Genomic DNA, 227,937 nt, shown 5'->3' on the forward strand with positions numbered 1-227,937 from the left:
GCGAGTCGGACAGACTGCGGGAGCCTGGAAAAAGCCCCGCGGGAGAGGCGATACAAAACATATCTCGTCATCACGCGGATAATCTTCTGGTCGAGGGGCAAGGAGTTCAGCGTGGTTTTTGGAAAGACCTCATAGTCGGACGGTTGCCCAAAGCCCAAAAACATCGAGATCTGGTCATTCAACCGGGTGATGAATTCGGTATTGACGATAATCGGCTCGGACCTTTGGATTTCGCTGTCTACCTGGAGGAAGACGCTTTTCCTGACGAAATTCTTGTTGTTGACGGGCCTCGCTCTGTGTATGCCGTATGTGTTGTAGATCAGCAAGGAGCCACTGGGCATCTTGAAGCTTCTGATCGCGGACTCGTAGTTCGCTTCGATAAACTCGTCGGTATAGTCGCTATATGCCTTTTCGCCCGACCAAAGGTGAGAGCCTTCGATATATTGAAACTCGCCATCCTCGACATCCGAGACATAAAAAATAAAAATGATTCCCGGAATATGAGCGAATGCTTTGTCAGTCTTGTTGTCGGTGTGCCACTGCATATGGTGTCCACCATATGTTTCATAATAACGCAGCGCTTTCAGCCGGAATTCGTTGCCCAGATATCGCTCGCAGATTTTGAGCACTAACGACGAGGTGGCAAAGTTGTAGAAGGTCTTCGAAACTGCGAGAAGATTGGTCAGGTAGTACTGTTTCTCGGAGTAGACGCCGCTGATGGAGTTTTCATTCAGCCCAATTCTCGTTTGTGTCGCGTCGCGCTCGATGGTTTTCAGCGTGTGTTGCGATATCGCCGAGGGGAAGGCGTAATATCCATTTACATTTAGATTGCTGACGATCTGATCGATGTCGACAGAGAGAAACTCACTGCAAAATAATGCTGCTTCATTTTGCTTGTCACCGGCCCGGACACGACGTGAGCTTGCCGGTGTCTCGTCGACGCTGATTTCAAGGCTGCAGCCCGAATCGTCAATATTGAGGGGCGCGCTTGCCATTGCTTTCTCCCATGGTTTTTTGGACCTCTCACTGCCCGTTTGTCGAATCGAAATGGATAAATGGATGCTAGTTGCAGGGACGTCGTCGAAATCGCGGAGTCGGAAGACGACAAGATTTTGGCCAGCCGAGACCCGAGGCTGCGCCAGTTAGCGAAAAGATCACGAGCCGTGATCTCTGATCGTCTCCCGATTGTGTGACGAGAACCGCGCCTGGCGCCGCGAAGCCGAAACCGGAGCTGCGGCAGCTGAAGAGGCACCGGCGCCTCTGTTTCATTTGCAACACTCCCGCCGCTCATGCGACGTTCATTGTGTTGCATCGACCGGTTGAATCCGCCCGGTCCCCGCTTCGCGAAAAAGCGCGACGTCTGCTTCCGGGCAAGCGGTTCCGAGCATGAAGTACGTCATATAGAGCATCCGCAGCAGACTCACCATCGTCTCTGCCGTCCCGTGCCCGGATCGAAAGACTGCCAGAGCAAGATGGCCTTCCAGAGAAAGATCGCTCAAGAAAGCCACACGCACCATAAAGCCCTCGATTGAAGAGATCCTGCATAGGGACCGGCAGCTTTTGCGTCAGGAATAAAAATGCGGTGCCGTCGACAACCCAGTACCGTACGAGCCATCTGCCGCCACAGCCGGTCCCTGCTGATCGAGGATTGTTCAATCAGTGCCGTATTGAGGTGACCGTGGCCCGTAAAGCAGCCCGTTCGGCGGCCCGGCATGCAGAAGCCGATAGCTCGTCACTCCGGCAATATCGTGCCCCCTGTCCGTCAGCGAATTCGCAACCTGCTTGATCGCTGCCATGACCAGCATGCCGATCAGGCTACCGCCAGCATTGTTGTTGCCCTCATTGCTGTTGGCGCTCGCACTACCCTGCCATAGCACGTCACCGGTCTTGAGATCGACCAGCCTGGCGGACGCCGTTACTACTGTTGCACTGTCGACGATGTGGTACACGGAGCCGTACTGTGTGATCTTCGAATACAGCGCGGCGTCAGCACCGAAGATCTCCCGAAGCTTCGCGGGGGAGGTTGCCTGAATATCGGCCGGGACGGTCAGGCCGTTCTGGCGGAATGTCTCATCCATCACCGCCACTGGCACCACGTAGTAACCCGATTCGGCGAGTGGCATCGTCATCTGCGAAAGCATGCTGTTCGTCGCCTGCACGTCGGTCGTGTCGTTTTCGGGCGGTAGAACGAGGATTGAGTGCGGCCGGCTGTTCCTGAAAGCGGTGTAATCGGCATGCTTGACGGGTTGCGCACACGCAGCTAACAACGCGAACGTCGAGAGGGCAAACCAAAGTCTGAAAGAAAGGAATCTGGACATGACGACTCGCTTAAGGCTGTTTCGTTTTATGTTTCATCAGGAAGTCCATGTAGGTCGAGGACTCCGGAAACAGTTGCTTCTCGGACTCGAACTCCTGCATGGCCTGGGTGTCGTTCCCGACACTCGCGTACAGCATGCCCAATTGTGCATGAAATCCCGGCGGCGGCATGTGCCCCTTGCCGCTGATGTCCTGGAGGGCCTTTTCCAGCGCATCGATCTGCTCCTGCGGAGCCTTTTCTCCCTTGAGATAGTCGTACACGGCGGGCTGGTAGCCGGTCCACTGGTAAAGCGGCTGGGGGCGGTTCGCCGCGCATCCCGTGAGGAGCATGGCTGTCGCCATTACTGGCAGACAGATTCCCCGCATCATGCGGCTATGTTTCATCGTGAATCGCGTCATTATGTTTATTGCAGCTACGGTTGAAAGTGGATGGCCGCAATGGCCCGGCGCACTTACTGTGCGGCCTTGAGCGTACCTGCATCGACCTGCTCGACCAGGTGATTGACGGCCTCCTGGATCGCCAGATCGAGCACCTTGCCGTTGAGCGTCGAGTCGTAGCCGGCGGTTCCGCCAAAGCCGATGACTTCACGGTTCGAAAGGCTGAATTCACCTGCCCCCTGGCTCGACGCCACGACTTCCGATGTCGTCGTGTCGACGACGTTCAGGCTGACCTTTGCGTAGGCCACCTGACTCTTGCCTCGGCCGAGGATGCCAAATAGCTGCCGGTCGCCAACCTCCTTGCGACCGAACTCCGTTACGTCCCCGGTGATGACGAAGCGTGCCCCCTTGATCGATTGTGCTTTTTTGAGGAAGCCTGCTTCCTGGCGGATTTCGTCGAGGTTGTCGCGATCGAGCACATTGAAGCGCCCAGTCTGCTGGAGCGCCGTCATCAGGATGGTTTTGGACTGACCACCGAGACGGTCAACGCCGTCCGAGAAGATGCCGCGCATATAGCTCGACCGGTTGTCGAACTTGCCGACTGAAATGCCGATGGGTTGGCCCACCGCTGGCTTCTGCGCACTGGCGACGGGGGGCACCGGCAGCGAGCGCGACGACTCGGTTGCACATCCGCCCAGCGCCACCACAACGGCAACAGCAACGGCTCCAAGCCCATTCGTTTTCGATAACTTCATTTTGTTTTCCTCTTTGTTGAAACGCCGAAAACCGGGATAGCGTCGGCGGGGTGAATATCAGAATTGAGCGGTCAACTGGAAACCGAGCGTCACGCGCGCAGTGGGAAAATCTGACGGCTTGTAGATCGGCGTCCCGGCGAACAGGTCATAGGCGAGCGCGCCAGTCTTTGCTGATGCACTACCGCGCACACCGATCACCGCACCTGCCAGCTGTGTACCGGCGAGATATGCGGCGTTCGGTCCGAATACGTGCCCGTAGTCGATGCCTGCGTAAAGTGACTGCCCCGTCGATCCAATCGGAACCTGCAACTCGTTGCGCCAGAAGAAGCCGCGTTCGGCCGCGAGCATCGTTTCGCCGTCGAAGCCGCGCACCGTGTAGCGGCTGCCGATGGTCAGGTCATCGATGTAGTTCAGCGTATTGTTCGTGAACTGGCCGTGCACGCTCGTCACGTAACGCAATGGCTGGCTTGCTATCCTGAACGGCATTGACAGGTTCGCGTCGAGCACCGCCATGCGGAAGCGGTAAGTCGGGCCATTCTCGTAGAAGTCTGGTGTCGCCCCGAGTCCGCCCACACCCTGACGGTACCCGAGGCTGCCGTCGAACTGCGAGCTGCCGAAGTAGTGGCGATCGGTAAGGCTGGCCTCGATGAACGTGTTGTTGCGCCGCTGCTGCGGGATGTCGGTGTCTTCAATGAAGCTTTCACCGAAGCGCTTCGTCAGGCGGAACTGCGCGCCAAGTACGTTGTTCTGGCTGCGCATGAGCACGCGCTGTAGCCTGAAGTCCACCGTCTGCGCATTGCCGCTCGAAACGAAAGTCGCGTTCGCGCCCGCGATCTGCTGGTAATACGTGTTCGTGTAGGCCGATAGCGTGCCGGTCCAGTAGCCCCACGGAACCGAATAGAAGCCGTTCCAGCCGTGCGAACCGAGACCTTTGTCACCGAATTCGAGGTCCTGACTCACACCGACGTTGAAAATGTCGTTCAGCCCGAGCGGATTGTCGATGCCAAGGCTCAGGTTGCCTTGCAGCTTGCCGGTGGCCCGCGTGCCTGAGTTGTCCACCGAGGCGACCACCGTCCAGGGCTTCGCGCGCTTTACCGTGACGACCACATCGCTTTCGCCCGGTACGTCAGTGGGTTCGACTTTCATGTCAACGTCCTGACTGCTGACGCGCTTCATCTGTTCGAGTCCCTGTTCGAGGTCACGCAGGTTCAGCATGTCACCCTCGCGGGCCGGGAAGGCGGTTTTCCATGTGCCGCGCGTGGCGGGATCGGCAAAGCGGATCGTGCGCACGACACCCGGCACCAGTGCGAACTTCAGCACGCCGCTTGACAGGTCCTGTTCGGGTAACAGTACGCGTGTGGTGATATAGCCGCGACCGAGAATAGCCTGCTGCAATCCCTTGGTGAGCGTGTCGAGTCCCGCCTTGCCGATGCATTGCCCCCGGTAATGGTCGAGCCATTCGCGTGCGAAGGCAAAGCGGTCGAGCGGTAACGCGGACGCACCCTGTTTGCGCACGGCATCAGGTAACGTGGCAGGTACGTCGAGCAAAAACCATTCGATGCGAAAGCATGGCGTTTCAGCAGGCAGTTCCGGCCAGATGCTGGCCTTCGGCGCGGTCGAGCGTACCGAAGGCGCGTTGACGGTCTTCTCACGCTGCTGCGCGTCGCGTTGCTGCTGGAGCTGCTGGTTCTGTTCGGCATTGGCGCGCGCCGCTGCGGCTGTATCTGCCGGAGTCGGCGCCTGCTGCGCTAGTGAAGTCGAAGTACCTAGCGCAAAGAGCGCTGCCGCCAACGGAAGGACAGACAGCGCCGCCCTGCTGACCTGTAGAGATTGTTGCTTTGTCATGCCGGCCTTGTAACTAACCACACACCACCAAGAATCACTACTGCGCCGACCAGCTGAGTCGGCTTTAACACCTGCTCATGCAGCGCCGTGAACGCCAGTACGACCAGGATCGAGACGGCGACCATCAACGGATAGGCGACGCCCAGACTGGCCTTGCGAAGCGCAACCGCATAGAGAACAAATCCGACTCCGTAAGAGCCTATTGCGGCCACGCGGAGCAGAAGCGGCACCCATTCACCTACTGACGGTGTCGCCGCCCGAAGTGCGGCGAGCCGCAGCAGAACACTTGCCAGTCCGCTCAACATACCGCTGGCAATCAACGCGATCAACGACATGACTAGCACGCCACGGTGGAACGCACGCGCGTCTCAACGTGCGCCCGATCGCTTTCTGCGTTCGAGAAGATCTGCCCGAAACGGCTCGCGCCATTCAATGCGACGAGCACGATCGCGGGGAAAGCAAGGGAAAGGTTGCGGATCTCGTCGGTATAGCCGAAGAGCACGAACAGAATGAGGAGCGGCAGGAACGCGGCAAGGAAGTATCGTCTGTGGCTCTCACTGGTCTCCTGCCACGCACGGCGAAAGAACACCATCGTGGGGACAAGGATCAGCGGATTCTGAAGGCTCGGCGTCAGGATGCCCTTGGCAACCAGGTTATAGAAACGAACGTATGAAGCCGGGTTAAGCCAGAACAGCAGGTTTTCCTTCGCGTGAAACTCGATGAAACCGCCGCTGTTCGCTTCGTAGCCGTTCATGATGAAATGCCGGCTGACGAAACAGCATACCAACTGGAGCGCCAGCCAGCCGAACCGGCTGCGCATCGGGACGTCCCGCTGGTGCAGGAAGAACAACGCAAGTGGCACGAGAAAGAACGTTTCCTTATTGATCGAGAAAAACGCAATCGCCAGCGTGCAGGGGATCATCCAGCGCTTTAGCATGAAATAACATGCGCTGAACGCGCCCAGTATTTCGATGAAGTCGTAGTAGTACGCGCCCGCCTGGAACGTAAGTGGGTAGATGAAGCTGAAGCCAGCCAGAAACCCGAGTGCCTGCCCGAACGACAGGCCACGCATCCGCGCCAGCTTGTAGATCAGTAATAGCGCAAGCGCCATCGACAGCACCACGAAGAAATAGACGATGTGGTACGTGATGGCGACCGTCGGCGTCCAGTACGTGTCCGGGACGCCGCTGAAGTAGCTATGGTGCAGCGAATCATAGCGACTGATGGACTTGAACAGTTTCTGCTGGAGCGCGGGGTTCAGTTGCCCGGCCATGTACTTCGCCGCTTTGGCAAACGTGGAGCGGTAGACGTACGGCCGCGGAGCCGTCCCCTCGATCATGCTGACCAGCGTGAGGCTTTGCGCATAGCCGTCCAGCTTGTGATCGTCGCGAAATCCGAACTTCAGCAACACGCTGTTCGTGATGTTTCCTGCGCACACGAGCAGCAGGACGAATACGATCGGGAACCGGCAGAACGCCAGCATCCTGTTTCTGTTTTTCAAATTCATTTTGCAGGGACCTGTCAAAGCTGCACAAAGTGGGCCGTCATCACGGTGGCGACCATGATCAGAATGGTAAGGAGGCTGCCGTGATCTTCGATCAGATGGGCTAACGGGTCGTCATCCATTACGCCCCGCACGGTCTTGATCCACAGGCGCGCGAACAGGGCGATCAGGCCGCCCTTGAGGTCGGTGTTACCCACGACACTGATGTTGAATCCGCCGTCACCGGCCGAGATTCCAGCCTGTTCATTGACACCCGCATAGCTGCCGCTCGCGCTCGCGTCGGTGTGACTGAAGCTCGCACTGCCGCCGCCCTGGCTGATGCTGAATCCGCCGCCCGTACTTTCCTGATAATCCATGAGATTGTTGTTGCGACGACTACTTAATCAATCCCGCCTTGCGGAGTTGTTTGGGTAGCAAGCAGATATGCACGATCAGAAACATCACAAACAATGGAATGCCGATCCAGAGCAACGTCAGATTCTCGTCTAGGTTGAACATGATTCGGCATAAGCCGGCCACTACAAACGCGTAAACTCCGCTAGAGCCCACTGCAATGCTGCCAACTATCGTGATAGTGCGCTCTGCAGCGAGAATCTTTTGCCAATTCAATTCTTGCCTCCTGCCTTGTACACATCGTTAATGACGTTCAATCCTTTAGTCCCAACTCCAAACAGCAGAATACCTTGCGTGGTTCCGTAAGGTGCTGCCTGGCCAGTGAATGGAATCAGCGTACTGTTGTTGATACGCGGCACTGTGACGTCAAACATTGAACCTGAACGATTCAGGCCGTCTGCCGTACCCATTTTCAACGGCACTTGGGTTCTTAGCGCGCCGATAGCGAAGGCAAGGTTTGCAGCATCATAGACCGTATCCCCCCACGTGGGAGAGAGCTGGTTAAAGCCCCATCGCAACGGATTCGTACCGGGGGAACTGATACCGTTGTAACGGTTGTAGAGACCATCCCCGCCCTCAGTCATGTCACTTACGCCGACGGCTATCATTCCGGCACCGCCCAGGGCACAGCCCGCGCCAGTGGTCGCACAAATCCCCACACCGGTCTTGACCGTCACCCCGCCAAGAACAACCTTGGCCGCATCCTTCGCCGTGCCCAACGGATCACTCTTCACCATATCTCCGATCTTCTGTGTCGGCGTATAGACAAACAATCCCGCCTCCTGCTGACGATTCACCCAATCAATCTCCGGCCCAAGCTGCGACGCCTCAAGCTGGCTCACGTAATTCGCGTTGTACTGGTCGCTTCCCTGGGGATACTCGGCCCAGCATTTCACTACGTAGCACGCCGCCTGCGTCAGCTTTTTCTCTTCCGCCGCGTCGCCGTTGGCCTTATCCGCAATCGCCTTCTTCTCATCCGGATGCAACTGCCTATTAAACCGGTCCACGTTGTACCCCGAGACTGCACCTGCGTTGCCGCCGACCGCCGCGCCTGCGCCGGTGGCAATCGCATTGGCCACGATGTTCCCGAGAGCTTCATTCATTGCCGCATTGCCAGTCGGATTCGAACCGGCAATTGCATCGCTCAGGTTGTTCAACTGTCCGGCCGCAATCGACGCAATCGACGCAATCGCAGCGCCGGCAGCGCCACCGATGGCATTGCCACCTGCCAGGCCGGTCACAAGGGCCGCGCCCGCAGCCTGCACCATGGCGCGATCTGTGCCGCCTTCCTTCCACGCGTTCATGCCTGCCTGATCGCCTGCAGCGGCTGCATCAACGATTCATTCGTCCTGTTTGTCGTCCTTCGTCTTGTAGCTATCGCGTGCTTTCTTGTAGCTGTTGTCAAAGGGCTTTAGACCTAACGCTTTCGCGCGTGAGGCGTATCCGCCTACCGCGGCAACTGGCAAGCCTAAGATCACCAATGCAAGGGCTATAACGCGTGGAAGAAAGTCAAGCGCAAGACCACAGGCAAACATTCCGATGCCCAAAACTATGAGGCTAATTCGTCCCCATTCCGCGATGTTTCCGTCGACGATCAATCTAATCTTGCTCACTGAAACTTCCCTTTTAGCTTAGACCACTGCGTATTCACCCAGTCCTGCGCGCTCTGTGCTTGTCCACTATTGCCGGTTATGTTGCCGAACTCGTTAATTACTGGCGCAGCTAACGGGTAACGTCCAGTCATTGCGCCGGTTACTTGGCCAATTGCCGTTGAAACCGCATAGTTCCCGAAGTTCGGGGAGGCCGCCTGCTGGATACCATTAAGCAACCATGAACCGACCGAGGCTCCGACTGCAATGCCTTCGGCCGGAATCGACAGGTAGGGAATCGGCGAGCCCGCAGCCGCCAAGGTAGTCGCAATTGCCGACGTGCGGTCAAGTTGAGTTGCACCGAAACCAGCCATGGCGCCGGTCGTATCCCGCATAAATTGCGCATCCGATTGGTCGAACTTTGTGAACGGTCCCGTTATATTGACAGAGCTGCTACCGCTCTGTTGATAGCTGAATTGACTCGGCACGCCACCCGGCGACGCAGAGTTGTAGTTCGCAAGAATGTACGACTGCAATTGCGAATCTGCTTGCACAGTCTTCTGCGCGAGAACCGTCTGTCCGTCACTCGTTGCGGGAGCCCCGATCCACTGAGCCCCCGAATCAGTGGGGACTTGTCCTATTAACGTGGTAGCTGTGCCCGTTTCGTAGGTACCATTTACCGTCACCCCCATGATACGCATCTGGTCTTCGATCTGCGCTTCGGTGTACTTGCCGCCGCTCTTGTCCGCAAGCTGTTTGGCGAGAGTCTTTTCTTCAGGGTGCAGTTGCCGGTTAAACCGGTCCACGTTGTACCCCGAGACTGCACCTGCGTTGCCGCCGATCGCCGCGCCTGCGCCCGTGGCAATCGCATTGGCCACGATGTTCCCGAGAGCTTCATTCATTGCCGCATTGCCAGTCGGATTCGAACCGGCAATTGCATCGCTCAGGTTGTTCAACTGTCCCGCCGCAATCGACGCAATCGCAGCGCCGGCAGCGCCACCGATGGCATTGCCACCTGCCAGGCCGGTCACAAGGGCCGCGCCCGCCGCCTGCATCATCGCGCGATCTGTGCCGCCTTCCTTCCACGCGTCCATGCCTGCCTGATCGCCTGCGGCGGCTGCCTCGTCATACTTCGTTTTCGCATAGTCGCCAATCCGCCGGGAAACGGCTTCGCCCGCTGCGCTCGCTGCCGCCATCATGTCGGACTGCCTGTCGAGAAGGTCGTTCACGTCCGGCAATTTCGCCACCGTGCCGTTCGTGTTCGACGTATCCCGGTTCAGGCTTGCAATGCCCTGGGTCTGCTTCGCCGCATCGGTCGTAATGATCGTTCCCGCGCTGATCGCGCTTTTCGTCGTCGCGCTGTCGCTTCCGCTGTCGTTCTGGCTTAGCATCGGCGCGATGCCGCCCCCGTTGATGCCTGACGTGCTGCCGTGCGTGCTGTAGTTCGCGCCACCATCGCCCGCCGTGATGCCCCCGCCGATTCCGCTGGAATGTGCGTCATAGCTGGATGAATTCTGAACGTCAGAGAACGTCAGCGTACCTGTCGAAAGCGTGTTTTTCGACGCATCGGCCTCGCTGGCGATCAGGCCGCCCTTGAGGTCGGTGTTACCCACGACACTGATGTTGAATCCGCCGTCACCGGCCGAGATTCCAGCCTGTTCATTGACACCCGCATAGCTGCCGCTCGCGTTCGCGTCGGTGTGACTGAAGCTCGCGCTCCCGCCGCCCTGGCTGATGCTGAATCCGCCGCCCGTACTTTCCTGATGCGCGGCGCTCGTCATCGTGTCCTGTACGCTTGCGATATTGAGGTTGCCGCCGACGCTGGCATTCACTTGCTGGCCGCTCACGTTGGACCCGATGATGTTCGTATCGCCGCCCGAAATGATTGTCGCCGTATTGGCCGCCGTCACATGCGTGTTGTTCTGCGTGGCCGCATCGGTATTGCCGTCGCCGTGCGCCTTCGACATGGCGGCATCGACGCCGAAACCGCTGCTGCCATAGGATATGCCGACGCTGCCGCTGCTCGACTGGTTCGTGCTGCGCGTCGAATCGGTGTCGGTCGTATTGACGAGATTCACCTGATTCTGCGCCGCGAGAATCACGTCGCTGGCATTCACGTTCGAACCGGCGATGGTCACGTTGCCGCTGCCGGCCGTGGCGTTACCCGTTGCGACAAACGCCGCTGTTCCGCCAGCCGTCACGTTCGACCCTACGTGCGTGGTGGAGTCCTCCGCGTACGTGCTTTTCGAGCTACTGGAGCCGAAACTGAGTTCGACCTTCATCTGAGGCGTGGCGCCCGTCGCAAGATCGTTGACCAGCCCGCCTGCGGCCATATTCGCGTCCCACGCCGCGCTCGCTGCCGCCATGCCGTGCAATGCCGCCGCCCGATCATCCTTGCTGTTGCTGGCGGCATGTGTCTGGTCAACCGCATTCGATATGGCATCGATGACCGGCGCTTTCACGGCAAGGGTGAACCCGCTCTGTTTGACCGCATGCGATTCGTCATATTGCGTGGTGTCGGTGGCGGCGTCGATGATGACGTTCGCGCCCGTACCGGTGACGTTCTTCGCAGCAATGAGATCACTGCCTGTCACATGCAGATCATTGCCCGCGACGATGCTCAGATTGCCCGCGAGCGAGCCAACGGTGCTGCCCGTGTTCGTCACCTGCGACGTATTGGTGGTATCGGTCTGCGTCTTGCTGCCGACCGAGATACCGACGCCGCCGCTCGTACCGAATCCCGACTCATGTTTCTGGTAGTACGTGGACGTAGTCTGCGTATCCTGCGAAGTCGTAATGTTGACGTTGCCAGCCGCCGCGAGATTCACGTCGTTCGTGCCTGCCACCGTCGAGCCTTTCACGGTCAGGTCCTTGCCCGCGCTGATGTTGACGGTATCGCCTGCCACTATACTTGCCACGCCGATATTTGCCTGCGTGCTCTGTGTCGTGTCCGTGGTCGAGCCGTGAAACGCGCTTCCGCGCTTCGATTCGGTCGCCACGTAGCTGTCGTGTTCCTCGCGGGCTTCGTTCAGCGTGACGTCGCCGCTTGCGGCAATCGTCGCTGCCCCCGTACCCGCCGCGAGTGTCGATCCGGTCAGCGTCACATTGCCCTTGCTGGTGTCCGTGCTGACCGCGCCAAGCGTTGCATTGCCGCCTGCGGTAAAGGTCGTGCCGACCGCCCGCTCGTCGTACGCATGGTCAACCTCCTTGCGGGAGGGGCCGTCGGTGGCAACGTTGTTGAAAGTGGCAGTGTCCGTCACCGTGGTAGCCGTCAGGTTGCCGCCCGCGACCACCGCCATGTCGCCGCCCGCCGCAACGGTTGCGCCCCTGAGCGTCGTGTCGTTGCCGCTCTGCATCGTAAGACTGCTGCCTGCCGTGATCGCACCCGTCTCATTGATCGTGCTGCTGGCATCCCAATGGTGCTGCGCGTTCTGCATCCCGGACTGCGACGTTGTGGACTGCACCGCATCAACCGTGATGTCATGTCCTGCCGTGATCTGCGCGTCACCGCCAGCGGTGATATTCGCGCCGTGCATGGTCAGGTCATTGCCCGCTGCAACCACGATGTCGCCGGTCGACGCAATCGTGCCCTGTGCGCCAAGCAGGGTGGTGTTCATCCTGCTGTCGCTCGCCGCGTTGCTGACGCCCACCGTGTCGACCAGCGTCGTATTGATGATGTTGTTGCCCGCCAGCACCGCAACGCGGTTGCCGCTGATCATCCCGGACGCATTGACCACATCGTTCGTCGCGGCCACGACCGTGGTGCCGTTCGTCCCACTGCTGCCGATGGTGCCGCCACGGTTCAGGATATCGGTGGCGCTCACGACCGTCTGCGTACCGCCTTTGATCACGCCGCTGTTCGTGGCGCTGCCGGTCGCATGAATCTCGACGTCATCGGCGGAAATCAGCGCGCCGGTCGGTTGCAGGTCGTTCGCATGGGTCTGCGCGAGATAGACAACGGGCGCGAGGACCTGCTGCGTGCTGCCATCGGGCAGTGTGACGGCCTGACTGACCAGCCAGACAATATCGCTCGTCAGCGCATCCATCTGCGCAGCCGTCAGCGCGATACCGGGCTCAAGCCCGAACTGTTGCGCAACGTTCACGCCGTTCGTCATCAGCGCCTGATAGTCGTCCAGGTTGTTCGTATAGCCTTGCAGATAGACGCGGCCTGTCAGTTGCGTGATCTGCTCGCGAATCAGCTGTTCCTCGTACATGCCGTCGCCCAGGCGCTTCTCGACAGTCTGCGGATTGAGCCCAAGCTGCTTCAGCATGTAGTCGCTGGAGATGAAACTCGTATAGCTGGTCAGGCGCGGATCGGTGACGACCAGGTACGATGCGCCGGGCGCAGTCTGATAGGTGTAAAGGCCGCTCGACGGCAGGGTGAGATTCAGCTTGCCGGTGCTGCTCGCGACCGTCTGCGGGGCGTCGACCTGCGGCCCCGTCAGGACCTGATTCGCGCCGAGCGTGCCACCGGTGGCCCCGGTCGCGGAGTTCGCCGCCGCCACGTTCGTGTTGTTGATGTCCGTGCCGCTGATCTGGACCGCGTTATTCGCGATGATCGTGCCGCCCATGCCACCGATCGCCACAGGCGTCAGGACGATTGACGGTTCCGTCACCGTCTGCCGGTCCTGGCTGGTGTCCACGTTCCACGCATAGGTGGAAACGATGTCCTGACGCTGGTACTGGTACAGCGTCTGTCCGGTATTGTTCACCAGCGTGCCGCCGTAATTGCCGCTGCCGTTGGCAATCTCGCCGTCCTGCTGGCTGGCGCCGATCTGGATCGAGCCGCCCGCTGCGATCGCACTATAGCTGTTGTTGAGCGTACCGACGTTCGCCAGCGTCAGGTTGCCGCCCGCTAACAGTTGCGCCTGCTGGGCCTGCGGACCGGTTACCTGGTCCTGCTGCGTGGTGGTCGTCGTGTCTCTCGCGACCTCGACGACCTGATAACCATTATGTCCACCGCTGAACGTCGGGTATTCGGTCGACGGCAGGTAGTTGATGTTCGGGTCGTAGTCGTCCCAGTAGTTGACGGTGACCGAACCGTCAGCGTTCTTCGTCAGTGTGTTGTACCAGATCGTCTGTTGCTGGCCGTTGACGTTGACGACCAGCACGTTGTCGGTCGCATTCGGCCCCGAGGTCTGCGACACGATCTGCGAGGCGCTGAACGTTGCGTCGAGCGGATTCTTGTAGCCATCGCTCCAGGTAGGATTGGAACAGGCCGGAATCGGACCACCGGTCGGACAGATGATGTACTTGCCGCGCTTGGTCTGGTGTTCAGTCTCAACATCGGTTGTCACTGTCTCAACCGTGGGCGCGGGCCGCGAGTTCGTCAGCGTCTGCGTCGCGACTTCGATATTGCCCTGCGCCTCGATGGTGGACTGGTCGTTGGTGAGCGAATTCGAGCGGTTCGCGAGCAGACTGTTACCGTCGCGCGTCGCGTCGGCGGCGATGTTGATATCGCCCAGGCTGAACAGGTTCGCGCCGCCCGTGTTCGAGATATCGCCGGGCGAGTACAGGTTCAGTTGCGAAGCGGCGGCCATGATGGCAGCGGGGCCGGTGTTCACAATGGACTGGCTGGCGTTCGCCGTGACGGTATTGCCGATGAGGGTGGCGGTGTTGGTCAGAGTGGCGCTATTCGTCGTAACGGTGTAGCCCTCGATGCGGCCTTCATTGGTGATCGCGTTCGCCGCGTTGACGGTGGTGCTGGCCGAATTGAGGTCCGCGCCCGCCCGGTTGTCCACGTTCGCCGCATTAACTGTCAGCGCGTTGACCGCGCCGAGGGTCCCCTGGTTCGTGAAGCTGCCTGCCGTCGTGAAGCTCAGATCGTGATTCGCCTGGATCAGGTTGGCGGTGTCGAGCGTGTAGTCGCCATTGATGGTTACTGCGCCGTCGCGGCCCGCCACGATGCGGCCGTCACCGGTCAGCTGATTCGTCGCGACGCTCAGGTCCTGGTCGCTGCCGATTGCGCCGCCCTGGTTGGCCAGCGTGCCAGCCGTGATGGCAACGCCGCCACCACTACCGTTGTCATTGCCGATCCGTCCCGACGTGTTGTCGAGCGTCGCCACGTTCAGACCGAGCGCACCGTTGGCGTGGATCGAACCATTCTGGTTCACGACCGTCGCGCCCGCCTGGTCGAGCGTGAGGTTATTCGCGCCGGAAAGCGTGCCGCCGCTGTTATCGACCGACTGCACGACATTCAGCGTCAGGTCCTGACCCGATACGACCTGTGCGCCCTGAGTGTTGGACAGCGTCTGTGCGGCCAGCGTCACGTCGCCGTTGCCGCCGATGGTGCCCGCGCCTGCAACGCCGCCCGCGTTCGAGTTCGTGATGGTTGCCGCGTTGACGGTCGTCGAGCCCGTGCCGATATTGGCAATCCGGCCATCCGTATTGTCGAGCGATGCGCCCGACACCTGCAATGTTGTATCCGCGCCGTCCGATTCGATCTGGCCACCGGTATTGACGAGCGCGCCCGATGCCGAGGCCGATACGCTGCCGTTGCCCTGGATCAGACCCGCTGAATTGTCGAGCGTGCTGCCGGACTGCACGGTTGTCGCCCCGGATGCGGTGACCGTACCGCCCGCATTGTTGACGCTGCCTCCCGTGACGGACACATCACCGTTGCCGCCGATCAGTCCGTTGCCGGTGTTCGTGAGTGCGCCGCTGGCGCTTACCGTCGTGGCTCCGGTGCCGCCGTTCGCAATAGTGCCGCCGTCGTTCGCGACGCTCTGCGCTGACACGTCGAGCACGCCGTTGGCCTGCACCGTGCCGCCCGCATTGTTCAGCGCGCCCGTGCCGGTTATCGATACGTCGCGTGCGCCGACATAGCCGCCTGCGCTGTTATCGAGCGAGGCCACCTGAAACGTCGCGGACGATTGCCCCGCCAGCGTCCCGCCCCGGTTCGATACCACGCCCCCATGGACATCCAGCGAGCCATTCGTGGCGATGGTGCCCGCGTTGTTCGACAGCGAACCGGTGGCAATGGACAGGGTGCCGGTCCCGGAATCCGTAATTCTGCCGCCGTCGTTGATGAGCGCAGCGGGCGCGAGCGTGAGGCTGGAACTGTTCGTTGCCAGCGATCCGTTCGTGTTGTCGAACGTACCGGACACATTGACGGTTGTCGGCCCGGTGCCGGTCTGCGTCAGCGTGCCGCCGTGGTTGGTGAGGTTCGCTGCCGCCAGCGATAGCTGCGTCGCGTTGAGCGTTGCGGCACTGGTGTCAAGCGTCTGCGCGGCGGAAACAGTGAGCGTGCCGTTAGCAGCGCTCTGGCTGCCCGTCAGCGTTACGTTGTTGCCCTGAAGCGTGGCATTGCCACCCGCGATGTTCTGGCCTGTGGCGGAAAGGGTATCTGCCGCGCTCAGGGTCAGGTCGCCGCTCTCAGCGACGCTGCCGTCCGCATTGATGCCTGCGCCGAGGGTGCCGGTTGACGTGACGTTCCCCGCACTGATGGTCAGGTTCTGCTGCGTGTAGGTCGAGCCGCTGTTGTCTACATCGCCCGCCGCTGACACCGCAAGATTGCCGCTCGCGGTTGTCTTGCCGGTGAGAACCAGCTTGCCCTGCGTCGTGAGCGTCAGGTCGCCCGCCTGGGCGGCGATCACGCCCGCATTGGACACCCCGACACCGTATTCATTGCTGACCAGAACGATACGATTGGCGTACATTCCGCCAAGCTGGCTCACGTCGATGGACACACCTGGCGCTGCGCCGCTGCCTGCGATGGGCGTCGCGGCCAGCGTGTCGTGATTGACCCGATTTGCGCCGGCGATAACATTCAGGCCGTTGGCACGGATGGCCGCGTTAGCCTCCACCGCGCGGGAGATCAGGTCCACCTGATCAATATTGGTCGCGTCCAGGCCCGCGCCCTGGACGGTAATCATGCCGCCAGTTACGTTGAAACCGCTCAGGTTGCCGCCCGCATCGAGCATCGGCGTGCCGGTGGTGAGAATGCCGCGCGTGGTATTGATGAAGCCGCCGCCATCGACCACGATCCCCGAACCGTTTGCCACGACGACTTCGGCCCTGTTGCCCGCCACTTCGAGATAGCCGCGCAACTGGCTGGGCGAATTGCTGTTGACCTGGTTGAGAATGATCCGCGCGGACTGGCCTGGCGAAAGATTCGGGTTACCACTCACCTGTCCTGCGAGTTGTGTGTTCGTGATAACGGGCGAGTTGTTCAGGATCGCGCCGTTTTTCTGCACATCGAACTGCGAATACGTATTGACCGAAACACCCGCATTCGACGCCTTGTTGATATCGACCTGCGGCAGGCCATTGCGCGTCTGGATGACATTCGGCGCGTGCGCGCCCGAGGGCACGATCTGCGCATCCGCGAGAACAGGTGCGAGTCCGCACAGCACCAGCGCGGCGAAAGCTGCGTGACGCATGGCGAACAGTGTGATCGGGCGCCGTGAGGCCGATGAATGGGTCTCGCCCTGACTTGCGTTGCCGTGGGCAATGGCGGTTTCCGCGACAGCGACGAGCATACTCCGGCACCGGCTGAAAACCAGCCTGAACATGTTCTTGTTCATTCTGCATAGCGTATTTTTTTAACCTGCCGAAAAATACCTCATACCACCGCTCGGGTAAGTTAAATATTGTCAATGCAGTGCGAAGCAACAACAGAAATCAAAAACAGGAATTGTCTGATCGACGCAAAGCGCCAATATTTGCAGAAGAGATATGCAAACGAATAAACGTCTGCTTCTCGCCATCTAATTGAAAAAGGCGCCATCAAGCCACTTTCATTGGAATGCCGACAGAACCGGTTAGTGTTTTGTCGTGGTAAAGCCAGGAGTCACAGGTCTGCCGTTTTTTTGACGTTTATTGTCAATGTTTGTCAAAACGGATCTATCCTAAATTAAAACTGTTGACTGCGATTCATTTAGATGGTTAATTCGTCGGGTGTTTTCTGGAAAATCAGAAGAGTTCAAATGGAACAACAGAAACAGGACGGCACTGGGGACGAGGAAGAATGCCTGCTTTGCCGTATCACCTATTCGATCTACTCAAACTTTCCGCCAATGCCATCCGCAATGGCGCTGAACACCGAAACCGGCGAATGGTTTCCGTTCGATAGGCTGAAGTCGTATTCAAACGGTTACGAGATGGCCGTAGCCCTGGGCACCGCATGGGCGTGCGATTGTCGCGGGCGCTCACGACAAGCGGACGACGCGAGCATGGCAAGCTCGCTCTATGGCAGCAGCCCGCGCGTGCCGGAGAATCTCGGCAATGCTCAGTCGTTCGTCTATCAGCCCGACATGCCGGACGGCGACGCTGTGCAGCTCGCCGGCGCCGATGGTCGGCCCGGTAACAATCAGGCGCAGAACAAGCAATTTAAGGCGGTGGTCAAAGCACTTGGACTAAGCAAGAATCAAGCACGCCGCCTTCACTACGATATTCAGATGGACGATCTTGAGTATCACGGCATGATGGAGCGCGCCCTGGACCTGTTTGGAGACAAATTGGAATGATCGATACGAAAGAGCAGGTAGGACTTCACCTTTCCGCCTTGATCGGGCTTAACGTTAGCGGAGTGGCGCACGCGGCCGACATGCTTACGTTACAGTTCGGTCCGCTTCGGGAGGTAAAGACCGGCAGAGGAACCATCAAGTATCTGGGCGATTGGGCGCTCCATATTCAGTGCGACTGGCGCATCGAGCAGGGACACGTGATCGTTGCGTCTTATTCGGACTTCGCAGCGTCTGAAGAGAGAACGAGAGTGACAACGGAACGAATCCGTGATCTCCTTGTGACACATGGCCCAACGGCTGTTTTGAATATCGAGGCGGGCGAGAACGGTGATGCCGTCATTTTGCTGGCGAGAGATATGCGACTAGTCATTCTTGCGGATGCGATACCTGATGATGAGGACTGGCGCCTATTCCCCTCGAATCCCGACGCGAAGCATTTCGTGATCGAGGGTGGCAAGGTCGATCCCTGGTCCTTGTCGTAAGGAGAGACTGGACATTGAGCGTCCCCTCATTACCGGTATTCCTGGTAATCGTCAGGTGATGCTCGACATGGCAGAGGTATCGACATTGAATAAATTTTTGAGGTGCTTCTTGCTAGTCATGGCGCTTTGCAGCTTTCGGCCGATATTTGCCGATGAGGTGTTCAACGATTCGAATTGCATGCAGTACCTGGGCGGTGGCGGATTTGGAGATTTTGATTGCTATGAGCATCATGCAAGATCCCTTGAAGTCGACAACAAGAAACTGGCGAATTCAATTAAATCCGCACGAGGCATCAAAGGCGCGAGCAAGGCTGAGCTCGATCGGTACATGCGCGCACAAGATGAATCGGCAAAGGCTTGCGATCTAGCCCCTAAACTAGCTTATGATTGGAATATTGAAGAACCGCCAAAAACACACGTGGATATGTACGATGTCACGGGAGCGCGTTGCCATTATTCAATTCGCAAGCAGCAAAACGAAATCCTGCGCGACCTCTATTCGATAAAAACGGGTTGAACGACCCGTTTCGGCGGGGCCATTTAAAGGCGGGTCACGCAGGCAAGCGGCACCACCACGACTGAGCATCGGCCACGTCGCTTATCAACTCGATCCCGCGAGCACGAAGTCGTTAGGCATCAGACGTCGGGCTTACGGGTGCCGCGACGAGGCGTACATATTCCTCAAAATCCGCGCCGCGTTCCCCGGCATTGCGCTCGTGACGAAGCCTCAGGCTGCGGAAGGAGCGAAGCCATGCGATCCGCCCCGCCAAGCACCACTACTTCCACGCATACCTCATCCCCACCCAGAACCCCCTCGGCGCACCCGGCCCGACGAACTGCTCGTTGACCGGCGCCGTGCCGTTGAACGTATTGCCCGGTCCGGTAAAGAAGTTCTCCCCGAGCGCGCCGAAGCTCGCATAGCGCTTGTCGAGCAGGTTCGACACCGACGCGAACACCTGCAACTGTTTCGTCACCTGGTAGCTGGTGTCCATATCGATCAACAGATAGCCGGAGATCTTGCCGTTCACGTCCTGGTTGTTCTCGTCGCCCTGCGCGTAGATGCTGCCGCGCCACGTCAGATTCGTGCCGATTCGCCATTTCGCGGTGGCCGCGTAATCGAGCCGCAGCTTGACGGTCGTCGCCGGAATGCTCGGGATGTGATCGCCGGGATGCACGGTGATGTTGCCGTTCGCGTCGGCGCTCGAGTTGCTGGGGCTGCTTTCGACCCATGTCGACTGGTAGGTCGCATTGACGTAGCTATAGCTGCCGGTCACCGTGAACGGACCGTACTTCGTCTGCCCAGCCAGTTCGACGCCTTGCCGGCGCGTGCGCCCGACATTCTGGAAAAACCCCTGCGAACTGCCCGCGCCGTTGCTGCTGATGAACTCGATGTCGTTGTCGAGCGTCGTGCTGTAGGCAGCCGCGCTCCATGTCGTGTTGCCGCCGATCCTGCCGCGCGCGCCGACTTCATAGGTCTTCGAAATGACCGGCTGCAACGACGGATCGGAGATGAAGTCGTTCGGCAGCGAACACGGCGCGTTCGGATCGGCGCAGGCCAGCTCGATCGCGGTCGGCGAGCGCATGCCCTCGTTGTAGGTCGCGTAGGCGGTGAGCGCCGGCGTCGGATTCCAGTTGATGCCGACCGCCGGATTGAAGCGCGAGAACGTATGGTGGCCGTCGAGCTGCGGCTGCGTGCCGGATTCGTCGCCGATCGTCGCATCGGCCCAGTTGTAGCGTCCCGACAGCGTCAGCGACCACTGCGGCGTCAGCGACAGCGTGTCGGTCAGGTAGATGCCGTAGTTCGTGTTGTGCGTGTTCGCGTTGGTCTGCTGTGCGAAATTCCCGATGCCGACCGTCGCGCGCGAATCGGTAAACGTCGCGTCCTGCGACGACTGCGTGAAGCGCGAGTCGGCGGCATCGACGGCCATGCCCGCGATGAACTGGTTCTGCATGCCGCCGAGCTTGCCGAGCAGCGTCAGTTGCAGGCTCGCGCCGTAGCTGTCGGTCGTCACGGTGGACTGTACGTTGGTCGCCTGCAACGTATCGACGCTGCCGTCGGGATTGATCGTGCCGTAGTCGTTGTTGACGTTGCTGCTGGTGTTGGCATTGCGAAAGTGCCGGTAGTACGCGTTGCCGCTCAGTTCGACGTTGTCGTTGAAGTAATGATCGCCCGACAGCGTCAGATAGCCGGCGCTGTTCTGATTCTGATCGGGATACGTGTACGGTTGCCTGGGGTTACCGAGGAACGAGCGCGGAATGGTTTGCGCGCCGTGCAGATCGTTGTCCGCGCCGCCGGCCGATAACGACAGCGTCGTGTCGGCGTCGGTATAGCGCAGCTTGCCGAACGCCTGGCGGATGCGGCTCTCGTTCTGCTCGGCCCAGCCGTTGTCGTTCGCGGCGTTGGCGGTGAAGTAGTAGTCGAGGTTCTGGCCGATCGTGCCGCCCTGTTCGATCTGCGCGGCCTTGCGTCCCCACGAGCCGCCCTGTATTTCGGCCTCGCCGACCGGGTTGTCCTTGCCGTTTTTCGTCGTGATCGACAGCGCGCCGCCGAGCGTATTGAAGCCGAAAGTCGGATTGGAGCCGGGGATCAGCTGCATCGTGTCGATCGCCTGTTGCGGCAGCAGGTCCCAGTTCACGACGTCGCCGAACGGTTCGTTCACGCGCACGCCGTCGACGAATACCGACAAACCTTGCGGCGTGCCCAGCAGCGGCGACGCGGTGAAGCCGCGATAGAACAGGTTCATCTGATACGGGTTGCCCTGCGCGTCGGAGATCGTGACGCTAGGCAGATTCGCCGCGAGGTAGTCGCTGAGTGTCTGGCGGCCCTGCCGTTGGATATCGGCCGCGTGGACCGTCTGCACGTTGGCCGGCACCAGCGTGAGCGGTGTGCCGATGCCGAGCAGCGGCGTGGTGCCTACGACGACGATCGGCGCGAGGGTCGTGGTGGGTGTCGTGTTGCTGTTGGCGTTGCCGTCGGCCGTGCCGGAAGAGGCAGCGGAAGAGGCAGCGGAAGACGCCGGGGACGGCGCCGACGCCGCGACTGGCGGCTCCGCCTGCGCCCATACGCTCGTGGACAGACCGGCGAGCGCGCCGCCGACGCAGAAGGCGATGCCGGCACGCCGCTGAAGCCGGCGTTTGCGGCGTGCTTGTGATCGCATGCTCATCGTTATTGTCTCCTGCCGGCTTGATTTGTACGCGTGTCGCGCGTTGTTTGACGTTGGTGTAAAGCTTCGCATACGCGTCTGTAAGACGCGCGGGAGCTTTTCCCGATCTGCCGGGGAAGCGTTCCCAAACTCGCGCAAAACCCGCTGCGCGTGCCGGCGCTGAGTAGAATGCAAGCGTCATGTCAAGCGAACCGATCCATTCCTCTTCCGCTGACCGAGCGCCGCCATCGTCGCCGATATGGCGCGACCTCGGCTGGGTCGTCGCCGTGACCGTGCTCGCGGCGGTGCTCGGCGCCGCCTTCGATGTCAGCGAGAAGGTCTACCGGTTCACGCGTGGCATGGAGCGCTTCCAGCTCGACGAGTTGCCGGGCGCGCTGTTCGTGCTGTCGATCGCGCTCGCGTGGTTCGCGTGGCGCCGCTATCGCGATGCGCGCCGCGAACTGCGCCATCGCCGCATGCTCGAGGAACAGGCCGAACGACTGCTCGCCGACAACCGGCGCCTTGCCAGTCAGGCGCTGCAGGCGCAGGAACTGGAGCGCCGCCATCTGGCGCGGGAGCTGCACGACGAGCTGGGTCAATACCTGAACGCGATCTCGCTCGACGCGGCGCGCATCCGCGATCTATCGGGCGAGCGCGAGCCGGAAATTCATCGCATCGCGCTTGGGCTGATGCAGAGCGCGACCCATGTGTACCGCGAGATCGGCGGCATGATCCGCCGCCTGCGGCCGATCGGTCTCGACGAATTCGGCTTGCCGACCGCGCTCGAACATTGCGTCGACGGCTGGCGCGAGCGCTTGCCCGAAGCGTCGTTCTCGATGACGATCGAAGGGGATTTCAGCGGCCTCAGCGATGCGTTGACGATCACGCTGTACCGGCTCGTGCAGGAAGGACTGACGAACGTGTCGAAGTTCGCGCGCCGCTCGCGCGTCGAACTGTTCATGGTGCGCGCGCCGCGCGAACACAACGGCGCGCAGATCGACGAGATCGTCGTCACGATGGCCGACGACGGCCCCGGCACCGATCTGACGAAGCCGCGCAGCGGGCTCGGGCTGATCGGCATGCGCGAACGCGTCGAGGCGCTCGGCGGCGAATTTCACATCGCGAGCGAGCCGCAGCGCGGGTTTCTGTTCTGCGCGCGCGTGCCCGCTCAGGCGGGGCTGGCCGAGCCCGTGAACTGAAGCCCGAGGCGGCTTGCCATCTGCGCGAGCTGTACGCCGTTGTCGGCGCCGAACTTCTGCCGGATCACCGATTGGTGGTTGGCCACCGTTTTCTGACTCAAGCCCAGCTTTTCGGCGATGCTCGGCAGCGTATAGCCCTGCACGAGCAGCCGCAGCACCTCGAACTCGCGCGCCGACAACTGACGCCCCGGCGGCCCTTCGTTGAACGCGGTGCGCAGCGCGAGCGCCTGCGAGATGTCCGGGCTCAGGTAGCGGGCACGCCGCGCGATCGAGCGCACCGCTTCGACCAGCACGTCGGGCGCGCTTGCCTTGGTCACGTAGCCGAGCGCGCCCGCGTCGAGCGCGCGCCGCACGAAGATCGATTCCTCGTGCACGCTGAAGATCAGCACGCGCGCGTCCGGTTCGCGCGCGAGCATGCGCCGCATCGCTTCGATGCCGCTTGCGCCCGGCAGCGCCACATCCATCACGACCACGTCGGGCCGCAGCGCGCAAAAACGCTGGTAGGCCTGCGCGGCGTCGCCCGCTTCGCCGCACACCTCGACGTCGGCATTCAGTTCGAGCAGACGCCGGTAGCCTTCGCGCACGACCGCATGGTCGTCGACGAGCAGAACGGAGATAGTGTCGGCACTCATGATTGGACTCCGGGTGACGCCCGGTTATCGCCGCCGGCGTCGGGCTCGCGGGCAGCGGCCGCGAACTTGCGTGAGTTGGCGTCGTTGCGGAACAGGATCGGCTGTTCGCGGGCCGCTGCTGTCGCCCCGGTTGCGGATGCAGATCCCGATGCTGCACGCCGCACGATCTTGACCACGGTGTCGTGAAACGGCGACTTGTCGCAGACCGGGTCGGCGTTGGCCGCGTCGCCGGTCAGCAGGAAGGCCTGGCAGCGGCAGCCGCCGAGGTCGAGGTCCTTTTCATCGCAGCTGCGGCACGGCTCCTTCATCCACCGCAAACCCCGAAAGCGGTTGAACGCGTCGCTGTCGTACCAGATCTCGCGCAACGGCATGTCCTTCACGTTCGGCAGCGTCAGGCCGGGCAGGCCGCGCGCCGCGTGACACGGCAGCGCGGCGCCGTCGGGCGCGACGCCGAGGAACACCGCGCCCCAGCCGTTCATGCAGCGCTTCGGGCGGCGCTCGAAGTAGTCGGGCACGACGAAGAAGATCTTGCAGCGCTCGCCATGCGTGCGGCGATAGCGCGCGACCACCGCTTCGGCTTCTTCGAGCTGCTGTTGCGTCGGCATCAGTTGCGCCTGGTTCTCGCGCGCCCAGCCGTAGAACTGCGTGTTCGCCAGCTCCAGATATTCGGCGCCGAGAGCCAATGCCATCTCGATGATCTTGTCGACATGCGGCAGGTTGTAGCGATGCAGCACGCAGTTCATCACCATCGGAAAGCCGTGCCGCTTGAGCGCGACGGCGACGCGCTGCTTCAGCTCGAAGGTGCGCGTGCTGCTCAGGAAGTCGTTCAACTGCTGCGTCGAATCCTGGAAGGACAGCTGGATGTGATCGAGCCCGGCGGCCTTCAGATCGCCGAGGCGCTGATCGGTGAGACCGACGCCCGACGTGATCAGGTTCGTGTAGAAGCCGAGCCTGTGCGCTTCTTCGACGAGTACTTCGACGTCGTCGCGCACCAGCGGCTCGCCGCCCGAAAAGCCGAGCTGCACCGCGCCGAGCGCGCGCGCCTCGCGCAGCACGTCGAGCCATTGCCCGGTGGTCAGTTCGCGGTTGTGATCGGTGTAGTCGAGCGGGTTGTAGCAGAACGCGCAATGCAGCGGACAGCGATAGGTCAGCTCCGCGAGCAGCCACAGCGGCGGCGGCACGACGGCGGCCGCGTCGCTTTGCACTTGCGCGCCGGGTTGAGAGCCAGCTTGAGAAAGATCGGTCATCGCGCTACTCCAGCCAGCCGCGCCCATGCGCGTCGGCGATGAAGGCCCGCACCTCGCTGCCGATGCCGGTCGTGTTGAACGCCTGTTCGAGGTCGGCGATCAGCGTATCGATGTCGCGTGTGCCGTCGCAGCGCTTGAGGATTTCTCCCGCGCTTTGATTGAGCTTCACCATGCCCTCGGGGTACAGCAGCACGTGCGCGTTCTGCGCGGGCTCCCATTGCAGGCGAAATGGCTTGGCGATCGCGAGCGGCGTGGCGGGGTCGGCGCGTGTCGAGTCGTTCATTGCGCAAACGCCTTCTCGATCGCGTCGAGCATGGTCCACAGAATGTCGAGCTTGAACTGCAGGATGTCGAGCGCCCGTTCCTGCTGATCGCGGCGCGTGAAATGGGCAAGCGTGACCTCGAGTCCGTGCTGGACATCGCGCTGCGCGAGCGAAATGCGTGAGCGGAAGTACGCGAGGCCCTCGGGTTCGATCCACGGATAGTGCTCGGGCCAGCTCGCGAGCCGGTCGCGATGCACCTGCGGCGCGAACATTTCGGTCAGCGACGAGCACACCGCTTCCTGCCACGGCGCGCGGCGCGCGAAATTCACATACGCGTCGACGGCGAAGCGCACGCCCGGCGTCACGTGTTCGAGCGACCACAGTTCGTCGCGTGTGAGGCCGACCGCATCCGCGAGACGCGCCCAGGTTTCGATGCCGCCTTCCGCGCCATCGTAGCCGTCGTGATCGAGAATGCGCAGCACCCAGCGGCGGCGCGTCTCGCGGTCCGGACAGTTCGACAGCACGGCCGCATCCTTCAGCGGAATGTTGATCTGGTAGTAGAAGCGGTTCGCGACCCAGCCGCGAATCTGCTCGCGCGAGCAGCCGCCGCTATTCATCTTCACGTTGAACGGATGGTGGATGTGATAGGCGGTGCCCTTCGCGCGCAACTGCGCCTCGAATTCTTCACGGCTCCAGGCGGGTCGGTCGATGCCTTGAGTTCCCGTGGTACTCACGTCGCGTGTTGGTGTTGTTGGTGTCGTGTCCTGAATGTCTTTCGCGTTCATGCCGTCTCCGTTTTATCGTCGTTCACAGCCGCGCCTCGTTACCGCATCGCTCCGTACTCTTCACTGCGCGCTTCAAAGCTCGAAGCTCATTGCGTCGTACGCGACCTCGATGCCATGCTCGCCCAGCATGCGCCGCTCGGGGCCGTCTTCGATCAGGATCGGATTCGTGTTGTTGATATGGATCAGCACTTTGCGTTTCGCGCCGAGCGAATCGAGCGTTTCGATCATGCCGCCCGCGCCGCTCTGCGGCAGATGGCCCATATCCGCCGAGGTCTTGTTCGACAGGCCGAGGCGGATCATTTCGTCGCCGGTCCACAGCGTGCCGTCGACGAGTAGCAGATCGGCCTCGCGCATCGCCGCCAGCACGTGCGGCTCGATCGCGCCGAGCCCCGGCGCGTAGAACACGCGCCGGCCCGATTGCAGGTTCGTCAGCACGAGTCCGATGTTGTCGCCGCGCTCCGGCGCATCGCGATGCGGCGAGTACGGCGGCGCCTTGCTCGACAGCGGCAGCGCGTCGATGCGGATGCCGGGCAGCGCGTCGACGGCGAGCGGCGCGCCGTCGAGCGCGATACGGCGGTGCTCGACTCCGCAGTAGTGCGACAGGATCGGCGCGACTGGAAAGCCGGAGCGGAGGTCTTGCCAGACCGCATCGGTCGCGTATAGCGGCAGCGGGGTGTCGCGTTCGCGCAGCATCAAGAGGCCGGTCACGTGGTCGATCTGCGCGTCGATCACGAGCACCGCGGCGATGCCGCTGTCGCGCGCGCGCCGCGCGGGTTGAAGTTCGGGATGCGCGGCGATCTGCGCGAGCAGATCGGGCGATGCGTTGACGAGCAGCCAGTCCTCGCCGTTCGCGCTGACCGCGATCGACGACTGCGTGCGGCGCGTCGCCTTCACCGTGCCGCGACGCACTCCGTCGCAATTGCGGCAATTGCAGTTCCACTGCGGAAAGCCGCCGCCCGCCGACGAGCCGAGTACCTTGATCTTCATGCCGCGCGACGCATGCTGCTGCGCCCCTCTTCGACGGTGGGAGTGAACATCGCGGTGAGCGCCTGCGCGACGCATGCATGCAGCGCGGGGTCGCTCGCCAGATGACCCGCCGCGCTCACAGACTCGACGCGCGCCGACGGAACCACGCGCGACAGACGTCGCAGATTGCCGCGCGGACACACCGGATCGCGCCCACCATGCACGGCCGCAATCGATACCCCGGCCGCCGCCGCGCGGCGCGCGAGCGACAGCAAACGCGTCTCGCCGAGCCAGCAGCGATGCGCGAGGTAGTGCGCCTGAATCCGGTATTTGCCGATCAGCTTGCGCGCTTGGCGTTGGGATTCGCGTGGGTTTCGCAGGTTCGCACCTCGTTGTGCGGCGCCTCGTGGCGATGCGCTCGCGAGCACCGCGTTTTCATAGCCGCGCCAGGCCAGCGCGAGCGCGCGTTGCCGCGCTTCATTCGCGCCGTATTGCAAGGTGTCACCGCAACGCGCGGCCAGTGTCGCGGGCTGCTCGCAGCGAGCAGCGGCACGCAGTCTCGACCACGCACGCGGCGCGCGCTTGCGTGACGCGATGAACAAACCGCGCACTTCGCGCGCGGAGGTCAGGAACAGGCCGCGCAGCACGACGCCCGTCACCGACCGCGGACACCGCCCCGCATACGCGAGCGCGAGGGCCGCGCCCCACGATCCGCCGAGTACGCCCCAGCGCGCGAAGCCGAGCCGCGCGCGAATCGCTTCGAGATCGGCGATCAGATAGTCGGTGCGGTTGTGGCGCACGCTGCCGTGCGGCGTCGAGGCACCGGTGCCGCGCTGGTCGATCAGCACGACGCGAAAGCGCTGCAGATCGAACAGCCGCAGCACGCCGGGCTGACTGCCGCTGCCCGGGCCGCCGTGCAGCACCGCGACCGGCACGCCGTCGCGCGCGCCGGCCAGCGCATACCAAACGCGATGACCATCGCGCGTGCGCAGCGTATGGACTTCGAGCAGGGCGGCCGCCTGCGTGTGGCCCGATAAGCCTCGCATCGTCATGGCAGCATCCTCGCGAGCAGGTTGTCGCGATCGATCCACTGATGCTTGAACGCGCCCGCCACGTGCAGCACGATCAGTGCGATCAGCGCGAAGCCGATGGCGTGGTGAAGGCCGAAGAACAGCGCGCGCAGATGCGCGTCGTCCCAGCCCCACTTCGGCAGCAGGATGCCCCAGAAGCGCGTGCCGTAGGTGTTGAACGACGAGCCGAGATACCCGGCAAGCGGCATCGCCACCATGCCGACATATAAAAGACCCTGCGTAGTGCGCGCGGCGGCGCGTTGCCACGGTGGCATCGGCGGCAGCGGAGGCCGGTGAAGGACCAGCCGCGCGACGATGCGCAAAAGCACCAGCAGGAAAACCGTCAGTCCGAGCGACTTGTGCAGATTGATCAGCGTCGCCTTGACGGGCAAGCCCTTCGGCAAGCCGACCATATAAAGCCCGAGTGCGAGCAGCCCGACGATGCCGAGCGCGATCAGCCAGTGCAGCGCGATCAGCAGCCCGGCATAGCGCGGGCCGCCGGCGCTGGCATTTGCGTTGACGTCGATATCAGGCTTCGCGTTTGCAGAATCCGCTGTCCTCATGCCCTGTCTCCATGCAACATCGTTGCGGGACGTTTCTTTTTTGCCGAACACCGTTTCAGTCGCGGCTGACATAGCTGGTTCAGCCGGCGATCAGTATTTCACCGCGGCCGTCGACCGCGAGGTCGCCCGTGAAACGGACCGGCAGACGGTCCGCGCGCCACTGCGAAAACGGCGCGATTTCGGCCGCGAGACTGCGTATGAGCAATGACCAGAATACGTCGAAACCGTGTCCGCCGCCGGTGAAAGTAGGGGGCGGCAGTGGCTCTGGCCGTTGCGCGAGCAGCAGCGTGCCACGCCTCATTGCATAGGCATAATGCGCGCCCAGTTGCCCCGCCACGCCGACGGTTCCCGCCACCAGCCGCGACGCCGCGAAGTCGCCCGCGTTGCCGCCGACCAGCACGAGGCCGCGGCGCATCCGGTCGGCGAGCCGCGCGCCGGCGTTGCCGTGGATCGTCAGCGTGCCGCCGCTCATGCCTTCCATATCGCCCGTCAGTGCGCCGGCGGCGAAGTCGCCGCTGTCGCCGCGCACCGTCACGCGTCCGCCGCGCATTTCGCAGCCGGTGAAGTGCCCCGCGTCGCCGTCGATTTCAAGCAAGCCGCCGCTCATTCTGAAGCCGCTGTAGTCGCCGACCGAGCCGCGCGCGACGAGCCGTCCGCCGTCCATCTGCGCGCCGAGCCGGTCCAGCCACCGCGCGGCGTCGTCGATCAGCAGCGTGGCCATGTCGTCGCCAGACGCAGGCGCGTCGTCGCGCGAAACCTCGAAGACGTCGCCGACCACGCAGCGCTCGTTGCCGGCCGGCAGCACGATGCGCTCGATCTCGGCCACGCTCATGCTGGCCAGCGCCGAGGGTGACAGCGCTGCGGCATCGACGCGAAAGCCGGGTGGTGTCTTCACGCGCAACGTGGTCGTGCTCATGCGTGACTCCCGTTGAGTCCCGCCGCCAGTTCGTGCAGATGAAAGTGGTACGGCCCGAGCTTGCCGCCGTAGTTGCCCGCGGAAATGCGCAGCACGCCGGCCGCGCGGCCGAGTCCGGCGGCCGCGCCGATCCCGGCCGTCATCGCCGCGCCGACGTCGGCGTCGGTCAGACCGTCGATGACGATTTCCAGCACGCAGCCAACGTCCGCGCTCAACTCGCTGCGCCGCGCGAGGCCGATCAGGCTCGGGCAGAACGCGTCGTTGGTCGACGCGGTCGCGCCCGCGTACTTCGAGCCGATCTTCGAGCCCGAGCGCACGATGCCGCCGGGAAACGGCATGATCACGTTCGGCAGCCGGCGCATCGCGGCGACCGCGGCTTCGGCCGCCGCGAGCGCGGCGCCGAGGTCGCGCGCGAGCAGCAGCAGGTTGCCGCCGCCGACGGCCTTGACCGTCGTCGCCATGTCTTCGCAGACGAACTCGCCGTCCATCACCGGCACGCGCCAGTAACGCGTGGGTCCGTTCCCCGCGTCGATCATCTTCGCGATCTGCCAGCCGTCGCCGAAAAAGCGCAGCCCGCTGCCGAGCGGCGCCGGGTCCGACAGCGGCGCGCGGCTCGTGGCCGGATCGATGCCGCCGTAGACGGCCGTGCTCGGACAGGTGAGCACGCACTGGCCGACGCGCCGCCCGATCTGCTTCGCGAGCTCCTTCGACGACACCGCGAACAACAGCACCGCGACGCCGGGCCGGCCGTCGGGCGTGGCAGCGGGCGCGAGCGCACGCTCGATGCCCGCCTCGCAGCCGCAACCGATCACCGAGGTCGCGAAGCCCGCCAGCGAGTTCGCCGCGTGCATCGCCCACGTCGGCGTGTGCGCGGTGATCACGAGCCGGGTCGCCTTCATCGGAAAGGCTTCGGCGAAGGTCGCGTCGATCGCGGTGCCGTTGATGTCGAGCGGGGCGGGAGCGTTCATCGTGGACGCGTCAGGTTAGACATTCGATGGGCAGTAGTCGTCCGCCGCGGCAGCAGCGGCAGGCTTCGTCGTCGCTGATCGCGGCGTGGGCGAAGTTGCTCGCGAGGTTCGCGTCGCTATACGCGCGCAGCGTTGTCTCGATGCCGCGATCGAATTGCGGCGCGACGAAATGGATACCGCCCGTCGGCGTCGCGACCAGCGTGCCGTCGCGCGCGACCAGTTCGCCGTCCTTGAACACATAGGCCGGCGACGTGAACATCCGCTCGCGGTCCGGCTCGTCGCGATAGACGGCGATGTCCGCCGCCGCGCCCGCGCCGAGATGGCCGCGATCGCGCAGACCGAGCAGCCGCGCGGGACCGGCGCGCGTGATGATCGCGATCTCGTACAGCGAGAATTCGCGCTTGAGCTCCGGCAGCGCGCTGGCGACCTGCGCCTCGGGATGCAGCTTCGCCAGTTGCTCATCGCGAAACGGCTTGTCCATCAGCAGGCGAATCAAATGCGGATAGCTCGTGAACGGTCCGCCGTTCGGATGATCGGTGGTCATCGCGACGCGCCACGGGTCGTCGACGAGCAGGAAGATTTCGAGGCCGATGATCCATTGCAGCGCGTTCACGTAGCTCTGTTCGCGATAACGGAACGGCAGCACGCCGCAACCCGCGTCGCACTCGATATCGCCCACCACCCACTTGTGCGGCCGCGCGAGCGGCGCGTTGCGGAACTGCATCATCGTGTCGCCGGAGGCCGTGACGGTCTGTCCGAAGATGATCTGGCCGACGTCGATCGACACGTTCGGCCGCGCGTTCACGGCCTCGGCAATCTGCCGCGCGCCCGACGAAAACTTGCGCGAACCCTCGGTGCCATAGCTGTGAAACTGGATATGCGTCAGATGGATCGGCAGACCGTCGGCGGCGTCCATCGTCGCGATGGTCGAGGCGAGGTTACCGGGCACGCCGAGGTTGCTCGTGTGCACGTGCAGCGGATGCGGCACGCGCAGCTCGGTCAGCGCGCGCGTCAGCGTGCGCAGCACGTCGCGCGGCGTGATGCCGTAGTGCGCGTGCGGCTCGTCGACGTTTAGCGAGCGCTGGTTGAACTTGAACGCCGAGATGCCGCCGGGGTTGACCACCTTGACGCCGAGCGCCTTGCTCGCGGCGATCGTCCAGCCGACGTAATCGCGCAGACGTTCGAAGTCGTCGCGCGCGGCGAGCATCCGCAGGAACAGCTCGTCGTTGCCGAGCATCACGTACGCGCCGTGATCGATGATCGGCGTATCGCCCATTTCGAGGTGCGTGTGGCGCGCGTTGGACGGCATCATCGCCGGCTCGAACGCGGCCGTGTAGCCCATTTCGGCGTAGCGGTAGCCGGTCGCGAGCGTGCCCGGCGTGCAGACGCCGCACGACGGCAGGCGCAGGTAGCGGCCGTTGTCGTCGCGCGCGGCTTCGTAGGCGGCCTCGCGCGGCGCATGGGCGCCCCGCGCATCGGCGCGATGATCCTCGGGCAGCAGCAGGCGCGACAGATTGGTCTTGCCGCCGCCGATATGCGAATGCAGGTCGATGCCGCCCGCCATCACGATCATGCCGGTCGCGTCGTATTCACGATCGACGGGCGTGGTGGCGGGCACGTCGACGATGCGGCCGTCGCGGAACGTCAGGTCGCGGCGCTCGCCGTTGACGTTGTGGATCGGGTCGAACACCGTGCCGCCCTTGAGCCGGACGAGAGTCATGGCTGATCCTCGCGCGTACTCGAGCGTTCGCTCAATTGCCTGCTCAATCGCCCGCTCAACTTCGCGGCAATCGACGCCACCGACTCCAGCGCGGCACCACGCGCGGCGGTGAGCGGCATCACGACCGTGCCGTCGACGCGAAACAGATGCCCGCCGCTATCGACGCCCGGTGTCGCGACCGGCACGAACACGGTGTTCGCGCCGCGCGCCCTGGCGGCATCGGCGAGCGCCGGATGACCGAGCACGATCAGGGCAAGCGCGGGATCGAGCGACGCCGGCCACGCGTGCGGCGCGAAGCCCGAGATCCACAGCAGCGCATCGACTTCGCGTTCGGCGAGCAGCCGAGCCGTCCGATAGCGGTACGGATCGTGATCGAGCGCCGCGGTGCCCGCGGCGTGCGCCGGCATCGACACGCGCGTGCGCAGCGGCAAGCCGGACAGCCACGTGACGGTCTGATTGACCGTCAACGCGCCGTCGTCGCCGCCGAGCGCGAGACATGCCGCGCGCGTCGTGCGATTCACGGCCTTCACGATCCGGTTCAGCGCTTCGATCAGCAGCGCCGCGTGCGGCGCGGGCAGTGCGGCCGGTTCGTAGACGACCACCGTATAGCGCGCGCCGGCGATGCGTGCGTGCAACGACGCGAGCGCGGTTGCCACGTTGGCTGCGCTGCCATCGCCGTGGCTCAGCGCGGCGGCGTCGCGTCCTTCCGCGAGCGCTGACCACAGCGCGAGCGTGTCGTACGGATCGGTGTCCGGCAGCAGCGTGTCGATGCGCGTTTGCGCGAAGCCGGCCGCGGCGGGGTCCGCTTCGCAGCCGACGAAGACCAGCTCGCGCGCGAGTTCGGTGCCCGCCAGCGCGCGCGTGAAAAAGCGCGGATAGCGCCGCGACGGCTGACAGCCGAAGAACACCAGCAGGTCGGCGCGCGCGCGCACTTCGGAGAGCGTCGTAAAGAACGAGCCACGGTCTTGCAAAGCGAGCGTCGCGGGCGTCAGCGCATCGCCGTGCAGATGATCGAGGATCGCGCCGCAGGCGGCGGCAAGCGGATACAGCGCGCGGGTGCCGGCGACGTCGGTGGCGAGGCCGCCGAATAATGGGCGGCGCGCGTTCGCGAGCAACTGCGCGGCGCTCGCCAGCGCGGCATCCTTGTCCACTTCGTTGCCATCGACGGTGCAAGCGCATTGCGCGTCCGTCGCGCCGTACTGCGCGAGCGCGTGAGCGAGCCGCGGACATTCGGTGTCCGGCACATCGAGCGTGCCGTCGTCGTGGGCAGCGGCGGCCAGGTCGTCGCACAGCAAAGGGCAGAACGGACAGATCCAGTCGCGTGTGAGCGCCGCGGCGCGCGTTGCGCTCGGGCTGGGGGTCGATGGATCGATGGAGGGGCTATGCATGGGGCAGGTTTAGCAAGCTCCATGCCGACCTTTCGACCCTGCGGTAAGGGTGCCTGATCCTGCGTCGGCGCGCGCGTCAAAGGCCCACCGCGCCATACAAAATGTGTGCCGTTCTGGAGCAGAGTGTCAAGCAGAGTGTCACACGCGAACAGTCCGGCTTGTGTTGCGTTTACCGACAGCGCTGTCAGGACGCGTGGCATGGAAATTGTATGGAAGGCCTACGCGGAATCGGAATTCGCGCAGTCGATCTGTCGATCGTGCAGCGCGGACGCCACCAGCCAGGCGCTTGCGCCGGTGCCGGCCGCGGCGGCCAGATCGTCGCGATTGCGGATGCCGCCCGCGCCGATCAGCGTGGTGTGCGCGGCGGCTTGCGCGCGCACGCGCTCGAACGTCGCGAGATCGGGGCCGGCGTAGCTGCCGACCTGGTCGAGCGTCATCGCGATCACGCGCGGCGGCCACCACGCCGACGAGCGGTCGAGCGCGGCCGCGGCGAGCAGTTCGCCCGCCCGCTGATCGAGCGACAGGATCGGCGCAAGGCCGGCGCGCTGAGCCGCGTGCAGTGCGTGGATATCGCGCAGCGTCTCCGAGCCGAACACAGGCACGAGAGTCGCGAGGTGGGAAGCGGCAGCAGGGCTGTCGTGTTGATCGATGGCGTCGTCGATGCGCTCGAATAGCGCGCGCATCGACGCGTAGTCCGCGAAACCCGCGTCGAGCCACAGTTCGATGCCGGGCAGCGCGGCCCGCAATGCGGCGAGCGTCGAAGCATGCGCGCCGCGCTGCAGGATGGCGCCGAGATCGGCGATATAGAGCGTGCGCGCGCCGCTGGCTTCGAGCAGCGCGCGGGCGGTGGCAAGTGGGTCGCTCGTCGCGACGAGGCGGGACTGGATCGGCCGATAGGCGCTCCGCTCGCCGCGCACCGCGCGTACGACCTGGCCGTCGAGCAGATCGAGAACAGGTATCACCTGCATAGGGGGCTTTCCTTTGACCAGAATCTTTGTCTACGAGTATCTCACCGGCGGCGGCATCGACCCCCAGCTCGCCGGCCCGGGCAGTCTCGCCGATTTGAGCGCGCTGATCGTCGAAGGACGCGTGATGCGCGACGCGCTGGTCGACGCTCTGCGTGAACTCGACGGCGTGCAGGTCACGTTCGCGACCTCGCGCTTCGAAACGCCAGGGGCGGGCGAGGCCCATTGTATGGCCGCACCCGGCGAATCGATGACGGCGTTCGTCGCGCGCGCGGCGCGTGAGCACGATTACGCGTGGGTCGTCGCGCCGGAATGCGACGGGCTGCTGCTGCGCTTTCACGATGCGGTCGGCACTGCGCGCTGGCTCGGCTGCGCGAAGGAAGCGATCCGCGTCGCGTCGAGCAAGAGCGCGACGGCGGCGTGTCTTGCCGCGCATGGCATTGCCACGACGCCGGCGCTAGAACCCGGCGACTCAGCCGCGCAGCACGACGGCCGGTGGGTGGTCAAACCGGACGACGGCGCGGGCGGCCTCGACACGATCGTGTACGAGCGCTTCGCCGATGCCTGCGCCGAGTACGAGGCGCGCGCGGCGGCGGCGCGCAATCCGGTGCTGCAGGCGTGGGTCGATGGCGAGCCGTTGAGCCTGTCGCTGATCTGCCGCGGCGACGCCACCAAGCTCCTCAGCATCAACCGTCAGCAGATCGGGCTGAGCGGCGGCGACGCGTCGGGTGATGTTGCGCGGATCGTCGAGTTCGACGGCGTGCTGGTCGATCAGATCGACCAGCACAGCGACATGGGCCGCGCGCTCGACACGCTCGCGCATCGCGTCGCGCGGGCCATCCCAGGTTTGCGCGGCTTCGTCGGCATCGATGTCGTGTGGCATCCGCAACTCGGGCCGGTCGTGATCGAAGTGAATCCGCGTTTGACGGTCGCTTATGCGGGGTTGTCGGCGGCGCGCGGCAGCGGCCTGACGCGCGCGCTGCTGGCCGCGCATGGCGTGCGCATCGAGCGCTGCGGCGCGGCGCGCGTCAATTCGCCGACGTACGAGGTGCGCCCTTGAGCCCCGCCCGTTCGAACCCGGCGGCGCGGTTCGGCTGGGACATCGGCGGCGCGCACGTGAAAGTGTCGCTCGTCGACGGCGGCGACGCCGTGCTGGACGTCGTGCAATGGCCGTGTCCGCTTTGGCAGGGGCTCGACCATCTGCACCGCACGATCGAGCTCGTCTTCGAGCGCTGGCCCCAGGCCCGCACGGACGCCGCGCAGCATGCGGTGACGATGACCGGCGAGATGGTCGACCTGTTCGCGGATCGCGCCGAAGGCGTGCGCGCGATCGTGGCCGCGCTCGCGCAGCGGCTCGGTCCATCACTGCGTTTCTACGCCGGCGACGCCGGCTGGCTCGCCGCCGCCGACTGCGCGGCCGGCTGGCGTCACGTCGCGTCGGCGAACTGGCTCGCGACCGCGAGCTGGGTCGCTACCTGCATGGCGAACGCGCTGCTGATCGACATCGGCAGCACCACCACCGACATCATTCCGATCGTCGACGGCCGCGTCGTCGCGCGTGCCGCGACCGATGCGGGCCGGCTCGCGACCGGCGAACTCGTGTATCACGGCGTCGTGCGCACGCCGTTGTGCGGCGTCGCGCAGCGGATCGAATTCGGCGGCGCCATGCTGAACGTGATGAACGAATGGTTTGCGACGAGCGCCGACGTCTACCGGCTGACCGGCGAACTGGACCCGCTGCACGACGTGCAGCCGAGCGCCGACCAGGGGCCGAAGACGCAGGCGGCGAGCCGCGCGCGGCTCGCGCGCATGATCGGGCACGACGCGCACGACGCGTCGGACGTCGAATGGCTGCACTTTGCGCGGCGCTGGCGCGCGCTGCAGGTGCGCGAAATCGGCGCGAACCTGATGCGGGTGGTCGCCGCGCAGCCGGCGCTCGCGGCCGCGCCGCTGGTGGGCGCCGGCTGCGGCCGCTTCCTCGTCGCCGCATTGGCGCGCGACGAGGCGCGCGGCTATATCGATTTCGGCGCGTTGGCGGGCGTGCCCGATGCTTGCGCGGCATGGGCGGCGACCTGCGCGCCGAGCGTGGCGGTCGCGCTGCTCGCGGCGCGCGAGCCGGGCGCCCAACGGCGCGGCGCGCGTGGTATCGCGGCGCGCGCGGCATGAGTTGAGAGGCGCGGCGCGCAATCCGGGGACGCGGCGCGCCGGCGCACGAGTAGCGCAAAGAGGGGCAGGGGACACGATATGGCGAGCGGGACAAGTTCGGTGATGAACGAGGTTGCGAAACGACGCGACCCGGCCGGGCACTCAACTGGACACGAGGGCAACAGTCATGTGGGTGGTCAAGATCGGAGGCAGCCTGAGTCACGACCCGGCACTGCGCCACTGGCTCAGTGAGCTATGCGAAGTCGGCGGCGGACGGGTCGTGATCGTGCCCGGCGGCGGCGATTTCGCGGACAAGGTCCGCCAGTACCAGGGCGAGTGGAACTTCGACGATCTGGCCGCGCACAACATGTGTCTGCTCGCGATGACGCAATATGCGCTGCTGATGCAGGGCGTTTCGCCCGAACTGGTGATCGCGTCGAGCGAGGCGAAGATTCGCCGCACCCTGCGTGACGGTCACGTCGCCGTGTGGGCGCCGACCGCGCTGATGCGCGACACGCCCGACGCGATGAGCAACTGGGACACGACCTCGGACAGCCTCGCCGCCTGGCTATCGACGATGCTCAACGCGGAGCGGCTGATCGTCGTCAAATCCTGTCCGATCGCCGCCGACGATCCGCTCGAAACGCTGGCCGCGTCGGGGGTGATCGACCGCAAGTTCGTCGACTACGTGAACGATGCGAACTATGTGGTCGAATTGCTCGACAAGAGCAACGTCGCGCTGATGCGCGACCGTTTGCTGAATATTCCGGTGATGTGAGCGGCTGCTACAACCGCGTCGCGTTGGTCGAGCCCGGCAACGGCGCCGCGCCATCGACGCGAATCTCTCCAACTGGCCGATGCAACGCGCTCGCCCATTGCGCGACGCGCTCGGGGTCGAGCCGCGAGCGGCGCCCGTCGGCGCACAGCGCGGTGCGAAAACCGGCCACGTCAGGCGCCAGCGCGCGGATCTGCGGCAGTTGCGCCCAGCCGAGCGCACCGGCGATGCCCGCCATCGCGCCGCACTGACGCGCGAGCCGCAACCAGCGCGCGAGCGAGTCGACATCGACGTGATCGAACAGCGTGCCGCCGTCCTTGCTCGCGGTATCGAACATCAGGCCGGCGAACCCGAGCGCCGCGGTGTGGCTGACCAGTTCGTCGTCCATGCCGCCGTCGCATAGCAGCACCGGCACGACGCTAGCCGGCAGATTCGCGAGCTGCTCGATGCAGCGGCGCGCGGCCGGTCCGCGCGCGACGCCGACCTTCACATAGTCGACGCCGGCATCGCTGACGTCGATCACGCGCGCGGCGATCTCGTCGAACGCGTCGGCCGGCACGTCGCCGATCGCTGCGCTGATCGGCTTGACCGGGTAGCGCGCGCGAAGTTGTTGCGCGATAGTCGTGATGGCGCCGATCGACAGGCCGCCGAGCGCGCCGTCGTCCGGCTCTTTCAGGTCGATCAGCTCGGCGCCGGCGCGGGCGGCGTCGAATGCTTCGTCAGCCGAGCGGACGCTCGCGAGCAATGCGGTCATCGGGGTTCTCCGCGGAAGGAAGGGTTTTCAGTGATGGGCCGAAGCGGCGGCCTGATGCGCCGCATCTTCGAGGCTCGCGCGATATCGCGCGATCGCGGCGACGAGCCAGCTCCATGCGGTGCGCTCGTTGTCGCCGGCGGTTTTGTCGATCGCGATCTGCAGATACGCCATTTCTCGATCGACCTTGTCGGCCGGCAGCATGAAGAGCCGGCTCACCAGAATCGCGCCTTCCACGACCGCCGACTGCGCGCGATTGAAGCCCGCGAACGGCGCGTGGTTTTCACGGTGCACGCATTTCATCACCAGCACCGGGCGCTCGGCGTCGTCACGCAGCTCGTCGAGTTCGAGCTCGGCGTGGGCCAGCGACTCGGCCAGACGTACGCTCGGCACGCGGCTCGCGGCCACGGTCGGCCAATCGGTTGCGCAGTGCGTGACGCAGCCCGCGAAGATCCGCACGTCGGTGGTGAAGTTCAGCACGGCCGCGCGCGTCGCGATCACGTTGTCGAGCGTGACCGACGGACGGAAAGGCGCAAGGATGATGCGCTCACCCTCGTGGCGCGCGCCCATTGGCGCGATATGAGGACGGCCATCGCACGCTGCCGTGGTGACGATCGTTTCGTGGATCATGGCTGGGAACGCGTGTCCCGACAGCGCCGGAAGGCCGGCCGTCAGCAGAGGTCAAACACAAACGGGAACCGCAAAGGGGCCGCGGCGTGCGGCCCGGTTGCGGGCTTAACGCGTAGCGACATACATCACGATTTCAAAACCGAGGCGTACGTCCGTGTAGCTCGGAGTCGTCCATTGCATACGTGCTTTCTCCTTCGGTTGAAACAGCGGGTGGAACAGCGTTGCGCCGCCGGCCCGGCGTGATGCCCGGTGTCGACGGCAGCCGGCATCATGCAAGCTCCGTGCCCATGCGCGTTCCGGCCGGCCAGGCGTGCGTGCATTCGACGGCCAATACAGCACCCGGCGAATTGCGCCACGCCGTGGCGCTCGCGCGGGTTGCCAGACGCAAAGAGCCGCGCGGTGTGGCGAAAACGAAGCAAAGTGTGCCATCGCGATTCGCTAATCCGATTGCGCTGTCACGCCGCGCCCGCCTCGCTCACCAACACATTCTGCTCCGATTCGCGTCGCACGGCTCGAAAAAGAACCTCACGATGTGATAGCGATAACCGATCCGTTAAGTCTGCCAAATAAAATCGTGAATTCACCTTGGGCGTGTCCGTGCCTACAGTGCAACTCAAGCGCTTCGTTCTTCCGGCAGTGCGCTTGCCACCTTCGAGGACACGTCATGAACGATTTCAGTCAACCGCCGATCCAGCCCGAACCTCAAGCGCGCGATCCGCACAATCCGCGCGAACGGTACGCGGCGGGCGTGATGAAATACCGCGAGATGGGGTACTGGCAACCGGACTACGAACCGAAAGACACCGACGTGATCGCGCTGTTTCGCATCACGCCGCAACCCGGTGTCGAACCCGAGGAAGCGGCGGCCGCGGTGGCCGGCGAATCGTCGACCGCGACGTGGACGGTGGTGTGGACCGACCGCCTGACCGCCTGCGACATGTATCGCGCGAAGGCGTATCGCGTCGAGCCGGTGCCGGTGTCTCGCGCCGACGAGCCGCAGTACTTCGCGTATATCGCTTATGAACTCGATCTGTTCGAAGAGGGCTCGGTCGCGAACCTGACCGCGTCGATCATCGGCAACGTGTTCGGCTTCAAGCCGCTGAAGGCATTGCGGCTCGAAGACATGCGCATTCCCGTCGCGTATCTGAAGACGTTTCAGGGGCCGCCGACCGGCATCGTCGTCGAGCGCGAACGGCTCGACAAGTATGGTCGGCCGCTGCTCGGCGCCACGGTCAAGCCGAAGCTCGGTCTGTCGGGCAAAAACTATGGACGGGTGGTCTACGAAGGCCTGCGCGGCGGCCTCGATTTTCTGAAGGACGACGAGAACATCAACTCGCAGGCGTTCATGCACTGGCGCGACCGCTTCCTGTTCGCGATGGAGGCGGTGAACCGCGCCCAGGCGGAGACTGGCGAGCTCAAAGGGCACTACTTGAACGTGACGGCCGGCACGATGGAGGACATGTACGAGCGCGCCGAATTCGCGAAGGAGCTCGGCTCGTGCATCGTGATGATCGACCTCGTGATCGGCTGGACCGCGATCCAGTCGATGTCGCGCTGGGCCCGCAGGCACGACATGATCCTGCATCTGCATCGCGCGGGGCATGGCACCTACACGCGGCAACGCAACCACGGCATCTCGTTTCGCGTGATCGCCAAATGGCTGCGCATGGCGGGCGTCGATCACGCGCATGCGGGCACCGCGGTCGGCAAGCTCGAAGGCGATCCGCTGTCGGTGCAGGGCTACTACAACGTGTGCCGCGACGCGCACAACGCGGTCGATCTGTCGCGCGGCATTTTCTTCGACCAGCCGTGGGCCGGCTTGCGCAAGGTGATGCCGGTCGCCTCGGGCGGGATTCACGCGGGGCAGATGCATCAGCTGCTCGATCTGTTCGGCGACGACGCGATCCTGCAGTTCGGCGGCGGCACGATCGGCCATCCGGCCGGCATCCAGGCCGGCGCGACCGCGAACCGCGTCGCACTCGAAGCGATGGTGAAGGCGCGCAACGAGGGCCGCGACATTCTGCGCGAAGGGCCCGACGTGCTCGAAGCCGCCGCGCGCCGGTGCACGCCGCTCAAGCAGGCGCTCGATACGTGGCGCGACGTGAGCTTCAACTACGCATCGACCGATACGCCCGATTTCGCCGCCACGCCGACGGCGGCCTAGCCACGCCGAGCTTTTCCCGCGAGCGCCTCACGAGCGCATCCGCAACGCGGTGCAACGGCACCGCGCCGGGGCACCGTTGACGCCGTTCCGAACGCGACATCCATCCACGAGGTTCGTCATGCGTATTACTCAAGGAACGTTTTCTTTTCTGCCCGAGCTGACCGACGAGGAAATCGGCCTGCAGATTGACTACGCGCTGCGCCAGGGCTGGGCCTGTTCGGTCGAATTCACCGACGACCCGCATCCGCGCAACACCTACTGGGAAATGTGGGGTCTGCCGATGTTCGACCTGCACGACGCGGCCGGCGTGTTGCAGGAGGTCAGGGCTTGCCGCGAGGCGCGGCCGCAGCACTACATCAAGGTCAACGCGTTCGACTCGGTGCGCACCTTCGAGACGATGCGCCTGTCGTTCATCGTCAACCGGCCGGACGTGGAGCCGGGCTTCCGGCTGTTGCGGCAGGACGCGCAGGGGCGCACGCAGCGCTACAGCATGACGGGCTACGCGGGCGATCGGCCAGCGGGCGAGCGTTACGGCGCGGCGGGCTGACGCCGCTGATCGCGCAACAACGCACACGACGACCCGCAGCGAGGAGGAACCATGACAGACGCCGCCAGCGTGGACGCACTGCCCGCGTCCACCGCGCACAGCGACGCCGCCGCGCCCCACATCGACCTCGCGGCGCTGTACCGCGACTCCGGGATCGGCGACGTGCTCGGCGAACTCGATCGCGATCTGGTCGGGCTCGCGCCCGTGAAGACGCGCATTCGCGAGGTCGCCGCGCATCTGCTGGTCGAGCGCGCGCGGGCTTCGCTGGGTCTCGCGGGCGGCGCGCCGACCTTGCATATGTGCTTCTCCGGCAACCCCGGCACCGGCAAGACGACGGTTGCGCTGCGCATGGCGGAAGTGTTGCACCGGCTCGGCTACATTCGCCGCAATCATCTGGTGTCGGTCACACGCGACGATCTGGTCGGCCAGTACATCGGCCATACCGCGCCGAAAACGCGCGACGTGCTCAAGCGCGCGATGGGCGGCGTGCTGTTCATCGACGAAGCGTATTACCTGTATCGCCCGGAGAACGAGCGCGACTACGGGCAGGAAGCGATCGAAATCCTGTTGCAGACGATGGAGAACCAGCGTAGCGACCTGGTCGTGATTCTGGCCGGCTACGCGTCGCGAATGGAAGTGTTCTTCGAGAGCAATCCGGGTTTCCGCTCGCGCATCGCGCATCACATTACGTTTCCCGATTACGAGGAAACGGAATTGCTCGAAATCGCCGAACGGATGCTCGGCACCATGCATTACCGCTTCGATGCCGCGTCGCGCCGCGCGTTCGCCGACTATCTGGCGCGCCGCATCCGCCAGCCGAATTTCGCCAACGCGCGCTCGGTGCGCAACGCGCTCGACCGCGCGCGGCTGCGCCAGGCGAACCGCCTGTTCGCGAGCGCCTTGCAAGGCGGCGAGCCGGTCGACGCCGCCACGCTGACGCTGATCGATGCGGCCGACGTGCGCGCGAGCCGCGTGTTCGACGCGCCGCCGCAGTCCTCGCATTCGCCTTCCACCGCGCGCGCCGTCACGGCGCCGCCGGGCTGAATCACGACACCATCGACGGAGAACGCCATGCAGGACGGACGCACGACACTTTCGAAGTTCCTGATCGACACGCTCGATCGCCCGCCGTGTACGGACGACACGCGCGACACTGCAGGACTCTCCGCGCTGCTCATCGACGTAGCGGCGGCCATCAAGTCGATCTCGGCGATGCTGACCAAGGGCGCGCTAGGCGGCAACTACGGTTCCGCGCAAACGCTCAACACGCACGGCGAGCAACAGAAGAAGCTCGACGTCTCGAGCAACGAGATCTTCGTGCAGCAATGCGAGTGGGACGGCTTGCTGGCCGCGATGGTGTCCGAGGAAATGGAGCACGTCTACGCGATTCCGCCGGACTATCCGCGCGGCGAGTATCTGCTCGCGTTCGATCCGCTCGACGGCTCGTCGAATATCGACATCAACGGCGTGGTCGGCTCGATCTTTTCGGTGCTGCGCACGCGCGACCCGGCAGAGAATGCAACCAGCGAAGCCGCGTTCCTGCGGCCGGGCTGCGAACAGGTCGCGGCCGGCTATGCCGTGTATGGACCGTCGACCATGCTGGTGCTGTCGGTCGGCAATGGCACGCATGGCTTCACACTGGAGCGCGACATCGGCAACTTCGTGCTCACGCATTCGAACATCCGGATTCCGGAGGAAACCGGCGAGTTCGCGATCAACGCATCGAACGAGCGCTTCTGGGAGCCGCCCGTGCGCCGCTACGTGCAGGAGTGCAAGGACGGCCGCAGCGGTTGCCGCGCGCGCGACTTCAACATGCGCTGGATCGCGTCGATGGTCGCGGAAGTGCATCGCATCCTGATGCGCGGCGGCGTGTTCATGTATCCGCGCGACTCGAAAACGCCGGCAATGGAAGGACGCCTGCGCCTGCTCTACGAAGCGAACCCGATGAGCTTCCTCGTCGAGCAGGCGGGCGGTCTCTCGATCACCGGCCGGGAACGCATTCTCGACGTCGCGCCGCGCGCGCTGCATGGCCGCGTGCCGGTGATTCTCGGCTCGAAGAACGAGGTCGAGCGCATTGCGCGCTATCACGGCGAATACGATCGCGGCGAGGACAAGCCGTTCACGTCGCCGCTGTTCGGCACGCGCTCGTTGTTCCTGCCGGATTTCACGGCGTGATCAGCGACTGACGGCGCGCTCAGCGCACAGAACACAGTCATCCGGAGACAAACGCATGTCAGTCAAACATCCGATCATCGCGGTGACCGGCTCGAGCGGCGCCGGCACCACCACCGTCATGAAGAGTTTCACGCATATCTTCAGACGCGAGCACATCAATGCGCAGATCGTCGAAGGCGACGCGTTCCATCGCTTCGACCGCAACGGCATGCGCGCGGCGATGCAGGAGCGCGAACGCGACGGTGTGCCGAACTTCAGCCACTTCGGGCCGGAAGCGAATCTGCTCGAAGAACTCGAAACGCTGTTCACGCGCTACGGCGAAAACGGCAGCGGGCAGTTTCGCCACTACGTGCACGACGCGGGCGAAGCGCAACTGTACAAGCAGGACGGCGGCACCTTCACGCTGTGGGAGGAGGTCGCGCCCAATACCGACCTGATGTTCTACGAAGGGCTGCATGGCGCGGCGGTGACCGAGAAGGTCGATATCGCGCGGCATGCGGATCTGCTGATCGGCGTCGTGCCGATCATCAACCTCGAATGGATCCAGAAGCTGCACCGCGATCAGACGATGCGCGGCTACACGCACGAAGCGGTGGTCGACACGATCCTGCGGCGCATGCCCGACTACGTGAACTACATCTGCCCGCAGTTCTCGCGCACGCATGTGAACTTCCAGCGCGTGCCGACCGTGGACACGTCGAATCCGTTTACCGCCCGCGAGATTCCGCAACCGGACGAGAGCTTCGTCGTGATCCGCTTCGCGCGGCCGAAGGGTATCGATTTCCAGTATCTGCTGACGATGCTGCACGACTCGTTCATGTCGCGCCCGAACGTGATCGTCGTGCCGGGCGGCAAGATGGGACTCGCGATGCAGCTGATCTTCACGCCGATGATCCTGCAACTGATCGACCGACGCTCGCGCGCCTGAGCGGTACCGGACGGATACCGAGGTTCATTTCGCAAGGAGAGATTCGATGAGTGCAGTCGCGCAACCGCTTGACGCACCCGCCACGCGCTCGATGGCCGACGCGCTGCGCATGCTCGCGGTCGATGCGGTGGTACGTGTTGCGCGATTCGAAGCGCGGCGCGTCGCCGACCGCGCGCGTTGAGCCCGCCGTTCGCCAAGATTTCATTTCATATCGAGGAGCACGCAATGGCCTTCATCACCCTGCGGCAACTGCTGGATCACGCGGCCGAACACGACTACGGCGTGCCCGCGTTCAACGTCAACAACATGGAGCAGATTCACGCGATCATGCGCGCGGCCGAGGCCACCGCTAGCCCGGTGATCCTGCAGGCGTCGGCCGGTGCGCGCAAGTACGCCGGCGAGCCGTATCTGCGCCATCTGGTGCTCGCCGCGCTCGAAGCGCACCCGGACCTTCCGCTCGTGCTGCATCAGGATCACGGCGCGAGCCCCGCGGTGTGTCAGCAGGCGATCCGCTCGGGCTTCACGTCGGTGATGATGGACGGCTCGCTGCTGCCCGATCAGAAAACCCCCGCCGCGTACGACTACAACGTCGAGGTGAGCCGGCGCGTGGTGGACGCCGCGCATGCGGTCGGCGTGTCGGTGGAAGGCGAACTCGGCTGTCTCGGTTCGCTCGAAACCGGCACGGCAGGCGAAGAAGACGGCGTCGGCGCACAAGGCAAGCTCACACGCGAGCACCTGCTGACCGATCCGGACGAAGCGCGGCGCTTTGTCGACGCGACCGGCGTCGATGCGCTCGCGATCGCGATCGGCACGTCGCACGGCGCGTACAAGTTCAGCCGCGAGCCGACCGGCGACATCCTCGCGATCGACCGGATCGCCGATATCCATGCGCGCATTCCGAACACGCATCTGGTGATGCACGGTTCGTCGTCGGTGCCGCAGGAATGGCTCGCGGTGATCCGCGAATATGGCGGCGAGATTCCGACTACCTACGGCGTGCCCGTCGACGAAATCCGCCGAGGTATCGCGAACGGCGTACGCAAGGTCAACATCGACACCGATATCCGTCTCGCGATGAGCGGCGCGATGCGCAAGTCGCTCGCCAATGCGCGCGCGGAGTTCGATCCGCGCGCGGCATTGAAGGCCGCCACCGCCGCGGCGAGCGCGATCTGCGTCGAGCGATTCGAGGCGTTCGGTTGCGCGGGTCAGGCGGCGCGCATCAAGCCGCTGCCGCTCGACACGATGGCGAGCCGCTACCACTAACGCCACTGCCACGGAGAATGCAATGCGCGAATTCCTGATTGCGCCGTCGCTGCTGTCGGCGGATTTCGCCCGGCTCGCCGACGAGATTCGCGACGTGACGGCGGCCGGCGCGGACTGGATTCATCTGGACGTGATGGACAACCACTACGTGCCGAACCTGACGGTCGGCCCACTCGTGTGCTCGGCGATCCGGCCGTACACGACGCTGCCGTTCGACGTGCATCTGATGACCACGCCCGTCGATCCGCTGGTGTCGGCGTTTGCCGAGGCCGGCGCGAACCTGATCAGTTTTCATCCGGAGGCGACGCTGCACGTGCGTCGGACCATCGAACTGATCCGCTCGCACGGTGCGCGCGCGGGGCTGGCGCTGAATCCGGCGACGCCGCTCGCGGCGCTCGATCACGTGCTGGAGATGCTCGACGTCGTGCTGGTGATGTCGGTGAATCCGGGCTTCGGCGGCCAAGCATTCATCGCCGAAACGCTCGACAAGCTGCGGCTGCTGCGCGAGCGCGTCGACACGACGATGCAGCGCACCGGGCGGCCCTTGCTGATCGAAGTGGACGGCGGCGTGAAGGCGTCGAACATCGCGCGTGTCGCCACGGCGGGCGCGGACGTGTTCGTTGCCGGGTCGGCCGTGTTCGGTGCGGGCGATCGCGCGCAGGCGATCCGCGGCATGCGCGGCGAACTGGCTACTGTCGACGAACCCGCGGGGGTGGCCGCCATGCAGTGATGGCGCTGCTGTTTCAGCGCTTTTTCAGCGTCTCGCCCGGCGCGCACCATGCGCTGAGATCTTCTTCAGGCCGGTCGACCGCGCAGCCCCAGTCGAGCGGCTGGTCCTGATCGAAGCGCTTGCCGAGCCGCCATGCAATCTCGGCGCGCGCAAGCTGCACGCCCATATAGAACGCGTGGCCGCCGTCTGTTTCGAGGTTCAACTGCGGGTACAGCGCGAACGGATCGTCGCCGCGACGATGGCCGTCGCGGTTGTACACGTGAATGCCATCGGCGCTGATCTGCACGCGGAAATTCGGGTCACGCACGCCGCGCGCGAATTCGTCGATTTCTTCGGCGCTGTACGGAAACGGCCGTTTCGCGTGGACCGTCGCGAGTTCGGTGCTGATGCCCTTCGGCAGCACCTGCGCATCGCGCGCGGCATGCATCACGCGGCGCGCGACATCGGCTTCGCGCAACGCGCGCCGCGCATGCTGGCTCACCGACGTCGCCAGCACCGCGCCAACGCGCAATTCAGCCGCCATGCCGAGCAGCACCGCGTTGATGCCGCTCGTGTCGGCCTCGGTCAGTTCGGTCACGTTGCCGATGCCCATCATGATCGCGATGTCGGGATAGCGCTCGCGCAAACGCACATAGCGCGCAATCGACGCGGCCAGCCCGAATGGAATCGGATCCAGAATCGGATCGGCAAGAAACGCGCGGCCGCGCGCGGACAGCGTGTCGATCGCGGCGTCGAGCGAAGCGGGGTCGGCCGGTTCGCGCGCGACGAGGATCGGCGTCGACGGCACTTCGTCGGCGATCCATAGCGTGTCGAGGTTCAGGCTCATCAGATAGTCGGCGCCCGCGCGCCCGCCGCGCAGCAGTTCGTCGTTGCGCATCGAATCGACGCTGACGCGATAGCCTTCGGCCTTCAGCCGCCGCACCGCGTCTTCGAGATGCGCAAACGGCGTGTCCGGCAGGCAGCCGATGTCGATCACGTCCGCGCCTTGGGCCGCATACTCGCGCGCCCTTGCCGCGATGCCGTCGAGGTCGAGGCGCGGCGCATCGACGATCTCCGCGAAAATCTCCGTGTCGTAGCGGCTCAGATCGAACGGCTTCGCCTTGCGGCCGAAAAATTGCGGCAAGTCCTTGACCTCCTCGGGACCGCGTTCGAACGGTACGCCGTAGTGCGCGCCCAGCGCGTCGAGATCGCCACGGCAGCGGCCCGGCACGATCACGCGCTGCGCGGCGAGCGGCGCGCTCACGCGGCGCTGGATCAGGTCGGCGGTCATCAACCCGGCCACTTGCAGGCCGATTTCGCGCACCTCCCAACTGAACGGCGTCGGCGCCATGCCGTCGAGCACGCGCCGCAGGCTCGGTTCGGCAAGCCGGCCGGTCAGGAAGAGGAGGTGGTCCATGCGAGGTCGAGGGTCGCGAGGCGTTGGGTGAGCGCCGCTTCGAGTTCGTCGAGCGAGCGCGCGAGCGTCGTGTATTCGAAGCGCGCCAGACGCTCGACGTTGTCGAGTTCGATCGCCCGTGGCCGCAGTTCGACCCATTCGTCCGGGCTATGCGTGATCACGCTCGGTTCGGTGTCGCACGCAAAGACGATGCCGGGGATGCATTGCTTGCCGGCCTGCGCATACATATTGGTCGGCAGCGTATCCGAGATGCCGTACGCACATTTGGCGACCGTGTTGCTGGTGGCGGGTGCGATCACGACCGTGTGATAGACGCCGTGATACAGCATGCCGACCGGCACGCCGCTCGCGCTGTTGTCGCGCAGTACGCGAAAGTGTTCGCGCAGCTTGTCGAGCGACCAGCCATAGAGCGGCAGCACTTCCTCGGCCGCCGCGGACAGAAACAGATCGACGCGCGGCAAGCGCCGCGCGAGCGCGATCGATTCTTCGAGCATATGACCGGAGCCGGTCACGCACCACGCGAAGTGCGCATCCGGCCTGAAGTCGGCGAGATCGCGGGCGCCCTTGCGAGCAGACTCGCTGGGGGACCTGAGGGACGACCCGGTCATGCGTCGAGATCGAACGGCATGCCGTCGGCCGGCGAGCCTTCATGCGACAGCCGGATGTGCAGCCGGCGCATCTTGCGATACAGCGTATTGCGGCTGATGCCGAGCGCCTTCGCGACGTTGCTGACGTTCCAGCGGTGCTCGTCGAGCAGCGACAGCACCGTTTCGCGCTCGTTCAGCTGGATCGCGTTCAGCGAAGAAATGTCCGCCTCGTCGGCGAGATGCCCGTCCATGTCCGCGTTCGCGAGGCGCAGCGCGATCGGCAGGTCGACCGCCGACGTGCGTTGCGTGACCTCGGGCGGCAGATGCTCGCAGCGGATCGGCTCGCCGTCGGACAGCGCGATGGCCATCTGCAACACGTGACGCAACTGACGGATGTTGCCGGGCCAAGCGTAGGTGAGCAGCGCGTGTTCGGCTTCCGGCGTCAGATCGGGCGGATCGTCGGTTTCGTTCGCGAGCAGATGATGGATCAGCGGCAGCTTGTCGACGCGCTCGCGCAGCGCCGGCAGATTCAGCTCGACGCCCTTGAGCCGGTAGTACAGATCCTCGCGGAATTGCCCGCTTTGCACGAGTTCGAGCAGATTGCGGTGGCTCGCGCTGATCAGCTGGAAATTGACCTTGACGGTGGTCTCGGCGCCGAGCGGCGTGACCTCGTGTTCCTCGATCACGCGCAGCAGGCGTGCCTGCAACACGAGCGGCATGTCGCCGATCTCGTCGAGAAACAGCGTGCCGCCGTTGGCCTGCACGATCTTGCCGCGCCGTCCTTCGCGCTGCGCGCCGGTAAACGCGCCCGCGCGATAGCCGAACAGCTCGCTCTCGATCAGGTTCTCCGGCAGCGACGCGCAGTTGACCGGCACGAACAGACCGGCGGCGTGCGGGCTGATGCTATGCAAGGCCTGCGCGAAGACTTCCTTGCCGGTGCCGGTCTGGCCGCGCAGCACGATCGGAATCTTGCGCTGGATCACACGCGCGGCCAACTGGATCTGCGAGGCCATGCGCGGGTCGCCGAATTCGAGGTGCGCGATCTCGTCGAGCTTCGGCACCGGCGGATGTTTGTCGTGTTTTTCGGCGGCGTTGGCGCGCATGGCGGAGTCGGGGACGAGCACGCGCGTCACGCGCCCCGTGGCGTTTTGCGGCGTCTGCGCGACGAGGAAAAAGCGGTTCGTCGCGTTTGCGCTGTAGACGGTGACCGGATGGAACGAGCCGCGAATGCTGCGCGCGATCATGTCTTCGAGCGACGCGTTGAATGCTTCCTCGATGCGCCGGCCGCGCAGCTCGCTCAGCGAACGGAAGCCCAGCTGGAACAGCGCGCTGCGATTCGCGGCGAGCACGGTGCTGTCGTCGCCGACCGCGAGCTTGCCGCCGTGCAGCGTGCCGACGAATTCCGGGCGGCTGTGGAAATGGATCATGTTGGCGTGCCGGTAGCGCGCATCGAGCAGACGGTTTTCGATCATCTGCCGCGACATACCGACCAGCACCAGCGAGTGCTGCTGCAGCAGCTTCGAGCGGCTCGTGACGTCGAGCACGCCGGCGATTTCGCCGCCGTCGTCGAAGATCGGCGCGGCCGAGCACGTCAGCGACGTATAGCGCGGATAGAAATGCTCGTGCTGACAGACGGCGATGCAGTCGCGCTCCGCGAGGCAGGTGCCCATGCCGTTGGTGCCGGCTTCGCGTTCGCTCCACAGCGCGCCGACGCGAAAGCCGTCGACGGCGACCGCCTCGGCGAACGGCACGGACGACACCTGATGCACGATCACGCCGCCAGAATCGACGAGCACGACCGCGAGCTCGGGATCGGCGAGTTGCTGATAGAGCGTCGTCATCTCGAGCTTCGAACACGCGATCAGATCGCCGAGCGCCTCACGGCGCGCGCTGAGTTCGTACTCGGTGAGCACCGGCGGCGGCACGAAACGCGCGGGGTCCAGCTGGAATTCGTTGATGCAGCGCGTCCACGACTGAGCTACGGGTTCGCTTGTCGGGCGCGTGGTCAACTGATGGTTGACCACGTTCAGAACTTCCCGGACGTGAGTACTGCTGTCAGCGAGCAACGACATGGGATTTGCCTCCGTTGCGTCATTTCGCAAGCGTGACTGCTTCGCACGCCGCGAATGCCGCTTTATCAAGCCTGCCTGCCCCTGGCGCGGCGCAATCTCGGTTCGCCTGCGCCCTCCCGACCGGCCCTACTACGAGGCGGGTGTTGAAAACTGTACGCCCGATGCAGGATTGGTTCAACAGAAAGTCACACTGGGTTTACCTCACTGTGCCCGGAATTTGCTTTTCTCGATGCGTGACGCGTTAAACGGGTTGCAGGTTGCATGCCTGTCGCGGCTTCGGCACAGAGTGTGCCGCGCGTCGTTCAGTTCTACTGTTCTACTGTTGCATCGTTTCGCTCGTCATCACTGGCTGTTCAATCCTGGGCCGCGCCGCGGCGGAGATCAAATCATGGATCGTTTCGATACTATTCGCCTTGCCGCATTTTCCAGCCTCGGCGCCAATCCCGGCCCGCAAGTCGGCGCGTTGCCCGAGCGCCTGGACATCGTATTCATCGAGAATTTCATCGGCCAGACGGTCATCGGTATCGATAGCAGTGAGTTGCATGTTGCGCAACCGGTGCGTGTGAACCTGGCTATCGGCGTGCCAGCGATCCGCGCCTGCGCGACGGACCGGATCGAAGATACGGTCAACTACGCGGCCGTGCGCGGGGCGTTGCTCGAGCTGTTCGCGTCGCATCGCGTGCGGCTGCTGGAGGCGCTTGCCGAGACGATCGCGCAACTGCTGATCGCCGACTTCGGCGCGCACTGGGTGCGCGTGTCGCTCGCGAAGCCGGCCAAGTTCGCCGACCTCGCGGCCGTCGGCGTGCAGATCGAGCGGCGTCGCGGCGATGGCTCGGCGGCGGCCGTGGGTCTCGCGCGGTACGCGTCGCTGGGCGAGGGGCTGGTGCCGAATTGAGGGGGGCGCCTAGCCGGGGGCGCCCAGCCGGGGGCGCCGAGCCGGGCGCGCCGAGCGGGGCGCGCAGAACGCCCGGCGCGTTTCAGGCCGTGGTCATTTCGCCACGGTCGACGTCTTCTGCGGACCGAGTCCGCACGCCTGATATGCGCTGGTTTGCAGCGCGCGGAAGCGCCTGGTTTGCGCCTTGGCGTGGTCGACGCGGAATTCCGCGCCGCCTTCGCCGCCTAGCGTCGCGTACTTCGAGAAGGTCGACTGGTCGACGAATTCGTCGTACGGCAACGACGCGGCCATCTTGTCGATCACGCACGAGCACTTGTAGACGTTCGCGAACTCGTGGCCGTTATCGTCCATGCAACTGAGCACGTATTCGACGCGACCCTCGGTCGGATAGTTGTAGCCGCCCGCCCACGCGAGCGGCGCGGCGAGCAGGAGCGAGGTAAAGGCGAGAAGCGCGCGACATCTGTTGGTCATTGAATGCCTCTGCGAAAGCATTGAGCCTGCTTCGCGAACCGCTGCGCGAGATGCGTGCCTTGCGGCCGCGAGGCGACGGGATGCGCGAGGAGGCGGGGCCGGCAACGGCGCCGCGTCTCCTGCGCTTGCATGCGCCGTCAGTTCGGCGCGAACGGATGCGCGACGCTGCCCTTCTTCGCCAGCACTTCAGCCGCGCTCGGGTCGCCGCTGACCGCGCGCTTGATGGCCTCGCGCGTCGCCTGATAGTTGAACTGCTGGATCTTCTTGTCGTCCTCGGCCTGCCAGTGAATGAACACGCCGACGCAGAGGAACAGATCGTCGGCTTCTTCCTGCGGGATCGTGCCGTCCTCGACACTGTCGGCCACCGCGAGCGCGACCGCGTGCTGCGCCGGGCCGAACATCTGCACGGCCTGCTTGGCGCCTTTGATCGTCACCTTGTTGAACAGGATCGTATTGGGCTTCGTGATGAGATTGGGCGCGACGACGGCGAGTAGCGACGTGAAGCCGTCCTTGTTGTTGGTGAGGGCGTTGCAGAACGCGGTTTCCGCAGCCGAACCTCGCGGTCCGATCAGCAAGTCGATGTGCGCGACCTCGTTGCCGTCGCCGACGAGCGACTCACCGATCATGACGCGGTTGATCTTGGCCATTCTGTTCCTCCAAAAGAGTAGGTATGGACCTGCTGACGAGGCGCCGCCCGCGATCGTCCGGATCAGCATCGCGAGAGCGGTGCGGGAATGCACGGCGGTACTAACTAACAGGTTCCGTGCCAGTTGTCGCTAAGGGCCTGCTGACGCGGCTGTTCGGGTCTTCTTCAGTCCAGACGATTCAGGGTTAACCGCGCCCTTCGACACAGCGCGCAAGAAACAGCGTGGCCACCGCGAGGTCCGCGCTGGTGCCGGGATTGATCGCGCCGGCCTTCAATTCGGCATCCCAGGCGTCGAGTTGCGGATCGCTTGCCGAGCGGCGCGCGGCGGATCGCGCCTGGCGCCAGCGCGCGCGCTGTTCGCGTGCCACGAGCGTGACACTCTGCGCCAGCGCGCGGCCGTGCTTGCGCACAATGTGAGAGTCGGGCCAGCCGCCGAGGAACGCGAGAAACACGTTGAGCATCGCGATTTCGCCTGGATCGGCGGGCGCGGGTTCGGGCGTTGGTCTCGAGGCTTCGAAGTAGGCGGCGAGGCCGGTGTCGAACAGGTCGGCGAAACCGTTCGCGTACTGCCGCGCGATGCTGTCGCGCTCGCTGGCAAGCCGCATCGCGTCGCGCAGGCCGATCGTCGGCGGTGCGTGGACCGATTGCTCGGGCGCGTCGCCGAGGCCGCCGGGATTGGCGAGCGCGATCGCGCGGTAAGCAAGCCGAGCGTCTTCGACGTCGAGCCGGCTCAGCACGTCGCCGACGGCCGCGCGCCACGCTTGCGCCGACACCGGCGGTTCGCCGGTTTCGTCGAGGGCCGCGGCGAGCGGCGCGACCAGCAGCACGATGCCGAGATTCGTATTGCAGCCGACGGCCGCGCGCGTGCGCGTGACCGCGTCGAGAATGCGCTGTCCGACGCGCTCGCCGCGCGCGAATAGCGCGTCGAGCGACGCGTCCGCGCTGGCGAGGAACTGGGCCGCGTGCATGCCGTGGCCGGGGCTTTGGGTGCTGACGTTGCCGGGTTTCGGCGTGGTGACGTCGAGCGCGCAGGCTTCGAGGAAGGCCGCGCGCGCGTGCTCGACGGGAATCGCATGAGTGTCGGGCATCGCGCTCAAGCCCGGCGCTGCGGAGGCTGCTCAGGCAACCCGGCGCTAGCGGCTTGCTCGGCCAGCCTGCGATCGAGCAGATCGTCGACGAGCGCCGCCGCGACATCGAGCGGCACGACCGACTGCAAACCGCGCCACGCGGCCACGCCGTTGACTTCGAGCACGAGGGGCAGCGCGGCGTCGTCGGCATTCGGGATCAGGTCCACGCCCGCGTAGTCGAGCCCGAGCGCGGCGGTTGCGCGCACTGCCGTCTGTGCGAGCGGGACCGTGAGCTCGGCGGGCTCGCAGCGCGCGCCTTGCGCGACGTTGTGAATCCAGCCCTTGCCGCCGCTGCGCCGCATTGCCGCGACCGCCTTGCCGCCGATCACGAGCACGCGCCAGTCGAAACCCGGCCGGTCGCTCGCGACGAAGCGCTGCAGATAAGCGACCTGCCGATAACGCGCGAGCGATGGCAATGGCGCGAGCAGCCCGCCGCGCGCGCCGAGCCGTTTGAGCCCGTGGCCTTGCGAGCCGAACAGCGGCTTGAGCACGACCTGACGGCCGGCGGCCGCTTCGCGCATCAGTACGCGTTGCGCGAACGCGGCGGATTCGCCGGCCCAGGTGGCCGGCGTCGGCACGCCCGCGCGATGCAGCAGGAAGCTCGTCATCGACTTGTCGACGCTGCGCTCGATCGCGCGCGCGTCGTTGTACACCGGCACGCCCGATTCACGCAGCGCGTGCAGGATGCCGAGCCGCAGCGTCACCTGCTCGAAGCTGCCGCCGGCGATGCCGCGTACGAACACCGCGTCCGGCAGCGTGCGGCCGAAGCCCGGAATCGCGAGGCCGTGCGGCAGCCACGTGGTGTCGATGCGGCAATCCGCGAGATCGACGCAACGCGCCTCGGCGCCGCGCGCGCGGAACGCCTTTTTCAGCCGGCCGGTGTGCCAGCCGGTTTCGTCGGTCATGATCGCGATGCGCACGCCTGATGTGATCATCATCGCGCGACGGACTCGCCGCCCCACTGTTTGCGCAGCAGGCCGCCGTCGAGCCGGCCGCCATGATAGGTCGCGCCGCTTTCGAGGCTGCTGACCCACACCTCGGCGGGCGCGAACAGCGCGGGATCGATCTGATAGAAGTCGAAGTTGACGGCCGTGAAGACGTCCGCGAACGGCCGGCCGTAGTCGCGCGAATTGGCGGAGGGGAGGGTGTCGGCGAGACGTTGCGCGATCTCGTCGTGCTGGACGGTCAGGTGCACGCGGCCGCCGTACAGGATCGCGTCGTTGGTGCGGCCCATCGCCTGAATGCCGTCGGGCGCGGGCGGCGGCAGCGGCGCCGAGCCCGTCCCCGCGACGATCTCATCGAGCGGTACGCCGAGCACATGCACCTTGTGCAGCGCAACTTCGACCACGCGGGCGACGACCTGTACTGTTCCCGCGACAGAGTGTGTCGGCGTGACGATCAGCGTCAGGTGTTCGGGCGCGAGGCCGCAATCGTGCAGCACCTTGTCGATCACGACCTGCGGCGGGAGGCGGTCCACTTCGAGCACCAGCGCGCCGCGCTCGTGGCGGTCGCGATAGCCGAGTTCGTCGAATAGCGGCTCCTTGACCGCGAGCGCGCGCGCGGGCCCCGAGCCGAGCGAAAAGAATTTCTTGCCGCCGGTCTGCTCCCTGGTCGCCGACAGGCTCCAGCCCGCGTACTGGCTGCCGAGACAGGCGAGCACCGGCGACGATGTGCTGACCTCGAGCATCGTCGGCCACAGCGGCGCGGCGTCGAAGTTCGCGCGTACCGCGACGCGGCCGAGACCGCCCATGCAGATGCGCGCGATCAGCACGCCGGCGTCGAGGCTGCCGCGCGCGTCGACGCCGGCGTCGGCGATCACGGTGCCATCGCGCGTGCGCGTCAGTGCGACGCCGAGCTGTGCCGCTTGATCGACGAGCCGTGCTACGAGGCGCTCTGAAAGCGCGTTCACGCTCGGCAACGCGGCGGGCGGGAAAGTCTCAGCTGTGGGCGTGGAGGCAGGCATGGTCGGGTTCATCGCAGGTTTCGATTCGTTGGACGACGCGTTCGTGCTGCGCGTCGAGCGCGGTGAACACCGCGTCCACCGATGCCGCTCGCACTTGCAGCGTGCAGACCGGCTGCCCTGCGTCGATGCGGGTGCCCGGCATCGGTACGTCGCGGCATTGCGGATCGCGCAGGCAGGCGTCCGAGAACGCGGCCGAGACGCTGAACGGCCGCTGCGCGAACAGCACGCGCTGACCGGCACGCCAGCGCGGCGCGCGGGCGAGCGCGAGGCTCGCGGCCGACGGCGCGCGGCCGTGGCGGCACGCGTCGAGGTGGCAGGCGAGCAGGCCGGCCGGCCATGCATCGGGCGACGCGGTTTCGTAGAGCGCCATCGTCGACGAAGGGCGCGGGTTGATTTCGAGCACGTCGAACGAGGTGCCGTCCGACAGGAAGTCGCAGCTGTTGATGCCGACGAGGCCGGTGTTTGCGCACAGCGCGTCGAGCGCTTGCTGCACGCGCGCGATGAACGCTGGCGGCAAGTCGATCGGCCCGATCGAGCCCGCATGCACGAAGCGCAGATCGCCGATCGCGCAGGTGAATTGCTCGGCGAAACCGATCAGATCCGCGCTGCCGTGCGCGCCGATGAAAAGCGCCGACAGCGAGCGGCCTTGGCCAATGCGCTGGAAGTAGCCGTGCGCGGAGTCGGTCGTTAAATGGAACGGGTCGGCCGCCTCGATGTGCGTACCGCCACAACCATCCGCCTGCTTGAACAGCCAGCCCTCGGCCGTCGCGGGCCGCTCGAACGACACAGCCGGATGCGCAATCCGCAACGCGTCGAGCAGCGCGAAAAAACGCCGCGGCTCGCGCACGGCCGCGATCGCCTCGGCAGCGTTGCCGAGAAAGCGCGGCAAGCCGGATTCGCGGCACAACTGAGGCATCAAAGGTTCGAGCCCGCTGCCGGCGATCCAGCCAAGCAAACCCGGCAAGCGCGCGACACGCGCAAGCGCATCGACGAGCCGCGCCCGGTCGATCCCGAGCGCGCCATCACCACGGCCGATGTCGAACCATAGCTCGGCGGCCTCGCGCGTGTCGCGGTCGCCGAAGATATCGAGCGCGGCGACATGCAGGCCGGCGCGCGCCGCGGACTGCGCGAGCAAGCGCGCGGACTGCCCGACGACCGCGACCAACGGCGCATGCATGAGCGGGCGGTGCGACTTCATGACGACCGCGCTCAGCCGAGACCGGCCGCGACCGCGCGGGCCTCGTCGTAGGCTTCCGGGAAGCCCAGGTAGACCGGCTTACCACCCGTGCGCATGCGCACGAAGAGGCGATGCTCGACCTGATATTTGACGTTGCCGATCGCCAGCGCGCCGATGCCGACCGCGCCCGCGTTCGGCACGCCGTCGATCGGCTTGCCGTCGTTCATCACGTTCACGCCGGCGATCCCTTCGGGCGGCACCGCGTTGACGTCGGCGGCGACGAGCAGGCGCTTCGCATGCACGAGGTCGTCCCTGCCGACCACCTGCGCCCCCGCGACGGCGGTGGCGAGCACGATTTCCGCGTCGGCGAGCGCGCCGCGCAGTTCGGCGGGCGTCGTGGCGCTGATGCCGTTCGTGAAGATGCCGAAGCGCTCGTTGACTTCGGCCGAGGCCCCGAGCGCGCGATTGCGGTCGTGGTGGCTCGCGATCGTCACGTCGGCGCCGCGCGACGCGGCGATCGCCGCCGCGATGCGCCCGACCGCGCCCGTTCCGCCGAGAATCAGCACGCGCTTGCCGCCCAGCTCCACGCCGTGCTGTTTGCCAAGATGCCGCTCGACCAGCGCGACGAGCGCGGCCGCGGTCGTGTACGAACCGCTCGGATCGGCGAACACCGAGACCTCGAACGGCGGGACCATCGCGCGGCGCGCGGTGTCGAGCATGTCGGCGGCCTGCATCACGTCCCGTCCGCCGATGAAGATGCCGGTGCGCGACACCCCTTTCGGGCCGCGCGAGAAGATCGCGTCCTGCGTCAGATTCGCGACCATGCCCGCTTCGACGTTGCAATACGGCACGATGACCTGATAGCCGGCGTCGGCGGCCATGTTGACGTCGAACGGACTCATCTGCGGCGTGGCCGTGAACATGTGCAGGATGTAGGGCCTTTCAAGGGTTTCTGACATGGCAGGGGCTCGTTTTAGTGGCAATCTCGGGGACGGGGCGCAAGGCAAGGCCGCGCCGCGCGTGGCAGCGCCTTATGTAAGCGGCGGCCTGAGCGGTGCAGCGCATCATGCGGCGTCGATGTGCGGCGCGCGCGCCTCGGCGCCGCTGATCGCCGCGCCGCTGTTGCGGCCCGCGACGACGCTGCATTCGATATGCGGCAGCGCGCTCGCGACGGCGCGCGCGGTCGCGAGCGCGCGGTCGGCCTCGCGCGCGCTCGCGAGCACCGCGAAGCCAGTCGGGCCCCACGAGGTCTGGCCGATGCCGGCGGTGCGTTCGGAGGCGACCGCGCGCAGTACGTGCTCGACGTCGGGACTCGCGAACACGCCGCCTTGCGCGCTCGCGAAATATTCGCCGATGGTCTGCTGCAGCTCGGTGAGACCGTGCGCGAACGGCGCGAAGTTATGTTCGGCGGCGCCGGGCAGAATCTGCATCAGCACCAGATGGCACAGATGCGCGGCGAGCCGCCGCGGAAACGGCGCGAGCGATGCGAGCGCGCTGCGTTCCTCGGTACCGTGCAAGCCCTCGCGGCTGTTGTCGCTGACGAGCAGCACGCGCCACGGCTGCGGAAACGGCTGGCGCGACAGCAGCGGCGGCATGCTCTGGCGCAGATCGCCGGGCGGGCCGCCATCGAGCAGCAGGCCGCCGCACTCGAAGCCGAGTATGCCGATGCCGGAGCGGGCGCCGCGCCCGAGCAGACTGGCGAGTTCGGCGCTCCTCGCCGGCTGGCCGACGAGGCGCGCGAACGCGGTGCCGACCGCCAGCGCCAGCTGCGTGCCGGAGCCGAGGCCGGTGTGCGCGCGCGGTGCCTCCAGCACGTCGATCGCGAGTGTCGCCGGTCCATAGGCAGCCTGCAGCCGCGCGAGACTCAGCGCGATGCGCTCGCGCTCGGCCTCGCTGACCACGCCGCCGATCTGCTCGCGTTCGGCGAGCCGCGCTTCGATCCGCGTGCCGTGCGTATCGATGACGAGCCCCAGGCTGCCGAACGCACGCCCGAGCGACGCGTTCGGATCGAGAAAGCCCAGATGCAGCCGCGCGGGCGCATCGATCGTGATGGGGGCGCGTGGCGGCAGGCGGCGGAGCTGAAGCGGCATCTCGAGTGTCCTCAGGTGTCCTTGCGGGTGCGCAAGACCGGGTTCGGCCGCGGGGCGTCCGCAACGCGTCGCGGGTTCCAGCGATAGTGCGCCCGGCGACGTCAAGCGAAAGCCGTACCAGGCACGCGCAACGGCCGCCGCCGCGGGTTCGGCCCACTGGAACCTCTCAACGGGCACGCCGCGCCCCACGCGGTTTTCGCCGCCGCATGGACGCTGTGTGACGCCGAAGGCGCACTGTGTCACGCGCTGTTTCATCCGGCGACAGGAGCGCGTGTCAACTGCCTTGCGCGGGTTTGGGCGCGTCGTACTTGATATAGCGGAAGCGCTGATCGTCGGCGGGCGTGCCTTCGAGCGGGCCGTCCTCGAGGCCGGGCTGCCAGTGGACCACCGATTCGATCTTCGTCGCGAGCGCGAAGTCCTTGTCGGTGATGCCCTTGGCGCTGTGCGTCTTCAGCTTCACGGTCACGAAGGCGTACGAGACCGTCAGATCGGGGTGGTGCCAGGCGGCTTCCGCGAGGTGGCCGACGGTGTTGACCACCATCAGCGTTCCCTTCCAGCCCTCGGTGCGGTATTTGCGCCGCAGCCAGCCATCTTCCAGATACCAGTGCTGCAGCGGACCGACGAGGCGCTGCTGGATCTCTTCGTCGGTATAGACGTGCTCGGTGTTTGCCATGGCTGTTGCTCCTCGAATGCGCGAATCGATCGCCGAACGAAGCATCGTTGCAAGTGACAGGCCCGTGCCGCGGCGTGTGATTCGCAAAGGACACGATTCGTATCACGCAAGTGACACAGTATGTGCCGCATCGCGTGATGCAGGCCCTTCAGCTTACCGCCATGCAAGCATCGGCGTGCAACGCCCGAGTGCCGCGACACCTCGCGCGTGCCGAGTCGCCGGGCCAGCGCAGCCAATGGCGGCAAACGTTGCCGCTATTCCGGCATGGAATATGCGTCGGCCGTTCATGCGTCGCGAAGCCCGACATCGAATCGGGATAGCGCGTTAATCGTTACCTGCACTCGAGAAGGCGCGCACGATGCGATGAGGTAGCGTGGGTCATTCGTGAGTTGAACAGCAGGACAATTCTGGAGGAGACATGAACTTACGCACTGTAGTTCTTGGGCTCGCGATCCTCGCATCCGCAGCCTTTGGCTCTCTGGCTGCGCAGGCCGATTCGCAGCTCGACGCGCTGATGAAAAATCCAGCCAACTGGGCGGCCCAGGCGGGCGATTATGCGAATCACCGCTACAGCCCGCTCAAGCAGATCAACGAGAACAACGTCGGCAAACTTCAGGTCGCATGGACCATGTCGACCGGCGTGCTACGTGGCCATGAAGGCGCGCCGCTCGTGATCGGCGACACGATGTATGTCCACTCCCCGTTTCCGAACAAGGTCATTGCGGTCAACCTGAAGGATCAGACGTTCCTCTGGCAGTATCAGCCGAAACAGGACGAGCAGGTCGTCTCCGTGATGTGCTGCGACACCGTCAATCGCGGTCTCGCGTACGGCGACGGCAAGATCTTCCTGCAGCAGGCCGACACCAAACTAGTCGCGCTGAACGCGAAGACGGGCGACGTGGTGTGGACCGCGCAGAACGGCAATCCGAAAGCCGGCGAAACCAACACCAACGCGCCGCACGTATTCGGCGACAAGGTGCTGACCGGGATCTCGGGCGGCGAGTTCGGCGTGCGCGGGCGTCTGATCGCGTACGACATCAAGACCGGCAAACCGGCCTGGACCGCGTACAGCACGGGCCCCGACAACGATATGCTGCTCGACCCGCAAAAGACGATGACGTACTCGAACGGCCAGATGGTGCCGGTGGGCGCGGATTCGTCGCTGAAGTCATGGAAGGGCGATCAGTGGAAGCTCGGCGGCGGCACCACGTGGGGCTGGTATGCGTGGGATCCGAAACTCAACCTTGTGTACTACGGTACCGGCAATCCGGGCACATGGAACCCGACGCAACGTCCGGGCGACAACAAATGGTCGATGTCGATCTTCGCGCGCGACCTGAATACCGGCATGGCCAAATGGGTCTACCAGATGACGCCGCACGACGAATGGGACTATGACGGCGTCAACGAAATGATCCTGTCCGATCTGACGATCAACGGCAAGCAGGTGCCCGCGATCGTGCACTTCGACCGGAACGGCTTCGGCTATACGCTCAATCGCGTAACCGGACAGCTGCTGGTCGCGCAGAAGTACGACCCGGCGGTGAACTGGGCCGACCGTGTCGACCTGCAAAGCGGCCTGCCGATTCGCAACGCGGCGTACTCGACGCAGGCGGCCGGCTCCGATCACAACGTGAAGGGCATCTGCCCGGCGGCACTCGGTTCGAAGGACCAGCAACCGGCGGCATACGATCCGAACTCGCACCTGTTCCTCGTGCCGACCAACCACGTCTGTATGGACTACGAGCCGTTCGATGTCGACTACGTGTCGGGACAGCCGTATGTCGGCGCCACGCTGTCGATGTATCCGGGCCCGAACGAGGGCAACGCGATGGGCAACTTCATCGCGTGGGATGCGAGCAAGGGCAAGATCGTCTACTCGAAGCCGGAGAGGTTCTCGGTGTGGTCGGGTGTGCTGGCGACCGCGGGCGGCATCGCGTTCTACGGCACGCTGGAAGGCTACCTGAAGGCGGTGCGCATCAAGGACGGCAAGGAACTGTGGCGCTTCAAGACGCCGTCGGGAATCATCGGCAACGTCTTCACGTATGAGTATCAGGGCAAGCAGTACGTCGGCGTGTATTCGGGCATCGGCGGCTGGGCCGGCATCGGCATGGCGGCAGGTCTGGAGAAGCCGACCGAAGGTCTGGGTGCGGTCGGCGGCTACAAAGATCTCGCGAAGTACACCGCGCTCGGCGGCACGCTGTTCGTGTTCGCGATTCCTGGCGAGAAGAGCTGAACGAACGGCTGAAATGAAAGGCTGAACCAGCGGGGCGGCTTGAACAGGCACGGCCGCCCCGTCAGCCTCGCGCAAGCATTGAATCACCCCCAGATCGCGCCCGTTGGTGGATGCGTCGATGAAACGCATCGGGGCGCGGCTTATTCCCAGATGGAGACATGTGCATGAAAGGCCGATCTATCCTGTTGCTCACGGTGTTGCCCGCAGCGCTCGTCGTGCTGCCCGTCGGATACGCGCAGAACAATCCTTCGATTGCGCAGGTCGCGTACAAGGTGGTCGACGGCACCAAGGTGGACAGTAATACGCTGCTTGGCTGGAAGACGTGGCGCGCGCTCGCTTGCGAACGCTGCCACGGCGCGCAGCAGCAGGGCATGGTCGGGCCGTCGCTGATCGACGCGTTCAAGACGCTGGACAAGACCGAGTTTCATCGCACGGTGTTCGGCGGCCGGGTGGACAAGGGCATGCCCGATTTCAGCACGAGCCAGATGATGCAGAAGAACTGGGAAAACCTCTACGCGTACCTGAAAGGGCGCTCCGATGGGCAGATCAAGCCGGGCGATCTGAAGGCCATCGACGCCAAATAACGCCGTGTCGTCATTCTTCCGGAGGCTCACGATGCGTGATAAGAGAAGCATGTCCGTGCATGTCAGCGTGATCGCGGCCGCGTTGTGTGGCGCGGCGCTCGCGAGCGCCGCGGTCCGGGCGGACGGCCCCGCGCTGCCGAACAACGACGGCGCGGACGGCGTGCTCAGGGTGTGCGCGGACCCGAACAACATGCCGTTGTCGAACGACAAGGGCGAGGGCTACGAGAACCGCATCGCGGCCCAGATGGCGAGCGACTTCGGCTACAAGCTCGAATACACGTACTTTCCGCAGCGCATGGGCTTCGTGCGCCACACGCTGCGCGAGAAGGAGGACGGCAGCGAGCGCTATCGGTGCGACCTGATCATCGGCGTGCCGAAGGGCTATGAAATGACGTCGACGACGCAGCCGTATCTGCGCTCGACCTACGCAATGGTGCTGCCGAACCGCCCCGAGTTCGCGAGCATCAAGACGCCCGACGACCTGCTGAAGCTGCCGCCCGATCAACTGCACAAGCTGCGCTTCGGCATCTTTTCGCAAACCCCCGCGGTGGACTGGCTGCTCGGCCACAACCTGATCGACCAGGCGGTGTCGTACCAGGTGCAAAGCGGCGATCCGGCCGTGTACCCGGGCCAGATGATCGAGCACGACCTGCGCGCGGGCAACGTCGACGTGGTGTTCCTATGGGGGCCGATTGCCGGCTACTTCGCGAAGCGCTCCGGTGATTCGGTCAGACTCGTGCCGTTCCCGCCGGGGCCGGGCATCCGCTTCGACTACACGATTTCGATGGGCGTGCGCTACGGCGAGAAGGACTGGAAGGACAAGGTGGATCAATGGATCGGCGCGAATCACGACAAGATCGACAGCATCCTCGCGACCTACCAGGTGCCGATGCTCAAACCGGTCGACGCGCCGGCGGGCAAGCCTGGCGACGCGTCGCAATGACGCGCGCGCGCGGCGCCTGGCTGCGCGCGGCACGCGCCGCGCTGATGGGGACGCTGTGTGTGCTGTGCCTCGCGCCAGCCGCCGCGCGTGCGGCGAGTCCGGCGTCGGCGCCGGGCGGCGACGAGATCACGCCGGCCGAGCGGCTGATTTTTCTGACCGATCATCTGCACGGCGTCGCCGCGCAGACCGAACTCGACTACGCGCTGATCGATTCCGGGCAACCGTCTCGCAGCGCCGATGTCGTCAAGGTGCTGGTGCTGAGCGAGAACAACGCGAAAGGCGACGCACAGGTGTCCGACCATAGCGGCAGCGTGAACCTGCCGATTGGCGGCCTGCAGTGCAATCCGGCAATCATTTATTTTCTCGAACACGACATCGCGGAGATGCAGGGTCTCACCGGCGGGCAGCGCCGCTATTTCCAGCAGCGTCTGCGTCTCGCGCTCGCCGCGGGGCCGCAGATCGAGAGCGTGCCGAGTGAGGTCGGCGGCAAGCCGGTCAGCGCGCGGCGCATCGTCGTGCAGCCTTATCTGAACGATCCGAACGCGGAGCGCTTCGCACAATACACGGGCAAGCGCTACACGTTCCTGCTCGCAGACGGCGTGCCGGGCCAGGTCGTGCAGATCCGCACCGACGTGCCGGGCCCCAACAACGACTTTGCGCATCCGGCGCATACGGAGTCGTTGAGCTTTCAATCCGCACTGAACAAGTTGCCCTCGGGCAAGGCGCCGGCGAAACCGTCATCGAATGCGCCGCGAGCGAGTCGCTGAATCAAATGCAGAACGCGAGTTTCGCGACGAACCGGGTCAAGCTGAATTTCGTTCGCACGCTGACCCTGCGGCAGTTGCAGATTTTCGTCGTCGCGAGCCGCTATACGAGTTTCGCGCGCGCGGCCGAGGAGCTGCATCTGACGCAGCCGGCGGTGTCGATGCAGATTCATCAGCTCGAAGAGGCGGTCGGCCTGCGGCTGTTCGAGCGCATCGCGCGCAAGCTCACGCTGACCGAAGCGGGCGAGGTGCTGACCCATCACGCGAGCCGCATTCTCGGCGAAATCAAGGACACCGAAGACGCGATGATGTCGCTGAAGCAGGCCGACAGCGGCTCGATCAACGTGGGCATCGTCAGTTCGGCGACCTACTTCGCGCCGAAACTGCTGGCGATGTACTCGCATCTATACCCGAAAGTCGACGTGCACTTCTCGGTCGGCAATCGCGACGCGTTGCTGCGTCTGTTGCAGGACAACGCGATCGATCTCGCGATCATGGGCCGCCCGCCGCCCGAACTCGATACGACGGCCGAGCCGCTCGCGAGTCATCCTCAGGTGGTGATCGCGCCGCTCGATCATCCGCTGTGCGGCGCGCGCCGCTTCGATCTGCAGGAGTTGCGCCGCGACACCTTCCTGCTGCGCGAGCCGGGCTCGGGTACGCGCATGGCCGCCGAGGCGATGTTCCGGCAGCATCTGTTCACACCCGCGAAAACCATCACGCTCGGCAGCAACGAAACGATCAAGCAGGCGGTGATGGCGGGCATGGGCGTGAGTCTGATCTCGCTGCATACGTTGCAGCTGGAGTTGCGCACCGGCGAGATCGCGCTGCTCGACGTGAACGGCACGCCGATCGAACGCGCGTGGCAGGTCGTGCATCTGCGCACGAAGCAGCTTTCGCCGACCAGCATGATGTTCCGGCAGTTTCTGCTCGAGCATGCGGCGGTGCATCTGGAGCAGGAATATGCGCAGTTTGCAGGGGTGTTTGCGAAACCGCCGGTCGGCGCGCAGCGGTAGCGTCATGCGTTCGTCCGCTTGCTGGTGAACGACGCGTCCCAGCCAGCGTCGATGGCACAGTCTGTACCCGACTGTCGTGACAGGCTGCCAACTTTTCGCATTCGATTTAACTCCTGGGTCCCGTGCGCACGATCGGCATAAACCATGCTTGAACGGAAGGCTGGCGAGCCTCGAAGCGCGTCGACGTTCGAGCGTCGTGCAAATAAACGCCAGCCACCACGGAAGGGGATCGCAGCGATGGTTTCTGGCGAGCAGCTTCAGGACTGGCGTTCTCACGCCCAGCGGATCGAAAACGAAGTCGCGAGAGTCGTCGTCGGTCAGCAGCAAACGCTGAGGCTCATCAACGTCGCGTTGTTCGCACGCGGCCACGTGCTGCTCGAAGGCGGCGTCGGGGTCGGCAAGACGACCGTGTTGCGGGCGTTCGCGCGCGTGGTCGGCGGCGACTTCGAGCGCGTCGAAGGGACGATCGATCTGATGCCGGGCGACCTCGTCTATCACACCTATGTCGATGCCGACGGCAAGCCGCGCATCGAACCGGGCCCGCTGCTGCGCCACGGCGAGCAGCTGACCACCTTCTTCTTCAACGAGATCAATCGCGCGCGTCCGCAGGTGCAATCGCTGCTGTTGCGCGCGATGGCCGAACGTTCCGTGTGGGCGTTCGACCGCGAGCACCGCTTTCCGCACATGACCGTATACGCCGACCGCAACAAGGTCGAGAAGGAAGAGACCTTCGAGCTCGCGTCGGCGGCGCGCGACCGCTTCCTGTTCGAGCTGAACATGCCGACGCCGACCGACGAGGACGCGCGGCGCAGCCTCGTCTTCGACACGAGGTTCCATGACGTCGACGGCCTGCTCGCGCAACTGACACCGTCGATCGTGCCGTGGGAGCAGTTGAACCGGATCGGCGCGGCGATCCAGCAGGGCGTGCAGGCGAGCGAGACGATCGAGCGCTACGTGCACGACATCTGGCAGGCGACGGAAACGCCGGCGCGCTTCGGCATCGCGCTCGACGGCGTCGACATGGAGCAGCTGATTCTCGCGGGCGCAAGTCCGCGCGGCATGAGCGCGCTGCTGCGGGCCGCGCGCGTGGTCGCGTGGCTCGCGGGACGCACGCATCTGCTTCCGGAGGACATTCACGAAGTGCTGCTGCCGGCGCTGGGGCATCGGGTGTTCTTCACACCGATCTACGAGCTGCGCCGCCAGGAGCTGGCCGAGGCGCTGATCGCGCGGATCGTCGCGAACGTCGCCGTGCCTCGCTGACCGGCGGCGCGCGCACCACGATGAACGACACCGCGGAATTCCACTACCGTCTGCCGATGCGCGCGGCCGGCGCGCGGCCCGGCTCGCATCCGGGCTCGAGCTTCGGCTCGGGTCAGCAGTTCGCGATGCACGGCCGGTTGTTCGACTACCCGGACCCGCGCCGGCTCGATCTGCGCGCGAGCTTGCGCGCGGCGCGCGACGAGTGGCTCGTGCGCGTGCATTTGCAGCGCGTCGCGGTGCCGGTGTTCGTGATCGTCGACGTATCGGCGTCGATGCGGTTCGGCAGCCGTAAAACGAAGCTGGAGGTCGCCGCCGATTTCGTCGAAGCGCTCGGCCATAGCGCGTTCCGGGTCGGCGACCGGCTCGGCATGCTGGCCTTCGATGGCGGCGAACGCGACGATCTGTTCATGCCGGCGCGCACGGGGCGGGGCACGGGCTCGCTGCTCGCGAGCATGCTGCGCGAACGCGCCGGTGAAACGGCTGATCGTCAGGCGAATGGTCAGGCAGAACGTCAGGCCGGAGGTCAGGCCGGACCCGCGGCCGTCGAAGGATTGCGGCGTTGCGCGATCCGTATCGCTGGACGCCAGGCGCTCGTGTTCGTCGTGTCCGATTTCCACTGGCCGCTCGCGCGACTGTCGTCGGTACTCGACATGCTGGTGCATGCGTGCGTGGTGCCGATGGTCGTGTGGGACGCGGCCGAGATCACGCCGCCGCAGCACGCCTCGCTGCTGGCCGTCAACGATGCGGAGTCCGGCGAGGAGCGTCGCGTGTGGCTTTCCCGCGATGTGCGCGAGCGCTGGCGCGAAGGCGTCGCGCGCCGTCGCGACGAACTCGCCGCGGGGTTCGGCGCGCGCGGCATCCGGCCGTTCTATGTCGAAGGCGCGTTCGATCCGGAAGCGATGTCGCGCTACTTTCTGGAGATGACGGTATGAGCGCGCGCGGTGTGCGCGGTGGCGTCGCTCGTCGGGCGGCGCTGCTTATGCTGATCGCGTCGCTCTGCGGCGCCGCGAGCGCGACGGCCAGCGCCGCTGTGGCGACCGCGCTCGTTCAGGAGCCGCGCGCGTTCGGCTATGTGCTCGGCGATGTGCTGACGCAGCGCGTGCTGCTGGAGGCCAACGATCGGGACATCGGCGCGGTCACGCCGCCTTCGGTCGGACGCACGGGCGTGTGGCTCGAACGCCGGCCCGTGACGCTCGAAACCGATGCCAACGGCCGCAAGTGGATGGTGATCGCGTATCAGGTCGTCAACGCGCCGCAGACGCTCACGCAGATCACGTTGCCCGCGTTGACGTTGACGTCGGCGGCGGGCATGCAATTGCAGGTCGCCGAATGGCCGGCGAGCATCGGACCGTTGACGCCGCAAACCGCGTTCGCCGCAGGGGATTTGCAGCCGCTGCGGCCCGATCGTCAGGCACCCATGCTGGGCACGGCCGGCTGGCGCCGGCAGATCGCGTGGGCGCTCGGCTTGCTGCTCGCGACCCTGCTCGCGTGGGCAAGCTGGTGGTGGGCGCGCAACCGACGCGAGGCGGCACGGCTGCCGTTCGCGCGTGCATGGCGGCAGATGCAGCGGCTGCCGGAGGCGCCCGCTGCTTCATCGAACGATGCGTGGGTCTGCCTGCATCGCGCACTGAACGAAACCGCCGGCCAGGTCGTGCATGCGGCTTCGCTATCCGCGTTGCTCGCGCGCGCGCCCTATCTGCAACCGCTGCGCGCGCAGCTCGAACGTTTTTATCTGGCGTCGTCCGAGCGCTTTTTCACACCGGCGCCGAAGGCCGTCGGCAATCCCGGCGAGCTGTCGTTGCACGCGCTGTGCCGTGCGTTGTATCGGGCGGAGAGGCGCCATCAGCGATGACCATGAGCCTCGATTTCGCCCTGCCGTGGATGCTGGCGCTGCTGCCGCTCGCCGCGCTGCCGCTGCTGCGGCGACGCAGCGACACGCTGGTGTTTTCGAGCGTCGCGTGGCTGCCCGCCGACGATCTCGGGCGCGCGGCCGGCTGGCTCGTACGCGGCGGCGCGGCACTGGCGATCGCCGCGATCGTCGTCGGGCTGGCGGGGCCGGGGCGCTCGCAGTTGCAGGTGCTGCGCACCGGCAGCGGCGCGCAGATCCTGATCCTGATGGACCGCAGCGCGAGCATGGACGAGCCGATGGGCAGCAAGGGCGTCGAGGCGCCGCGCGGCGACTCCAAGAACCACGTGGCGCGCGCCGCGTTGACGCGCTTCGTCGAGCAGCGGCCCAACGACCGGCTCGCGTTCATGATGTTCGGCACCAACCCCGTGCTGGCGATGCCGTTCACGTACAACCATCGCGTGATCGAGGCCGCTGTCGCGGCGACGGCGATTGGCCGTGGCATGCCGGACACCGAGCTCGATCGCGGCATGCTCGCGGCGATCGCGCAGTTCGACGGGCGCTTGTCGTCGGGCCGCCGCGCGATCGTGCTCGTCTCCGATGGCGGCGCGTTGCTCGACGAAACGATGCAACGGCGCATCGAGGCGGGACTGCGACGCAACCGGATCGCCCTCTACTTCATCTACTTGCGCAGCAGCGTCTTCAGTCCCGATCTGAACGCGACGCAGCCCGTCAGCGGAACCTCGGCCGAAGCGCAGCTGCATCGCTTCTTTCTGACGCTCAGGACACCGTATAGGCTGTTTCAGGCCGAAGACCCGAAGGCGATGATGGCGGCGATCGCGGAGATCAACCGGCAGCAGAACGCGACGACGACGTTCGTCGAGCATCTGCCTCGCCAGGACCTGAGTCTGTACTGTTTCGCGCTCGCGCTGTTCTGTTCGGCGCTGCTGGTGCTGCTGCACCAGTTGCAGGTCAGGAGCTGGGCATGAAGCGCACGCTGATCCACACGCTGTTCGGCACCGTGGCGATCTGTTGCGCCGCGTGGGCCGCGTCTGGCTTCGTCCGTCTGCAGCACGCGGAGCGCGTCGATCAGGCCATTCTCGCGACGAACGCCGCTGCGCGCGACCAGCCTGCCGGCGACGACGCGCGCGAGGTCCAACTGGCCCGCGCGATAGCGCTGTCGAAAGCGGGCGCGTATGACGCGGCGGCGCGGCTCTATAACGGTCTGATCCCCGAGGGCAGCCCGCCTGACGAAGTCGGCCGCGCGGCGCTGTTCGATCTCGGCAACCTGTACCTGCGCGAAGGCAGCGGCGACACGGCGCAGACGGTCAGGTCTCTCGCGATGATCGGTGAGGCCAAGGCGCGCTACCGGCTCGCGCTGCGCGCGGCGCCCGACGATTGGGACGCGCGCTACAACCTCGAGCGCGCGCTGTGGCTTGCGCCGGAAACGCCGTCCGCGCTCGCCGGGCCGGATGTGAAAGAGCAGCACAACGTCAAGCTGCGTGACCCGCAGAGCCAGGACTTGCCATGAGCGGCGTCTCGCGCGAGCGCGGCTTCGCCAGATGGCGTCACGCGTTGACGCCGCTCGCGCTCGTCGCATTGATCGCGGCGGTCGCGATGCCGGACGTCACTTTGCCGCGCAACACGTTTAACTACATCGTGACGTTCGATATCACGCAAAGCATGGACGTCGAGGACGTGGTGCTCGACGGCGCTCCGGTCAGCCGGCTCAAATTCGCGCAGGCCTCGATGCGCGACGCGCTCGGGCGCTTGCCGTGCGGCTCGAAGGTCGGCTGGAGCGTGTTCACGGGGCAGCGGGCGTTGCTGCTGATGGCGCCGGTCGAAGTCTGTGGCAACTACGACGCGCTGCTGGTGTCGCTCGAGGGCATCGACGGACGCATGCGCTGGACCGACTGGAGCCGCATTGCCGAGGGCGGTGTGTATTCGGCCGTGCGGGTCGCGCAGGAGGTCGGCGGCGGCGCGGCCATCGCGTTCGTCACCGATGGTCAGGAGGCGCCGCCGGTATCGGCGGCGCGCCCGCTGATGGAGGGCATCAATGCCGCGCGAATCAGGGGCTGGCTGATCGGCGTCGGCGGCGACCAGCCCGCGGCCATTCCGAAGACCGACGCCAACGGTAACCGGATCGGCTACTGGCAGGCCGACGACGTGATCCAGCTGCCGCCGACGCCAGGCTCCGGTGTCGAGGCGCAAACGCACGAGGAGTTGTCCGAATTGCACGGCGAGTACCTTGCGTCGGTGGCGGGGCAGACTGGCCTCGACTACCGGCGCCTGCTGAACGTGACGTCGTTCGGCGATGCGCTGCTCGATGCGCGCTTCGCTCGCCGCGAACCGGTGCCGACCGATCTGCGCTGGTGTCCAGCGCTGCTCGCGTTGCTGCTGCTCGTCGCGCGCTTCATGCCGGATGCCGTTCTCGCATGGCCGCGCGCCTGGCGAAAGCGCATTCGAACGATCGTTTTGCAGATCGCGCCGGCATTCAATGGCCGGCCGACACGAGTCGACTGACTCACGCGAGCGCGAACGTTGACGCTGCAACGGTTGAAGGTGCAGGTATCCAATCGAGCAGCGTAGTTGCTTGCGAAACCTCGCAAGAGTTGCCGGATTCGTTCGACTCGAGGCTTACGCCAGAAGCTCTTGCCGGTCTTCGAGGCCGGAGAGCGTTGCCAGGAATCATTCTCAATCGGTCCACTTCGACGTCGACTCCAGCGCTGAGTCGCGAAGGCGCATGCGCTCGCCACACACGCGAGATACCTAACACTTTGACCTACCAGTACGCCAATGACTGACTACAATGTCTGAGTGCAAGCGACGCTGCAAGGCGCTCGGTTCGACGGGAGCGCCGTGTCATGTGACATTTCAATTCCTTCACTGGAGGCATGCGATGACGTGCCAAAACGAGAGGATTGTCGGAGCGGTACTCGTCTTGATGAGCGGCTACGCGTTTGCGGGCGGCCCCTTCGGCGATGTGCCGCAAGCGATGATGGTCGCCAACATCGTCGCGTCGCCCGTCGAAGTCGTGCCGCCGATTCCCGAGCCTCGGCACTACTTCGAGCAGCAGCGCTATGCGATGGAGTATCACGGGGATCAGGGCAAGCCGTTCTTCGCGCAAATGGAGAATTACTATAGTGTGGACGTGACGCGCGATGTCCAGCTCGGCACTGCGAAGGCATTGGTGTCGTCCGGACCGGAGTTCGCGCCGGTGTCCGAACCGGGCGCAAAACCTGCCGCGCAAAATGCTTCGAATCCTTTGCATCTGGGTCCATCTACCGCGCCGCAATTGTCTATCGTTCAGATGAACAGTTCAGTGTTGTCGATAGGCGAGTCACCGCAGCGACGCTTGTCCTTGACGATCGACGACTGGGTGTTCTCCGGCACCGCGCGCGTCGCGGTTCTGCATTCTCACGATACGGGCGCGACGCTGATCGTCAAACGTCGCTACTGAGTGATGTCGGACGGCCGCGCATTTCACGTCGACGAGTCACGTCGACGAGTCACGTCGATGAAAAGCGCTCGCGATACACCTGCGGCGCCACGCGCAGCTGACGCACGAAGCTGCAGCGCATCGTTTCCTCGCTGCCGAATCCACACCGCGCCGCGATTCGTTTGATCGACCAGGATGTCTCGCTTAGCAAGCGCTGTGCCGCTTCGATGCGCAACTGCTCGACCGCGCGGGCCGGCGTGCGGCCCGTTTGCGCCTTGTAGTGGCGCATGAAGCTGCGCTCGCTCATATGAAGCCGTCGCGCGAGCGCGGGTACCGACAGGTCGGATGCGAGATGCGACGTCATCCATGTATGCAATTCGCCGAAACGGTCGTCGGCATGTTGCAGCGACAGCGTCGCGCTGAACTGCGACTGACCCCCCGGCCGCTTCAGAAACACGACGAGCTCGCGCGCGACATCGAGCGCCAACGCGCGCCCGTGATCCTCTTCGAGCATGGCCAGCGCGAGGTCGATGCCGGCGGTGACGCCCGCCGATGTCCAGATAGCCCCGTCGCGAATAAAGATTGGATCGGCTTCGACGCGCAGTTGCGGATACGCCTGCGCGAGTTCGTCGCAACGCCCCCAATGTGTGGCGACGCGGCGGCCGTCGAGCAGTCCCGCCTCGGCGAGCAGGAACGCGCCCGAGCAGACCGAGGCAACGCGTCTGCAATGCGGCGCATGGCGCTGGGTCCAGCGGATCAGACGCTGATCGGCCGATGCCTGACGAATCCCCCAGCCGCCCGGGACGATCAGCGTATCGACCGGCGCTTTCACCGAGCGTAGCGAACCGGCGAGTACCGCAAGTCCCGACGACGACGTGACGGGCCCGGCTTCGGCTGCCACGACGCGGGGCGAGTAGAGTTCGTCGAGCCCACGCTGCGCGACGAGCTCATTGGCGGACGCAAATACCTGCAGCGGACCGCTGACGTCGAGCAGTTGCATGTTGGGGAAGGCGAGCAGCACGATGGAGGGGGGAGCGCTGGACATATCGTGTGTAACAGGGGCTGTAAGAGAGAGCGCGCGTGGCAGAAAAACTGGGGTTAATGGCAGTCTTGCCAAAGACTACGCGCATAGAATCAATCCGTCCACCTGGAAGACGCGGCGGATCACGTGTTTCGATTTCTCCCTGAATAAGGTATCCCTATGAACCTGCAAATCGGTTTTCTGGTGTTTCCGAAAGTACAGCAACTCGATCTGACTGGCCCGCACGACGTCCTTGCATCGTTGCCGGGCGCCACGATGCATCTGATCTGGAAGACACGGGAGCCCGTGGTGTCGAGTAACGGGCTCGTGCTGACGCCGAGCACGACCTACGAAAACTGCCCGCCGCTCGACGTGATCTGTGTGCCAGGCGGAAGCGGCGTGACCGACCTGTTGCAAGACGAGCAAACGATCGACTTCGTTTGCCGACAGGCCGCCAGCGCGCGCTACGTGACGTCGGTCTGCACCGGCGCGTTGCTGCTTGGCGCGGCCGGCTTGCTGCGCGGGCGGCGCGCGACGACTCACTGGGCGTTTCACTCGCTGCTTGAACCGCTCGGCGCGATACCGACACATGCGCGTGTGGTCCGCGATGGAAATCTGATTACCGGCGGCGGCGTGACGGCGGGCATCGATTTCGGGTTGACCGTCGCGGCCGAACTGGCGGGCGCAGAAGAGGCGCAGGCGATCCAGCTCGAACTCGAATACGCGCCAGCCCCGCCGTTCGACGCGGGAGATCCGGCGTTGGCGCCGCAGGCGGTGGTGGAACTGGTCCGGCGACGGTCGGCGGAAGGCTTGGCCGCGCGGCGCCGGGTGGTGATGGAGATCGCGCAGAGAAGCTAAGTCTTGCATGCGGGTACGGGCATTCCATTAAACTGTGTGGCTCTACCCGTTTCCGCCAGTCGGATCGATGCGATGAAGTACGGCGAATTTTCCCCGGGGCACTCCCCATGCGCGTAGGCAAGCCCGTCAAGGCACTGCCGCAGCCGTCATGCGACTACTGCGGCAACCGTGCGTTGCTCGCGCGTTACGGCGACGAGTCCTACCCCTATCGCAGCGATCAAGGGCCGCTGTGGATCTGCACCGCATGTCAGGCGTGGATCGGCGTTTATTCGCGCAGCAAACACAACCTGCCGCTCGGCCGCCTCGCCGACGCGACGTTGCGCGAGTCGAAGAGCAAGCTGCACGATGCGCTCGAACCGCTCGTTGCCGGGAAGGTGCGTCGCGATGGTGTCAACGCGTTCGAAGCCCGCGCGAAAGCGATCCGGTGGGTCGCGACCGAGCTTGGCTTCGATCCGGTTCCGGCGAGCATTCACGCGTTCACGCCCGAGCAGTGCGAACAGGCGCTGCGTTATGTCGAGGCCTTTGTCGAGGCTCGGCGTGCGAGATAGCGTGATATCCCCAAGCGATTAGCATCCTTTCATTCCTCCAATACCACCCCGCCATACCGCCTTCCCCGCGCCGCTTCACCCCCACCAAATTGGCGGTTCTCGTGCGATGCGGCCCGGCAGTCGGATCGCACCTGCGTTCGGGTGCATATTTCCGGTTGCGTCCGTCGCTATCGTGAACTACAAATCTAAAGTTACGCGCTGGCTCGATTTTTGGCGGGCCGGGCTTCCGTTCAGAACCGTTCGAACGACAGGGAGAGTGCCGTCATGAGAATGCGCCCCGATCCTACCTTTCATGCATCGCCGAAGCTCGCGATGGATGCGCCGGCGGAAGAATACGCATACACGGTGCTGCTAAGTCCGGACTCCTCGCAGCCCGACGCGCTCGCCGTGATCGACGTGAAGCCCGGTTCGCCGACTTATAGCCAGGTGGTTCACACGGTGCCGGTGCCGAACAAGGGCGACGAATTCCATCACTTCGGCTGGAACGCGTGTTCGTCCGCGTTGTCGCCGTTGACGGGCCACGCGTTTCTGGAACGTCGCTATCTGATCATTCCGGGCATGCGCTCGTCGCGCATCTATATCGTCGATACGAAGCCGCATCCGACCCAGGCGAAGATTCACAAGATCATCGAGCCGGAGGAAATTTTCCGCAAGACCGGCTATTCGCGTCCGCACACCGTGCATTGCGGACCGGAGGGCATCTACGTGAGCACGCTCGGCGGTGGTGGCAAGGACGGCACCGACGGGCCGCCCGGAATCTTCATCATGGACTGCCAAACATTCGAGGTACTGGGCCGCTGGGAAATCGAGCGCGGCGCGCAGGAAAAGCATTACGACTTCTGGTGGAATCTGCCGCGCGACTACATGGTGTCGACCGAATGGGCGCTGCCGCCGCAATTCGAAAACGGCATCGTGCCCGAAGACCTGCTCGCGAACAAATACGGCCACCGCGTGCACTGCTGGGATCTGCGCGCGAGGCGCAACGTGCAGACGCTCGATCTCGGCGCGAATCATCAGATGGCGCTCGAAGTGCGGCCCGCGCACGACCCGAGCCGCGAGTACGGCTTTATCGGCGTCGTGGTCGATACGACGAATCTGGAAGGGTCGATCTGGACCTGGTGGCGCGAAGGCGGCCACTTCCACATCGAGAAGACCGCGACCATTCCACCGGAGCCCGCGCATGCCGATGAATTGCCGCCGCTGCTGCAAGGTTTCGGCGCGGTGCCGCCGCTCGTCACCGACATCGATCTTTCGATCGACGATAAATTCCTCTACGTCTCCTGCTGGGGCACCGGCGAGATGCGCCAGTACGACGTCAGCGAACCGCGCAAGCCGAAATTGACGGGCTCGGTGCGCATCGGTGGAATCGAACATTGCGCGCCGCATCTGAACGGCAAGGCTTTCGCCGGCGGTCCGCAGATGGTCGAGATCAGTCGCGACGGCAAGCGCATCTACTGGACCAACTCGCTCTATTCGACGTGGGACGACCAGTTCTACCCGGATGGTGTGCCCGGCGTGCAAGTCATGGCGCATGCCGACCCCAATGGCGGTCTCGAGCTCGCCGAAGATTACTTCGTCGAGTTTCCCGCCGGCTATCGCGCGCACCAGATTCGCCTCGAAGGCGGCGACTGCTCGACCGATTCGTTCTGCTATCCCTCGGTGGGCGTTTGAGCGGCGCGGTGTCGCCGCAAGCGGCACTGTGGCTGGCCGTCCTCGCGAGCGGTGTGTATCACGGACTCAATCCGGCGATGGGGTGGCCGCTCGCGGTGTCGAACGCGCTGATGCAGCGGCGCTCGCAAGCGCTGGTCGTAGCGCTTCTTTATCTCGCGGCGGGGCACGCGCTCGCCATATTGCTGATGATGCTGCCGTTCGCGATGCTGGCCAGCTTGCTCGCGTGGCAGCGTCAGATGCAGATCGGCGCGAGCGTGCTGGTGATCGGCTTCGGTCTGGTGTTGCTGATGCGCCGGCGCCATCCGCGCGTACTGGCGAGAATTCCGCCGTCGCGGCTCGCGCTCTGGTCGTTCGCGGTGGCGATCGCGCACGGCGCTGGCTTGATGCTGGTGCCGATCTACCTCGGTCTGTGCCGCGCAGAAGCAATCGACAGCGCGCACCAAGCCGCCCAAACGCTGATCGAAACGAGTCTGCGCATGGCGCTGTCGGTCTCCGCGGTGCATGCGGCCGCGATGACGATGGCCGGCGGCGTGCTCGCATGGCTCGTTTATCGCTACCTCGGGCTCAGGTTCGTGTCGCGCAGCTGGTTCAATCTCGATGCGGTGTGGGCGTCGAGTCTGATTCTGGTGGGGGGCGTGTCGCTGGCGTTGAACGCGGTGGCAGCGGGCGTTTCCGGTTGATTTCGACGCGGCCGATCCGGCCTATGAGGCTCCCGGGCACAGCATATGCTGCGTAGCTTCGGGCAGGGACGCCATTGCGTGCGGGTCCTGATTTTTCCTCTCGTCATCTACACCCGGAGAAGATCATGCCGCTGAAGAAAGGTACATCGAAAGAGACCGTGTCGCACAACATCAAGACCGAGTCGAAGCAGGGCAAGCCGCACAAGCAGGCTGTCGCGATCGCGTTGAATCAGGCGCGCAAGTCGGGCGCGAAGATTCCGAAGAAGAGTGAGAAATAAGCTCCTTCAGCACGCGCGGTCGTACCCATGACCGACAGGCCGCGGAAAAAGCGCGCGCATGGCGACCCGCAATCGGAGCCAGCGGATGTCGAACCCGATCAGCATCCGGCGAGGCTCGACGATTGCCGCCGTTGCGCGCTCTGGCGCAATGCGACTCAGGCCGTGCCCGGCGAAGGGCAGCGGCATGCGTCGATCGTGCTGGTCGGCGAGCAACCCGGCGACATGGAAGATCTGCAGGGCAAGCCCTTCGTCGGGCCGGCCGGCGCGTTGCTCGACAGCGCGCTCGAAGAAGCGGGCGTCAAGCGTAACGACGTCTACGTGACGAACGCCGTCAAGCATTTCAAGTGGATCGCGCGCGGCAAGCGTCGCTTGCACAAAACGCCCGCTCAGCGTGAAGTGGATGCTTGCGGCTACTGGCTCGAGCAGGAGCTCGACATGCCGCATGTGCGCGTGGTCGTGGCACTGGGCGCGACCGCGTTGAAAGCGGTTGTTCACGACTCGCACGCGCGCTTGCAAGACGCGTTCGACAAAACGCTCGAGCGCGGCGAGCAACGCGTGGTCGCGACGTACCATCCGTCGTTTGCGCTGCGCGCGCCGGACCCTGAAACGCGTCGCGAGGTGTACGAACGCATCGTCGCAGCGTTGCGCACCGCACAGAAGCTGGCCCACGGCGGCAAGCGCTCAGGATGACGCCGGCGCGTGCGTCGCTCGTAATCCGAGGCCTTTCATCAATCGTTGTGCGTCGAACGGCGCCCGAGCTTTTACATCGTTGTCGAAGTAGCAGTAGACGTCTCGCGCGGCTCGGCGAGGCGGCCTGAGTTGCGGCGCGATCAACCGCGCGTCGGCAGGCTGGGAGCCGCCGCGCCATGCATCGATTCGCTCGGCCCATCGTTGCAGAGCGTCGTCCCCATACGTACCCGAGTATTTGGCTTCGCTGCCGTGCAGGCGAATATAGACGAAGTCCGCCGTCAGATCTTCGGCGACGGGCCACGGTTCGGTGGAATCTGAAACGACGAGCGCGACCCCGTATTGCCGAAGCAAGGTCACGAACGCCGGATCGACAAAGCTCGGGTGGCGCACTTCGACCGCGTGACGCAACTTCCGCTTGCGATCGATGGCGACGTAAGGCGTCTTGACACGCGCATCATGTTGCTTCGCCAGCGCCGATGCGCTCGCGATGTCGGACGGCAACACGCTCAGAAAGCGCTCCATTGCCTCGGGCTCGAATCGGAACGACGGCGGAAATTGCCATAGGATCGGACCAAGCTTTTCGTTCAACGCGAGCAGCCCCTGCGCGAAGAAGTTCGCGATGCCGACACGTGCGCTCGCATCGCGAAACCGCAGCATATGAGTCAGATAGCGCGCGCCTTTGATGCCAAACACGAAGCCGTCAGGCGTTTGCGCGTACCAACGCTGCCAGCTATCGAGCGATTGAAGGCTGTAATGCGTGCCGTTGATTTCGATCGTGCCGAACAGCGCCGACGCGTACTGTAATTCCGCTGCATGTTTGAGATCCTCTGGGTAAAAGCTGCCGCGCCAACCTTGGTAGCGCCAGCCGGAAATGCCGATACGCACATCGCCGGTTTTCTTCATTCGCGCGTCGAGTCCGGCGGAATGGGGTTCGGAGTACGGCTCCGACTCGACGGATCGCAGCGTCATTGAATACGCGCGATTTGCTTCGCCACCGCGGCCGGGCTGTCGAAATTGTGATCGGGCAGACGGTCGACCAGATCGACGATGTCGGTATTCGCGTGATTTTTGCGCGCCTGCGCGGCCAGCTTTTCGCGTGTGGTCGGGTAATTCACGCCACTGAGTGCTTTTTCGACGTCAGCGGGATTCGGCTGACCGGGGTGGCGGTGATCCTGGGAATGGGCGGGGTGCTGTGACATGGTTCCTCCTTGAATGAGTACATCACGACTGCGCGCCTACCGGTACCTCTCGCATATCTCGTGCCTCGGCGCGCGGGCTCGTGTTGCGTTTTCCAGCGGCGCACGTCGTGCGAATGAAAAAGAACGCCGCGATGAGGAACGCGAATTGCGCGCAGCCGGCAAAGTAGCGCCGCTGACACAGGACCTTTCGAGGAGCAGGCCATCATGAGCACGATGCTCGCATATCGCATTCACCGCTTCGGCGGTCCCGAGGTGTTCAAGGCCGAGAAGATCGAGATCCCCGAGCCTGGCGCCGGCCAGGTGCTGGTGCGCGTGCGCGCGGCCAGCGCCAATCCGGTGGACCTGAAGACGCGCTCGGGCCAGTACCCGTTGATTCGTGAAGAGAAGCTGCCCTATACGCTGGGGCGCGATTTTTCCGGAGTGGTCGAACGGGTCGGCGAGGGCGTCGGGCAATGGCGCGCGGGCGAGCGGGTGTATGGCTTCGTTGGCCAGGGACAGGGTGCGTACGCGGAATTCGTCGTCGTGTCCGCGAGCGCGCTAGCGCATGCGCCGGAAAAACTGGATGTGGGGTCCGCGGGCGCCGTGCCGCTCGCCGCGTTGACCGCATGGCAGGGCCTGTTCGATCACGGCTGCCTCGAAGCCGGCGGCCGCGTGCTGATCCATGCGGGCGCGGGCGGCGTTGGACATTTCGCCGTGCAGTTCGCCAAGCAAAAGGGCGCGCAAGTGTACGCTACGGCGTCCGGCGACGGCATCGAGTTCGTGCGCTCGCTCGGTGCGGATCGCGTGATCGACTATCACGCGCAGCGCTTCGAAGACGTCGCGCGCGACATCGACCTCGTGTTCGATCTGATCGGCGGCGATACGCAGCGCCGCTCGTGGTCGGCCGTCGCGACCGGTGGCGCGCTGATCTCGACGCTCAACGAGCCGTCGCAGACCGAGGCGTCGAACCATGGCGCACGGGCCACGCGTTATACCGCGCGACCCGACGGCCGGCAATTGACGGAGATCGCGTCGTTGCTCGACAAGGGCAGCGTGCGTGTCGTGGTCGCCGAACGGTTTGCGTTCGAAGCGACGGCCAAGGCGCTGGAACGGCTCGCGAAAGGCCACGTGCGCGGCAAGATCGTGGTGGAGGTGGCGTCGTAGTACGGAGAGCGCGCTGTCTGCTAGTTCGGACTCGCGTCGCTCGCGCTGCGCAGCGGCGCGCGGCTCTGATCGTTATTCAGATGCACGAACTTTCTCAACAGTCTCAATAGCTCTCGCGCATCCTCGTCTCCCATCCCGTCGAGCAGGCCGTGATTGAGCGCGTTGACGCCGGGGATCAATTCATCGAGCAACTGCTCTCCAGCCGGCGTCAGCAATAGACGACGCTGGCGGCGCGGCAGAACTTCGCGCACGATCCAGCCTTTCGCTTCGAGCCGTACCGCGATATCGGCGGTGGTCGACGTGTCGAGGCCGACTCGCTGCGCGAGCGTGACCTGATCGAGTCCGGGCAATTCCTGCAGCATTCTGAGCACCGCATACTGAACGGGCGTCACCTCGCGTCCGATCAGATCATGAAACATGGACACCGAAATCTGATGCGCGCGTCGGATCAAATGGCCGGGCTGGTCGTACAGATCGATGCTGATCGCGGAAGTGCTGGTATCGGTTGAAGTGACCATATTAGTTCTGAAGACCTCGCGCCTTTTCGTTGCGAATGGAAATGGCGAACCGGCGTTCGTGTTACCTGATTGAAAGTTCGTCTAGGGGAAAACCTTCATTTAATCATTAAAGACGCATTGAGTACACTGAATCTCAATGAGTAGGCTGAATGCAATCCATGAATAATCCAGGGAGTGAGACTGACATGTTTCCCAAGAACGCGTGGTACGTCGCATGTATGCCCGATGAAGTCGCGGATAAGCCGCTCGGCCGGCAGATCTGCGGCGAGCCGATGGTTTTCTATCGCAACGCGGAAGGCGCCGTGGTGGCGCTCGAAGACTTCTGTCCGCATCGCGGCGCGCCGCTGTCGCTCGGTTTCGTGCGCGATGGCACGCTCGTGTGCGGCTATCACGGCCTCGAAATGGGCTGTCGGGGCAAGGCGACCGGCATGCCGGGGCAACGCGTCAACGGCTTTCCATCGATTCGCAGCTATCCAGTGATCGAGTGCTATGGCTTCGTCTGGGTGTGGCCCGGTGATGCGGCGCAGGCCGATGCCGCCAAGCTGCATCATCTGGAGTGGGCCGAGAGTGCCGAATGGGCGTACGGCGGCGGTCTTTATCACATCCGCTGCGATTACCGGCTGATGATCGACAACCTGATGGATCTGACGCACGAAACCTATGTGCACGCAAACAGCATCGGGCAAAAGGAAATCGACGAAGCCGCGCCGAAAACCGTGGCCGAAGGCGATACCGTGCGCACGAGCCGTTTCATGGAAAACGTCGCGGCGCCGCCGTTCTGGAAGATGGCGTTGCGCGGCAATGGTCTCGCCGACGACGTGCCCGTCGACCGTTGGCAGATCTGCCACTTCACGCCGCCGAGTCACGTGCTGATCGAGGTAGGCGTCGCGCATGCCGGGCATGGTGGCTATCACGCGCCGGCCGACCAGAAAGCGTCGTCGATCGTGGTGGATTTCATCACGCCGGAAACGGAAACGTCGATCTGGTATTTCTGGGGCATGGCGCGCAATTTCCGTCCCGACGATGCGGCGCTGACCGCGAGCATCCGCGAAGGGCAGGGCAAGATTTTCAGTGAAGATCTGGAGATGCTCGAACGTCAGCAGCAGAACCTGTTGCGCTGGCCCGAGCGCAATCTGCTGAAACTCAATATCGATGCGGGCGGCGTGATGTCGCGTCGCGTGATCGATCGGCTCGTCGCGCAGGAACGCGCGGAGACGGGCGCGCCGCAGGCTGAAGTGACTCGCGTCATTCCCGTGCGGACGGCGACATGAATCATCCCGTGCTGAATGTGGTGGTCGCGCGCCGGCGCGACGAAGCGCTCGGTATCGCGAGCTTCGAACTCGCGAGCGAAAACGCTCAGGCGTTGCCGGCCTTCGACGCCGGCTCGCACGTCGACGTGCATTTGCCAAACGGGCTCGTGCGTCAGTACTCGTTGTGCAACGATCCGCGCGAAACGCATCGCTATCTGATCGCGGTGCTGCGCGACGAAGGGGGACGCGGCGGATCGAAAGCGGTGCACGATCTGGTCCGCGAAGGCGATCGCCTGCAGATCAGCGCGCCGCGCAATCATTTCGCGCTCGCCGACGATGCTGCTCATCATCTGCTGCTCGCGGGCGGGATCGGCGTCACGCCGATTCTTTGCATGGCCGAGCGGCTTGCCGCCACGGGCGCTTCGTTCGACATGCACTACTGCACGCGCTCGAAGGAACGTACGGCGTTCGTCGAGCGTCTTGCACAAGCTGGCTTCGCGAAGTCGGTCCAGCTTCATCACGATGACCATCCGGGCGGCTCGACGTTCGATATCGAGCAGACGCTCAGCGATGCGCCGGCCGGCACCAACCTGTATGTCTGCGGTCCGCGCGGCTTCATGGACTTCGTGCTCGAGACCGCGCGTGCGAAGGGCTGGCCGGAAAACAGGCTGCACTACGAGTTCTTCGGCGCGGCCGCGAATCAGGCGGCGACGGGCGGCAGCTTCCAGGTGCGCATCGCGAGCAGCGGCGCGACGATCGACGTGCGGCCCGAATGCACGGTCGTGCAGGCGCTGGCCGCGCATGGCGTCGAAGTGATCACGTCGTGCGAGCAGGGCGTGTGCGGTACCTGTTTGACGCGGGTGCTGTCCGGCGAGCCGGATCATCTGGATTCGTATCTGACCGATGAGGAACGCGCGGCAAACGATCAGTTCCTGCCGTGCTGCTCGCGCGCGAAATCGCCGCTGCTGGTGCTCGATCTGTGAGTTTCTGCGGTACGACGGGGCCTGTTGCCCGTCGTACCGCTTATTTATTGCGCTTTTCCCTCGGAATCCGACGAACTTACCGTGCGCACACTCAACGCCGGATCGTGCGCAATCGCTTCTTCGGAGAACGGAATAAACGTCCAGCGTTGGGCCGCGTAATCGCGCGTCCCGTCGGCATAGTGCGGCGACGCCGGGTCATCCGATTCTGACGGTGCGAGCAGCGTGCGCGCGATCACCTGAGCGCCGGCGAACGACACTATCTGCAGATAGGTGTCGCCCATTGGCTTGACGTTCATCGAATAGCCGCTCGCATCGAAGGGATGCGCGGCACACGCCGAGGTGAAATAGCCGCCCGCGTCGCAACCCCCGAATAGCGCAATGCGCTCGTCGTTGCGTTGCACGTAGAGCGCCGCGCTGCGCGGTGCATCGATCGCGATGCCGGCGCGTTGCAGTGCCGCGAGCGCGTCATGCAGCGCGGCGGTGAGCTGCGCCGGATCGGCGGCGATGCCCGCGGGTGTGGTCAACGGCTTTGCGGGATCGAACGGTACCGCGTATAGCTGCGCGGGCGGTATCGTCAGCAGACGTCGCCACAGTTCGTCCCACAAGGTTGCCCCCACTGCGTCGGCCGCGGCCGTATCGTCCCATGCGGCGAGTACCTTGCACGCCGCGCGCTGCGGGTCGGCGTTCGGGTCGGCCGGCAGGGTCGCGAGCGTGTCGCTGCCGCACAGACGTTCGAGCACGGGTTGCTTGAACAGCAACGCCGACATCGAGCGGCTGTCGAGCGCAGCGTGACCGAGCGCATCGGCGGAAACGCCATGCGGATCGCTCTGCAATTGCGCCGCGATCGTATGGCCCAGTCGCGTGCGCAGCGTCTGCGGCGTCGCGGTCGCACCGATGATCTTCGCATAGCCGGTCATCGGTGCGGCCGGGTTGCTGAGCCAGTAACTGTCGTTGAAATTGCCGACATAGTCGCGCCGAAGCAGCGACGGCATCTGCGCCACCGGCAACGCATGATGCTGTACCGCGCCGGGCTCGTCGCGCCAGTCGCAGTCGCTGCGCGAACCGTCGAGGACCGGCACGCCGGGCATGATCCGCGCCAGTGCCCGGCCGACCGGCGGCGTGCAACGCTGCGCGAGTTCGTCGGGCACGCCCGGGGTCGCGCCGATATCCGCGTACCAGACGCGCGGATCGTCACGGCCGATCGCGAGGGTGTTGACCCACGGCATCGCCGCGTTCTTCTTCTGGATGGCGATGAAATCGTCGAGCGAGGCCGCCTGATTCCATGCGCGGAAGTTTTCGAACACGCGGAAGTTGTCGGTATTGATATCGCGCAGCGCGAACGCCTGCTGCGCATTCCACGCGAGCGCGGGCGACATCGTGCCGAGATTGACCAGCGCTCCGAAGCGCGAACGATACAGCGTGCGCGACACGGTATGCAGTGAACCGTCGGCGGCGCGTACCTCGATGTTCAGGCGCGTCGGCGTCATCGCTTCGCTGTTGCCGTCGACCTGATACCGGGTTGGCGCGCCAGGTTCGAGCGTCAGCTTGAAGAGGCCGAAGCGCTTCGCGGTGGAGACGGTATGGGTCCAGGCGACGTTGTCGTTGAAGCCGATCATGATCAGCGGTACGCCGAGAAACGACACGCCGCTGACGTTCAGCTTGCCAGGAATAGTGAGTTGAGCCTGGTAGAAGCGATCGGGGCCGGTCCAGAACCAGTGCGGATTGCCGAGCAGCAGCGCGCTGCCGGTGTGCGTCGCGTCCGCGCCGAACGCGAGAGCGTTGCTGCCGATGCCCGCATGGCCGCCGAATTCGGCGAGCGGTGGGTCGACGGGGGCGTCGTCGTGCAACGCGCTTTGCGGCGGCACCGGCATCGGCTGGGGCGGTTGCGCGGTCGCGATCGCGTTGATGAAGCGCGCCTCGCCACCGGCCAGATTCGCCGCGATCTGACGCCGGTACAAGTCCGCGTTGCTGATCTTGCCGAGCCACGGCGCGGCGCGGCAGGCCGCATGCGCGCCCGGGAAATCCCCGTGCGCGAGATCGGCGACGTAGCGGTTATAGCCGGCGACGAAGCCGTCGATCAACGCGCGCATGTCGTCGGTCTGGCTTTTGCGGTAACGCGCGACGGTCGCATCGTCGACGATGAAACGGAAGAAGAAATCCGAATTGAGATTGTCGGGCTGGCCGAACGTCGCGCCGAGCGTGGGCCGCGCGTCGGCGCCGAAGAAGCGCGAGCGTTCGCCGCGATAGGTGACGAAGCTTTCGGCCATCGTGCACAGATCGTCTTGCGCCTGTGCGTAGCCGTATCCGTAGCCGAGGCTGCCCCAGTTGTCGGCGTTGATGTGCGGAATGCCGAGCGCGGTGCGGCGGATGTCGGCGCGATACGGGCCGGTGTGCGCGACGTTGTCCGCATCGGGACTCGCGCAGCTTGGCAGAGCGGCGGCGACGGGCAGGGCGATCAGCAGGGCGGCGAGGCGGCGGAGCAGAGAGACGTTCGAACGCATGGCCTTTTGTGGTTGGGCGAACGTTGAGCGGTGACGGGCGTGTCGCTCGGCGTCAAGAAAGATTGTGAATGGACGCCCATTTTGGGCGTGCTCTGATTTCTTTCGAACTGTCAGTTAGCTATTAATGTCAGGTGGCTAGAAGGCAGTGGACTCGCATTCCGGTCATTAGTAGTTCACGAACGTTAAATCTAGAGCGAGAAGCTATAGCGTGCCTAACGAAATTTCTGTGTACAAGATCAACAAACTGTTGTGGCGCTGGACCAAGCAGGACGACGCGCGCGCCGTGCGCGGTGTCGGTATGTCGTTGGACAAGCCTCCGCCAGCGCAGCTAAATCCGCCGAAAGCACATGTAGAACAAGCCGAACCGAAGTCTAGGCCGCCGGCGCCTGCTCAGCGGGGAAATCTGCCGGATGACAACGGCAAAAACGCGCAGGCCTTGTCGCGTTCTAAGACCCAGTTGAGCAAGCCCGAAGTACCGCGGTCGCCTGAACCGCCTCGACTGACGAAGCGTGCAACGACCGTGCCTCCGTTTGACATCCAGGACATCCCGGCCGCGATGCGCAAAGAGATGATGCCGGTCGGTGCAAAACTGATGGACCGATGGTTCGCAGGAGAACTCAACTATTCGAGGTCTGAGGACGATCAGAAAAACGAGATCAACCAGGACGGCAAGCCGTATCCAGACAGCATGTATGACCACGGCATAATCAAAATGAAATGGGTCCTTGGATTCAGACGCGCCAGAGAGCAGTACGAAGATCTTGTCAACGAGAGGATTTACAGTTCAAAGGCGGCTAGCGCAGTTCGGCAAATAGTTGCGCGTTACACGGCATTCGGTCGTATGTATCTGAGCGCGTGGGGTATCTGTCGCCATGATATTCGGATACTGCACAAAGATTTCCAGTTTCAGTATGTGACCGTAGATGGCACTTTCGAGCAAAAAGCAAAAACGGCCTTGCGCCAATCGACTGCTCATGCGCCCGATGATCTGACTGCAGCGCTCGGTTCCTTCGTGATCAATGCAGCTATTTCGGAGATCGAATACGACTTTCAGAAAAGAATCGGCGTGATCGAGAAAATCGTCGTTTATGTGAAGGATAGCTACTCCTTTCAGGGCGAGTTGGACACCACGTCGCAATACCTGGGACATTGGAGCAGGCGAGGCGTGGCAATTTCGGCCGCCACCGAACTGGCGAACCTGGCGGGTTCACCCTGGATAGATTTTCCTGTCGTGATTGGCCCAACACAGGCGTTGTCGAATCCGGGTAAGGTCTATTATCCCATCAGAAACAGGGATTTCAGACAGTGGCAACGGAAGCACAATCGCGGAGGTGATTTCATCGTCTACTCTGATTTCAATACAATTCGTCTCCAGCGGCCGATCGTCGTGCATTTTTGATCAATGAATAGCTTCAGGAGCAAGGCGTTGCGATCGGTTCTCGCCAGGGTGTTCATCGTAACGATGAGTGTGATTATCGCGCTCGGGGCGGTCCAGTATCGTTCCGCTGTCACGCAAATGAAAGGAGCCAAATTTCACGATCAGAAATCAGATGACGGGAAATACATCGCGCGGTATGCATATCTGCCCCGAGACCGGATCGCCTTGAGGCTGTACCGCGCAACTGCGGCGGAATTGCTCGCCGAGCGAGTTTATCGATATCCGGAGCGAATCCGGCTGTTCTGGACAGAGGACTCTCTGATATACGACACATCGGCGGAAGGCGACGACGGAGAAATTGAGCTACCGCCGTCATGGTGGGACCGTGCTAAGGCAAAACTGCCTTGAAGAATGTTCTCAGTCTACGAGTGCAAGAAGCCTTGCCGAAGCGCGAGGCGTCGGCAATGGCAAGACACGGTTTTTAAGGCTGGGCGACCGGACGTGCAAGCGGAGCTAGCCGAGCGAAGCCCGCTGGGCGGCGGGCTTCGGGCGAATCTTTCGGTGCTGACGCAGCGACTATTTCCACCGGAGATGGCTAGTCGCCAACTTTTCGCTGACCGCGCTTCATGCTCCACCGGAAAACCAGCACGGCTGCGACGAACCCTAGCACGATAGCGGCCGATGACATGAAGAACGCCAAGTCGGATTCCTGATATGCCGTCGTGACCCCGTACATGCGACCCGCCCATTTCCATATTGGATTTGAAAAGTTCAACGGCGCTTCTGGATTCATCATCCACCACAGCGCATTGACTAAGATTGCGAACAGTAAGTTGAGGCCGACCGAGAGGCAGATTAGGAGTTTTTTCATCTCACAATCACCTCACCGTACGCTTTACTCACAGGTCAATAATATAGCGGACAGATTGATGCCTAAAAAATGAGCGAACAAGGCACGGATCGCGGCGAATTTGTGAAAGCTGCTCGTGAATTTTTGAGCCCAACTTTTCACCTTTTCGAAGTGGGCGCCGCGCGACGCCGGTGCGCTTGACGTGACTCCACACCAGTTCATCTGGATTCAGGTCCGGTGCGTAACCGGGCAGGAAATGCAAAGTCAACTTGCCCTGCGTACTGGCGACATAGTCCTTAACGATGGCTTTCTTATGTGCTGGCAATCCGTCAACGATCAGATGAACCGCTCTTTTCCGGTTGAACATCAACTTCCTGAGCAGTTCCACGAACAGCTCACCGCTAAGTGCCCCTTCATAGGTTGCAAACCAAAACGCACCCTTCGAATTAACAGCGGACGCGGCGCTCATGCTTTGCCGTTCGCCGGGCCGCTCGACCACCGGCGTCTCACCGCGCGGCGCCCACGTCCTGCCATGCACCGAGTCAGCACGGAAGCCCGATTCGTCCCAGAAGAAGATGTCTGCCTTCTGCTCACGAGCCTGCCTGGCAATGCTCGGATAGGTGTCTCGCTGCCAACGCTCGATAGCTTCCGGGTCACGCTGATAAGCACGCTGCAACGGCTTTTGCGGCGTCAGGTTCAGACGCGCGAGCATCGCGCCGATCGAAGCCAGACTGAGCGTGACGTCGAATCTCTGTCGTACCAGTTCACGAACCAGGTTGCGCGTCCACAGACCAAAATCAAACCCGTACTGCATTGGATTCTTGCCATTAACCCAGCGCATTACCCGTTGCTCCTGCGTCGCAGTGAGCGTACGTGGGCGACCCGTGCCTTTGGTCGATCGCAGCGCTCGCACACCATGACCACGCCCCCGCGCCTGCGCCCTGATCTTGTACGCCCACGAGCGATGCATCCCAAATGACGCAGCAACATCATTTGGATGCTCGCCTTCAGCCATACGCTGAACTGCAAGAATACGCATCTCTTCGAGCGTGTTGTGAGCCAGGATGCGGCCATCTCGTTTCATGGGCGAATGCTCTCATTAGCTATCGCTCAAGAATAGTCCATTTGTCCGCAAAATTCCTGACTTATGAGTAAATCCCGATCCAGGCACGGATATTTTCGGCGTGTTGGTAAATATTGAACGGATATGATGCCAGTCTGCGAGTTGATCGATGGTTATGCAGCCCTCGCTTTTCCCCAACCTTCCCTTAGGATGCAATCGGAATTGGCCACGAATGATGCCGTCGCATAAGAGTTTGTCGTCGTCAATATCGCTGTCGATAGCGTACAGCGCGAACCATTCGCTCTTGTTATTGCCATTCAGATTGAGCCGATCTTTCCATGGGCCGAGAGCGCCTCCGGACCTTCTATCAAAAATGTAATACCTGCCCACGGGAATAGCACCATACGTCGGCGTGCACATTCCAGCCGCTTTATTGATATAACTCCCCTGCCCAGAGTATGCGGGAAACGATAGAGCGCCAATCCGAAATTCGCTCATTGGCTTGCCATTCAATTCGAACGAGCATTGAAACATCAATCCTCCAGATCGACCGATAAGAGTGAATTAATAGATAATCAAGTTGTGGCGAGCGCGCATTTTAAAGGCGATTTATTTTGAGAAGGCCAATATCAAAATAAAATCTTGCGGCAACAATCCACGCCTATGCAACGACTCGTTTACGCATTCCCATAACCGAGCGAATGCACCCTTCTGTTGACATGCCGCAGTCAACGCGAACCTCCCCCGCACCCGCGCCATACGCGGCCTGATTTTTGCTGACCTGCTTGGGCGTCGCTTCGTTCGCAGGGGACGATGCGTGTTGAAAGCTCATCACTATCAGCGGGGTCCTCAGTGGCAGCAGCGGCAGCATCCAGAACGTCAGGCCGGCGCGTCACGCGCGGCAGCGTCACGTTGTTACCGGCGCTGACTATCGGTTTCGCCAACTCCGCACACGCGAACACGGTGGCGCCGCTGAACTACTTCCTGCATGCGGCTGGCCCGGCGGCTCGTCCGACGCTGTACCTCGGCTGGGTTTTCACCGCGATCGTGACGCTGGTCACGCTGATCGTCGCTGGCCTGTTGATCGGCGCGATGGTCCGCAAGCGTCCCGCGGCGCAACCGGATGCGCTGAGCGCCGAGCCCGGCGGCATCCGCTGGGTGTTCATCGGCACCGCGGTGTCGTCGGTCGTGCTGTTGGCGATGCTGGTCTATGCATTGATCACGCTCGAATCGGTGGCGTCGCCCGCGTCGGATCCGCAATTGACGATCACCGTGACCGCTTACGACTGGTGGTGGAAAGCCGATTACCGCGACGATCCGAACCCCGCCCGCAACTTCAGCACGGCGAACGAGATTCATATTCCGGTCGGTGAGCCGGTGAAGATCGAACTCAAAAGCGCGGACGTCGTGCACGCATTCTGGGTGCCGCAACTCGCAGGCAAGACGCAGACGATTCCAGGCCAAACCAACGAGCAGTGGCTGCAGGCGGACCGTCCCGGTATTTATCGTGGGCAGTGCTCGCAGTTCTGCGGCGCGCAGCACGCGCATATGGCGTTCGAAGTGATCGCGCAGGACGCCGCGGCGTTCAACGCGTGGCGCGACGCGCAGGGACGCGCGGCCACCGTGCCCACGGGCGACGCGGCCGTCGCGGCCGGCCAGCATCTGTTCGAGGAGCGCTGCGCGGGTTGCCACACGATTCGCGGCACCAAGGCGACTGGCGTGCAGGCGCCCGATCTGACCCATCTCGATTCGCGTCGCACGATCGCGGCAGGCGCGCTCAGCAACACGCCCGACCATCTGCTCGACTGGATCGAGCACGCCCAGCGGATCAAACCCGATGCATTGATGCCCAGTATCGCGCTGACCACCAGCGAGGCCGCCGCGTTGTCGGCGTATCTCGCGACGCTGCATTGAAGCGCATCGCACTCGAGGAGTCCGTTCAATGTCCGATCATCCCGCTTCCGCTTCGCTACCCGCGCTGACCCGCACGCCGCGGCGCGGCCGTGTCGAGCCCGGCAGCGAGCAGGAAAAGCGGCTGCGCGAAATCTGGGAGTCGCGGCCCGGCTGGCGCGGCTGGTTCTCGACGGTCGATCACAAGACCATCGGCTTGCGCTACCTGGTGAGCGCGTTCATCTTTCTGCTGATGGGCGGCGTCGAAGCGCTGATCATGCGCGTTCAACTGGCGCGCCCCAACGCAACGGTGCTGACGCCCGAACAGTACAACCAGCTGTTCACGATGCACGGACTGACGATGATCTTTCTGTACGCGCTGCCCGTTCTGTCCGGCTTTTCGAACTATCTATGGCCGCTCGTGCTCGGCGCGCGCGACATGGCCTTTCCGCGCCTGAACGCGCTGTCGTATTGGGTGTTCCTGTTCGCCGGCATCTTCCTGTATGCGAGTTTTCCGACGGGACAGGCCCCCGACGCCGGCTGGTTCAACTACGTGCCGCTGTCCGGCCTCGAGTACAGCAACGGCCCGAATATCGACGTGTACGCGCTGGGCATGGTGCTGCTCGGCATTTCGACGACGGTCGGCGCGATGAACTTCGTCGTCACGCTGCTGAGGATGCGCGCGCCGGGCATGTCGCTCGATCGCGTGCCGGTGCTCGTGTGGGGCACGCTGACCGCGTCGGCCGGCAATCTGTTGGCGGTGCCGTCGGTGAGCCTCGCGTTTCTGATGCTGTGGATGGACCGCCGCATCGGCACGCATTTCTTCGACGTGGTCAATAGCGGGCGGCCGCTGCTCTGGCAGCACCTGTTCTGGATTTTCGCGCACCCGTGGGTCTACGTGGTCGTGTTGCCGGCCATGGGCATCGTGTCGGATGCGTTGCCGGTCTTTTGCCGCCGGCCGCTGGTCGGTTATGGGCCGGTCGCGTTGGCGACGGTCGCGACGATGGTGGTCGGCTTTGCCGTGTGGATTCACCATATGTTCGCGACCGGTATCCCCGCGCTCGCGCTGTCGTTCTTCGGCTCGGCCAGCATGGTCATCGCGGTGCCGAGCGCGGTCGCGACGTTCGCCTGGGTCGCGACGATCTGGACCGGTCGCCCCGTGTATCGCGTGCCGTTCCTGTTTTTTGCGGGCTTCGTGCTGCTGTTCGTGATCGGCGGCGTCTCCGGCGTGATGACGGCCGCGGTGCCGTTCGACTGGCAACTCACCGACACGTACTTCGTCGTCGCGCATCTGCACTACGTGCTGCTTGGCATCAACGTATTTCCGGTGATCGGCGGCATCTACTTCTGGTTTCCAAAATTCACCGGCAGGATGACGAACGAGCGTCTCGGCAAGCTCGCGTTCTGGGTGCTCTTCATCGGCTTCAACGTCGCGTTCTTTCCGATGCATATCGCGGGACTGCTCGGCATGCCGCGCCGCATGTACACGTATCCCGCCGACATGGGCTGGAACACGGTGAACCTCGTCACGTCGCTCGGTTCGTTCCTGTTTGCGGCCGGCGTGCTGCTGTTTCTGATCGATATCGCGGTGAGCCTGAGGCGCGGAAAGGTCGCCGGCAACAATCCGTGGGACGCGCCGACGCTCGAATGGTCGATCAGCTCGCCGCCGCCGCCGTACAACTTCGCGGTGGTGCCGACGCTCGCGAGCCGGCATCCGTTGTGGGAAGGCCGGATCGAAGAGCCGGGCGACGCGGTTCAAACACGCTCGCAACTCGACGAAGGCTATCTGCTCGCGCAAGGTCGCGAAGCGTTGGGCACGACCGCGCTCGAGGCGAGTCCCGACGTGATCCTGAAGATGCCCGAAGATTCGTACGCGCCGTTCTGGCTCGCGGTCTTTGCCGCGCTATTGTTCGCGGGGCTCGCGTTGACCGCCTGGGTGTTCGTGGGGGCGATGCTGGCCGGCTGCGCGGTCTCGATCATCACGTGGCTGTGGCCCGAGCGCGCGCTGATCCAGCGCGAGCCGGTCGCGGTCGAGGATGCCGGAGGCTGACATGAGCGATGCACTGGATCTCAATCGCTCGTCGAGCGAACCGGACGAGACCGCGCGTGCGTTGCCGGTTGGCAGCGCGGGCGAGCGATCGAGCGGCTGGTGGGGCTGCTTCACGCTGATCACGACCGAAGGCGCGCTGTTCGGCTATCTGATCTTCTCGTATCTGTATCTGGCCTCGCAAAGCCAGCAGCATTGGCCGCCGGAAGGATTGCCGAAGCTCGGGCTCGGCAGCGCCAATACGGTCATTCTGCTATCGAGCAGCGTGTTCGTCTGGTTCTGCGAGCGCTGCGTGCGTCGGCGGCGATTGCGGCTCGGTGTCGCGTCGATGGCGGTGGGCATCGTGCTGGGCTGCATCTTCTTGGGCATTCAGTTGCGCGAATGGCACAACCACCCCTATGGGCTGACCTCGCATCTCTATGGTTCGCTGTACTTCACGATTACCGGCTTTCACATGGCGCACGTACTGGTCGGGATCGTCGTGCTGACGCTGCTGGCGATCTGGACCGCGCTCGGTTATTTCGACGACAAGCGCTGCGCGGCGCTGTCGGTCGGTGGGCTGTATTGGCACTTCGTCGATGTCGTCTGGCTGTTCATTTTCAGCACGCTGTATCTGACGCCGTATCTGTTCCGGGAGTGGTCATGACGACAGCGCCCAGAGACTCGCACATCTCGATGCCCTACGTGCTGATCGGTCTGCTCGCGGCGCCGTTCGCGTGGCTGTTGCAGATGATGCTCGCGGAAGCGCTCGCGGCGCAGGCCTGCTATCCGTACAACCATCCGCTCGGCGCGCCGCTCGTGTCGTGGATGCGTCCGGCGCTCGTCGCGCTCGGCACCGTGTGTCTGATCGCGGGCGCGTTCGGCACGTGGGTCGCGTGGCGCAATTTGCGCCGCGTCGCGCCACTGAAGTTCGGTGCGCTGAACGGCGAGCGCCGCACGCGTGCCGAACTCGACTGGTTTCTGACGCACGTCGCGGTGATGTGCAGCACGCTGTTTCTGTTCGCATTGATCGCAACGGATGCCGCGGTCGCGATCGTATCGCCGTGCAGGTGGTGGTGATGAAGCGCGACGTTCTCAACGCGCTCAGGTTCGCCATCGCGGCCGCATGCCCGCTGACGATAGCAGCGACCGCAAACGCCGCCAGCGCCTCCACCGACGCCGCGCAGGTCGCGCGCGGCGCATATCTCGCCAAAGCCGCCGATTGCGCCGGTTGCCACACCGCCGCGCCGCGCGTGCCGCATCCGGGCGCGGCGCCTGAGGCCACACCGCCGTTTGCCGGCGGCCTCGGCATGGGTTCGCCGTTCGGCACGATCTATACGTCGAACATCACGCCGGACCCGCAATACGGCATCGGCCGCTATAGCTATGACGACTTCGCACGCGCGTTGCGCGAGGGAATCGCGCCCGGGAACAAGCGGCTTTATCCGGCGATGCCGTACCCGTCGTTCGCGAAGATCACCGATGACGACATGCATGCTCTCTACGCATACTTCATGCACGGCGTGCAACCGGTCGCGGCGCCTGCCCCGCAAACGCGCTTGCCGTTTCCATTCAATCAGCGCTGGGTATTGATGTTCTGGGACTGGGCATTCGCGCCGAAAGGCCAGTTCAAAGCCGATGTGAAACGCGATGCGCAATGGAATCGCGGCGCGTATCTGGTGCAATCGCTCGGCCATTGCGGCGCCTGCCACACGCCGCGCGGACCGGCGTACGAAGAGCGCGGCTATGACGAGTCGGCATCGGCCTATCTGACGGGAGGCACCAACGATCACTGGTTCGCGCCGAACCTGAGCGCCGACCCGGGCTCGGGGCTCGGCCGCAGTTCCGCGACCGACATCGTCGAGTTCCTTCGAAACGGCCACGGCGGCGGACTCATGCCGTTCGGCAGCATGGTTCAGGTCGTCGAAGACAGCACGCAGTACCTGAACGACGACGATCTCGCGGCGATCGCCGCGTATTTGAAGAGCCTGCCGCCGCGCGCGCCAAGCGGCTATTTCAACGCCCGCTCCGCCGCCGCACAGCAAACCGTACGGGCGCTGAAAACCGGGGATGTGGAAAGACCCGGCGCGGGCATTTACGCATCGTATTGCGCGCGCTGTCATCAGATGGATGGGGCGGGGGTGCCGAACAAGTATCCGCGCCTCGCGGGCAACCCCGCGGTGTTGTCGGCGTCGAGCGCGTCATTGGTGCGCTTGCTGGTCGAAGGCGGGGGCAGTCCGCATACCGTGTCGGGACCGGAGCCGCGCAAGATGCCGTCTTTCGCCGGCAAGCTGACGGACACCGAAATGGCGCGCGTGCTCACGTTTGTTCGGACCACATGGGGAAATGCGGCCGGACCGGTCACGCGAAACGATGTGTCGAGCGTGCGCGGCGCATTGCGCAAGTAAATGCCAACGCGCCTCGTCATGCGGTGTTCTCGTTACCGTCGCAGTGGCCATTGGCGGCGCTGAACAGCGTCTTCAGCTTCGCATTGACCGCGATCAACTCCCGTACTGGCGCCGCCGCGAGTTGCTGATCGAAGAGCGTGAGAACCTGACCGAGTAGCGCGTAGGCGTCGTGATCGACCACGCAGAGGCCCGTTTCGAGTCCCGCCTGCCGGCAGCGCAGAATCGCGCCCTCCGCGTCGCGAAACAGCTCGGGTACGGCCGAACCATAGCCGCGCTGATTCAGCAGCATCGCCATGTAGATGGCCTGCGCCATGCTGCCGACGTGATATTGATTGGCGGCGCCGCTGCGTAATGCCTCGAGCGTCATGTGATAGTCGAGCGAAATTTCGCCTGCTTTGGCAGGTACGATCGGGCGCAGCATAGCCTTCGGGTGCGTGCGCGGCGACTTCGCGGGTGCAGCGCGAGTAGGGCTCGCTTTTCTGGTCATAAGCTCACTGAGGCGGCCGGCTCGCGCCGGCCGCTACACCATCACGGAACCTGACAACGTCCATAACGGAAAACGGCTGCGCCGCGCGCGACGCGGCGCCGTTCCCGTTAGCCCATATGCAGACCGCCGTTCAGCGAGAAATCCGCCCCGGTCGCAAAGCCCGCTTGATCCGACGCGATCCACGCGACGATCGACGCAATCTCTTCCGGCGTGCCGAGACGCCGTACCGGAATTGTCGCGACGATTTTTTCCAGTACTTCCGGACGGATGGCCTTGACCATGTCGGTGCCGATGTAGCCCGGCGACACGGTGTTGACCGTCACGCCCTTGGTCGCCACTTCCTGCGCGAGTGACATCGTAAAGCCATGAATGCCGGCCTTGGCCGTGGAGTAGTTGGTTTGCCCGAACTGGCCTTTCTGGCCGTTGACCGACGAGATGTTGATGATGCGCCCAAAGCCTCGGCCGACCATGCCCTCGATGACCTGTTTGGTCACGTTGAACAGGCTCGTGAGATTGGTGTCGATCACCGCTTCCCAGTCTTCGAACGTCATCTTGCGGAACATGCCGTCGCGCGTGATGCCGGCGTTGTTGACGAGCACGTCGACTTCACCAACTTCTTTCCTGACCTTCTCGAACGCTTTCGCGGTGGACTCCCAATCCGCCACGTTGCCTTCCGATGCGACGAAGTTATAGCCGAGCGCTCTCTGATCTTCCAGCCATCGGGCTTTGCGCGCCGAGTTCGGGCCGCAGCCCGCGATGACGGTGTAGTTCTCTTTGTGCAAGCGCTGGCAAATGGCGGTTCCGATACCGCCCATGCCGCCGGTTACGTATGCAACACGGTTTGCCATAAGTCCTCCTTCTTGTTTGGGGTGAATTGAGCAAGTTTCATTGGAGGATGGACCTATTATTGGCAGCGGCCAACGGCTGGGACGATGGGCATTTTCACCTACGGGTTAACTGCCAAATCAGCGGTGGAATCGTTGCTTGACGGGGCAATGAATTACGTCGATTGCGGGTGGCATGCTTTGCGGACTCCGGGGTCGCTCCGAGACTGCCGGCCGCCCTCCCGTCCTTGCCTGCGCGCCGTCTTCCTCTTACCCTTAGCGTTAGCCTTAAGTACCTGCCCCGGACACCGTGCGGCAGACTGCCTGCACGGTCGTCGATGCGCGGCGCGAAGCCGTCCCTCGCTCCCGTTCTATTCGTGTGATCATCAGAGGCACATCAGGATGGCTGATTATCTTGCTGACATCGATCCCGACAGGTTGAACTTCCTTGGGATCTTCGGGCTGTTGATTGGCGGCCTCGCGCTGTTTCTCCTCGGTCTGGAGTTCTTGACCGGCGGCCTGAAGGCGATCGCGGGATCGAAACTGCAGTCGCTGATCGGCGTGCTGACCGCAAGCCGGTTTCGCGGCGTGGTGGCGGGCGCCGTCGTGACCGCGCTGCTGAATTCGTCGACCATCACGACGGTGCTGCTGGTCGGTTTCGTGTCCGCCGGCCTGATGACGTTGACCCAGGCGGTGCCGATGATCATGGGCGCGAACATCGGCTCGACCGTCACCGCGCAGATCATCGCCTTCGACGTTTCGCGTCTGACGCCGTACATGCTCTCGATCGGCTTCGTGCTGCACGCGTTTGCCCCGCGCGAGCTGCTGCGGCAGCTCGGACGCGTCGTAATGGGGCTAGGACTGCTGTTCATGGGCATCCAGCTGATGGGCGAGTCCACGCATCCGCTGCGCACCTATCAGCCGTTCATCGACGCGATGCAGGACATGCGCAATCCGCTCGTCGGCGTCATCGTGGGGGCGGTCTTCACCGCGGTTGTGCAAAGCTCGGCGGCGACGCTCGCGGTCGTGATTGCGTTGAGCGGCCAGGGCTTGATGCCGCTCGAAGCCGCCATCACGCTGATTCTCGGCGCGAATGTCGGCACCTGCGGCACGGCACTGCTCGCCTCGATCGGCAAGCCACCGGAAGCGTTGCAGGTCGGCGTCGTGCATCTGATCTTCAATGTGCTCGGCGTCGTGATTGCGCTCTTCCTGATTCCGCAGATGGCGGAGGTCGTGCGCTGGATATCGCCGTCGCATCCGGAACTGCAAGGGCTTGCACGCCTCGCGGCCGAGGCGCCGCGCCAGGTAGCCAATGTGCATACGCTGTTCAGCGTGGCGAACACGCTGCTGCTGATCTGGTTTGCCGGTCCGATCGCGCGGCTCGCGCAACTGGTCGTGCCGAAGCGCGCGAAGGCCGCCAAACCCGCGGGTGATCCGCAGTATCTCGACGAGACGTCGCTGGCGGTGCCGGCGCTTGCACTGCAACGCGTGCGTATCGAGCTGACCCGGCTCGGCGCGCAGGTGCTCGACGTTGTGCAACGCGGCTCGCAGATGGTGTCGACCGGCACGATGGAAGAGATCAATCAGATGCTCGATCAGGACAAGGAAAGCGACCGGCTGGCCTTCGAGATTCTTCAATATATCGGCCGCCTGTCGCAGCGGCAGCACTCGGAGGAAGAAGGTCAGCAGGTGGTCGGCTATACGCAGGTCACGAGTCATCTGGAGAGCATCAGCGGCATTGTCGGCCTGACGCTGATGACGGTCGGACAACAACGAATGACGCAGCAGATCGATCTGCTGCGTCTGCGCGATGCGGCGACCACGCAGTTTTCCGAGGCGGTGATCCGCAATCTCGAGCAGTCGATCCGCACGATCGAGACGCGCGATCCGGAAGAGGTCGCGAAGGTCATCGACGCGAAGGCCGGCATCGACAAGCTCGCCGCGACCGCGCGTCAGGTCGTGCTCGCGAAGCTTCAGCTGGCGGACAAGGCGGACGTGGTCACGTTCCGGACCGCCATGGATCTGATCGAGCAGGGCCGGCAGATCGCGCAGTTCGCGCGGGCCATTGCGAAAAATGTGGCAGCGCTTCAAGAGCTGCAATAGCGCGCGACGCATGATTGGAGATCGATATATTCGCGCAAAGTGATCGCCAGCACACGGACGTTGGGGTTGCACGAGCTCTAAACTTGTGGCGTGTCATCCTCGTGACACGCTTTCAAAGAGAGTGGGATTGCCCGCCTTTGCTGTGCGGGTTTTTTTCGCCTCGCGCGTGTTGTGGTATCAGTAGTCAAGGCGCGGCGGTGAAGTCGATCGTGCGACGACCCACGGTAGCTCGCACAATAAGCAACGCCTGAAGCGATTTAACACACGCCGCATCCATAATTTGATAGCCTTTGTCGCAGCAGAGCATTGAACTCAAGGAGGGCTTCACCATGATAAGGTGGCTTGCTAACTGGGCTTCACAACATGCTCCTACTCCCGAGAAACAGGCCGAACGCGCGCTGAACAACTTGCGCATGGAACTGTTTCAGGCCGAACAGCTCGTGCTCGACGCACAGCTGCGTGCCGATTACTATCGGGCTCGCCTGACCTTCCTCGAAGAAGTCACGCGAAAGGGAATCGAACAGGTATCGGACGAACGCAAGGCTCCTCTGGAGTCTCCCCAGCCGTTGCGGCCGGGACTCAAGCTCACCGCGGCGCAATAGCCGCGTCTATTCCATCGCAATGTGTTCCGTCACCCGCGTTTGGATACGTGGGCTGATGGCAATCGTGCTGTCGCGGGCGTGTGCAATGCACGCTCTCGATAGTCGATTGTGTGAGCATTGATTGCCGAGCGGAGAAGTGTCCGGTTGCCCGGTTTCGTGCTTCGACCGGGCAACCTGGACTGAGTGTTTGATTTTTACTGCGTGATTTTTACTGCGCGACTTCCACTGCGCTTCGCTTACTGCGAAACGCCTGCTTCGTCCTGCTTAACTTGCCAGATCGGGCGGCAGCTTGCCGCCGTTTGCCGCGAGCGCCTGCATCACCTGCTTGTGCAGCCAGATGTTCATGCTCGCGGAGTCGTTCATGTCCCCGCTGTACTTCAATTCCTGGGCAAGTTGCTTGCGGTGTTCGAGACTGCTGTCGACGCCGAGTGCCTTCATCGTGTCGACAATCGACGTACGCCAGTTCAACGTCTGTCCGCTTTCGCTGACGAGTTGATCCATCACGGCGGCCACGTCGACGTCGGTCAGCGGCGCGGGCGCGGCGGGAGCGCTGGGCGTCGCGGCTTGCGCGGCGGCCGGGTCGGGGGTGGGTTCTGTCGCGGGGGGAGGTTGGTCCGGCTTCGCTTTGCCGAACAGCTTGTGCACGATGTCACCAAAAATACTCATTTCCGAAATCTCCGCGGTTGAATAACGAATGCGAGTGGGGGCGCTCGCAGGACATACCCCCACTATGCTACGCGATCTACCACGGTGAAAAACGTAATATTTTGTCAACCCATCGACTGCTCGTATTGGTCCGCGCGCAATGATCCTGACACGACTTGGCCCGCGTCACGTCAACATGACGCTGTGCGTGGCGCTATCCGAGGCCCAGGCCTGCCTTCACATCGGCGGCGCCACGCCGTCCTTTTCGACCACGACGCGTTGCGCAACGTAAGTCCCCTGCGACGCGGGCGTAGCGACAATGAACACCTTCTTGCCCGGCGTAAGGTCGCTGCGCTCCGCGGGCGTGAACGTGACGATGGGCACGTTGGGCGGCACCGTCACCACATTGCTGCCGCCCTTGTACGACAGCTTCAGATCTCGGCCGCCTGTGCTCTGCACGACGGTGTCGACGTTCGCGTTCGTCATCGAGCTTTTCGGGCCCAGGTCCCACGCGTAATGTCCTTCACCCGTGCCGCGCGCGGACTCGGGGAACACGACCACTTCCGTTGCTGTCAGCTTGCCGTCGGCGCCCGTGGTTGCAGCCGTGCCGATAAATGTACCCGGCTTGATATCCGATAGCTGCATCGTCTTGACAGCCGAAACGCTCGCTGCCGGCTTCACATCGATCGAAACAGTATCGCCGCTGCGTCGATGGACCTTGAGCGTGTCACCGTCGTGCGACACGATTTCGCCCCGGATGCGCGCGGGGTTCGTGGCCGGCGCCTGCGCGAAAGCAGCGCTCACGAGCGCTGCGGTCATCAAGGCTGCGCCCGATTTGATGAGGAAGGACATAGGAACTCCCAACTGGATGCTTGATGGAAGGAGAACAACATGATTGCGTCACGAGCCGCTGAACCAGTTGTAGCCCTGGTTCTCCCAATAGCCGCCCGGGTACTGGTTCGTGATTTCGATAGCGACGACATGCTTGGGATTCTTGAAGCCGAGCTTGGTCGGCACACGCAGCCTCATCGGGAAACCATACTTCGGCGGCAGCACGTCACCGTCGTAAGTCAGCGTGAGCAGCGTCTGCGGGTGGAGCGCCGTCGGCATGTCGATGCTCGTCCAGTAGTTGTAGTCCGCGCAATGAAGCGACACGTACTGTGCACTCGTGTCCGCGCCCGCGCGGCGCAGGAATTCGGAAAAGCGCACGCCGCCCCAGCGACCGATCGCGCTCCATCCTTCGACACAGATAAGACGCGTGATCTGGCTTTCCTGCGGCAGCGCGCGCAGTTCGTCGAGCGCCCACGTACGCTTGCCGTGCGCGAGGCCGCTGACCTGCAGACGGTAGGTCGCGGCATCGATCTCGGGCACCTCGTCGACGCCATAGAACGCATTGAACGGAAACGGCCGTGTGATCATCGATGCCGGATACGTGGGCGCCAGCTTGTTCGGATCGAACAGCAGTGCCTGCACGTCGTCGTTGAAGAACGAGATGCGGCGCAGCGCGGTGTTCACCGCCTTGTCGTCGGTCAGATCGCAACCGGACAGCAGCGCGATGCCGCCTAACGTCAGCAGCCGCCGGCCGAACAGCCGGCGCGCAGGCGATTTGAGTTCGCGCTGAGCATCGCGAATGATCGATTCGCCATGCGTCGCGAGGAAGGTGCCTTGTTGCGCGGTTCGTTTTCGGATCGTCATGATTTACCGTCCGCGTAGCATCAACAGCAGCGAGCGGGGCACGAGCGCAACCATCGCGACGTGAATGACGAAAAACGCCACCAGGACGCTCATACACATGAAGTGCACCACGCGCGCGTTGTCATATCCGCCCATCAGCGTGCGCAGCAGCGGGAACTGCACCGACTTCCAAATGGCGAGCCCGGACAACACGATCAGCAGGATGTCGGCGATCACGACGAGATAGGCGAGCTTTTGCACCGAGTTGTAGTGCGCGAGGTCGTCGTGTTTCAGGCGCCCGCTCAGCGCGGCGAGCAGATCGGCGACCAACTGTTTCGGCCGGACAGGCAGCAGCTTGCGTCGAAAGCGTCCGGTCGCCAGATTCAGCGCCAGATAGACGATGAAATTGGCGACCAGCAGCCACATCACTGCGAAATGCCATTGCAGCGCTCCGGCGAGCCAGCCGCCAAGCGTGATCGAAGGTGGAAACTCAATTGCGGGAAAGATCGGCGACGCGTCGTAGATCTGCCAGCCGCTCATTACCATCAGCACGACCGCGACAGCATTGATCCAGTGCGTAATTCGCACCCATCCGGGTTGAACCATGTTGTGCCTCAAGGCCACTCCATGCTCGTTGACAATCATTCCGGTGCCGCGGGAGCCGTCAACGGGATGCCGTCGGCGCCGGTATGGGGCCGCAGGCAGGATCGGGCGACGAGGTACGCCGCGAGCGTCAGACTGGCATTGCGCCCGAAGCGGTAACGCGATCGATCGACGGTTATTCCGTCGTGTCTGAAATCTTTTCGTTCTTGCTATCGACTTTCAATGACGATGCACATCGCGCAGGAAGGCCGTCCCGCCGCATGGGAAACGCAGCATACGACATTCCTGACTACGGACGGACGCTGGCTCGAAGGTTGCAGCGCGGAAGGGGTGTCGCAGCACCCTGAGCCGGGTAGCGCACAACGGTAATTCAGTACCAACCGGTCTCGCGAGGCCGGCTCAGCCCGAAGCGGAATGGCCATAGCACGGTCATGCCGCTTTTTTCTTTTTGTGCCCTTTTTGCGCGGGGCAAATCCACTACCGGCGCGGCGCATCCACGTGGATCGGAAAGCGGGGCGTCTCACTGCCGTTCTATGCGAGTTCATTCCCGCTTCATCTGTTCTGTTTATCAGGGTGTGCGCCAGCAGGCGTTCGAAAAGCCCGCTTCGAAGGGCCGTGACTCTGGTTTGAACGCTTGTCCAGCGGGGCTTTGCGCGAATCGGACGGGCTTCGCCGATGCTATGCGGAACGCTGAGAATGCGGATACTCGCATCGACCCTATGGTTAACCCGCGCTTTGGCTCGCGAAGGACGAAACGTACCTTCACGCCAATTATTTGAGTAAGCCGTGTAGGGGCCCATCGGCACGATGGAGACGGAGTCGGCGTACTTTGCGAAGCTACCCGCTTCGAGCGCGCGATGAGACCAATGAAGGAGACAGGAGAGTTTTGATGACCAGTACTACCAGCGGTAACAGGATTGATATCAAGAAGTTCATCGACGAACGGTCGATTTCGCCCTACCAGTGGCTATTGGTCGTGCTGTGTTTTCTGATCGTGACCGCCGACGGCATGGACGTCGCGATCATGGGTTTCGTCGCGCCTTCCATCATTCATGACTGGGCGATTTCGCGCCCCGAATTCGGACTCGTGATGAGCGCGGCGCCGATCGGTCTCGTGATTGGCGCATTGTTCGCGGGTCCGGCATCGGACCGCATCGGCCGCAAGTGGGTGCTGATTACGTCGGTGTTTCTGTTCGGCGTGTTCACGATCGCGACTGCGTTCGCGCAGTCGCCGTTTTCGATGGCAGCATTGCGTCTGCTCAGCGGTGTGGGTCTCGGCGCCGCGATGCCGAACTCGACGACGCTGCTGTCCGAGTACGCACCGCAACGCAAGCGCGCGCTGCTGATCACCGTAATGTTCACGGGCTTCAATCTCGGCTCGGCATTGATCGGCTTCGCGGCCGGCTGGCTGATTCCGGTTCACGGCTGGCGCGCGGTGCTGATTTTCGGCGGCGCACTGCCGCTCGTGCTGATCCCGTTCCAGATCTGGCTGCTGCCTGAGTCGGCCCGTCTGCTCGCGGTGCGCGGCGCGCCCGCGCAGCGTATCGGCAAGGTGCTTGGCCGTGTGTGCGGCGTGCACTTCGGGGGCAATGAAGTGTTCGTGTCGAACGAACCGCCGCTGCCCACGCGCAAGCCGATCGGCGTGCTGTTCTCGCAAGGCTATGGCTCGATGACGATCGCGCTGTGGGTCACGTATTTCATGGGCCTGCTCGTGATCTATCTGCTGACCGGCTGGCTGCCGTCGCTGATGAAGGATGCGGGTCTGTCGGTCACGACCGCGGCCAACGTCACGGCGATGTTCCAGATCGGCGGCACGATCGGCGCGATCCTCGTCGGCTGGCTCATGGACAAGGCGCGTCCGGCGCCGGTCATCAGCGCCGCGTATATCGGCGGCGCACTGTGCGTGCTCGGGCTCGGCTACATCGGCGCGCTGTCTTCGTCGCTTGCATTGCTGGTGTTTGCCGCGGGCTTTTGCATGAGCGGCGCGCAAACCGGTCTGAACGCATTTGCACCCGGCCGCTACCCGACCGTTGCGCGTGCGACTGGTGTGAGCTGGATGCTCGGCATGGGCCGCTTCGGCAGTATCTTCGGCTCGGCGATCGGCGGCGCGCTGCTCGGCTTCGGCTGGCAGTTCGGCGCGATCCTGGCGATGCTCGCGATCCCCGCCACACTCGCCGCTATCGCCATCCTGGTGAGCCAGCGTGTGGGCGGCGCCGAAACGGTGGCGCAGCCGAATATCGCGCATTGAGGCGTGAGGCAACGCGGCGCGCGTGCGTTTCGCGGGCGCCGCTGGATACATTCATCTACTGAGGAATCACGGTGATCATCGACATTCACGGACACTACACCACCGCGCCGAAAGCGTTGGAGACGTGGCGTAACCGCCAGATCGCAGGCATCAAGAGTCCTTCCGGGATGCCGCAGGGGTCGGAATTGCAGATCAGCGACGACGAGCTGCGCGAGTCGATCGAAAACAACCAGTTGAAACTGATGCGCGAGCGCGGCCTCGATCTGACGATCTTCAGTCCGCGCGCGAGCTTCATGGCGCACCACATCGGCGACTTCGAAATCTCGAGCACGTGGGCCGCGATCTGCAACGAACTGTGCTATCGCGTGAGCCGGCTGTTTCCCGAGAACTTCGTGCCGGCCGCGATGCTGCCGCAAAGTCCGGGTGTCGATCCGGCCACCTGTATTCCTGAACTCGTCAAATGCGTCGAGCAGTACGGCAATGTCGCGATCAACCTGAATCCCGATCCGTCGGGCGGCCACTGGACCAGCCCGCCGTTGTCGGACCGTTCCTGGTATCCGATCTACGAGAAGATGGTCGAGTACGACATTCCCGCGATGATTCACGTGAGCACGAGCTGCAACGCGTGCTTCCACACCACCGGGTCGCACTACCTGAATGCGGATACCACCGCGTTCATGCAATGCCTGACCTCGGACCTGTTTCGCGATTTCCCGACGCTGCGTTTCGTGATTCCGCACGGCGGCGGTGCGGTGCCGTATCACTGGGGTCGTTTCCGCGGCCTCGCGCAGGAACTGAAAAAGCCCTTGCTGAAAGACCATCTGCTGAACAACGTGTTCTTCGACACCTGTGTCTATCATCAGCCGGGTATCGACCTGCTCACGCGCGTGATTCCCGTGGACAACATCCTGTTCGCGAGCGAAATGATCGGCGCGGTGCGCGGCGTCGATCCGGAAACCGGTCACTATTTCGACGACACGAAGCGCTACGTCGAAGCCGCGGATATGAATCCGGAGCAGCGCTACAAGATCTACGAAGGTAACGCGCGGCGCGTCTATCCGCGTCTCGACGCGTTGCTGAAAACGAAGGGGCTGTGATCATGTATGAAATCGGAGTCGTCTATCGCAACATCCAGCGCGCGGATGCGGAGGTGGCAGCGAAACTCGGCGCGCTCGGTTCGGCCACCGTGCATGAAGCGATGGGCCGCACGGGCCTGCTCCAACCGTATATGCGCCCGATCTATACCGGCGCGCGCGCGAGCGGCACGGCCGTCACGGTGCTGCTGCAACCGGGCGATAACTGGATGCTGCACGTCGCGGCCGAACAGATCCGGGCGGGCGACGTCGTCGTCGCCGGCGTCACCGCACAGAGCACCGACGGTTACTTCGGCGATCTGCTGGCCACGAGCTTCAAGGCGCGCGGCGCGCATGCGTTGATCATCGACGCCGGCGTGCGCGACGTCAGCGTGCTGAGCGAAATGAACTTCCCGGTCTGGAGCAAGGCCATTTCCGCGAAAGGCACGGTCAAGGCGACGCTCGGCTCGGTGAACATTCCGGTCGTGTGCGCGGGTGCGTTGGTCACACCGGGCGACGTCGTCGTTGCCGATGAGGACGGCGTGGTCGTGGTGCCGGCGGCCGCCGCGCAAGCCGTGCTCGACAAGGCTGCGGCGCGCGAGGCCAATGAAGCCGGGAAGCGCGCGAAACTCGCCTCCGGGGTGCTCGGTCTCGACATGTACAACATGCGCGGGCCGCTCGAGCAGGCCGGACTGCGTTACAAGGACTGACAGGCGTGGTCGCAATGATCAACGATCAAGCCGCGCGCGCGCCGCTCACCGGCATTTCGTCGATGGCCACGCGCCAGGTGCTGGCCGAACTCGCCGCGTTCTACGAGCGGCGCGCGGGGCAGGGCGTCGCGATCGAATCGGTCGGCGGCGTCGATGCGGCGCGCCGGGTCGAGGATGGCGAAGTCTTCGACATCGTCGTGCTTGCCGCCGACGCGATCGAGCGGCTCGAGGTGACGGGTTGTGTCGAGGCGGCGAGCCGCGTCGGACTCGCGCGCTCGGGCATCGCGGTCGCGGTCGCGGCCGGAGAAACGCACCCGGACATCGCGTCCGAAGCAGCGCTGCGCGACGCGATTCTCGGTGCGCGCAGTATCGGTTACTCGACGGGGCCGAGCGGCACGCATCTACTGAAGCTGTTCGAACGCTGGGGCATTGCCGGGCAGATCGCTTCGCGTATCGTGAAGGCGCCGCCGGGTGTGCCGGTCGGCACGCTCGTCGCGCGCGGAGAAGTCGCGCTCGGCTTTCAGCAGATGAGCGAATTGATTCACGTGGCGGGCATCGACGTGCTCGGCGAGCTTCCGGCCGCCACCCAGTCCACCACGACTTTCACCGCCGCGATCTGCACGGTGGCGCGCCAGCGTGAAGCAGCCCAGGCGTTGCTTGCGTTTCTGGCCTCGCGCGAGGCCGACGGCGCAAAGCTGCAAAACGGCATGTCGCCGGCTTGATGGCGGGCGGCGCTCGCCGCCCAGGCTTGTGTCCTTGCCTTTTCCGCCTCCATCTCTTTGCGCGAGCGCACGCTCGGCTTCGAAACGCTGAAAGCGCTGACCGGCACGCCCGATCGGATGGCGGACGCAAAACGCTACGAATGAAAGCGGATTCAAGCCAGCAGCTTGCCCCACTCGTAATCGATACTGTCCGGTGTGAAGGGCAGCACGCCCGCGCCGGGCGTAAATGTAAGTTCGCCGAAATAAACGAGGTCGTCCGGCGCATACAGGTCGACGCGCACATAGTCGAAGTCTTCGCACAGACGGGCCGCGACATCGAGCACGGCCTGTAGATGCGGCGGGCGCGGAGCGGGCAACGCGCTGCGCTTGTAGTCGCCGATTGCGATATCGAGGTGATTCCAGTCAGCGTCGTACACGTCGCCGTGCGTCGCGTTGCCGAATCGATCCGAGATCACGAGGATATAGATGATCGGCCCGCCAGGACGGCCGCCAAAGCAGTGCATTTTGAAATCCGCCGGAATCTGGCCGCGCCGATCGAGCAGCAACTGCTCGAAGAAAACGCGCGGCTCGATCGTCCGATAGTGCCGCTCGCGCCCAACGTAATAGAATTCGGTGCGCAACCATTGGTCGGCGAGCTTCTTCAGCTTCTCGAACGGTGTCTCTGATTTGTTTCTCACCACTTCGACGTAGCTGCTGCCGTGATTGGCTTTCATTACGAAAGCATCCGGCAGTGCGTCGAACACTTCGGGCGTGAATGCATCGGGCACTGCGATCAGCGGTATCAAATGCTTGTCGCCGATTTTCCGGGCAATATATTCCCGCACCAGAAGCTTGTCGGTCAGGTCGATATAGCGCGGATCAGGATGAAGATTGCGCTGCAGGATCTTCTCATTGAACGTCACCGGACGAATCAGGTTCGGATAGCGGCCAATGCATTTGTGATGTAACAGGCTTAGGAAAAGGGCGTCCGGCAATAGCGTTTTCGCCGCTTCCTTGATTTTTCTCGCGGCAGATGGCGATTGCCCGTGCGCCGCATGCGCACCGGTGTGCAAGCCCGGCTGCCGGCAGGGCGCGGCCAGAGCACTGTCACCGGACTGTAGGGAGGCCATGTTTTTCGGCGCGACGGCCGCATCCTGCGCGGCCAGTTCGGCGGATTTGATGATCGTCATGTTCTAATCCCTTTGCGGTCGAGTCGACGAGTCGTCCTCGGAGTAACGGGAATTGAAATCAAAGCGTCAGCGGCGCTTGCCGCAACATCTCGGTCGCGGCACTCCAGCTTTCCTCCGGCGTCAGCCAGCGTTCGTCCGCATCCACATGCTGTTGCGCGCGGAATTGCGTCGGCGACATGCCATAGCGCTCCTTGAATAGCCGCCCAAGCCGATTACCGTCGCCCATTCCGCAGCGGCGCGCAATCTTGTCGACCGGCAGATCGGTGTTCTTCAGCATCGAGCGAACGATCTCGAAGCGTGTGCGCAGCAGATACTCCAGCGGCGTCATGCCGAACTCGCATTTGAAGCGGCGCTGGAAATTGCGCTTGCTCATCGCCACCGATTCGGCCGCCTGCGCAACCGAAATTGCCTTGCTGTAGTTTTCCTTGATCCAGCGCGCCGATTCGCGAATCTTCTCCGTCGTCGTCGTGATGTTGACGTCGTCGAACTCGGAGCGGCTTTTCTCGGCGTAGCCGGTTTGCAGGATGCGGCCGATCTTGCGGGCAGTGTCGGTATTGATGTCGCGTTCGATCTGCGCGAGCGCGAGATCGGTCGGCGTCACATTGCTTTGCGTGCGCGCGGCGTCACCGCTGTCGTCGAACAGAAAAATCGGCACGATCGATTGCAGCGGATCGTTGCAGACGACCGCGAGATTCGCACCCTGTTGCATGCCGAAAGATGCAATCGATCCTTGCAGCGAGATCCACGACAGAAAGCGGTCGTTGGATTCCGCGACTTCGGTGACGTCGCGGCAGGCCACGAAGAGCGCGTGGAAATCAGCGAGGCAGTAGCGTTCGAGGCCTTGCGTCCAGATCGATATGCCGGACGAACTGGTCACCAGACCGCCGCCGTCGGATACCACGGTAAACCGGTATGGCGCCTCTTCGCCAGCCGTTCTCTTGAACTCATTGGCAAGCCGGAACGCGTCGCCGATCGCGCCGGTACTTGCCATCGAACAATCCTGAAAGACGAATAGACCAATGTGCTTCATCACGCGAGCTTCTCCAGTCAGGAAAATCTACGCATTGAGATTAGCGCATCGATTTGGGCGAGACGAGCTTGGCCGGCATGCGTGGGTGTTTTGGCGTAATCGTCAGGATTCAAGAAATTCTTACCTCGCTATTCGCAGAAATGCGTGCTACTAATTAACGTTGCACGGAATTTTTTTCCAGATCAATTAGCGCGATTCTTGCAAGCGCAGTGCTGGGGCATCGGCGGAATGCGCCGAGTGGCTTGGATTCGGCGCGATTCGCGGGATAACAAGGGCATTCCTGGCACTTGAGCCGTGCAATTGGCGTTCTGTCGCGATGTACGATGCCTGTCGTATTACTCTGTTACAGCAATTGCAGATCGCAACAAGCCTTTCCGGCTTCTGTTTCATTTGTAAAAGGCTCCGCATTATCGGCCAATAGCACCCTACTTTGGGCCGCCGGCGAATGCCTCGATCCTTTGCGGACTATGCTTCAGCGCAACATCGAGAGAGAAATTGTCAATCGCGGATTACGTGAATGGCGGGCTTCGCATTTGCTGATTCGTGAGAAGAACAATCGGCAATACCGCGGTGGATAAGCAATAGCTGTGTAGCCTTCCGTGGTTCGAGAGGTCCCGAACACGGCTCCCCGACCTAACCCGACACAGCACGTCGCTTCGCCGTGCTGCCAGCCAATCGAGGGTCTATCCGGCCGGCGGCATAAATAGCGACGTGGCGACGCAAAGCGATCGCCGATCGTTTTGTTTCATCAACCTGCAAGGATCAGACCGGTGGATTACTATCCGCAAAACTCGCTCTATCCCGCTGTTGATACCGAGCGTAGACAACTCAGTGCCCGCGCGATGCTCACGCTAATGCGCGACCACATCTGGGAGATCGTGGTGACGACGGTCGTCGTCCTCACGTTCGCGGTCGCGTATCTTCTGATCGCCACGCCTATCTATTCCGCTGACGTAATCATTCGCGTGGACCCACCCGAGCCAAATGCCCTCGGACTCGCGTTGCAGAACCAGGAACTGTTGCCGCCACCGACGCCGTCGTCGGTAACCGAAATGGCGGTCATGGAAAGCCGTGCAGTTTTGCAGCCGGTGATGGACCAGTTCCGTTTCGACATTTCGGTGAAGCCGCACAAGCTTCCGGTTCTCGGCGACATCGCCGAAAAATTCGCTACACCGGGACAGCCCGCGGCGCCGTGGCTCGGGCTGAAATCGTTTGCATGGGGCGGCGAGCGTGTGCAAATCGCCGCGCTCGACGTGCCGCGCGAACTCGAGGAAGAGAAGCTGACCTTGACCGCGCTCGACAATGGCGCCTTCGAATTGCACGGCCCGTCCGGCGAGTTGCTGGCGAGTGGCACGGTCGGCATGCCGCTCAAGCAGAACGGCGTGTCGATGCTCGTGAAGGAACTCGCTGCGCGGCCGGGCACGAAGTTCGAGGTGATCCGCTGGAATGAGCTCGATGCCATCAAGCGCTTCACCAGTCTCGTCAAGATTGGCGACAAGGTGAAAGACTCTGGGCTGATGCAAATCCAGTACCGCGACAAGAGTCCGGACAAAGCCGCGGCCGTCGCCAATGCATTGGGAGAGCAATACCTCGCATCCGCGGTGGCGAGCCGGCAAGCGAACGACACGCAGACGCTCGCGTTTATTGACGGCGAACTCCCGCGTCTACTCGGCGAATTGCGAAAAGCCGAGGAAGCGCTGAAGAACTTCCGGTCGCGCTCGCAATCGATGCAGCCGACCAACGAGGCGCAAGCCTATTTGCAGGGCGGCCTCGATCTCGACAAGCAGATCGCGGCGCTGCAATTGCAGCGCACGCAAATGCTCGAGCGCTATACGGGACAGAGCCGCTGGGTGCAGAACGTCGACGAGCAACTGGCGCAATTAAAAGAAGCGAAAGCGAAATTCTCCGACCATTTCAACGGCATGCCCGCGTCGGAACGCGCGAGCGTCGATCTGATCCGCGCTCAGAAGGTCGCGGAAACGGTGTATCTCGGCATGGTGCAGAAGGCCGAGCAATTGCAGGTGCGCCGCGCCAGCACGACGGGCGGCGCGCATATTCTCGATCGCGCGATCAGACCGCATATGCCGGTCATGCCACAGCCGATTCTCGTGCTCGGCGGCGGATTGGTGCTCGGTATCGTGTCCGGCGTCGCGTTGGTCTTCATGCGCCGCCACGTGATGATCGGCGTGACCGACCCGCGCTATGTCGAGCGCCAGATGAGCGTGCCAGTGTTTGGCGAGATTCTGTTCAGCCATCAGCAACTGCTGCTCGACCGCGATGCGACCGCAGGGCGCAAATCGCTGCCGGCCGCAGCCGGGCGCGGCCATCCGCCGATGCAGAAGAGTCTGCACGAGATTCAGTTCGATTCCGGCGTCCAGAACAGGATTCTCGCCGCGCGCTTTCCGCACGACACGTCGGTCGAAGCGCTGCGCAGCGTACGGACCGCCGTCACGCGCGATCTCGCGCATGCACGCAACAACATCGTGATGATCATCGGGCCCACCCCATCGGCCGGCAAGAGCTTCGTCGCGGCGAATCTGGCGATCCTGCACGCTGAAATCGGCTCACGGGTGGTGCTGATCGATGCCGACATGCGACGCGGTCATCTCGCCTCGCTATTCAACGAGAGCAATCGTGGAGGCCTTTCCGAAGTACTGTCCGAACGCCTGCCGCTCCGCAATGCGCTGCGCTCGACCCGCATCGAAGGATTGACGTTCCTGTCATGCGGCGTGCGCCCGGAGAACCCCGCCGCGCTGCTGATGCGGCCGCACCTGAAGGATGTGCTCGAGCGGCTGTCGAGCCAGTTCGATCTGGTGATCATCGATACGCCGCCTTTCCTCGCGGTCACCGACGCCTCGATCGTCGCGAACGAGGCGGGCGCGTCTCTGCTCGTGCTGCGCTCGGGCATGCAAAGCGAGGAGGAGATCGCCGACACGCTCAGAAAGGTGGAACGCGCGGAAGGGCGCATCGCGGGCGCGGTGTTCAACGGCATTCCGCTGCGTCGAAGCACGAAGAACTATGGCTACGAAACGAACTATGCCAGCGATTTCGGCGAAAACGACGTTGGACAGCAAGCGCCGCGGGGCGCCTGAGCGTGTGGAGACCCCAACCGCGGTAAAGCGCGTTCGCGATGGCGTAAAACGGAGAACCAGATGGCCTTTGCAATCAACGGAAAGTTTACTTCTCAGTCCATCACGGGGGTTCAACGCGTTGCGTATGAGCTGACGCGGGCCATGCAGATGCGCGCCGCGCCCGGTGACGAACCGGAAGTGTTCGTGCCGCAAAACGCCGTCGAGCCGGGGGCGCTGCTCAAACCGCAACGGCGCTTTCCGTGGCTGCGCGGCACGCTGTGGGAGCAGATCACGCTGCCAGTCGCCGCACGCGGCATCACGCTGCTGAGTCTGTGCAATACGAACCCGCTGTTCAAGCACAGTCAGGTCGTGATGGTTCACGACATGGCCGTCCTTGACATGCCGCAAGGCTTTTCGAGGAAATTCCGGCTCTGGTATCGCATTTGTTTCGCGCTCTTGCCGCGCACGCATCCGATCGTTCTGACGGTCTCGACGTTTTCGAAAATGCGGATCTGCCATCACCTGAAAATCGACGAATCGCGTGTGAAAGTGGTGGCGCCCGGCGCGGATCATTTCGACCGGATCGTTGCCGACCCATCGGTGCTGCAACGGCTCGAATTGAACAAGGACGCCTATTGCGTGATCGTCGGCAGTCTCGATCCGCGCAAGAATCTGCGCGGCGTGCTCGATGCGATCGTGCGGCTCGGGCATCTGCGCGACGTCAAATTCGTCATCGTGGGAAAACAGTATCCGCGCATCTTCAGCGGTGCAGGCGTCGAGCATCCTGTGCATTCGCGGCAGGTCGTGTGGGCAGGTTTCGTCTCGGACGCGGAACTGAAGGCACTGTACGAGAGCGCTGGCTGCCTCGTGTTTCCGTCGTTATACGAAGGTTTCGGCCTGCCGCCTCTGGAAGCGATGTATTGCGGCTGTCCGGTGATCGCGTCGGCGCGCACGTCGATACCGGAAGCATGCGGCGATGCCGCCATGTACTGCGACGCGACCTCCGCGGACGACATCGCCGCAAAGATCGCGCAGATGATGAGCGACGCCGATCTTCGCCAACGTTATCGCAGCGCGGGGCTGCTGCATGCGCGCGAGTTTCGCTGGGAGCGCGCGGCGCAAACGGTGCTCGAAATCCTCGATGTCAAGACTGGCGAGCGGCTGCCCGAACTGACGCCGCGCGCGTCCGCGAGCTAGCGATGGGTGGGCACGAACATGGATCGCATGAAGACCCGTGCTGGCAGAAGACGTGCATTGCGCACACTCGCCGCGTTGGCGGCGGGTGCGGCCGCGCCGTTGTCGACTGTCAGGCCCGCTCTCGCATTGGTACCGGACCCAGCGCCCGCGAACGCGCGCGCCCGCATGATGACCGATCTGATCGGCACGAACGGCTGGGCCGGATCGGAAGCCGACATCGAGATGTGGCGAGCGATGGGCATTAGCTGGGGCCGTGACACGGTCGGCCCTGGTCAACCTGATCGGCCCGGTGAGGCGATGCGCATCGACAAAACGAGCTCGGCGTTCGATGTCGATCTGCCGTCGGCACTGTTGCGAAACGAACGCAATGGAATCGGTTCGCTGTTGGTGCTCGGCTATACGCCGAGATGGAATGCGACTGTGCCGGGCGACAGCAATTCGGCACCCGTCGACGTGGATGTGTGGAAGCAGTATGTCGACGCGGTGGTGCGAAAGTATTCGGCGCCGCCTTATAACCTGCGCTATTTCCAGATCTGGAACGAGGCGGCCGGCAAATTGTCCGGCGGCTTGCCTCAGTCCGTGTTCTGGCACGGCCCGGAGTTCAGCAAGGACGAAAAACGCTCGAAACCGTACGAACGCGCGATGCAGGATTACGTCGAGCGGATTCATATTCCGGCGGCCCGCATCATTCGCAGTTATCGCGCGTATGTGGTGTATGGCGGCTGGCCGGACCAGGGCGGCCTCGATAACTTCCACCGCTGGCTCGAATATCGCAGTCCGGTCTTGAAAGAGCGCATGCTCGATTGGGTCGACTACATCGACACGCACTACTTGCCGGTTGCCGATATGGAATCGCTGTACCAGCAATATGTGAAGAACGGTCCCGCGCGCGGCATCTGGCAAACGGAGATCGGCAACGAGTACATGAAAGACCCGCACTATTTGCCGCGTTATTTCTTCGACTTCGCGGTGTGGGCGCTCGGCAGGAATTGGGACGACCCGAACAAGTACCTGTCGATGATCTATCACTGGGACGGCTATGAACCTTTTCGTCTCACGCATCCCGGTCCGCCTGAACGAACCTACAACGTTTCCGGTCGAAGCTTGGTCGTGTTGCATCAAACAGCGGGCGGGCATCTGGCGAGTTTTTCGAAGCCGCTGCAATGCGGTCCGGGTGTTGCTGCAAAAGCCTTGCTTTCCGGCAACGACCTCGTGATGCAGGTGAGCAGCAGCGCGGGCTGGCAGAACATTTCCATCGGCGGGCTGCAGCCGCTGCGCTCGCACGCGGTGCAGGTCGATTTCATCGATGCGCTGAGCGGCGAGGAGAGCGCAGCGGACAAGGTTGCATCGAGTTGGGACAACGATTTGATGAACGTGCGATTCAAGGTACCCGACCGGGTGAACGGCGCTGGTAATAATCCGCCCAAACATCTGGCTTATCTCGTGGTGCGTCGTGTGACGCAGGCAGTGGCATAGCGATATTTCGCGAGCATGACGACCGCCGGGAGCCGGCGGATCGAACCTGACAAATAGCGTTGACACATCATGAAGCAGGTCACCATTGCGATTTGCAATTACAACTACGAGCACTATCTGGCCGCGGCGATCGACTCGGCGCTCGCGCAGGATTATCCGGCGACCACCGTCATGGTCGTCGACGATGGCTCGACCGACGGTTCGCGCGCGATCATCGAAAGCTATGGCGATCGCGTACTGACGTTGTGCAAGAAAAACGGCGGGCAAGTATCCGCCTACAACCATGCAATCGCGTCGCTCACCACCGAGTATGTGATCCTTCTCGATTCCGATGACGTGCTGTACCCATCCGCGGTTACCGAAGTCATGCGCTTTTTCGAGGGCGGCGAGTGGGCCAAGGTGCAATTCCGGCTCGACGTGATGGACAACGAAGGCGCATTGACGGGCGCCTATGTGCCGAATAGCGAGCCGCCACACGACTGCGGCAGGCTGCTGCGCGGCGGGTGGCTCTATCCGTCCCCGCCCGCGTCTGGCAATGCTTACCGGGTGAGCGCGCTCAAGCAGATCTTCCCGGTTCCCGAAGAGGGCGTGAATCGCTATGGCGCGGACTTTTATGCGATCTATGGCGTCGCGCTGGCTGGACCGATCGCTACCGTGTCGAAGTCGCTAGGCGGCTACCGGGTGCATAACGCGGGCAGTGAAACGGTGTCGTTCGCGAACTCGGAACAACTGACGAAAGCACCGCGCGCGTTCAACATGCGCTGGGCCATTCTGCGCAATATCGCCAAAGATCGGCTCGACATAGAACTACCGGCAACATTTCTCGACTTCTCACACGAGAAAGCGACATTCTGCTCTTCCGTTTATCGCGCGACCCTGTTCCGGCGTTGGCATTGGATGATCCTCCATTCGCGCAACTATCTGCACACGATCATTGCAAATCCGTTCTGGAGCCTGAAGAAGAAGCTCGGCACGCTCGTACTGTCGAGCCTGTGTCTCGTGCCTTATTCGCCGCTGTCGGATTTCGCGGTGCGTTATATCGCGAACCCGCTCGCGCGCCGTCGCGTCGCAGGACGCTGAGGCGAAGGAGGACGGCATGGATAGACGAACGAGCGCCAACCTGATCGTATTTGTTTACGCCGGTTATTTCATGAGGTACGTGTACCTCCTGATCGTCGTGCCGTTCTATGGCCGGGTGCTCGGCGTGGCCGAATACGGCCGGGTACTCGCGTCGATGTCGCTGATGAACGTGATATGGATGCTCGTCGGCTTCGGCTTTACCTTCGTCGGCATGCGCGAGGTGGCGAAAGCGCAGTCGACCCAGGAATGCAATGCGATCTATTCGCTGCATGTCAGCGCGCGGCTGACACTCGCCGTGATCGGCGCGGGCATCGGCATCATTGCGACGTTCTGTTCACCGTTACTGTCGGAGCGGCCGCTGATCGGCCTGCTCGCGACCTTGCTAGGTATCGTGTCGGCATGCAATCTCGGCTGGCTGTTTCAGGGGCGGCAACACATTCGAACGCCGATCATGATCGAAGTGTTCGGCTTCGCGCTGAGTCTCGTGCTGGTGCTGACTCTCGTCAAAGGACCGAACGATGCCGTATGGGTGTTGGCGAGTTTGCTGATTGCGGGTATCGCGTCCTTGATCATTGCCTACGGTTTGACGACGTGGCAACTCGGCTGGCCGCGTCTGGCGTTTGCCGGCGTCCTGCCGCTCGTGCGCAGGTCGACGATGCTGTTCTGCTATTCGTCCGGCTCCGTCGTGCTGACGGCATCGTCGACGTATTTGCTGAGCTTGTTCTCGACGCCCGCGGAGGTCGGCTATTTCGGCGCCGCCGAGCGTTTCGCGACGATCGGACTCAGCCTGATGGCTCCGGCGGCGCAAGTCTTTATTCCGACGATAACCCGGCAACTCGCGCAGGGCGACAAGGCGGGCGCGCATGTCACGACGCGGCGCGGCGCCATCTTGCTGCTCGGCTATGGCGTGCTCGTGCTGTGCGGCGCGTTGACGCTGTCGCCTTTCGTGTTGCCGCTGATTCTCGGCGCCGCGTTCGAGCCGAGCGTGCACGTGCTGCAGGTGTTTGCATGGATGTTCCCGTTCGCGGCTTTCAACGAGTTCGTCGCGCTCTATGTATTCGTGCCGCGCAGGAAAGACCGGGTGCTCGCGATGGCCGGCGTCGCCTCGGCGCTGGTCAATCTCGCAGCGGCGCTCGTTCTCGCGCCGCGTTTTGGCGCGATTGGCATGGCCTCTGCTCGGGTGATCGGCGAAGCGGCGCTGTCGGTGACGCTGCTCAGCGTGTTGATTCGCCTCGAACTGGTCGGGCTGTTGCCCGGCGCCGAGCGCGCGCTCGAGCGGGTGCGGGTGGTGTGCGGGCTTAGTACGCAGGCGGGCGGCGCAAAGGACGATTGAAGTGGCGCGTGGGTGTGTGGGAGTTTGGATGGATTGTCACAGGAGGTCGAAGTGAAAGTCGCTATTGTCCACGATTGGCTGGTAGTGTCCGGCGGCGCCGAGAAAGTATTGAAGAACATCATCGAGTGCTTCCCGGATGCGGATGTCTTTTCGATTGTCGATTTTCTCGAAGACCGCGATTGCGTGAAGGGGAAGTCCGTCAACACGTCATTCATCCAGAAGATGCCGTTTGCGCGAAGACGATACCGCGCCTATCTACCGTTGATGCCGATTGCGATCGAGCAGGTGGATCTGTCAGGCTACGATCTCGTCATTTCGAGCTCGCACGCGGTCGCGAAAGGCGTGTTGACCGGGCCGAACCAGATGCATATCAGCTACATTCATTCGCCGATCCGCTATGCGTGGGATCTGCAACATCAGTACCTGCGTGAATCCCATCTCGACACAGGGCTGCGCTCCGCGTTGGCGCGCGTGCTGCTTCATTACATTCGAGGCTGGGATTCGCGCTCCGCGAACGGCGTCGATCATCTCGTCGCGAATTCTCAGTTCATTGCGCGGCGTATCAGAAAGGCCTATCAGCGCGAATCGACCGTGATCTATCCGCCGGTCGACCTGGTGAACATGCCTATTGGTACAGAGAAAGAGGATTTCTACGTGACGGCGTCGCGGATGGTGCCTTATAAGCGTATCGATCTGATCGTTCAGGCCTTTTCGCAAACGCCTGAACGCAAGCTGGTCGTGATCGGCGACGGTCCCGAGATGAAGAAGATCAAAGCGGTGGCCGGCGACAACGTCCAGATTCTCGGGCATCAGCCGTCCGATGTGCTGGTCGATCATTTGCGGCGCGCGCGCGCGTTCGTGTTCGCGGCGGAAGAAGACTTCGGCATTTCGGTGGTCGAAGCGCAGGCATGCGGCACGCCGGTGATCGCCTTCGGCCGCGGTGGCGCGCTTGAATCGGTGGTGGGATTGCCGCTCGAGCGACCCACCGGGGTTTTCTTCGGTGAGCAAAGCACCGCGTCGTTGCTCGAAGCCGTTACCCGGTTCGAGAGCAACGCAGCCCTATTCGACGCACGCGTGTGCCGCAAGAATGCCGAGCGGTTCTCGTCGGAGAACTTCAAGAAGGCCCTGATGGGCTTCGTCGACGCGCGGCTCCCGTATGCGTGCGTCGAACAGTTTCTTCCCTATGCGCCGAGTCAGTCGCTACCGGCCGAAGAACGTCATCTTGCCGACGTTACGCCCTGAGTCGGGCGCTGGGGCACGGGCTGCGCAGCTCGCGTGCCCACGATGCCCGCCTTGCGCGCTCCGCGCGGGCCGGGTCTGAATGCGGTGGCCGCCAGCGGACGCGCGGCTAGCAGCAGCGAGATCACCAGAGAAAGAATCAATACATTCGACGGCGAAACGAGCCGATGCTCGGTTGCCGACATCACCAGCAGGCAAACCGACGAAATCTCCACGAAGCGGAACGCCGCGAACTGGCGGCCGCCCTCGACCAACGCGGCATACGCCGCCCCCTGCCTGCTCCACTCGATCAGTCTCCAGAAGAACGCGAGGATCAGCGTCAAGCCCACTACGCCGAGCTCGGCGAGGATATTCAGATACGAGTTGTGAGCGTGCGAGTCGCTGTGCTCGATCACTATGTCGGACGGCACCGCGAACAGATGGAAGTACGAGGTGAGGCTGCCGATGTGGTCGTCGAAGGAGCCGAAGCCGAGACCGACGAGCGGGCTTTGCACGAAATACGCGAGCGCTCGCGGCCACAACCACTCGTAGCGAATGTCGAGGTTGTTGACCTTGGCGTCATTGGCGTGAATCGCGAACGTATAGCCCATGTAGTCGACGTTCGGCTGGGTATGGTAGATCGCGACGGCGACCGAGGCTAGCAGCAGCACGGCTATCAGCGTGCCGAGCATCCAGCGCTTGCGGCCAAAGTACAGATAGGGCAGAACGGCCGCCGCGCCAAGCAGCGAGCCACGGCTGTAGGTCGAAAACAGCATCAGCACATTGCAGGCGAGCAGCGCGATCAGCAGCTTGCTGCGTTTTTGCAGGTAGCACGCTATGCCGAGACAGAACAGCATCGCCAGGAAGCCGCCGGCTGCGTTGCGCGCAATGAAGTAGCTGCCGAAACTGTCGGCCGGATTAACGAAGATGCTGAACAGCCCGTTCGTGGCGATGTAGTAGACGTACATCGGCAGATTGATGACGACCGCGAAAATGAACAGCGCACGCAGTACCTTGTGCAGATCCCAGCGGTGCGCATACACGAAACCGGCAAAAATGGGCGCATAGGAAATGAAAAAATTGCCGTCGCGCCGATAAAAGTCGAAGTCGAGGAACGACTGCGGATCATAGAGCAGCGTCGAGACGGTCGCGAGCACCGTGAAAGCGGTAAGCGGCGCGATGAACGCGGGATAACTGCGGCCGTAAAAGCGCCATGCCAGCAATAGCAACGGGACAAAGCCGATCGCACTGATGGGCACGAAATTCGTGACCGTCAGGAAAAGTGCGACTAGCGAAATATAGGCCATTGCAACTCCAGAAAAACGAATGGCGCGCCGGTTGGGGTTGTGCCCATGCGCTGGATGATGGCGAGATTGGAACAGCGGAAAACTCACAGTGTGGGCCGCGCGGGGATCACACCGCTGTTTATCTTTGACATGAATGCCACGGGACGTTCATTAAACGGTAGCACGTGTCGCTGCTGATTTCCAATCGTGCGCCCTGCAATAGAAGTGCAAGCTCGTTCGCAAGCTTGTTAAATCCAGTCCGCGAGCACCGCCAAAACTTCCGCGCTTCGCGCCAGATGGGCTGCGTCGCAATCTGGTCTAACTATGATGAATTCATCGGGGCACGATGTCGACTAGATCCGATGCAGGTCGTTTGCCGCATTCGATCTTTCGTTTCAATCGTTTTCCGGTCGTCGTTGTCGAGCAGACCATTGCGATTCGGCCAGTCGTTTCCGTACTTCCCGATCGAGCCGGATTCGCCGTAGGCGCATGCATCTTTCACTGCGAACCGAACTACTGGTCTGGTCCGTTTGACGCGCACGCCCTGTCATGAATCACATCAGACGGTATTTGCGTGGATCGCGGCACACCGCGTTATGCGGTGTCCTCGAGGGAAACGCGTTCCCGAGCCGGTTTCAATGCGAAGGAGTGAGCGATGGGCAAGGTTACCGCGGCAGCAGCCGCAGCGGATGTCGAAACGATACGACAGGATTCTGCCGAGGCGGAGTTGCCGACGCTCGTGCAGGTGATTCTCGCCGGTGGTTCCGGCACCCGGTTGTGGCCGGTGTCGCGCGAACAGTTTCCAAAACAACTGATCGACGTGATCGGCAATCAGACTTTGCTGCAAGCAACCATGGGGCGCATGGCGGGTTTTGATGGCGCATGGAACGTCGCGGCCGATCCCGTGATCGTCTGCGGAACCGAGCATTATTTCGCCACTTACGAGCAGGCGCGCGAGATCGGCGTGACCGCGCGGATCGTGGTCGAACCCGCGCGTCGCGATACGGCGCCGGCATTGACGCTTGCCGCGTTGACGGCATGCGCGGAAGACGAAGACGCCATTCTGGTCGCAATGCCCGCCGACCATGCGATCGCGAATCTTGAAGCGCTTCACCACGCGCTGGACATCGCCGCGAGGCATGCACGCGACGGCGCGATCGTCACGCTAGGCGTACCGCCCGAACGGCCCGACACGGGCTTCGGTTATATCCGGCTCGGCGACGCGTTGCCAGACGGCGCGCGCCGCATCGAGCGCTTCGTCGAGAAGCCCGCGACGGAACTCGCGGCCCAGTACGTCGCGTCGGGCAATTACTGGTGGAATAGCGGCATCTTCGTCGTGCGAGCGTCGGTTTGGCTCTCCATCATCGAGCAGTTTCAGCCGGACATGCACGCGGCCTGCGTTCAGGCATACCGCGACGCGAAGAAGACTGAAGAATGCATCATGCCGGACGCCGAGGGGTTCCTGGGTTCGCCGTCCGACTCGATCGACTATGCGGTGATGGAACAGCTTGGCAAACCGGAGTCGGCGTTTTCCGGCGTGGTGGTGCCGCTCGAAGCAGGCTGGTCCGATCTCGGCTCGTGGGATGCCGTATGGCAAGCGATGGAGAAGGACGACTGCGGTAACGCAGCCAGCGGCCGCGTGCTGTTCGAAGGGGCCACCGCGACCTACGCACGCTCGCAAGGAGGCAGGCTTCTCGCCTGCGTCGGCACCAACAACATGATCGTGATCGAGACCGACGACGCGGTGCTCGTCGCGGATCGCTCGCATGTGCAGGATATCAAGGGACTCGTGTCGCGGATCAGGGCCGAGAAGTCGCCGGAGGCCGATGCGCACAGAAAAGTGCGTCGCCCCTGGGGCTTTTACGACTCGATCGATCATGGCGAGCGCTTTCAGGTGAAGCGCATCGTCGTGATGCCCGGCGGCCGTCTGTCGTTGCAGATGCATCATCATCGCGCCGAGCATTGGGTCGTGGTGTGTGGAACCGCACACGTCACGCGCGGGCAAGAGCAGTTTCTTCTTGGCGAAAACGAATCGACCTATATCCCGTTGGGTGTTCGCCATCGGCTCGAAAATCCGGGCCGCGTGCCGCTGCAGATCATCGAGGTGCAGTCGGGTACTTATCTCGGCGAAGACGACATCGTTCGTTTCGACGACAAGTACGGGCGTTGTGGCTGATGCGACGGAGTCGACCTGCTACGTCCTATGAGGGGGCTGTGATGCGATTGCTGACTGGTCTACTGGCGAGAGCGTTCGACGTCGCGATGATCGTGGCTGGGGCATTTGCGGCCTCCCAGATCCGCTTCGACGGCGGCTCGCAACGGAGCTTTTATTTCGCCTTCGTCGCTTTTGCCGCGGCGTTCGCTCTCGCGGTCTTTCCGGCGCTCGGCGTCTACCAATCGTGGCGTGGCCGCTCGAAGAGAGTGCTGGCGAGCCAGGTGGCGCTCGGCTGGCTCGTCGTGCAGGCGTGCGCGATGGTGCTGATGTTCTCGCTGCACCGGATCGATTTCGTGTCGCGACTCTGGTTCGTGTACTGGACCGGCATTTCGGGCGCGGCAATGATGGCCGGCCGGCTGGTCACGCATGCGTTGCTTGGGCGCATGCGTCATGCGGGGATGAACTTGCAGCAGGTCGCGGTGGCGGCGTGCGGCGAACATTGCGACGAGATCATCCATAAGATCGAGACGTCGCCCGCGGCCGGCTTTCGCGCGAATGCGCTGTATAACCTGCACCCCGGCTGCTGCATTCCGCCGCGCTCGTCGGTGCAGGTCTTCGAAGAACAGGGTGCGTTCGCTCGCTACGTGCGCGAACAGCAGATCGGCGAAGTGTGGCTGGCGCTGCCGCTCACCGAGGAGCGCGCGATTCTCAAGCTGGTGGCGGAGTTTCGCAACGACCTGATCAATGTGCGCTTCATGCCCGACGTGCGCTCGCTTGCGCTGTTCGAAGGCAGCATGACCGAGTTGCTCGGCTTGCCGACGATCAATCTTGCCGCGTCGCCGCTGCCGCCGAAGGCGTTGGTGCAAAAAGACCTGTTCGATCGTCTGTTCGCGCTCGTCGCGTTGATCGCGATCTCGCCGATACTGCTGGGCTGCGCGATCGCCGTCAAACTGAGTTCGCGCGGGCCGGTGTTCTTCACGCAGTGTCGCAAAGGCGCCGACGGCCGCGTATTTACGATCTACAAGTTCCGCACGATGCGCCTGCACGAGCAGAAGCCGGGCATTCTCGAACAGGCCACGCGCGACGATCCACGCATCACGACCGTCGGCGCGTTCCTGCGCCGCACGAGTCTCGACGAACTACCGCAGTTCTTCAACGTGTTGCGCGGCGATATGTCGGTGGTGGGGCCGCGCCCGCATGCGCTCGAACACGACGATCTCTATCAGAACATCGTATCGGGCTATATCCACCGTTATCGGATCAAACCCGGCATTACCGGGTGGGCGCAGATCAACGGCTATCGCGGCGAAACCGATCGCCTGGAAAAGATGGAGGGCCGCGTCGCTCACGATCTGTACTACCTGCGCAACTGGTCGTTCTGGCTCGACATGAAGATCATTCTGGCCACGATTTTCAAGGGGCTTCATCATCCAAACGCGTACTGAGCATGATGCTATCCGGAGTTGAAAATATAGTAAGACGATCTGCGAAGCGGGTCTCGCTTTACCGCTTTCACCACGATCACGAATTGCAGGCGAGAAAAATATTGGAGCGACTCGAAAGCAGGTATGGCAAGACCGATCCGAACAAGCTGCGGCTCGCGGACGCCTATGCGCGAGACGTGTTCGGCGACCCGGTCTACGCACCCTGGCTGCGCGTTTATACCGCGTTTTGCGGCACCTTCAAGGAAGGCTGGATTCCGGACAACTACTACGGCATCGTCGTCGTGCCGCATATGCAAGGCTGGTACGGCGAGATTTCGAGCCTCAAGCCGATTTCACGGCTGATCTTCGACGGCGACGAATTGCCGGACGTCGCGTACTTTGCCAATGGGCTGTTCTTTACCGACAAAGGCGTCGTGGTGCCCGAGCGCGATCTGACAGACGTCGTGTTCGAGCATACCGAACGCGTCGTATTCAAGCTCGACGGTTCCGGACAGGGCAACGGTGTCTACTTCTTCGACCGTGCCAACTTCGACCCCGCGGTCATCAGGTCGCTCGGCAATGGCGTGATTCAGACGTTCATCAACCAGCACAGTCTGTTCGCTACGTTTGCTGCGAAGCCGGTGGCGACATTGCGCTTCACGACCGTGGTGGACGAGGCCGGTCGCATTTCCATTCGGGCCTGCTACTTGCGACTCGGCAGAGCGGACGATACGCATGTGCTGAGCGATCGCGAGATATGCGTGCCGGTCGAACTCGAAACGGGCGAACTGTGCGACGAGGGGTATATGAGCGACTGGGCCGCGGTGGACGCGCATCCAGACTCGGGCGCGCGCTTTGCGGGCCTGAAGATCCCATGTTTCGAGAAATGCGTGGCCACCGTGCTACGCCTGCACAGGAAGATTCCGTTTGCGCGCTGCATCGGCTGGGATCTCGCGGTCGACGCGAACGGCCAGGTCAAGGTGATGGAGTGGAACGGCAAGCACAACGACGTCAAATTCAGCGAGGCGACGCAAGGCCCGTGCTTCGCTGATCTGAACTGGGAACGGCTGAGGGCCGAACCTGAGTTTGCACGGCTGTCACTGGGCTGATCGGGCAGGCCAAAAAAACGTAGTAGGAGACGCGACGTGAGCGAACAGTTATGGTGCGTCCATATCGAAGGACTGAACGACTTCATTGCCGTGGATTCGGAGGAATCGGCGCGGTACGAGGCGTCGCAGATCAATGCGTATATCGATCGCGCCGACAGAAGCTCGCGCGCCGCCCGCTTGCGCGCGGTGGTGGTCGAATGGCCGTATGGCGCCGACGCTCACGCAAGAGCGCTCGATGACGACTGGCACGATCTGCAACGTATGCCACACAGACAGCAGGCCGTCGCGCGGTCCGGCGGCGCGTTGTCGAATCTCGCGCGACGCGTTAGAGAACTGCTGAGCGTCGCGCGCACGGGGAAGGACGATGCGTGAAGCGCGGCTATGGCAAACCGCGTTATGCGGGCAGTGGCACGTCCTCGATCAGATCAGCCGAGAGGCTTCCCAACCGACGACTGACACCGGCGGGCGCGGCAGCGGTTCTCGCTGGCACTGACCGGCGTCGATCACTGACGGAGAAGGCGGCTCAAGGCCGTCTTATCTTGTTGAACGGCGATACCGGAAAGATGGACCCGAAAATCAGATACCCGCAACGATTGTGAGTATCTGTAAAAACGGTTTTATCTCAGATTAAAGTCATTGACTGTGATTCGTTTTAGATGGTTAATTCGTCGGGTGTGTTCTGGAAAACCAGCAGAGGTCAAATGGAGCAACAGAAACAGGAAGACGCCGGGGGCAAGGAAGAATGCCAGCTTTGCCGCGTGACATATTCAATATATTCAAACTTCCCGCCAATGCCGTCCGCCATGGCTCTGAACGTCGAAACCGGCGAATGGTTTCGGCTGGATAGGCTTCGGTCGTATTCAAACGGTTACGATATGGCCGAAGCCCTCGGTTACGCATGGGCGTGCGATTGCCGCGGACGCAAGGCAGCGCCAGAGCCAGCGTCGAAGCGTTTCACTCACGACGAGCAATACGCGCTCAAAGATCGCGACGGCAAACCGCTCGCTAATGTGCGTTACCGGATCATTCTTGACGGTGAGCGGGTGAAAACGGGAACTACGAATGCGCAAGGGGCAAACCGAGCGTATCGCGACCATTTTTGAATCGAGCTTGAGGTTTTATATTGCGGAGGCAATCAGGGATGAATGATTTTGATGATCGGAATAAATACGGGTTCAAGACCGACGAAAATGAAGAATGGTTCGAGGTACACACTGGTGCTCTTCATGAACGAGTGCCTTTCGTGGGGAGGAACGAATCCCGAACAGGCAATCGATAACGCTGACAGCATCGCCGGATACGTTATCTACAATGCGTAAACTTTACGTCATCATTTCGGCTCTGATATCGGGACATGTTTTTGCATGTATGCCTGGCGAGAATTTCGATATCTACTTTCCACCAAATAGTGCCGTTATCTCCGTTGATGAGGTTTTAAGGCTTGCTAACTGGGTAGTCGATCAAAAGATTACATATGCGAATCACAAAACCAAGGAAACAACGCTAGTAAGTGGGCATGCTGAGGAACGCGAACAGAACGCAACCCAATTGGCCCAAGCTCGCCTGATAGCGGGTAAAGCGGTGCTGGATCAATTTGGCTTCTTGCGTGGAACGGTAAAGACCAGTTCGCGCGTCTATTCGAAGAACGATGTCGAAAACGGCCGGCGTGTTGAAATATCGTTTGAGCCCGATTGTCCTAACAAGTGTTGTACGGGTCAATAGCGCTTACATCCAATGTGCGTTAAGTTGTGATTGAGTCGATCCGCCGCGTGCGGTCGACGCCGCCGCGTGCCGAGCAGTTCGTCGAGCGAGCGGATCTGCTGGCTCAGCGCGGGATTCGCGGTATGCAGCCGCTTCGGGGCGCGGCTGAAGTTGAGTACCTCCGCGAGAATGACGAAGCACTGTAGAGCCCCGAGGTTCATGCTGGGCAAGAGCGAGCACAACCAGTGCGGGGTGCGAGGCAACAGAGGCGGAACCCGCCGTGGTGGTGGCGGGTCCGGCATCATTGTTTCGGCGGGAGCGGCGCGAAATGATCCCCGTCACGATGATTGGTGACGACGTAGCCATCTCGCTTGCGTATCTTCAGGAAGAACAGCACCGGCGCGGTAGCCGGATCGCCACCGCATTCGGGGGTGTGTTTCTCATGAACCCCGACGATGAAATAGCGCTTCTGATCGGATACGTGGAACATCAGGCATTGGGTGCGGTTGGAGGATAGATGGTGGCTCTGGGTAACTTTCGCTGCCCGGTCCGCTGCCTGATCCGCTGTGGCGGTCGTCTGCCCCGATGCCATTGCGTGCACGCTGGCGAGAAGCGGAGCGAAGGTCACCAATCGTGTCCTCAAGGTTTTGTCTGTTCTACCGGACGTCATATTGATCGAGATGGCGTGAGCGAATGATGCTGATCAGTTTTGCGCCGTACTGCGGGTCGGTCGCATGGAGCCCCAATCTATACCTGACAGTCAACGCTCGGCTATGGGCGAAGGATGAAAGCGATAACCCCCAGTGATCGCTGTATCCAAACAATTCATTGGTCAACTATCACCCGGCTTCTGATAATGTGCGCACAAAACAGGCCATAGCGGACGCCAACGTCGGAGCATCGGCGCGGGCTCACGCGACAATCCGGAGGAGACGATGCTGCGACCCAAGGTCAGCCGGGCGGTTCTCGCACTCATGTGCGCGATGTCGTTCATCTTGTATCTCGATCGCGTCAACCTGTCGGCGGCGGCCGGGCTGATCCGCGACGATCTGCATCTGAGCAATACCAACGTCGGCCTCGTGTTCGCCGCGTTCGCATACACGTACGCGCTGTGCCAGGTGATCGGCGGCTGGGTCAGCGACCGCTTCGGCGCGAAGCTCACGCTCGTGACCTGCGCAAGCATCTGGATCGTCGCGACGGTCGCGACCGGTCTCGCGGGCGGGCTCGCGTCGCTGTTCGGCGCGCGGCTGCTGCTCGGCATCGGCGAAGGCGCGGCGCTGCCCGCGCAGGCGCGGGCGCTGACCAACTGGTTCCCCTCGAACCGGCGCGGCTTCGTGCAAGGCCTCACGCATTCGTTCTCGCGGCTCGGCAATGCGATCACGCCGCCGCTGATCGCGCTGCTGGTCGCGTATTCGTCGTGGCGGGTGTCGTTTCTCGCGGTCGGCGCGCTGACGTTCGTGTGGGTCGTGGTCTACGCATGGTATTTCACCGACGACCCGCGCAAGCATCGCCATATGACCGCGGAGCAGGAAACGCAATTGCCGCCGGTCCGTCAATTCGCGGTCGAAGCGACTCGCGAGCCCACGCCGTGGCGGCGTCTGCTCAAACGCATCGCACCAACGATGCTCGTCTACTTCTGTTACGGCTGGACCGGCTGGCTGTTCTTCACCTGGCTGCCCACGTTCTTCATGCACGGTCGCGGCCTCGATCTGAAAAGCTCGGCGATGTTCTCCGCAGGCGTGTTTCTGTCCGGCGTGGTCGGCAATACCGCGGGCGGCGTGCTCAGCGACCGCGTGTTGAAGCGTACGCGCAACGTCGTCGCGGCGCGCCGCAACGTGATCATCTGCGCGTTTCTCGGCGCTTTGGTGTTCCTCGCGCCGGTGATGGTCGTGAAGTCGCTGCCGGTCATGGCAGCGTGCATGAGCCTGTCGTTCTTCTTCCTCGAAATGACGATCGGGCCGATCTGGGCCGTGCCGATGGACATCTGCCCGCGGCACGTCGGTGTCGCGAGCGGGCTCGTGAATGCGGGCTCGGCGGTTGCGGGGATTTTCACGCCGATCGTGTTCGGCCTGATCGTGGACCGCACGGGTAGCTGGACGCTGCCGTTCGCGGGCTCGCTCGGACTGCTCGCGCTCGGCATCGTCGCGACCTTCTTCATGCGGCCGGATATTCCGCTCGACGCGGCTCGCGCTCACCCGGATCTCGCGGACATCAATGCGGGCGTCGAATTGCGCTTCGCAGAAAACCTCACGCCGCGCGAATCGAATCGATGACCAGTTGCATCGCCGGCGTGATGCGCCGGTTTCTGCGCAGAATCAGCCCATACGGTGCGAGCCGGCCGCGTAGCGGCGTCGCGATCGCGGCGATCGCATCGAGCGCGACGTAGTACTGCGCGACCGAACTCGGCAGCACGGCGAGCATGTCCGAGTCGCGCAGCAACGACAGCGTGGTCAGAATCGACGACGTCTCGACCGTGCTCACCGGCGGCGCAACGCGCGACTCGCGAAACGTTTGATCGATGACCTGGCGCATCGGGCTCGGATGCGGCTGGATGATCCACGGATAGCGCGCGAGGTCCGTGAGCTTCGGCCGCGTGCCCGTTTGCTTGCCTGTTTTCACGGCCGGATGATCGGGCCGCACGACGATCGACAGCGCTTCTTCCGCCAACGTCTCGAAGCTCAGATCGAGCGCCGGAAAACCATCGGGAATCCGGCCAATCATGATATCGAGCTGATCCTGTTGCAGCGACTGCACGAGCACGTCGCTGGTGTCGATCGTGACCGCCATCTGCAGGCGCGGGTGCGCTTCCTTCAGCTTGACGATCGTGTGCGTCAGCAATTCGGGCGACGGCGCCATCACCGCGCCGATGCGCACCTTGCCGATGTCGCCGGCCTCGATGCCGGCCAACTCCTCGCGCAGTTCGTCGAGATCCTGGAACACGACGCGCGCATAGCGCATCACGGCCTCGCCGAAGATCGTCGGCTCCATGCCGCGCGCATGGCGCACGAACAGCGATACGCCGAGCGTGTCCTCCAGTTCCTGCAAGGCCTTGGTCGCGGCGGGCTGGGTCATCGCGAGATCGTCGGCGGCACGCCGCAGCGATTCCGTTTCCGACAGCGCGACCATCAGTTGCAGATGACGCAGGCGCAAGCGTTTGCGAATGGTGGAGGCGGGCGGGATCATGAGCGATAACTTTAGCGAATCGGCCGATTCGAATTATTCAGTGGTCAGTTATCGGATAGTTTCGCACACTAGCGGTTATCGCAGGACGGCCAATCGCAACGCCGTTCGCGTTGACAAGACAAAACCGGAGACGACGCATGACGATGACCGCGAGCCCCGCGCTCGACAGCGCGATTACCAAAGCGCGCACGAGGCTGCTGCCTTTTCTGATCCTGATGTACGTACTCGCGTTCATCGACCGCGCGAACGTCGGCTTCGCGAAGAACGTGCTGCAGGCCGACACGGGCTTGAGCGACGCGGCGTTCGCGTTCGGCGCCGGCATTTTCTTCGTCGGCTATGCGGTGTTCGAAGTACCGAGCAACCTGCTGATGTACCGCTTCGGCGCGCGCATCTGGATGAGCCGCATCATGGTCACGTGGGGCATCGTGTCCGCGTGCACCGCCTTCGTCGACAGCGCCACGAGCTTCTATGTGCTGCGCACGCTGCTCGGCATCGCCGAAGCCGGTTTCTTTCCCGGCATCATCCTGTTCCTGTCGAACTGGTTTCCCGCCAAAACGCGCTCGCAGACGATGGGCATGTTCTATTTCGGCTTCCCGCTCGCGCTCCTGCTCGGCAGCCCGATCTCGGGTCTGCTGCTCGATGCGGGCAATCCGTTCGGCATGCATGCGTGGCAATGGCTGTTCGTCGTCGAGGGGCTGGCGGCGTCGGTGGTGGGTGTCGTCGCTTACTTCTATCTGACCGACCGGCCCGTGCAGGCGCACTGGCTCGATGCCGAAGAGCGTGACGCGCTCGATCACGCGTTGCGCCAGGAAGACCGCCAGAAGCTCGCGCATGGTCCGGCTTCGGTGCTCGCGGCGCTGCGCGATTCGCGCGTACTGTTCTGCGGCCTGATCTACTTCGCGGTGCAGATGAGCGTGTACGGCGTCGTGTTCTATCTGCCAACCCGCATCGCCGGGCTCGCAAGCGGCGGCCATGTCGGCGTCGAGGTCGGAATGCTGACAGCGATTCCGTGGATCGCCGCGATCATCGGCACGTTCTGGGTGACGCGCTACGCCGACCGCCACGGTCATCACCGTGTCTGGGCCGCGGCGATGCTCGCGCTCGCGGCGTTCGGCATTGCCGCGTCGGCGATGACGTCGTCGGTCACGCTTGCGATTGCCGCCTTCTGTTTCGCCGCCATCGGTTTCGTCTGCGTGCAGCCATTGTTCTGGACGCTGCCCACCGGTTACCTGGGCGGCGCCGCGGCCGCGGGCGGCATCGCGTTGATCAATTCGATCGGCAATCTGGGCGGCTTCGTCGCGCCGAATCTGAAAGGGCTGGCCGAGCGCGCGACCGGCTCTTCGCAGGCGGGTATGTTCTCGCTCGCGGTGGTCGGACTGATCGGCGCATTGCTGCTGCTGACATTCCGCTTCGCCCCTGCCGCCTCCCATTCCGTCTCTCATCGCAGCGGCCCGCTCGGCGAACGCCCGGGCCACTGACTCTCTGATTCTCTGAAGGAAATCGTCGAACATGAAAATCAAGCATATCCGAACGCGTGTTTTCGAGTGGAAAGGCAAAGTCGTGCCGCCGCAAGCGCATTTCTGCACGAACGCGGTCGATATTCTGTACGAGCGTGGCGATGCGATGGGGTCGTTCCGCTTTCACGGCTGGCTCGTCGTCGAAGTCGAATGCGACGACGGCACCGTGGGCATCGGCAATTGCGCGCTCGCGCCGCGCATCGCGAAGCAGATCATCGACGAATACCTCGCGCCGATCGCGATCGGCGAAGACCCGTTCGACAACGAATACATCTGGCAGAAGATGTATCGCCGCACGCTCGCGTGGGGCCGCAAAGGCATCGGCATGGCGGCGATCTCCGCGATCGATATCGCGCTGTGGGACATCATGGGCAAGGCCGTGAAAAAGCCGGTGTTCAAGCTGCTCGGCGGGCGCACGAAAGAAAAGATCTGGTGCTATGCATCGAAGCTTTACAACAACGATGATCGCGACGCTTTCCTCGGCGAAGCGGAAAGCTATCTGGACAGCGGCTTCACCGCGATGAAGATGCGCTTCGGCTACGGTCCGAAAGACGGCCCGAAAGGCATGGCGAAGAACATCGAACAGGTGCGTCTGTTGCGTGAACTGGTCGGCGACGAAGTCGACATCATGCTCGAATGCTATATGGGCTGGACGCTCGAATACGCGCGCAGAATGCTGCCGCGCCTCGCCGAATTCAATCCACGCTGGATCGAGGAGCCGGTGATCGGCGACGACGTCGAAGGCTATCAGGAGTTGAAGAAGATGAACCTGATGCCGGTGTCGGGTGGCGAGCATGAGTTCACGAGCTATGGCTTCAAGGATCTGCTCGAACGCCGCGCGATCGACGTGATCCAGTACGACACGAATCGCGTGGGCGGGATCACGGCGGCGCGCAAGATCAACGCGATGGCCGAAGCGTGGTCGGTGCCGGTGATTCCGCATGCGGGACAGATGCACAACTATCATCTGACGATGTCGAGCACCGCGAGCCCGATGTCGGAGTTCTTCCCGGTGTTCGATGTCGAAGTTGGCAACGAATTGTTCTACTACATCTTCGAAGGCGAGCCGCAGCCGGAAAATGGCTATCTGCAACTGTCGGACGACGTGCCGGGTCTTGGCATCAAGTTGAGCGACAAGTATCTTGCCGACTTCAACATCGTCGAATGAGTGGACCGATCCGAGGAAAGCACATGAAGCCACGCATCGCAGTCCTTCTTGGCGACCCGGCCGGTATCGGTCCCGAGCTGATCGCGCGTCTGTTCGCGCAGCGGGCGAACCGGGCGCGCGCGGAGGTGCTGATCATCGGCGAGCGGCGCGAGCTCGAAACCGGCATGAAGATCGCGCAGCAGCGCTTCGATTACGACGTGGTCGAAGATGCGCATGCCGCGTTTCAACGCGACGGTGTGCCGTCGCTGATCGATTTCCGTCTGACCGGCGATCAAGCTTTCGAGCGTGCGGTGGCGACCGAACACGGCGGCCGCTATAGTCTCGCCGCGTTCAGGCACGCGCTCGCGCTGACGCGAAGCAACGTCACCCAAGGCATGCTGTTCGCGCCGGTCAACAAGACCTCGCTGCATCTGGCCGGCATGGAAACCGGCGACGAGATGGAGTGGTTCGCGAAGCAGCTCGGCTACACGGGCAGCTTCTGCGAGTTCAACGTGCTCGACGAGCTATGGACTTCGCGCGTGACCTCGCATATGGCGTTGAAGGACGTCAGCGCGAAGTTGTCGGAGGAGCGCATCGTCGGCGCGGTGCGGCTGATTCACGAAGGCCTGAAGCGAGCCGGCCATCCGCAGCCGCGTATCGCGGTATGTGGTTTCAATCCGCACAACGGCGACAACGGCGCGTTCGGCCGCGAGGAGATCGACGTGATCGCGCCGGCCGTCGAGGCCGCGCGCAAGCTCGGCTACGACGCGCAGGGACCGTTTCCCGCCGACACGATCTTCGTGCGCGCGCGCGACCAGAAGGCCTTCGACGGCGTCGTCACGATGTACCACGATCAAGGCCAGATCGCGATGAAGCTGATGGGTTTCTGGCGCGGCGTAACCGTGCACGGCGGCTTGCCAATTCCGATCGCGACGCCCGCGCACGGCACCGCGTTCGACATCCACGGCCAGGGCAAGGCCGACGTCGGCGCGACGCAGAAGGCGTTCGACATCGTCACGCGGATGGCGACCGAGCGCGTGAACAGGCCCTAACGCGTCAGCGTTTCCTGCGCGGCCCGGTCGAGGCGCGCACCACGAGCTCGGGCGGTGGCCCGAGCACCATCGACGGCTGCCGCTCCGGCGTCTGGATCAAACGGATCAGGCTCTTGATCGACAACTCCGCGACAGCCGCGGTTTGAATCGCGACCGTGGTCAGCGCCGGATGCACCTGATGCGCGAGCTGAATGTCGGTGATGCCGATCACCGACACGTCGTCGGGAACCGAGCGGCCGAGCGTGATCAACGCCTGGATCGCGCCGATCGCGAGCAGGTCGTTGGTCGCGAAGATCGCGCTCAGTTGCGGGCGGTTCGCCATCAGTTCCATGCAGGCGGCGAAGCCGGCGTCGATCGAGTCGCGAATCTGCAGCACGGCGGCCGCATCGGCTTCGATGCCGGCCATGCGCATCGCGGCGCGAAAGCCGTTCGAGCGCGCGTCCTGCAAACCGCCGCAGCCGTCGCCGATCAGCAAGCCGATCTCGCGATGGCCGAGTCCGAGCAGATGCCCCGCGGCCAGCTCGCCGGCACGCGCGAAGTCGACTGCGATGCACGGTAGCTCGGGCGGCGACTCGGGGTGCTCCCACATGGCGAGCAGAATCGGCGCGCTATGCGTCGCAGACGCGCACAGGTCGTTGATCGTGATGTCCGTGTTCATCACGAGCACGCCGTCGGCGAGCGTGCCGGCAATCTGGTTCAGATATGCGCGGCCGATTTCGGCATCGTCGTCGGTATTGCAGACCATCAGGAAGTGGCCGGTCTTGCGCGCCGCGCGCTCGGCGGCGAGCACGAACTCCGGGTAAAACGGGTTCGAGATGTTCGACAGCATGAGCGCGAGCGTCGACGAACGGCCTTCGGCGAGCGCGCGCGCATTCAGGTTCGGCCGGTAGCCGAGTTCGGCGATCGCCTGCAGCACGCGCTCAGCCGTTTCAGGGCGGACTTTCTCGCGATTGCGCAGCACGTTGGAGACCGTGGCGGCGGTAACCTGCGCGCGTTTCGCGACTTCGGACAACGTGACCATATCGAGTTATCCCATATTTAGGGAGGTCAATTCAAATGTTGCAAACGGCCTGCGACATTGCTAACTTTCTCAAAAACGTAACGGAGACACCCACCATGACTTTATCCGTCGAACTCGAATTTAAGCGATTAAATGCCGCCGGCACAAGGCCGGGGCGTTTTATTTCGGCCAAAATTTAAGCGGTTAAATCAAGGCGGAGACAGCATGGCGACGATTCGTTTGAGCGATGTGCAAAAGGCCTACGGCGACCATCCGCCGGTGATCCGGCGCGTGAATCTCGAGATCGCGCAGCATGAATTCTGCGTGTTTCTCGGCCCCTCGGGCTGCGGCAAGTCGACCTTATTACGGATGATCGCCGGTCTCGAAGACCTCAGCGAAGGCGAGCTGCATATCGGCGGCCGCCTCGTCAACGACGTGCCGGCCGCCGAGCGCGGCGTCGCGATGGTGTTCCAAAGCTACGCGCTATTTCCGCATATGACCGTGTTCGACAACATGGCGTTCGGATTGAAGCTCGCGAAGCAGCCGAAGGACGTGATCGAGCGCAAGGTGCGCGAAGCCGCGCGGATTCTGCAACTGGAAAGCTTGCTCGAACGACATCCGAAAGCGCTGTCGGGCGGCCAGCGGCAGCGCGTCGCGATCGGCCGCGCGATCGTGCGCGAGCCGGGCGTGTTTCTGTTCGACGAGCCGCTATCGAATCTCGATGCCGCGCTGCGCGGCCAGACGCGCGTCGAGATCGCGCGTCTGCATCAGCGCTTCGCGAATGCGAGCGTCGTGTACGTCACGCACGATCAGGTCGAAGCGATGACGCTTGCCGATCGCATCGTGCTGCTGCATGCGGGCGCGGATGCCGAGCGCTTCGGCAGCATCGCGCAGAGCGGTGCGCCACTCGAGCTGTATCACCACCCGAAGTCGCGCTTCGTCGCGGGCTTTATCGGCTCGCCGCGTATGAACTTCGTCGATGCGACCGTCGAGTCGATCGAACCGGGGCGTGTGACGGTGGCGCTCGTGGCCGGCGCGGAAAAGCTGCTCGCGCACGTCGACGGTAAACGGCTGCAACGCGGCCAGCGCGTCACGCTCGGCGTGCGCCCCGAGCATCTGCGGCTCGATGGCGACGAACAGTTCATTCAGTGCGCGACCGTGCTATCGGAACGGCTCGGCGAGCACAGCTATATCCACGCGGACCACGCGGGAGGCACGCTGATCGCGAAAGCGCCCGGCGATACGCCGCTCGGCGCGGGCGAGCGCATCCGCGTCCATGTTCCGCCCGCTGCCTGTCATCTGTTCGACGAACAGGGACTCGCGCTGCGGCGTAGCACGTTCGAGCCGGAACGCGCGGCCGCCTGAACGATCGTCGACGGCGGACCTGCTTGAACGGTTCGTCAGACTGAATTCCGCCATAGAGCGGGTTACATCGCCGGCCACGCTGCGTAGCCGGTCAACAAGGTAGACAAGGAGACATAGATGATTGCTCTTCGCCTTCGCCGTTTCGCACAGGTGTCGATCGCCGCCGCCGTGATGGCCGGCGCGCTCGGCAGCGCCGCGGTCGACGCGGCCACGCTGAACGTCAACGTATCGGCGCGCGGTAATCAGCGCTCGACCTGGCAGGATGCGTTCGACCAGTTCAAGAAAGCCAATCCCGACATCGACCTGAAAATCACCTACGTGACCGAGGAAGCCTACAAGGTGCAGATGGGCGGCTGGCTCGCCACCGATCCACCCGACGTCGTCTCGTGGCACGACGGCGAGCGGATGGCCTATTACGCGCAACGTGGTCTGCTCGAAGATCTGAGCTCGGACTGGGCGAAAAACGGCTGGTCGCAGCAGTATGCGTCGGTCAAGGACGCGTCGACGTACAAGGGCAAGCAGTATGCGGCACCGCTCGGCTATGACGCGTACGGCTTCTTCTATCGCAAGGATCTGTTCGAGAAGGCCGGCATCAGGAGCGAGCCGAAAACGTGGGACGAACTGCTCGACGCCAACAAGAAGCTGAAGGCGATCGGCGTCGCGCCGATCGCGGTGGCTGCACGCGACAGCTGGACGCTGGCCGCCTGGTTCGACTATCTCGATCTGCGCATCAATGGCAACGAGTTCCATCAGAAGCTGATGGCCGGCGAAATTCCGTACACCGATCCGCGCGTGAAGAAGGTCTACACGACGTGGAAGACACTGCTCGACAATCACGACTTTATCGACAATGCGCTGTCGTACGACGTCGATTCGATCGGCCCGATCCTCAACAACGGCAAAGCCGCGATGATGCTGATGGGCACGTTCTTCTCGGCGAGCTTCCCGCCGTCGATCAAGGACCAGATCGGCTTCTTCCGCTTCCCGGTGCTCGACGCGAACGTGCCGATGGCCGAGGACGGCCCCGTCAACGTGCTGCTGATTCCGGCGAAGGCCAAGAACAAGGCCGACGCGCGCAAGCTGCTCGCGTTCATGGAGACGCCGAAGATCAACGCCGAACTCGCGAAGGGCTGGGGACAGTTGCCGTCGAACAGCCAGGCGGCGCCGCCTGAGGATGCGATCTCGAAGGTCGGCTTCCAGACGCTCGCGAACACGAAGGGCGGCATCGCGCAGTTCTACGATCGCGATATGCAGAAGGAAATGGCCGACGAAGGCATGAAGGCCATGCAGCAGTTCTACAGCGATCCGTCGCAACTCGACAGCGTGCTCGCTCATCTCGAAGCGACGCGCAAGCGCATCTACCAGAAGTAAGTCCCGCCGCGCCGGCCGCTCGATCGCGGCCGGCTTCCGGGCCCCCATTCCGCCTTCGATTTCCGACGAGGCCGTTCCATGTCACATACCGCAGCGCGCCGCCTGCCCGCGGCGCGGCACCGTCGCGTCTCGACGACGCGCCGTCATCAGCATCGCGCCGCGTTTTTCTTTCTGCTGCCGGGCTGCGCATTGTTCGCGCTGTGCGTGATCTATCCGATCATCAGCAGCATTTCGCTGAGCTTCTACCACTGGGACGGCATGACGCCGAAGACCTTCGCCGGTCTCGCCAACTACGTCGAGCTGTTTCAGTCCGATACGTTCTATACGGCGCTGAAGAACAACCTGATCTGGCTCGCGCTGTTTCTGCTCGCGCCGCCTCTCGGTCTGCTGTTCGCGCTGTATCTGAACCAGCAGGTGCGCGGCATGCGCGTCGTGAAGTCGCTGTTTTTCGCGCCGTTCGTGCTGTCGGGCGTCGTGGTCGGCCTCGTATTCAGCTGGTTCTACGATCCGACGTTCGGGCTGCTGCGGCTGATCGTCGGCCGTGGCATTCCGGTGCTCGGCGATCCGCATACGGTCACGCTCGGCATCATCTTCGCCGCGCTGTGGCCGCAGGCGCCGTTCTGCATGATTCTGTATCTGACCGGGCTCACCGGTATCAATCCCGAAGTGGTCGAGGCCGCGCGCATGGAAGGCGCGCAGGGGCTGCGACTGCTGTGGCACGTGATCCTGCCGCAATTGCGGCCCGCCACCTTCATGGCGGTGGTGCTGACCGTGATCGGCGCATTGCGCAGCTTCGATCTGATCGCGGTGATGAGTGGCGGCGGTCCGTTCGACAGTTCCACCGTGCTCGCCTATTTCATGTACGACCAGGCGATCAAGTACTACCGCGAAGGCTATTCCGCCGCGATTGCGGTCGTGCTGTTCGCGATCATGCTCGTCTATATCGTGTTCCATCTGCGCCGCATGTTGCGCGAGGAACGCTGATTCTCTGAACCTCAGGAGTACCCGGTCATGTATCCGCTTCCCGTCGAACGCTGGAAACCGCTGAATCGCACGCTTTACAAGGCCTCGCTGCCGCTGGCGCTGTTTATCTGGCTGCTGCCGATGCTCGCCGTGCTGCTGACCTCGATCCGTTCGACGGATGAATTGTCGCAAGGCGACTACTGGACGTGGCCGAAACACTTCGCGTTGCTCGAGAACTACGGCACCGCGCTCACGCAAACGCCGATGCTGCATTACTTCGCCAATAGCGTGCTGATCACGGTGCCGTCGGTGATCGGCGCGATCGTGCTCGCGTCGATGGCGGGCTTCGCATTGGCGACGTATCGCTTTCCGGGCAACACGGCCGTGCTGTTCGCGTTCGTCGCCGGCAATTTCGTGCCGATCCAGATCCTGATGATTCCAGTGCGCGACATGGCGCTGAAGTTCGGCCTGTTCAACACCGTGTGGGCGCTGGTGATCTTTCATGTGTCGTTTCAGACCGGCTTCTGCACCTTGTTTCTGCGCAACTTCATCAAGCAACTGCCGTTTATTCGAGATGATCGAGGCCGCGCGCGTCGAAGGCGCGGGCGAGTGGACGATCTATCTGCGCATCGTGCTGCCGCTGATCCGCCCCGCGCTCGCCGCGCTCGCGATCCTCGTGTTCACGTTCGTGTGGAACGACTACTTCTGGGCGCTGTGCCTCACGCAAGGCGACGACGCCGCGCCGATCACGGTGGGCGTCGCCGCGCTGAAAGGGCAGTGGACGACCGCGTGGAACCTCGTCGCGGCGGGCTCGGTGCTGGCCGCGTTGCCTTCGGTGCTGATGTTCTTCGGCATGCAAAGGCACTTCGTCGCCGGACTGACCTTCGGGGCGAGCAAGGGATAAAGGGCGCTTGAAACACGATTGAAACGACGGCTCGACGTCAACTCACCACGAGACTTTCACATGCAACTTGGTGTCTGCTACTACCCGGAACAATGGCCGCGCGCGATGTGGGCCGACGACGCGCAACGTATGGTCGAACTCGGCATCACGCATGTGCGGATCGCTGAATTCGCGTGGAGCCGTATGGAGCCGCGCGCCGGCGAATTTGACTGGCAATGGCTCGACGAAGCCGTCGAAACGCTCGCGAAAGCGGGCTTGAAACTCGTGCTCGGCACGCCGAGCGCGTCGCCGCCGAAGTGGCTCGTCGACGCCCACCCGGACGTGTTGCCGGTGCGCGCGGACGGCGCGCTCTGGAATTTCGGCTCGCGGCGTCACTACGATATTTCGAGCGACACGTACCGGCGCGAATGCGTGCGCATCGTCACCGCGATGGCGATGCGCTATGGCCGGCATCCGTCGATCGTCGCATGGCAGACCGATAACGAACTCGGCTGCCACGACACGGTGCCGAGCTATTCGGCCGCGGCGTTGCAGCGCTTTCACGCGTGGCTGCAGCGGCGCTACGCAACGATCGGCGCGTTGAACGACGCGTGGGGCAATGTGTTCTGGAGCATGGAGTACCCGTCGTTCGACGCGATCGGGCTGCCGACGCTGACACCCACCGACGCTAATCCGATCCATCTGCTCGACTTCCGCCGCTTCATGTCCGACGAGGTGGCGAGCTTCCATCGCGAGCAGATCGAGGTGTTGCGCGAGCATGCGCCGAACGCGGATCTGCTGCACAACTTCATGGGCTTTTTCACGACCTTCGATCACTATCGCTTCGCCGCCGACAACGCGATCGACGTCGCCGCATGGGACAGCTATCCGATTGCGCGCACTGAGTCGATCGCGTTGCCGCAGGAGCAGAAGGCGCGCTTCGCGCGTACCGGACATCCCGACGTGTCCGCGTTCGATCACGACCGCTACCGGGGCATTGGCGGCGGGCGCTTCTGGGTGATGGAGCAGCAGGCCGGTCCGGTGAACTGGGCGTCGTGCAATCCGATTCCGGCGCCGGGCATGGTGCGGCTATGGGCGTACGAGGCGTTCGCGCATGGCGCGGAGCTGGTGTCGTATTTCCGTTGGCGTCAGTGCCCGTATGCGCAGGAGCAGATGCATTCCGGGCTCAATCTGCCGAACGACGAACTGTCGCCGGGCGGTCTCGAGGTGCAACGGGCCGCGCGTGAGATCGCGGGCAGTACGGCGCTGTCGACGCTCGCCGCGCCCGCGCGCGCGGCCACCGCGCTGGTATTCGACTACGAGACGCAGTGGATGTTCGAAATCCAGCGTCACGGCAAGGGCTTCGACTACCAGACGCTCGCGTTCGACTACTACGAGTCGCTGCGCGAACTCGGGCTCGATGTCGATATCGTGTCGAGCCGGGCAGATCTTTCGCGCTACCAGCTAGTCGTGTTGCCGAGTCTCGCGGTGATCGACGCCGCGCTCGTCGAGCAGATCGCGCGTTCGAACGCGCAATGGGTGTTCGGCCCGCGCAGCGGCTCGAAAACCGACGCGTTCGCGATTCCCGGCAATCTGCCGCCCGGCGCGTTGCAGCGCGCGCTGCCGATCCAGGTGCTCGAAGTCGAAACGCTGCGCTCGACGCTGGCGCCCGCGCTGTCGATCGACGGCACCGAGGGTTACGCGCTGCACTGGCGCGAGCATGTGCGCGCCAATGGCGAGACACGCATTGCCGCGCGCTTCGACGATGCCTGGCCCGCGCTGCTGACGCACGGCAACGTGCGCTATGTGGCCGGCTGGCTGTCGCATGAACTGCATCGCACGCTGTTGCGGCAGGCGGCGCGCGATGCGGGCCTCGATACGCAGATACTCGCCGATGGACTGAGGCTGCGCCGCCGCGGCGGCTTGACCTTCGCATTCAATTTCGGCGCGCAACCGGTGCAGGCGCCAGCACCGCGCAATGCGACGTTCGTGCTCGGCGAGCCGCGCCTGAATACCGGCGACGTCTGCGCGTGGAAAGACGCGTGACGTGGTGTGGTTGTCACGTCACGGCAGGAAGTCAACCGAGTGGATTCCGACGCCGAACGTCGGGTGGAAAGTCGGCGCCGGCGACCAGTGGGACAACAACACGCTGTTCGATTTCCACGGCAACGCACTGTCGTCGCTGGATGCGTTCCGGCGGCGCTAGCGCATCGCGGGTGACACGCCGGCATCACTGTGCCGGCGATGCCTGCCCCTTGTGCTGGTTCACGCACTCCGACGTGATCGCCATGCTCGCCTGATCGGGCGTCATGTGTGGCGCGTCGGGGCTGTAGATCTTTTCGATGATCGCGTCGACGGCCGCGCGGTCGGACGGGTCTTTGTAGTAGTGGGCGGCCTGCTCGAGCGCCTGAGCTTTGGTCTTTTTGTGTGCGCGCCACGACGCGACCTGGCCGGCGATATCGCCGAGCGCGAAACATTGATCGCTGACGGTCTGCGCGACGGCCTGAGCGGCCGGCTGCGCGATGCACAGCGCGACGAGCGCGGATACGACTACGCGTTTCATTACTGGAGTCCTGACATGAGACGGCGGCGGCGCGGCAGCGGCGGTGATCGCCGCGCCTGGCCGCGCGCGGAAAAATTGTTGCGTAGTGTATCGGGAAGTAGGCCGGGGCGCTTTTCGCCGCCGTGGATCGCAATGCCGCAGGCGAACGGGTGTGACGTCGATGCATCACAGCGGCAGCGGCCGATCCTTTAGCCAGGTTGGCGCGGCGATGGTTCTGATTGCCGTGCTGCTGTGTGTCGAGCAACTGCTCGCGTTCAGGTAAGCGAGAGATTCCAGCCGTTCAGCGAAACAAAAAGCCGCCCTGCGATTCGCAGGGCGGCTTCTGGGTCACCACTCGATCGAACCGTCACCGGTCCGCTGGCGCGCACATTTCATTGCAGGCTCAATGGCCGAACGACTCCGTCTTCGACGCACCCGCTTCCGCCGCATGCGGCCGTGCCGCCTGCTTGATCAGCAGCGCGACGCACGATAGCAGACCCGCCACCGCGATCGTCGCGAAGATGCCGCCGAACGAGAAGTGGCGGCGCGCCAGCTCGGCTACGAGGAACGAACCCGCAATGCCGCCGAAGCGGCCGACGCCAAGCATCCACGCGACGCCCGTGCCGCGGCCCACGGTCGGGTAGAACGCGGCGGCGAGCGCCGGCATCGACGATTGCGCGGTGTTCATCAGCACGCCGGCGATGAACACGATCAGCACGAGCGCGCCGACGTTGCCGGCCGCCTGACCGATGAAGTACACACTGACGGCGGTCAGTGCATAGCACACCGCAATGACGCGGTTCGCGTTGAAGCGGTCCATCAGCACGCCGGCCAGTACCGCGCCGACGCCGCCGAGCGGGAACAGCGCGGAGATCAGCGTCGCGCGTTGCGGCGTGAGGCCGGCGTCCTTCAGCAGGATCGGCATCCAGTTGATCGATGCGTAGAAGATCACGAGGCCCATGAAGTACGCGACCCACAGCATCACCGAACCGACGATGTACGAGCGCGACAGCACGACGCCGAGACCCTTGCCGCCGGTTTGCGGCGCGGTTTCGGTCATCGTGAAACCGGCGGCCTGCACCGCGTCGCCGGAAATGCGCGCGAGAGCGGCGCGAATCCGCTCGGCCGGCTTGTCATTCGCGACCATGTAGCGGACCGACTCCGGCATCTTCGCGAGCACCAGCAGCAACAGCAGCAGCGGCGTGACGCCGCCGAGGATCAGCACACTGCGCCAGCCCAGATGCGGAATCATCCACGCGGCGAGGAAACCGCCGAACGCGGCGCCGAGCGGGAAGCCGCAGAACATCAGGTTGATCATGGTGGCGCGGCGGTTGTCCGGGCAGTACTCGCCCATCATCGTGACCGCGTTTGGCATCGCGGCGCCGAGGCCGACGCCGGTGACGAAGCGCAGCACGGTCAGTTGGTCGATGCCGGTCGAAAACGCCGACGCGAGGCAGGCGACGCCGAACAGCAGCACCGAGCCGACCAGCATCGAGCGACGCCCGAGGCGGTCGGACAACGGACCCGAGCCGAGCGCGCCGCACGCGAGGCCGAACAGCGCGGCGCTCAGGACTGGCGCGAGCGCGGGCTTGTCGATACCCCATTCGGTGATCAGTGAAGGCGCGATGAAGCCGATCGCGGCAGTGTCAAAACCGTCCAGCAGGACGATGATGAAGCACATGAAAAAGATCAGCCACTGGAACGGCGAAAACGGATGCTCGTTGATGAAGGTTTGAACGTTCACAGCGGGGCTGCGGTTCATGATGGTCTCCTGGCAGCGAAAGGCCCGACACGACGAGCTATTCTTCTCTAAGACTGTACGCCGTCTGGCAACGGCGTACGATGCCTGCGGCGGGCCAACTGGCCGTTCATCGGCAATGAATCATCCCGGACGGATCGGTTTGACGGAATCGCGCCGGGCGAGGGAATTTGTTCGAATAAAGAACTGTGATTCTCTATGCGAACGCGCGCCACTGTAAGGAATGAATTCGATGCGGTCAACGGGGGAATACCCGAGCTTCGCGGTGGCGGACGTGCCCGCCGATGCGTGGCAGGCGGCGCGCTGCAATCGGGCCGCAGAAAGGACGAGGCGCGCCAAGCTCAACGCGCCAAAGCAACCGGCGAACGGCGTCGAGACATCTGCCCGTCAGGCCGTCACCCCGGGATTGGCCACCGTCCGCTCGATTCGCCCCAGCCGGACCACCGTCACACCGGGGCGTAACTGCCGCAGCGACGGCATCACGAGCATGCAGTTGTCGTAGGGGGTGCGCACCTCTTCGCCGTTCGACCAGCCGATCACGGCGCCCGCCTCGGCGAAAACTTCGAGGCCGGTGTACGCCGCGGCGAAGCTGAAGTCCATGCTGGTCGCGACGACCGGCTGTGTCACGCGCACGATGTTCTGCTCGGGCGGCAATGGCGCGAGCCATCCAGGCGGCAGATCCGCTTCGTCGATCACGCCGGCCAGCAGCAGGAAGCGCGCGGTCGTATCGCGCGCGGCCGCCACCGCACGGCGCTCCCAATGCTGGCCGCATTCGATCAGCAGCGCGTTCTTCGGGCTCGCGGCATCGCCGAACCCTTCGTAGTCGCGCATGCGGCGGCCTTCGGGATGCCCTTCGTCGCAGATCACCGCGGCGGGCGTACCGAGCCGCACCGCGAGGTCGATGCCTTTTTGCAGCGGTCCCGCGACGATCAGCGGCTTGCACCGCTCGTGCATCGAATGCAGGTCGAGCAGCACGTCGACCGTATCGATCACCGGGCGCATCGCACGCGCGCGCTGCAGTTCGCTCGACCTGCGCGACGTGTCGTCGAGCACCGCCGCCGTCCACACGCGGTTGAAGTCCTGATCGACGAAGCGCGCGGCGTCCGGATTCGCCGGATCGAAGCGCCGGTACGCGGCGACGTTCGCGAACGACAGCGTGAGCTGTCCGCGTCGCGGCCGCAACGCGCGACGCAGCAGTTCGTCGACGACGATCGCGCCGCACACTTCGTTGCCGTGCGTGAGCGCGTTGATCATCACGTGCGGGCCGGGCACGCCCGAATCGAACGTGTGGACGTATGCAATGCCCGACGACGATGGCTCGTGCGGCGCGATATCGGGGAATTCGACTTCGATCGGATAGGCTTCTCGGCTCATGGCGGCGTCCTCGGTGAATGGCATTGATAATCTTTTCGTAAGACGTTGTTATTCCTGGCGCCTTCCGCAAAAGATAGTAAATGTTCTTCAGACATGTGCTTACCGTATCCCGCCACGTCGACAAAATCGTGAACGGATATCAATGACGTGCGGATGCGAGGCGCATCTTCAGCGCGCGCGCCCGCGCATCGCCCAATACCGGTTGCCGAGAAAGCCCACGATCACGTAGACGGGAATGCCGCACAGTTGCGCGAGATAGGGCGCGTGCGTGAGATGCAACACCGAAACCATCGTCGCGAGATTGGCCAGGTACGAGATCAGCACGACGATCAGAAAGCGGATGGCGGTGTGCCGCGTGGCCTCCGTCCTGAACGTGAACCTGCTGTTGAGCGCGAAGCTCAGTCCCACACCCATCGCGTAGCCGACTATGTTCGCAACTACAGGAATGGCGCCCGCCGCCTGCACGATAAAGATGATGGCGGCCGAGATCACCGTATTGAGGCCGCCAACCAGAAGATACTTGATGAACTGGCGAAGAGGTTCGGTACGCGATGCTGTCGTGCGTAGACTGTTCATCGAATGGCCGCCTTCATGCGGCGCTCGCGTAGACGGCATATTGGGCGCCGAGCGGAACATGGGTCAGATATTTTTCGAGTGGACGCAGTTTGGCCAGCATGTGAGGAAAGAAAATCCGGAAGCGCACGACAACGTCGGAAAAGCCCGCATCGACGCACGCCCGCTTCATGTTGCGCGCGGTGATCAGTTTGGCGTTCACATCGAACTCGCAGGTGTTGACCGCCCTGACGGTCAGCGGGTTCAGCGGATTATGCTCGAAGATGACGACCGTGCCCCGCGGACCCACGACGCGTTTCAGTTCGCCCAACAAATGAACATGCTCGGCGTGATCGATATGATGGAACACGCACATCGCATAGGCGAGATTGAATTCGCCCTGCTCGAAAGGCAGCGTGTGACCGTCGAAGTGGACGAAGCGCGACGAATCGGGAAAGCGGCTGTGCGCGACTTCCAGTGAACGCTCCGATACATCCGCGCACGTGAGCTGTGCGTCCGGCAAATAGCGCTTCACCCATGGAATCGACGTGCCCACGCCCGATCCGAAATCGAGCATGCGCGCGGGCAGCGCATCGCGTCGCGTCATCTCCTCGGCGATGTCGCGGATCTTGTACTCGGCGAAAAACTCCGGACCTTCTCCCGATGCCGCGATGTTACGGGCGTGCAGCGAAAGATACTCGTCAGCAAAGCTGTCGAACTCGGCCTTGTCCATGCTATTCATCCTTTCCGTGAACATCCGTTCCAAAGGCAATTGGAAAGCGATCTGGCGTGACGGTTCATGCATTCTCCATTGTCTCCACGACCCAATCATACGGGACCACGCGAACAATCGCATGGCCTTGCGCGTATCGGCATGCTGATGCAGACCAGTGCCAGTAAAAAGTGGTTGTTCGTATTCCGATGTGGTAATTCCGTTGCGGCTCTAATTCGACGTTTTTTCCGATGCCTTAGTACATTTCGGACAAAGAGGTCCGTATGCTTGCCTGTGGTCGGCGATGCGTACTAATGTCCAACTAGGTTAAACGCCGGACTCTGTGCCTGACTCTGGGTCGAGCCAGCTTCAGAATGGGGAGTTGCCTATGACGACGATGAATCTCGTCGTACCGTGCTACAACGAAGAAGAGGTTATCACCGAGACAAGTAAGCGGCTGCTCGCACTTCTGGAGCGATTGATCGAGGCCGGCGAGGTGAGCAACGAAAGCCGCATCACTTTCATTGACGATGGTTCCCGCGACCGTACCTGGTCGATCATCGAAGTGCTGCACGCGCAGAATGCCCGCTGCGGCGGCATCAAACTCTCGCGCAATCGCGGTCATCAGAATGCGCTGCTCGCCGGTCTGATGACGGCTCAAGGCGATGTACTCGTGAGCCTCGACGCGGATCTTCAGGACGATATCGAAGCCATTCCACGCATGCTCGCGGAATATCAGTCGGGTGCGGAAATCGTCTTCGGCGTGCGTCACAAACGTACGACGGACACATTCTTCAAGCGCTTCACCGCTCGCAACTACTACAAGTTGCTCCGGACGTTCGGCGTCGATATCCTGCCGGGCCACGCGGATTTTCGCCTGATGAGCCGCAAGACAGTGGAAGCGTTGCGTCAGTTTCAGGAGGTCAATCTTTTCCTGCGCGGCATCATTCCGCTGCTCGGGTTCAAGACTGCGATCGTCGAATACGAGCGCGCCGCGCGCTTTGCGGGCGAGAGCAAATACCCGCTCAGCAAAATGATCGTCCTCGCGCTGGACGGCATCACGTCGTTCTCCGCCGTTCCCTTGCAATGGAGTACGCGCATCGGCGCATTGCTGGCGATCGGCTCGCTGTGCTTCGGCGCATGGGCCGCCTATGCGCGCATCTTCACCAACCTCACGGTGCCCGGCTGGGCTTCGACGGTAATCCCAATGTACTTTCTCGGCGGTATCCAGTTGCTCTTCCTCGGTGTGATCGGCGGCTACATCTCGAAGACGTACGCCGAAACCAAGCAGCGTCCTCGTTTCATCATTGAGCAAACGTTATGAATTTTCCCGTCGATCGTTCGGCGCCGGCGACCCCGGGCGCCGACGCGGTGTCCGCAGACGCGCTGTTTTCGCGCTCCGGCCGGCTCGCCACCATTCTTCCGCGCGTGCTTTTCATCGTCACCGTGCTGTATGGCGGAGCGTTGTTCTGGATCGCGCCGCGTCCGCCCTTGGTGGACTTGCCGCAACACGCGGGACAGGTGATGTTGCTGCGCGATCTGCTCGAGCATACGTCGCCGTGGCAAAACCTCGTGCAGCTCAATCTGCTGACGCCGTATCTCGTCGGCTACGGCCTCGCGCTGCCGCTCACGTATCTGATGCCGATCGGCGCCGCGCTCAATTGCGTGCTGATGCTCGCGTATTTCGCGTTCGTGGCGTCATGCGTGGGCTTTCGCAGGTATCTGGGCGGCGATCCACGGCTCGACTGGCTGTTCGTGCCGGGATTTTTCGGCTTCGCCTTCATGTGGGGCTTCTATACGTTTCTGGTCGCGACCCCGTTGGGCATTCTGTTCATGTGGCTCTCGCACGACTATGCGAAGGCGACTTCCGTCAGGAAGGGGGTATGGATGTTCGTTGCGGGCACGGCGCTGTTCTTCTGTCACGGGCTCGTGTTTCTGCTTGCGATGGCGGTAGGCGTCGGCTTCGTGCTGTTCAAACAGAAGACGTTCGTCCGCAAGATCCTCGCGCTCGCGCCGTTCGTGCCGCTCGGTGTGCTGTGCATCGCGTATATGGTGTGGAGCCGCGCGACCGATCCGCTGCTCGGGCAGACGGTGCCCGGCGTAGACGTATTCAAATGGGGCTTCGACTTGCAGCGGGTGCTCTCGCTGCCCGTCTACGTGTGGGGCATGAACAAAAGCGCGGCCGTGTATTTGCCGCTCGTCGCGCTGATGTTCGCCGCGCCGTGGCTATGGCGCAACAGGATCAATCCCGATCGCTCGGTCCTCGTGCCGATGCTCGCCGTGGCGTTCGTGTGGTTCGTCGTGCCGGGCACGGCGCTGAAGACTGCGTACCTGTATCACCGTTTCGCGCTGTTTCTGTTGCCCGCGTATGCGTTGATGTTCTGCGCGCCGCAAACGTCGGCGAACGGCGCTCGCCGTGCGTCGTCCGGTTCGAACCGGGGTGCGCTGCCCGGCGTCGCCGTACAAGCGTTGATCATCGCCGGATGCTGGATCTTCTTTGCGGACCAGACGGTTCGTCTGCATCGTTTCGCCGTCGAGAACGCGCCGCTGGACGCGCTGCTGTCGCGGACCGAACCGGATCAACGCGCGCTAAGTCTGATATTCGATCGCGCGAGTCCCGCGTACAGGAGCCCGGCCGCGTACGAGCACCAGTCGCTGTGGTATCAGGCGGAGAAACACGGTTTCGTCGATCCGAACTTCGCGACTTACGTGCCGCAGATCGCGCGCTTCAGGCCGGGCATGATGCCTATGGCCCCGCTGACGCTCGAACACGATCCGGCGGGTTTCGAATGGAATAAGGACAATGGCCGTCTGTACCGCTATTTCTTCGTTCGCAAGGAGGGGCCGTTGCCGAAAGATTTCTTCGCCAATAGCGAATGCGATGTCGCCCTGGTGACGCACGCGGGCGAATGGTCGCTCTACGAGCGGCGCAACTGTCGATAACGGCGCATCCGGCGTTGCGCCGTCATCCCTTCATGTGGAACGATCGGCGGCCAGGCATTCGCAGCGCGCTTTGATGGGCCTGGCGCGTCGTTCATATCAGGCGAGTTTTGCCGCGATCGCCTCGCCGACTTCGCTCGTGCTTGCTTTACCGCCGAGGTCGCCGGTGTGCGGACCCTCGATCAGCGTCGCCTCGATCGCCTTGAGGATCGCGTCGTGCGCTTCGCGCTCCTTGCCGCTCGAATGACCGAGGAAGTCGAGCATCATCGCGGCCGACCAGATCATCGCGATCGGATTCGCGATGTGCTTGCCGGCGATATCGGGTGCCGAGCCGTGCACCGGCTCGAACAGCGACGGAAACTTGCGGTCCGGATTCAGGTTGCCCGACGGCGCGAGGCCGATCGTGCCCGTGCACGCGGGGCCGAGATCGGACAGGATGTCGCCGAACAGATTGGTCGCCACGACGACGTCGAAACGGTCCGGGTTCAGCACGAAACGCGCGCACAGGATGTCGATGTGCTGCTTGTCCCACGTCACGTCCGGATACTGCGCGGCGATGCCGGCCGCGCATTTGTCCCACCACGGCATGCTGATCGCGATGCCGTTGCTCTTCGTTGCGACGGTGATTTTCTTGCGCGCGCGGCGCTGCGCGAGATCGAACGCGAACTTCAGCACGTGCTCGCTGCCATGCCGCGTAAACACCGACTCCTGCAGCACGAACTCGCGCTCGGTGCCTTCGAACATCACGCCGCCCACTGACGAATACTCGCCCTCGGTGTTCTCGCGCACGATCCAGAAGTCGATGTCGCCGGCCTTGCGTCCCGCGAGCGGCGAGGGAACGCCCGCAAAGAGCCGTGCGGGCCGCAGATGGTGGTGGTTATTTTATTCGTGGTGCATTCGTTCATGCCGTGCCAGGCGCGGCGTGCCCCTCCTGCAAGGCTTAACCAGGGGTTTTTTGGGATGGTACCTTGATGCACAATCGGGCCTCCTTTATTGACTGTGAGGCACGATGACTTCACTTTCCCTGGGTTCTTATCATGAGGTCCGTGAAAGGCGCCACGGACATCTGTTCTCGGTCAGCCTTTACAGATCGTTCAACCTTCACATCAGGTCTCGCTGGCTGTTTGACGTGGATCGGTGGTTCCATTTTGCATGGCCGGCGAGCGTGCCGCGCGAGTCACACGACGACATTGTGCAGGGCATGGAGGAAGCGCGCGCAGCGTGGCTGCGATATAGCCCATCCATGCTGCTGTCGCACCAGCCATACGAGTTACGCGATATGCTCGGCCGGAGTGACAACCGCTTTCATATGTACAGAATGAAAGACGAAGAGGTTGCCAAAGCCCTGTACAACGAAGTGAAGGACGGTAGCCTGATCTTCGTCCCTGAGCGGGACGAGATGCTCAAGTGCGTGCAGGCGATACGGGAGCAGCGGGAAAAGGCTTCCCGGACAGCGCCCGCACGCGCGCAACAACCGGCCGACGCGGACATGCTAAGTTCGCTCTATGGCAACAGCCCGCGCGCGCCGCAGAACCCCGGCAATGCTCAGGCGTTCAACTATCAGCCAGATGCCGTGAGTGACGATGTGCAGGACATTGCGGCGCGCGGAGTGAGCGATTTTCACGAGGCCGAATGCTTCGCGCAGTACGAACGGGACATAGACCTGTGCAACGCACTGGCTGGCCCAATGGGCGGTACACGCGGCATCGCGCTATGCAAAACGCAGGCATTCCAGAACTATCAACAGTGCAGAGGATATTGATGGCTACTCATCCGCCGTATTCCGTGGTTCTAACCTATACAGAGGACCGTCAACGGCTCACGGTGCAAACCGTTGACCCCACCAGGCTTGCTCCGTTGCTGGCCGGGAAAATCGAAATGCCGATCCTTCTCGATGAGTACGATTTCAAACTCGACGACGAATTTGCGCGGAGGCTCGGCGTCGCAATACTCAACGTGATTGCGCTCGGTCAGCCTGACATCAAGCAGTACATGTCGGTTACGCAAGAGCCGATCGACAAGCCTTCACAGACGTAGCTCGCCGCCCGCGCACTTATGCGCTGTGCGTGCAACGGGCATTCGGGAATTATCAAACCTACTGTTGCGCGTCCGGCCCGCGCAGGGCCGCGAGCGCTTCAGGAAGTCGCGCGAGCGCGTCCGCTAGCGAACGTGCGCCGCCGAGTGGGAGAATGCCGGCAAAGCTGTCGTCGTCGTCCACCAGCAGCCCGTCGAACTGCCCAGTGCTGTCGCGATAGACGATCACGTCTGCCCGCTGCCAGCCCGTCCTTGCGAGTACCGCCGCCACGTCTGCTCCGGCTGCATTGGTCTCGCTGTGGCAACCGGGCGTGTCCAGGTCGTGAATGACCGGCACGCCCGAGACGAAGCCGACCAGCGCGGAGCGGGCGCAACAACCGGCCGACGTGGACATGCTAAGGTCGCTCTATGACAACAGCCTGCGCGCGCCGGGAAACCGTAACCCTCTCTACCGCCCCGCATTCAGCTTGCGCCACAGCGTCGTCTTGCTGATGCCCAACGCGGCGCAAGCCGCATCGCGATCACCGTCGTGAACCGCGAGCACCGCGCGGATTTCATCGGCCTCGACATGACGGCTGCGCTCGCGCAGCGTCAGCGCCGCCGGCTTCGCGCGCGCGATGGGCTCGACGACTTCCGGCGCGATCGCGCGCAGCATGTCGCGCGTGACGAGCGCCGCACTCGCATCCGTGTCCGCATCGCCATCGGCGAGTTCGACCGCGATCCGCTCGATCACGTTCTGCAACTCGCGCACATTGCCCGGCCACGCATAGCGCCGCAACGCCGCGCCCAAACCCTCCAGCATGCGAGCGGCGGTCGGCGCGTCGGGCACGCGCGCCGCCAGTCTCGGCTCGCGCGCGGCCGCCTGGCGCAACAGTTCGGCGGCGAGCGGCAGCAGGTCGTTCGGCCGCTCGCGCAGCGGCGGTAGCGCGATGCTGAGGATGTTGAGCCGGTAGTACAGATCGGCACGGAAACTGCCCTCTGTGACGGCGTCGGTCAGCGCGCGATGCGTCGCCGCGACGATGCGGATATCGACGCGCATCGGCTCCGTCGATCCGAGCCGCACCACCTCGCGCTCCTGCAACACGCGCAACAGGCGGCTCTGCAACGGCAACGGCATCTCGCCGATCTCGTCGAGAAACAGCGTGCCGCGATGCGCGACCTCGATCAGCCCCGCCTTGCCGCCCTTGCGCGCGCCGGTGAACGCGCCTTCCTCGTAGCCGAACAGTTCGCTTTCGAGCAGCGCCTCCGGAAACGCGCCGCAATTGATCGCGACGAAAGCGAAGTCGCGTCGCGCGCTCAGTTGATGCATGCTCTGCGCGACCATTTCCTTGCCGGTGCCGCTTTCGCCGAGAATCAGCACGGTCGCGTCCGACCTCGCATAACGCACGACGAGCGCGCGCACCCGTTCGATCGATTCCGACGCGCCGACGATATCGTCGAGCCGATAGCGCGCGGTGAACTGCTGCACGCGTTGACGCGCGCGCAGCGTCCGATCGAGCCGTTCGACCGCGCGCGATTCCTGAAACGTCAGCACGGTGCCCGGCGCCGCGCCGCTGCTTGCGAGCGGCCCGCGATGCACGACATAGCTGGCGCCGCGCACCGTGCAGAAGCTGTCGCCCTCCGCGTCCGGCAGACTGCCCGCGAGGTCGGGCGCGAGTTCGAGCAGCGCGCGGCCGACGGCCTTTGCCGCATCGATACCGAGCACACTCGCGAGCCGCTGGTTCATCAGTTCGACGCGGCCTTGCGCATCGAGCGCGACCACGCCGTCGCGCAGGTGCTGCAGCAGCGTGTCGAGCCGCTGACGTCGCACGGTTTCGCGGCGCGTCGCCTGCGCGACTTCGAGCGCGGTGTCGAAGCCGGCCCGCACCGACGCGCGCGAGTACAGAAACACCGCGCCCATGCCGGCGTTCGCAGCGAGATCGGTGACCATGCCTGGGCCGACCACGACGTCGATGCCACGATCGCTGAGATCGAGCACGACGCACTCCGCGTCCTGCGCCGACTGATACGACGCGAACGTGACATCGAGCGCGTACGCGGCGGCGAACCGCCGCACTTCGTCGGGCGTGTCGCCGTGCGTGACGAGCGCGACGCGCGCGCCTTCCCGACGCGCGCGGGCGAGCGCATGCATGACGTCGTAGCCGGTCGGACTGATCCGCACGACCGGCACCGACACGCGCGTCTTCAGATACGCGCCGTTCGAGCCGCCCGCGAGCACGACGTCGGGCCGCGCGGCGCCCGCGGCCTCGATTTCGCGCACCGCGTCTTCGAAGGCGTGCGACACGATGCGAACATCCGCGCGTTCCACGTATTCGCCGGCGATGTCGAAGAACAGATCGCGCAGGCGGCTAATGCTGAGCGCCCAGACGCGCGGACGCTGCGGCGGTTCATAAAGAGGCGTGCTCAAGGCGGACGGCTCGCAACGGGACGGTTCGGGACCTCCATTATGCGAGCATTCATTGCCGATTTGAAATCCGGAGTTTCATTAATGAAATCGAGCGTCGGACGGGGTCGCGTCATCGCTTCGCCGGACTGCCGCCAAATCAGGTACTTAGCTGGCGGTGAGGGGGCTGGCCCGTTCCTTGCGTACAAGGCAGCCCAGTCGAAGCAATGGCCAAATTCCAACCCTTTCTGGAGACAATCGATGAGCGAAGCAGACAACAGTACGCCGAACGCAGGCGCTTTCAAACCGAAAAAATCCGTCGCGCTGTCGGGCGTCACCGCGGGTAATACCGCGCTGTGCACGGTCGGCAAGACCGGCAACGATTTGCACTATCGCGGCTATGACATTCTCGACATCGCCGAGGCGTGCGAATTCGAGGAGATCGCTTATCTGCTGGTCCACGGCAAGCTACCGACCCAGGCCGAACTGACCGCGTACAAGACGAAGCTGAAGTCGATGCGCGGCCTGCCGGCCAACGTAAAAGCCGCGCTCGAATGGATTCCGGCCGCCGCGCATCCGATGGACGTGATGCGCACCGGCGTGTCGGTGCTCGGCACCGTGCTGCCCGAGAAAGACGATCACAACCTGCCCGGCGCGCGCGATATCGCCGACAAACTGATGGCCTCGCTCGGCTCGATGCTGCTGTACTGGTATCACTACTCGCACAACGGCAAGCGCATCGAGGTCGAAACCGACGACGATTCGATCGGCGGCCATTTCCTGCATCTGCTGCATGGCGTCGAGCCGTCGAAGGCGTGGGTCGATGCGATGCACGTCTCGCTGAACCTGTACGCGGAGCACGAGTTCAACGCGTCGACGTTCACCGGCCGCGTGATCGCGGGCACGGGCTCGGACATGTACTCGGCGGTCACCGGCGCGATCGGCGCGCTGCGCGGCCCGAAACACGGCGGCGCCAATGAAGCCGCGTTCGAAATCCAGTCGCGCTACCAGACGCCTGACGAAGCCGAAGCCGACATCCGCCGCCGCGTCGAGAACAAGGAAGTCGTGATCGGCTTTGGCCATCCGGTCTACACGATCTCGGACCCGCGCAACAAGATCATCAAGGAAGTCGCGAAGAAGCTGTCGAAGGAAGCGGGCAACACGAAGCTGTTCTCGATCGCCGAACGGCTCGAATCGGTGATGTGGGACGCGAAGAAGATGTTCCCGAACCTCGACTGGTTCAGCGCGGTGTCGTATCACATGATGGGCGTGCCGACCGCGATGTTCACGCCGCTGTTCGTGATCTCGCGTACGGCAGGATGGAGCGCGCACATCATCGAGCAGCGCGTCGACAACAAGATCATCCGTCCGAGCGCGAATTACACCGGTCCGGACGATCTGCCGTTCGTGCCGCTGGCGAAGCGCGTTTGACGCGCGCAGCGAGCTAAACTGCCTGCACTGTCCAACCGGCCGCGCGCGAGAAGCGCCGCCGGACGCCGCCGGCATCCTGTCCGGCGGCCGATAACCGTCCTGTCCCTACGCCATGAATACTGCCAACCGCAAACGCCTTCCGGGCACCAAGCTCGACTTCTTCGATACGCGTGCCGCGGTCGACGCAATCAAATCCGGCGCCTACGACAAGCTGCCGTACACGTCGCGCGTGCTCGCCGAAAACCTGGTGCGCCGCTGCGATCCGGTGACGCTGACCGCTTCGCTGAAACAGATCATCGAACGCAAGCGCGAGCTCGATTTTCCGTGGTTCCCGGCGCGCGTCGTGTGCCACGACATTCTCGGCCAGACCGCGCTCGTCGATCTGGCGGGTCTGCGCGATGCGATCGCCGCGCAAGGCGGCGATCCGGCGCTCGTGAATCCGGTGGTGCCGACGCAACTGGTCGTCGATCACTCGCTGGCCGTTGAGTGCGGCGGTTCCGATCCGGATGCGTTCGCGAAGAATCGCGCGATCGAAGATCGCCGCAACGAAGACCGCTTCGATTTCATCAACTGGACCAAGCGCGCGTTCCGCAACGTCGACGTGATTCCGCCGGGCAACGGCATCCTGCATCAGATCAACCTCGAACGCATGAGCCCGGTCGTGCAGGTGAAGGACGGTGTCGCGTTTCCCGACACGCTGGTCGGCACCGACTCGCATACGCCGATGGTCGATGCGCTCGGCGTGATCGCGATCGGCGTCGGCGGCCTCGAAGCGGAGAGCGTGATGCTCGGCCGCGCGTCGTACATGCGGCTGCCCGATATCGTCGGCGTGGAGCTGAGCGGCAAGCCGGGCGAGGGCATTACCGCGACCGACGTGGTTCTGTCGTTGACCGAGTTCTTGCGCAAAGAGAAGGTGGTCGGCGCGTACCTCGAGTTTTACGGCGAGGGCGCGGCGAATTTGACCTTGGGCGATCGCGCGACGATCGCGAACATGGCGCCCGAGTTCGGCGCGACCGCCGCGATGTTCTACATCGACGAGCAGACGATCCGCTATCTGAAGCTGACCGGCCGCGACGACGAACTCGTCAAACTCGTGGAAACGTATGCGGAGCAAACCGGCTTGTGGGCCGATACGCTGAAGCACGCCGAATACGAGCGCGTGCTCGAGTTCGATCTGTCGAGCGTGGTGCGCACGCTCGCGGGGCCGTCGAATCCGCATCGCCGCTTGCCGGTGTCGGAGCTGGCCGCGCGCGGCGTCAGCGGCAAGGTCGAGAACGAGCCCGGTCTGATGCCGGACGGCGCGGTGATCATCGCCGCGATCACGAGCTGCACCAACACGAACAATCCGCGCAACATGATCGCGGCGGGCCTGGTCGCACGCAACGCGAACCGGCGTGGACTCGTGCGCAAGCCGTGGGTCAAGAGCTCGCTCGCGCCGGGCTCGAAGGCGGTCACGCTGTATCTGGAAGAGGCAGGGCTCTTGCCTGAACTCGAACAGCTCGGCTTCGGCGTGGTCGCGTATGCGTGCACGTCGTGCAACGGCATGTCCGGCGCGTTGGACCCGGTGATCCAGAAGGAAGTGATCGAGCGCGATCTGTATGCGACCGCCGTGCTGTCGGGCAACCGCAACTTCGACGGCCGGATCCACCCCTACGCGAAGCAAGCTTTTCTCGCGTCGCCGCCGCTGGTCGTCGCCTATGCGATCGCGGGCACGATCCGCTTCGACATCGAGAAGGACGTGCTCGGCGTCGATGCGGACGGTCGTGCGGTCACGCTGAAAGATCTGTGGCCGTCGGATGCGGAGATCGATGCGATCGTCGCCGCGAGCGTGAAGCCCGAGCAATTCCGCAAAGTGTATGAACCGATGTTCGCGGTCTCCCCCGACACCGGCGCGAAGGCCGACCCGCTGTACGACTGGCGCGAAGAAAGCACCTATATTCGCCGTCCGCCGTACTGGGAAGGCGCGCTCGCCGGCGAGCGCACGCTGAAGGGCATGCGAGCGTTGGCCGTGCTCGGCGACAACATCACGACGGACCACCTGTCGCCGTCGAACGCGATTCTGCCCGACAGCGCGGCCGGCGAATACCTGACGAAAATGGGCCTGCCCGAAGAGGACTTCAATTCGTACGCGACGCACCGCGGCGATCACTTGACCGCGCAGCGCGCGACCTTCGCGAACCCGACGCTGAAGAACGAGATGGTGCTGGAGAATGGCCAGGTGAAGGCCGGTTCGCTCGCGCGTATCGAGCCCGAAGGCAAGGTCACGCGCATGTGGGAAGCGATCGAAACGTATATGGAGCGCAAGCAGCCGCTGATCGTGATCGCGGGCGCCGACTATGGCCAGGGGTCGTCGCGCGACTGGGCCGCGAAGGGCGTGCGGCTGGCCGGCACCGAAGCGATCGTCGCGGAAGGCTTCGAGCGGATTCACCGCACGAACCTCGTCGGCATGGGCGTGTTGCCGCTCGAATTCAAGCCCGGCGTCAATCGCCTGACGCTCGGCATCGACGGCACCGAGACGTTCGATGTGATCGGCGAGCGCAAGCCGCGCGCCGATCTGACGCTGGTGATTCATCGCCGCAACGGCGAGCGCGTCGAAGTGCCGGTGACGTGCCGGCTCGATACGGCCGAAGAGGGGTCGATCTACGAAGCCGGTGGCGTGCTGCAGCGTTTCGCGCAGGACTTTCTCGAGTCGACCAGAGCGGCGGCTTGACGGGTAGACGCGCGTTTTGCAGTGAACGTCGCAACAGACCAGGGCGATGCGGCTTGACGAGCCGCATCGCCCTTCATCAAAGAACATGTCACCTCAGGACACCTTCATGGCCCACCTTCCCCAGATCAAGATTCCGGCCACCTATATGCGCGGCGGCACCAGCAAGGGCGTGTTTTTCCGTCTGCAGGATCTGCCCGAGGCCGCGCAGCGACCGGGCGCCGCGCGCGACGCGCTGCTGATGCGCGTGATCGGCAGTCCCGATCCGTACAGCAAGCAGATCGACGGCATGGGCGGCGCGACGTCGAGCACCAGCAAGACCGTGATCATTTCGCGCAGCAGCCGGCCCGGTCACGACGTCGACTATCTGTTCGGGCAGGTGTCGATCGACAAGGCGTTCGTCGACTGGAGCGGCAATTGCGGCAACCTGTCGGCCGCGGTGGGACCGTTCGCGATCAGCGCGGGCCTCGTCGAAGCGAGCCGCGTGCCGCGTGACGGCGTCGCGATCGTGCGCATCTGGCAGGCCAATATCGGCAAGACGATCATCGCGCACGTGCCGATGAGCGATGGCGCGGTGCAGGAAACCGGCGACTTCGAGCTCGACGGCGTGACCTTTCCGGCCGCCGAGGTGCCGCTCGAATTCATGGACCCCGCCGCCGACGAAGAAGGCGCGGGCGGCGCGATGTTCCCGACCGGCAACCTCGTCGACGACCTGGAAGTGCCGGGCGTCGGCACCTTGAAGGCGACGATGATCAACGCGGGCATCCCGACGATCTTCGTCGACGCCGAGACAATCGGCTACAAGGGCACCGAGTTGCAGGACGCGATCAACAGCGACGCGAAGGCGCTCGCGATGTTCGAAACGATTCGCGCCCACGGTGCGCTGCGCATGGGGCTCATCAAGCATCTCGACGAGATCGCAACGCGGCAGCACACGCCGAAGGTCGCATTCGTCGCGAAGCCGGTCGATTACGTGGCGTCGAGCGGCAAGCCGGTGCGCGCGGGCGACGTCGACCTGTTGGTGCGCGCGATGTCGATGGGCAAGCTGCATCACGCGATGATGGGCACGGCGGCGGTCGCGATCGGCACCGCGGCGGCGATCGCGGGCACGCTCGTCAATCAGGCGGCGGGCGGCGGCGAGCGTGAGTCGGTGCGCTTCGGGCATCCGTCGGGCACGTTGCGCGTCGGCGCGCAGGCGAGTCTGCAGGACGGCGAGTGGGTCGTCACGAAGGCGATCATGAGCCGCAGCGCGCGCGCGTGTTGATGGAGGGGTGGGTCAGGGTGCCGCAGCAGGGCTGAGACGGCGCCGATGTCGGCCAACGTCAGCGGCACGGAAGGCTACGTAGAGCAGGCCGCCGCGCTCGCGGCGATGGGGGCATACGGTGCTCGCGGTCGAACCGGACGCATTGCGCAACGCGGCCGATGCAAACCTTCGCGTCGTCTACAATGGCCGCTCCGGCCGCGCTCCCATAACCACTCCCCAGCGGCCGACTCAGTCCCGACGCAGAGGAGCCACGATGCAGAAAAGGCTGGACGCCGACGCAACGAATTCCGGCGACGCGGCGCACGACATCGCGCGCGCGAGACGCGCGGTGCTCGTGATCGCGATTGCGCAATTGCTCGGTACATCGTTGTGGTTCAGCGCGAACGGCGCGATGCGCGATCTGCAGATCGCCTGGCATCTGAGCGCGTCCGGTATCGGCTGGCTGACGAATGCGGTGCAGGCTGGCTTTATCGTCGGGACCTTGCTGTCGGCGACCACCGGACTCGCGGATCGCGTGTCGGCGAGCAAGGTGTTCGCCGTCTGCGGCGTGCTCGGCGCGACCTTGAATGCGCTGTTCGCGCTGTGCAGCAGCGGGCTCGCGTCGGCGCTCGTGTTTCGCTTCGGCGTGGGCGTCGCGCTTGCCGGCATCTATCCGCTCGGCATGAAGCTGCTCGTTACGTGGGACCCGCGCCGCGCCGCGCAGACGCTCGCGTTGCTCGTTGCGATGCTGACGCTCGGCACGGCGTCGGTGCATGCGATTCGTGCGTTGCTGTCGAGCGTGCCGTGGCAAACCGTGGTGCTCACTTCGTCGGGACTCGCGGTGATCGGCGCGCTGCTGGTGTTCGTGCTCGGCGAAGGGCCGCACGCGCGGCGCTCGGGCAGCCGACGCTTCGGTTTGTCGGCGGGCGTCGGGCAGGTCGTGCGCATCAGCGAGTTTCGCTCGGCCGCGCTCGGCTATTTCGGTCACATGTGGGAGTTGTACGCGTTCTGGACGCTGACGCCGCTGCTCGTGCAGCGTGCGTTCGCGAGCGGGGCGCCGGCGAAGCCGGGCACCGTCGCGTTGTGGTCGTTCCTGATCATCGCGATCGGTGCGCTCGGCTGCCTGTTCGGCGGCAGGCTCAGCCAGGTGGTCGGCAGCGCGCGTACCGCCGCTCTCGCGCTGACGATATCGGGCACGCTGTGCGCGATTTATCCGCTGACCACGGGGCTCGGCACCGCCGCGCAGCTCGGGTTACTACTCGTGTGGGGCATCAGCGTGATCGCCGATTCGCCGCAGTTTTCGGCGCTGTCCGTGAAGGCCTGTCCCGCCGACAAGATCGGCGGCGCGCTGACGCTGCAGAACAGCTTCGGCTTTTTCCTGTCCGCCTGTTCGATCCTGTGGTCGACCAGCGTATTTCACGCGCTCGACGTGCGCGTCGCATGGCTGCTGCTGCCTGGGCCGATCATCGGTCTGATCGCGATGACGCCGCTGTTGCGCAAGCAGCCACGCTGGTGATGTTCGCGCTGCGTTACTTGCCGCCGCGCTTTTCCTGCCAGCGCCGCATGAACGCGATCTCGTCATGCTGCGCCTTGATGATGTTGCGCGCGAGCCGCTTGATCTCCGGGTCCTTGCCGTATTTCAACTCCGCCTGCGCCATCTCGATCGCGCCCTGGTGATGCGGGATCATGTGCGCGACGAAATCCCGGTCGGCGTCGCCGGTGTACTCGGGGGCGCTCATCTCATGCATCATGCGCTCGTCGGCGGCCTTGAAGGCTTGCGTCGATGCGCCCGCGTCGGTATGCGCCGAATCCGGCATGTCCATGCCGGGCATGCCCTGATGTTGCGCGTGAGCGGGCAGAGCCGCCGCCGCGAATGCCAAACCGCCGAACACACAGAGAGCGCGCAACGCGCGAAGGTTTTTCATATTGGTTTTCCGTTGTTGAAGAGTGTGGCGACGTGATCCGCGCGATTCTAACGGTCACGTCGGACATCGTGGATCTTCCTACCGTGGTAAGGTCAAGCGGAGGCAAAGCAACGCACGCCTATAATGAAACGCGACTGGATGACCAAGCCAGCATCATTGGCAGCATCACTCACTCAACGAGGCTGACAGCATGTACATCGCGATGAACCGCTTCAAGGTGGCGCCCGGCTCCGAGGACGCCTTCGAACATCTGTGGACCACGCGCGACACCCATCTGAAAGAGGTGCCGGGCTTCGTCGAATTTCATTTGCTGAAGGGACCGCGCAAGGACGATCACGTCCTCTATTCGAGCCATACGATCTGGCGCGACTATGGATCGTTCGAGACATGGACGAAGTCCGACGCGTTTCGTGCCGCGCATCGCAGTGCCGGTAACGAAAGCCGCGTGCTGTATCTCGGCCACCCGGAATTCGAAGGCTTCGAAGTCATCCAGACCGTCAAATAACGCGGTCTCGCGCGGCGCCTGCATGCCGGTTCGCATTCGCGTGGGCATGGCGCATGCACATCCGACGCGCATCGCGCGTGGACATCGAACTGCTCACGGCAGCGCACCACTCACCAAGGATCGAAAACATGAAAGCCGTCAGAATCGGTTCTCCCGCCACAGTCGATAGCCTGCAAGTCGTCGATCTCGCCGATCCCGGTCAGCCCGAGGCCGGGCAGATTCGCGTGCGCATTCGCGCTAGTTCGTTGAACTACCACGACTACGGCGTCGTCAGCGGCAATCTGCCGGCCGAAGCGGGCCGCATCCCGATGGCCGATGGCGCGGGCGTCGTCGAAGCGGTCGGCGCAGGCGTGCGCGAATTCAAGGCCGGCGATCACGTCGTGTCCTGCTTCTTCCCACACTGGGAAAACGGTTCGCCCGCGATCGGCGATTTTGCGACCACCCCCGGCGACGGCGTCGACGGCTACGCGCGCGAAGTCGTCGTGCTGCCGAGCCACTACTTCACGCACGCGCCGGCCGGCTACAGCCACGCCGAAGCGGCGACGCTGACCACGGCGGGGCTGACCGCGTGGCGCGCGCTGGTCGTCGATGGTCAGTTGAAGGCAGGCAGCAGCGTGCTCGTGCTCGGCACCGGCGGCGTGTCGATCTTCGGCTTGCAGATGGCGAGGGCGATGGGGGCGTCGGTGATCGCGACGTCGTCGTCGAATGCGAAGCTCGCGAAGCTGCGCGAACTGGGTGCCGACCATACGATCAACTATCGCGACAATCCCGAATGGGGCAAAGAAGTGCGTCACATCACCAACGGGCGCGGCGTCGATCACGTGATCGAGGTGGGTGGTCCCGGCACGCTGCCGCAGTCGATCACCGCATGCCGCATCGGCGGGCACATCGCGCTGATCGGCGTGCTGACCGGCCGCGCGGGTCCGGTGCCGACCGCGCATCTGATGGCGCGGCAACAGCGTCTGCAAGGGCTGATCGTCGGCAGCCGGCAGGATCAGATCGACATGGTGCGCGCGCTCGAGACCACGGGCATCAAGCCGGTGATCGACAGCACGTTCGCGCTGGACAAGCTCGCCGACGCGTTCCGGCACGAGGCATCGGGTGCACACTTCGGCAAGATTTGTGTGGCGATCTGAGATTCAACGCTCGCGCCCGGCCCTAGCTCAAATGCCCCTCGCGAGGTCCGCGAAACAGACACCCGTCGCCTCGCAGGCCTGCGTGAACCCTTCGTCGTAACTCGTGAAAAACAGCGTGCGCGTCGTGCCGAGCGTTCTGAACAGCTCGGCGAGCACCGCGCGCGCTGACGCGTCGAGTCCGCCGGCCGGTTCGTCGGCGATCAGCACGCGGGTTTCGCCGAGCGCGGCCGCCGTCAGAAACACCTTTTTGCGGCTGCCATACGACATCTGCTCGAAACGTTTGTCCAGATGCGGCGCGAGGCCGAAGCGTTCGGCGAGCGCGAGCACGTCGTCGGTCAGAGCGGTGTGCCGCGCCGCCGCAACCTGCCGCAGATAATCGCGGCCGGTCTGATCGGGCCAGCTCATGCTGTCTTCCGGCACATACGTGAGCAGCGCTTGCGCGGCATGCGGCGCGGCGCGCAGCGAATGACCGCCGAGCCATACGTCGCCGGTGTCGGGTTCGAGCGCGCCGGCGAGGATGGCGAGCAACGTCGATTTGCCGCTGCCGGATTCATCGTTCAACGCGACGCAGCCGGACGTCGCGTCGAAGTGCAGTCCTTCGAACAGGACGCGGTCGCTATAGCGCTTGCTGAGGTTGTCGAATCGAAGCATGGGTTGGCGCGCAGAGGGCGATGTGAACGCGGCGCAGGATTGCGCCACGCCTCGTGCATGCCGTGCGGGACCTGCGCCACGGCAATTTCGCGCCAGTGTAGCAGCGCGCGCCTGGTTCCTTCGCGCCGTTACGTAGACGTCGGCGTGTCCAGAAAGAACTCCACCATCCGATCACACACGCGTTCGAACATCTGCGTGCCCGTCACGGTCGGGCAACCGCGCGCGCGTGCCGCTTCGATCAGCGGCGTAAGTGGCGGTTTCGTCACGACATCGCCGACAAAAGTCGTGGCCGGCAAGCGCGCGACGTCGATCGGCAACGAATCGCCCGCGCGCATGCCGAGCGGCGACGCGTTGACGACCACGTCATACGGACTCGGGTCGAGGTCGGCCGCCGCACCGCGCGCCGTGCCTCGGCCGAGCGCATTGAGCCGTGCGGTCAGCGAGCCGGTGCGTTCGACGTCGTTGTCGCGCACGTCGAGCGAGCCGACGCCGCGCTGAATCAGCGCATGGCCGATCGCCGAGCCCGCGCCGCCCGCGCCGACCAGCAGCGCGCGCTTGCCCTGTAGTTCGCAGCCCGCCGCGACGAGCGCCGCAACGAAGCCGGTGCCGTCGAACATACCGCCATGCCAGCCGCCATCGGCGTTGCGGCGCAGCGTGTTGACCGCGCCAAGGAACGCGGCTTCTTCGGCGAGCGTCGCGCAATAGCTCGCCGCGGTGAATTTGTGCGGCACCGTGATGATCACGCCGTCGACGTTGCGCATCGGCGCGATGCCCGCGAAAAAAGCCGGCAGATCGGCTGGCGCGACGTGCGCGGGCACCACCAGCGCATCGCGGCCGGCCGAACGCAACGCGGCGGTCACGCCGGACGGCGAGCGCACCTGCGCAATCGGATCGCCGACGATGAAATACACGCGCGTCGCGCCGCTCAGACCCGCGTCGAGCGACGCCGCGAAGGAAGGGGTTTCAGCCCGCTGCATGGTCGCATCTCCTGAGTGCAGCATAGGAAAGAACCGTCGATGCCGCTCGGCGCCGGCGCCCAAAAAGCAGAACCTGAGAGAAAGTGTCGATGACGCGAACGGGTCCGTAGAGAGCCGTCGCTCATCCTGCCAGCTGATTCCAAAATCCTGACTTAATCGTGGCCTATTTTCATTTAGGTCCGTTAATTACGCTTTGTCAGTAATTGTGACTGATTTTAATTGGGGTGCGGTTAGATATAGACATTAAAAACACGCGCTGCTTTTTACGCTGATAAACTGTGCGCGGAGCCAAGGCGGCGACGCCCTACGCACGCTTGCCGCGTCCCCTTCCGGCGTGTCGATGGCCGGATAGATGGTACAAATAGGCCCTTTCCGCGGCTTTGACAGACGCGTACCGCCGGCATACTACCTTCGGCTAACGCGGCTCACCGGGACGCACAGATCGTCGTCCTTCTGAATTGTCCTTTGAGCCTCGCCGTGTGGCGCTTCGCCCCCAGCCGATTTTCCGCAGACTCCGCCTTCCGATTTTGACAGGTAAGTTTGACAGAAAGCTTGATTAAGTAAGGGCTTGTTCAAGTCCGCATTTTGGAAATGACTCATGAAGCCGGGAAATAATTCGCTTGGGAAAAAGCGCGCACGCAAAATTGCGGTGGCGGCTGTGGCGGTGCTGATCGCGGTGTTGGTCGGTTGGGGCGTCTGGTATATCCAGCATCGCGCCGAGCCGCAGGCGCCGGCGCTGAGCGGCATTGCGAGCCAGATGCGTCACGATGCATCCGCGTGGACGCATGCGGAGAAGGATGCGTCGACGATGCTGCGCGACATTCACGACACCAACGTCGCGGCGATCGGCGTGAGTCCCAACGCGATTCTGGTGTCGCTGCGTGACGGCTCGAAGTACTTCGTCACCGATCACAACGCAACCTTCTCGCACGCGCTGCTGCTGGGCGAGCGCTCCGACGCCGCCGCGTATCAGCTCGTGTGGCTGCCCGACGTCGACATCCACAGCGACGGCGCACGCTGGACCCAGCTGTTCGACCAGTTCCGCGACGCGCTGAGCGTGCTGCTGCCGCTCGTGCTGATCGGCGGCATGGCGTGGTTCATGCGACGCGAGATGAAGGGCGGCGCGAAGCTGCTCAGCGAAACGCCGACGCTGCGTTTCGACGACGTGATCGGCGCGAACGAAGCGAAGGCCGCGCTCGCCGACATTCGCGGTTACCTGTCCGATCCGAAGCAGTTCTCGTCGCTGGGCGTGCGCGCGCCGTGCGGCATCCTGATGGTCGGCGCGCCCGGCGTCGGCAAGACGCGGCTCGCTCAGGCGCTGGCCGGCGAATGCGGTGCGAACTTCATTTCGATCACGGGCAGCTATTTCAGCGCGAAGTACTACGGTGTCGGTATCCAGAAGGTGCGGCACCTGTTCGAACTCGCGCGCAAGAACGCGCCGACGGTCATCTTCATCGACGAAGCGGACGGTCTCGCGAAACGAACCGACACCGGCGGTGGTCCGGTCGAGGCCGAAAGCAACCGGATCATCAACCAGCTGCTCGCGGAGATGGACGGCTTCGAGTCGAACGAGGGCGTGATCGTCGTGGCCGCGACCAACCATCCCGACAATCTGGACGAAGCATTGCGCCGTCCCGGCCGTTTCGATCGCACGGTGCAGGTGCGTCTGCCGGATCGCGAAGACCGCGCCAAGATTTTCCGTTTCTACGCGCAGCGGCTGAAATCGAAGGCGGCGGATATCGACTACGACCAGCTCGCGCGTTTGACGACTGGACTGTCGCCGGCCACCGTCGCGATGGTCGTGAATCAGGCGGGGCTGATCGCGCGCAAGGCGGGCGATAACGAAATCGCCGCGAAGCACTTCATGGAAGCGATCAAGATCGCGCGCATCGGCGACGTGAGCGGCGCCGAGCGCGCACTCACCGAGGACGAGCGCAGGCGCATCGCGGTGCATGAGGCGGGTCATGGTCTGGTCGCGGCGCTGCTTGGCACCGGCGTGCTCGAGGAAGTGACGATTCTGCCGCGTGGCGGCGCGCTTGGCGTCGCGCTGATCACGAAGGCGCAGGACAAGCACCTGTACCGCGAAACGGAAATCCGCAACGAGATCCAGGTGCTGCTCGGCGGACGCAACGCGGAGATTCTGATGTTTTCCGAAGCATCGAGCGGCGCCGCGTCGGACTTGCAGGAGGCCTCGCGTATCAGCCTCGACATGGTGTCGAAGTTCGGCTTCAACAGCGACGGCGATCTGTTCAGTCTCGCGGCGCTGCCGTCGCAGTATGCGGGCCTGCAAATGAAGAGCGCAATCGAGCATGCGAACGTGCTGCTCAAGGAGCTCAACGAACTTTGCTACGGGCTACTGCACGCGTACGAGCCGGTACTGCGCGACATTTCGGACCAGTTGCTCGAGCACGAGACCGTACCCGGGGACACCGTTTATCGGTTCATCGCCGAGCACAAGAGCACGCTGAAGATCGTGCACGAGCCTGCGGCGGCTTGACGGGCCTGATGATGCGCTACGCGAAGTCCGACGATCCCGGGGCGGCCGGGTGGTGAGGCCGAATGATAGCGTGAGGCGCGTAGCCGGATAGATCGGCGACCTGGTTCGATCTGTCAGGCTACGTCGGAAGCGACGTTCTCCGCCGCTTTCAATACCGATTCGCCGCGCGTCTTCACTCGCAAAATCGGCGCCTCGATCAACCGCCACGACAGCACCGCAATGCCAAGCGAAATCGCAAACGACGCGACGATGCCAAGCATGTGTGCCCACATCGGCACGCTGCCGCCAAACAACGCCTCGGCGTGACGGTTACGCGTCAGATCGGGGATCAGGTTGTGATACAGATAGAAGCCGTAACTGATACGCCCAAGACCGGCGAGCCAACGCGTCTGTAGCAGACCCATCACGGCAGCATTGCGGCAACACGCGATCGAAGCCACCAGCGCCGCGATACCGATCCCGTACGTTGCGCTGATCGCGGTAAACAGCAAGGGATCGTCGAGCATGTTCCACCTCGGCTCGGCCGCGCACAAACCGATCACGACCAGACTCAGCGCGAACAGCGTCAGGCCATGACCGAGCCAGGCACGCACGCGGCCGCGATCGTCCTCGATCACCAGACCACCGATGCCGCCCAACGCGAGCAACCAGACATTGCTCAACGGGTGCGTATAGATCGTGATCTCATCCCAATGCGCGGCGCGCATCGCGAACAGCGCGGCAAGGCCGAGCGCCACGATCGCCCAACATGCCACTCGATGTCGCCGCGTCGCGAGCAGCAGCAAAAACGGCGCAACGACGAGATAGAACTGCTCCTCGATCGCGAGGCTCCACAAGTGCGAATAGCGGCCCGGCCAGTAACGCAGCACCGAGCCGATCCAGAAGTTGGACAGATACGCGAAGTGAAACGGCATGCCGCTCGCCAGTTCCGGATTCGCGAGGCCGAATGCCATCAGCACGCACATCACGACGAGCATCAGGTAATAGATCGGAAAGATGCGCACCGTGCGACGAAACAGAAAGCGCCCGAGCTCGGTGCGGAAACAGCTGTCGCCCTCTTCGATGCGCGCGCGCCGCGACGACAGGATGCCGATGATCAGAAAGCCGCTCAGTGCAAAGAAGATCCACACGCCGAGATGCCCGATTTCGCCGATGTCGCCGAAGAGTCGATGCTGCAGAAACACCATCAGCACAGCGATCGCGCGCAATCCATCGAATCCGGCAATTCTGTTTTTCATAAACCTCTATTCGCAAAGCGGCGGAAAAGCACGAAAACATCGTACGGGGAAAAAATGCGAAAAAAATCGCAGCGCGCGTTCGACGATTTATTTTCGAGGCTCGCGTCCATCCATGAAGACGGGTGTCCCTGTTTCGTGCATGAAAAGCCGCAAAACTTTCCGCGTGTTCGCTAAAGACGCGCCGAGTATTACCAGTCGCCAACGACTCCATTTCAGAAAGCCGTTGTGAAAGCGAACATTAGAGGCGGATCGTCAGCGCCTTCGCCTGCGTCATAGGTGATGCATTGAACGATCGAGTCTTTTGTCGTTCGCCCAGGTTGGCACGCTGATGGGCACTGTCACGTTGCTGAGATGTTCGAGTAAGATCGCGTGATGAAGAATGAAAAATCGCTTTACCACGGTCATCGCTTTCCAGCGGCGGTCATCAGTTCCGCGGTCCGCTGGTATTTCAAGTTTCAGCTCAGCCTGCGTGATATCGAAGAGCTGCTATTCGAGCGGGGGTTATCGTCAGCTACGAAACAGTCCGACGCTGGTGCGATAAATTCGGTGCCCGTTTCGCCCACCGTGTCAAAGCGGCGCGTCGCAAGCCCGGCACGACATGGCACCTTGACGAAGTATTTGTGACGTTGCGCGGCGAGCCTTACCTGCTGTGGCGCGCTGTTGATCAATCGTGAAAAAGCGGGAGAGGGCACACGCACCCTTTCCCGCCGACCGCTTACCACTGATACGAGGCACCAATCCCGGCAGTCGTGCCACCCGCCGACATCCCAACACCCGCTTTCACCTTGATGTTGTCCTTGATACGAGCCGTACCGCCCAGTGCGATCGCCTGATAACCGTTGTAAGTCGCTGCCGCGATACCGAACGACAGTTTCTTGCCTTGATCGACTTCTGGAATCATCGTCAGCGCGGTGGCGGCGGCGATTCCCGAGTAGGCGTTCCTGGCGAGATTGTTGACCGCCTGGTTGGTCGCGTTGATACGCTGATCGGTGTAGTTGTTGGCCTGCTGAACGCCTTGTGCGACCGAGCTGTTCATCTGACCGACATTGACTGCATCCGTGTCCGCCGTACCCGCTGCGACGTTGGTGATCTGGCGTTCGTGACCCGCTGAACCCACCGATACCGAGTTATCGCGATCCGTCACCGAGCCCTGACCCAACGCCACTGAGTTCGCATTGCCAGCCTGCGAGCCCGTGCCGATCGCCGTCGAGTTGACGCCGGTCGCCGCCGCATTGGCGCCCACTGCCACCGCGTTCTCCGCTGCGGCGCTGGCGTTTGCCCCAACCACCGTGCTGCCCGCACCGGTACCCGGCATCGCCGCGTTAGCCACTGCTTCACTGTTGCGGTCCGACGACGAAACATCCGGAGTGACCGGCTGGATGTTCGACACCTGGGAACCGAGATCCTTCACCTGGCCATTGAGATCCGTCACCTGGTCCTGCAACGCCGACAGCTGGCCGTAGTTCACCGCGTCATACTGGCTCGTGCCGTTCCCCACATTGGTCAGGGTCACCGGACCTGCGCTCTGGCCTCCACCCAGCGTCACGGAACCGAAGTTCACCGAACCGTCAACGTTACGGTCGTACTGCACCGCGCCCGACAGTTGTGTTCCGACGTCGCCCACCTGGGTCTGCAGCTTCGTGATGTCCGTGGTGTTCTGCGTGACCCGGTCATCCAGGTTGGTGACGGCATCGCCTACGCTATGCACGGTCGTACCACCCACGCTGTAGCTCGGCGCGCTGACCGTACCGTCCGGGTTCACAGTCGAACCGCCACCCAGTGCCTGGGCCATGCTCGACGCCGTGCCATACAGCTGGCTGCCGTTCACCGCATCCACGCTCGACGCGTTCACCGCGCCTGCGGCCACGCCTGTCACTGTGCGGTCGCCCGCCGTGCCCGCCATGTTCACCACCGTACCGTCGGTGTCCTTGGCAACCGTAATGTCACGGGTGGTCGCGTCCTGCTGGACCAGACCCACCGAGCCATCAGCCAGTTGGTTCTGCACGTTCGTGATATTCGCGGTGTTCTGCGCGATGTCACTCGCGTTCTGCGTCGTACGGCCGTCGATGTTGGTAACAGCATCGCTGATGCTATGCACCGTCGTGCCGCCCACGGCGTAGCTCGGTGCGCTGATCGTGCCGTCCGCGTTCACGGTCGAACCGCCACCCAGTGCCTGGGCCACGCTCGATGCCGTGCCGTACAGCTGGCTGCCGTTCACCGCGTCCGTGCTGCTAGCCGACAGCGTACCGGCCGCCACATTCGTGATCTGGCGTTTGAGCGTCGCGTTGCCAACCGACACCGCATCGTCGCGGTCTGCGATCGAATCTGCACCCAGCGCCACCGAATTCGCCGCCTGTGCATTCGCCTTCGCGCCAAGGGCCGCGGATTTGTCGCCCGAGGCAGTCGAAAAGTTACCCATTGCCGCTGCACTTCCTCCGGTGGCAAGGGCGTTGTACCCCAGCGCAGAACTATCCGTACCCTGGGCCATCGCGCCTGCGCCGACCGCGGTTCCATGCGAGCCAGCTACGGTGTATGCGCCCAGCGCTACACCAGAATAACTATCGCTTACGGCCGTGTCGCCAAGTGCAATACCGCCCAGCGAAGCACGAGCGTTAGCTCCGATAGCAACACCATTGATATCCGTGTTGGAGCCGTTGCCCGAGACAAGAGGATTATTCCAGCTAGCGGTTGCTGCGCTGCCCACATTGGCGGATGCGCCCGCACCAACCGCAACCGACTTGGCTGCCGCGATCGCATCGTCCGTGCCATCCTCCAGGCCGCCCGCCTTGAAGTAGCGACTCGCGTTCGCGATTGCCTGGTTGGTCGCGTAGAGCTGCGAACCGTTCACCGCTTCGGTGCTGGTGTCGCTCAGCGCGCCGGCCTTCACGCCGCTCAGCGAGCGCACGCCATCGGTGCCACTGAAGTCCACCGTCGTGCCGTCCAGGTCCCTGGCCACCGTGATGGCCTTGCTGGTCGCGTCCTGCTGCACCAGGCCGACGCTGCCGCCGTCCAGCTGCTGCGTCAGGTTCGTGACCGAGCCTTCCACGTTGGTCACGCGGCCGTCGATGCTGGTGATTGCCGTCGTGTTGGCCGCAATGCTGGCCGTGTTGGTCGTCACGTTCTGGTTGGTCGCGTGCAGCTGCGAACCGTTCACGGCTTCGGTGCTGGTGTCGCTCAGCGCACCGGCCTTCACGCCGCTCAGCGTGCGCGCGCCATCGGTGCCACTGAAGTCCGCCGTCGTGCCGTCCAGGTCCCTGGCCACCGTGATGGTCTTGCTGGTCGCGTCCTGCTGCACCAGGCCGACGCTGCCGCCGTCCAGCTGCTGCGTCAGGTTCGTGACCGAGCCTTCCACGTTGGTCACGCGGCCGTCGATGCTGGTGATCGCCGTCGTGTTGGCCGCAACGTTCGTCGCGTTGTCGGCGATGTTCGTCGTGTTGGCCGTCACGTTCTGGTTGGTCGCGTACAGCTGCGAACCGTTCACCGCTTCGGTGCTGGTGTCGCTCAGCGCACCGGCCTTCACGCCGCTCAGCGTGCGCACGCCATCGGTGCCACCGAAGTCCACCGTCGTGCCGTCCAGGTCCCTGGCCACCGTGATGGTCTTGCTGGTCGCGTCCTGCTTCACCAGGCCGACGCTGCCGCCGTCCAGCTGCTGCGTCAGGTTCGTGACCGAGCCTTCCACGTTGGTCACGCGGCCGTCGATGCCGGTGATCGCCGTCGTGTTGGCCGCAATGCTGGCCGTGTTGGTCGTCACGTTCTGGTTGGTCGCGTGCAGCTGCGAACCGTTCACGGCTTCGGTGCTGGTGTCGCTCAGCGCACCGGCCTTCACGCCGCTCAGCGTGCGCGCGCCATCGGTGCCACTGAAGTCCGCCGTCGTGCCGTCCAGGTCCCTGGCCACCGTGATGGTCTTGCTGGTCGCGTCCTGCTGCACCAGGCCGACGCTGCCGCCGTCCAGCTGCTGCGTCAGGTTCGTGACCGAGCCTTCCACGTTGGTCACGCGGCCGTCGATGCTGGTGATCGCCGTCGTGTTGGCCGCAACGTTCGTCGCGTTGTCGGCGATGTTCGTCGTGTTGGCCGTCACGTTCTGGTTGGTCGCGTGCAGCTGCGAACCGTTCACCGCTTCGGTGCTGGTGTCGCTCAGCGCACCGGCCTTCACGCCGCTCAGCGTGCGCACGCCATCGGTGCCACCGAAGTCCACCGTCGTGCCGTCCAGATCCCTGGCCACCGTGATGTTCCGGGTCGCTGCGTCGTGCTGCACCAGACCGATCGTGCCGTCGTTCAGGTTGTTGGTGACGTTCGTGATGTCGCCACTCATCTTCGTGATGTCGGCTTTGTTGATCGCGATGTCCTTGCTGTTGTCGAGCGCGATGTTGTGGATCATCGCTAGGCCATCGTTGAGGTTATCGATGAACTCGGCGTTGTGGCGCACGTTTTCGTCGATGTTGGCAAACGCGTCACCCACGTTGTTGACCGTCGTACCGCCCACGCTGTAGCTCGGCGCGCTGATCGTGCCATCCGACTTGATCGCCGCCCCACCGCCTAGCGCATTCACCACTCCTCCGAGCTGGCTCAGATTGACGGCATCCGTACTTTGGGTACCTGCAGCCAGGTTCACGATCTGGCGTTGGCCGGTGGACGTGCCTACCGACACCGTATTCGCCCGGTCGGCCACCGAATTCACGCCCAAAGCTACGCTATTGGTGGCGGTGACCGTGCTCCCGAAACCGAGCGCCACAGAATCTGAGGCACTCACGGTTGAAGCTGGGCCGAAAGCTGCCGAGCGATCACCGTTGACAACGGCCATTTCGCCGAGTGCAATCGCGCCACCCCCGTTCGCCTTCGCCGAATCGCCGATGGCAATGGCCGAGCTACCGTCATAATTGACGTCGCCTCTAGCGTTTGCACCAGCACCAATCGCTATCGATCCAGCAGTGCTGGCAGAAGCAGCGGTGGTGGTGATGGTCGAATTGTTAATGGCAATGTTGCCGTAGGTGCCAATAGGGTTCGTAACACTAGCAGCAGCGTTCCCACTGTAGCTCGCAATTACACCCAAGGCTACGCCGATGCTACCCATCACGCAGCGTGACTTGCTGCGCTTGCCGCGACGTGCAGTGTGCTCGGATGCAGCCACCCACGACCCAAGGGCTTCACTCCAGATGCTGACATAGGACTTGTTCATGACATGATTCCTTTTAAATTTTGAAAAAGAATTGAGTTATGCGAACTAATGCCAAATCGCCGTTGCCATTTCTTGCTGTTCGATATCAGCTGCAAAAACGGGGGCGATGACGATCCAGAAAGCTCATGGCCGCAGTAAGAATCGGCCAGATTTCTGCCGAGTCAATCTAGGGCAGGCCTTTGCTAAATCTCTGTAACTGGGTTCAGTCTATATTTTTGAGATTGGATAAAAATAGGACCGGTCCGAATCGGCGCGGGCCGGTATTTGAGCGCTGCAGCGCTTGAGATGGCGGCACTGCCTGCTAACGCGGAGAGCGTGGCAAGGTCAGAAATCTTGACGGGACGGCAGATAGTGGATTTTTGGGATTGGATAAAAATAGGACAGGTCCGAATCGGCGCGGGCCGGTATTTGAGCGCTGCAGCGCTTGAGATGGCGGCACTGCCTGCTAACGCGGAGAGCGTGGCAAGGTCAGAAATCTTGACGGGACGGCAGATAGTGGAAAGGGTGCCCTATGTGTTTCATCAACTATCAACAGTTCAGCGATGCCCGTCGCCAATGCTTGCGCTGACGAGTGCAACCGCGCGCCGAACGGGTTTCAGTCGAGCTTCACGTAACAGGCGACGACCAGAAGTGAAGGCGGGGACAGGCGCAAACCGCAACGCCGCCCGCCACAGGCGGCTCAATCGACATCAAACACGCAACGAGTCGGAATCGCCGTATGATGCGGAAATCATTCCTTGCGTCCCTGATTCAGGTCCGCCATGCCATCACAGAGCACAGATTCCAGCAGGCATGGACGCGTGGTTCACACGCTCAACGGCGACTCACGCGTTGATGAGCCGAGCAGGCTGAACCGCTATCAGCGGACGCTCGTCATGGGCGCGGGCGTCGCGGTCTCGTTTGTCCTGGTGCTGTTGACCGGCGTTGTGCTGAAATCGACCGTCACGGACTACGTCGAGGATCGCTATACCGATTTCGCTCTCCGGCAGACTCGCCTGCAGCTGGAGTTTCTCGAGCGGGAAAGAACGCTGAGAGCCGCCATCCTCCATGAAGATATCGAGTTCAGTCCCGTGTTGATCAACAGCGCGCCACAGCAGGTACGGCTCGCCGCGCAACGTCACAAATACTTCTGCCGTGCACGCCGCAGAGACCCAACTGTGGTCAAGCGGTTAGTTGAGGACAGGAGTGCGACATGGTTTCCGCCAGCCACCGATCCCTTTAGCAAACAGCCCGCCATCCGGCGGTCATGCCGGCCTTCGCTTGAGCGCGAAGTGCTGACGGATCGGACCGATGCTCGATAAGAAAGCCTGCGTGCGTTCAGGATCGCACCCGCTGATGCGTGGCCATTCACGTTCTTGCGTGCCGCCAGCGCGCATTCTTCGAGAAGACGAATGGAAACCCCAGGCCGTGGCCGTGGACGATCGGTCGAAGTCGATTTTTTTCGCGGTATCGTGCTGATCGTCATCGTGCTCGATCACATTCCCGGCAGCACGCTATCGCATCTGATGCTGCACGCGTACGCGTTGTGCGATTCGGCCGAGGTGTTCGTGTTTCTCGGCGGCTATGCATCGGCGGCGGCGTATACGGCGGTGCTTGCGCATCGCGGCGAACACGCGGCGCAGCTGCGCTTCCTCAAACGCTGCGGGGAGATCTATCGCGCGTATCTGTTGACGGCGGTGCTGACGCTCGTGTCCGGAGCGATTCTCGCGCTGCTCGATCTGAATCGGCCGATGGTAGAAATGACCGGCTGGCCGCCGTTCGCGTTGCAGCCATGGCGTCAAGCATTCGATATCGCGCTGTTGCGCCGGCAACCGTATCTGTCCAGCGTGCTGCCGATGTACGTGCTGTTCGCGCTATGCGTGCCCGTGATGGTGCCGCTCGCGCGCCGCTCTGCATCGCTCGCGCTCGCGGTGAGCGTCGCGGTGTGGGCCGTCGCGCGGCCGCTCGCCGCGTTATTCAGCATTGACGCTATCGCCGACTGGGCTTTTAATCCGTTTGCGTGGCAACTGATGTTCGTGCTCGGTATGCTGTGCCGCGTCCAGCCCATCAGCGAACGTTTTCATGCGAGCTATGCCGCGCAGTGGCTCACGCGCGTCGCGGTGGTCGGGGTGCTTGGCTTCGCGATGGTCAAACTTTTCGTGCTGACGCAGCCTTTGTCCGGCACGCACAAGCAGAATCTTTCAGTGGAACGTGTGATCAATTTCATCGTCATCGCGTGGCTCGCCGCCCAGTTCGTGCGGATGGGCAGTATCGCGTGGCTAGCGAGGCGGCTGCCCGCCGTCGTGACGGTGGGGCGCACCGGACTCGTGTGCTTCGTGACCGGCACGCTGGTGTCGTTGATCATCGACACGGCGACACCGCACACGTTTCACGGCTTTCGCGCGGTGCTGGTCGGGCTCGGCGGCGACCTCGCGGCGATCGGCGCGCTGCTGATGATCGCCCGCGGCTGGAGCGGCTGGAAAGGGCAGCAGTCGGGCGCACAGGCGAATGGCGCGGGTTGCGGATGACACGACGCGAGCGCCGCGGGCGCATCACGACCACGATGCGCACGACGCGCAAGCTCGTTGGACTCGCGACCGTGACGAGCGTCGTCGTGCTCGCGTGGCTCGCGATGCATCGCACGGCCGCGCAGGCCAAAGAGACACCGTTCGCGATGCACTGCGCGGAGTTCGCGGGCGCGGTGCTGTCGCCCGAATTGATCGAGATGCCGACGGCCGGCGCGCTGATCGAAAGCGCGGCGATGATCGGCGCGACCGCGCCGGGCAATCAGCAAGGCGGCGAGTATTGCCGCATCACGGGGCGCATCAAGGCGCTGAATCGGACAACGCCCGACATCCGCTTCGATCTGAATCTGCCGAGTCGCTGGAATGGCCGTGCGTTGCAGATCGGCGGCGGCGGGTACAACGGCGTGGTTGTCAGCGGCACCGGCGTGATGCCGTTCTCGCCGGATCGCGCGCCGCTCGCGCAAGGCTACGCGACGTTCGGTGACGACTCGGGGCATGTCGGCGATTCGTCGCTCGCGGCGTTTGGTCTCGTCGATGAAGCGGTGACGAACTTCGGCTACGCGCATCTGAAGAAAACCCATGACGTCGCGCTCGCGTTGATCGCGCACGCGTACGGCAGGCCGCCGCAGCGCATGTATTTTGCCGGCGGCTCGACGGGGGGCCGCGAAGGCTACACGGTGATGCAGCGCTTCCCCGACGACTACGACGGCGTGATCGCCAATGCGCCCGCGCTGAATTTTTCCGGCGTGCGGCTGATCGGCGTGAAGCTCGGCCAGGCCGAGTACGGTACGCCGGGCGGCTTCGTGCCGCCGACGCTGCTCGAACGCGTCTATCAACGCACGCTCGAGGTATGCGACCGGCTCGACGGCATGGCCGACGGCATCGTCAGCGACGTCGAAGCATGTCGCGCGCACGAAGCGCAAATTGTCGATTCGCTGCGTTGCGCGCCGCGCCTTTCATCTGACGATGCGTGTCTGACCGATGCGCAACTGGCCACCTTGCTGGCGATGCGCGACGGGCTGTCGCTGCCGTATCGGCTCGCGTGGGAGGTGAGCGGCTATCGCGGCTACAACGTGTTCCAGGGCACGCAACTGACCGGCTCGCTCGGGCTCGCGCATCAGCCGCGGCGTCAACCGGTGCCGACGTTCTATCCGAACGGCTATCTGTTCGCGCAAGGCGACGGCTATCTGCGCTACTTCGTCGCGCGCGACGCGGACTTCGATTCGTTGACGTTCGATCCGCAACGCCCCGGCAAATATCGCGCGCAACTGATCGCGCTGTCGGGCACGATCGGCGCGATGAACCCCGACCTGTCGCGTTACATCGCGCACGGCGGCAAGCTGATCACGCTGCAGGGTCTCGCCGACGAAGTGATCAGCCCGAACCAGACGATCGCATATCACGACGCGCTAGTCGCGCGTTTCGGCAAGGACGAGGTGGATCGCTTCATGCGGCTGTACATGGTGCCGGGGTTTCAGCATGGCAACGGCGTGTTCATTCCATCGGTCGATCTGCTCGGCGCGCTCGACGCGTGGGTCACGCGCGGCGTCGCGCCCGAAACGCTGATGGCCACAGATCTCGCCGCGGCGACGAATGGACGCTCGCGGCCGCTGTGCCGCTATCCCGAGTTTCCGCGCTATCTCGGCCGGGGCAATGTAAATCTGGCGAGTAGTTTTGTCTGTGCGCAGCCTTGAGGTCTGAGTCGTCGCAGCGCCTGTTTGGCCGGCGAGCCGCGCAACAAAGCGTGCGGATCGAGCCGGGGCCCACGCCCGACGAGCCGACACCCCGAGCGCCAGCGCCTTTTCGCGCACGTAGCGCCGCAACCGCACGATCTGTTCGTCCGCTCGCGTGCGCTGCACGCTTTCGCACTTTCCATTACATTGCGGATGCGGCGCGTTCCTTCGCGCCGTTTCCTGTCATTCAACAGCGGTGTCGGCCATCATCGAGTCCATGCAGCCAATCGTTTCGGTCACGAATCTGTCGAAAACCTATGCCAGCGGTTTTCAGGCACTGAAGAACATCAATCTGGCGATCCACCGTGGAGAAATCTTCGCGCTGCTCGGGCCGAACGGCGCGGGCAAGACCACGCTGATCAGCATCGTCTGCGGCATCGTCAACGCGAGCGAAGGCGGCGTGACGGTGGACGGCCATGACATCGGCTCCAACTATCGCGCGGCCCGCTCGCTGATCGGCCTCGTGCCGCAGGAGTTGACCACGGACGCGTTCGAAACCGTCTGGGCCACCGTGTCGTTCAGCCGCGGCCTGTTCGGCAAGCCGAAGAACCCCGCTTACATCGAGAAAGTGCTGCGCGACCTGTCGCTCTGGGAGAAGCGCGACAACAAGATCATCACGCTGTCGGGCGGCATGAAGCGGCGCGTGTTGATCGCGAAGGCGCTGTCGCACGAGCCGCGCGTGCTGTTTCTCGACGAGCCGACCGCCGGCGTCGACGTCGAGCTGCGGCGCGACATGTGGAAGCTCGTGCGCTCGCTCGCGGCGAGCGGCGTGACGATCATCCTGACCACGCATTACATCGACGAAGCCGAGGAGATGGCCGACCGCATCGGCGTGATCAACGCGGGCGAAATCATGCTGGTCGAAGAGAAGACCGAGCTGATGCGCAAGCTCGGCACGAAGCAGTTGACGCTGCAACTGGAGAGCCCCCTCGACACGGTGCCGGCTTCGCTCGCCGGCTACGGGCTCGCGGTCGCGAACGGCGGCAACGAACTGACCTACACCTATGAAGGCGAGGGCGGGCGCACCGACATCATCGCGCTGCTGAAATCGCTCGACGACGCCGGTATCCGCTTCAAGGACCTGCACACCACGCAGAGTTCGCTCGAAGACATTTTCGTCAGCCTGCTGCGGGGGAACCCATGAACATCTACGCAATGCGCGCGATCTACAAGTTCGAAATGGCGCGCACGTGGCGCACGCTGATGCAAAGCATCATCGCGCCGGTGATTTCCACGTCGCTGTACTTCGTCGTGTTCGGCTCGGCGATCGGCTCGCGTATCAAGGAAGTGGAGGGCATCAGCTACGGCGCGTTCATCGTGCCGGGTCTGATCATGTTGTCGCTGCTGTCGCAAAGCATCGCGAACGCGTCGTTCGGGATTTACTTCCCGCGTTTCACGGGCACGATCTACGAGCTGCTGTCGGCGCCCGTATCGTATCTGGAGATCGTCGTCAGCTATGTGGGCGCGGCGGCCACCAAGTCGATCCTGCTCGGGCTCATCATTCTCGCGACCGCCGCGCTGTTCGTGCCGTTGCAGATCATGCATCCATTATGGATGGTGCTGTTTCTCGTGCTGACGGCCGTCACGTTCAGTCTGCTCGGCTTCATCATCGGCATCTGGGCGGACAGCTTCGAGAAGCTGCAACTGGTGCCGCTCCTGATCGTCACGCCGCTCACGTTTCTCGGCGGCGCCTTCTATTCGGTGGACATGCTGCCGCCGTTCTGGCACGCCGTCACGCTGTTCAATCCGATCGTTTATCTGGTCAGCGGATTTCGCTGGAGCTTCTACGAGTTGGGCGACGTCGGCGTCGGCCTGAGTCTCGGCATGACACTGCTGTTCCTCGCGGTGTTCCTCGTGATCGTCGGCTGGATCTTCAGGACCGGCTATCGCTTGAAAAGCTGATAAGACCGCGCGATTAGCAGAGGGCGCGACAGCGAAAAGCCGTCGCGCCCTCTTCATCGATACGCGCAGACGCCGACTACAACAGATACGCCTGCGCGACATTGATCAACTGCACGCGGTTGCGCACGTTGAACAGCTGCCGCAAGCGCCGCAGATGATAGTCGACGTTATGCGGCGAGAGCCCGAGGAAATACGCGATTTCCTTGTCGCGCTGCCCCTGCACGACCGCCTTCAGCACCGCGTGCTGCAGCGTGCTCAGCGCGACGCGCTGCTGCTGCGCGGGCGCGATGCCGATCACGCTTTTCGCGTGCATCCAGATGAACTCATGAATCGAGTGCGCGAACATCAGCGTTTCCGCGACGATCGATTCGGTCATCCAGCGCGGGTTGCCGATCTCCGAATTGAAGCACAGGCTCGCGCTCAGCTCCGGCTCCGGCAGCGGCATCTGCGTGAGAATGCCGCTCTTGCGGCCGGTCGCCTCCAGCATGTCGATCAGCGCGCCGAGCCGCTCGCTGCGCAGCTGCGCGCGCGGCAGGTCGGCGCGCAGGTCGGCGGTATTCCACAGAAACGGCATGCCGGTCGGCGACGCGAGCGCGACGCGCGGATCGAGCTCGAAATAGCGCTCGCGGAAATAGCGCGTGAGCCATGCCTGCGACTCGTAGCTCGTCAACACGAACATCGTCTTGTGATGCGAAGACGTGCGTGTCGCGGTATAGCTGAACGAGTCGAAGCCCAATTGCCTGATGCGCTGTCGCACGAACTCCATGCGGTCCTGCGCGCTGCCGAACCGTCCGAGCGGACCGATCAGCGGCGCGGCCCGCCGCGCTGCGGGCGACGGCGTGCCGATTTCTTCCTCGGTGAACAGAGTCAGAAAGCCACTGCGACCCGCACCATTCGCGGCGCGGGGAGACATCTTCACTGCTTCAGCCGCGTGGGCTGATTGCGCGGCGTGCCGCGCGCCGGCCGGGTAAGCCGGTTGGGCGGATGCCGCTCTCGGGTGTGCTGCCGACGCGTGCCCGGCTTCGCCTTGCGGCGAGCCGGTCAGCCATTGCGGCAGCGTATCGCATTCATGTTCCATGAAACGGTAGCTCCGGCGTTCTAAACGCGTGAAAGACGACAACCTCAATGATTAGCGATTTCGTGAAATGTCGGTAGCCGGTTCCTTGCTATCATTTTTGTGATCTTGCGCTGACAGTGGACCGGCAATACGGGTACGGCGGCGTTTCTCCTTCCATACGGCACCTCCTTCGAGGGGATCTGATGGCACGAATTCCCAAGCTCACGACGACGCTCGCCTACGACCGCTACATGGCCGGCCAGCGACTCGTGTCGAGCGTGGATCGCGAGTGGCGGCATCTGGTGCTGCGCTCGTATCTCGAGCCGGTGCGGCAAGACCTGCTCGAAGCGCCCGGTTTGCGCGACTTCACGCTGATGACGCTCGCGAGCGGCGCCGAGCATCTCGAACGCAACCTCGGCGGAGCTTGGGAAAGCGCCGATATGCGCGTGAACGACCTGTGGTTCGTGCCGCCCACGCCGATCTCGTGGCGCTGGCATTCGATCAGCGACGAGCCGTTGTCTACGTTGCACGTGCACATCGAGCGCGATTTGATCGACAGCGTCGCGCAACAGATGGGGCTCGACGCGTCGCGTGAACTGTCGCTCGGCGACGCGATGCGCTTCAACGATCCGCTGATCGCCGCGATGCTTGCCGCGCTGCATCGCGCCGCCCGCGATCCGGCCGATTCGCGTCTGTATGTCGATACGCTGGCTCACGCGCTCGCCGCGCACCTGTTGCAGCACTATTCCAGCGGCAACGACGCGCGGCGCGGCGGCGCGACGCGGCCCGAACGGCTGGTGCCGCGCCGGATTCGCCGAGTGACCGAGTACATCCGCACCAATCTCGCCGAAGATCTGGCGATCGCCGAACTGGCCGAGCAGGCCGGCCTAAGCAGTTTTCATTTTGCTCGGGTGTTTCGCCGCGAGACCGGGGAGACGCCGCATCAGTTCGTGACGCGCTTGCGGCTCGAGGAAGCGGCGAGGCTGCTGCGCGCCACGGATCGAACCGTGCTGCAAATCGCGCTCGAAGTTGGCTTCGAGAATGCCAGTCATTTCTCCGTGCAGTTCAAGCGTGGCTATGGTGCGACGCCGCTCGCCTACCGGCTGCGCGCTTGAGATGCACGCCGGCTGATGCTTGCCTGCGCACGCCGTAACGGCTCGCCTTTCTACAGTCGGAATCACGCACTTGCGCAGTGTGCTTTGCATTGCGCGGCTTGCAAACTACGAACTTTCGTGGCGGCGCGCGGTGCAAAACTGGCATGGCACGTGGAGCAAGGCTTCGCGGTTCGGCCGGCCGCCCGCGATCGGACGTGGTCTAACTGGACTGACCGCAGCGCCGACAACTGTATCTGTCGAAACCTTGCATCGGACGACAGAATCGAACCGCTTTTGAACCCCACATACCGGATAACGCGCCATGACCCGACTCAAGATGACCGCCTGCGGCCACGCCTTCATCGCCGAAACCCATCCCGATGCGCCGCAGACCGTGGCCGCCTTCCTGAAGCTGCTGCCGTACCGGCAGAAGCTGATCCATGTGCGCTGGAGCGGTGAGGGCTGCTGGGTGCCGCTCGGCGAATTCAAGCTCGAGAACGACGGCGTCGCGGTCGGCTTCGAGAATCACACGAGCCATCCATCGGTCGGCGACATCCTGTTCTATCCGGGCGGCTATAGCGAGACCGAGATCATCCTCGCATATGGCTCATGCTGCTTCGCGAGCAAGATGGGGCAACTCGCGGGCAATCATTTTCTGACGATCGTCGAAGGCAAGGAAAAACTGCGCGAGCTCGGCACGAAGGTGCTGTGGGAAGGCGCGCAGGAGGTGGTGTTCGAGAGGCTTTGAGCGAGCCGCATTTCCTTGCTGGGCATACGCGATGCTTGTTTGAAGAGCCGCGTGCGGTCAGGTATCGATCCGGCACCGACCACGCACGTGAGGCACTCGACACCGCTGGCCCGCCCGGCGAGGAGGAGCAAATGCGAGGCATAAATGACAAGGTCCGCGCTGTAGTTTTTGCCATGTCGATCGTGGTGCTTTCGGCTTGCGGCGGGGGCGGTGACGGCAGCGGCGGGTCGAGTAGCGGCGGCAGCACGGCGGCCGAGCCGGCTGGCGGCGTCAAGCTGCAGGTCGTGTCGTTCGGCGACAGCCTCTCGGACGTCGGGACTTATGCGCCGCTGGCGAGCGCGGTGGGAGGCGGGCGTTTCACGACCAACCCCGGCGAGGTGTGGTCCCAGCAGGTCGCGCAATACTACGGCGATACGCTCAGCGCCGCGTTCACGATCGATTTCACGCATAAGCTGAGTGCGCAGAGCGGCCTCGGTTACGCGGAAGGGGGCTCGACGGTGGCGACGCCGGCGAACCAGTACGACTATCTGAGCGACGTCATCGGCAACGTCGAAATGCCTGTCAATCAGCAACTGTCGAGCTATCTGAGCGCTCACGGCAGCTTCAACGCCAATCAGCTCGTGCTCGTGTGGGTGGGCGCGAACGATGTGCTCCGCGCCGGCAACCTGCCCGCCGCGGCGCCGATCGTGCAGGCGGCGGCCACGACACTCGCCCAGCTCGTCGGGCAGATCGTGCAGAACGGCGGCGCGCATGTGGTGGTGATCAATCTGCCGAATATCGGGCTGTCGCCGAAGGGGCTCGCTTCGGCCGATGGTGGCGCGAACCTCACGCAGTTGTCGCAGCTTTTCAACGCTACGTTGAACACCGCGTTGCAAACCGATGGGCTGCAGTCGAAGGTGATCGAGGTCGATTCGTACACGTGGACGAATCAGGTCATCGGAAGCTTTCAGGCGAACGGTTTTACCGTGTCGAATACGGGGCAGGCCTGCGATCCGAAGAAAACGCCCGATGACACCGCGCTGCTATGTTCGCCGGCGACCTATGTGAGCGCCAATGCGGATCAGACTTACATGTTCGCGGATGATTTGCATCCGACGACGCATATGCATGCGTTGTTTGCGCAGTTCGTCGAGCAGCAGATCGCGCATAGTGGGTTGGGGCGGTGAGGGGAGACTACGGCGGGGCGCGCTATCGGCACCCCGCCCCTGAACCAGGCCGGGGTGCGCACCCCATCAGGTCATCACTTGAACAACTTCATCGCCTGCGTCAGCGTATTGATCACCCCCCAGGCAAGCGGAATCATCACATACACCCAGAACACCGCGAGCATCACCTTGTTGGTCGGATGTACGGTTTGAACGGTCGACATACGGATCTCCTCACGCGCCCTTGGCGACTTGTGCATCGGTCATGTGGTGCTTCTCATCCACACGCTTGACCAGCAGGTTGCAGATAAAGCCGATTACGAGCAGCACGGCCATGATGTGCACGGTCATCGTGTACGCGTCCGCTTTGGCGACACCGTTCGCGACTTCATATGCGCGGATGTAATTGACGAGCACCGGACCCGCTACGCCCGCCGCCGCCCACGCGGTCAGGAGCCGTCCATGAATGCCGCCGACGAACGCCGTACCGAACATGTCGGCGAGATAGGCCGGCACCGTCGCGAAGCCGCCGCCGTACATGGACAGGATGATGCAGTACGTCAGCACGAACAGCGCGATCTGTCCGTTCGCGGCAAAGCTGGGCACGAAGTAGTAGAGCACCGCGCCGAGCACGAAGAAGATGGCGTAGGTGTTCTTGCGACCGATCCAGTCCGATGCCGACGACCACACGAAACGTCCACCCATGTTGAACAGCGACAGCAATCCGACGAAGCCGGCCGCAGCCGACGCCGTCACGGTGTTCTTGAAGCTCTCCTGGATCATCACCGAGGCCTGGCCGAGAACGCCGATCCCGGCCGTCACGTTCAGGAACAGCACGAACCAGATCAGATAGAACTGCGGTGTTTTCAACGCCTGATCGATATGCACGTGGTTGCGCGAGATCAGCCGGTGCTGCGTGACTTCGGGCGGCGTCCAGCCGGCCGGCTTCCAGTCGGCGGGCGGCACGCGGATCGCGAGCGCGCCGACCGTCATCGAGATGAAGTAGACGATGCCGAGCACGACGAAGGTCTCAGCGACGCCCACGCTCGTTGCGCTATGAAAGTGGTTCATCAGCGCGACCGACAACGGCGCCGCGATCATCGCGCCGCCACCGAAGCCCATGATCGCCATGCCGGTCGCCATGCCGCGGCGGTCCGGGAACCAGCGGATCAGCGTCGACACCGGCGACACATAACCGAGCCCCAGCCCGATCCCGCCGATCACGCCGTAGCCGAGATATAGCAGCACGATCTGATGCAGATAGACGCCGAGCGCGGACACCAGGAACCCGCCGCCGAAACAGCATGCTGCCGTGAACATGGTGCGGCGCGGACCGACGTGTTCGAGCCATTTGCCCGCGAATGCCGCCGACAAACCGAGGAACACGATCGCGAGCGAAAAGATCCAGCCGAGCGCGGTCAGCGACCAGTCATCTGGCGCGGACTGGGTGATGCCGATCACTTTGGTCAGCGGTCCGTTGAATACCGAGAACGCATAGGCCTGACCGATGCACAGATGCACGGCGAGCGCCGCGGGGGGCACCATCCAGCGCGAAAAGCCGGGCTGTGCGACGGTGGCCTGTTTGGAAAAAAATGGGGCTGAGCCTCGTTGGCCGCCCGGCTCGCTGATGCTACTCATAAGTGGGTCTCCTTACAGTTGTTCTGTTTATCGGCGCTTCGTGCATATACCTTGAGGCGGCGCAGTGTAACTTGCGCACGCCGTCGCGTCATCGCTATATGTACTTTCATTTCATATGACCTGGATCCACGTACCCAAAATCGCGCCTGGCTCGACAATAGGACCTGGACGATGGCTTCGCAATATGAAGCACGCGGACATAAGGTGTGAACCTGGTGAAACGCGGGTATTCTTCACGCGATCGTGCAAATCGTGGGACGCTCCGAGCGGGTTGCGTCGTACTTCTGACTAGAGCCACTATGCAAAGTCAGCAATAAACGAGACGCGCACGACGCGCGGCACAAAACGAAACGGGCCGGCGCGGCTTCTTCGCCGCGCCGGCCCGTCGTGTATCGACGGCGAGTTCCGCCGGTGTCAATCGATCTTGCGCCCGGTCTTCATGCGTGCTGCAACGAGTACCGAGACCAGACAGCCGATCGCCAGATACGCGGCCACCGGATGCCACGAGCCGCCCGCGAAGCTGACCAGCGCGACCGCGATGAACGGCGTGAATCCGCCGCCGACCACGCTCGCCACCTGATAGCCGACACCCGCGCCGCTATAGCGGTACTCGGTGCCGAACAGCTCGGTGAACATCGGCTGCTGGACGCTGACGACCATGTCGTGCGCGATGTTGGCAAGCATCACCGCGAACACGACGATCCATACTGTCGAACGCGCTTCGAGCGCGAGGAAGAACGGCACCGCGCTGAACACGCCGACCAGCGCGCCGATCATATAGATGCGACGGCGGCCGAAGCGATCCGCGAGCCAGGCGAAGCACGGAATCGTCACGCAGCTGAGCGCGCCGACGACGAAGCCGATCGTCAGGAAAAACTCGCGCGGCATGTGCAGGTTCGTGGTCGAGTAGCTCAGTGCGAACGCGGTCACGATGTACATCGTGAACAGCTCGGCGAGCCGCAGCGCGATGATCAGCAGGAAGGCTTTCGGATGGCGCAGCAGCGCTTCGACGATCGGCAGGCGCACACGGCGCTCGCCATGCTGGCCGACTTTCTCGACGAACTCCTGAGATTCCTCCATGCTCGAGCGGATCCAGAGCGCGATCAGCACCAGTACGACGCTGAACAGAAACGGCAGACGCCAGCCCCAGCTGAGGAACGCGGCGTTGTCCATCGAGCGGCTGATCAGCGCGACGAGTCCCGTCGACAGCACGAGCCCGACGCCGTAGCCGACCTGCACGCCGCTGCTGTAGAAGGCCTTCTTTTTCTCGGGCGCGCTTTCGACGGCCATCAACGCCGCGCCGCCCCATTCGCCGCCGACCGCAAAGCCCTGGATTGCGCGCAGCGTGACGAGCAGCACCGGCGCCAACCAGCCGATCGTCGAGAACGCCGGCAGCAGACCGATCGCGGCCGTCGACAGACCCATCATCATCACGGTGAGCACGAGCATGCGCTTGCGTCCGAGCCGGTCGCCGTAATGGCCGAACACGAAGCCGCCGAGCGGCCGGAACAGAAAGCCGACGCCGAAGGTCGCGAACGCGGCAAGCGTGCCCATCGCCGGGCCGACGTTCGGGAAGAACTCGGCGTTGAACACGAGCGCGGCGACGATGCCGTACAACAGGAAGTCGTACCAGTCGACCACGGCGCCGATAAAGCTGCCGAGCGCGGCCTTGCGAGCCCGACTGCGCGCGTTGCGGTGAGTGGCCACTGTGGCCTGCGGGTGGGTGGTGCTCATCGAGTCTCCTTCAATGTGATATGTGCTTTAATCGATCGCGCCGCCCGGGCAAGGCTTTCGACGCGATCGATCCGCGCAGGGAATGTCCGGAAGGTTAATGACGCGACCCGGAATTCACAATCCGCGTGATGGAGAAAATGCGCGATCATCGCTCGCGGCTGCGCGAATAGCGCGCGTTTTGCGTGTTTACACCGAGCGCCGCGGAGAACCGTCGCGGGGAACGATGTGGGCGAACCCACGCAGCGCGCGGCGTGCTAACGTGAAAGTAATCTTAAAAACGACAGTGGTTGATATACTACATACCGAATATTGAAAAATGCGGCGTTGCAGCATATGATTGAGGGATCAATCTTCTCAATCATCCGGAGTTACACGTGGAATTCGTGCCTCTTGCGCTGTTCGCCATGGCCGTCGTTGGATTGGGCTGTGCCGCCACCGTTCTGCTGACCGACTGGATTCCCGAATCGGTCGCTGCACCTGCATCGCAACATGGCCGCTTCGTGGGTCTGGGCGAGCAGCGCGGCAAAACGGCGGCGCCGAATCGCGCGCGTGTTCAAGCAGAGGCGATGAATGTCGTCAGAACTTCCAACTGAAACAGTGGCCACCCCGTTGACCCTGTCGTTGCAGCCAATCGGCGCGAGTGCGAGCTTGCGCGATCAGGCCTATGCGATGCTGCGTCAGGCAATCGCCGACGCGGATATCTACCAGAATCGCGAAGAAATCCGTCTCGACGAGCGCGTGCTCAGCGAATCGCTCGGCGTGAGCCGCACGCCGGTGCGCGAAGCGATGACGCTGCTCGAGCAGGAAGGCTTCCTGCGCATGGTGCCGCGGCGTGGCATCTACATCGTGCGCAAGAGCAAACGCGAAATCGTCGAGATGATCCAGATGTGGGCCGCGCTCGAAAGCATGGCCGCGCGGCTCGCCACGCTGCATGCGACCGACGAGGAAATCGGCCGCTTGCGCCATATGTTCGACAATTTCCGCGACACGACGCCGGCCGAGCATATCGCCGAGTATTCGGACGCGAACATCGCGTTTCATCAGGCGATCGTCGAGTTGTCGAAGTCGCAGATCATTCTCGACACGATCAAGAACATCTTCATCCACGTGCGCGCGATCCGGCGCATGACCATCTCGCAGAGCGACCGGGCCGCGCGCTCTATCGTCGATCATCTGCGCATCATCGAGGCGCTCGAAAAGCGCGATACCGAACTCGCCGAGCGGCTCACGCGCCAGCATTCGCTCGATCTCGCGGCGTTCGTCGAAGCCAATTGCGATTTCCTCGATTAATGGCGGCGTAGACGCTGCCTGGCTGCTGATTGCGAAAAGCCCGCGTGTGCAAACACCGCGGGCTTTTTTGCGTGCGCGCACTTCGAGCGATCCGCAGGTCGCGCGGCGGCAAACAAAACGAGGTCGCCGCCGCGCTGCGGGATAAACCTTGCTTGACGGTCTTGAAAATATGGTATGTGATATATCAACAATGACCGGTTAACGCACGACCTGGTGTTTTCCCTTGAAATGACTGCCGCAGAGCCCTGTAGATTCGGCGCAAAGCTGCGGCAGACAAGCTCGAGCAGCACAAACTTCGCGCCGTCTATGTCTCGAAATTGGCCTTGAAGGAATGTGATATATCACATACGGTATCTTCGAAGCCGTGAGACGTCGGTGCAACCGGACGTATATCGAAGCGGACGCGTCCGTCGATAACCGTTGCACATCCGATTGATGAGGAGATGACCATGTCTGCAGTTGTTTCATCCCTGAGTCCGGCCACGGCCACCACGACCGCCGACGACACGCTCAAGCAGAAGACCCGCGACGCGGGCGTCGTGTCGGGCGGCCATCTGGTCGCAAAGGCGCTGAAAAACGAGGGGGTCGACACGATCTTCACGCTGTGCGGCGGCCACATCATCGATATCTACGACGGCTGCGTCGACGAAGGCATCCGCATCATCGACGTGCGCCACGAGCAGGTCGCCGCACACGCGGCCGACGGCTACGCGCGCCAGACCGGCAAGCTCGGCTGCGTGGTGACGACCGCCGGCCCCGGCTGCACGAACGCCGTAACCGGCATCGCGACCGCGTTCCGCTCGGAAAGCCCGATCCTGCACATCGGCGGGCAGGGCGCGCTGACGCAGCACAAGATGGGCTCGCTGCAGGACCTGCCGCACGTCGACATCATGGCGCCGATCACGAAGTTCGCCGCGAGCGTGTCGAGCACCGAGCGCGTCGCGGACATGATCTCGATGGCCGCGCGCGAATGCTTCAACGGCGCGCCCGGTCCCGCCTACCTGGAAATTCCACGCGACGTGCTCGACCGCGAAGTCGACGTGTCGCGCGCGATCGTGCCGCGGCCGGGCCGCTATCGCGCGTCGACGAAATCGATCGGTGACCCGCGCGACATCGAGAAACTGGCGGACATTCTCGTCGATGCGGAACGCCCCGCGATCCTGTACGGCCAGCAGGTGTGGACCGCGCGCGGTCACGAGGAAGCGATCGCGCTGCTGCGCGGCATCGAGATTCCCGGCTATTTCAATGGCGCGAGCCGCGGGCTGCTGCCGCCGGGCGATCCGCATCATTTCGATCGCACGCGTTCGCAGGCGTTTGCGAATGCCGACGTGCTGATCGTGGTCGGCACGCCGTTCGATTTCCGCATGGGTTACGGCCGACGCATCAGCAAGGAATTGACGCTGGTGCAGATCGATATGGACTATCGAACCGTCGGCAAGAATCGCGATATCGATCTGGGTCTGGTCGGCGATCCGGGCGCGATTCTCGCCGCGGTGCTGCAGGCCGCGAGCGGTCGTATCAAGGACGACAAGCGTCAGGCGCGCCGCAAATGGATGGCGCAGTTGCGCGACGCCGAAGCGAGCGCAACCGAAAAACTGATGCCGCTGTTCCGCTCGAACAGCACGCCGATTCATCCGTATCGCGTCGCGTACGAACTCAACGAGTTCCTGTCCGACGACACCGTCTATATCGGCGACGGCGGCGACGTCGTGACGATCTCCGCGCAAGCGGTGCGCCCGCGCCGCCCCGGTCAGTGGATGGACCCCGGCGCGCTCGGCTCGCTCGGCGTCGGCACCGGCTTCGCGCTGGCGGCGAAGCTCGCGCATCCGCACAAGGAAGTGCTCTGCTATTACGGCGACGGCTCGTTCGGCATGACCGCGTTCGACATGGAAACCGCGAACCGCTTCGGCGCACCGTATCTCGCGGTGATCGGCAACAACTCGGCGATGAACCAGATCCGCTACGGCCAGCTTGCCAAATACGGCGAAGAACGCGGCAACGTCGGCAATCTGCTCGGCGACGTGCCGTTCAGCAAATTCGCCGAAATGCTCGGCGGCTATGGCGAGGAAGTGCGCGATCCCGCGCAGATCGCGAGCGCGCTACAGCGTGCGCGCGAAGCGATTCATCGCACCGGCCGCTCGGCGGTGGTCAACATCTGGGTCGACCCGCGCGAGTACGCACCGGGCACGAAGAACCAGACCATGTACAAATAACCCTCATCGTTCAGGAGATACGACATGGCCAAGGCACTCGACGGTGTGCGCATCCTCGATTTCACGCATGTGCAATCGGGGCCGACCTGCACGCAATTGCTCGCATGGTTCGGCGCGGACGTGATCAAGGTGGAACGGGCAGGCGCGGGCGACATCACGCGCGAGCAGCTGCGCGATATTCCCGACGTGGATAGCCTGTACTTCACGATGCTCAATCACAACAAGCGCTCGGTCACGATTGACACCAAGCATCCGGAAGGCAAGCAGGTGCTCGAAGCGCTGATCCAGAAATGCGACGTACTGGTCGAAAACTTCGCACCGGGCGCGCTCGACCGGATGGGCTTTACGTGGGAGCGGATTCAGGAATTGAATCCGCGCATGATCGTCGCCTCGGTGAAGGGCTTCGGTCCCGGTCCTTACGAGGACTGCAAAGTCTATGAAAACGTCGCGCAATGCGCGGGCGGCGCTGCGTCGACCACCGGCTTCGACGACGGCCCGCCGGTCGTGACCGGCGCGCAGATCGGCGACAGCGGCACGGGGCTGCATCTCGCGCTCGGCATTGTCACTGCGCTCTATCAACGCACGCATACCGGACGCGGCCAGCGCGTGCTCGCGGCCATGCAGGACGGCGTGCTCAATCTGTGCCGCGTCAAACTGCGAGACCAGCAGCGGCTCGACCGTACCGGCGTGATGAAGGAGTATCCGCAATATCCGAACGGCACGTTCGGCGAAGCGGTGCCGCGCGCGGGCAATGCGTCGGGCGGCGGCCAGCCGGGTTGGATTCTGAAATGCAAAGGGTGGGAGACCGACCCCAACGCCTATATCTACTTCATCACGCAGGCGCCCGTGTGGGCGAAGATCTGCAACGTGATCGGCAAGGAGGAGTGGGCCACGGACCCCGACTACGCGACGGCGCCCGCGCGCCTGCCGAGATTGAAGGAGATCTTCGCCGAAATCGAACGCTGGACGATGACGAAGTCCAAGTTCGAGGCGATGCAGATCCTGAACGAATACGACATTCCGTGCGGCCCGATCCTGTCGATGAAGGAAATTGCCGCGGAGCCGTCGCTGCGCAAAACCGGCACGATCGTCGAAGTCGATCATCCGAAGCGCGGCAAGTATCTGACAGTGGGCAATCCCATCAAGCTGTCCGACAGCCCGACCGACGTCAAACGCTCGCCGCTGCTTGGCGAACATACCGATGAAGTGATGGCCGAGCTCGGTTATTCGGCCGAGCAGATCACGGCGCTGCGCACGGCGGGCGCAATCTAGGAGCGAGGCATGCAGACGTGGATGCGGTTCATGTCGGGCGACGGCGGCATCGTGTTCGGCCGTGTCGAAGGCGCCTATCTGCACGAGTACGAAAGTCTCGCGCAGCCGGTGCCGACCGGCGCGGTACTGTCGCTGCGCGCATTGACGCCGTTGGCGCCGTGCTCGCCCGGCAAGATCGTCGCGCTGTGGAATAACTATCACGCGCTCGCGGCGAAGCTCGACAAACCCGTGCCCACGCATCCGCTGTTTCTGCTGAAGCCGGCGGCGTCGGTGATCGGCGCGGGCGAGCCGATCCGCCGGCCGCGTCACTACGCGGGCAAGATCGTCTACGAAGGCGAACTCGGCATCGTGATCGGCCAGCGTTGCCGCGACGTGGATGCGCAACAGGCGGAGGCGGCGATCTTCGGCTACACGCTCGTCAACGACGTCACCGCCGCCGATCTGCTTAACGAGAATCCGCATTTTCCGCAGTGGTGTCGCGCGAAGAGCTTCGATACCTTCTGTTGCCTGGGGCCGGCCATCGTCTCCGGTTTCGACTGGCGGGCGGCGCGCCTCCTGACCACGCTCGACGGCGCCGAGCGTCAGAACTATCCGCTCGCCGATATGGTCTTTTCGCCGGCCGAGCAGGTGAGTCTGATATCGCAGGATCTGACGCTCGAACCCGGCGACGTGATTGCGTGCGGCACCTCGGCGGGCGTGGGGTCGATCAAGGACGGTGCAACGGTCTCGATCACGATCGATGGGATAGGCACGCTGACCAATACCTTGAGCGCGGCGCAGCGCGACGAGCCACCGCGATCGGGCGATACCGCGAACGTCGGTTGACGAGGGCCGGACCTCGCGGCTCTTGCCTTTTCATCGCATCACGGAGGATCACGCATGCCGCAAGCCTGTGGGAGTGCCGTGTGGATGGACCTGTTGTTGCTGCTCGCCGTGACTGTCGCCGCGGCGTTGATTGCGGTGCTGATGGTGGCGTTGGCCGCGCTCTCGCGACGACAGTTCGGCCGACGTTCGGCGCAGCGGCATTCATGCGTGCGCGAACGCGATCTGACACGCAGGCCCCGGATGCTTGCATTGCTTGGCAGCGGGATCGGTTTGGCGGTCGCGTCGACAGGCTTTACGCGCTACCTGTTGGCAGCGGCGCGCGAGAACAGCGAACGCATCGAACTGTTTGCAGCCGTGTTGATCGGCGCGCTGCTCTTTGCGATCTCGGCGATTGCGTTCTGCAAGCTGCGCGGCGCATTGCAACTCGAGGCCGTCGCGCGGCCGGGACATCACGTCGTCAATCTGTTTGCGCTATTTTTGTGCGGATGGCTCGGTTACGGCTTCGTCACTGAACAGGCACAGCCATTCGGACTCGCGGCATTGCTCGCGACGGGGGGGCTGGCGTTGGCAATGGGCGTGCATCTGATGCTGAGCCGCGAGTACTCGGCCGATCCCGCTCACGCGGCGAATCGCGTCAGTTGCGCAGCGCGCATGTATGCCTTCGCCGCGCGTAGCGATGGCCTGGCGATCGGCAAGCCGGGCCTGCTCGCGAACATCGAGTGGCATGGCGGGGAAGAGCAGACGTGGGCGCTTCGCGATGTCACGCCGGCGATGATGCGCGTGAGCGCCTCTGCAGATAGTCGGGATGGGCGTGATGGTAGACGCGGCAACGGCCGCCAGCGCGACTGTGCACGCCAATGCGCGCACGAGCGGCCGGTTCATTTCACTACACGTCGCTGATCAATGATGCATGCGCCGCCAGGAGAGCTGATTGCCAATAGCGAAGACGGCGGGACGATGATCCCGCCGCCCGAGTCTTTTTCAATGCTTCTAGTCGCCCACGGTCGCGGCGAATTCGCTGTAGTACTGCGTCTTCCTATGCAGAATCAGTTGCGCGAGAAAGTCGGCATCGTACGCCCGATGCAGGTGGCTGTGATAGCGCTCGATATAAGCGGTGATTCGCGCCAACTCGCCATTGAACTCTTTCAGCATGTCGAGCGTCGCACGGTCCCAGCGAAACCGCAGCCCAAGCTCGCTGAACGCGGCATTGTAGGCGCTCAGATGCGCATCGTCGGGTTGGTCTTCGTGATCCGCCGCCGCTGTGCGAGCGTTGCGTGTACTGATACGGGATTCAACCGGAGCGTGGTTCATGATCGGCCTCCTCGGCTCGCAAGTGAAAGAACTCGCTTGCAGCATAGAAGTCGCGATCGATTTGCAATAGTTAAAGTTTTATTGGCTTTCCATAGCCTACGGCTTATGCACGCTCAGTTCCTTCACGCGGGTGATCTTTTCGATCAGATTGGCGCCTTCCTCCATCAGGAAGCGTTTGAAGGCGACGGCAACCGGTGGCAGACGCTTGTTCTTCCGATGCACGACATACCAATTGAGCATGACCGGAAAGGTTTCGACGTCGAGCACGACCAGATGACCCAGTTGCAATTCGAGGCTGATCGTATGGGCGGACAGAAACGCGATGCCCATGCCGGCGATGACCGCCTGCTTGATCGTCTCGGTGCTCTTGATCTCCATCGCAATCTTCAGATTGGACAGCCGGCCGGCAAAACCTTCTTCCATCGAATTCCACGTGTCCGAGCCGCGTTCGCGCACGATGAACGCTTCGTTCGCGAGTTGACTGAAGCGGATATTGCGCTTGTGCGCAAGCGGATGAGTGGGCGCCGCGACGATCACGTACGGGTGCGGCGCGAACGGTTCATTGGTCGCGTCGGTTTCGTGCGGCGGACGCACCATGACCGCGAGGTCGGTCTGATTGGTCGCCAGTTGATGAAGCAGTTCTTCGCGGTTGTGTACCGCGAGATTGAGATCCACACCCGAATAGCGACGCGTGAATTCGGCGAGAAGGCGCGGAAAGAAATAGTCGCCCGCGCTAATCACCGCAACATTCAGTTTGCCGCCGGAGACGCCCTTCAACTGGCTCATCGCTTCGTCGACTTCATGGAACTGCTGCATGATCGCGCGGCTGTAGTGGAGCATTTCCGTGCCGGCCGGCGTCAGATAGATCTTTTTGCCGAGTTGCTCGAACAGAGGCAGCCCCGCATGTTCCTCGAGTTGCCGGACCTGGGTGGAAACGGCCTGGCTGAGTCAGATGCAATTCCTCCGCGGCGCGCGAAAAACTCAGGTGGCGCGCTACCGTTTCAAAGACCTTCAGTTGCCGCAGAGTTGCATTGCGCATCGTCATGGTCGATGTATAAGGAAACGTGAATCAACATAATAACAAACTTTAATTATGAGTAATTCAGCAATGACCCTAGCATGAAACTTATAACAAGCGGAATAGCTGCTGTAATACGCGGGTTAACGCATAGATATGTGGTGTGGCGGACTCAATAGCGGGGAATAACCTGTAATGCTTACCGGCTGAAGCGTGGTTCTGGTCGGAATAAAGCAAGAATTTTATAGAAGACGAGTTCGGGGATCTGCGGAAACAAAAAAGCGTCAATTGAGATTTCTCCCGAATAGCGAAGTTCTCGGGCCATAACGATAAGGCGGGACACATCCAGCGCGGCGCGTAAGCCGGCTGCACTAAATAAATAGTGGAGACAAGGCTCATGAACGATATCACCCAGCAATCGACGACCCGTATGTCCTGGCGTAACCGATGGTGGCAACTCGTCATCGGCATGGTATGCATGGCGCTGGTGGCGAATCTGCAATATGCGTGGACGTTATTCGTGGCCCCTATGCATGCGCGGCATCACTGGAGCGAGGCGTCGATCCAGCTCGCGTTCTCGATCTTCATTCTGACCGAGACGTGGCTCGTGCCGTTCGAGGGCTGGCTCGTCGATCGATTCGGGCCGCGCCCGGTGGTGGCAGCCGGCGCGGTATGCGCGGGTTTGTCGTGGATTCTCAATTCGCATGCGACTACGCTCGGCATGTTGTATTTCGCGGCGGTGATTGGCGGGATAGGCGCGGGCGGTGTGTATGGAACATGCGTCGGCAACGCGCTCAAATGGTTTCCCGACCGGCGCGGTCTCGCCGCGGGTTTGACGGCTGCGGGCTTTGGCGCAGGCGCGGCGCTGACGGTGATTCCGATTGCGAACATGATTACGCGCCGCGGCTATGAAGAGACGTTCCTGTTCTTCGGCATCGTGCAAGGCGTCAGCATTCTGCTGCTCGCGATGCTCCTGACGCGGCCGATCTTGCGTCAGCCAGGGGTACGCAAGAGCCGCTTCGCAGTGTCGAAGGTCGATTTCACCTCGCGCCAGATGATCAGAACGCCAGTGTTCTGGGTGATCTACGCGTCGTTCGTCGCGGTCGCGGCGGGCGGCTTGATGGCGACCGCGCAGATCGGCCCGATCGCGAAAGACTGGGGCATCGCGCGCATTCCGATGACGGTCTTCGGCGCGACGTTGCCGCTGCTGACCCTCACGCTGTCGATCGACAATATCTTCAACGGGTTGACGCGTCCGCTGTGCGGCTTCATCTCCGACAAGATCGGCCGTGAAAACACGATGTTCGTGATCTTCATCGGCGAGGGGCTCGCGTTGCTCGGCATGATGCAGTTCGGCAGCAATCCGTATGCGTTCATGGTCTTTGCCGCGCTGATCTTCCTGTTCTGGGGCGAGATCTTCTCGATCTTCCCGGCGACTTGCGCCGATACGTTCGGCAGCAAGTACGCGGCCGCCAATGCCGGCACGTTGTACACCGCGAAGGGCACGGCCTCGTTGCTGGTTCCGATCGCGTCCATACTCGCGGCCACGGGCGGCTGGAGCCTTGTCTTCGTCTTTGCCGCCGTCATCACGATCGCAGCCGGCATTTCCGCGAAGTTCATCCTCAAGCCGATGCGCGCGCGTTGGATCGAATCGCACAACGAACCTCAGGGCGCGCTGGCCGTCGCGGGGCATGGCAATGGCAATGCGTCGCGAATGAGTCACTGGCCCGAACAGTCCGGCGAATAACGTGAGCGTCGCGCGCCCGGAACCGATGCCATGAATGTTTCGCTGCAGCAACTCAAGGTATTCGTCGCGGTCGCGCGCGAGCGCAGTTTCACGCGCGCGGCGCGCGAGTTCGATCTGACGCAGTCGGCCGTGAGCCGTTGCGTGCGTGAACTGGAAGACGCGGTCGAATTGAAGCTGTTCGATCGCACGACACGCCAGGTCGAACTGACGAATGCGGGTGCGAGTCTCGAGAGAAGAATTGGCCGGCTGCTCGACGAAATCGAGTTGACGCTGCTCGAAGAGCGCGCTGCTTATGACGGACACACCGGCGTCGTCTTATTCGCGAGTAATCCGGTGTTGTCATCGGGCTGGGTGCCGCAGGCTTTGGCGCAGTGCGCGTCGGTTTTTCCCGAACTGGTCGTATCGGTCAAGGATCAGCCTCAAAGCAGCGTACTGGCCAGTATCGAGCAGGGCGAGGTGGATTTCGGCGCGGTCTGTGTGACTGTACCTGTCGATAGTCCTCTACTGCACGCGCAGGTACTTTTCACTACGCCACTGCATGCGGTGCTTCCATCCGCGCATCCGCTAGCGCGGCAAGACAGCATCGGATGGCACGCGTTGCGCGAATGTCCGCTGATAACTCTGAATGCCGATACTGGCGTGCGCGCCGCGCTCGCACCGGTACTCGCCACGAACGGATCGAAGCGCCGGCCGTTGCAGGAACTCGGACACGTCGCGGCCGTAGCGCGCATGGTCGAATTGGGACTGGGTGTCGGCGTATTGCCTGTCGATGCGCATTGGCCTTCGCCGGGCGCTTCGTTGGTGAGTCGTCCGCTGGTCCCCGAAACGGCATTGACGACGGTACTCGTGCACCGCAGAAATCGCTCGCTTCGTCCCAATGCGGCTGCTGCGTGGGCGCAGTTCATTGCGTCGACGACTGATCATTCGCCGATCGCGAACGAAGCACCTGCCGCAGCCGCGACGCCAAGCTTCAACTGGCGGTCCGTGCGGCAAAGCCTGTTGCCGGAACCTTAGACAGGGGCCGACCAAAAAGCTTGCGCGACGCGCGGCATTCGATCGATGCGCCGTCAGTCAACCACATAACGTCCTACTCAAGGAGCTTCATGATGGAAATCCAGACCGATCTCAGGCACCATGATCTGCTGATCGACGGCAAGCGCATGCCGCCAGGCAGCGGGGAATATTCCGTCGACATCAACCCCGCGACCGAAGAGCCGATCGCACGGGTGGCGCAAGGCAGCGCCGCCGACGTCGATGCCGCGGTGCGCGCCGCGCGCGGCGCATTGAAAGTATGGAATTCGATTCGGGCCGCCGAACGCGGGCGCATCCTGCAACGTCTCGCGGGCCTGATGCGCGAGAACATGGAAGAACTCGCCGCGCTCGAAAGTCTCGACGGCGGCAAGCCGATTGCCGCGGTGATGCGTCAGGACGTGCCCGCCGCGATCGATACCGTCGAATACTACGCAGGCTGGTGCGACAAGATCAACGGCCAGGTGGTGCCGACGCGTCCCGATGCATTGACCTATACGTTGCGCGAACCTGTCGGCGTGGTCGCCGCAATCGTGCCGTGGAATTTTCCGCTGATGATCGGCATGTGGAAGATCGCGCCCGCGCTCGCATGCGGTTGCACGCTGATCGTCAAGCCCGCCGAGATCACGCCGCTCACCGCGTTGCGCATCGGCGAGTTGGCGCTCGAAGCGGGCGTGCCGCCGGGCGTGCTCAACATCGTCACCGGCAAAGGCAGCGTGGTGGGCGACGCGATGGTCTCGCATCCCGGTATCGACAAGGTCACGTTCACCGGTTCGCCTTCGGTCGGACGAGGCATCCTGCAGGGCGCGGCGGGCAACTTCAAACGCGTGACGCTGGAACTCGGCGGCAAGTCGGCCAACGTGATTTTTGCCGACGCGAATCTCGACAATGCGGTGCGAGCCGCGGCGTCGGGCGTGTTCTTCAATACGGGGCAAGTGTGCTCCGCCGGGTCGCGGATACTCGCGCATCGCGACGTGTATGACGAAGTGGTCGAGCGTCTGGCCACGCGCGCGAAGTCGATCAAGGTCGGCGACCCGTCGCTGCGCGAAACGTCGATGGGACCGCTGATTTCGGCCGCGCAGATGAAGACCGTATTGAGCTATGTCGACACGGGACGCTCGGAAGGCGCATCGCTCGTGACGGGTGGCGCGCGCGTCGGCGATCGCGGCTTTTTCGTCGAGCCAACCGTGTTCGCGAATGTCGAGCACGAAATGCGTATTTCGCAGGAAGAAATCTTCGGGCCGGTGGCGAGCGTGATCCGTTTCAACGACGAAGCGGACGCGATCCGAATCGCCAATGGCACGTCGTACAGTCTCGCGGCAGGCGTGTGGAGCGCTGACTTGAGCCGCGTGCATCGCGTGGCGCGCGACCTGAAGGCGGGCACGGTGTGGATCAACACCTACGGCTATACGGACGTGCGTTTGCCGTGGGGCGGTGCTGGCGATTCGGGCTTCGGTCGCGAGCATGGCGATGTCGCGATCGAGAACTTCACGGAACCGAAGGCGGTGTGGGTGGCGATCGATCAATAACGTCCAATGCGAAAAAAGGATCGGATGCATGGCATCCGATCCTTCAGGTCGTGTTGCAAGACGAAAAGGAATTGACGAGTACTCGGTCAATTGCCCTGTAAAGCCATCTTCTCGCGCAATTTGATCAGTGCGAGCACGACGTCGATAGTGGGTGTCGGTTCGGCAACGAGTCGCCCCATTTCCTGCACGACGGTCAATAAAGGATCGATTTCCATCGGCCTGCGGTGCTCGAGATCGACGAGCGTTGATGTCTTGTGCGCACCGACCGCACCCGCGCCATCAATACGCCTTTCCACATCGACGCGAAAGTGCACACCGAACTGATCCGCGATTCGCTTCGCTTCGAGCATCATCGTGCGTGAGACCGCGCGCGTGCCTGGGTCACTCGTGAGCACATCGAGCGTTGCATGCGTCAATGCGCTAATCGGGTTGAAGCACAGATTACCCCATAGCTTGAGCCAGATTTCGTCGCGAATGTTGTCGCGAATCGGCGCTTCGAAGCCGGCCGCCTGCATGATCTCGTGCAATTGCTCAATGCGCGGGGTGCGCTCGCCACTGGGTTCGCCGATGGGAAACTTCTTGCCGTACACGTGTTTGATCACCCCCGGTTCGACGATCTCCGCCGCCGGATAGAGTACGCAGCCAATCGCGCGCTCGGGTCCGAGCTTGGTCCATTGCGAACCGTCGGGGTCGACGCTCGTCAGCCGAGTGCCGGCAAAGCGCCCGCCGTGCTGATAGAAGTACCAATATGGAATGCCGTTGACGCCGGTAACGATCGCCGTGTGCTTGCCCAGTAGCGGTTGCATGGAATCGACCACGCCAGGCAGCGAATGCGCCTTCAGCGTCACGATGACGAAGTCCTGAACGCCGAGTTCGCGTGGATCGGACGTGCAGCGCACCGGCGCGCTGAACGTTTCGCCATCCATGATGAGGCGCGCGCCGTGTTCACGCATCGCGGCCAGATGAGGGCCGCGCGCAATGAAGCTGACGTCCGCGCCGGCGCGTGCCAATTGCACGCCCATTAAACCGCCAATCGCTCCCGCTCCGAAGATGCAGATCTTCATGATGTCGCTCCGTGACGATGAAAAAGCCGTTCGCCCAATGCCGCATTGCAGTCATTCGCGGCCGGTCACGGTTCGAGCATAAGGTGGCGCGACGAATGCTGATAGTTAAAGTTTCTCCGTCGATGTATTAGTTATTCGTTATGACAAGACCGCGACGTGAATGCTGCTTCGACTGTCGGCCTCGATACCTCAGCCGCGCCGAACCAGCAGAAAACTCACGCCGATTGCCGCGAGAAATCCGCCGCAGCAGCGATTGAACCAGCGGCGGATCTGCGCGCGCATCAGCCATTTGCCGAGATACATGCCGGCCCACGAATACAATGCAATCGCCACCCATTCGAGTACCAGAAAGCTCGCGCCGAGCGCGGCGAATTGCGGGAGTATCGGCTGCGCAACGTCGACGAATTGCGGCAGGAACGCGGTAAAAACCAGAATCGCCTTCGGATTGCCCGCCGCCACGAAAAACTCGTGCCGTGCGATGCGCGTGAGCGCGGCCTCCTGGGGTTGCGACGTATCGATGGCGGGTGCGTCGCTGCGCCACAACTGGATCGCGAGCCAGATCAGATAAGCGGCGCCCGCGAGTTTGATCGCCAGAAAGATCCACTCGGACGCATGCAGCACGACCGCGAGACCGGTCGCGGCGAGTGCGAGCATCATCGCGAAGGCGAGCAGCCGGCCGCTGCCGCCAACGAACGCTTTCATGAAGCCATGACGCGCGGCCACGTTGATCGAAAGCAGGTTATTGGGCCCGGGTGCGAGGTTGATGGCGAAGCAGGCGGGTAAAAAGAATAGCCAGGCGGTAAGGGACATGACGGCTTGCATTCCGAACGGGAGATCACGATGCATCGCGCGCGATGCGTTACCGGGATTGTAGCGAAACCGCGCCGCGCCTCGGCTGGCCGCGTGCTCAGTTCACCGCCTCGATAAAGCCTGGATCGCCAATCAATGTATCGACGCTGAGCTTGACCGTGTCTTCGATCGCGATCGTGTTGCTGGTGAATTTCGGCGACTTCTGCTTCACGGTGCGCGTGGTCGTGTACATGACTTTTTGGGTCGCCGCATCGATGACCACGTAGTGCATCTTCAGCGTCCACAGCGCCGGCGAGCGCCTATCGTCCACCGTGAAGGTTTCGATGCTGCCGCTGAGCACGCGTTTGTTGTCGTCGATACGAAAACCGGCCACTCGCAGACTATTCGCGACGCCATTGCGCACCACGAGGCTGACGTCGTCCTTCAGCACGAGCCCGGTCATCCCGGTATTTTCGATGCGGTTCGGCGAGATATGACCGTCGCGCGCGGACAGATACGCGAAGTCGCGTGCAGGGGCGACGCTGAGCGAGCCGGTGCCGTGGGTTTTCGTGTGCGTTGCGCTGGCGCTGCTGTTCAGGCCGAACCATGACCACGAGCACGCGGACAGCAGCGTGGGCAGCAGTATGGCGCCGCAGCCCTTGAGCACGACGGATCTCAACGGCGAACGCGCAGCAGCCATGCGGGAGAAAGCGGCGGTCGAAGTCAGAGGAGTTGCCCTTTTCAGTGGAGTCATCCCGGTGAAGAACAGCATGGTATCAGCGAACCGGACCGTCGAACTTTCAAACGGATGTTTTCGGAATTGCCCGCGTCAGGCCCGGACCTGAGCCGTTCAAAAAAAGCCAGCCTTTCCTTGCGTGATATCGATCAGCGTTGCCTTGGCGTCATCGAGTGCGCTGGCGGGCACGCGCATCGTCATCTTCACCAGCATGCCGTAGGCGCTGTCCACGAGCGCATAGCCTTCGGCGTCCATCCATCGACGGACTTTGGCTTCGTCGGCATAACTCACTTCGACGCCCAGCAACACCTGGGCAATCCTCTCGACGCGCGGCGCGTCGAGCAGCGCGGACGCGATCGCATCGGTGTACGCGCGCACCAGACCGCCCGTGCCGAGCTTCACACCGCCGTAATAGCGCACGACCGCCGCAAGCACGCCATCCAGATCGTGATGCCGCAGCACTTCGAGAATCGGCCGACCGGCGGTGCCGGACGGTTCGCCGTCGTCGGACATGCCGGACTGGCCGCCCGCCAGCAGCGCCCAGCACACATGTGTCGCGGCAGGATGTTCGTCGCGCAGACGCTGCAATTCGGCCATCGCGGCATCGCGATCGGCGACCGGGATCGCATGCGCGATGAAGCGGCTCTTGCGAATCTCGAGTTCCGCGCTCAGTGGCGCGGGCAGGGTATAGGTGGGCAAGGCGGAAACGTCGGTGGATGAAAAGAAGCACGCGGTAGGCGGCGCGATGTCCGTCATGGTAACGGATCGTCGGTGCCAGCGAGGCGCAAGGGCCGCTTCGCGGGTTCGTCTACAATGGTCCGCTGAACGCGCGCCCATCATTTCGACCCCGCGCGTCGCAAGGAGACGACATGCCTGACCTATCCACGTTGGGGACGTTCGTTGCCGTCGTGCTCGGGCTCTTTCTGACTCCAGGCCCGGCCGTGCTGCTAGTTTTGACGCGCACCATGCACGGCGGACGTAAAGCCGGCATTCTGACCGGTCTCGGTATCGCAGCTGGCGATTTCGTGCATACGCTGGGCGCCGCGGTTGGCCTCTCCGCGCTGCTGATGACGTCCGCGCTGGCCTTCAATGCGGTGAAATTCGTCGGTGCCGCGTATCTCGGCTATCTGGGCATTCGCGCGTTGCGCGAAAGGCAGGCGAGTGCGCACCTGCCGGTCGTCGCGCCGGTGTCGGGTTCGAAGGCGTTCTTGCAGGCGATTCCCGCCGAAGTGCTGAACCCGAAGACCGCGCTGTTTTTCCTTGCGTTTCTGCCGCAATTCGTGCGCCCCGAACATGGCTCGACGTTTCTGCAGTTCGCGACACTCGGGCTGATTTTCGTTGCCATGAGCGCGCTTTATACGACGCTGATCGTCCTGACGATGCGGCCGCTGGGCAAACTCGTGAAGCGTTTGACGTGGTTGACGCGCTGGCAGAACAAGCTCATCGGTGTGCTGTTCATTTCGCTCGGCCTGCGCGTGGCAGTGCAAACACGCTGAGTCCGGAAGCGCGAGTTCAGGACGACGCCAGCAGGATCAGCGACCCAACGACGCGACTGTTAAGCATTGCAAGGCCGCGATGCCATGGCACGCGCGATTCAGGAGACAGCGATGAATGAAGACGCAACTTCGACGGCGCGCCCAATCGAGTTCTGGTTCGACTTCGGCAGCAACTACAGCTATCTGAGCATGATGCGGATCGAAGCGTTGGCGGCCGCGCGCAACGTGACGATCGTCTGGCGGCCGTTTCTGCTCGGTCCGGTATTTCGCCAGCTCGGTTTCGACAACTCGCCCTTCGTACTGCAGAAAGAAAAAGGCGCGTACGTGTGGAAAGACATGGAGCGTCAATGCCGCAAATACGGCATTGCGCTCACGCGCCCCAGCACGTTTCCGCGCGCGGCGCTTCTCGCGATGCGTGTCGCGCTGCTGGGTGCGAACGAGCCGTGGATCGGTGCCTGGTGCCGCAAGATCATGCAGTTGAATTTCGTCGACGACCGCGACATCGGTTCAATCGATGTCGTCAGTCACGCGCTCGACTCGCTTGGCTTACCGGCGCAGAGCGTGATCGACGCCGCGCAAAGCGACGCGAACAAGCTCCGCTTGCGCGAGCAGACCGAACGGGCCATCAACAAGGGGATTTTCGGTGCGCCGACGTTTTTTGTCGGCGGGGAGATGTTCTGGGGCAATGACAGGCTGGAGGACGCGTTGGACCATTGCGACGCGATCGCGGCGCGTCATTGAACGTCAGCGGGAGCGCTTAATCAGCCTGCTGGCAGAAGCGCCGACCCGGCACGTGAGAGACCACGGCCTGGGCGATTTCGAGCGGAGTACTTTCGGCGGGAACGACGCGACGGCTCGGTTCGGGCGCGTGCTTCATCGTCCATTCGACGAGCCGGTATGAACGGCCCCAGGGCGGCTGCAGCGGATCGGAGACCTTGCAGGAGTGAATCTGGCGAGTCCATTCATGGCCGGGCATCGCACGCAGGTGTTCGACTACCATCTCTTCAACCATGATTTACCTCCTTCTTGTGCGCGTAACCGTTTTCGGTCGCGCTTCTGGCACCCCTCAAGAAAAAGCGCCGCCGATGTTCTGGCGGCTCAACAGGGGATGTGCCACATACTTGCAGGGAACAATTAAGCGAAACTTAAGAACCGCAATCATTACGCAAACGGATCTCATTGCGTGTAAGCGAGTGCAAGTGAATGCAAGCGAGAGCTGACAACAGTGGGCATGAACGCTGGCAGGCCGGCCGACACGTCGCGAGCCTGCCCTCAAGACCCCGGCGGATCGGCCGTTATCAGTAGAGTTGGGGCGTCGACCCCGCTTCGCCTTCAGGGCCGCCTTACTGATACCGTGACGAATCTCGCCCAAACCCCGCTTTCCGAGCGCCTTCGCTCGCTCGTCGACACCGTGCAGCACAACGAGCGCACGTTGCGCCGCTTCCAGAACGTCGAGTTGCGGTTGATCGGCGCGCAGGATTTCGCATCGTTTCTCGATACGTTGTTCAGCCATCTGCCGCGGGAGTTCTCGCTCGCGAACGTGGTGCTGTGGCTCGATGAGCGCGCGCCAATGCTGCTCGAACTGCTCGAGCCGGGCAATCTGCGCGCGCTCGATCATGCGCAGCTGAAGACGTCGCGCGAGGGCGGTCTCGTCGCGCAATCCTTGTGCGAAGACGATCGGCCGTGGCTCGGCCGCCCTGGCGAACTCGACGACGACACGCGCCGCGCGTTCTTCGGTGCCGCGCCAGCTCACGTGCCGGCCAGCGCGATCCTGCTGCCGCTCGCCGCGGGCACGAGCGTCAGCGGCTATCTATGCCTCGGCAGCGACGACCCCGCGCGCTTCGGCGCGGGCATGGCCACCGACATTCTCGAGCGCTTCGCGAGCATCGTCACCGCGAGTCTCGACAACGTCGCGCATCGCGAGCGGCTCAGGCAGCTCGGCATGACCGATTCGCTGACCGGCCTCGCGAATCGCCGCTATTTCGACGAACGGCTGCGCGAGGAGTTGATGCGCGCGGCCCGTTATCGCGTGCGCGGTCGCGTGTCTTTTCATCGATATCGACGGTTTCAAGCGCATCAACGATAGCCACGGCCATCAGAGCGGCGACCGCGCGCTCGCGGCGGTGGCCGCCTGCGTGCGACAGCAGGTGCGGCTTGGCGACACCGTCGCGCGCTATGGCGGCGAGGAGTTCGCCGCGCTGCTGCAAGGCGATCGCAGCGACGCGTTGACCGTCGCGGAACGCGTGCGGCGTGCGGTCGAGAATCTCGACGTGCGCGACGAGCACGGCGAGCTCATTGCATTGACCGTGTCGATCGGCGTGGCCGGGCGCGTGGTCGCCGGCAGCCCGGCCGAGGCGATGTCGCTCGGTCAGGCGATGATGGACGAGGCCGATCGCGCGATGTATCAGGCCAAGCGCAACGGCCGCAATCGTATCGAGGCGCAGGTCGATGCGGTCGATGAGCAGGGCTGATCGACCGCAACTAACACTAACTACGCGTCACACTCCTGCCGCATCCGGCGGCACCCCGAGCAGCTGCAACGCGCCGCCCATCACGCCGCTGAACACCGGTCCAGCGACCGTGCCGCCATAGAACGCCTTGCCAGCCGGATCGTCGATCATCACGGCGACGATCAGGCGCGGATCGCTCATCGGCGCCATGCCGACGAACAGCGCGCGGTAGCGGTTCTTCGCGTAGCCCGCGCCGATCTGCTTGCGCGCGGTGCCGGTCTTGCCGCCGATGCGATAACCCGCCACGGTCGCGGCGCGTCCGGTGCCGCCGGCGCCCGTGGCCATTTCGAGCATGTTGCGGATCGCGCGCGCGGTGCCGGGCGTCGTGACCGATTCGCCGCGGTCGGCGAACGACGCGGGGCCGTCCGCGTCGAGCGGCTCGCGCAGCAGGCTCACGCGCCTCAGCGCGCCGTCGCCGGCATAGGCGGTGTAGACCTGCGCGATTTGCAGCAGCGATACCGACAGCCCGTAGCCATACGCCATCGTGGCCTGTTCGATCGGGCGCCAGCGCTTATATGGTCGCAGCTTGCCGGCGGCCACGCCAGGGAAGGGCAGCTCGGGCTTCAGACCGAGCCCGTATTGCCGATACTTGGTCCAGATCGTCTCGGCCGGCAGATTCAGCGCGAGCTTTGCCAGCGCGATATTGCTCGACTTCTGCACCGCCTCGGCGACCGTCATCGCGCCATGATTCGACGTGTCGTGAATCACGGCCGGGCCGATCCGATACCAGCCGGGCGCGGTATCGATGATGCTCTGCGGCCGCACCTTGCCTTCGTCGATCGACAGTGCGACGACCAGCGGCTTGATCGTCGAACCCGGTTCGAACGTGTCGATCACCGCGCGGTTGCGCAGCTGCCGGCCGGACAGGTGCGTGCGGTCGTTCGGATCGAAGCTCGGGTAGTTGGCGAGCGCGAGGATCTCGCCGTTGCGCGCATCGAGCACGACCACGCTGCCCGCTTCGGCGCGGTGCTGCGCGATCGCCGCTTTGAGTTGTGTGTATGCGAGTTGCTGGATGCGCCGGTCGATCGTCAGCTGGATCGTGGCGCCGTTGCGCGCGGGCACGAGCGGCCGCGTCTCCGAGATCACGCGACCGAGCCGGTCGCGGATCACCTCGCGGTGGCCGGGCACGCCTTGCAACTGCGCATTGGCGGCGAGTTCGACGCCTTCCTGGCCGTTGTCCTCGATGTCGGTGAAGCCGACCACGTGCGCGGCCGACTCGCCCTCGGGATAAAAGCGTTTGGTGTCTGCGATCTGCGTGATCCCGGCGAGCCCGAGGCGCGACAGATGCCCGGCCGTGTCGGCATCGACCTGGCGCTTGAGCAGCACGAAGCTGCGCTCGCCGTTCAGACGCCGACGCAGTTCCGCGAGCGGCAGATCGAGCAGCTTTGCCAGCGGCGCGAACGCGCTTTCGTCGACGAGCTTCGGCGTGGCCCAGATTTCGTAGGTCGCGAGACTGACCGCGAGCATCGAACCATTGCGATCGACGATCCGGCCGCGCGTCGCGTCGAGTTCGAGCAGGCGCTGATAGCGCTTCTGCCCTTGGTCGACGTAGAAGTCCTGATTCACGACCTGCACCCAGAACGCGCGGAGCGCGAGCGTCGCGAACGCGCCGAACACGAGCAGCACGACGAACTTCGAGCGCCACGCGGGTAGTCGCGCATCGAGCAGCGGGTTCTTCGCGGCTAAGGCATAGGGATCGGACGACGGCGGTTTTTTCTGGCGGATCATGGCGGCGGGCAGCGGACCTCACGTACTTTCGATTGAACGAGGCCGCCAAAGCCACGAGGCCTGGCGGCAAGGACTGTCGCCGGGCCGATTGTAAATAAAACGTAATTTAAATGCGAGGAATGTGAAAGGAGGTGCGTTCGAGCTGGAGCAAAGGCGAGCCGAGCCGAAGCTTGATCACGAAAAGCCGCGCGGACTTGCAAAATCCGCGCGGCTGATTCGTTCGATTGATGCGTCGACTCCGACGCGGCGTGTTGAATAGGCGCTCCCTGCCTGTGGGGCGCCTTCTTTTTTCGCGCCCGTTGCGGGCGCGGCGGGGCAAGCTCAAGCCGGCAACGCGAAACTCGCAATCGCGTCGCGCAACACGGCGACCTGGTCCTTCAGCGAATGCGCGGCGGCCGCGGCCTGTTCGACCAGTGCCGCATTCTGCTGCGTGACCTGATCCATCTCGCCGACCGCGCGATTGACCTGTTCGATGCCCGCGCTCTGCTCGCGCGACGCGTGGCTGATTTCTTCGAGGATCTCGTTGACCCGCCGCACCGACTGCACGATCTCGCCCATCGTCGCGCCCGCGTTGGCGACCAGTGACGAGCCGGTCTCGACGGTATCGGTCGAGGTTTCGATCAGCGCCTTGATTTCCTTGGCGGCCGTCGCCGAGCGTTGCGCGAGGCTGCGCACTTCGGCCGCGACCACCGCGAAGCCACGGCCCTGTTCGCCGGCGCGAGCCGCCTCGACGGCGGCATTCAGCGCGAGGATATTGGTTTGGAACGCGATGCCGTCGATCACGCCGATGATGTCGCCGATCTGCCGCGAGCTCGCGGTGATCTCGCCCATCGTGCGCACCACGTCGTCGACCACGCGGCTGCCGCGCGTCGCGACGTTCGCTGCGTCGCTCGCGAGTTGCGCGGCCTGGGTCGCGCTGTCCGCGTTCTGCTTCACGTTCACCGTCATCTGATCCATGCTCGACGCGGTTTGCACGAGCGCCGCCGCCTGCTCCTCGGTGCGCTGCGACAGGTCAGTGTTGCCCGCTGCGATTTCGGTCGCGCCGACGTTGATGTTCTCGGTGCCCTGGCGCACTCGCGAGACCGTGTCGACGAGTCCCGCCTGCATCGTGCGCAGCGCATGCAGTAGGCTGCTGTTGTCGTGCGGCTCGATCGGCACCGGCGTCGCGAGGTTGCCTTGCGCCATCAACCGGGCGTGCTCGACGGCCACTTCGAGTTCGCCGCCGAGCGAGCGGCGGATGCTGCGCAGCACGACCAGCATCACGGCCGTAGAGAGCGCACCGAGCGTGACGGTGATCGCGAGCCAGCGCAGCAGGTTGCGGTAGAACGCGCTTTGCACGTCGTCCATGTACATGCCGGTCACGAGGTACCAGTCCCACGGCGCGAAGTGCATCGAGTAGCTGGTCTTCGCGACGGGCTGCTCGCTGCCGGGCTTGGCCCACAAATAATCGACGAAGCCGCCGCCGTCGTGATTGCCCGAGTTGACGATATCGACGAACAGATGATTGCCGGCCGGATCGGTGAACTGCGCGAGGTTCTTGCCGATCAGTTCGGGCTTGATCGGATGCATCAGCATGACCGGCTGCGAGTCGTTGATCGATAAATAGCCGTCCTTGCCGTAGCGCATCGCGCCGAGCGTCGCGAGCGCCTGCTTTTTCGCGTCGTCCTCGGACAGCGCATGCTGCTGGGAGAGCGAGTAGTAGTGGCCGACGACGTGGTTTGCCTCTTCGATCAACGAGCGCAATTGCTCGCGTCGGTCCGAGATCATCGATGCGCGGTTCTGCCACGCGCCGAACGCGCCGATCAGGATCAGGCCGACCCACAGAACGGCGATCATGGACGCCAGTTTTCGGTTCAGAGTCATAGCGATGGGAATAGGCGTTTTGGCCAGTAAGGTCCATTGAATTGCGGTCGGATGCCGCTCGCTGTGTTTACGGCGCGAAATGGCATTGATCGAGACAGGGAAAACCCGCTGTTCGACATCGCTATTCGTCCGATTAATGGGTGGATTTATTGATCGTTTTAAGCGGCGTTCATACGCGCAATTCGAAAAAGACTTTTGTGCATCATTCGCGAATCTGAATTAACCGACGATTATCGTAAATCGCAGCGATTGAAAAATGCGCGAGAAAATCGACATGAAAAATGCCGGCGCTGGTCTGCGTAAAACCTGCTGAGCCCAATCCAGGAAGGCTCACACCAACCTCCCACAAAACGCCAATCAAATCCAAAAAATCCCGTTAAATGGTCACGAATGCAAAAAACAACACATTTTTCCACTTAAGCGCAACCACGAAAGACCGCTGAGACCTTCAAAGACTCGTCATAAAAAATTCCGCTATAGTCGCCCTTTTCCGATTGCCAGCCTGGCATCGAAGAACGCCAATAAGCCCGCCACCAGGAGTCCCGAAGAATGAATGCACGCGATCCCGCTTTCGTTTCCCAGTCCCGCAGCGCGCGCCTGCGCCAGATGCTCGTCAGCAGCGAACTCGAATTCATGATGGAGGCGCATAACGGCCTGTCCGCGCGCATCGTTCGCGAAGCTGGGTTCAAGGCGATCTGGGGCTCGGGCCTCGCGATCTCCGCGCAGTTCGGCGTGCGCGACAACAACGAGGCGAGCTGGACGCAGGTGGTCGATACGCTCGAATTCATGGCCGACGCGAGCGATCTGCCGATCCTGCTCGACGGCGACACCGGCTACGGCAACTTCAACAACGTGCGCCGCCTCGTGCGCAAGCTCGAACAGCGCGGCATCGCCGGTGTGTGCATCGAGGACAAGCAGTTTCCGAAGACCAACAGCTTCATCAACGGCGAGGCGCAGCCGCTTGCCGATATCGACGAATTCTGCGGCAAGATCAAGGCGGGCAAGGACTCGCAGAACGACGAGCATTTCTCGATCGTCGCGCGCGTCGAGGCGCTGATCGCGGGCTGGGGCATGGACGAAGCGCTGCGCCGCGCGCAAGCGTACGCCCAGGCTGGTGCCGATGCGATCCTGATTCACAGCAAGCTGTCGCGCCCCGACGAGATTCTCGAATTCGCGCGCGAATGGGCCGGGCGCGCGCCGCTCGTGATCGTGCCGACCAAGTACTACAGCACGCCGACCGAGGTGTTCCGCGAAGCGGGCATCAGCACCGTGATCTGGGCGAACCATCTGATCCGCGCGTCGACCTCGGCGATGCAAGCCGTCGCGAAGGAAATCCATTCGAGCGAGACGCTCGTCAACGTCGAGGACAGCATCGCGGCCGTCAACGAAATCTTCCGTTTGCAGGACGCCGACGAATATTCGGAAGCCGAAGACCGCTATCTGTCGAGCGGCCGCGCGGCCGGCTCGGCCGTCGTGCTCGCCGCGAGCCGCGGCAAAGGCCTTGAAGCGGTGACCGGGGACCGTCCGAAGGTGATGCTGCCGATCGCCGGCAAACCGCTGCTGCGCTGGCTCGTCGACGCGTTCAAGAAGCAGGGCGTCAACGACATCACCGTGGTCGGCGGCTATCGCGCCGACGCGATCGATACCGCGGGCATCCGCCTCGTGGTCAACGAGCAGCACGCGCAGACCGGCGAGCTTGCCTCGCTCGCATGCGCACTCGACCACCTGACCGGCGACACGGTCATTTCGTACGGCGACCTGCTGTTTCGCAGCTACATCCTGCGCGATCTGGTGGAAAGCGAGGCCGCGTTCAGCGTGGTCGTCGATTCGTCGCTGACCGATGCGGAGAACGCGAGCGTGCGCGATTTCGCGTGGTGTTCGGCCGCCGACGACCGCGGTCTGTTCGGCAACAAGATCGTGCTGCGGCACGTCGCGAGCGGGCGGGAGCAGTCGTCGGCGGCGGGCGTCGCCCCAGTGCCGCATGGCCGCTGGGTGGGTCTGCTGAACGTGCGCGGCGCGGGTCGCGAGCGCCTGCGGGCGGTCATGCGCGAGTTGCGGACGCGCGACGATTTCGCGTCGCTCGACATGCCCGCGCTGCTGAACGCGTTGATCGAAGCGGGCGAGTCGATCGAGGTGCAATACGTGCACGGCCACTGGCGCGGCGTCAACGATCTCGACGATTTCCGCCGCGCGGGCGACTTCGCACGCGCGCAGGCGCCGTTCGCAACCGCCGTCGGCGGCGGGGCGACGACGAACGATGCACACGGAGGCGCGCAATGATCGAAGCAGCACAGTTCGTCGAGGCGGCGCGCGAGCGCGGTTTCGACTGGTACGCGGGCGTGCCGTGCTCGTATCTGACGCCGTTCATCAACTACGTGCTGCAGGACGAATCGCTGCACTACGTGTCGGCGGCCAACGAGGGCGACGCGGTCGCGCTGATCGCCGGCGTTACGCTCGGCGCGAAAAACGGCCGGCGCGGCATCACGATGATGCAGAACTCCGGGCTCGGCAACGCGGTCAGCCCGCTGACGTCGCTGACGTGGACCTTCCGCCTGCCGCAACTGCTGATCGTCACGTGGCGCGGCCAGCCCGGCGTTGCCGACGAGCCGCAGCACGCGCTGATGGGCCCGATCACGCCGGCGATGCTCGACACGATGGAAATTCCGTGGGAGACGTTCCCGACCGAGGCCGACGCGATCGGTCCGGCGCTCGATCGCGCGATCGCGCACATGGACGCAACCGGCCGTCCGTACGCGCTCGTGATGCAGAAGGGCAGCGTTGCGTCGTATGAACTGAGGGACGGCGGCGCGCCCAGGCGGCGCACGCCGGTCGAGCCTCGCGCGCGGTTTCGCGACAGCGCCGCGAACGAACTCGCGACGCGCCACGACGCGCTGCAAAAGGTGATCGCGCATACGCCGCTCGACTCCACGGTGGTGCTCGCGTCGACCGGCTTTTGCGGCCGCGAACTCTATGCGATCGACGATCGCGCGAACCAGCTATACATGGTCGGCTCGATGGGCTGCGTGACGCCGTTCGCGCTCGGCCTCGCGCTCGCGCGCCCCGATCTGCGCGTGGTCGCGCTCGACGGCGACGGCGCCGCGCTGATGCGCATGGGCGTGTTCGCGACGCTCGGCGCGTACGGCCCGTCGAATCTCACGCACGTGCTGCTCGATAACGGCGCGCACGACTCGACCGGCGGCCAGGCGACGGTATCGTCGCAGGTGTCGTTCGCGGGCGTGGCGGCCGCGTGCGGTTACGCGTCGGCGGTGGAGAGCGACGATCGTGCGATCATCGACGAGCTGTTCGCGGCGCCGCCGCTCGACGGGCCGCGCTTCGCGCGCCTGACGATCCGCCGCGGCACGCCCGACAGCCTGCCGCGCCCGACCATTACGCCGCCCGATGTGAAGACGCGCCTGATGCGCCACATCGGCGCGATCTGAACCCAACGCCAACAGGAGCGCCCATGCTGCTGCTCAACCCCGGCCCGGTGACGCTCACCGAACGTGTCCGCAACAGCCTGTTGCAGACGGATCTGTGCCATCGCGAGAGCGAGTTTTTCGATCTCCAGGAAGAGGCGCGCACGCGTCTCGTCGACGTGTACGGGCTCGACCCGAACGAATGGCAGGCAGTACTGATGACCGGCTCCGGCACGGCCGCCGTCGAAAGCATGACGGCCGCGCTGGTGCCGCACAACGGCAAACTGCTGGTCGTCGAAAACGGTGTGTACGGCGAGCGTATCGCGCAGATCGCCGCGCAATACGGCATCGCGCACGAAGCGCTGAAGCACGACTGGATGGACGCGCCCGATCTGGCGAAGATCGCCGAACGGCTCGACGCCGACAAGTCGTTCACGCACGTCGCGGTGATTCATCATGAAACGACCACGGGCCGTCTGAACGACATCGCGGCGCTCGGCGCCTTGTGTCGCGAGCGCGGCCTGCGTCTGCTGGTGGACGGTGTCAGCAGCTTCGGCGCCGAAACGATCGATTTCGCGGACGCGAGCCTCGACGCGCTCGCGGCGACCGCCAACAAGTGCCTGCATGGCGTGCCGGGCGCGTCGTTCGTGCTGGTGCGGCGCGCGGCGCTCGCGCGCGCGGCGAGTCGCACTTACTACCTCGATCTCGCGCGGCTCGCGCGTTTGCAGGATCAGCGCAACACGCCGTTTACACCGTCGGTGCACGCGTATTACGCGCTGGTCGAGGCGCTGCGTGAGCTCGCCGACGAAGGCGGCTGGCGCGCGCGTCACGCGCGCTATGCGGCGCTTGCCGAGCAGGTGCGCGCGGGGCTGGCGGCGCGCGGCATCGACAGTGTGTTGCCGGCCGGGCAGTCGTCGATGGTGTTGCGCGCGTACCGCTTGCCCAACGGTATCGCGTATCCGCAACTGCACGACGCGCTGAAGGCGCGCGGCTTCGTGATCTATGCGGGGCAGGGCGGGCTGTCGGCGGAGCTGTTCCGCATCTCGACGATGGGCAACATTCACGCGGCCGATATCGACCGCCTGCTGCAGGGCTTCAGCGACTTGATGCGCTGACGCTGCGCCGAGCGGCGCGCCGCGACCGCGCCGCTCGCGGCTCCCTTACACCGGATCCTTGTCCGGCGGCCCGTCAGGCCGCTGCGGCTCCTCGGCATGATGCCCCGGCGACGGCGGCACGAGCGGGTCGGCTTCCGGGTCGCGGTTCGGATCGGCGTTCGGGTCGGGAATCGGGCTGGTGTGCATGTCGTAGCTCATTGCGTCACCCTTGCGGTTGAAATGCGCGGGTCCGGCCGAAGCGGCTTGATACCGCCGATGTGTGCCGCCGCGTCGGCTATCTGTCTTCAAGCGTAGGCGCTCGCCGCGCTTCCTGCTCGCTCCTTTTTGCTATTTCTTCGCGCGTTTGCGGCCGGCGCTGAGCTGCCAGTAGCGCTCGGTCGCGAACACGTCGTCGTAGTTGCCGGCGCCGAACGCCCGCAACTGGCTCGCGTACGCGTTGACCGCTTCGCGTTTCAGATGCGCGCGGCGCTGCACGTCGATCGTGTGGCCCGCGCTCGGCGTTGCCGGCGTCGCGACGATGCCGCGCTGCGCGAGATCGGCGAGCCGCGCCTGCACCGCGCCCGGCGTGAGCCGGTGAATCGCTTCCTCGTAACCGAACCAGTCCAGATGCGTGAGCCGCGGCAGGATCTCGCAGCACGCTTCGAATACCCGGGCGTGATCGTCGTGATGCAGGCCAAGCGGCATCAGCAGCGTGTTCGCGGTCGTGCGGTAAATCGTTTCCTCCAGCGCCGCGGCCATCTGGCTGATCGACGGCGAGTCAGCGTACTGGCTGTCGCGAAACGGCATGCGCAGCGGGATCGCGTCGAGCACTTCGAGCGCGCGGTTGTCTTCGATCGTGCGTTCGCGGACCGCTTCATGGGCGTTCGCGAAGCCCGCTTTTTCGTCCCACTCCGTGTGCATGTCGTGTTCGGGCGGCGCGGCGAACACGGTGCAGACAGCGGCGTCGGGATGGGCGGCGAGCAAGGCGCCGCAACTGAAGACGGCGTCGTCGAAATGGGGCGAGACGATGAAAAGGCGTGGAGTGGTTTCGCTCATGGGCTTGCGTGTGGCGATTCGAGGCGGGACGGATGAGGCATCGAGGCTGCCGGTCGTCAAGGCGCCGCGTGCGAAAAAAATGGCGTCACCTCAGCTTAGGCGCAATTGGCGCGGCTTGCGCGCGAAACTTGCGGGCAAGATTCTCGATTTCGACCGGCTGCGGTCAGCCAGTCTGGGCGAGGCTGATGTTGGCGGCTAGAGCGTGCGCAAATCGTCCGGCGTGTCCACGTCGCGCAGAATGCCGGGATCGTCGACGTCGATGCGCGTCAGCGCGTGTGACCTGAGCAGCGCTTTCGCGCCAGTGTCGCCATCCAGCGCGAGTAGCGCGTCGCGATGCTCGCTGCCGAAGCCGACCGGATGGCCGCGCTGGCCGTCGTAGAACGGCGCGACGAGCGGCGCGCCGTTGTCGAGCGCGCGGGCTACCGCTTCGATCGTCGGAACCGCAATGCGCGGCATATCGGCAAGCGCGACGATCCAGCCCTCGGCGTCGTCGCTCGCTTCGATACCGGCGGCGAGGCTCGCGCCCATGCCGCGCTCGGCGCTCGCCGCAAACACGACATCACAGCCGGCATCGTTCAGCGCGCGGGCGAGCGCGTCGGAGCCCGGCCGCACGACAGCGAGCACCCGCGTCACGACCCGCAGCAGCCGATGCGCGGCTTCATGCGCAACCGGCTTGCCGTCGGGCATACGTGCGAGCAGTTTGTTGTGCAGCCCGTGCGGATCGAAGCGCGAGCCGAGACCGGCGGCGAGCAACACACCAGTGGCGAGCGAAGCGTAGGCCATCGGCGGATACCGGTAGACAGGAATGTCCCCGATTGTGCGATGCAACGGTGCGCGAAGCAAGCGGCAAGGCACGCCCGATGCAAGCCGCCCGCCGCTTTCGCTTTCACTCCAATTCCGACACTGCCGCCGGTTCAGGTCCGCACCGCCTTGTCCAGCGTGATCGGCAGATCGCGCACCCGCACGCCGGTCGCGTTGTACACCGCGTTCGCGATCGCGGCCACCACGGCCGTGATGCCGATCTCGCCGATACCGCGCACCCCGAGCGAGTTGATATAAGGATCGGGCCGGTCGATGAAGGTGATGTCGAGCGTGCCGATATCGGCATTCACCGGCACGTGATACTCGGCGAGGTTCGCGTTCGTGAAGCGTCCGAAGCGCGCATCGAGCGTGCTTTCCTCCTGCAGCGTCGCGCCGATGCCCCATACGATGCCGCCCATCATCTGGCTGCGCGCGGTCTTCTGGTTCAGCACGCGGCCGACGTCGTACACCGCGACCACGCGCGGCACGCGGATCGTGCCGAGCTCGGCATCGACGTGGACCTCGACGAACACCGCGCCGAACGAGTGAAACGAGTACTTCTGCTTCTCGTCGCCGGGCTTCACGGTCGCGCTCGCCTCGATCGGCTTGCCGCCCGCGCGCGCGATGATCGCCGCGGCCGGATCGCGCCTGCCCGGTTGCGAGCGGCTCACGACCCAGCCGCTCGCGACGGTGACGTCATCGAGCGGCAGGCCATGCACGGGCGACGCCGCATCGGCAAGCGCCAGCGCGATCAACTGGCTGCGCGCCTGGCTCGCCGCGTCGCGCACCGCGGGCGACACGCTGGCCGCCGACTGCGAGCCGCCCGAGACCGGCGCGCGCGGCAGCGACGAATCGCCGAGCGCGAAGTGGATCTGCTCGGGCGTGAAGCCGAGCGCATCGGCGGCGACCTGGGTCATCACCGTGTAGGTGCCGGTGCCGATGTCCTGCGTGCCCGATGCGACCACCGCGGTGCCGTCCGGCAGAATCTGCGCAAGCGCCGACGCCTCGCTGCGGTTGGCCGGATAGGTCGCGGTCGCCATGCCCATGCCGATCAGCGTGTTGCCGTCGCGCCTCGAACGTGGCGCGTGCGGGCGGCGCGACCAGCCGAACTTCTCGGCGCCGATCTGATAGCACTCGCGCAGCGACTTGCCCGACCACGGCTTGTGCTCCTGCGGATCGCTGTCTGCGTAGTTCTTCAGGCGCAGCGCGAGCGGGTCCATCTTCAGCGCGACGGCGAGTTCATCCATCGCCGATTCGAGCGCGAACGAGCCGGTGGTTTCTCCGGGTGCGCGCATGAAGGTCGGCGTGCCGACATTGAGTTGCACGAGCCGGTGCGTCGTTATCTGGTTGGGCACCGCGTACAGCATGCGCGTGACCATGCAGCAGGTCTCGGTCCAGTCTTCGATCATCGACGTGTTCGAAATGCTGTCGTGACGCATCGCGCTCAGCGTGCCGTCATGCCGCGCGGCGATCACGAAGTGCTGCTCGGTGCGCGGCCGCGCGCCGACCGGGCCGAACATCTGCGGGCGTTCGAGCGCGAGCCGCACGGGCCGCCCGGTTTGCCGCGCGGCCATCGCGCACAGCGACACGTGCGACCACGACGAGCCCTTGCAGCCGAAGCCGCCGCCGATCAGCGGCGAGATCACGCGCACGTCGGACACAGGGATCGCGAACGTCTTCGCGAGCACCTGCGCGGCGCCGCTCACGCCCTGCGTCGAGTCGTAGACCGTCAACTGCGGGCCGTCCCATTGCGCCATCGTTGCGTGGGGCTCCATCGGGTTGTGGTGCTCGATCGGCGTCGTATAGGTCGCTTCGATATGCACGTCGCCGCTTTGCATGCCGTCTTCGAAGCTGCCGCGCTGCGTGTCGGTCTGGCGGCCCTGCGGCTTGTCCGGCGCATGCGCGTGCGCCTTCGCCTGCTCGAAGTCGAGCGCCGCGGCGCTCGGCTGATAGGCGATGCGCAGCTGGCGAGCGGCATCGGCCGCATGTTCGAGCGTATCGGCGACGACCACCGCGACCGGCTCGTTGCTGTAGTGCACTTCGTTATCCTGCAGAAGCGACAGATGTCGGCCGGCCGGCGGCGCGAGCGCGGGCCGGCCGCCATTCGGCAGGCGCGGCGCGTTCTGGTAGGTCATCACGAGCAGCACGCCGGGCACGGCCTCGGCGCGGCTCGCATCGATCGACGCGATCGTGCCGGCCGCGATCGTGCTCGTCACGAGCACCGCATGCGCGAGGCGCGCCCCGGGGAATTCGGCTGCATAACGCGCGTCGCCGGTCACCTTCAGCAGTCCGTCGACGCGATCGAGGGGTTGTCCGATCAGATTCATGCGATACCTCCCGCGTTGCCCGCTGCCTGATTGACCGCACGCACGATCGCGCGCTGCGCGAGCTGCACCTTGAAGGCGTTGTCGTGGCGCGGCTGCGCGCCGCTCAATGCGGCCGCGGCGGCGTTCTTCAGCGTGGCCTGGCTGAGCGGCTGGCCGCTCAGCATCTGCTCGGCCACGTTCGCGCGCCATGGTTTGTGCGCGACGCCGCCGAGCGCGATGCGCGCGCTCTGAACACGCTCGCCATCCATCTGCAACGCCGCCGCGACCGATACGAGCGCGAACGCGTAGCTGGCGCGGTCACGCACCTTCAGATAGTGCGAATGCGCGCTGAACAGCGGCGGCGGCAGATCGACCGCGGTGATCAGCTCGCCGGGCTGCAAGGTGGTATCGACATCGGGCCGGTCGCCCGGCAGCCGATGGAAATCGGCGAACGCGATCGTGCGCTCGCCGCTGGGGCCGCTCACGCGCACCAGCGCATCGAGCGCGGCCAGCGCGACGCTCATATCCGACGGGTTGACCGCAATGCATTGCGGGCTCGCGCCGAGGATCGCATGCGCACGGTTATGGCCGTCGAGCGCCGCGCAGCCGCTGCCGGGCAGGCGCTTGTTGCACTGCGTGAACGCGGTGTCGTAGAAGTAGCCGCAGCGGGTGCGTTGCAGCAGATTGCCGCCGACCGTCGCCATGTTGCGCAACTGCGCCGACGCGCCCGCGAGCAGCGCTTGCGACAGGAGCGGGTACTGCTCGCGCACCAGCGCGTGATTGGCCGCGTCGCTGTTGCGCACCAGCGCGCCGATGCGGATGCCGCCGCCGGGCAGCGTCGTCACCGAGTCGAGGCCGCCGATGTGCGTGATATCGATGAGCCGCACCGGCCGCGCGACGCCGCCCTTCATCAGATCGAGCAGATTCGTGCCGCCGCCGATGAATACCGCGCCCGGCTGTTGCGCGGCGCGCACCGCGCTGGCGACGTCGCCGGCGCGTTCGTAGGAGATCGCATCCATGTCGGTCTCCGTCAGGCGTTGTCGTGCGCGGCGCGGACCGCGGCGACGATGTTCACGTACGCCCCGCAGCGGCAGAGGTTGCCGCTCATGCGTTCGCGGATTTCGTCGTCGGTGAGCGCGGCGGGACGCGCGCGCACGTCGGCGGTCACGGTGCTCGCCGTGCCGTTGCGGAATTCGCTGAGCAGGGCGGTCGCCGAGCACAACTGCCCGGGCGTACAGTAGCCGCACTGGAACGCATCGTGTTCGATGAACGCGGCCTGCACCGGACTCAACGCGCCGTTGCTCGCGAGTCCTTCGACGGTCGTGATGTTCTCGCCTTCGTGCATGACCGCGAGCGTCAGGCACGAGGTGATGCGGCGGCCGTCGACGAGCACCGTGCAGGCGCCGCATTGACCGCGGTCGCAGCCTTTCTTCGTGCCCATCAGTCCCGCGTATTCGCGCAACGCGTCGAGCAGCGTCACGCGCGGTTCGAGTTGCAGCGTGTACGCGCGGCCGTTGACGGTCAACGTGACGGGGCGCGGCGGCACCACGGGGATGCCTGGCGGCGCGGGTGAGGCGGGCGTCGGCGCTTGCGTTTGCGCGCGCAGATGCGGCGCCGCACCGATCGTCGCGGCGGCCGCCGCAGATTGCAGGAAGCGGCGTCGTGACGGTTGGGAAGGCGTGGTGGTGGGCTCGGCGGTGGACTCTGATGCGGGGGCGTCCCCGCAATGCTGACATTCTGTAGGCGTAGTCATGACGATCTGTTGACTCCACTGAAAGGTCAATGCAGGCTGACGACGCGTCGATGTCCAACGCATCGCGTTGAAACAAAACTATTGCGCAGCAATTTGAATGCCGTTGCAGCTAACACGGTATTAAAAACTCGCTGCAAGCGCAAAGCCGATCTGCGCAATAAAGGCAGGCCAATATGCGCAATGACCGCGATGGAGCTCCGGCTGGAGCCGCGCAAACACGGGCAAAAGTTGCACGTTGCAACGGGGAAAATGCGAAATCGACCTCCGGGCTCAACGCGCCCGGCAGGCTGCGAGGATGCCTCGCAGCAAATCGATCGGCGGCGGACATCCGGGGATCGTCAAACTCACGGGTAGCTTCGCCGCGGATGTCGACAGGTTTGAACTGGATGGAAAATGTCCGCTTTGCGGGTGATAAATTTGGAACGGGCCAACCGGGCGCGGAGCAATAGGCGAGGGAGGGATGATCATGGCGAAGCTGCGCATTGCGACGTTCAACATCAACGGTATCCGCTCGCGGCAGGCGGCGCTATTGCAATGGCTCGAGCGCGAGGCGCCTGACGTCGTGTGCCTGCAGGAACTGAAGGCAGTGGATAGCGCATTTCCAGTCGACGCATTGCGCGACGCCGGTTATGGCGCCGTGTGGCAAGGCCAGAGCGCATGGAACGGTGTGGCGATTCTGGCCAAAGGCGATGCACCGCTCGAACGTCGGCGCGGTCTGCCCGGTTTCGAAGACGACACGCATAGCCGTTACATCGAGGCCGCGGTCGGCGGCGTGCTGATCGTGTGTCTGTACCTGCCGAACGGCAATCCGCAGCCCGGCCCCAAGTTCGACTACAAGCTCGCGTGGTTCGATCATCTGATCGCGCATGCGGCGCAGCTCTACCAGAGCGGCCACCCGGTCGTGATCGCTGGGGACTTCAACGTCGTGCCGACCGACGAAGACATTTACAACCCGCGCTCGTGGCTAAAGGACGCGCTGCTGCAGCCGGAGAGCCGCGAGCGTTATCGCAGGCTGCTCGCGCAAGGCTGGACCGATGCGCTGCGCACGCATTTCGGCGACGAACGCGTGTACACGTTCTGGGATTATTTCCGCCGTCATTGGGATACGAATTCGGGGCTGCGCATCGATCATCTGCTGCTGAGCGCCGACCTCGCGCCGCGCCTGCGCGATGCGGGCGTCGACCGTTGGGTGCGCGGCGAACCGCATGCCAGCGACCACGCGCCGACGTGGATCGAACTGGAAATGGGCGCCGGCCGCAAGAAGAAGAGCGGCTAGTGAAGCGGCGGGCGATCCGCTTGCGGCGGATCGCCCGCTTTGGCGCGACTGCTGCGCCCTGTTGATCGGCGCCTATGATCCGGCGCCGTGCCTGCTTCAGTCGTAGTCGCGACCGCCGCGCGACCACAGCGCGCCCATCACGAACCCGGCGAGAGCAACCACGGCCAACGTCGTGAACGGGTTTTCGGCCGTCGTATCGCGCACGAGGCTCGTCGTATTCGCGCATAACTGCTGCGCCTTGCCGCTCAATTCGCGCGCCTTGCCCGCCACCTGCGCGCTGGTGTCGCCGACGGCATCGCCGACCGCGCTTTGCACCTTGCCCGCGACTTCCTTTACCGCGCCTGCCGCTGAATTCGTATCCATATGCATCGCTCCTGTTGTCATATTTACGTGCGGGCCCGCTGCAATTGCAACGCGCTCGCACAAGGGCGCCGCGCAAGCCGTGCCAGTGCGGCGTGAGCCTGCGTCAGTGACGAAAGGGGTGCAAGAAGTGCGCCCGGCGACGGGACGCCATGCATCCGGCCAAACGGGACGTGCTGGAACATCATCGTCGGCGCCCGAAATTGATGCCGACGAACACGGCCAGCAGCATCAGAAAACCGCCGAACAGCAGCGCGGCATTGACGAGCACCTGGCGCAGCCCGAGCGTTTCGACGTCGATGAACGGATACGGATAAAAATCCGACAGGCTGCCGCGCCAGAACGTGATGCCGAGATAGGCGAGCGGATAGACGAGCCACAGCGGAGCGTGGCGCAACCGCAGATGAAAACGCGGCACGAACAGCACCCAGTAGAGCGCGGCGAGCATCGGCAGCACGCTGTGCAGCGACTCGTTGAGCAGGCGCCGGTAGGGCGACAGCGGCCACAGTCCGCGCAACAGCAGATTGTACGCGAGGCCGACGAACACGATGTACGCGACCACCGCGGTCACGACCGTGGGCTGCCGGAAAAAGCGCACGAGCGGCGAGCGGTGCTTCCACAGCACGATGCAGGTGAAGCAGAGCGCACTGGCGAGCACCGTCAGATTGGTCAGGTAGCTGCTCATGCGCGCGAGCGCGTCGAACACGGTGAGCCCGCGCGCGAGCGATCGATCGATCGTGAGGTCGGCTTGCGCGAGGATCGCCATCCACGCGATCAGCGCAATGACCGCCGCCAACGTCAGCGACGACACACTGGGCGTATGCAGCGGCAGCTCGGGCTCGCGCTGCGGAGCGAGGGTAGGGCGCATGCGCTCGATTCTACGCGCGGTGCGCGCGCGGCTGCATGGGCTTTCGCGCCCACGCGCGCCGGCGTTGGCAAAATACTACGGCGTACTACGCGAGCTACTGGCTGGCTGTAAAGCGGGTTGCAACGCGGGTTGCAAGCTCGCCGCCACGGCTGCAAGCGCCGCGCTCACAGGCGGCGATTCATTGTGTGTTTCGACCCGTTATGATCGCGGCTGCAGCCCTCGATGTTAACGACGCCGCGCGCGGCAAGCAGTCTCTGTCAGCGCCGGTTCAAGACTCGCAAAACGGAGAGAAAGCATGAAAGCCAGCACCATTGCCGAACGGGAAGCGCGCGGCCGCGCCGCGCGCGAGCATTCGAAACGCTCGAGTCACCGGGCGGTCGGCGAGTTGCACCGCGATTCGATCGAGTTGCTGAAACAGAGCAGCGCGGAGCGCGTCGAGAATCTGGTGCCGCTGCGCTATGGGCGCATGGCTGCCTCGCCGTTCTCGTTCTTTCGAGGCAGCGCGATTCTGCAGGCGCACGATCTGAGCAAGGTGCACGACACCGGCCTCACCATGCCGATCTGCGGCGACGGCCATCTGATGAATTTCGGCGGCTTCGCCACGCCCGAGCGGCAACTGGTCTTCGACCTGAGCGACTTCGATGAAGTCTCGATCGGCCCGTTCGAATGGGACCTGAAACGCCTGTGCGCGAGCCTCGTCATGGCCGCGCGCCAGATGCGCCTAAGCCGCGGCACCGCCGAGAGTCTGGTGATGAGCGCGGTCGGCTCGTATCGCGATCGCGTCGCGCAATACGCGCAGTTCGGTGCGCTCGAGCTGTGGTACGACCGCATCACGTTCGACCGCATGGCCGAGATCGCACTGACGCCCGAGCGCCGGCGCGCGGTGCGGCGCGGCATGGAGAAGGCCGCGAGCCGCACGCATGAAAGCCTGCTCGAAAAAATGGCCTCGTTCGACGGCAATCGGTGGACCATCCACGATGCGCCGCCCGCGCTGTTTCACGTGCACGGTGCGAACACGTTGTTGACGGCCGAGGAAACCGAAACCTACCGGACCGGCAACGTCGACAAGATGGTCGAGCAAGTGTGGGACGAGTACCGCAAGACGATGTCGCACGATCGGCGCGAACTGCTGGATCAGTTCACGAGGCACGACGTCGTGTTCAAGGCGGTCGGCGTCGGCAGCGTCGGCACGCGTTGTCTGGTCGTGCTGCTCGTCGATCACATGGGCAAGCCGTTGTTCCTGCAATTGAAGGAGGCGCGGCCGTCGGTCATCGCGCAGTTCTACAAGTCGCCGGCGGTCACGCATCAGGGCGAGCGCGTCGTGCAAGGACAGCGGCTGCTGCAGGCCGCGAGCGACGTCTTCCTCGGCTGGGGGACCGGGCCGCTCGGGCGGCATTTCTATTTCCGCCAGCTGCGCGACATGAAGCTGTCCGCGAATATCGAGCTGTTCGACAGCGATCTGCTCGACGGCTATGCGCGGCTATGTGGCTGGATCATGGCGCGCGCGCATGCGAAGGCGAGCGGCCAGGCGATCGAGATCAGCGCGTACATCGGCCGCGGCGATCAGTTCGGCGAAGCGCTGAGCGGCTACGCGAGCGCCTACGCGGATCAGGTCGAGCGCGACTACGACGTGTTCATCAAAGCGTGCCGCGACGGCAAGCTCGAAGCGCGCACCGACGAGGACATGGCGGCGGATTTCCGTGTGTAGCGCTGCGTGCGCGTGGTGTCACTTCACGCGCACCGTCACGCATCGGCGCGCGCTTCGTGCAGCGTGACGAAACGCAGATGGCGCTCGCGTGCCGCTTCGATCACGCTCGGCAGCACCGCGAGAATCAGCGGCTGGCCTTCGATCGTCAGCGCGGCGTTGCCATCGTGCAGCAACAGGATGTCGCGCGCGGCGAGACCATCGAGCAGCCGCCGCGCAACCACGTGAGGGTCACGCTCGCGCGTATCGTAGCCGCGCCGTGTCCAGGCCGCGAGACGCAGATCGAGCTTGCGCAGCACCGGCTCCAGGAAGAGGTTGCGCAGGCCGGCGGGCGCGCGGAAAAACATCGGCCGCGCGCCGCTGACGGTTTCGAGCGTGCGTTGCGCGGCGGCGATCTCGCGCGTCAACGCGCGCGGAAACGTGACCGAAAACGTATGCACGTGCACCTGCGAGTGATTTTCGAGCCCATGCCCACGCGCGACGATCTCGCGCGCGAGTTGCGGATAACGCTCCACCTTCGCGCCGATGCAGAAGAACGTCGCGCGCACGTCGAACGCGTCGAGCAGATCGAGCACTTGCGGCGTGACGACGGGATCGGGACCGTCGTCGATGGTCAGCGCGATTGCATCCGCGTTGCGCGGGTTCGCGGGCAGGCGGGTCCAGTTGGGCCCGAGCAGGGTGGTGCGCGGCAATAGTCCGGCGATCGTGAACAGCGCGTGGTTCGCGACGATCGCGGCGAGCCACCATGGCCATGCGGCCGGTGCGACAGCCACGCCGATCAGCACGATCACGTGCCAGCCGATCGTGCCGTTCAGCAGTGCGGAGTTGCGGCTACGCGGCCAACGGCGCGGCGGGTTCGGGCATTCATTCATCGAACGTGCTTCCAGTACGCCTTCCTCCGTCCCGGGAAGGCCGTGAATCTTGCGCGATGCGCAGCCGCGAACGATACCACTGTTGCGCTCGTCGACGTGCCGTTCGGCGGCCACGTATCCGGTGAAAGCGCGCTGAAAGACGTCGCGCGGTTTGCGATCGCCGATTCGCTGTTGTATGGTGCGGGGCGAAAAGAGTCGCGCGTGTCGATGGCGATTGGACCGATTGCCGCAACAAGCTCGCGTCGCTACCCAACACAACAGGAGATGCGTGATGTCGGAAACAGGAAACGGAAAAGTGGCGCTGGTGACGGGCGCGGGCAGCGGCATCGGCCGCGCGTGCGCACTGACGCTCGCGCAGCACGGCTATAGCGTGGTGCTCGCCGGCCGCCGCCAGGCCGCGCTCGATGCGGTCGCGCAGGAAGCGCGGGCGCTGCGCGGCGACGCGCTCGCGGTTGCCTGCGACGTGACCGACGCCGACAGCGTCGCCGCGCTTTTCGACACGATCCGCGCGCGCTTCGGCCGGCTTGACCTGCTGTTCAACAACGCGGGACGCAACGGCTCGCCCGTCGATCTCGACGAAGTGAGCATCGACGAATGGCGTTCCATCGTCGATACCAATCTGAACGGCGTGTTCCTGTGCACGCGCGCGGCGTTCGGCCTGATGAAGACGCAGAACCCGCGCGGTGGCCGCATCATCAACAACGGCTCGATCTCCGCGCATGCGCCGCGTCCGAACAGCGCCGCGTACACGGCGACCAAACACGCGATTACCGGACTCACGAAGGCGGTGTCGCTCGACGGCCGCAAATACGACATCGTGTGCGGTCAGATCGACATCGGCAACGCGGGGACCGAGATGGCCGCGCGAATGGCGCGCGGCGTGCCGCAAGCGAACGGCGAGATCGCGGTCGAGCCGCTGATGGACGTGCAGCACGTCGCCGACGCGGTGCTGCACATGGCGAGCCTGCCGCTGTCGGCGAACGTGCAGTTCATGACGATCATGGCGAGCAAGATGCCGTTCGTCGGGCGCGGCTGAGCGGCGCGCAGCACCGGCTCACAACGCCGGGGCGCGGAGCGGGGCGCGCGCGTTCAACTTATACTGGGCGCTCCGCCGTCTTTCCACGCAAAGCAAGCCGCCGTGCCCCGCGCCACACCCAGCGACGACCCGCCGCCGCAGCCGCCCGTGCGGCCCGATCTCGACGACTGCTGTCATAGCGGCTGCACGCAGTGTGTATTCGATCTCTACGATGAAGCGCTGGAGCGCTACGAGCTCGCGCTGGCTGCGTGGCACAAGCGGCAGGCGCAGAAAGCGCGGCCAGCGCGGCGACCGGACACGCAGGGCGCGAAGTCGAAACCGCAAGCCGACGCGCGTCGCTCGACACCCACGCGCGGCAAACCGAGCCCTCGCCGCTGATTCGCGCACGATCGTCCACCGTCCCCGTTATGACCGACCTTCAGCTCACGCCGACCGAATCTCTCACCGATCCGCACACGCTCGACGATCTGCATCGCTTCGTGCAGCGTCATCCGCGCCTGTTCGTGCTGACCGGCGCGGGCATCAGCACTGACTCCGGCATCCCCGGCTACCGGGACGACAACGGCGCATGGAAGCGCTCGCCGCCGATCACGCTGCAGGAGTTCCTTGGCACGCCGGCGATGCGTCAGCGCTACTGGGCGCGCAGCATGGTCGGCTGGCCGCTCGTCGCGCGCGCGCAGCCGAATGCCGCGCATGTCGCGCTCGCGCGGCTCGAAGCGGCCGGTCACGTGCCGACGCTGGTCACGCAGAACGTCGACGGCTTGCATCAGCGCGCGGGCAGCCGCGACGTGATCGAGCTGCATGGCGGCATCGACGGCGTCAGTTGTCTCGACTGCGGCATGCAGCACTCGCGCGCGGCGATCCAGCAGACGCTCGAAGCCGACAACCCCGCTCTGCTCGACGTCACGGCCGAAGCCGCCGCCGATGGCGACGCGCACCTCGAGTGGCACGATCTCGGCGGTTTTCGCGTGCCGGCATGCACGAACTGCGGCGGGTTGCTGAAGCCGTCGGTGGTGTTCTTCGGCGAGAACGTGCCGAAGGCGCGCGTCGAAGCGGCGTCGCATGCGCTCGATGCGGCCGACGCCGTGCTCGTGGCCGGCTCGTCGCTGATGGTGTATTCCGGCTACCGCTTCTGCGTGTGGGCGCAGCGCCAGGACAAGCCGATCGCGGCGATCAACCTCGGCCGCACGCGCGCCGATCCGCTGCTGTCGCTGAAGGTGGCCGCGCCGTGCGGCGATACCTTGAGCGCGCTCGCCGGTCTGCTGGCTGGCGATTGAGAATGAATGGATCCCGTGGATCACCGTCAAGACCTGAGGAACACCAGAGCCGACCATGACCGACTCCCGGCAACATTCGCCATCCGCCGAACGCAATCGCGAACCGATCCTCGCCGTGCTGCGCGAGGCGCTGCCGGCGAGCGGCCGCGTGCTCGAAATCGCGAGCGGCACCGGTGAGCACGCGATCTGCTTCGCCGGCGCGCTGCCCGGTCTCGACTGGCAGCCGAGCGATGCCGATGCGCAGGCGCGCGAGTCGATTGCCGCGTGGACCGCGCAGGCGGGGCTCGCGAACCTGCGCGCGCCGCTCGCGCTCGACGTGCATCAGCCGGACTGGGGCGTCGATGCGCTCGACGCCGTCGTCTGCATCAACATGATCCACATCTCGCCGTGGAACGCGGCGCAGGCACTTTTCGACGGCGCCGGGCGGCGCCTCGTCGACGGCGGCGTGCTCTATCTATACGGCCCTTACCGGCGCGGCGGCGCGCACACGGCGCCGAGCAACGAAGCGTTCGATCAATGGTTGAAGAGCCGCGATCCCGAATGGGGCGTGCGCGATATGGAAGCGGTCGTCGCGCTCGGCGACACGGCGGGGCTCACCTGCGAACGGGTGGTCGCGATGCCCGCGAACAACTTCAGCCTGGTGTTCACGAAGCGGGCAGGGTAGCGGGTGCACCGACGGGCCTCGCATTCGTCCACGCCTTGCGCCAAACCTCGGTCCGATCCCAAACCGAACCCGCCGCGCAAACGCCGACGCGCGCACAATACCTGTCGTCACGCGCAAACATGAGCACGACAGGAGCACGAGCAACTGGCGTGCTTGCCCGCTCCCAAGCGGCAAGCGCGCATTTCTTTTATCCTTTCACCCTCGACGCCGCGCCCGCCGTTCTCATGGCGCGGCGCCACGACATTTTTTTGGACTCTGGAGAATTCAAATGGGCAAACAGGCAATCGGCGTGGTGGGGCTGGCGGTCATGGGCCGCAATCTGGCGCTCAACATCGAGAGCCGCGGCCACGCGGTGTCGGTCTACAACCGTAGCCGCGCGAAAACCGACGAACTCATCGCCGAATTTCCGGACCGCAAACTGGTGCCGGCTTTCACGCTGGAAGAGTTCGTCGACTCGCTCGAAAAGCCGCGCCGCATTCTGATGATGGTCAAGGCCGGCGAGCCGACCGACGCGACCATTGCCTCGCTCAAGCCGCTGCTCGAAAAAGGCGACATCCTGATCGACGGCGGCAACACGCCTTTCACCGACACGATCCGCCGCAACCAGGAACTCGCGAAGGCGGGTCTGCATTTCATCGGCACCGGCGTGTCGGGCGGCGAGGAGGGCGCGCTGAAAGGCCCGTCGATCATGCCGGGCGGCCCGCGCGACGCGTACGACCTCGTTGCGCCGATCCTCACCGAGATCGCCGCGAAGGCGCCGGACGGCGAGCCCTGCGTCGCGTACATGGGACCGGACGGCGCGGGCCACTTCGTGAAGATGGTGCACAACGGCATCGAGTACGGCGACATGCAGCTGATCGCCGAAAGCTACGCGGTGTTGAAGCAGGTCGTCGGATTGTCGAACGAGGAACTCGGCAAGGTCTATACCGAGTGGAACCAGGGCGAGCTCGACAGCTATCTGATCGAAATCACGTCGAAGATCTTCGGCAAGAAGGACGACGAAACCGGCAAGGACCTCGTCGACGTGATTCTCGACCGTGCCGCGCAGAAGGGCACCGGCAAGTGGACCAGCCAGAACGCGCTCGACCTCGGCGCGCCGTTGCCGCTGATCACCGAGGCGGTGTTCGCGCGCGTGCTGTCGTCGCTGAAGACGCAGCGCGTGGCCGCGAGCAAGCTGCTGGAAGGTCCGCAGGCGAGGCCGCTCGAAGGCGCGAAGGACGCGTTCATCGAATCGGTGCGCCGCGCGTTGTACTTCAGCAAGGTGATCTCGTACGCGCAGGGCTTCGCGCAGTTGCGCGCCGCGTCGGAAGAGTACAACTGGGATCTCGACTACGGAACGATCGCGAAGATTTTCCGCGCGGGCTGCATCATCCGCGCGCGCTTCCTGCAGAAGATCACCGACGCCTATTCGAAGGACAAGGCGCTCGCGAACCTGCTGCTCGACCCGTACTTCCGCGACATCGCGAAGAACTACCAG

202 protein-coding genes and 13 pseudogenes (2 of these 215 only partly in view) are annotated in these 227,937 nt (G+C 63.7%); 114 read left to right on the forward strand and 101 right to left on the reverse strand.

Features of this window, described 5'->3' with window-relative positions; all coding sequences use genetic code 11:
• The 13 genes and pseudogenes from OKW40_RS33345 to OKW40_RS33405 all read right to left on the reverse strand — a co-directional run.
• Positions 1–995, reverse strand: partial view of a phytanoyl-CoA dioxygenase family protein gene (locus OKW40_RS33345; RefSeq protein ID WP_429493423.1) — the 5' portion only. Its footprint begins 25 nt before the window's first position; 995 of the gene's 1,020 nt are visible here — the first part of the coding sequence; the start codon lies at positions 993–995; the stop codon falls past the left edge of the window.
• Between the two features lie 303 nt (positions 996–1,298).
• Positions 1,299–1,517, reverse strand: a complete 219-nt coding sequence (locus OKW40_RS33350) for a hypothetical protein (RefSeq protein WP_429493424.1) — start codon at positions 1,515–1,517, stop codon at positions 1,299–1,301.
• Between the two features lie 135 nt (positions 1,518–1,652).
• The gene (locus tag OKW40_RS33355) at positions 1,653–2,318 is read right to left on the reverse strand and encodes a DUF799 domain-containing protein (RefSeq protein ID WP_429493425.1); all 666 of its coding nucleotides are present in this window, start codon (positions 2,316–2,318) and stop codon (positions 1,653–1,655) included.
• A 10-nt stretch (positions 2,319–2,328) separates the two neighbouring features.
• Positions 2,329–2,700 (reverse strand): DUF4810 domain-containing protein, encoded by a 372-nt coding sequence (locus tag OKW40_RS33360; RefSeq protein ID WP_429352414.1) that lies wholly within the window; start codon positions 2,698–2,700, stop codon positions 2,329–2,331.
• 68 nt (positions 2,701–2,768) lie between these two features.
• Complete coding sequence (locus tag OKW40_RS33365; RefSeq protein ID WP_184032469.1) at positions 2,769–3,449, reverse strand: CsgG/HfaB family protein; 681 nt, start codon at positions 3,447–3,449, stop codon at positions 2,769–2,771.
• A gap of 57 nt (positions 3,450–3,506) precedes the next feature.
• Positions 3,507–5,294, reverse strand: coding sequence for a ShlB/FhaC/HecB family hemolysin secretion/activation protein (locus OKW40_RS33370; protein WP_429493426.1), 1,788 nt, complete (start codon positions 5,292–5,294; stop codon positions 3,507–3,509).
• Positions 5,291–5,629 (reverse strand): small multidrug resistance protein, encoded by a 339-nt coding sequence (locus OKW40_RS33375; protein ID WP_429493427.1) that lies wholly within the window; start codon positions 5,627–5,629, stop codon positions 5,291–5,293. The genes OKW40_RS33370 and OKW40_RS33375 overlap by 4 nt, the downstream gene beginning before the upstream one ends.
• A 2-nt stretch (positions 5,630–5,631) precedes the next feature.
• Complete coding sequence (locus OKW40_RS33380; protein ID WP_429493428.1) at positions 5,632–6,801, reverse strand: hypothetical protein; 1,170 nt, start codon at positions 6,799–6,801, stop codon at positions 5,632–5,634.
• Between the two features lie 158 nt (positions 6,802–6,959).
• Positions 6,960–7,148, reverse strand: a pseudogene (locus tag OKW40_RS33385) (hypothetical protein); the annotation flags it as partial.
• Between the two features lie 25 nt (positions 7,149–7,173).
• Entirely contained in the window at positions 7,174–7,407 is a 234-nt protein-coding gene (locus OKW40_RS33390) for a hypothetical protein (RefSeq protein ID WP_429493429.1), read from the reverse strand.
• Positions 7,404–8,495: a hypothetical protein gene (locus OKW40_RS33395; protein ID WP_429493430.1), complete on the reverse strand. Its 1,092-nt coding sequence runs from the start codon at positions 8,493–8,495 to the stop codon at positions 7,404–7,406. Before OKW40_RS33395 ends, OKW40_RS33390 begins: the two co-directional genes overlap by 4 nt.
• A 36-nt stretch (positions 8,496–8,531) precedes the next feature.
• Positions 8,532–8,804: a hypothetical protein gene (locus OKW40_RS33400; protein ID WP_429493431.1), complete on the reverse strand. Its 273-nt coding sequence runs from the start codon at positions 8,802–8,804 to the stop codon at positions 8,532–8,534.
• On the reverse strand, positions 8,801–17,305 hold the full coding sequence (locus OKW40_RS33405; protein ID WP_429493432.1) for a hemagglutinin repeat-containing protein: 8,505 nt from the start codon (positions 17,303–17,305) through the stop codon (positions 8,801–8,803). The genes OKW40_RS33400 and OKW40_RS33405 overlap by 4 nt, the downstream gene beginning before the upstream one ends.
• Before the next feature lie 402 nt (positions 17,306–17,707).
• Between OKW40_RS33405 and OKW40_RS33410 the strand changes: the two genes are divergently transcribed.
• From OKW40_RS33410 to OKW40_RS33420, 3 genes are read left to right on the forward strand one after another with little or no spacing between them, the layout of a single operon-like run.
• Complete coding sequence (locus OKW40_RS33410) at positions 17,708–18,247, forward strand: hypothetical protein (protein WP_429493433.1); 540 nt, start codon at positions 17,708–17,710, stop codon at positions 18,245–18,247.
• Complete coding sequence (locus OKW40_RS33415) at positions 18,244–18,729, forward strand: hypothetical protein (RefSeq protein WP_090809023.1); 486 nt, start codon at positions 18,244–18,246, stop codon at positions 18,727–18,729. The genes OKW40_RS33410 and OKW40_RS33415 overlap by 4 nt, the downstream gene beginning before the upstream one ends.
• On the forward strand, positions 18,698–19,246 hold the full coding sequence (locus OKW40_RS33420) for a hypothetical protein (protein ID WP_429493434.1): 549 nt from the start codon (positions 18,698–18,700) through the stop codon (positions 19,244–19,246). Before OKW40_RS33415 ends, OKW40_RS33420 begins: the two co-directional genes overlap by 32 nt.
• 259 nt (positions 19,247–19,505) lie before the next feature.
• Here OKW40_RS33420 and OKW40_RS33425 read toward each other — a convergent pair whose 3' ends face one another.
• Positions 19,506–21,893, reverse strand: a complete 2,388-nt coding sequence (locus tag OKW40_RS33425; protein WP_429493435.1) for a TonB-dependent receptor — start codon at positions 21,891–21,893, stop codon at positions 19,506–19,508.
• A 179-nt stretch (positions 21,894–22,072) separates the two neighbouring features.
• Between OKW40_RS33425 and OKW40_RS33430 the strand changes: the two genes are divergently transcribed.
• Complete coding sequence (locus OKW40_RS33430) at positions 22,073–23,071, forward strand: histidine kinase (protein ID WP_429493436.1); 999 nt, start codon at positions 22,073–22,075, stop codon at positions 23,069–23,071.
• On the opposite strand, the gene OKW40_RS33435 is transcribed toward OKW40_RS33430, so the two are convergent.
• The 12 genes from OKW40_RS33435 to OKW40_RS33490 form a co-directional block, all read right to left on the reverse strand.
• Positions 23,041–23,703 (reverse strand): response regulator, encoded by a 663-nt coding sequence (locus tag OKW40_RS33435; protein ID WP_184064647.1) that lies wholly within the window; start codon positions 23,701–23,703, stop codon positions 23,041–23,043. The two genes, OKW40_RS33430 and OKW40_RS33435, sit on opposite strands and share 31 nt — an antisense overlap.
• Positions 23,700–24,950: a pyrroloquinoline quinone biosynthesis protein PqqE gene (gene pqqE, locus OKW40_RS33440; RefSeq protein WP_429493437.1), complete on the reverse strand. Its 1,251-nt coding sequence runs from the start codon at positions 24,948–24,950 to the stop codon at positions 23,700–23,702. Before pqqE ends, OKW40_RS33435 begins: the two co-directional genes overlap by 4 nt.
• Positions 24,951–24,954: 4 nt before the next feature.
• Positions 24,955–25,233, reverse strand: a complete 279-nt coding sequence (pqqD, locus tag OKW40_RS33445; RefSeq protein ID WP_090809033.1) for a pyrroloquinoline quinone biosynthesis peptide chaperone PqqD — start codon at positions 25,231–25,233, stop codon at positions 24,955–24,957.
• The gene (gene pqqC, locus OKW40_RS33450) at positions 25,230–25,997 is read right to left on the reverse strand and encodes a pyrroloquinoline-quinone synthase PqqC (protein WP_429493438.1); all 768 of its coding nucleotides are present in this window, start codon (positions 25,995–25,997) and stop codon (positions 25,230–25,232) included. The genes pqqD and pqqC overlap by 4 nt, the downstream gene beginning before the upstream one ends.
• A 72-nt stretch (positions 25,998–26,069) precedes the next feature.
• Entirely contained in the window at positions 26,070–26,984 is a 915-nt protein-coding gene (gene pqqB / locus OKW40_RS33455; RefSeq protein WP_184067279.1) for a pyrroloquinoline quinone biosynthesis protein PqqB, read from the reverse strand.
• Positions 26,981–28,015 (reverse strand): alpha/beta fold hydrolase, encoded by a 1,035-nt coding sequence (locus OKW40_RS33460; RefSeq protein WP_429403641.1) that lies wholly within the window; start codon positions 28,013–28,015, stop codon positions 26,981–26,983. The genes pqqB and OKW40_RS33460 overlap by 4 nt, the downstream gene beginning before the upstream one ends.
• Entirely contained in the window at positions 28,012–28,596 is a 585-nt protein-coding gene (locus OKW40_RS33465; RefSeq protein ID WP_409259691.1) for a cytochrome b, read from the reverse strand. Before OKW40_RS33465 ends, OKW40_RS33460 begins: the two co-directional genes overlap by 4 nt.
• A 79-nt stretch (positions 28,597–28,675) precedes the next feature.
• The gene (locus OKW40_RS33470) at positions 28,676–29,512 is read right to left on the reverse strand and encodes a formylmethanofuran dehydrogenase subunit C (RefSeq protein ID WP_429352403.1); all 837 of its coding nucleotides are present in this window, start codon (positions 29,510–29,512) and stop codon (positions 28,676–28,678) included.
• Complete coding sequence (gene fhcD, locus OKW40_RS33475; RefSeq protein WP_429493439.1) at positions 29,509–30,480, reverse strand: formylmethanofuran--tetrahydromethanopterin N-formyltransferase; 972 nt, start codon at positions 30,478–30,480, stop codon at positions 29,509–29,511. Before fhcD ends, OKW40_RS33470 begins: the two co-directional genes overlap by 4 nt.
• A 10-nt stretch (positions 30,481–30,490) precedes the next feature.
• Complete coding sequence (locus OKW40_RS33480; RefSeq protein WP_429493440.1) at positions 30,491–32,200, reverse strand: formylmethanofuran dehydrogenase subunit A; 1,710 nt, start codon at positions 32,198–32,200, stop codon at positions 30,491–30,493.
• On the reverse strand, positions 32,197–33,588 hold the full coding sequence (locus OKW40_RS33485) for a formylmethanofuran dehydrogenase (protein WP_429493441.1): 1,392 nt from the start codon (positions 33,586–33,588) through the stop codon (positions 32,197–32,199). The genes OKW40_RS33480 and OKW40_RS33485 overlap by 4 nt, the downstream gene beginning before the upstream one ends.
• 218 nt (positions 33,589–33,806) lie before the next feature.
• Complete coding sequence (locus OKW40_RS33490; RefSeq protein ID WP_429493442.1) at positions 33,807–34,556, reverse strand: HisA/HisF-related TIM barrel protein; 750 nt, start codon at positions 34,554–34,556, stop codon at positions 33,807–33,809.
• Positions 34,557–34,569: 13 nt separating this feature from the next.
• Between OKW40_RS33490 and OKW40_RS33495 the strand changes: the two genes are divergently transcribed.
• The 3 genes from OKW40_RS33495 (at position 34,570) to OKW40_RS33505 (ending at position 37,476) form a co-directional block, all read left to right on the forward strand.
• Positions 34,570–35,613 carry an ATP-grasp domain-containing protein gene (locus OKW40_RS33495; protein ID WP_429493443.1) on the forward strand — a complete coding sequence of 348 codons (1,044 nt, stop codon included), beginning with the start codon at positions 34,570–34,572 and terminating at the stop codon, positions 35,611–35,613.
• Positions 35,610–36,719: a hydantoinase/oxoprolinase family protein gene (locus tag OKW40_RS33500; RefSeq protein ID WP_429493444.1), complete on the forward strand. Its 1,110-nt coding sequence runs from the start codon at positions 35,610–35,612 to the stop codon at positions 36,717–36,719. Before OKW40_RS33495 ends, OKW40_RS33500 begins: the two co-directional genes overlap by 4 nt.
• A gap of 166 nt (positions 36,720–36,885) precedes the next feature.
• Positions 36,886–37,476, forward strand: a complete 591-nt coding sequence (locus tag OKW40_RS33505; protein WP_429493445.1) for an aspartate kinase — start codon at positions 36,886–36,888, stop codon at positions 37,474–37,476.
• A 7-nt stretch (positions 37,477–37,483) separates the two neighbouring features.
• On the opposite strand, the gene OKW40_RS33510 is transcribed toward OKW40_RS33505, so the two are convergent.
• The 3 genes from OKW40_RS33510 to pqqA all read right to left on the reverse strand — a co-directional run bounded on the left by OKW40_RS33510 (position 37,484) and on the right by pqqA (position 39,283).
• Positions 37,484–38,227, reverse strand: coding sequence for a (5-formylfuran-3-yl)methyl phosphate synthase (locus tag OKW40_RS33510; RefSeq protein WP_429493446.1), 744 nt, complete (start codon positions 38,225–38,227; stop codon positions 37,484–37,486).
• Positions 38,228–38,254: 27 nt separating this feature from the next.
• Entirely contained in the window at positions 38,255–38,854 is a 600-nt protein-coding gene (locus OKW40_RS33515) for a DUF447 domain-containing protein (protein ID WP_429493447.1), read from the reverse strand.
• 105 nt (positions 38,855–38,959) lie between these two features.
• Positions 38,960–39,283, reverse strand: a complete 324-nt coding sequence (gene pqqA, locus OKW40_RS33520) for a pyrroloquinoline quinone precursor peptide PqqA (RefSeq protein WP_311734754.1) — start codon at positions 39,281–39,283, stop codon at positions 38,960–38,962.
• 235 nt (positions 39,284–39,518) lie between these two features.
• Between pqqA and OKW40_RS33525 the strand changes: the two genes are divergently transcribed.
• From OKW40_RS33525 to rpe, 8 genes are all read left to right on the forward strand, one after another.
• Positions 39,519–41,018: a form I ribulose bisphosphate carboxylase large subunit gene (locus OKW40_RS33525; RefSeq protein ID WP_429493448.1), complete on the forward strand. Its 1,500-nt coding sequence runs from the start codon at positions 39,519–39,521 to the stop codon at positions 41,016–41,018.
• 118 nt (positions 41,019–41,136) lie between these two features.
• Positions 41,137–41,565, forward strand: a complete 429-nt coding sequence (locus OKW40_RS33530) for a ribulose bisphosphate carboxylase small subunit (RefSeq protein ID WP_027195078.1) — start codon at positions 41,137–41,139, stop codon at positions 41,563–41,565.
• 51 nt (positions 41,566–41,616) lie between these two features.
• A complete protein-coding gene (cbbX, locus tag OKW40_RS33535; RefSeq protein WP_429493449.1) occupies positions 41,617–42,609 on the forward strand; it encodes a CbbX protein in 993 nt (330 codons plus the stop codon).
• A 27-nt stretch (positions 42,610–42,636) separates the two neighbouring features.
• Positions 42,637–43,740: a class 1 fructose-bisphosphatase gene (locus OKW40_RS33540; RefSeq protein ID WP_429493450.1), complete on the forward strand. Its 1,104-nt coding sequence runs from the start codon at positions 42,637–42,639 to the stop codon at positions 43,738–43,740.
• Between the two features lie 55 nt (positions 43,741–43,795).
• A complete protein-coding gene (locus OKW40_RS33545) occupies positions 43,796–44,668 on the forward strand; it encodes a phosphoribulokinase (RefSeq protein WP_429493451.1) in 873 nt (290 codons plus the stop codon).
• Positions 44,669–44,714: 46 nt separating this feature from the next.
• Positions 44,715–44,849 (forward strand): hypothetical protein, encoded by a 135-nt coding sequence (locus OKW40_RS33550; RefSeq protein WP_429494018.1) that lies wholly within the window; start codon positions 44,715–44,717, stop codon positions 44,847–44,849.
• Between the two features lie 44 nt (positions 44,850–44,893).
• Entirely contained in the window at positions 44,894–45,931 is a 1,038-nt protein-coding gene (gene fba / locus OKW40_RS33555; protein WP_429493452.1) for a class II fructose-bisphosphate aldolase, read from the forward strand.
• Between the two features lie 22 nt (positions 45,932–45,953).
• Complete coding sequence (gene rpe / locus OKW40_RS33560) at positions 45,954–46,661, forward strand: ribulose-phosphate 3-epimerase (RefSeq protein ID WP_429493453.1); 708 nt, start codon at positions 45,954–45,956, stop codon at positions 46,659–46,661.
• 13 nt (positions 46,662–46,674) lie between these two features.
• On the opposite strand, the gene OKW40_RS33565 is transcribed toward rpe, so the two are convergent.
• Genes OKW40_RS33565 through OKW40_RS33575 form a run of 3 tightly spaced genes read right to left on the reverse strand, consistent with a single transcriptional unit; the run spans position 46,675 to position 50,716 of the window.
• Positions 46,675–48,057, reverse strand: a complete 1,383-nt coding sequence (locus OKW40_RS33565) for a DUF6513 domain-containing protein (protein ID WP_429493454.1) — start codon at positions 48,055–48,057, stop codon at positions 46,675–46,677.
• Positions 48,036–48,665: a flavoprotein gene (locus OKW40_RS33570; protein WP_090809077.1), complete on the reverse strand. Its 630-nt coding sequence runs from the start codon at positions 48,663–48,665 to the stop codon at positions 48,036–48,038. Before OKW40_RS33570 ends, OKW40_RS33565 begins: the two co-directional genes overlap by 22 nt.
• Entirely contained in the window at positions 48,662–50,716 is a 2,055-nt protein-coding gene (locus OKW40_RS33575) for a sigma-54-dependent Fis family transcriptional regulator (RefSeq protein WP_429493455.1), read from the reverse strand. Before OKW40_RS33575 ends, OKW40_RS33570 begins: the two co-directional genes overlap by 4 nt.
• A gap of 388 nt (positions 50,717–51,104) precedes the next feature.
• On the opposite strand from OKW40_RS33575, the gene OKW40_RS33580 reads away from it, so the two are divergent.
• Positions 51,105–51,611: a dihydroneopterin aldolase gene (locus OKW40_RS33580; RefSeq protein ID WP_429493456.1), complete on the forward strand. Its 507-nt coding sequence runs from the start codon at positions 51,105–51,107 to the stop codon at positions 51,609–51,611.
• 93 nt (positions 51,612–51,704) lie between these two features.
• On the opposite strand, the gene OKW40_RS33585 is transcribed toward OKW40_RS33580, so the two are convergent.
• The 9 genes from OKW40_RS33585 to OKW40_RS33625 all read right to left on the reverse strand — a co-directional run bounded on the left by OKW40_RS33585 (position 51,705) and on the right by OKW40_RS33625 (position 59,758).
• Positions 51,705–52,082, reverse strand: coding sequence for a hypothetical protein (locus OKW40_RS33585; RefSeq protein ID WP_184052002.1), 378 nt, complete (start codon positions 52,080–52,082; stop codon positions 51,705–51,707).
• A gap of 137 nt (positions 52,083–52,219) precedes the next feature.
• Positions 52,220–52,729 (reverse strand): formaldehyde-activating enzyme, encoded by a 510-nt coding sequence (gene fae, locus OKW40_RS33590; protein WP_090809086.1) that lies wholly within the window; start codon positions 52,727–52,729, stop codon positions 52,220–52,222.
• 184 nt (positions 52,730–52,913) lie between these two features.
• On the reverse strand, positions 52,914–53,816 hold the full coding sequence (locus tag OKW40_RS33595; protein ID WP_429493457.1) for a triphosphoribosyl-dephospho-CoA synthase: 903 nt from the start codon (positions 53,814–53,816) through the stop codon (positions 52,914–52,916).
• A gap of 5 nt (positions 53,817–53,821) precedes the next feature.
• Entirely contained in the window at positions 53,822–54,793 is a 972-nt protein-coding gene (locus OKW40_RS33600) for an ATP-grasp domain-containing protein (RefSeq protein ID WP_429493458.1), read from the reverse strand.
• Positions 54,790–55,830 carry a methenyltetrahydromethanopterin cyclohydrolase gene (mch, locus tag OKW40_RS33605; RefSeq protein WP_429493459.1) on the reverse strand — a complete coding sequence of 347 codons (1,041 nt, stop codon included), beginning with the start codon at positions 55,828–55,830 and terminating at the stop codon, positions 54,790–54,792. Before mch ends, OKW40_RS33600 begins: the two co-directional genes overlap by 4 nt.
• Positions 55,793–57,016, reverse strand: a complete 1,224-nt coding sequence (locus tag OKW40_RS33610; RefSeq protein WP_429493460.1) for an ATP-grasp domain-containing protein — start codon at positions 57,014–57,016, stop codon at positions 55,793–55,795. The genes mch and OKW40_RS33610 overlap by 38 nt, the downstream gene beginning before the upstream one ends.
• An 11-nt stretch (positions 57,017–57,027) precedes the next feature.
• Entirely contained in the window at positions 57,028–57,954 is a 927-nt protein-coding gene (locus OKW40_RS33615; RefSeq protein ID WP_184051994.1) for an NAD(P)-dependent methylenetetrahydromethanopterin dehydrogenase, read from the reverse strand.
• A gap of 105 nt (positions 57,955–58,059) precedes the next feature.
• Positions 58,060–59,085, reverse strand: a complete 1,026-nt coding sequence (locus OKW40_RS33620) for a beta-ribofuranosylaminobenzene 5'-phosphate synthase family protein (RefSeq protein WP_429493461.1) — start codon at positions 59,083–59,085, stop codon at positions 58,060–58,062.
• Positions 59,086–59,359: 274 nt separating this feature from the next.
• Complete coding sequence (locus tag OKW40_RS33625; RefSeq protein ID WP_090809095.1) at positions 59,360–59,758, reverse strand: 4a-hydroxytetrahydrobiopterin dehydratase; 399 nt, start codon at positions 59,756–59,758, stop codon at positions 59,360–59,362.
• A gap of 418 nt (positions 59,759–60,176) precedes the next feature.
• Here OKW40_RS33625 and OKW40_RS33630 point away from each other — a divergent pair, with 418 nt between their 5' ends.
• The 12 genes from OKW40_RS33630 to OKW40_RS33685 all read left to right on the forward strand — a co-directional run bounded on the left by OKW40_RS33630 (position 60,177) and on the right by OKW40_RS33685 (position 71,864).
• Positions 60,177–61,994 (forward strand): methanol/ethanol family PQQ-dependent dehydrogenase, encoded by a 1,818-nt coding sequence (locus OKW40_RS33630; RefSeq protein ID WP_429348053.1) that lies wholly within the window; start codon positions 60,177–60,179, stop codon positions 61,992–61,994.
• Between the two features lie 164 nt (positions 61,995–62,158).
• Complete coding sequence (locus OKW40_RS33635) at positions 62,159–62,578, forward strand: c-type cytochrome (protein WP_090810412.1); 420 nt, start codon at positions 62,159–62,161, stop codon at positions 62,576–62,578.
• Between the two features lie 31 nt (positions 62,579–62,609).
• Positions 62,610–63,521, forward strand: a complete 912-nt coding sequence (locus tag OKW40_RS33640; RefSeq protein WP_184067360.1) for a substrate-binding domain-containing protein — start codon at positions 62,610–62,612, stop codon at positions 63,519–63,521.
• On the forward strand, positions 63,518–64,288 hold the full coding sequence (locus OKW40_RS33645) for a hypothetical protein (protein ID WP_184067363.1): 771 nt from the start codon (positions 63,518–63,520) through the stop codon (positions 64,286–64,288). Before OKW40_RS33640 ends, OKW40_RS33645 begins: the two co-directional genes overlap by 4 nt.
• Before the next feature lie 5 nt (positions 64,289–64,293).
• Entirely contained in the window at positions 64,294–65,298 is a 1,005-nt protein-coding gene (locus OKW40_RS33650; RefSeq protein ID WP_090809103.1) for a LysR family transcriptional regulator, read from the forward strand.
• Between the two features lie 237 nt (positions 65,299–65,535).
• Positions 65,536–66,558, forward strand: a complete 1,023-nt coding sequence (locus OKW40_RS33655) for an AAA family ATPase (RefSeq protein WP_018424618.1) — start codon at positions 65,536–65,538, stop codon at positions 66,556–66,558.
• A 20-nt stretch (positions 66,559–66,578) separates the two neighbouring features.
• Complete coding sequence (locus OKW40_RS33660) at positions 66,579–67,490, forward strand: DUF58 domain-containing protein (protein ID WP_429365073.1); 912 nt, start codon at positions 66,579–66,581, stop codon at positions 67,488–67,490.
• Positions 67,487–68,410 carry a calcium incorporation protein MxaA gene (locus tag OKW40_RS33665; protein ID WP_429493462.1) on the forward strand — a complete coding sequence of 308 codons (924 nt, stop codon included), beginning with the start codon at positions 67,487–67,489 and terminating at the stop codon, positions 68,408–68,410. The genes OKW40_RS33660 and OKW40_RS33665 overlap by 4 nt, the downstream gene beginning before the upstream one ends.
• Positions 68,407–69,393 (forward strand): vWA domain-containing protein, encoded by a 987-nt coding sequence (locus OKW40_RS33670; protein WP_429352378.1) that lies wholly within the window; start codon positions 68,407–68,409, stop codon positions 69,391–69,393. The genes OKW40_RS33665 and OKW40_RS33670 overlap by 4 nt, the downstream gene beginning before the upstream one ends.
• A complete protein-coding gene (locus tag OKW40_RS33675) occupies positions 69,390–69,935 on the forward strand; it encodes a tetratricopeptide repeat protein (protein ID WP_429493463.1) in 546 nt (181 codons plus the stop codon). Before OKW40_RS33670 ends, OKW40_RS33675 begins: the two co-directional genes overlap by 4 nt.
• The gene (locus tag OKW40_RS33680) at positions 69,932–70,927 is read left to right on the forward strand and encodes an MxaL protein (protein ID WP_429493464.1); all 996 of its coding nucleotides are present in this window, start codon (positions 69,932–69,934) and stop codon (positions 70,925–70,927) included. Before OKW40_RS33675 ends, OKW40_RS33680 begins: the two co-directional genes overlap by 4 nt.
• Before the next feature lie 376 nt (positions 70,928–71,303).
• Complete coding sequence (locus OKW40_RS33685; protein WP_184067384.1) at positions 71,304–71,864, forward strand: hypothetical protein; 561 nt, start codon at positions 71,304–71,306, stop codon at positions 71,862–71,864.
• Positions 71,865–71,913: 49 nt separating this feature from the next.
• Here OKW40_RS33685 and OKW40_RS33690 read toward each other — a convergent pair whose 3' ends face one another.
• Positions 71,914–72,888: a GlxA family transcriptional regulator gene (locus tag OKW40_RS33690; RefSeq protein ID WP_184067387.1), complete on the reverse strand. Its 975-nt coding sequence runs from the start codon at positions 72,886–72,888 to the stop codon at positions 71,914–71,916.
• Positions 72,889–73,044: 156 nt separating this feature from the next.
• Here OKW40_RS33690 and OKW40_RS33695 point away from each other — a divergent pair, with 156 nt between their 5' ends.
• The 6 genes from OKW40_RS33695 to OKW40_RS33720 all read left to right on the forward strand — a co-directional run bounded on the left by OKW40_RS33695 (position 73,045) and on the right by OKW40_RS33720 (position 77,589).
• Positions 73,045–73,722: a DJ-1/PfpI family protein gene (locus OKW40_RS33695; protein ID WP_429403615.1), complete on the forward strand. Its 678-nt coding sequence runs from the start codon at positions 73,045–73,047 to the stop codon at positions 73,720–73,722.
• Between the two features lie 107 nt (positions 73,723–73,829).
• Positions 73,830–74,270 carry a zinc-finger-containing protein gene (locus tag OKW40_RS33700; protein ID WP_018424627.1) on the forward strand — a complete coding sequence of 147 codons (441 nt, stop codon included), beginning with the start codon at positions 73,830–73,832 and terminating at the stop codon, positions 74,268–74,270.
• A 264-nt stretch (positions 74,271–74,534) separates the two neighbouring features.
• The gene (locus OKW40_RS33705; RefSeq protein WP_429352374.1) at positions 74,535–75,941 is read left to right on the forward strand and encodes a selenium-binding protein SBP56-related protein; all 1,407 of its coding nucleotides are present in this window, start codon (positions 74,535–74,537) and stop codon (positions 75,939–75,941) included.
• A complete protein-coding gene (locus OKW40_RS33710) occupies positions 75,938–76,621 on the forward strand; it encodes a hypothetical protein (RefSeq protein WP_429493465.1) in 684 nt (227 codons plus the stop codon). Before OKW40_RS33705 ends, OKW40_RS33710 begins: the two co-directional genes overlap by 4 nt.
• Before the next feature lie 125 nt (positions 76,622–76,746).
• Entirely contained in the window at positions 76,747–76,899 is a 153-nt protein-coding gene (locus OKW40_RS33715; protein WP_429403612.1) for a DUF6496 domain-containing protein, read from the forward strand.
• 27 nt (positions 76,900–76,926) lie between these two features.
• The gene (locus OKW40_RS33720; protein WP_429493466.1) at positions 76,927–77,589 is read left to right on the forward strand and encodes a UdgX family uracil-DNA binding protein; all 663 of its coding nucleotides are present in this window, start codon (positions 76,927–76,929) and stop codon (positions 77,587–77,589) included.
• Here OKW40_RS33720 and OKW40_RS33725 read toward each other — a convergent pair.
• Positions 77,581–78,492 (reverse strand): DUF72 domain-containing protein, encoded by a 912-nt coding sequence (locus OKW40_RS33725; RefSeq protein WP_429493982.1) that lies wholly within the window; start codon positions 78,490–78,492, stop codon positions 77,581–77,583. The genes OKW40_RS33720 and OKW40_RS33725 overlap by 9 nt on opposite strands.
• A gap of 62 nt (positions 78,493–78,554) precedes the next feature.
• Complete coding sequence (locus tag OKW40_RS33730) at positions 78,555–78,788, reverse strand: DUF2795 domain-containing protein (RefSeq protein WP_429493467.1); 234 nt, start codon at positions 78,786–78,788, stop codon at positions 78,555–78,557.
• Between the two features lie 204 nt (positions 78,789–78,992).
• Here OKW40_RS33730 and OKW40_RS33735 point away from each other — a divergent pair, with 204 nt between their 5' ends.
• The gene (locus OKW40_RS33735) at positions 78,993–79,931 is read left to right on the forward strand and encodes an NADP-dependent oxidoreductase (protein WP_429493468.1); all 939 of its coding nucleotides are present in this window, start codon (positions 78,993–78,995) and stop codon (positions 79,929–79,931) included.
• 20 nt (positions 79,932–79,951) lie between these two features.
• On the opposite strand, the gene OKW40_RS33740 is transcribed toward OKW40_RS33735, so the two are convergent.
• Positions 79,952–80,449: a MarR family winged helix-turn-helix transcriptional regulator gene (locus OKW40_RS33740; protein WP_429493469.1), complete on the reverse strand. Its 498-nt coding sequence runs from the start codon at positions 80,447–80,449 to the stop codon at positions 79,952–79,954.
• A gap of 185 nt (positions 80,450–80,634) precedes the next feature.
• Here OKW40_RS33740 and OKW40_RS33745 point away from each other — a divergent pair, with 185 nt between their 5' ends.
• Both OKW40_RS33745 and OKW40_RS33750 read left to right on the forward strand, forming a co-directional pair.
• Positions 80,635–81,720, forward strand: coding sequence for a Rieske 2Fe-2S domain-containing protein (locus OKW40_RS33745; protein WP_429493470.1), 1,086 nt, complete (start codon positions 80,635–80,637; stop codon positions 81,718–81,720).
• The gene (locus tag OKW40_RS33750) at positions 81,717–82,682 is read left to right on the forward strand and encodes a PDR/VanB family oxidoreductase (RefSeq protein ID WP_429493471.1); all 966 of its coding nucleotides are present in this window, start codon (positions 81,717–81,719) and stop codon (positions 82,680–82,682) included. The genes OKW40_RS33745 and OKW40_RS33750 overlap by 4 nt, the downstream gene beginning before the upstream one ends.
• Before the next feature lie 44 nt (positions 82,683–82,726).
• Here OKW40_RS33750 and OKW40_RS33755 read toward each other — a convergent pair whose 3' ends face one another.
• Positions 82,727–85,183 (reverse strand): penicillin acylase family protein, encoded by a 2,457-nt coding sequence (locus OKW40_RS33755; protein WP_429493472.1) that lies wholly within the window; start codon positions 85,181–85,183, stop codon positions 82,727–82,729.
• Between the two features lie 226 nt (positions 85,184–85,409).
• Here OKW40_RS33755 and OKW40_RS33760 point away from each other — a divergent pair, with 226 nt between their 5' ends.
• Entirely contained in the window at positions 85,410–86,582 is a 1,173-nt protein-coding gene (locus OKW40_RS33760; RefSeq protein WP_429493473.1) for a DUF6402 family protein, read from the forward strand.
• A gap of 3 nt (positions 86,583–86,585) precedes the next feature.
• Entirely contained in the window at positions 86,586–86,969 is a 384-nt protein-coding gene (locus OKW40_RS33765) for a hypothetical protein (protein ID WP_184039535.1), read from the forward strand.
• Positions 86,970–87,156: 187 nt separating this feature from the next.
• Here the strand turns inward: OKW40_RS33765 and OKW40_RS33770 are convergent, their stop codons facing one another.
• From OKW40_RS33770 to OKW40_RS33780, 3 genes are read right to left on the reverse strand one after another with little or no spacing between them, the layout of a single operon-like run.
• Positions 87,157–87,432, reverse strand: a complete 276-nt coding sequence (locus tag OKW40_RS33770) for a hypothetical protein (protein ID WP_184039538.1) — start codon at positions 87,430–87,432, stop codon at positions 87,157–87,159.
• Positions 87,433–87,460: 28 nt separating this feature from the next.
• Positions 87,461–88,495: an IS630 family transposase gene (locus OKW40_RS33775; RefSeq protein WP_429488503.1), complete on the reverse strand. Its 1,035-nt coding sequence runs from the start codon at positions 88,493–88,495 to the stop codon at positions 87,461–87,463.
• Between the two features lie 15 nt (positions 88,496–88,510).
• Entirely contained in the window at positions 88,511–89,008 is a 498-nt protein-coding gene (locus OKW40_RS33780) for a DUF2778 domain-containing protein (RefSeq protein ID WP_429493474.1), read from the reverse strand.
• 279 nt (positions 89,009–89,287) lie between these two features.
• Between OKW40_RS33780 and coxB the strand changes: the two genes are divergently transcribed.
• The 5 genes from coxB to OKW40_RS33805 are packed head-to-tail and all read left to right on the forward strand — an operon-like array spanning position 89,288 to position 94,798.
• Entirely contained in the window at positions 89,288–90,388 is a 1,101-nt protein-coding gene (coxB, locus tag OKW40_RS33785; RefSeq protein ID WP_429493475.1) for a cytochrome c oxidase subunit II, read from the forward strand.
• Between the two features lie 28 nt (positions 90,389–90,416).
• Entirely contained in the window at positions 90,417–92,414 is a 1,998-nt protein-coding gene (ctaD, locus tag OKW40_RS33790) for a cytochrome c oxidase subunit I (RefSeq protein WP_429493476.1), read from the forward strand.
• Between the two features lies 1 nt (position 92,415).
• Positions 92,416–93,057: a cytochrome c oxidase subunit 3 gene (locus tag OKW40_RS33795; RefSeq protein WP_090810416.1), complete on the forward strand. Its 642-nt coding sequence runs from the start codon at positions 92,416–92,418 to the stop codon at positions 93,055–93,057.
• Positions 93,054–93,470 (forward strand): hypothetical protein, encoded by a 417-nt coding sequence (locus OKW40_RS33800; protein WP_184064815.1) that lies wholly within the window; start codon positions 93,054–93,056, stop codon positions 93,468–93,470. The genes OKW40_RS33795 and OKW40_RS33800 overlap by 4 nt, the downstream gene beginning before the upstream one ends.
• Complete coding sequence (locus OKW40_RS33805; RefSeq protein ID WP_429493477.1) at positions 93,470–94,798, forward strand: c-type cytochrome; 1,329 nt, start codon at positions 93,470–93,472, stop codon at positions 94,796–94,798. Before OKW40_RS33800 ends, OKW40_RS33805 begins: the two co-directional genes overlap by 1 nt.
• A gap of 16 nt (positions 94,799–94,814) precedes the next feature.
• On the opposite strand, the gene OKW40_RS33810 is transcribed toward OKW40_RS33805, so the two are convergent.
• Positions 94,815–95,219: a Fis family transcriptional regulator gene (locus OKW40_RS33810; RefSeq protein WP_184064822.1), complete on the reverse strand. Its 405-nt coding sequence runs from the start codon at positions 95,217–95,219 to the stop codon at positions 94,815–94,817.
• A gap of 173 nt (positions 95,220–95,392) precedes the next feature.
• Complete coding sequence (locus OKW40_RS33815; protein WP_429493478.1) at positions 95,393–96,133, reverse strand: 3-ketoacyl-ACP reductase; 741 nt, start codon at positions 96,131–96,133, stop codon at positions 95,393–95,395.
• Positions 96,134–96,511: 378 nt separating this feature from the next.
• Between OKW40_RS33815 and OKW40_RS33820 the strand changes: the two genes are divergently transcribed.
• Positions 96,512–98,212 (forward strand): Na/Pi cotransporter family protein, encoded by a 1,701-nt coding sequence (locus OKW40_RS33820; protein WP_429493479.1) that lies wholly within the window; start codon positions 96,512–96,514, stop codon positions 98,210–98,212.
• Between the two features lie 329 nt (positions 98,213–98,541).
• A complete protein-coding gene (locus tag OKW40_RS33825; RefSeq protein WP_084754487.1) occupies positions 98,542–98,814 on the forward strand; it encodes a hypothetical protein in 273 nt (90 codons plus the stop codon).
• Between the two features lie 264 nt (positions 98,815–99,078).
• Here OKW40_RS33825 and OKW40_RS33830 read toward each other — a convergent pair whose 3' ends face one another.
• The 4 genes from OKW40_RS33830 to OKW40_RS33845 form a co-directional block, all read right to left on the reverse strand.
• On the reverse strand, positions 99,079–99,480 hold the full coding sequence (locus OKW40_RS33830) for a DUF3597 domain-containing protein (protein ID WP_090809158.1): 402 nt from the start codon (positions 99,478–99,480) through the stop codon (positions 99,079–99,081).
• Between the two features lie 216 nt (positions 99,481–99,696).
• Entirely contained in the window at positions 99,697–100,311 is a 615-nt protein-coding gene (locus tag OKW40_RS33835; protein ID WP_429493480.1) for a hypothetical protein, read from the reverse strand.
• Positions 100,312–100,359: 48 nt separating this feature from the next.
• Positions 100,360–101,154, reverse strand: coding sequence for a molybdopterin-dependent oxidoreductase (locus tag OKW40_RS33840; protein WP_429493481.1), 795 nt, complete (start codon positions 101,152–101,154; stop codon positions 100,360–100,362).
• A gap of 3 nt (positions 101,155–101,157) precedes the next feature.
• Positions 101,158–101,739, reverse strand: a complete 582-nt coding sequence (locus OKW40_RS33845; protein WP_187619723.1) for a cytochrome b/b6 domain-containing protein — start codon at positions 101,737–101,739, stop codon at positions 101,158–101,160.
• A gap of 219 nt (positions 101,740–101,958) precedes the next feature.
• On the opposite strand from OKW40_RS33845, the gene OKW40_RS33850 reads away from it, so the two are divergent.
• The 5 genes from OKW40_RS33850 (at position 101,959) to OKW40_RS33870 (ending at position 106,489) form a co-directional block, all read left to right on the forward strand.
• Complete coding sequence (locus OKW40_RS33850; protein ID WP_167368753.1) at positions 101,959–102,105, forward strand: hypothetical protein; 147 nt, start codon at positions 101,959–101,961, stop codon at positions 102,103–102,105.
• Positions 102,106–102,625: 520 nt separating this feature from the next.
• Entirely contained in the window at positions 102,626–103,984 is a 1,359-nt protein-coding gene (locus tag OKW40_RS33855) for an MFS transporter (RefSeq protein ID WP_429493482.1), read from the forward strand.
• A gap of 71 nt (positions 103,985–104,055) precedes the next feature.
• Positions 104,056–105,081 (forward strand): amidohydrolase family protein, encoded by a 1,026-nt coding sequence (locus tag OKW40_RS33860; RefSeq protein WP_429493483.1) that lies wholly within the window; start codon positions 104,056–104,058, stop codon positions 105,079–105,081.
• Positions 105,082–105,083: 2 nt separating this feature from the next.
• Positions 105,084–105,767, forward strand: a complete 684-nt coding sequence (gene ligK / locus OKW40_RS33865; RefSeq protein ID WP_429493484.1) for a 4-carboxy-4-hydroxy-2-oxoadipate aldolase/oxaloacetate decarboxylase — start codon at positions 105,084–105,086, stop codon at positions 105,765–105,767.
• 14 nt (positions 105,768–105,781) lie between these two features.
• On the forward strand, positions 105,782–106,489 hold the full coding sequence (locus OKW40_RS33870) for a substrate-binding domain-containing protein (protein ID WP_429493485.1): 708 nt from the start codon (positions 105,782–105,784) through the stop codon (positions 106,487–106,489).
• Positions 106,490–106,641: 152 nt separating this feature from the next.
• Here OKW40_RS33870 and OKW40_RS33875 read toward each other — a convergent pair whose 3' ends face one another.
• Complete coding sequence (locus OKW40_RS33875; RefSeq protein ID WP_429493486.1) at positions 106,642–107,658, reverse strand: ATP-grasp fold amidoligase family protein; 1,017 nt, start codon at positions 107,656–107,658, stop codon at positions 106,642–106,644.
• A 58-nt stretch (positions 107,659–107,716) separates the two neighbouring features.
• Positions 107,717–108,649, reverse strand: a complete 933-nt coding sequence (locus OKW40_RS33880) for a GlxA family transcriptional regulator (RefSeq protein WP_184067461.1) — start codon at positions 108,647–108,649, stop codon at positions 107,717–107,719.
• An 809-nt stretch (positions 108,650–109,458) separates the two neighbouring features.
• Between OKW40_RS33880 and OKW40_RS33885 the strand changes: the two genes are divergently transcribed.
• The 6 genes from OKW40_RS33885 to OKW40_RS33910 all read left to right on the forward strand — a co-directional run bounded on the left by OKW40_RS33885 (position 109,459) and on the right by OKW40_RS33910 (position 118,087).
• Positions 109,459–111,780, forward strand: a complete 2,322-nt coding sequence (locus OKW40_RS33885; protein ID WP_429493487.1) for a polysaccharide biosynthesis tyrosine autokinase — start codon at positions 109,459–109,461, stop codon at positions 111,778–111,780.
• 60 nt (positions 111,781–111,840) lie between these two features.
• On the forward strand, positions 111,841–112,956 hold the full coding sequence (locus tag OKW40_RS33890) for a glycosyltransferase family 4 protein (RefSeq protein ID WP_184055793.1): 1,116 nt from the start codon (positions 111,841–111,843) through the stop codon (positions 112,954–112,956).
• An 18-nt stretch (positions 112,957–112,974) separates the two neighbouring features.
• Complete coding sequence (locus OKW40_RS33895) at positions 112,975–114,432, forward strand: hypothetical protein (RefSeq protein WP_429493488.1); 1,458 nt, start codon at positions 112,975–112,977, stop codon at positions 114,430–114,432.
• Positions 114,433–114,501: 69 nt separating this feature from the next.
• Positions 114,502–115,512: a glycosyltransferase family 2 protein gene (locus OKW40_RS33900; protein ID WP_429493489.1), complete on the forward strand. Its 1,011-nt coding sequence runs from the start codon at positions 114,502–114,504 to the stop codon at positions 115,510–115,512.
• A gap of 16 nt (positions 115,513–115,528) precedes the next feature.
• Positions 115,529–116,845, forward strand: coding sequence for a lipopolysaccharide biosynthesis protein (locus OKW40_RS33905; protein WP_429493490.1), 1,317 nt, complete (start codon positions 115,529–115,531; stop codon positions 116,843–116,845).
• Between the two features lie 51 nt (positions 116,846–116,896).
• On the forward strand, positions 116,897–118,087 hold the full coding sequence (locus tag OKW40_RS33910) for a glycosyltransferase family 4 protein (protein WP_184039594.1): 1,191 nt from the start codon (positions 116,897–116,899) through the stop codon (positions 118,085–118,087).
• On the opposite strand, the gene OKW40_RS33915 is transcribed toward OKW40_RS33910, so the two are convergent.
• Complete coding sequence (locus tag OKW40_RS33915; protein WP_429493491.1) at positions 118,063–119,370, reverse strand: O-antigen ligase family protein; 1,308 nt, start codon at positions 119,368–119,370, stop codon at positions 118,063–118,065. The genes OKW40_RS33910 and OKW40_RS33915 overlap by 25 nt on opposite strands.
• 634 nt (positions 119,371–120,004) lie before the next feature.
• On the opposite strand from OKW40_RS33915, the gene OKW40_RS33920 reads away from it, so the two are divergent.
• From OKW40_RS33920 to OKW40_RS33945, 6 genes are all read left to right on the forward strand, one after another.
• Entirely contained in the window at positions 120,005–121,525 is a 1,521-nt protein-coding gene (locus OKW40_RS33920; protein WP_429493492.1) for a mannose-1-phosphate guanylyltransferase/mannose-6-phosphate isomerase, read from the forward strand.
• Between the two features lie 41 nt (positions 121,526–121,566).
• The gene (locus OKW40_RS33925; RefSeq protein WP_184067486.1) at positions 121,567–122,949 is read left to right on the forward strand and encodes an undecaprenyl-phosphate glucose phosphotransferase; all 1,383 of its coding nucleotides are present in this window, start codon (positions 121,567–121,569) and stop codon (positions 122,947–122,949) included.
• Positions 122,950–123,050: 101 nt separating this feature from the next.
• Positions 123,051–124,037 (forward strand): sugar-transfer associated ATP-grasp domain-containing protein, encoded by a 987-nt coding sequence (locus OKW40_RS33930; protein ID WP_429352350.1) that lies wholly within the window; start codon positions 123,051–123,053, stop codon positions 124,035–124,037.
• A gap of 36 nt (positions 124,038–124,073) precedes the next feature.
• Positions 124,074–124,409 carry a hypothetical protein gene (locus OKW40_RS33935; protein WP_184064884.1) on the forward strand — a complete coding sequence of 112 codons (336 nt, stop codon included), beginning with the start codon at positions 124,074–124,076 and terminating at the stop codon, positions 124,407–124,409.
• 329 nt (positions 124,410–124,738) lie between these two features.
• Complete coding sequence (locus tag OKW40_RS33940; RefSeq protein WP_184067495.1) at positions 124,739–125,140, forward strand: hypothetical protein; 402 nt, start codon at positions 124,739–124,741, stop codon at positions 125,138–125,140.
• A 208-nt stretch (positions 125,141–125,348) separates the two neighbouring features.
• A complete protein-coding gene (locus tag OKW40_RS33945; RefSeq protein WP_184067498.1) occupies positions 125,349–125,759 on the forward strand; it encodes a hypothetical protein in 411 nt (136 codons plus the stop codon).
• Positions 125,760–125,779: 20 nt separating this feature from the next.
• On the opposite strand, the pseudogene OKW40_RS33950 reads toward OKW40_RS33945, so the two are convergent.
• Both OKW40_RS33950 and OKW40_RS33955 read right to left on the reverse strand, forming a co-directional pair.
• Positions 125,780–125,959: pseudogene (locus tag OKW40_RS33950) on the reverse strand (LysR family transcriptional regulator); the annotation flags it as partial.
• 80 nt (positions 125,960–126,039) lie between these two features.
• Positions 126,040–126,366, reverse strand: coding sequence for a hypothetical protein (locus OKW40_RS33955; protein ID WP_429493493.1), 327 nt, complete (start codon positions 126,364–126,366; stop codon positions 126,040–126,042).
• Positions 126,367–126,673: 307 nt separating this feature from the next.
• On the opposite strand from OKW40_RS33955, the gene OKW40_RS33960 reads away from it, so the two are divergent.
• Entirely contained in the window at positions 126,674–128,011 is a 1,338-nt protein-coding gene (locus OKW40_RS33960; RefSeq protein WP_429493494.1) for an MFS transporter, read from the forward strand.
• Here the strand turns inward: OKW40_RS33960 and OKW40_RS33965 are convergent.
• Positions 127,986–128,921 carry a LysR family transcriptional regulator gene (locus OKW40_RS33965; protein ID WP_429352346.1) on the reverse strand — a complete coding sequence of 312 codons (936 nt, stop codon included), beginning with the start codon at positions 128,919–128,921 and terminating at the stop codon, positions 127,986–127,988. The genes OKW40_RS33960 and OKW40_RS33965 overlap by 26 nt on opposite strands.
• A gap of 137 nt (positions 128,922–129,058) precedes the next feature.
• On the opposite strand from OKW40_RS33965, the gene OKW40_RS33970 reads away from it, so the two are divergent.
• From OKW40_RS33970 to OKW40_RS33980, 3 genes are read left to right on the forward strand one after another with little or no spacing between them, the layout of a single operon-like run.
• Positions 129,059–130,399, forward strand: a complete 1,341-nt coding sequence (locus OKW40_RS33970) for an MFS transporter (protein ID WP_429493495.1) — start codon at positions 129,059–129,061, stop codon at positions 130,397–130,399.
• A gap of 31 nt (positions 130,400–130,430) precedes the next feature.
• Entirely contained in the window at positions 130,431–131,606 is a 1,176-nt protein-coding gene (locus OKW40_RS33975) for an L-rhamnonate dehydratase (RefSeq protein WP_090809205.1), read from the forward strand.
• Positions 131,607–131,629: 23 nt separating this feature from the next.
• Entirely contained in the window at positions 131,630–132,637 is a 1,008-nt protein-coding gene (locus OKW40_RS33980) for a 4-hydroxythreonine-4-phosphate dehydrogenase PdxA (RefSeq protein WP_429493496.1), read from the forward strand.
• Positions 132,638–132,641: 4 nt separating this feature from the next.
• Here OKW40_RS33980 and OKW40_RS33985 read toward each other — a convergent pair whose 3' ends face one another.
• The gene (locus tag OKW40_RS33985; RefSeq protein ID WP_090809209.1) at positions 132,642–133,658 is read right to left on the reverse strand and encodes a LacI family DNA-binding transcriptional regulator; all 1,017 of its coding nucleotides are present in this window, start codon (positions 133,656–133,658) and stop codon (positions 132,642–132,644) included.
• Positions 133,659–133,862: 204 nt separating this feature from the next.
• Between OKW40_RS33985 and OKW40_RS33990 the strand changes: the two genes are divergently transcribed.
• The 6 genes and pseudogenes from OKW40_RS33990 to OKW40_RS34015 form a co-directional block, all read left to right on the forward strand.
• Positions 133,863–135,002, forward strand: a complete 1,140-nt coding sequence (locus OKW40_RS33990) for an ABC transporter ATP-binding protein (RefSeq protein ID WP_429493497.1) — start codon at positions 133,863–133,865, stop codon at positions 135,000–135,002.
• Positions 135,003–135,173: 171 nt separating this feature from the next.
• Positions 135,174–136,373: an ABC transporter substrate-binding protein gene (locus OKW40_RS33995; RefSeq protein ID WP_429493983.1), complete on the forward strand. Its 1,200-nt coding sequence runs from the start codon at positions 135,174–135,176 to the stop codon at positions 136,371–136,373.
• A gap of 78 nt (positions 136,374–136,451) precedes the next feature.
• Positions 136,452–137,357, forward strand: a complete 906-nt coding sequence (locus OKW40_RS34000; protein ID WP_429493498.1) for a carbohydrate ABC transporter permease — start codon at positions 136,452–136,454, stop codon at positions 137,355–137,357.
• A gap of 27 nt (positions 137,358–137,384) precedes the next feature.
• Positions 137,385–138,240, forward strand: a pseudogene (locus OKW40_RS34005) (carbohydrate ABC transporter permease).
• 60 nt (positions 138,241–138,300) lie between these two features.
• The gene (locus OKW40_RS34010) at positions 138,301–140,265 is read left to right on the forward strand and encodes a beta-galactosidase (protein ID WP_429493499.1); all 1,965 of its coding nucleotides are present in this window, start codon (positions 138,301–138,303) and stop codon (positions 140,263–140,265) included.
• 37 nt (positions 140,266–140,302) lie between these two features.
• Positions 140,303–140,425, forward strand: a pseudogene (locus OKW40_RS34015) (glycosyl hydrolase 53 family protein); the annotation flags it as partial.
• Positions 140,426–140,449: 24 nt separating this feature from the next.
• On the opposite strand, the gene OKW40_RS34020 reads toward OKW40_RS34015, so the two are convergent.
• The 5 genes from OKW40_RS34020 to OKW40_RS34040 all read right to left on the reverse strand — a co-directional run bounded on the left by OKW40_RS34020 (position 140,450) and on the right by OKW40_RS34040 (position 145,179).
• Positions 140,450–140,782: a hypothetical protein gene (locus OKW40_RS34020; RefSeq protein WP_184039654.1), complete on the reverse strand. Its 333-nt coding sequence runs from the start codon at positions 140,780–140,782 to the stop codon at positions 140,450–140,452.
• A 382-nt stretch (positions 140,783–141,164) separates the two neighbouring features.
• Positions 141,165–142,523, reverse strand: coding sequence for an MFS transporter (locus OKW40_RS34025; protein WP_429493500.1), 1,359 nt, complete (start codon positions 142,521–142,523; stop codon positions 141,165–141,167).
• Between the two features lie 384 nt (positions 142,524–142,907).
• Positions 142,908–143,894, reverse strand: a complete 987-nt coding sequence (locus tag OKW40_RS34030) for a M14 family metallopeptidase (protein WP_429493501.1) — start codon at positions 143,892–143,894, stop codon at positions 142,908–142,910.
• Positions 143,895–144,062: 168 nt separating this feature from the next.
• Positions 144,063–144,470 carry a GtrA family protein gene (locus tag OKW40_RS34035; protein ID WP_184039660.1) on the reverse strand — a complete coding sequence of 136 codons (408 nt, stop codon included), beginning with the start codon at positions 144,468–144,470 and terminating at the stop codon, positions 144,063–144,065.
• A 13-nt stretch (positions 144,471–144,483) separates the two neighbouring features.
• A complete protein-coding gene (locus OKW40_RS34040; RefSeq protein WP_429493502.1) occupies positions 144,484–145,179 on the reverse strand; it encodes a class I SAM-dependent methyltransferase in 696 nt (231 codons plus the stop codon).
• Positions 145,180–145,546: 367 nt separating this feature from the next.
• Between OKW40_RS34040 and OKW40_RS34045 the strand changes: the two genes are divergently transcribed.
• Positions 145,547–146,482: a glycosyltransferase family 2 protein gene (locus tag OKW40_RS34045; protein ID WP_184060446.1), complete on the forward strand. Its 936-nt coding sequence runs from the start codon at positions 145,547–145,549 to the stop codon at positions 146,480–146,482.
• On the forward strand, positions 146,479–148,101 hold the full coding sequence (locus tag OKW40_RS34050; protein ID WP_429493503.1) for a hypothetical protein: 1,623 nt from the start codon (positions 146,479–146,481) through the stop codon (positions 148,099–148,101). The genes OKW40_RS34045 and OKW40_RS34050 overlap by 4 nt, the downstream gene beginning before the upstream one ends.
• Before the next feature lie 96 nt (positions 148,102–148,197).
• Here the strand turns inward: OKW40_RS34050 and OKW40_RS34055 are convergent.
• Positions 148,198–148,968, reverse strand: a pseudogene (locus OKW40_RS34055) (isocitrate/isopropylmalate dehydrogenase family protein); the annotation flags it as partial.
• A gap of 139 nt (positions 148,969–149,107) precedes the next feature.
• Between OKW40_RS34055 and OKW40_RS34060 the strand changes: the two are divergent.
• Together OKW40_RS34060 and OKW40_RS34065 are read left to right on the forward strand one after the other, a co-directional pair.
• The gene (locus OKW40_RS34060; RefSeq protein ID WP_429493504.1) at positions 149,108–149,860 is read left to right on the forward strand and encodes a hypothetical protein; all 753 of its coding nucleotides are present in this window, start codon (positions 149,108–149,110) and stop codon (positions 149,858–149,860) included.
• The gene (locus tag OKW40_RS34065) at positions 149,860–150,135 is read left to right on the forward strand and encodes a hypothetical protein (protein WP_090809227.1); all 276 of its coding nucleotides are present in this window, start codon (positions 149,860–149,862) and stop codon (positions 150,133–150,135) included. The genes OKW40_RS34060 and OKW40_RS34065 overlap by 1 nt, the downstream gene beginning before the upstream one ends.
• A 58-nt stretch (positions 150,136–150,193) precedes the next feature.
• Here OKW40_RS34065 and OKW40_RS34070 read toward each other — a convergent pair whose 3' ends face one another.
• Together OKW40_RS34070 and prpR are read right to left on the reverse strand one after the other, a co-directional pair.
• The gene (locus OKW40_RS34070; protein WP_429493505.1) at positions 150,194–150,526 is read right to left on the reverse strand and encodes a hypothetical protein; all 333 of its coding nucleotides are present in this window, start codon (positions 150,524–150,526) and stop codon (positions 150,194–150,196) included.
• Positions 150,527–150,580: 54 nt separating this feature from the next.
• Entirely contained in the window at positions 150,581–152,539 is a 1,959-nt protein-coding gene (gene prpR / locus OKW40_RS34075) for a propionate catabolism operon regulatory protein PrpR (RefSeq protein WP_429493506.1), read from the reverse strand.
• A 237-nt stretch (positions 152,540–152,776) separates the two neighbouring features.
• Between prpR and prpC the strand changes: the two genes are divergently transcribed.
• From prpC to OKW40_RS34095, 4 genes and pseudogenes are all read left to right on the forward strand, one after another.
• A complete protein-coding gene (prpC, locus tag OKW40_RS34080) occupies positions 152,777–153,946 on the forward strand; it encodes a bifunctional 2-methylcitrate synthase/citrate synthase (RefSeq protein WP_090809234.1) in 1,170 nt (389 codons plus the stop codon).
• Positions 153,947–154,058: 112 nt separating this feature from the next.
• Positions 154,059–156,656 carry a Fe/S-dependent 2-methylisocitrate dehydratase AcnD gene (gene acnD, locus OKW40_RS34085; RefSeq protein WP_429493507.1) on the forward strand — a complete coding sequence of 866 codons (2,598 nt, stop codon included), beginning with the start codon at positions 154,059–154,061 and terminating at the stop codon, positions 156,654–156,656.
• Positions 156,657–156,762: 106 nt separating this feature from the next.
• Positions 156,763–157,952 (forward strand): annotated as a pseudogene (prpF, locus tag OKW40_RS34090) (2-methylaconitate cis-trans isomerase PrpF).
• A 218-nt stretch (positions 157,953–158,170) separates the two neighbouring features.
• The gene (locus OKW40_RS34095; RefSeq protein ID WP_429493508.1) at positions 158,171–159,412 is read left to right on the forward strand and encodes an MFS transporter; all 1,242 of its coding nucleotides are present in this window, start codon (positions 158,171–158,173) and stop codon (positions 159,410–159,412) included.
• Positions 159,413–159,425: 13 nt separating this feature from the next.
• Here the strand turns inward: OKW40_RS34095 and copM are convergent, their stop codons facing one another.
• Positions 159,426–159,821: a CopM family metallochaperone gene (copM, locus tag OKW40_RS34100; protein ID WP_429493509.1), complete on the reverse strand. Its 396-nt coding sequence runs from the start codon at positions 159,819–159,821 to the stop codon at positions 159,426–159,428.
• 190 nt (positions 159,822–160,011) lie between these two features.
• Between copM and OKW40_RS34105 the strand changes: the two genes are divergently transcribed.
• Complete coding sequence (locus OKW40_RS34105; protein ID WP_184053794.1) at positions 160,012–160,326, forward strand: antibiotic biosynthesis monooxygenase family protein; 315 nt, start codon at positions 160,012–160,014, stop codon at positions 160,324–160,326.
• 128 nt (positions 160,327–160,454) lie between these two features.
• Positions 160,455–161,462 (forward strand): zinc-dependent alcohol dehydrogenase family protein, encoded by a 1,008-nt coding sequence (locus tag OKW40_RS34110; protein ID WP_429493510.1) that lies wholly within the window; start codon positions 160,455–160,457, stop codon positions 161,460–161,462.
• 27 nt (positions 161,463–161,489) lie between these two features.
• On the opposite strand, the gene OKW40_RS34115 is transcribed toward OKW40_RS34110, so the two are convergent.
• Both OKW40_RS34115 and OKW40_RS34120 read right to left on the reverse strand, forming a co-directional pair.
• Entirely contained in the window at positions 161,490–162,113 is a 624-nt protein-coding gene (locus tag OKW40_RS34115; RefSeq protein WP_184060463.1) for an ABC transporter ATP-binding protein, read from the reverse strand.
• Positions 162,114–162,241: 128 nt separating this feature from the next.
• Complete coding sequence (locus OKW40_RS34120; RefSeq protein WP_429403569.1) at positions 162,242–163,090, reverse strand: shikimate dehydrogenase family protein; 849 nt, start codon at positions 163,088–163,090, stop codon at positions 162,242–162,244.
• A 598-nt stretch (positions 163,091–163,688) separates the two neighbouring features.
• Here OKW40_RS34120 and OKW40_RS34125 point away from each other — a divergent pair.
• Positions 163,689–165,587: an ATP-dependent metallopeptidase FtsH/Yme1/Tma family protein gene (locus tag OKW40_RS34125; RefSeq protein WP_187614289.1), complete on the forward strand. Its 1,899-nt coding sequence runs from the start codon at positions 163,689–163,691 to the stop codon at positions 165,585–165,587.
• A 113-nt stretch (positions 165,588–165,700) separates the two neighbouring features.
• On the opposite strand, the gene OKW40_RS34130 is transcribed toward OKW40_RS34125, so the two are convergent.
• Entirely contained in the window at positions 165,701–166,825 is a 1,125-nt protein-coding gene (locus OKW40_RS34130; RefSeq protein ID WP_429493511.1) for an acyltransferase family protein, read from the reverse strand.
• Positions 166,826–167,197: 372 nt separating this feature from the next.
• On the opposite strand from OKW40_RS34130, the pseudogene OKW40_RS34135 reads away from it, so the two are divergent.
• A pseudogene (locus tag OKW40_RS34135) lies at positions 167,198–167,493 on the forward strand (IS6 family transposase); the annotation flags it as partial.
• A gap of 47 nt (positions 167,494–167,540) precedes the next feature.
• Here the strand turns inward: OKW40_RS34135 and OKW40_RS34140 are convergent.
• The 4 genes and pseudogenes from OKW40_RS34140 to OKW40_RS34155 form a co-directional block, all read right to left on the reverse strand.
• Positions 167,541–171,896: a beta strand repeat-containing protein gene (locus OKW40_RS34140; RefSeq protein WP_429493984.1), complete on the reverse strand. Its 4,356-nt coding sequence runs from the start codon at positions 171,894–171,896 to the stop codon at positions 167,541–167,543.
• Positions 171,897–171,908: 12 nt separating this feature from the next.
• Positions 171,909–172,001, reverse strand: a pseudogene (locus OKW40_RS34145) (ESPR domain-containing protein); the annotation flags it as partial.
• A gap of 1,048 nt (positions 172,002–173,049) precedes the next feature.
• Positions 173,050–173,131, reverse strand: a pseudogene (locus OKW40_RS34150) (IS6 family transposase); the annotation flags it as partial.
• Positions 173,132–173,257: 126 nt separating this feature from the next.
• Positions 173,258–173,362: pseudogene (locus tag OKW40_RS34155) on the reverse strand (IS6 family transposase); the annotation flags it as partial.
• Positions 173,363–173,392: 30 nt separating this feature from the next.
• Between OKW40_RS34155 and OKW40_RS34160 the strand changes: the two are divergent.
• From OKW40_RS34160 to OKW40_RS34175, 4 genes are all read left to right on the forward strand, one after another.
• Positions 173,393–174,508, forward strand: coding sequence for an OpgC domain-containing protein (locus OKW40_RS34160; RefSeq protein WP_429493512.1), 1,116 nt, complete (start codon positions 173,393–173,395; stop codon positions 174,506–174,508).
• A gap of 35 nt (positions 174,509–174,543) precedes the next feature.
• Positions 174,544–176,199: a tannase/feruloyl esterase family alpha/beta hydrolase gene (locus OKW40_RS34165; RefSeq protein WP_429493985.1), complete on the forward strand. Its 1,656-nt coding sequence runs from the start codon at positions 174,544–174,546 to the stop codon at positions 176,197–176,199.
• Positions 176,200–176,455: 256 nt separating this feature from the next.
• Positions 176,456–177,382, forward strand: a complete 927-nt coding sequence (locus OKW40_RS34170) for an ABC transporter ATP-binding protein (protein ID WP_090810431.1) — start codon at positions 176,456–176,458, stop codon at positions 177,380–177,382.
• Positions 177,379–178,140, forward strand: a complete 762-nt coding sequence (locus OKW40_RS34175) for an ABC transporter permease (RefSeq protein ID WP_184060479.1) — start codon at positions 177,379–177,381, stop codon at positions 178,138–178,140. The genes OKW40_RS34170 and OKW40_RS34175 overlap by 4 nt, the downstream gene beginning before the upstream one ends.
• A gap of 76 nt (positions 178,141–178,216) precedes the next feature.
• On the opposite strand, the gene OKW40_RS34180 is transcribed toward OKW40_RS34175, so the two are convergent.
• The gene (locus OKW40_RS34180; RefSeq protein WP_429493513.1) at positions 178,217–179,218 is read right to left on the reverse strand and encodes an autoinducer binding domain-containing protein; all 1,002 of its coding nucleotides are present in this window, start codon (positions 179,216–179,218) and stop codon (positions 178,217–178,219) included.
• 182 nt (positions 179,219–179,400) lie between these two features.
• On the opposite strand from OKW40_RS34180, the gene OKW40_RS34185 reads away from it, so the two are divergent.
• The 3 genes from OKW40_RS34185 (at position 179,401) to OKW40_RS34195 (ending at position 182,205) form a co-directional block, all read left to right on the forward strand.
• Positions 179,401–180,312 (forward strand): AraC family transcriptional regulator, encoded by a 912-nt coding sequence (locus OKW40_RS34185; RefSeq protein WP_184037292.1) that lies wholly within the window; start codon positions 179,401–179,403, stop codon positions 180,310–180,312.
• Between the two features lie 301 nt (positions 180,313–180,613).
• The gene (locus tag OKW40_RS34190; RefSeq protein WP_018424716.1) at positions 180,614–181,039 is read left to right on the forward strand and encodes a DUF3830 family protein; all 426 of its coding nucleotides are present in this window, start codon (positions 180,614–180,616) and stop codon (positions 181,037–181,039) included.
• Between the two features lie 131 nt (positions 181,040–181,170).
• Positions 181,171–182,205, forward strand: a complete 1,035-nt coding sequence (locus tag OKW40_RS34195) for an SGNH/GDSL hydrolase family protein (RefSeq protein ID WP_429493514.1) — start codon at positions 181,171–181,173, stop codon at positions 182,203–182,205.
• Between the two features lie 74 nt (positions 182,206–182,279).
• On the opposite strand, the gene OKW40_RS34200 is transcribed toward OKW40_RS34195, so the two are convergent.
• The 3 genes from OKW40_RS34200 to shiA all read right to left on the reverse strand — a co-directional run bounded on the left by OKW40_RS34200 (position 182,280) and on the right by shiA (position 185,556).
• Entirely contained in the window at positions 182,280–182,408 is a 129-nt protein-coding gene (locus tag OKW40_RS34200; protein WP_090809263.1) for an MFS transporter small subunit, read from the reverse strand.
• A gap of 10 nt (positions 182,409–182,418) precedes the next feature.
• Positions 182,419–183,822: an L-lactate MFS transporter gene (locus OKW40_RS34205; RefSeq protein WP_187613591.1), complete on the reverse strand. Its 1,404-nt coding sequence runs from the start codon at positions 183,820–183,822 to the stop codon at positions 182,419–182,421.
• 414 nt (positions 183,823–184,236) lie between these two features.
• Entirely contained in the window at positions 184,237–185,556 is a 1,320-nt protein-coding gene (gene shiA / locus OKW40_RS34210; RefSeq protein ID WP_429352324.1) for a shikimate transporter, read from the reverse strand.
• Positions 185,557–185,930: 374 nt separating this feature from the next.
• Here shiA and OKW40_RS34215 point away from each other — a divergent pair, with 374 nt between their 5' ends.
• The 6 genes from OKW40_RS34215 (at position 185,931) to OKW40_RS34240 (ending at position 192,056) form a co-directional block, all read left to right on the forward strand.
• Positions 185,931–186,149: a hypothetical protein gene (locus tag OKW40_RS34215; protein WP_184010619.1), complete on the forward strand. Its 219-nt coding sequence runs from the start codon at positions 185,931–185,933 to the stop codon at positions 186,147–186,149.
• A complete protein-coding gene (locus tag OKW40_RS34220; protein WP_013091210.1) occupies positions 186,127–186,846 on the forward strand; it encodes a GntR family transcriptional regulator in 720 nt (239 codons plus the stop codon). The genes OKW40_RS34215 and OKW40_RS34220 overlap by 23 nt, the downstream gene beginning before the upstream one ends.
• A gap of 449 nt (positions 186,847–187,295) precedes the next feature.
• A complete protein-coding gene (locus tag OKW40_RS34225; RefSeq protein WP_429292371.1) occupies positions 187,296–189,059 on the forward strand; it encodes a thiamine pyrophosphate-binding protein in 1,764 nt (587 codons plus the stop codon).
• A 24-nt stretch (positions 189,060–189,083) separates the two neighbouring features.
• Positions 189,084–190,331 (forward strand): formyl-CoA transferase, encoded by a 1,248-nt coding sequence (gene frc, locus OKW40_RS34230; protein ID WP_429493515.1) that lies wholly within the window; start codon positions 189,084–189,086, stop codon positions 190,329–190,331.
• A 9-nt stretch (positions 190,332–190,340) separates the two neighbouring features.
• The gene (locus OKW40_RS34235) at positions 190,341–191,156 is read left to right on the forward strand and encodes a fumarylacetoacetate hydrolase family protein (RefSeq protein WP_429493516.1); all 816 of its coding nucleotides are present in this window, start codon (positions 190,341–190,343) and stop codon (positions 191,154–191,156) included.
• 54 nt (positions 191,157–191,210) lie between these two features.
• Complete coding sequence (locus OKW40_RS34240; RefSeq protein ID WP_429493517.1) at positions 191,211–192,056, forward strand: NAD(P)(+) transhydrogenase (Re/Si-specific) subunit beta; 846 nt, start codon at positions 191,211–191,213, stop codon at positions 192,054–192,056.
• A gap of 90 nt (positions 192,057–192,146) precedes the next feature.
• Here the strand turns inward: OKW40_RS34240 and OKW40_RS34245 are convergent, their stop codons facing one another.
• A complete protein-coding gene (locus OKW40_RS34245; RefSeq protein ID WP_429493518.1) occupies positions 192,147–192,467 on the reverse strand; it encodes a hypothetical protein in 321 nt (106 codons plus the stop codon).
• A gap of 96 nt (positions 192,468–192,563) precedes the next feature.
• Positions 192,564–193,512 (reverse strand): annotated as a pseudogene (locus OKW40_RS34250) (LysR family transcriptional regulator).
• A 370-nt stretch (positions 193,513–193,882) separates the two neighbouring features.
• On the opposite strand from OKW40_RS34250, the gene oxlT reads away from it, so the two are divergent.
• From oxlT to OKW40_RS34265, 3 genes are all read left to right on the forward strand, one after another.
• On the forward strand, positions 193,883–195,232 hold the full coding sequence (oxlT, locus tag OKW40_RS34255) for an oxalate/formate MFS antiporter (protein WP_429493519.1): 1,350 nt from the start codon (positions 193,883–193,885) through the stop codon (positions 195,230–195,232).
• A 30-nt stretch (positions 195,233–195,262) separates the two neighbouring features.
• A complete protein-coding gene (locus OKW40_RS34260; protein WP_429493520.1) occupies positions 195,263–196,246 on the forward strand; it encodes a LysR family transcriptional regulator in 984 nt (327 codons plus the stop codon).
• A 92-nt stretch (positions 196,247–196,338) separates the two neighbouring features.
• On the forward strand, positions 196,339–197,790 hold the full coding sequence (locus OKW40_RS34265) for an aldehyde dehydrogenase family protein (protein WP_429493521.1): 1,452 nt from the start codon (positions 196,339–196,341) through the stop codon (positions 197,788–197,790).
• An 86-nt stretch (positions 197,791–197,876) separates the two neighbouring features.
• Here OKW40_RS34265 and OKW40_RS34270 read toward each other — a convergent pair whose 3' ends face one another.
• The 4 genes from OKW40_RS34270 to OKW40_RS34285 all read right to left on the reverse strand — a co-directional run bounded on the left by OKW40_RS34270 (position 197,877) and on the right by OKW40_RS34285 (position 201,135).
• Positions 197,877–198,854 carry a 2-dehydropantoate 2-reductase gene (locus OKW40_RS34270; RefSeq protein WP_184060502.1) on the reverse strand — a complete coding sequence of 326 codons (978 nt, stop codon included), beginning with the start codon at positions 198,852–198,854 and terminating at the stop codon, positions 197,877–197,879.
• 189 nt (positions 198,855–199,043) lie between these two features.
• A complete protein-coding gene (locus tag OKW40_RS34275) occupies positions 199,044–199,664 on the reverse strand; it encodes a LysE family translocator (protein ID WP_429493522.1) in 621 nt (206 codons plus the stop codon).
• A 97-nt stretch (positions 199,665–199,761) separates the two neighbouring features.
• Positions 199,762–200,343 carry a hypothetical protein gene (locus OKW40_RS34280; protein ID WP_184060505.1) on the reverse strand — a complete coding sequence of 194 codons (582 nt, stop codon included), beginning with the start codon at positions 200,341–200,343 and terminating at the stop codon, positions 199,762–199,764.
• 150 nt (positions 200,344–200,493) lie between these two features.
• Positions 200,494–201,135 carry an IMPACT family protein gene (locus OKW40_RS34285; protein ID WP_429493523.1) on the reverse strand — a complete coding sequence of 214 codons (642 nt, stop codon included), beginning with the start codon at positions 201,133–201,135 and terminating at the stop codon, positions 200,494–200,496.
• 113 nt (positions 201,136–201,248) lie between these two features.
• On the opposite strand from OKW40_RS34285, the gene OKW40_RS34290 reads away from it, so the two are divergent.
• Complete coding sequence (locus tag OKW40_RS34290) at positions 201,249–201,875, forward strand: LysE family translocator (RefSeq protein ID WP_429493524.1); 627 nt, start codon at positions 201,249–201,251, stop codon at positions 201,873–201,875.
• Positions 201,876–201,986: 111 nt separating this feature from the next.
• A complete protein-coding gene (locus tag OKW40_RS34295) occupies positions 201,987–202,616 on the forward strand; it encodes a 2-hydroxychromene-2-carboxylate isomerase (RefSeq protein WP_429493525.1) in 630 nt (209 codons plus the stop codon).
• A gap of 16 nt (positions 202,617–202,632) precedes the next feature.
• Here OKW40_RS34295 and OKW40_RS34300 read toward each other — a convergent pair whose 3' ends face one another.
• On the reverse strand, positions 202,633–202,887 hold the full coding sequence (locus OKW40_RS34300; RefSeq protein ID WP_090809319.1) for a DUF2866 domain-containing protein: 255 nt from the start codon (positions 202,885–202,887) through the stop codon (positions 202,633–202,635).
• Between the two features lie 342 nt (positions 202,888–203,229).
• Between OKW40_RS34300 and OKW40_RS34305 the strand changes: the two are divergent.
• Positions 203,230–204,346 (forward strand): annotated as a pseudogene (locus OKW40_RS34305) (diguanylate cyclase).
• A 27-nt stretch (positions 204,347–204,373) separates the two neighbouring features.
• Here OKW40_RS34305 and OKW40_RS34310 read toward each other — a convergent pair.
• Together OKW40_RS34310 and OKW40_RS34315 are read right to left on the reverse strand one after the other, a co-directional pair.
• Positions 204,374–206,113: a peptidoglycan D,D-transpeptidase FtsI family protein gene (locus tag OKW40_RS34310; RefSeq protein WP_429493526.1), complete on the reverse strand. Its 1,740-nt coding sequence runs from the start codon at positions 206,111–206,113 to the stop codon at positions 204,374–204,376.
• Between the two features lie 321 nt (positions 206,114–206,434).
• On the reverse strand, positions 206,435–207,976 hold the full coding sequence (locus OKW40_RS34315) for a methyl-accepting chemotaxis protein (protein WP_429493527.1): 1,542 nt from the start codon (positions 207,974–207,976) through the stop codon (positions 206,435–206,437).
• A gap of 549 nt (positions 207,977–208,525) precedes the next feature.
• Between OKW40_RS34315 and aepX the strand changes: the two genes are divergently transcribed.
• Genes aepX through OKW40_RS34330 form a run of 3 tightly spaced genes read left to right on the forward strand, consistent with a single transcriptional unit; the run spans position 208,526 to position 212,507 of the window.
• A complete protein-coding gene (aepX, locus tag OKW40_RS34320; RefSeq protein ID WP_429493528.1) occupies positions 208,526–210,256 on the forward strand; it encodes a phosphoenolpyruvate mutase in 1,731 nt (576 codons plus the stop codon).
• Positions 210,253–211,416, forward strand: a complete 1,164-nt coding sequence (gene aepY / locus OKW40_RS34325; protein ID WP_429493529.1) for a phosphonopyruvate decarboxylase — start codon at positions 210,253–210,255, stop codon at positions 211,414–211,416. The genes aepX and aepY overlap by 4 nt, the downstream gene beginning before the upstream one ends.
• Before the next feature lie 23 nt (positions 211,417–211,439).
• Entirely contained in the window at positions 211,440–212,507 is a 1,068-nt protein-coding gene (locus OKW40_RS34330; RefSeq protein ID WP_429493530.1) for a 2-aminoethylphosphonate aminotransferase, read from the forward strand.
• Positions 212,508–212,552: 45 nt separating this feature from the next.
• On the opposite strand, the gene OKW40_RS34335 is transcribed toward OKW40_RS34330, so the two are convergent.
• The 7 genes and pseudogenes from OKW40_RS34335 to OKW40_RS34365 all read right to left on the reverse strand — a co-directional run.
• Positions 212,553–212,705 (reverse strand): hypothetical protein, encoded by a 153-nt coding sequence (locus tag OKW40_RS34335; RefSeq protein WP_166618176.1) that lies wholly within the window; start codon positions 212,703–212,705, stop codon positions 212,553–212,555.
• A 129-nt stretch (positions 212,706–212,834) separates the two neighbouring features.
• Complete coding sequence (locus OKW40_RS34340) at positions 212,835–213,542, reverse strand: PIG-L deacetylase family protein (RefSeq protein WP_090809333.1); 708 nt, start codon at positions 213,540–213,542, stop codon at positions 212,835–212,837.
• A 195-nt stretch (positions 213,543–213,737) separates the two neighbouring features.
• The gene (locus OKW40_RS34345; RefSeq protein ID WP_184037185.1) at positions 213,738–214,325 is read right to left on the reverse strand and encodes a nucleotidyltransferase family protein; all 588 of its coding nucleotides are present in this window, start codon (positions 214,323–214,325) and stop codon (positions 213,738–213,740) included.
• Between the two features lie 131 nt (positions 214,326–214,456).
• Positions 214,457–216,670, reverse strand: a complete 2,214-nt coding sequence (locus OKW40_RS34350) for a xanthine dehydrogenase family protein molybdopterin-binding subunit (protein WP_429493531.1) — start codon at positions 216,668–216,670, stop codon at positions 214,457–214,459.
• Positions 216,667–217,668 (reverse strand): FAD binding domain-containing protein, encoded by a 1,002-nt coding sequence (locus OKW40_RS34355; protein ID WP_187613611.1) that lies wholly within the window; start codon positions 217,666–217,668, stop codon positions 216,667–216,669. Before OKW40_RS34355 ends, OKW40_RS34350 begins: the two co-directional genes overlap by 4 nt.
• A gap of 11 nt (positions 217,669–217,679) precedes the next feature.
• A complete protein-coding gene (locus OKW40_RS34360) occupies positions 217,680–218,402 on the reverse strand; it encodes a (2Fe-2S)-binding protein (protein WP_429493532.1) in 723 nt (240 codons plus the stop codon).
• Between the two features lie 270 nt (positions 218,403–218,672).
• Positions 218,673–218,756, reverse strand: a pseudogene (locus tag OKW40_RS34365) (formate hydrogenlyase); the annotation flags it as partial.
• A 112-nt stretch (positions 218,757–218,868) separates the two neighbouring features.
• On the opposite strand from OKW40_RS34365, the gene xth reads away from it, so the two are divergent.
• Positions 218,869–219,678 (forward strand): exodeoxyribonuclease III, encoded by an 810-nt coding sequence (gene xth, locus OKW40_RS34370; protein WP_090810451.1) that lies wholly within the window; start codon positions 218,869–218,871, stop codon positions 219,676–219,678.
• 96 nt (positions 219,679–219,774) lie between these two features.
• Here xth and OKW40_RS34375 read toward each other — a convergent pair whose 3' ends face one another.
• Both OKW40_RS34375 and OKW40_RS34380 read right to left on the reverse strand, forming a co-directional pair.
• Positions 219,775–220,041 carry a CsbD family protein gene (locus OKW40_RS34375; RefSeq protein ID WP_013091250.1) on the reverse strand — a complete coding sequence of 89 codons (267 nt, stop codon included), beginning with the start codon at positions 220,039–220,041 and terminating at the stop codon, positions 219,775–219,777.
• 181 nt (positions 220,042–220,222) lie between these two features.
• Positions 220,223–220,906 carry a Pr6Pr family membrane protein gene (locus tag OKW40_RS34380; protein WP_184072517.1) on the reverse strand — a complete coding sequence of 228 codons (684 nt, stop codon included), beginning with the start codon at positions 220,904–220,906 and terminating at the stop codon, positions 220,223–220,225.
• A gap of 295 nt (positions 220,907–221,201) precedes the next feature.
• Here OKW40_RS34380 and OKW40_RS34385 point away from each other — a divergent pair, with 295 nt between their 5' ends.
• Positions 221,202–222,614, forward strand: coding sequence for a DUF2252 domain-containing protein (locus OKW40_RS34385; RefSeq protein WP_429493533.1), 1,413 nt, complete (start codon positions 221,202–221,204; stop codon positions 222,612–222,614).
• Between the two features lie 35 nt (positions 222,615–222,649).
• On the opposite strand, the gene OKW40_RS34390 is transcribed toward OKW40_RS34385, so the two are convergent.
• Complete coding sequence (locus OKW40_RS34390) at positions 222,650–223,483, reverse strand: polysaccharide deacetylase family protein (protein WP_429493534.1); 834 nt, start codon at positions 223,481–223,483, stop codon at positions 222,650–222,652.
• A gap of 271 nt (positions 223,484–223,754) precedes the next feature.
• Here OKW40_RS34390 and OKW40_RS34395 point away from each other — a divergent pair, with 271 nt between their 5' ends.
• The 5 genes from OKW40_RS34395 to gndA all read left to right on the forward strand — a co-directional run.
• Positions 223,755–224,519, forward strand: a complete 765-nt coding sequence (locus tag OKW40_RS34395) for an SDR family oxidoreductase (RefSeq protein WP_187619826.1) — start codon at positions 223,755–223,757, stop codon at positions 224,517–224,519.
• 102 nt (positions 224,520–224,621) lie between these two features.
• Positions 224,622–224,897, forward strand: coding sequence for an oxidoreductase-like domain-containing protein (locus OKW40_RS34400; RefSeq protein WP_090809369.1), 276 nt, complete (start codon positions 224,622–224,624; stop codon positions 224,895–224,897).
• Positions 224,898–224,926: 29 nt separating this feature from the next.
• Positions 224,927–225,796, forward strand: a complete 870-nt coding sequence (locus OKW40_RS34405) for an NAD-dependent protein deacetylase (protein WP_429493535.1) — start codon at positions 224,927–224,929, stop codon at positions 225,794–225,796.
• A 55-nt stretch (positions 225,797–225,851) separates the two neighbouring features.
• Positions 225,852–226,460: a DUF938 domain-containing protein gene (locus OKW40_RS34410; protein ID WP_429493536.1), complete on the forward strand. Its 609-nt coding sequence runs from the start codon at positions 225,852–225,854 to the stop codon at positions 226,458–226,460.
• Between the two features lie 268 nt (positions 226,461–226,728).
• Positions 226,729–227,937 carry the 5' portion of an NADP-dependent phosphogluconate dehydrogenase gene (gene gndA / locus OKW40_RS34415; RefSeq protein WP_429403522.1) on the forward strand. 201 nt of this gene lie beyond the right edge of the window, so only the first 1,209 of its 1,410 coding nucleotides appear in the window; its start codon is at positions 226,729–226,731; its stop codon lies off the right edge, out of view.

This window comes from Paraburkholderia sp. RAU6.4a, from assembly GCF_050435625.1.
Taxonomy (GTDB): domain Bacteria; phylum Pseudomonadota; class Gammaproteobacteria; order Burkholderiales; family Burkholderiaceae; genus Paraburkholderia; species Paraburkholderia tuberum.

Excerpts from the sequence above, each read along its gene's own strand:
- OKW40_RS33350 (WP_429493424.1), bottom strand. The coding sequence starts at position 1,517 with ATGGTGCGTGTGGCTTTCTTGAGCGATCTTTCTCTGGAAGGCCATCTT.
- OKW40_RS33355 (WP_429493425.1), bottom strand. The coding sequence starts at position 2,318 with ATGTCCAGATTCCTTTCTTTCAGACTTTGGTTTGCCCTCTCGACGTTC.
- OKW40_RS33360 (WP_429352414.1), bottom strand. The coding sequence starts at position 2,700 with ATGAAACATAGCCGCATGATGCGGGGAATCTGTCTGCCAGTAATGGCG.
- OKW40_RS33365 (WP_184032469.1), bottom strand. The coding sequence starts at position 3,449 with ATGAAGTTATCGAAAACGAATGGGCTTGGAGCCGTTGCTGTTGCCGTT.
- OKW40_RS33370 (WP_429493426.1), bottom strand. The coding sequence starts at position 5,294 with ATGACAAAGCAACAATCTCTACAGGTCAGCAGGGCGGCGCTGTCTGTC.
- OKW40_RS33375 (WP_429493427.1), bottom strand. The coding sequence starts at position 5,629 with ATGTCGTTGATCGCGTTGATTGCCAGCGGTATGTTGAGCGGACTGGCA.
- OKW40_RS33380 (WP_429493428.1), bottom strand. The coding sequence starts at position 6,801 with ATGAATTTGAAAAACAGAAACAGGATGCTGGCGTTCTGCCGGTTCCCG.
- OKW40_RS33395 (WP_429493430.1), bottom strand. The coding sequence starts at position 8,495 with ATGAACGCGTGGAAGGAAGGCGGCACAGATCGCGCCATGGTGCAGGCT.
- OKW40_RS33405 (WP_429493432.1), bottom strand. The coding sequence starts at position 17,305 with ATGAACAAGAACATGTTCAGGCTGGTTTTCAGCCGGTGCCGGAGTATG.
- OKW40_RS33410 (WP_429493433.1), top strand. The coding sequence starts at position 17,708 with ATGGAACAACAGAAACAGGACGGCACTGGGGACGAGGAAGAATGCCTG.
- OKW40_RS33415 (WP_090809023.1), top strand. The coding sequence starts at position 18,244 with ATGATCGATACGAAAGAGCAGGTAGGACTTCACCTTTCCGCCTTGATC.
- OKW40_RS33425 (WP_429493435.1), bottom strand. The coding sequence starts at position 21,893 with ATGAGCATGCGATCACAAGCACGCCGCAAACGCCGGCTTCAGCGGCGT.
- OKW40_RS33430 (WP_429493436.1), top strand. The coding sequence starts at position 22,073 with ATGTCAAGCGAACCGATCCATTCCTCTTCCGCTGACCGAGCGCCGCCA.
- OKW40_RS33435 (WP_184064647.1), bottom strand. The coding sequence starts at position 23,703 with ATGAGTGCCGACACTATCTCCGTTCTGCTCGTCGACGACCATGCGGTC.
- pqqE (WP_429493437.1), bottom strand. The coding sequence starts at position 24,950 with ATGACCGATCTTTCTCAAGCTGGCTCTCAACCCGGCGCGCAAGTGCAA.
- pqqD (WP_090809033.1), bottom strand. The coding sequence starts at position 25,233 with ATGAACGACTCGACACGCGCCGACCCCGCCACGCCGCTCGCGATCGCC.
- pqqC (WP_429493438.1), bottom strand. The coding sequence starts at position 25,997 with ATGAACGCGAAAGACATTCAGGACACGACACCAACAACACCAACACGC.
- pqqB (WP_184067279.1), bottom strand. The coding sequence starts at position 26,984 with ATGAAGATCAAGGTACTCGGCTCGTCGGCGGGCGGCGGCTTTCCGCAG.
- OKW40_RS33460 (WP_429403641.1), bottom strand. The coding sequence starts at position 28,015 with ATGACGATGCGAGGCTTATCGGGCCACACGCAGGCGGCCGCCCTGCTC.
- OKW40_RS33465 (WP_409259691.1), bottom strand. The coding sequence starts at position 28,596 with ATGAGGACAGCGGATTCTGCAAACGCGAAGCCTGATATCGACGTCAAC.
- OKW40_RS33470 (WP_429352403.1), bottom strand. The coding sequence starts at position 29,512 with ATGAGCACGACCACGTTGCGCGTGAAGACACCACCCGGCTTTCGCGTC.
- fhcD (WP_429493439.1), bottom strand. The coding sequence starts at position 30,480 with ATGAACGCTCCCGCCCCGCTCGACATCAACGGCACCGCGATCGACGCG.
- OKW40_RS33480 (WP_429493440.1), bottom strand. The coding sequence starts at position 32,200 with ATGACTCTCGTCCGGCTCAAGGGCGGCACGGTGTTCGACCCGATCCAC.
- OKW40_RS33485 (WP_429493441.1), bottom strand. The coding sequence starts at position 33,588 with ATGCATAGCCCCTCCATCGATCCATCGACCCCCAGCCCGAGCGCAACG.
- OKW40_RS33490 (WP_429493442.1), bottom strand. The coding sequence starts at position 34,556 with ATGCAGGTGATACCTGTTCTCGATCTGCTCGACGGCCAGGTCGTACGC.
- OKW40_RS33505 (WP_429493445.1), top strand. The coding sequence starts at position 36,886 with ATGTGGGTGGTCAAGATCGGAGGCAGCCTGAGTCACGACCCGGCACTG.
- OKW40_RS33510 (WP_429493446.1), bottom strand. The coding sequence starts at position 38,227 with ATGACCGCATTGCTCGCGAGCGTCCGCTCGGCTGACGAAGCATTCGAC.
- OKW40_RS33515 (WP_429493447.1), bottom strand. The coding sequence starts at position 38,854 with ATGATCCACGAAACGATCGTCACCACGGCAGCGTGCGATGGCCGTCCT.
- pqqA (WP_311734754.1), bottom strand. The coding sequence starts at position 39,283 with ATGGCACACTTTGCTTCGTTTTCGCCACACCGCGCGGCTCTTTGCGTC.
- OKW40_RS33525 (WP_429493448.1), top strand. The coding sequence starts at position 39,519 with ATGAACGATTTCAGTCAACCGCCGATCCAGCCCGAACCTCAAGCGCGC.
- OKW40_RS33530 (WP_027195078.1), top strand. The coding sequence starts at position 41,137 with ATGCGTATTACTCAAGGAACGTTTTCTTTTCTGCCCGAGCTGACCGAC.
- cbbX (WP_429493449.1), top strand. The coding sequence starts at position 41,617 with ATGACAGACGCCGCCAGCGTGGACGCACTGCCCGCGTCCACCGCGCAC.
- OKW40_RS33540 (WP_429493450.1), top strand. The coding sequence starts at position 42,637 with ATGCAGGACGGACGCACGACACTTTCGAAGTTCCTGATCGACACGCTC.
- OKW40_RS33545 (WP_429493451.1), top strand. The coding sequence starts at position 43,796 with ATGTCAGTCAAACATCCGATCATCGCGGTGACCGGCTCGAGCGGCGCC.
- OKW40_RS33550 (WP_429494018.1), top strand. The coding sequence starts at position 44,715 with ATGAGTGCAGTCGCGCAACCGCTTGACGCACCCGCCACGCGCTCGATG.
- fba (WP_429493452.1), top strand. The coding sequence starts at position 44,894 with ATGGCCTTCATCACCCTGCGGCAACTGCTGGATCACGCGGCCGAACAC.
- rpe (WP_429493453.1), top strand. The coding sequence starts at position 45,954 with ATGCGCGAATTCCTGATTGCGCCGTCGCTGCTGTCGGCGGATTTCGCC.
- OKW40_RS33565 (WP_429493454.1), bottom strand. The coding sequence starts at position 48,057 with ATGGACCACCTCCTCTTCCTGACCGGCCGGCTTGCCGAACCGAGCCTG.
- OKW40_RS33570 (WP_090809077.1), bottom strand. The coding sequence starts at position 48,665 with ATGACCGGGTCGTCCCTCAGGTCCCCCAGCGAGTCTGCTCGCAAGGGC.
- OKW40_RS33575 (WP_429493455.1), bottom strand. The coding sequence starts at position 50,716 with ATGTCGTTGCTCGCTGACAGCAGTACTCACGTCCGGGAAGTTCTGAAC.
- OKW40_RS33580 (WP_429493456.1), top strand. The coding sequence starts at position 51,105 with ATGGATCGTTTCGATACTATTCGCCTTGCCGCATTTTCCAGCCTCGGC.
- OKW40_RS33585 (WP_184052002.1), bottom strand. The coding sequence starts at position 52,082 with ATGACCAACAGATGTCGCGCGCTTCTCGCCTTTACCTCGCTCCTGCTC.
- fae (WP_090809086.1), bottom strand. The coding sequence starts at position 52,729 with ATGGCCAAGATCAACCGCGTCATGATCGGTGAGTCGCTCGTCGGCGAC.
- OKW40_RS33595 (WP_429493457.1), bottom strand. The coding sequence starts at position 53,816 with ATGCCCGACACTCATGCGATTCCCGTCGAGCACGCGCGCGCGGCCTTC.
- OKW40_RS33600 (WP_429493458.1), bottom strand. The coding sequence starts at position 54,793 with ATGATGATCACATCAGGCGTGCGCATCGCGATCATGACCGACGAAACC.
- mch (WP_429493459.1), bottom strand. The coding sequence starts at position 55,830 with ATGAACCCGACCATGCCTGCCTCCACGCCCACAGCTGAGACTTTCCCG.
- OKW40_RS33610 (WP_429493460.1), bottom strand. The coding sequence starts at position 57,016 with ATGAAGTCGCACCGCCCGCTCATGCATGCGCCGTTGGTCGCGGTCGTC.
- OKW40_RS33615 (WP_184051994.1), bottom strand. The coding sequence starts at position 57,954 with ATGTCAGAAACCCTTGAAAGGCCCTACATCCTGCACATGTTCACGGCC.
- OKW40_RS33620 (WP_429493461.1), bottom strand. The coding sequence starts at position 59,085 with ATGCCGCTTCAGCTCCGCCGCCTGCCGCCACGCGCCCCCATCACGATC.
- OKW40_RS33625 (WP_090809095.1), bottom strand. The coding sequence starts at position 59,758 with ATGGCAAACACCGAGCACGTCTATACCGACGAAGAGATCCAGCAGCGC.
- OKW40_RS33630 (WP_429348053.1), top strand. The coding sequence starts at position 60,177 with ATGAACTTACGCACTGTAGTTCTTGGGCTCGCGATCCTCGCATCCGCA.
- OKW40_RS33635 (WP_090810412.1), top strand. The coding sequence starts at position 62,159 with ATGAAAGGCCGATCTATCCTGTTGCTCACGGTGTTGCCCGCAGCGCTC.
- OKW40_RS33640 (WP_184067360.1), top strand. The coding sequence starts at position 62,610 with ATGCGTGATAAGAGAAGCATGTCCGTGCATGTCAGCGTGATCGCGGCC.
- OKW40_RS33645 (WP_184067363.1), top strand. The coding sequence starts at position 63,518 with ATGACGCGCGCGCGCGGCGCCTGGCTGCGCGCGGCACGCGCCGCGCTG.
- OKW40_RS33650 (WP_090809103.1), top strand. The coding sequence starts at position 64,294 with ATGCAGAACGCGAGTTTCGCGACGAACCGGGTCAAGCTGAATTTCGTT.
- OKW40_RS33655 (WP_018424618.1), top strand. The coding sequence starts at position 65,536 with ATGGTTTCTGGCGAGCAGCTTCAGGACTGGCGTTCTCACGCCCAGCGG.
- OKW40_RS33660 (WP_429365073.1), top strand. The coding sequence starts at position 66,579 with ATGAACGACACCGCGGAATTCCACTACCGTCTGCCGATGCGCGCGGCC.
- OKW40_RS33665 (WP_429493462.1), top strand. The coding sequence starts at position 67,487 with ATGAGCGCGCGCGGTGTGCGCGGTGGCGTCGCTCGTCGGGCGGCGCTG.
- OKW40_RS33670 (WP_429352378.1), top strand. The coding sequence starts at position 68,407 with ATGACCATGAGCCTCGATTTCGCCCTGCCGTGGATGCTGGCGCTGCTG.
- OKW40_RS33675 (WP_429493463.1), top strand. The coding sequence starts at position 69,390 with ATGAAGCGCACGCTGATCCACACGCTGTTCGGCACCGTGGCGATCTGT.
- OKW40_RS33680 (WP_429493464.1), top strand. The coding sequence starts at position 69,932 with ATGAGCGGCGTCTCGCGCGAGCGCGGCTTCGCCAGATGGCGTCACGCG.
- OKW40_RS33685 (WP_184067384.1), top strand. The coding sequence starts at position 71,304 with ATGACGTGCCAAAACGAGAGGATTGTCGGAGCGGTACTCGTCTTGATG.
- OKW40_RS33690 (WP_184067387.1), bottom strand. The coding sequence starts at position 72,888 with ATGTCCAGCGCTCCCCCCTCCATCGTGCTGCTCGCCTTCCCCAACATG.
- OKW40_RS33695 (WP_429403615.1), top strand. The coding sequence starts at position 73,045 with ATGAACCTGCAAATCGGTTTTCTGGTGTTTCCGAAAGTACAGCAACTC.
- OKW40_RS33700 (WP_018424627.1), top strand. The coding sequence starts at position 73,830 with ATGCGCGTAGGCAAGCCCGTCAAGGCACTGCCGCAGCCGTCATGCGAC.
- OKW40_RS33705 (WP_429352374.1), top strand. The coding sequence starts at position 74,535 with ATGAGAATGCGCCCCGATCCTACCTTTCATGCATCGCCGAAGCTCGCG.
- OKW40_RS33715 (WP_429403612.1), top strand. The coding sequence starts at position 76,747 with ATGCCGCTGAAGAAAGGTACATCGAAAGAGACCGTGTCGCACAACATC.
- OKW40_RS33720 (WP_429493466.1), top strand. The coding sequence starts at position 76,927 with ATGACCGACAGGCCGCGGAAAAAGCGCGCGCATGGCGACCCGCAATCG.
- OKW40_RS33725 (WP_429493982.1), bottom strand. The coding sequence starts at position 78,492 with ATGAAGAAAACCGGCGATGTGCGTATCGGCATTTCCGGCTGGCGCTAC.
- OKW40_RS33730 (WP_429493467.1), bottom strand. The coding sequence starts at position 78,788 with ATGTCACAGCACCCCGCCCATTCCCAGGATCACCGCCACCCCGGTCAG.
- OKW40_RS33735 (WP_429493468.1), top strand. The coding sequence starts at position 78,993 with ATGAGCACGATGCTCGCATATCGCATTCACCGCTTCGGCGGTCCCGAG.
- OKW40_RS33740 (WP_429493469.1), bottom strand. The coding sequence starts at position 80,449 with ATGGTCACTTCAACCGATACCAGCACTTCCGCGATCAGCATCGATCTG.
- OKW40_RS33745 (WP_429493470.1), top strand. The coding sequence starts at position 80,635 with ATGTTTCCCAAGAACGCGTGGTACGTCGCATGTATGCCCGATGAAGTC.
- OKW40_RS33750 (WP_429493471.1), top strand. The coding sequence starts at position 81,717 with ATGAATCATCCCGTGCTGAATGTGGTGGTCGCGCGCCGGCGCGACGAA.
- OKW40_RS33755 (WP_429493472.1), bottom strand. The coding sequence starts at position 85,183 with ATGCGTTCGAACGTCTCTCTGCTCCGCCGCCTCGCCGCCCTGCTGATC.
- OKW40_RS33765 (WP_184039535.1), top strand. The coding sequence starts at position 86,586 with ATGAATAGCTTCAGGAGCAAGGCGTTGCGATCGGTTCTCGCCAGGGTG.
- OKW40_RS33770 (WP_184039538.1), bottom strand. The coding sequence starts at position 87,432 with ATGAAAAAACTCCTAATCTGCCTCTCGGTCGGCCTCAACTTACTGTTC.
- OKW40_RS33775 (WP_429488503.1), bottom strand. The coding sequence starts at position 88,495 with ATGAAACGAGATGGCCGCATCCTGGCTCACAACACGCTCGAAGAGATG.
- OKW40_RS33780 (WP_429493474.1), bottom strand. The coding sequence starts at position 89,008 with ATGTTTCAATGCTCGTTCGAATTGAATGGCAAGCCAATGAGCGAATTT.
- coxB (WP_429493475.1), top strand. The coding sequence starts at position 89,288 with ATGCGTGTTGAAAGCTCATCACTATCAGCGGGGTCCTCAGTGGCAGCA.
- ctaD (WP_429493476.1), top strand. The coding sequence starts at position 90,417 with ATGTCCGATCATCCCGCTTCCGCTTCGCTACCCGCGCTGACCCGCACG.
- OKW40_RS33795 (WP_090810416.1), top strand. The coding sequence starts at position 92,416 with ATGAGCGATGCACTGGATCTCAATCGCTCGTCGAGCGAACCGGACGAG.
- OKW40_RS33800 (WP_184064815.1), top strand. The coding sequence starts at position 93,054 with ATGACGACAGCGCCCAGAGACTCGCACATCTCGATGCCCTACGTGCTG.
- OKW40_RS33805 (WP_429493477.1), top strand. The coding sequence starts at position 93,470 with ATGAAGCGCGACGTTCTCAACGCGCTCAGGTTCGCCATCGCGGCCGCA.
- OKW40_RS33810 (WP_184064822.1), bottom strand. The coding sequence starts at position 95,219 with ATGCTGCGCCCGATCGTACCTGCCAAAGCAGGCGAAATTTCGCTCGAC.
- OKW40_RS33815 (WP_429493478.1), bottom strand. The coding sequence starts at position 96,133 with ATGGCAAACCGTGTTGCATACGTAACCGGCGGCATGGGCGGTATCGGA.
- OKW40_RS33820 (WP_429493479.1), top strand. The coding sequence starts at position 96,512 with ATGGCTGATTATCTTGCTGACATCGATCCCGACAGGTTGAACTTCCTT.
- OKW40_RS33825 (WP_084754487.1), top strand. The coding sequence starts at position 98,542 with ATGATAAGGTGGCTTGCTAACTGGGCTTCACAACATGCTCCTACTCCC.
- OKW40_RS33830 (WP_090809158.1), bottom strand. The coding sequence starts at position 99,480 with ATGAGTATTTTTGGTGACATCGTGCACAAGCTGTTCGGCAAAGCGAAG.
- OKW40_RS33835 (WP_429493480.1), bottom strand. The coding sequence starts at position 100,311 with ATGTCCTTCCTCATCAAATCGGGCGCAGCCTTGATGACCGCAGCGCTC.
- OKW40_RS33840 (WP_429493481.1), bottom strand. The coding sequence starts at position 101,154 with ATGACGATCCGAAAACGAACCGCGCAACAAGGCACCTTCCTCGCGACG.
- OKW40_RS33845 (WP_187619723.1), bottom strand. The coding sequence starts at position 101,739 with ATGGTTCAACCCGGATGGGTGCGAATTACGCACTGGATCAATGCTGTC.
- OKW40_RS33850 (WP_167368753.1), top strand. The coding sequence starts at position 101,959 with ATGACGATGCACATCGCGCAGGAAGGCCGTCCCGCCGCATGGGAAACG.
- OKW40_RS33855 (WP_429493482.1), top strand. The coding sequence starts at position 102,626 with ATGACCAGTACTACCAGCGGTAACAGGATTGATATCAAGAAGTTCATC.
- ligK (WP_429493484.1), top strand. The coding sequence starts at position 105,084 with ATGTATGAAATCGGAGTCGTCTATCGCAACATCCAGCGCGCGGATGCG.
- OKW40_RS33870 (WP_429493485.1), top strand. The coding sequence starts at position 105,782 with ATGATCAACGATCAAGCCGCGCGCGCGCCGCTCACCGGCATTTCGTCG.
- OKW40_RS33875 (WP_429493486.1), bottom strand. The coding sequence starts at position 107,658 with ATGACGATCATCAAATCCGCCGAACTGGCCGCGCAGGATGCGGCCGTC.
- OKW40_RS33880 (WP_184067461.1), bottom strand. The coding sequence starts at position 108,649 with ATGGCAAGTACCGGCGCGATCGGCGACGCGTTCCGGCTTGCCAATGAG.
- OKW40_RS33890 (WP_184055793.1), top strand. The coding sequence starts at position 111,841 with ATGGCCTTTGCAATCAACGGAAAGTTTACTTCTCAGTCCATCACGGGG.
- OKW40_RS33895 (WP_429493488.1), top strand. The coding sequence starts at position 112,975 with ATGGATCGCATGAAGACCCGTGCTGGCAGAAGACGTGCATTGCGCACA.
- OKW40_RS33900 (WP_429493489.1), top strand. The coding sequence starts at position 114,502 with ATGAAGCAGGTCACCATTGCGATTTGCAATTACAACTACGAGCACTAT.
- OKW40_RS33905 (WP_429493490.1), top strand. The coding sequence starts at position 115,529 with ATGGATAGACGAACGAGCGCCAACCTGATCGTATTTGTTTACGCCGGT.
- OKW40_RS33915 (WP_429493491.1), bottom strand. The coding sequence starts at position 119,370 with ATGGCCTATATTTCGCTAGTCGCACTTTTCCTGACGGTCACGAATTTC.
- OKW40_RS33920 (WP_429493492.1), top strand. The coding sequence starts at position 120,005 with ATGGGCAAGGTTACCGCGGCAGCAGCCGCAGCGGATGTCGAAACGATA.
- OKW40_RS33925 (WP_184067486.1), top strand. The coding sequence starts at position 121,567 with ATGCGATTGCTGACTGGTCTACTGGCGAGAGCGTTCGACGTCGCGATG.
- OKW40_RS33940 (WP_184067495.1), top strand. The coding sequence starts at position 124,739 with ATGGAGCAACAGAAACAGGAAGACGCCGGGGGCAAGGAAGAATGCCAG.
- OKW40_RS33945 (WP_184067498.1), top strand. The coding sequence starts at position 125,349 with ATGCGTAAACTTTACGTCATCATTTCGGCTCTGATATCGGGACATGTT.
- OKW40_RS33960 (WP_429493494.1), top strand. The coding sequence starts at position 126,674 with ATGCTGCGACCCAAGGTCAGCCGGGCGGTTCTCGCACTCATGTGCGCG.
- OKW40_RS33965 (WP_429352346.1), bottom strand. The coding sequence starts at position 128,921 with ATGATCCCGCCCGCCTCCACCATTCGCAAACGCTTGCGCCTGCGTCAT.
- OKW40_RS33970 (WP_429493495.1), top strand. The coding sequence starts at position 129,059 with ATGACGATGACCGCGAGCCCCGCGCTCGACAGCGCGATTACCAAAGCG.
- OKW40_RS33975 (WP_090809205.1), top strand. The coding sequence starts at position 130,431 with ATGAAAATCAAGCATATCCGAACGCGTGTTTTCGAGTGGAAAGGCAAA.
- OKW40_RS33980 (WP_429493496.1), top strand. The coding sequence starts at position 131,630 with ATGAAGCCACGCATCGCAGTCCTTCTTGGCGACCCGGCCGGTATCGGT.
- OKW40_RS33985 (WP_090809209.1), bottom strand. The coding sequence starts at position 133,658 with ATGGTCACGTTGTCCGAAGTCGCGAAACGCGCGCAGGTTACCGCCGCC.
- OKW40_RS33990 (WP_429493497.1), top strand. The coding sequence starts at position 133,863 with ATGGCGACGATTCGTTTGAGCGATGTGCAAAAGGCCTACGGCGACCAT.
- OKW40_RS33995 (WP_429493983.1), top strand. The coding sequence starts at position 135,174 with ATGGCCGGCGCGCTCGGCAGCGCCGCGGTCGACGCGGCCACGCTGAAC.
- OKW40_RS34000 (WP_429493498.1), top strand. The coding sequence starts at position 136,452 with ATGTCACATACCGCAGCGCGCCGCCTGCCCGCGGCGCGGCACCGTCGC.
- OKW40_RS34010 (WP_429493499.1), top strand. The coding sequence starts at position 138,301 with ATGCAACTTGGTGTCTGCTACTACCCGGAACAATGGCCGCGCGCGATG.
- OKW40_RS34020 (WP_184039654.1), bottom strand. The coding sequence starts at position 140,782 with ATGAAACGCGTAGTCGTATCCGCGCTCGTCGCGCTGTGCATCGCGCAG.
- OKW40_RS34025 (WP_429493500.1), bottom strand. The coding sequence starts at position 142,523 with ATGAACCGCAGCCCCGCTGTGAACGTTCAAACCTTCATCAACGAGCAT.
- OKW40_RS34030 (WP_429493501.1), bottom strand. The coding sequence starts at position 143,894 with ATGAGCCGAGAAGCCTATCCGATCGAAGTCGAATTCCCCGATATCGCG.
- OKW40_RS34035 (WP_184039660.1), bottom strand. The coding sequence starts at position 144,470 with ATGAACAGTCTACGCACGACAGCATCGCGTACCGAACCTCTTCGCCAG.
- OKW40_RS34040 (WP_429493502.1), bottom strand. The coding sequence starts at position 145,179 with ATGGACAAGGCCGAGTTCGACAGCTTTGCTGACGAGTATCTTTCGCTG.
- OKW40_RS34045 (WP_184060446.1), top strand. The coding sequence starts at position 145,547 with ATGACGACGATGAATCTCGTCGTACCGTGCTACAACGAAGAAGAGGTT.
- OKW40_RS34050 (WP_429493503.1), top strand. The coding sequence starts at position 146,479 with ATGAATTTTCCCGTCGATCGTTCGGCGCCGGCGACCCCGGGCGCCGAC.
- OKW40_RS34060 (WP_429493504.1), top strand. The coding sequence starts at position 149,108 with ATGACTTCACTTTCCCTGGGTTCTTATCATGAGGTCCGTGAAAGGCGC.
- OKW40_RS34065 (WP_090809227.1), top strand. The coding sequence starts at position 149,860 with ATGGCTACTCATCCGCCGTATTCCGTGGTTCTAACCTATACAGAGGAC.
- OKW40_RS34070 (WP_429493505.1), bottom strand. The coding sequence starts at position 150,526 with ATGTCCACGTCGGCCGGTTGTTGCGCCCGCTCCGCGCTGGTCGGCTTC.
- prpC (WP_090809234.1), top strand. The coding sequence starts at position 152,777 with ATGAGCGAAGCAGACAACAGTACGCCGAACGCAGGCGCTTTCAAACCG.
- acnD (WP_429493507.1), top strand. The coding sequence starts at position 154,059 with ATGAATACTGCCAACCGCAAACGCCTTCCGGGCACCAAGCTCGACTTC.
- OKW40_RS34095 (WP_429493508.1), top strand. The coding sequence starts at position 158,171 with ATGCAGAAAAGGCTGGACGCCGACGCAACGAATTCCGGCGACGCGGCG.
- copM (WP_429493509.1), bottom strand. The coding sequence starts at position 159,821 with ATGAAAAACCTTCGCGCGTTGCGCGCTCTCTGTGTGTTCGGCGGTTTG.
- OKW40_RS34105 (WP_184053794.1), top strand. The coding sequence starts at position 160,012 with ATGTACATCGCGATGAACCGCTTCAAGGTGGCGCCCGGCTCCGAGGAC.
- OKW40_RS34110 (WP_429493510.1), top strand. The coding sequence starts at position 160,455 with ATGAAAGCCGTCAGAATCGGTTCTCCCGCCACAGTCGATAGCCTGCAA.
- OKW40_RS34115 (WP_184060463.1), bottom strand. The coding sequence starts at position 162,113 with ATGCTTCGATTCGACAACCTCAGCAAGCGCTATAGCGACCGCGTCCTG.
- OKW40_RS34120 (WP_429403569.1), bottom strand. The coding sequence starts at position 163,090 with ATGCAGCGGGCTGAAACCCCTTCCTTCGCGGCGTCGCTCGACGCGGGT.
- OKW40_RS34125 (WP_187614289.1), top strand. The coding sequence starts at position 163,689 with ATGAAGCCGGGAAATAATTCGCTTGGGAAAAAGCGCGCACGCAAAATT.
- OKW40_RS34130 (WP_429493511.1), bottom strand. The coding sequence starts at position 166,825 with ATGAAAAACAGAATTGCCGGATTCGATGGATTGCGCGCGATCGCTGTG.
- OKW40_RS34140 (WP_429493984.1), bottom strand. The coding sequence starts at position 171,896 with ATGGGTAGCATCGGCGTAGCCTTGGGTGTAATTGCGAGCTACAGTGGG.
- OKW40_RS34160 (WP_429493512.1), top strand. The coding sequence starts at position 173,393 with ATGGAAACCCCAGGCCGTGGCCGTGGACGATCGGTCGAAGTCGATTTT.
- OKW40_RS34165 (WP_429493985.1), top strand. The coding sequence starts at position 174,544 with ATGCGCACGACGCGCAAGCTCGTTGGACTCGCGACCGTGACGAGCGTC.
- OKW40_RS34170 (WP_090810431.1), top strand. The coding sequence starts at position 176,456 with ATGCAGCCAATCGTTTCGGTCACGAATCTGTCGAAAACCTATGCCAGC.
- OKW40_RS34175 (WP_184060479.1), top strand. The coding sequence starts at position 177,379 with ATGAACATCTACGCAATGCGCGCGATCTACAAGTTCGAAATGGCGCGC.
- OKW40_RS34180 (WP_429493513.1), bottom strand. The coding sequence starts at position 179,218 with ATGGAACATGAATGCGATACGCTGCCGCAATGGCTGACCGGCTCGCCG.
- OKW40_RS34185 (WP_184037292.1), top strand. The coding sequence starts at position 179,401 with ATGGCACGAATTCCCAAGCTCACGACGACGCTCGCCTACGACCGCTAC.
- OKW40_RS34190 (WP_018424716.1), top strand. The coding sequence starts at position 180,614 with ATGACCCGACTCAAGATGACCGCCTGCGGCCACGCCTTCATCGCCGAA.
- OKW40_RS34195 (WP_429493514.1), top strand. The coding sequence starts at position 181,171 with ATGCGAGGCATAAATGACAAGGTCCGCGCTGTAGTTTTTGCCATGTCG.
- OKW40_RS34200 (WP_090809263.1), bottom strand. The coding sequence starts at position 182,408 with ATGTCGACCGTTCAAACCGTACATCCGACCAACAAGGTGATGCTCGCG.
- OKW40_RS34205 (WP_187613591.1), bottom strand. The coding sequence starts at position 183,822 with ATGAGTAGCATCAGCGAGCCGGGCGGCCAACGAGGCTCAGCCCCATTT.
- shiA (WP_429352324.1), bottom strand. The coding sequence starts at position 185,556 with ATGAGCACCACCCACCCGCAGGCCACAGTGGCCACTCACCGCAACGCG.
- OKW40_RS34220 (WP_013091210.1), top strand. The coding sequence starts at position 186,127 with ATGTCGTCAGAACTTCCAACTGAAACAGTGGCCACCCCGTTGACCCTG.
- OKW40_RS34225 (WP_429292371.1), top strand. The coding sequence starts at position 187,296 with ATGTCTGCAGTTGTTTCATCCCTGAGTCCGGCCACGGCCACCACGACC.
- frc (WP_429493515.1), top strand. The coding sequence starts at position 189,084 with ATGGCCAAGGCACTCGACGGTGTGCGCATCCTCGATTTCACGCATGTG.
- OKW40_RS34235 (WP_429493516.1), top strand. The coding sequence starts at position 190,341 with ATGCAGACGTGGATGCGGTTCATGTCGGGCGACGGCGGCATCGTGTTC.
- OKW40_RS34240 (WP_429493517.1), top strand. The coding sequence starts at position 191,211 with ATGCCGCAAGCCTGTGGGAGTGCCGTGTGGATGGACCTGTTGTTGCTG.
- OKW40_RS34245 (WP_429493518.1), bottom strand. The coding sequence starts at position 192,467 with ATGAACCACGCTCCGGTTGAATCCCGTATCAGTACACGCAACGCTCGC.
- oxlT (WP_429493519.1), top strand. The coding sequence starts at position 193,883 with ATGAACGATATCACCCAGCAATCGACGACCCGTATGTCCTGGCGTAAC.
- OKW40_RS34260 (WP_429493520.1), top strand. The coding sequence starts at position 195,263 with ATGAATGTTTCGCTGCAGCAACTCAAGGTATTCGTCGCGGTCGCGCGC.
- OKW40_RS34265 (WP_429493521.1), top strand. The coding sequence starts at position 196,339 with ATGGAAATCCAGACCGATCTCAGGCACCATGATCTGCTGATCGACGGC.
- OKW40_RS34270 (WP_184060502.1), bottom strand. The coding sequence starts at position 198,854 with ATGAAGATCTGCATCTTCGGAGCGGGAGCGATTGGCGGTTTAATGGGC.
- OKW40_RS34275 (WP_429493522.1), bottom strand. The coding sequence starts at position 199,664 with ATGTCCCTTACCGCCTGGCTATTCTTTTTACCCGCCTGCTTCGCCATC.
- OKW40_RS34280 (WP_184060505.1), bottom strand. The coding sequence starts at position 200,343 with ATGGCTGCTGCGCGTTCGCCGTTGAGATCCGTCGTGCTCAAGGGCTGC.
- OKW40_RS34285 (WP_429493523.1), bottom strand. The coding sequence starts at position 201,135 with ATGACGGACATCGCGCCGCCTACCGCGTGCTTCTTTTCATCCACCGAC.
- OKW40_RS34290 (WP_429493524.1), top strand. The coding sequence starts at position 201,249 with ATGCCTGACCTATCCACGTTGGGGACGTTCGTTGCCGTCGTGCTCGGG.
- OKW40_RS34295 (WP_429493525.1), top strand. The coding sequence starts at position 201,987 with ATGAATGAAGACGCAACTTCGACGGCGCGCCCAATCGAGTTCTGGTTC.
- OKW40_RS34300 (WP_090809319.1), bottom strand. The coding sequence starts at position 202,887 with ATGGTTGAAGAGATGGTAGTCGAACACCTGCGTGCGATGCCCGGCCAT.
- OKW40_RS34310 (WP_429493526.1), bottom strand. The coding sequence starts at position 206,113 with ATGATCCGCCAGAAAAAACCGCCGTCGTCCGATCCCTATGCCTTAGCC.
- OKW40_RS34315 (WP_429493527.1), bottom strand. The coding sequence starts at position 207,976 with ATGACTCTGAACCGAAAACTGGCGTCCATGATCGCCGTTCTGTGGGTC.
- aepX (WP_429493528.1), top strand. The coding sequence starts at position 208,526 with ATGAATGCACGCGATCCCGCTTTCGTTTCCCAGTCCCGCAGCGCGCGC.
- aepY (WP_429493529.1), top strand. The coding sequence starts at position 210,253 with ATGATCGAAGCAGCACAGTTCGTCGAGGCGGCGCGCGAGCGCGGTTTC.
- OKW40_RS34330 (WP_429493530.1), top strand. The coding sequence starts at position 211,440 with ATGCTGCTGCTCAACCCCGGCCCGGTGACGCTCACCGAACGTGTCCGC.
- OKW40_RS34335 (WP_166618176.1), bottom strand. The coding sequence starts at position 212,705 with ATGAGCTACGACATGCACACCAGCCCGATTCCCGACCCGAACGCCGAT.
- OKW40_RS34340 (WP_090809333.1), bottom strand. The coding sequence starts at position 213,542 with ATGAGCGAAACCACTCCACGCCTTTTCATCGTCTCGCCCCATTTCGAC.
- OKW40_RS34345 (WP_184037185.1), bottom strand. The coding sequence starts at position 214,325 with ATGGCCTACGCTTCGCTCGCCACTGGTGTGTTGCTCGCCGCCGGTCTC.
- OKW40_RS34350 (WP_429493531.1), bottom strand. The coding sequence starts at position 216,670 with ATGAATCTGATCGGACAACCCCTCGATCGCGTCGACGGACTGCTGAAG.
- OKW40_RS34355 (WP_187613611.1), bottom strand. The coding sequence starts at position 217,668 with ATGGATGCGATCTCCTACGAACGCGCCGGCGACGTCGCCAGCGCGGTG.
- OKW40_RS34360 (WP_429493532.1), bottom strand. The coding sequence starts at position 218,402 with ATGACTACGCCTACAGAATGTCAGCATTGCGGGGACGCCCCCGCATCA.
- xth (WP_090810451.1), top strand. The coding sequence starts at position 218,869 with ATGGCGAAGCTGCGCATTGCGACGTTCAACATCAACGGTATCCGCTCG.
- OKW40_RS34375 (WP_013091250.1), bottom strand. The coding sequence starts at position 220,041 with ATGGATACGAATTCAGCGGCAGGCGCGGTAAAGGAAGTCGCGGGCAAG.
- OKW40_RS34380 (WP_184072517.1), bottom strand. The coding sequence starts at position 220,906 with ATGCGCCCTACCCTCGCTCCGCAGCGCGAGCCCGAGCTGCCGCTGCAT.
- OKW40_RS34385 (WP_429493533.1), top strand. The coding sequence starts at position 221,202 with ATGAAAGCCAGCACCATTGCCGAACGGGAAGCGCGCGGCCGCGCCGCG.
- OKW40_RS34390 (WP_429493534.1), bottom strand. The coding sequence starts at position 223,483 with ATGAATGAATGCCCGAACCCGCCGCGCCGTTGGCCGCGTAGCCGCAAC.
- OKW40_RS34395 (WP_187619826.1), top strand. The coding sequence starts at position 223,755 with ATGTCGGAAACAGGAAACGGAAAAGTGGCGCTGGTGACGGGCGCGGGC.
- OKW40_RS34405 (WP_429493535.1), top strand. The coding sequence starts at position 224,927 with ATGACCGACCTTCAGCTCACGCCGACCGAATCTCTCACCGATCCGCAC.
- OKW40_RS34410 (WP_429493536.1), top strand. The coding sequence starts at position 225,852 with ATGACCGACTCCCGGCAACATTCGCCATCCGCCGAACGCAATCGCGAA.